The sequence below is a fragment of the Sphingomonas sp. So64.6b genome, assembly GCF_014171475.1.
Taxonomy (GTDB): domain Bacteria; phylum Pseudomonadota; class Alphaproteobacteria; order Sphingomonadales; family Sphingomonadaceae; genus Sphingomonas; species Sphingomonas alpina_A.
Genome location: NZ_CP048817.1, coordinates 3,418,045 through 3,648,730 on the forward strand (window position 1 = coordinate 3,418,045; position 230,686 = coordinate 3,648,730).

A 230,686-nucleotide genomic window follows, 5' to 3' on the forward strand; every position below is an offset into this window, starting at 1 on the left:
GCAATGCCCGGCGCGTGCTGATCAACGTGCATGGCGGCGCATTCATGTGGGGCGCGGGCAGCGGTGCGCTGGTCGAAGCGATCCCGGTCGCCGCCACGATGGGGATCAAGGTGGTGACGGTCGATTACCGGCTGACCCCGGAGCACCGCTATCCCGCTGCGTCAGAAGATGTCGTCGCGGTCTACCGCGAATTGCTCAAGACCTATGCACCGCAGAATATCGCCATCTATGGCTGCTCGGCGGGCGGCGTGATTACCGCGCAGTCGGTCGCGTGGATCCGAAAACAGCACTTGCCGCGCCCGGGCGCGATCGGCACGTTCTGCGGCACCGGTGCATCCTATAGCGGCGACAGTGCTTTCCTCGCCGGGCCGATCACCGGCGGTGCGCCGCTGCCGGTAACCAGCCTGCCCGACACGCTGCCCACGGCCTATATGGCCGGTGTCGCGGCGAGCGATCCGGTCGCCTATCCGCTTGGCTCCGATGACGAGATCAAGGCATTCCCGCCGACGCTGATGCTGGCTGGCGGGCGCGACTTCGCGGTCAGCGCGCTGACGCTGGCGCATCGTCGCCTGGCGCGCGCCGGCGTGCCGAGCGAGTTGTTCCTGTTCGATGGCTTGCCCCATGCCTTTTTCATGTGGCCCGACATGCCCGAATCGACCGAGGCGTTTGAGATCATGGCGCGCTTCTTCGATGCGCATCTGGGCAAGGCACCGCGTTGAGCCGGTTGCGCATCCTGATCGCCCTGGGTCTGAGCTACGCGCTGCTCGGCATTCTGATGAACAGCATCGGCACCGTGATCCTGCAATCGATCCACCATTTCGGCGCGACCAAGCCGATGGGATCGACGCTGGAGGCGTGCAAGGATTTGTCCGTCGTCGTCGCATCCTTCCTGTTCGCGGTGCGCATTCCGGCATTCGGCTATCGTCGCGCGCTCGGCGGCGTGATGGCGGCGATCGCCATTGCCTGCATCACCGCTTCATTCGCCGCGAGCTTCATCGCAATGCAATTGCTGTTCGTCGCGACCGGCCTGTGTTTCGGCATCGCCAAGGTCGCGACCTATGGGACGATCGGCCTGCTGGCGCGTGACCCCGCGGATCATGCGAGCACGACCGCGACGATCGAGGGCGTGTTCATGGTCGGCCTGCTTGCCGGCGTCTGGCTGTTCGGATGGTTCATCGGTGCGGATCGAACGGGTGATCAGTGGCTGCACGTCTATTGGCTGCTTGGGGGCATCGCGGCGTGCCTGGCCTTACTCTGGTCGATGACGCCGATCGACGAGACCGGCGCCATCGCGCACGAGGCTGACCTGCCCGGTGGCCTGCGCGCGATGCTGGCGCTTGCCGCGCTCCCCGCGACGGTCGCGTTTCTCGCCGGAATCTTCTGTTATGTCCTGGTCGAACAAAGCGTCGGCACCTGGTTGCCGACCTTCAACAATGAAATACTTCATCTGCCGCCCGCCATGAGCGTGCAGATGTCGAGCATCTTCGTCGGCGCGCTTGCGGTCGGACGGCTCGCCTCGGGCGTGGTGCTGCGACGGATCCACTGGCTGCCGGTGCTGCTCGCCTGCCTCGCCGGTATCGCGATACTCGTCGTCGCGACGCTGCCCGCGACGCGCGGGCTCGCGATGCGGCCCGACATCGGCTGGGCGAATGCACCGGTCGCGGCTTATGTGTTTCCGCTGCTCGGCATATTCATGGCGCCGATCTACCCGACCTTGTGCTCGGTCGTGCTGAGTGCATTGCCGCGGCATCGCCATGCCGCGATGATGGGGCTGATCGTCATCTTCTCGGCACTTGGCGGCACGCTTGGGTCGTTCGTGACCAGCCTGTTGTTCCAGCACGTCTCCGGGCAAATAGCCTTCTACTTCACGCTGGTGCCGCTGGCGCTGATCGCAATGACATTGTTCCGGATCCGCAGCGGGCTGACGCACGGGGTCGCGGCATGATGCCCGCCCCGCCCTCGCGCCTGTTCGGCACATTGTTCGCAGCGGTGCAGGAACGCCGCCTGTTCAGTGATTCGAAAACGTTCGCCGACGCCGTGCCGTGCCGGGCGCCCGAAGCGATCATGGCCGATTGGGAGGCCCAGCCGGCACTCGACGATGCCGCGCTGACGGCGTTCGTCGCGACCAATTTCGATTTGCCGCCAGACGTGCCGTCGCCGCCGGCCGATGCGCGCCAGCTGGTCGATCACATCGCCGCGCTATGGCCGGACCTGACGCGTGAGACGCCGGTCGCACCGGCATATTCGTCCGCGCTGCCGCTGCCCCGGCGCTATGTCGTCCCGGGCGGGCGCTTCCGCGAGCTCTATTACTGGGACAGTTATTTCACGATGCTTGGCCTTGCCCGGTCCGGGCGGCAGGATCTGGTCGAGGATATGGTGGCCAATTTCGGTAGCCTGATCGAAGTTTATGGCCACATTCCCAACGGCACGCGCAGCTATTATCTGTCGCGCTCGCATCCGCCCTTCTTCTACCTGATGGCTGCGCTGTCGCAGGACGGTGCGACAGCGGCGCGCGCGCGGCGGCTGGGCTGGATGCGCGCCGAACATCGTTTCTGGATGGACGGGGCGGAGGCGCTCGCCCCGGGCGGAACGCATCGCCGGGCGGTACGGCTGGCGGACGGCGCGTTGCTCAATCGCTATTGGGACGATGCGGATACACCGCGCGACGAATCCTGGGCGGAGGATGTCAGCCTTGCCCTGGGCGCGCCCGAACGCATCGCGCCCGACCTGTGGCGGGATCTGCGCGCGGCGGCGGAAAGCGGCTGGGATTTCAGCTCGCGCTGGCTCGGCGACGGATACACCCTGGCGACGATCCGCACCACGCGGATCGTCCCGGTCGACCTCAACAGCCTGTTGCACGGCCTGGAGAGCGCCATCGCGGAGGAGGCGGCCGCCCTGGGCAACGACGAGCTGGCACGGGCGTTCGATCGCGCCGCGCAGGCGCGCGCCGCTGCGATCGATCGTCATTTATGGAATGCCGAGCGCGGCCATTATGCCGATCATGATCTCGATCGGGGTGGTGCGACCGATCAGCCGACGGCGGCGATGGTCTTCCCGCTGTTCGCCGGCCTTGCCGATCCGGAGCGCGCCGCCCGGACGATCGACGCGCTTGGACCGTTGCTGGCCCCGTGGGGCCTGGGCACCACCGCGCTTCGCACCGGGCAGCAATGGGATGCCCCCAATGGCTGGGCGCCGCTGCAATGGATCGCGGTCGCCGGCTTGCGCCGATACGGGCGCGCCGATCTGGCCGACGGCATCGCGGAGCGTTGGCTGTCGCTGGTGACGCGTCATTACCGCACGACCGGGCAGTTGCTGGAGAAATACCAGGTTGAGATCGGCGCTGCGGGCGGCGGTGGGGAATATGAGGTCGAGACAGGCTTTGGCTGGACCAATGGTGTCGCACTGGAAATGCTGGCAACCCGGGGCTCCGCGCCAATCCCGGCGCAAGCCGGAGGTGCCGCCGCATGCTGATCTCGATCCTGTTCGCCGCCCAGTCCATGGCGCTGGCATCAACCACGCCGGCATCGATCGCGCCGGTACAGGCAGCGCCCGCCGACACGGCGATGGTGGTCGATCCCTGCCCGCCGCCGGCCGCGCCCAATTCCGGGCGCGCCGCGATGGTGCAGACAATATTGACGCCGAACACGGCCTTCACCCCGCCGCCGGTGCCGCTGCGCGATCAGCCGTTGACTGGTCAGGCCGCGCGGGATTGGCCCGCGCTGTGCCGCTACCGCACGGAAAATGCCGCGCTGACCGGACCGGTGCGCGTCGTCTTCATGGGGGATTCGATCACCGAATTGTGGAAGGCGGCCGACCCCGACTTCTTCACGGGCGGCGTGGTCGATCGCGGCATCAGCGGGCAGACCAGCGCACAGATGGTGCTGCGTTTCCAACAGGATGTCGTCGCGCTGAAGCCGCGTGCGGTGCACATCATGGCCGGCACCAACGATGTCGCGGGCAATACCGGCCCGACCACCGAGCAGGCATACAAGGACAATATCACCGCCATGGCGACGCTCGCCCATGCCAATGGCATCCGCGTGGTGATTGGCGCGATCCCGCCCGCAGCGCATTTCTGGTGGGCGCCGGCGATGAAACCGGCGCCGCAGATCGTCCGGCTCAACCATTGGCTGGCGGACTATGCGCGACGCAACGGATTCGTGTTCGTCGACTATCACCGCGCGCTCACCGCATCCGACGGATCGCTGCCGCCGTCTTTCGCCAATGACGGCGTACACCCCAATCGCGCCGGCTATGCCGTGATGCAGGCGCAGGCCCGAACCGCCTTGAAGCCATATCTCCCGCCCCCATCCAATGGAGTTCGTCGATGATCCGTCCCGCATTCAGGACTATCGCTGCCGCCTTGTTGGCATGCGCCGCACCAGTGCTGGGCGCTGCTGCGGATACACCCGCCGCAGCGCTGAGCGCGAGCCAGACGGCCTTGGTCGCGAAGGCGCGCGCGCTGGGAGCGACCGACGTCGCCGCCACGCCGGGGCCGAATGGCGGCCTCATCCTGGGCGGCAAACTGGAAGGCGATCAGTTCGCGCTAGCCTTTCCGGCGTCGTGGAATCATCAGGGACTATTGTTCGCCCACGGCTATTCCACGCCAGGCACGCCGGTCGCCGTGGCGGAGGATCCGGTCGCCAAAGGGCCGGGCGGCGGCGTATTCGCCGACGCCTATGGCCAGGGCTATGCCGTCGGGCACAGCGCTTATGACAAAGCGGGGCTGGGCGTCGAAACAGGTGTGAAGAATACCGTGCGGCTGCGCGACTTCCTGACGCGGCTCGGCACCAAACGCACTTATGTGATGGGCGATTCGATGGGCGGCGGCATCGTCGTTGCGCTGCTCGATCTCTATCCCAAATCATTTGCCGGCGGCTTCGCGCGCTGCGGCGTGGTGGACAGCTGGCAGACCTTGTTCGGCCAGCTCATCGATATGCGGCTGGCCTATAATTTCCTCACCATTGGGACGCCCTACGCACTGCCCGGCGTCCAGGATGCGCGGCGCAGCGCGCTGCCGACCGACCCGCCCTCGCCAGCCGCCGCGCAAGGTTATCTGTTCGGTCAGATCGGCAAGGTCGCGACACCGATCCTCGCCTTGTGGAATGCGGCGCAGAAGAACCCGAACGGACGCGAGGCGCGCATCGTCTCCCAGGTTGCCGCGATCGGTGGGTTCGATCGCGACGCGGCGTCGATCGCTTTCCCGCTGGTCACCGCATCGCTGGGCGCGGACGACATGGCGGCGACCGCCGGCGGCCAGGTCTATGGCAATATCGGCAAGGTCTATGCCTCCCAGACAATGACCGCGGAAGAGGCCGCCGCGCTTAACGCCGGTGTGCAGCGCATTGCCGCCGATCCCGCCGCGCTTACCTATCTGACGCATTGGCACAAGGCGACCGGCCGCCTGCGCGTGCCCCTGGTGACGCTGCACAATCGCATCGACTCGCTCGTCCCGTTCGCTCAGGAACAGGCGTTGGCGAACACGGTTGCGCAAGCCAAACGAACCAGCAATCTGATCCAGTACGACGTTGCGCCAGTGCGCGCGCCGTTGCCGGTCGGTGGTGTCGATGGTTACACGCATTGCGGGTTCGACAAGGTACAGACACTGGCCGGCTGGAATGCGCTGCGCGGCTGGGTCGAAACCGGAAAACGTCCGGCGGCCGACGCGGTCAAGTGAGGCTGAAGGTCTTTCTGTCGGCGTTGCTGCTTGCCGCAGCGCCGGCCGTTGCGGCGACCGGCGAACCGGCGCCGTTCAAGGCCGCGGGCCTGTCGATCGGCAGCAGCTGGTATCCCGAACAATGGCCCGAAGCGCGCTGGGAAGTCGATCTGGCGCTGATGGAGCGCGCTCAGTTAAACGTCGTACGCATCGGCGAATTCGCCTGGGCGCGGATGGAGCCGGCCGATGGTCAGTTCGATTTCGCCTGGCTCGACCGGGCGATCGCGGCGGCTGCGCGGCACAAGATTCGCGTCGTGCTCGGCACGCCGACCGCCGGGCCGCCGATCTGGCTGACTGAGGCGCATCCCGACGTCCTGCGCGTCAATGAAGACGGCAGCGTCGAGGGACATGGCGAACGACGCCAATTCTCCTTCGCGAGCGCGACCTATCGCGGTTATGCGCGCCGTATCGCCGCAGAGATGGCGCGGCGCTATGGCCGCAATCCCAATGTCGTCGGCTGGCAGATCGACAATGAAATCGGCGTGCCCTCGTTCGATGGCGAAGTCAGGACACTCTGGGCCAGCTGGCTGGCGAAACGCTATGGCAGTATCGATGCGCTCAACCGGCGCTGGACGACCGAGTATTGGAGCCAGCGCTACCAGCGCTTCGATCAGATTCCGCTGAAATCGAAAGGGCCGCAGAACCCGGCGCTGATCCTCGATTATCACCGGTTCGTCAGCAGCGTATGGGCGGATTATGTCGGCGAACAGGCAGTCGCGATCCGCGCTCATGCCGACCCGCGTCAGTTCGTCACCACCAACTCGACCGCCTGGAACAATAATTTCGACCAGTATCTCGTCCACCGCGACCTCGATATCGCGGCGTGGGACGATTATGTGCCTGGCGGCCGTCCCGACTGGGTGGCCAATGCGCTGCATCATGATCTGGTCCGCGGCTATAAACGGCGCAATTTCTGGGTGATGGAAGCGCAGCCGGGGCGCGTCGATTGGGCGCCGGTGAACCGGTCGCTCGATCCGGGCCAGGTACGCGAACTGGCCTGGCAAATGGTCGCGCATGGCGGGGACGCGATCCTCTACTGGCAATGGCGCAGCGCGCTGAACGGGCAAGAGCAGTATCACGGTACGGTGGTCGGGCCGGACGGTATGCCCATGCCGATCTATGACGAGATCGCGAAGACCGCCGCCGAATTCGCCAGCGCGGCACCGTTGCTGGCCGGCACGAGCCCATATGCCAGGATCGCCATGCTCTATTCGCAGGAGAGCCGCTGGGCGGTGGATCAGGAAAAGCATAGCCGCGATTACGACCCGGTCGCCACGATGCAGGACTGGTATCGTCCAGTCGCGGCCAGCGGACGGACAATCGACATATTACCCGGCAACGCGGATCTGGCCGGATACGCGCTGGTTGTCGCACCGCTGCTCAACATAGTGGACAATGCGACCGCCGAACGTCTGACAAGCTATGTGCGGGGCGGCGGGCATCTCGTGCTCGGGCCGCGCAGTGGCATGAAGGACGACGACAACGCGCTATGGACTCAGCGCCAGCCGGGCCCGCTCGCCGCGCTGCTCGGCGCGCGCGTCGAGAATTATTATCCGATCGATGCCGGCGTGATCGTCGCCGGTGCATCGATTACCGGCAGTGCAAAGACCTGGGCCGAGGTGCTCAAGCCGACCGCGAACGATGTCGAGATACTCGCGACCTATTCGGATGGCCCCTGGCTAGCGGGCAAGCCCGCGATCGTCTCGCGCCGCGTTGGCAAAGGCCGGATCACTTATGTCGGGGCGATATTCGATTCTGCCGGACAACGCGCGATCACCGATTTCATGCTTGCATCGGTTCGCGCCGGTGCCCCGCCACTGCCCCCGGCCGACGGCGTCGAGGCCGTGGAACGGAAAGGTCCGGGCGGGCGATACCTGATCGTCATCAATCACGCCGGCGAGCCGGCTCAACTCCAACTTCCGGCCGGCGCTCGCCGGGTGGTCGGCGACCTTGATGCCGGCACCTTACCCGCGCATGGCGTCGCCCTGCTGAGCCTGCCCGTCCATTAACTGAAGGCCGTAGCGCATGGTGTCGGGCTAGCCGAGTTGCGCGCTCATCCGGAAGCGCGCGCGGCTCGCTGCGGCGCGGTGCTTGGTTTCCTCGATCTCGCGTTCCTCGGTCGCATCGAGCATCGCCTCGAGCAGCCGGTTGAAATGCTGGCGCATGGCGACCCGCGCCGCTTGCGGGTCATGCCGGGCGAGCCCGTCGACGATCGCGGCGTGTTCCGACTGCCGGGTTGCACCGTCGTGGTGACATACCGACGCATGGGTCGTGCGCACTTCGGCAATCTCGGTGCGCAACCGCCATAGTGTCTCGATCACATGGATGATCGCCTTGTTGCCTGATGCAGCGGCGATGGTCAGATGGAACAGGCGGTCGATCGAGGTGATCGCATCGTCGTCGAGATTGTCCTGCGCCATCTGGTCGAGCAGGTCGCGCAGGATCGCAAGGTCGCCATCGGAGATGATCGGTGCGGCGAGCGCCGCCGCCTCGGATTCGAACAGCAGACGCGCCTCGGTCAGTTCGAAAGCGCTGACTGCCGGCAAGTGTCCGGAATCCTGCGTAACCGTGTCCGAGACATAGACGCCCGAGCCGGTCTTGATCCGGATCCGGCCGGTCGCCTGCAGCGCGATCTCCGCTTCGCGGATGGTGACGCGGCTGACGCCGAAACGCTCGGAAAGCTCGCGCTCGCCCGGCAGGCGCGATCCTGGCGGAAACGCTCCCTTGTCGATCAGCTCGACAATCTGGTCCGCGACATTCTGAAAGAGACGACGATCTGCCATTGGCCTAACAATTCCTCCGCTTGTCGCCTGGATTGTCATACCACTTGGCCCGGACGACACAAGCCGTCCGGACCCTGGTCGATTAGGGTCTGGACCCTAGAAGCGCACCCGGGCGCCGATGAAGTATTTCGATCCGTAATAATGATATTGCCGGCTGCTGCCATAGACCGGCATGTCGGTGACCTTGGCGTCGTTGAACACGTTGAGCGCCTCGACCCGCAGCGAGAGATTGCGGTTCACATTGTACGACGCGCGCAGATTGACCAGGTTCGACGGGCGCACGAAACGCAGCTGCGTATTGCCGCCGACAAAGTCCTGATAATAGCTCGACCGGTAGGTGTAGACCGCCTCCAGCGACAGGTTCTTCATCTGGTAATAGAGCTGCGCCGACCCGGTGTGCTTCGAAAAGCCCGACAGATTGGCAGCCGGGATGATGCCCGGGGTCACCACGCCGGTGACGGGATCGATCACATTGCCGAGGCGGATGTCATAATTCTTGAAGTTCGAATTGGCGTAATTGTAGCTCAGCTTGGCGCCCAACCCGTCGAACGGTGCGGGCAGCCAGGAAAAGCGGTTGGTAAGCGTGAGTTCGAGGCCATAGACGCGGCTCTTCTCGTCGCTGTTCTGGCGCTGAGTGACCGGCACGGTGACATCCTGACCACCGATGTTGAACGTCTCGTTGATCGACACCGGTATGAACCCGCCGCCGAAGCTCTTGTAATAGAGCGTGCCGGCGACGATCGTATCCTTGTTGGGATACCATTCGAGCGCGAGGTCGCCGTTCCACGACATGATCGGCTTGAGCGAGGGCGAGCCATCGGCGATGATATTGTCGATCGCGTCTGCGATGTCGCTGAAGCCAGTGCCGTCATCCAGCGTGATTGTACGACCGGCGGCGAGATCGCTCGGCGCGGGGCGCGACATGGCGCGATAGGCGGCAACGCGCGCGACCACATCGTTCGACAGTTCGAAATTTGCGTTCACGCTGGGCAAAGCGCGGAAATAGCTATTGGTCAGCGTCTGCGTCGCGAAGTCGCCATTTTCGACCAGCTTGATGCCGTCGCCATCGGGGACGACATCCAGGCCCGCGCGCAGGCCGATCGACCGGACATCGGTCTGCACCACGCGCACGCCGAAATTGCCGCGGACCGGCGTGTTGCCCAATTGGCTGTCATAGGTTCCCATGACGTAACCGGACCAGACCTTCTCGGTCACGTCGGCATTGTCGACCGCACGAGTATCGGCGCCGATTCCGGGATCCTCGGTGCCGAGATAACCGCGGAACTGGCACAATGTGTCGAATGTCGCCCAGGACGTGATCGACTGATTGGGCGCATCGTGGAGATAGCCGGTTTGCGGAAATGGTGTGCGGCAGGCGAGATTGACGTTCCGATCAACCGAGCGATCATTCTGGAGGACTTCCACGAGATCGTTGATGTTGATGTAGCGGCGATGCGAATAGCGGCCGCCGATATCGATCCGCTTCAGAAAGCCATCGAATTCATATCCGGCATCCAGCCGTGCGGCGAAAATCTTGTCCTGCTTGTATTCGTCGTCGCGGCGCAGGCGCGCGTCGTCGCTGAACAGCGACCAGTCATTGGGGTTGAAGCGCGGATCGAAACTGATCTGCGTGGCGAAGCCGCCGCGCGCGTCATAGGTGTAGGGAATGCGCTGATCGTTGACCGGCGTACGCACATTGTTGATGTCGAACGCATCGGTGCGCAGCCGCACGCTGCGCTGGAGCGTGTCGCGCTTGGTCTGCGAATAGGAAACGTCGGTGCTGATCGTCAGCCGGTCAGTCGCCTTCCAGCTCACCGATCCGCCACCGCCGAGATATTCCTCGTCACGCGTCAGGTAATTGCCGATTGCATCGACCGACGAAATACCGTTCGCATAGATCAGGCGATGCTGGTCGTCATACTGGACGTTGCGTAAACTGTAGCGCGTCTCCGCCAGCGTCAGGTCGTGACGATCCTCGGTATAATCGCGCTTCGAATATTGGAAATCGAGGTTGATATCGATTTTGGAATTGGGCTTCCATTGCAGCGATCCGATGAACGCATCGCGCTTGTCCGATTCGGTGATCTGGCGGAACGTGACCGAGCTCGGCGCGAGATAGAAGGGCGATCCCGCCGCTCCCGCCTGCCGGGTAATCTCGTTGCAATTGCCGGTCGGATTGGTCAGCGGGTTGCAGGCATAATAGGTGCTGCCGGCGGCATAGGTCTCTTCCGGATTGTTGACCTGGTTGCGCTGCACGCCAAGCGCGATGCCGACTTCGCCCAGGCCACCCAGGTCGAACTGGTCGACATAGCTCGCGGTGCCGCGCCAGCCCCATGCGCTCTCACCGCGAATCTTGTCCTGATAGGGATTGTAATTGGCCTTCACCTCGACCTGGAGCGAACGCTTCTTGTAATCAAGCGGGCGTAGCGTCTCGAGCTCGATCGTGCCCGCCACGCCGCCTTCGATCAGATCGGCCTGTTGCGACTTGTAGATTTTGATGCCGCTGACCAGTTCGGACGGGAACTGGTTGAAATTGACCGCACGGTCGCCGCTGCCGTTCGAGGCTTCGCGGCCGTTGAATGTCGTCGCGCTGAGGAACGAGCCCAGGCCGCGCAGCGAAATCTCTGTGGCGCCACCCTTTTCCTGATGGCTGGTCGCGCCGGTGATGGTCTGGATCGCTTCGCCGATCGACAAAGCGGGCAAATCGCCGATCTCGGTCGAGTTGAGCGCATCGACGATCGCCATCTCCTGACGCTTCACCGCGATCGAGCTTTCGATCGTCTGGCGGATGCCAGTGACGACGATGTCCGGCTCGGGCTCCTGTGCCGGTTCCGGCTGGACGACAGCGCCGGCGTTGGATTGGGCCGCAGCCGAGGCTTCAGCCGGCAAGGTTGGGTCCTGAGCAACCGGTTGCCCCGATGCGGGTTGTGCGGCGTTCGGGCTGGCGGTCTGGGCCGCTGCCACGGATGCGATGGTCAGGCACCATATAGCGACGCCGCCGCCCAGTGCCCGCGACCGCGAGGCCAAAGCTACTCGCTGCCGAAATCCGCCCATCATGCCTCTCCCAAGGTTTGTTCTTGTCCGCCGATTGATCCGGTCACGACGATCTGTCAAGGCGGATGACTATACCAGTGACTTAGTTCTTTCAACGATTATCGTATGACCAATATGAAAACGAGGGGATACCAGTGCAGCGGACCGGCTCCATCCTGTGCTTCGGCGAACTGCTGTTGCGACTGAACCCGATCGCTGCGACGCCGCTGGCGCAGGCCGATACGCTGGCACTTCATGTCGGGGGCGCGGAGGCCAATGTCGCCGCGGCGCTGGCCGCGCTCGACCATGACGCGGCAATGGCGAGCGTGGCGGCGGCGAACGAGCTGGGCGAGGCCACGTGCCGCGCGTTGCGCGCCGCCGGCGTGGACCTGCGCTTCGTCGGGTCCGCGGCGGGCCGGCAGGGTCTTTATTTCCTGACGCCGGGTGCGTCGTTGCGGCCGGCGCAGATTCTTTATGATCGCGAGGACAGCAGTTTTACCCGCTACGATTGGTCGGCGATCGACTGGTCGACCATGCTGGCGGGACGGGCATGGTTGCACGTATCGGGCATCACGCCCGCACTCGGGCCGGACCTCGCTGTCGCGACCCTGGCCGCAATGCGTACCGCCCGTGCCATGGGCGTATCGGTCTCGTTCGACGCCAATTACCGCCCGCGCCTATGGTCGCGGTGGAGCGCCGAGCCGCGCGACATATTGATCGAGCTGGCGACCGAAGCCGATTTATTCTTCGCGACGCATCGCGACATGGCGCTGCTGCTCGGCCGGTGCTTTCACGGCGACGGGCCGGCGCGGCGCCGCGAGGCCGCCGAAGCCGCATTCGCCGCGCTGCCGCGATTGCGCTGGATGGCCTCGACCGCGCGCGAGGTCGAGGCGGTGGATCGCCATCGCCTCTCGGCCCGGATCGACAGCCGCACCGAAAGCTGGACCACGCAGGAGGTCACGCTGACCGGCGTGGTCGACCGGATCGGCGGCGGCGACGCCTTTGCGGCGGGCGTGCTGCACGGCCTGATGCGCGGCGCCGGCGAAGCAGCGGCGCTACAGGACGGACTGGCGCTGGCGTGCCTGAAGCACAGCGTGATCGGCGACATGGCGCTATTCACGCGCTCCGATCTGGAAGAGTTCGGCACGGGCGGACTCGATGTCCGGCGCTAGAGCGATTTCGTGCTGCGATTGTTGGAATGCCGTATTCGATCAATCTATCTAATTGATAAATATACAATATTTATAGAATTCCTGCGCAGCACGGCGTGCGCGGCACGCTCGAGATATGGGACAAACCTGGTGTCCGATATCTCTTCCTCATGCAGCTCACCCTAAGGCACCAATTGGCTGCGCAGCGGCGGCACGGCCTTGGCCAGTCCATTGGCGACCAGCCGGGAAAAGACCCGCGCGCCGGCGTCGCCGACATGGGTGTAATCGAACTTGCGGGCATATTGCCCGCGCGGCCCGTCGGCAGTCGTCGGCGCATCGGGCACGCGCGCTTCAGTGGCAGGACGTGGCCGCAGGGTCGTACCGGTCTTCGCCGCCGCGACTTCCTCGGGAATCGGATCGGCCATGGCGAGCTTCATCGCCTCGACCGGCCCGATCCGCTGCACCACCCGCGCGCTGTCCGCATTGAGATCGACCAGCGGCGTCGCGGTTGCCGTCGCCACCTTGCGCACCTGATCGGACCAGACATCGAGCGTGTTGAGGATCTTGCCGTCCTTGAAATCGCGCCGCACCAGCGGCGTCAGCAGCACGGGAATGCCGCCGGCGGCCCGAACCTCCGCGACATAGCGCGTCAGGTTGGCCGGGAATTCGCTGTCGATCGCGGTCCAGCGTTCGGGCGCGGAGGATTGGTCATTATGCCCGAACTGGATCAGCACATAAGTGGCGGCATAACCCGCCGCCTTGATCTCGTTCTGCACGATCGCCCAGGATCCCTCCTGCCGATAGCTGCGCGTCGAGCGCCCGCCGCGCCCCATGTTGAGGCAAGCGACATTGGATTTCACATGCTCGGCGCAGAACATCGACGCCCAGCCGCTACCCACCGCCATGGTCGAATCCCCGACCAGGATCAGCTTGTACGCCGTGATCGGGGGTGCATCGGTGCGCGTCTTCGGCACTTCGCCGGCGACGCGCGGATGGGCCGGTTCGTCCTGCGCCAGCGCCGGCGTGGTCACCAGCGCAAGCGCGAGAAGCATGTGTCGCATCATTTTAATTCCTCAGGAGAAGAACAGGCCGCCATTGATGTCGAGATTGACCCCGGTCAGGAACGCCGCATCCTCGGACAGGAGATAGGCGACCGAAGCGGCGACCTCGTCCGGATGCCCCTCGCGCCGCAGCGGCGTGTTGCCGGCGACTGCGGCGCGCCCCTCGGGCTTGGAGAAGATGTCGTGAAAACTGGTGCCGATCAGGCCCGGGCACAGTGCATTGACGCGAATGCCCTGCGGCCCCAGTTCCTTGGCCCAGCCGCGCGTGATCGTCATCATCGCGCCCTTTGCCGCAGCATAAACCGTCGCGCCGGGTCCACCGCCATCGCGGCCGGCGAGCGACGCGAGATTGACGATCGCGCTGCCCTTGCCGAGATGCGGCAGCACCGCCTTGGTCACCAGGAAAGCGGAGCGGAGGTTCAGATTCATGACCTCGTCGAAGAAGTCCGCATCCATATCGGCCAGCGTCTTGCGCGCGATCATGCCGCCCGCGCAGTTGACGAGATAATCGATGCGCGCGCCGAACTTGTCGGTGGTCGCCGCGACCAACGCCGCGACCTGATCGGCATCGGTCACATCGGCGCGCTGCAGCAGGACAGTGCCGCCTGCCGCAATGATCGCGTCGGCGGTCGCTTGAGCGGCGGCCTCGTCGCTGCGATAGTTGATCACGACGCTGGCGCCTTCGCTTGCCAGCCGCAGCGAAATCGATTTGCCGATGTCGCGTCCGCCGCCGGTGACGATCGCGATCTTGTTCTTGAATCTCATATTCCAGCCTCTTCGATGATGGGCGTTGAAGGCGGCGCGACGGGCGCGGTGCGTCCGCCGAGCAGCCAGATGGCGAGGACCCCGAGCGGCACAATCGCCGCCGAGAGTGCGAAGATCGGGCCGTAGCCGTCGACCGTCATGACCGGCACGAGCCAGGTGGTGATCAGCGTGCCCGCGACCGCCGCCGTGCCGCCGATGCCAGCCAGCGAGCCGACTGTGCCGCCGGCGAAATAGTCGCCCGGCAAGGTCTGGATATTGTTGATCGCGATCTGGAAACCGAACAACACCACCGCGATCAGCAGCACGGCATAGAGCGGGGTCGCCGCCATCGCGGTCAGCAACAGCGCGGGCAGCATGATCACGCCACCGACCGTGATGATCGCCTGGCGCGCACGCAACGCCGACCAGCCGCGCCGGATCAGCATCCCCGATGCCCAGCCGCCGAGCAAGCTGCCCAGCATCGCGCCGACGAACGGCACCCAGGCGAACAGCCCGATCTGCTTGACGTCGAAGCCGAACGTCTCGGCGAGATAGATCGGCAGCCAGGAGACGAATAGCCACCACACCGGATCGAGGAAGAAGCGGCTGACCAGGATCGCCCAGGTTTCGCGGTGACGCAGCAATTGCCCCATGCCCGGCGCATAACCGGCGATCGGTTGCAGCGGCCCGGCCCCACCCTCGCCGGCGATATGCGCGCGTTCCGCTTCGCTCAGCCAGGGATGCGCGCCGGGCTCACCGCGATAGAGGAACAGCCACGGCACCAGCCACAGGATGCCGAGCACACCGATCAGCAGGAAAGTCGCACGCCAGCCGATCGCTTCGTACAGCAACGCCACCAGCGGCGCGGAGATGATCGCGCCGATCGCCGCGCCCGAATTGAAGATACCCTGCGCCAGCGCGCGTTCGGCCGGCGGGAACCAGGCGGCATTGGCCTTGACCGCGCCCGGCCAGTTGCCCGCTTCGCTCAGGCCCAGCGTCACGCGCAGGAAACCGAGCAGGCCGAGCGAGCGGACCAGCGAATGCGCGGCGATCGACAGCGACCAGAAGAAGATCGAGGCGACGAACCCCATACGTGTGCCGATCACGTCGAGCACGCGCCCGAACAGCGACTGGCCGACCGCATAGGCGACCATGAACGCGGTCACGAGCAGCGCATAATCGGCCTTGTCCGCGCCGATATCCTTCGACACCGCCGGCCACATCACCGCTAGCGCATTGCGGTCGATATAGTTGATCACCGTCGCCAGCCCGATCAGGCCGATGATGAACCAGCGTAGACCGCCAAGCTTACCGGTGCCTTTGCCAGCCATCACTTCACGCCCGCCGCGTCGATGCGTGCGATATGCCCGGTCCAGCGGATCGCCCGGCCATCGACTTGCGCGGTGTGTTGCTTGCCGGCGGTGACATCATCGGCGACCGCGACGATCACTGTCGCACCCTTTACCGGCTCAATCATGATCAAATCGCCATCCGCGGTGCGGACATGGCGCAGCGCCTTGATCTGGCTGGCGCTGGCGACCGTGGTTTCCGCCGCGGCATCATAAGACCCGTGCGGTTCGAGCAGCGAGACGAACACCGCGTCCTTCGCCCCAGTCACGCGCTGGATCAGCACCGGCTCGCGGCGCAGGTTGAAGCGCGGATCATTGGCGCCGCTCTCACCCAGGATCACCTTACTGCCGGCCGGTGGCAGCATGCGATAGGTGTAGAAACGGCCGCCATTGATCCAGGTCAGCGTCGCCGTATCGGCGGTCGGCGTGCCGGTCGCATCGACCCAGATATGCTGATAGCCATTGGCCGTGCCCAGCACCGGCCGCGTCGCGGCGTTCGACTGGAGCGGGAAACCGACATCGGTGATGTGCCCGGCATAATGCAGCGGCAGATCATAAGTCGCCGGCGCGCCACCGGTGACGCGCAGCAGGTCGAGCACGACCGGGCTGCCCTTCCCCAATGGCAATTGCACCAGCGTGCGGCGGAAGGTGACACCGGGCCAGGCGCCGGCCATTTCGGCGGTGCTTGCCTTGAGCACGTCGCCGCCGGAGAAGAAGAGTTGCTTCGGCGCCAGATCTTCGCCGACCTTCCACTTGCCGCCGAAGTTCGACGTCTCGTTCACTACCAGCGTGTTGTGCGCGACCGTCTGCTTCGCCCAGCTCTCATTTTCCTTGAGGTAGCGGCCGCCGTCCTTGCTCTCGATGTTGAGGAAGCGGGCCGAGCCGTAATCGGTCACGATCGCATTGCCGCCGTCGTAGAGGATCCAGCTCAATTTATCGAAATGGCCATGCCCCATGCCCATCGCGCTGTTCTTCGCGACCAGTACTTCGGCATCGTCCTCGGCGCTCGAGCGTAACACGGCGAGAGCGCCCTGGTCGCCGTTCGGTCCGTCGCGAAACAGTTGCGAGGCATAGGCGAAAGGCTGCGCCTTGCCGGCGGCGAGATCGCGCGCGACGGCGAGTCCGGCCGGCGTGAGGATCGAGCGCCCCTGCCATTTCGCGATCGACAGGAAGCTCGGGTCGCGGGTCGCGGCATAGCCGATCGCCACCGCCTGATAGAGTTCGTCGGTCTTCAGGCTCTTGTCCGGCATCGCGTCGTTGAGCGGGAAAAAATAACCGTCATAGGTCAACTGGATCGTGCTGCGGATCGCCTTGGGCAGCACGCCGCCATGCCGTTCCCAGATCTTCAGGTCGGGCTGATTGGCCTGGATCGCATCGGCGAACACCACGAACGGCTGCAGCGCATAACGCTGATAATAAGGCCCTTCGGTGTAATAGCCGTCGGGCGAGAAAAGCTGATCGACCTGCGCCAGGAAACCGGCCTTGCCGCTCTTGTCGGTGCCCTTCAGCGCACGTGCGACCAGTTCGGGATCGTGCAGCACATAGCCGGTCATGCCCACGCCCGCCGCCGCCCAGGTGGCATGGTTATGGATCAGGTTAAACGTCTTGGCATTCCCGACCGACAGGAACTCGGCCATCTTGCGGAACACATTGGTATCGATCGTCTCGCGATCGGCCGGGCTCAGCGTATCGCGGATCGCGTCGTAACCCTGGATGCCATAGACCAGCCAGACGCTGTCGTTCAGGCTCTGCCAGAACAGCCGTCCCGCCGCCTCGTTCGCCTTGGCGGGGTGCGGCCCCAATGTCGGGTACAGCTTGGCGTAGTCGAGCAGCATGGTCCGCGCGAAATCGGCATAGGCCTTGTCGCCGGTGATGCGGTACAGCAGCCCCGCACCGTACAGCGCCATATAGTTGCGCTTATGCTGTTCATGCGTGAACCCGCCGCCCGGATCCTTCGGCACCGGCACGACGATCCCGGCGCGCATCGCCTTGTCGACCGCCTTTTTGGTCCGCTCGAACTCGGCCGCGAACAACGGATAGCGTTTGGCGTCGGCCGCCATGGTCTTCAGGCCGGCGGCGTCGAACAGCACCGGCGCGGCTTGCGCGCTGGCGATGCCCGGCGTCAGCGTCGCCAGGGCGAAACCCAGCGCCCAGAGGGAAATACGCATTACAGGCCCTTCTCGTTATCGGCGATTACGGCCCGGGGCCGGCCTTTATAGGCCAGTTCGATCACGGTCGGCGGCGGCGTGCGGCCGAGCGTGTTGCCGCGGATCAGGGTATGCGGCGATCCGACGCTGTGTATGATCTGGATGCCGCCACTGCCCTGGAAACGATTGCCGGTGATGGCGGTTTCCTGGACGCCCGACAGCTTGATCGCGCCACTACCGGTGATGGTCGACCCGGACAAGGTGAAGCGCGGGCCGAAGGTGCTTTCATCGCTGCCGCTGCGCAGCACATCGGTGACCGTGCTGACCTTGTCGAACTGTGATCCGACAATCGAGACCTGTTCGGCGCCATACCAGCCTTGCTTGCCGCTCTCCGCCGCCAGCGCCAGCACTGCACCCGAGACACCGGTGAAAGCGCTGTCGCGGATCGAGATATCGCCGGCAAGGGTTGCGGGCGTCGTTGCCAGCACATCGAAACCCGGCGCACTGTCGAGATGCTCGAAGCGGGTGCCGGTGATGGCCAAACGGTAATTACCCAGCATCGGCCGAGCGCTGCTGCGGATCACCGCATTGCCCGATTGTCGGGGCGCCCCGGCGCCGTCGATCACCACACCATCGAGCGCGAGGCTGCCGCCTTCTTCGATCTGGAACAGGGTCGCCGCCGCCATGCGCAGGGTCGCACCGCCCCGTTCTGCCGCACGAAAGGTCAGCGGCGACCGAAGGGCCAGCGGCTCGGTCACCGCATAGCTTCCAGCCGCCAATTCGAACACGCTCCCCGGGGCGGCAGTACCGATCTGCGCGGATAGCGATTGCGCAGGCGTCACCCGAACAACAGGACCCGCGCCGAACGCTATCTCTCGCGACGCGGGCTTGGCATACCAGGCGACGCCGATCTGCTCGCGCGTGATCGGAACCAGGTCGCGCCGCACGCCCAGCGCCGCCAGCTTGGGATCGACTGGATAGAGCAGTCCATTCTTCGCACGCGCCAGTTGCACGGTGCGCCGAGCCAGGCCGGCCACCTCCACGCCCTTGGCGTCCACCACATTGTCGGCGAACTGAACACCGGCAATATCGGCCTCGATGCGAAGCGGGTCCTGCCCGCCCGCCCCGGTAATCAGATTGTCCGCGATCCTCGTTTCGCGCGGCGCCTGCGATCGCTCCGCATCCGCGCCCGCGCCGATCGTCACGCGCGCCACATCGATCAGGCTGTTATGCTCGATCAATGCCTGGCGCACCGGCATATAGCGGTTCACCGGTGAGTTGGGCACGCCGTTCATCACCGCGATCGCGCTGGTGAAGTCGATGCCGGCGAGCCCTTCCATGTAATTGTTGCGGATCGTCTGGCGCTCATTGATCACGCGGATCCCGCCGCTATGCGCCACGCCCTGGCCGAGAAAGACATTGTCCTCGACGATATTGCCGCTGCCATGGCGCAGCACGACCGAGCCTTGCGATTTCAGGAAGAGGTTGCGGCGGACCACATTGCCGCCCGATTTGATCGAGACGATCTCCACCTCGCCATCGCACTGCTCGAACAGATTGTCCTCGACGATCGTGTGGGAATCGCTGGCGGATTCGGTGCTGGTGCCGATGCGGATCGTTTCGCCGCCATTGGAGCCGAGCGGCGGGCGCGGGCCGAAATAGACATGGTCGATGCGGATGCGATTATCGAGCGGCATGCCCTTTTGCCGCACCACGACCATCATCGCCCCGGCATTCTGCTTGCCTTCGAAATGCGAATGATCGACGCGATTGTCGCTGCCATAGATCGCGACCCAATGATCCTCGCGCCGGCGATCGGGGTTGTTGAACCGGTCGATCACGATCCCGGTGATGCGGCTGTGTTCCGCCCAATGTTTCGAATCCGTGCGAAACGCGATCACCTCGTCGCCCGGCGCGTGGCCGTCGCGGAACACCAGGTTCGAGGCGACAAGATAGCGGCCGGCAAGCTTCAGGCTGGATCGTCCGGTGAGGATGACTCGCCCGGAATGCTGCGCGGTCAGCGTGATCGGCTGTCCTGCCTTGCCTTCACCAGAGAATGTCAGGGCGGCGTCCCGCCACTCGCCATCGGCCAGGACGATGGTATCGCCCGCCTGCATGCGCGCCACGGCCTCGCGATATTGCACCTGATCATGGACCAGCGTCTCGCGCGCGGCCAGCGGCGCGGCGCCGGCCAGCACTGTCGCAGCCGCTGTGATCGCAAAGGCGCGCAAACCCGATTCCTCGCCTGACACGGCCTGTTACCAGACCAGCTTATTTTGGACTAGCACTTCTATGCCAATGCTCGATGCAGATGTCTATACCAGATTGCATGACAATGACGTGGCACGACCTTATCCTCGCGCTGATCGGCCGCCGGACCAATTATCTTGCCGAACGGTGCGAGAAGAGGAAGTATGCGGGGGTGGATCATCAGCGCGGGGCGCCGTCATGAGGTTTGAGGTATTGGCGGCGGCATGACGCAACCCCGCTTGAATGGAACATGTTGCCGGGCATGTTGCCTGACATGTTGCCTGACATGTTGAATGTCTTGCCCAGGCTCGGCTGGACGCGTTCGACGGGCAGAGGCGAATTGCCACGCGGTGCGTTAGGTCGGAGATCATGATCTTGCACCGCACCTCCTGTCCGATCCTGTTGCTCGCGCTGGCTTTGGCTGGGGCGATGGCCGGATGCAGCGACAAAACCGGCAATCCGGCACCGCCCAGAATCGAAACGCCAGCCGAATTGCCGACCCAATCGTCCACCCTGGTCGTGCCGGTTTCCACGTCGCTGGCACTGCTGGAGCAACGTCTGAACGCACGCGTGCCAACCCAATTGTGGCAGATCGACAAGCAGGAGCCGCGCTGCGTTCCCGAAAAACGCGTGAAGGTCTTCGGCAGGAAGTTGAAGGTCACGCCGGCACTCGGCTGTCGCATCGTCGGCACGGTCACGCGCGGCAGGATGCATCTGGGCGGCAGTGGCGACACATTGACCATCAGCCTTCCGATCACCGCGGCGATCAGTGCCGAGAATGTCGGCGGGATCATCAAGAAGGAGACCGCGACCGGTGCCGCGATCGTGCGCGCAACCGCGAAGCTGTCAATCGACCGCAACTGGTCCCCGGTCGCAAAGGTCCGCATCGCTTATGATTGGACCGATCCCCCGGGAATCGACTTTCTCGGGCAACGTATCCGGTTCGCAGGAAAGGCGGACGACAAGCTGAAGGGGGTGATCGCCGGGCTCGAGCGCGATCTTCCGCTTGAACTCGCAAAGCTGCGCGCGCGCGAGCAACTCGGCGATGTCTGGCGGCAGGGCTTCACCTCGATTCAGCTCAATCGCGAGCGTCCGCCGGCATGGATGCGGATCACGCCACTCAAGCTTGGTTTCGGCGGTTATCGCATCGGTGGCGGCAGGATCGTGATGCAATTGGCGGCCGAGGCGCTGACCGAGACCTTTGTCGGCGATCGACCGGCCGATCCGAAGCCGACGCCGTTGCCGCCGCCGGCGCGGGAAACCGGCCCAAGGGGATTGCGCTTCTACATCCCCGTGCTGGCCGATTTCGCGCAGCTCGAACCGGTGGTGCATCGCACGCTCGGAAAACTTGCGGCGAAGGGCATCACGCTGACCGGCATCGGCCCGGTGGACGCCGAGTTCGGCAAGGTTACGATCTACGCGACCGAAGGTGGCCGGCTGGCGGTCGGCGTCGAAACCAAGGTCAAGGCGCGGAACGGCCTGATCGGCGCGTCTCACGGCGAGATCTGGCTTTCCGCGGTGCCGTATAACGAGGTCAATTCGCAGGTCGTGCGGGTCCGCGATTTGCGGATCGCGGGCCGGACCGACAGCAAGGCGGTCAATTTGCTTTTTTCGCTGTTCGACGATCCAACCGTGCAGGAGCGAATTCGCGCGGCGCTCACGCACGACTTCGCGAAAGATTATGAGAAAGTGCTGGTCGCGGCCCGCAAGGCGACCTCCGGGCGCCGCGAAGGCGGCTTCGTCCTGTCGGCCGATATCACCAGCGTCGAGAACGGCCCGATCAAGGTGACCGGCCAGGGTCTGTTCCTGCCGGTCCGGGCGTTGGGCACGGCGAACATAGTTTATACGCCGGTGCGTCGATAAGCGCCGGCTCTGCTCGCATGATTGCCGCCCCAATCATGGTAACCAAAGTCTTAGCCAGTTATTCAGCTTTGCCTCGTATCGCGCCTGAATGAGCATATCGGCATGAGCATATCGGTACCAATGGCAATCAGGCGGCAATTCGAATCCGGTCGATCGCACGGCTGGCCGATCGGCCGCACCGCGATCGTCGCAACGCTGATCCTCATCGTCTCCGCCATATTCCTGTTCGTGGACCGCGCGACGATGCCGATCCAATTGTGGGACGAATCGCGCAACATCGTCAACGCGCTTGAGATGCGCGAAAGCGGTTTCGGACTGATCACCACTTTTGGCGGCGCGCCCGATTTGTGGAACACCAAACCGCCGCTGCTGATCTGGCTGATGACGGCAAGCGTTGGCGTCTTCGGTCCGACGGAATGGGCGTTGCGACTACCCAGTATGATCGCGGCACTGGGCACGATCCTGCTGCTCTTCTGGTTCGTGCGACGCACCAGCGGATCGACCAGCATCGCTGTACTCGCCACCATGCTGATGGTGCTGAGCCCCGCCTATTTCGGCGAGCACAGCGCGCGAACGGCGGACTATGACGCGCTGCTGCTGTTCTTCGTCACCGCCTATCTTTGCCTGCTGTTTCTCGCCCTGCATCAGCAACGTCCTTCCAGAGCATTGCTGGCGTTGATCGGCGCGGCGATCTGCTGCGCATTCCTGACCAAGAGCATCGCCGCGCTGATACCGGGCGTCGGCGTCGTCCTGTATCTGTTGATCACCAGACGATGGCGCCGCCTTTGGGCGACACCCGCCTATATCGTCCTGGCGATAGGCATTGTCGCGACAATCGGGATATTCCTGCTGCTGTGCGAACTGCAGGCGCCGGGTTATTTGCGCGCTGCGTGGTTCAACGACGTTAGCGGCCGTTTCGGATCGTCGCTGGTCGTCGAGAAATCGCGCTGGTTTTACATTACCCAGCTGCGCGCCGGGTTTTTCTCCGCGACTCCGCTGCTGTTTTTGTCGCCGATCGCACTGTTTTTCGCACGCGGACGAATGCGGCTCCTCCTGCTCTTTTCGCTCTGCGTCACGATCGGCGTTCTGGCGGCCTTCACCGGTGCCGCGTCCAAGCTCAATCATTATATCCTGCCGGCGATTCCGTTCATGGCGGTCGCCGCGGCGATCACCGCGCATCTCATGCTCAAACGTGCAGGCGCGGTCTGGCGGTCCGGTGCGCGCTTTTCGCGGCTGATCGCCATGGTGCTGGTGGTGGTCGCAGTCTGGCCGATCCTGATGGGCGGCGCCGGGGCGATTGCGCGGCGATATTATGTGCCGATCGTCGGCGAAGGCGCACAGTCCGGACAATATGGCGCGCTCCTCGCTCGGCTGGCCACACGCGCCGACCGGCCGATCCTCGTCATAGACCCGGGCTTCGTTCTGGAAGGCAAAGCGCATTACGCGCCCGTGCTGCTCGCTTATCGCCAGCTATGGGCGGCGCGCGGCGTGGTCATCGATCATTCGATCGACCTGACGATGATCGACCGGGCGCACGGCGTCATCCTTGCCAGTTGTGCTGCCGAGGGCGTGGCATCACTGCGCGCAAGGGGCCGGGACATCGCCGGCATCGACGGCTGTGTTGCGGTGCTGGCCGGTCAGGCGCGCCCTGCCGCATAATTCCGCCTGGCATACTCTTGAGACAATTGCCGATTAGAGGCAGTCGCGAATGAGCGACTGGAGTTGTCATGCGGCGTTTGAGTTTTGTCCTGTTCCTGATGGCCACAACCGCGGCGATGCCGGTGATGGCACAGGATGTGCCGCGCCAGGCCCCGCCCGAAACCGCACAGGATACCGATCCCGATGCGATCGCGTCGGACGAACCGGATATCGTCGTGACCGGATCGCGCAACCTGCCAGGGTCGGTGATCGGCGACATACCGCCTGAAAAGCAGATCGGCGCGGCCGAGATCCGCTCTTACGGCGTCAGCTCGATCTCCGACCTGCTCGACGAACTTGCGCCGCTGACCGGCAGCGGACGAGGCAGCGGCGGTGCGCCGGTGGTGTTGCTCGACGGCAAGCGCATCTCGGGTTTTTCCGAGATTCGCGACATCCCGACCGAGGCGATCCAGCGCGTCGAGATATTGCCCGAAGAAGTTGCGCTGAAATATGGCTATCCCGCCGACCAGAAAGTCGTGAACGTCGTGCTGCGCCGCCGTTTCAAGGCGACGACGGTCGAGGCGCAGGACAAGCTGGCTACGGCGGGCGCGCGCAACACCGCGCAAGGCGATCTCGATCTGCTGACCATCAGGCGCGGCGGACGCTTCAACCTGCACGTCAAATATCAGGACAGCAGCGCGCTGACCGAGGCCGAGCGCGATATCAACCCGCAGCCGAGCCTGTTTTCGACCCAGGGCAATATCGTTGGTGTGCGAAGCATCACCAACCCCAACGGCGAGATCGATCCGCTGTTGAGCGCACAGGCGGGATCGCTGGTGAGCATCGCCGGCGTGCCGGCCTCCGCCGCCAATGGCGCACCCGTACTGGGCGATTTCGCCGCGACCGCCGGTCAACAAACCTTCAGCGATCCCAGCGCATATCGCACTCTATTGCCGTCGAGCCGCAATTTCAGCGCCAATGCGGTCTATGCACGGACGATCCTGGGCAACGTGTCGGCCACGGTGAACGGCACGATCGAGACGACCGAGAGCGTCGGGACCAATGGCCTGCCCGGCGTGTCGCTGGCACTGGCGCCGGACAATCCCTTCTCGCCCTTCGCCAATGCGGTAACGGTTGATCGCTCGCTCGACGGCTTCGCGCCCTTGAAGCAGCGCAATTCGTCGGTCAGCGGGCATCTCGGCACGACGCTCAACGGCACTATCTCGACCTGGCAATGGTCGCTGACCGGCACTTACGACCGCAGCGAGAACAAGACCGTTACCGATGCGGGGCTCGATATCTCGACGTTCCAGGCGCGGCTCAATGCGGGCGATCCGACTGCCAATCCATTCGGTCGACTGGGCCTGGCCGATGTCGGTGCCGGGGTTGCCAACCGTGCCTATGCGACATCGAGCAACCTCGATGTCGATGCACTGTTCACCGGCACATTGTTCGCCCTGCCCGCGGGATCAGTGGCGACGAGCATCAAGATCGGCGGACAGACCAGCGATTTCTCCGGCCGCACCTATCGAGCCAACATCGTCACGCCCGGCGACGTGTCGCGCGACATCGTCAACGGCCAGATCAATATCGACATACCGATCGCCAACAAGTCGAAGGACGTGTTGGGCATTCTCGGCAAGCTGTCGGCCAATTTCAATATTGCCGCGGATCATCTGTCCGACTTCGGCACGCTGACCACGCTCGGTTATGGCGCGAACTGGTCGCCGGTCGAGGGTGTACGGCTGATCGTGTCGCATACCGACCAGGATCGCGCGCCGAGCGCACAGCAACTCGCCAATCCGCTGATCATCACGCCCAATGTGCGTGTATTCGATTATGTTCGCGGCGAAACAGCGACGGTGACGACCATGTCGGGCGGCAATCCCGAACTGCGCGCGGACAATAATCACGTGACCAAGATCGGGCTCACGCTCAATCCTTTCGGCAAGACCGATCTGACTCTCACCGCCACTTATGTGAAGAGCCGGACCGACGATCCCAGCGCTTCGTTCCCCTCGGCCAGCTCGGCGATCGAAGCGGCATTTCCCGACCGCTTCGTGCGTGAAGCGACAGGCACGACAGCGCCCGGCAGGCTGATCAGCGTCGATACGCGCCCGATCAACTTTGCACGCAGTGAACGTTCCGAACTTCGCTGGGGGATCAATTTCTCCAAGAGCCTCAAGTCGAAGGTGCAGAAGGAACTGGAGGCGTTCCGCGAAGGCACTGGCCCCAATCCCTTTGCTGGCCTGAGGCGGCCGGGACAGGATGGCGAGCGCGGTGGCCGGCGCGGCAGTGATGGGGCAAGCGGCGACAGGCCAGACGGCGGAGCGCCCGGTGCTGCCCCGGCCGGGGGTGGCGCGCCCGATGGCGATCGCCCGCGCTTCGGCGGCGGGCGCGGCGGCGCAGGCGGCTTCGGTGGACGAGGCGGCGGTCGTCGAGGCGGCGGGGGTGGCGGGCGTCTGCAGTTCGGCATCTTCCACACCTGGCATCTTACCGACAAGGTCCTGATCGCCGATGGCGGACCAAGCCTCGACCTGCTCAACGGCGATGCGATCGGCGGCAGCGGCGGTCAGTCGCGGCATGAGGTGCAACTGCAGGCCGGTTATACCAATAACGGCGCCGGGTTACGGCTGTCGGGCAATTACCGGAGCGGCACGCGCGTCAATGGCGGCACCCCTGGCGCTCCTGAGCCGCTGGCCTTCTCCGCGCTGACGACGCTGAATGTGCGGCTGTTCGCCGATCTCGGCCAGCGGCTCGACTTGCTCAAGAAGCACCCCTGGCTGCGCGGCACGCGGATCACCCTGGCGTTCGACAATGTGTTCGACAGCCGCCAGCGCGTAACCGACGTCAATGGCGCGACGCCGATCAGTTATCAGCCCGACTATCTCGACCCGTTGGGACGGACCGTGAAGCTGAGTATTCGCAAGTTGTTCTGACGATTCCCCTCCCTTGCAGGGGGGGAAGGAGTTTCCTAAGCTGCAAACACTTCCGCCGGGATCGAATAGAGCACATCCGCCGTCGCCGTCGCTGCCGCCTTCAAACCCATCGCCTCAGGCACGATCTGCGCGACATAGAAGCGCGCCGTTGCCGTCTTCATGGCGAGGAATGCCGGGTCACCATCCGCCGATGCCGCGATCCGGCCCTGCCGTTCCATCAGCCAGCCGCACACCGCGGTCGAGAGCATGGTCAGAAAGGGGTAACTCGCGGCGAGCTTGTCGTCGGCGTCGAGCGTCATCAGGCCGCGGCCGATCTCCTCGCAGGTATCGATCAGCGCGATCAGCCCGGCATCCTCCGCCTCCGCACGCATGTCGGCGATCAGCCGCCCGAACACACCGCCATTGTCGAGCCCGAGCTTGCGCCCGACCAGATCGGCCGCCTGGATACCGTTGGTGCCTTCGTAAATCGGCGTGATGCGCGCTTCGCGGAAATACTGCGCCGCGCCGGTCTCCTCAATATAACCCATGCCGCCATGGACCTGGATGCCGATCGAGGTGACTTCGCAGCCGATATCGGTGCCATGCGCCTTGGCCAGCGGCGTAAGGATTTCGAGCCGGTCCTGCGCGCCCGCTTCGCCGAGCGTCGCGCGGTCGACCTGCGCGGCGGCGAGATAGACAAGCGCGCGCGCCGCCTGAGTCTGTGCCTTCATGCGCAGCAGCATGCGGCGGACATCGGGATGCTCGATGATCGCCACCGATTCGCGGCTGGCGGAGCCGGCGCGTGCCGACTGGATGCGCTCGCGGGCATAGCCGACCGCAGCCTGGGTCGCGCGCTCGGCGATCTGCACACCCTGCAGGCCGACATTCAATCGCGCATTGTTCATCATCGTGAACATCGCGCGAATGCCGCCATATTCGCCGCCGATCAGTTCACCGATGCAATCGTCATTGTCGCCGAAGCTCAACACGCAGGTCGGCGATCCGTGCAGGCCCATCTTGTGCTCGATCGAGACCACGCGGACATCGTTGAAGTCACCCGGAGTGCCGTCCGCGTTGAGCCGGTATTTCGGCACCAGGAACAGCGAGATACCCTTGGTCCCGGCCGGCGCATCCGGCGTGCGCGCGAGGACGAGATGGACGATGTTCGGCGCCATGTCGTGATCGCCGAACGAAATGAAGATCTTGGTGCCCTTGATCGACCATTTGCCGTCGCCAAGCGGCTTTGCGCTGGTACGCAACGCGCCGACATCGGATCCGGCCTGTGGCTCGGTCAGGTTCATCGTGCCAGTCCATTCGCCTGTCGCGAGATGCGGCAAATAGAGCGCTTGTTGTTCCGGGCTGCCGTGATGGGCCAATGCCTCGATCGCACCGACGGTCAGAGTCGGGGCGAGCGCGAAGCTCATATTGGCGCTGCCCAGCGTATCGAGTACCGCGGTCTGGATCGCGAAGGGCAGGCCCTGGCCGCCAAATTCTTCCGCGACGCCGATCGTGCCCCAGCCCCCCTCGACATAATCGTGATAGGCCTTCACGAATCCCTCGGGCATCACCACGCCCTCGGGCGTCCATTTCGCGCCGACCGTATCGCCCGCGCGGTTGAGCGGTGCCCATTCGCCTTCGGCCAGCTGGCCAACGCCGTCGAGCACCGCATCGACCACGTCGGACGACGCAGCGGCGAAGCGTTCGCTCTGCGCGAGCTCGTCGATCCCGACGACATGATCGAGCACGAAACGCTGGTCGGCGGTGGGTGGCGTGAACACGGGCAAGTCCTCTTATCGCGCAGGCGTTGCGCGGCTATAGCGCGCCCGATGGCTGTTCCAACCCCCATGACGACGCGCGTCCTGCCCTATGGCGAGGATACGATCGTACAGGCCGCCGCGCTGATCGCGGCGGGCGGGATCGTCGCCGTCCCGACCGAGACGGTGTACGGCCTCGCCGCCGATGCGACCCAGGCCTTGGCGGTTACCGCAATCTATGCCGCCAAGGGCCGGCCGAGCTTCAATCCGCTGATCGTTCATGTCCTCGATCTGGCGGCGGCACGGGCGTTGGCGGCGTTCGACGATCTCTCGCTTGGGCTGGCCGAAGCGTTCTGGCCGGGACCGCTGACATTGGTCCTGCCGTTGGCCAGGGGCGCGGCGGTCGCGTCTCTGGTCACGGCGGGCCTGACGACGATCGCGATTCGCGTGCCGGAACACCGGGCGATGCGGGCATTGCTCGCGGCGACGGGCAAGCCGCTCGCCGCACCCTCGGCCAATGCGAGTGGGGGCATCAGCCCGACACGCGCGGTACATGTCGTGGCGAGTCTCGGCGGGCGGATTCCGCTGGTGATCGACGACGGCGCGACCGAGGCCGGGCTGGAGTCGACGATCGTCTCGACCGATGGTGGGCTGAAGATTCTTCGCCCGGGGCCGATTACCGATGAAGCTCTCCAACATTTCTTCCCCGGCGCAGGCCGGGGCCCAGTTACGCCGTCCAGCGCCACTGGGCCCCGGCCTGCGCAGGAGAAGCGTCTGGTTACGGCTCCCGGTCAACTTGAAAGCCATTATGCTCCCGCCAAGCCTTTGCGCCTCAACGCGACCTTGGCTGAGGACGGCGAATGGCTGATCGGCTTCGGCCCGATCGCCGGTGACGAAACCCTGTCATCGGCGGGCGACCTCACCGAGGCGGCTGCCCGCCTGTTCGACCTGCTCCACCACGCCGATGCGAATGACCGCCCGCGCATCGCCATTGCGCCAGTCCCGCATCACGGTCTCGGGCTGGCGATCAACGATCGTCTACGTCGCGCCGCGCACCGCGACTGACATCTTTACGGCGGCGCAACGATAGGTCATCTTCCTCCAACTAAGATCGACAGGGAGGAAGACATGACCAATACGCAACGCGGTCTCGCGGAGTTTCTCGGTACATTCTGGCTCGTCTTTGGCGGCTGCGGCAGCGCGGTGTTCGCCGCGGCCTTTCCCGAGGTCGGCATCGGCCTGGCGGGCGTCTCCCTCGCTTTCGGCCTGACCGTGCTGACTATGGCCTATTCGATCGGCCATATCTCGGGCTGTCATCTCAACCCGGCTGTGACCATCGGCCTATGGGCCGGCGGGCGCTTTTCGGCCAAGGACATCCCGCTTTACGTCATCGCACAGGTGCTCGGCGCGATCGTCGCGGCGGGCCTGTTGTACCTCATCGCCACCGGTAATCCCGATTATTCGCTCGCTGCCAACGGCCTTGCCGCCAATGGCGTCGCTGAACACTCGCCGGGTCATTATTCGCTGCAGGCCGGGCTGATCGCCGAAGTCGTGCTGACCTTCTTCTTCCTGCTGGTGATCATGGGATCGACCGACACGCGCGCGCCGGCCGGCTTCGCACCGATTGCGATCGGCCTTGCGCTGACGCTGATCCATCTGATCAGCATTCCGATCACCAACACCTCGGTCAATCCGGCGCGCAGCACCGGACCGGCGCTGATCGTCGGCGGCTGGGCGTTGACGCAACTGGTCTGGTTCTGGGTCGCGCCGATCGTCGGCGGCATACTTGGCGGGCTGGTCTACAAGGCGCTCGGCGCCGATGCGAAAGCCAAGCCGCCGATCGAGGGCGAAGCGCTTTGAGGGCGTAAAAAGCCCCTCCCTTTCAGGGAAGGGGCTTAAGCGGGGCTACGCCGCTTCGGTCGCCTTCGACCTCGCGGCGAAGCTCTTCCTCAGTTTCTTCAGCTTTGGCGGGATAACCGCCTGGCAGTAGGGATTGCGCTGCCCTTCGCCCTGCCAATATTCCTGGTGATAATCCTCGGCTGGATACCATACCGTCAGCGGTTCGATCGTGGTCACGATCGGGCCGCTCACCTCGGTCGCGGCGCGCGCCATCGCGGTCCGCGCCTCGATCTCCTGTTCGGGCGAATGCGGAAAGATCGCCGAGCGGTATTGCGTCCCGACATCATTGCCCTGGCGGTTGAGCTGCGTCGGATCATGCGTTGCGAAGAACATGTCGAGCAAGTCGCCATAGCTCAGCTGATCGGTATCGAAGGTCACGCGAATCGCCTCGGCATGGCCGGTGTCGCCGCCGCATACCTGGCGATAGGTCGGGTTGGGCACCGAGCCGCCGATATAACCGCTCTCGACCTTTTCGACCCCGATCACGTCGTTGAACACCGCTTCGGTGCACCAGAAACATCCGCCCGCCAGCGTGGCGACTTCGCTTGCCATGATAAGCTCCTCAATATCTCTTCTTAAGATAGGAACGCGGTGGCGTGAGGCAATCCGCGCTGTTAGGCGGACACGCGAACTGATCGAGGTCAAGACGATGCGCGACATGACGGTGCTGGTGACGGGCGGAGCGGGCTATATCGGCAGCCATGCGGTGCTCGCTCTGCTCGATGCCGGCTATCGGGTCGTGGTGGTCGACAATCTCGTCACCGGCTTCGCCTGGGCGGTCGATTCGCGCGCGACGCTTATCGAAGCGAACATCGAGGACGATGGCCGTGTTCGCGCCGCGATCCGCGGTCATCATGTAAAGGCGATCATGCATTTCGCCGGATCGGTGGTGGTGCCCGAATCGGTCAGCGATCCGCTCAAATATTACCGCAACAACACCGTTGCCAGCCGCGCCCTGCTCGAAAGTGCGGTGGCCGAGGGCGTGCCGCATTTCATCTTCTCCTCGACCGCCGCGACTTATGGCACGCCGGCGACGGAGACGGTTTCCGAGGACAGTCCGACCGTGCCGATCAACCCGTACGGCATGTCGAAATTGATGACCGAGGCGATGCTGCGCGACGTCGCGGCGGCGCACCCGATCAATTATGCCGCGCTGCGTTATTTCAACGTCGCCGGCGCCGACCCGCAGGGGCGCACCGGGCAATCGACCGCCGGCGCGACGCATTTGATCAAGGTCGCGGTCGAAGCGGCGACCGGCAAGCGCGATTCGGTGGCGATCTTCGGCAGTGATTTCGACACGCCCGACGGCACCGGGGTGCGCGACTATATCCATGTCAGCGATCTTGCCGCGGCGCATGTCGCGGCGCTCGACCTGCTGATCGCCGACCCGTCGAAAAGCCACATTCTCAATGCCGGTTATGGCCGGGGCTTTTCGGTCACCCAGGTGCTCGACGCGGTCGACCGCGTCACCAACCGCACGATCGAGCGGCGGTTCGAGGGACGCCGCGCGGGCGACCCGGCGGCGCTGATCGCCGACAACAAGGCGATCCTGGAGACGCTCGACTGGACACCGCAGCGTGACGACCTCGACACGATCGTCGGCGATGCCGTGGCGTGGGAACGCAAGCTGGCCGAACGCCAGTGAACGAGGCCGATACCGGGGCGCCACCACCGCAATCGACCCGCCTTTCCGTCCTGATTCCGTTTGCCATCGTCACCTTGATCTGGGGCTCGACCTGGCTGGTCATCAAGGATCAGCTGGGCGTCGTACCGCCTAGCTGGTCGGTCGCTTATCGCTTTCTGGTCGGGGGCGTCGCGATGCTGATCTATGCGACGATCCGGCGCGAACGGATTGCGCTCGACGCACGCGGCTGGGCGTTCGCGGCGGGGCTCGCGCTGTTCCAGTTCTGCCTCAATTTCAACTTCGTCTATCGCGCGGAAAGCTACATCACCTCGGGGCTGGTCGCGGTCATCTTCGCGCTTTTGCTTGTGCCCAATGCGGTGCTCGGACGGATCTTCCTTGGCCAGCGGCTCGGCCGGCAATTGCTCGCCGGATCGGCGGTGGCGATGGCCGGGGTGGCATTGCTCTTCGTCCATGAGGCACGGACCGGCGCGGGCGGGCTGCATATGGCAATGGCCGGCATCGGCTTCACGCTGGCCGGCGTGATGTCGGCTTCGACCGCCAATATCATGCAGGGCACCGGCACTGCCAAACGCTATCCGATGGCCGTGATGCTCGGTATCGGCATGCTGATCGGCGCGGCGTTCGATGCGGCGCTCGCCTGGAGCCTGACCGGGCCGCCGGTGATCGAGCTGCGCCCGGCCTATCTGCTTGGCGTGCTCTATCTCGGCGTGATCGCCTCGGCCGTCGCTTTCACGCTCTATTTCGGCGTGCTCCGCATCATCGGCCCGGCCAAGGCGGCTTATTCGGGCGTGATCGTGCCGGTCATCGCAATGCTGCTATCGACGATCTTCGAGGGGTATCGCTGGTCGCTGCTCGCCGGGGCGGGCGCGGTGCTGGCGATGATCGGACTGGTCATCGCGCTCAAGGCGCGCAGGCCGAACCGGTAATCGGGATACGCCGGGCGCCAGCCCAGCACGCGCTTTGCCTTGCCGTTCGCGACGCGCCGGTTCTCGGCATAGAAAGCGCGCGCCATCGGCGACAAGGTCGCGAGATCGATGAACGCCGGCGCGGGGTGGCCGAGCAGACGGCTGGCGAACTCGATCACCTCATTCTGCCCACACGGCGCATCGTCGGCCAGGTTATATGCGCCCGGCGGCGCATCGAGCGCGGCGATCACGCCGCCGACGATATCATCGACATGAACCCGGCTGAACACCTGGTCCGGCAAGTCGACCCGGTGCGCACGCCCTTCCGCCACGCGGTCGAGCGCCGACCGGCCCGGGCCATAGATTCCGGGCAGGCGAAAGACCCGCGCACCTGATTTCAGCCACGCGCCATCGGCGGCCGCGCGCGCTGCGCGCCGTCCAGTGATCGGCGCGCTTTCATCGACCCAGCCGCCGCCGGCATCGCCATAGACGCCGGTTGACGAGAGATAACCGAGCCATGCGGACGCCGCCGCCAGCGCCTCGCCATAAAGCGCCAGCACCGGATCGACCTCGCCCTCCGGCGGCACCGACGACAGGATATGGCTCGCCGCGGCGATTTCCGGCAGCAGCCGGTCACGGTCGGCAAAAGCGATCGTGCCGTCACGCCCGTCCCGGCTGGTGCCGGTCACGCGCCATCCTTCGCCACGCAGCCGCGCCGCCAGCCGGCCCGAGCTATAACCGAGCCCGAAGACGAACAGCGACGGCATCTATTGGTCGAACTTCACGTCCGGCTTGATCATCGTCGCGCCGGGCACATGGTCCTTCTTCCACTGCATCGACATACGCACCCGCGTTGCGCCCGACGGATGGTCGAAGAACAGCGCCTCCTCGGCCGGACCCGGTTCGATCTTGCGATATTCCGACAGGCGCATCGCGACCTTGGCGAAACCATCCGGCTCGCGCGCGGCGTCTAGGCCGAACGCGTCGGCCTCGCTTTCCTGGACGCGGACCAACGTGTTCTGCACCGGCGTCAGGATCAGCCCGGCGACCGAGGCGAGCAGCATGAAGATCGCCGCCGCCGCCGGATCCGCGACGTCGCGCACGCCCCAACGCGGATAACGCGCAACCAGCGCCGGCGCGATCCGCGCGATCAGGAAAAAGACCACCAGGAAGATCACGGCAAAGGCCAGGATCGCCTTCTGCACGTGATTGAGCACATAATGCCCCATCTCATGGCCCATCACCGCGACGACTTCGTCGGGTCCGGTGCGGTTGAGCAGATTGTCGTTGAGCGTGATGCGGATCGTCGGCCCCAGGCCGGAGACATTGGCCGAGATGCGCTTGCTCTGCTTCGATGCGTCGGAAACATAGATATGGTCGGCCGGGATATGATTGGCGGCGGCGACCGCGACGATGCGATCGCGCAAGGGTCCCGCCGGCATCTCGGTATATTTGTTGAACAGCGGCATGATGAACAGCGGCGCGACCAGGGCGGCAATCAGCACGAAGCCCGTCATCGCCGCCGCGCCGAGCAGCCACCAGCGTCGCGGGAAGCGCCGGATCACGGCGAACATCACCGCGAACAGGATCATGTTGACGACGATGCCGACGCCCACGCCGATCGCCTGCTCGCCGAGCCAGGCGCCGAAGCCCTGGTTCATCAGGCCATATTGTCTCTCGCGGAAAAAGCCGGTGTAGATCGTCCAGGGCAGAATGATCAGCGCGCCGGCGATGGTGAAGGGCACGGCGAATATCGCCGGCTGCAGCCAGCGCCGTTTGATCAGCCGTTCGGTGATATCGCGGAACCGGGCCGCCATGCCGGTCGCGAGCATGATCAGATAGGTGACGACCGAGGCGAGCGTGCCCCATAGCGTAAGCCAGTAGCCGCCCTCGAAATAAGCGTCGGACTTGGCTCGCGCCGGGCCCTGCAGCAAGTCGAGATAGGCGCGGGTCGCCCGTTCGACATCAAACGCCGGACTGGCCGCATGGGCCATGGTCGGCAGCAAGACGGCCGCCAGTCCCGCGGCGCCCCAGATCATCGATTTGCGCATATCCGCTCCCCCAATTTCATCCAGAACCGTCATTCTATTTCGCGCCATATCCCCGGTAGAGCAGACCGAAGAAATCGCCCTTGTTCCAGCGCGGGCGGTCATTGCCATCGGCGATCTCGCGCGCGATCGCATAGTTCGCGTCGACGAAACGGATACCCTGCGCCCAGTCGATCGGCAGCGACACTTCGTCCGATGGCTGATGGTAATTCTCCGCGAAGAACTTCGCCCAGGCCGCCTTGCCGGCACCCGCCTGACCCGGCCACAGGAACACCGACGGGATGCCTTGCTGCACGAAGCGGTAATGATCCGATCGCACGAAGATCGCCTGAGCCGGGTCGGGATCGGGCGACATGGTCACGCCGACTCCGGCCACCGCCTTGCTGACGATCGGACCAAGCGTCGAGCGATCGGCGCCGAACACGACCATATCCTCGAAGCGATAAGTCAGCAGCGGCATGTCGAGATTGACGTCGGCGACGATGCTCTCCTTCGGCACGGTCGGGTGCTTGGCGAAATAATCGGATCCGACCAGTCCCTTTTCCTCGGCGGTGACGGCAAGGAACATGACGGTGCGACGCGGTGGCTTGCCGCTCACCTTGAAGCGTTTCGCTTCCTCGATCAGCGACGCGATGCCGACCGCATTGTCCTCCGCGCCATTGTTGATCGTGTCGCCGGTCGCGTCGGGCTTGCCCACGCCGATATGATCGAGATGAGCGGAGAGAATGACGATCTCCTTGCCGATCTTCGGGTCGCTGCCCGGGATCACACCGGCGACATTGGCGCTGGTTGCGGGTTCGAAACTGGTCTTCAACGCGACGGTCAGCGTGCCGGGCAGTTCCAGTGCCTTGAACCTGGTCTCGCTATTGGCCGATTGTTTGAGGATATCCTCCCATTTGGCCTTGGCGCCAACGAACAATTTGGCGGCGCCGATGCTGCTGAGCGTGCCCAGGCCGGGTGCGCCGGCGGTGCCGCCGGTTCCGTCGGGATTGGCCCAGGTCGTGCGCTCATCGTCCCAGTCGCGCACCTGAGTGGCGAAAGTCCGCCCGCGGATCGCGCCGGGCCGGTCGAGCGCAATCGTGCCGACCGCGCCATGCTCGGCCGCGATCACCGCCTTGGTGGCGGGACTTGAGAAATGCGCGCGTTCCTCGCTTTGCAGGCTGTTCGGCGCGCCGGCGAAATAGGCGACGATCTTGCCGCGCACATCGACCCCGGCATAATCGTCGCGCTTCACATGCGGCGCGACGATGCCGTAACCGACGAACACCACGGCCGCGTCGATCGCGGTCTCGCGTTTGCCGGGATTGGCACCGGGCGCATAATCCTCCCCGAACACCAGCGCCAAGGGCGGCTGGCCGGGACGGGTCAGCACGAAATTGCCCTTGTCGGCCGCCTTGTAGGTGGTCAGCGGCACCTTCTGGATATAACCGCCCTGCTCGCCCGCAGGACGCAAGCCGGCGGCGTAGAATTGCGCCGCGACATATTGCGCCGCGATGTCGAATTCCGGGCTCCCCGCCTCGCGCCCGCGCATCGCATCGGAGGCGAGGAACATGACATGCGCCTTCATCGCCGCCTGATCGTCAGGCAGGACTGCATTGACGATCGCGTTGATCGCTGCCGGGGCCGGTTTGGTGACGGGAGCGGGCGTCGGAGTGGCGGGGGGTGTGGTCTGCGCGATTGCTGCGCTCGCCAGGCCGGCAAAAGCTGCCGCGCCGATAACTCGAAACATCCCGGACCCTTTTCGAATAGATGTGTGTCAGCGGGGTAGCACGGCTGCGCCGCCGCGCAAGCGTCGCAATTTGCGTCCGATTCCGCAGCTGTGCGAGATTTCGGTGGCTTAGCCCTTGTCCGCTCCTGTAGATTGGTCGCGATGTTAGATGTTCAGACCGCCACCGCCCATCCCGCTATCACCCGTCGTGAGGATTATCGCCCGCCCGACTGGCAGGTCCCGGAGATCGCGCTCGACCTCGATCTGGATCCCAGCGCAACCCGGGTGCATGCGACGCTCAAACTGGTGCGGACCAGCGCGCATGACCGGCCTTTGGTGCTCGACGGCGCGGGCCAGACGCCCTTGTCGGTCAAGGTCGACGGCGTTGCGATCAACAATTGGCGGATCGAGGACGATGCGCTGATCATCGAGCTGTCGGGCTCCGAACATGTCGTAGAAACCGAAGTCGAGATCGCGCCTGACCGCAACACGCAGTTGATGGGGCTCTACGCCTCGGGCGGCAATCTGTGCACACAGTGCGAAGCGGAAGGGTTCCGCCGCATCACATTCTTCCCTGACCGCCCCGATGTGCTGACGCGCTACAAGGTGCGTATGGCGGCCGACAAGGCGCGCTTCCCGGTGCTGCTCGCCAATGGCGATCCGGTCGGCGCGGGCGATCTCGGTGACGGACGGCATTGGGCCGAATGGCACGATCCGTACCCGAAACCCTGTTATCTGTTCGCGATGGTCGCGGGCGATCTGGTCGCCAATCGCGCGACCTTTGTCACCCGTTCGGGACGCGAAGTCGCACTCGGCATCTGGGTACGCCCCGCCGACCTGCCCAAGACCGCGCACGCCATCGAAGCACTCAAGACCTCGATGAAATGGGACGAGGATGTCTATGGCCGCGAGTATGACCTGGACGTGTTCAACATCGTCGCGGTCGATGATTTCAACTTCGGCGCGATGGAGAACAAAGGCCTCAACATCTTCAATTCGCGCTACATCCTGGCCGATGCGGAGACCGCGACCGATTATGATTTCGACGCGATCGCCGCGGTCGTCGCGCATGAATATTTCCACAATTGGTCGGGCAACCGCGTCACCTGCCGCGACTGGTTTCAGCTGTCGCTGAAGGAAGGCTTCACGGTCTTTCGCGACCAGAGCTTTTCGGCCGATCAGGGTTCGGCGGCGGTCAAGCGGATCGAGGATGTGCGTGGGCTTCGCGCGGCGCAATTCCCGGAGGATTCGGGGCCGCTGGCGCATCCGATCCGTCCCGACGCCTATCTCGAAATCTCGAATTTCTACACCGCTACGATCTACAACAAGGGCGCCGAGGTCATCCGCATGATGGCGACGATGCTTGGCCCGAAGAAATTCCGCGCCGCGACCGACCTGTATTTCGATCGCTTCGACGGAACCGCGGCGACTTGCGAAGATTTCGTCGCCTGCATGGAGGAAGCTGGCGGGATCGATCTTGCCCAGTTCCGCTTATGGTATTCGCAAGCGGGCACGCCACGTGTCTCCGCGTCATTGAGCCACGAACCCGGCAGCGGCCGAGCGGTCCTCAAGCTCGCGCAGCGTATGCCGCCAACGCCCGGCCAGTCCGACAAGGCGCCGATGGTCCTGCCGCTCAAGCTCAAGCTGTTCGGTGCCGAGACCGCGCGGCCGATCGGACCGGAACAGCTGATCCTGTTGTCCGACGCGGAGGAACAGATCAGTTTCGAGACCGTCACGGAGCGTCCCATATTGTCGATCAATCGAGCCTTTTCCGCGCCGGTGATCGTCGAGACCGATCGCTCGGCGGCCGATCTCGCTTTCCTCTCGGCGCATGATGACGACCCGTTCGCGCGTTACGAAGCGATGCAGCAGCTGATGCTCGACACGTTGGTCGAGGGGACGGCGCATGGTCGCGCGGATCACGCCGCGGTGATCGCCGCGGTCGCCAACACGTTGCAGGATGCGCAGCTCGATTCGGCCTTCATCGCCGAAGCGGTGTTGTTGCCCTCGGACAGTTTTATCGGCGACCAGATGGCGCAGGTCGATCCCGAAGCGATCTTCCGCGCGCGTGAGGCATTGCGCCGCGATCTCGCGCGCGCACTCGAGCCGCAATGGCGTGCCGCTTATGAAGGCGCGCGCGCGGCGAAGTTCGAATATTCGCCCGGCGCGAAAGGGCAAAGGCGGCTCAAGACCGTCGCGCTCGGTTATATCGCGGCGAGCGGCGCCGGTGACGCGGCAGCACTTGCTTTCCGCCAGTTCGAAACGGCGGACAATATGACCGACCGGCAAGGCGCGCTGACCAGCCTGGTCAGCGGCAACGCGCCGGAGCGGGTCGCGGCGCTCGATATCTTCTACAACCGCTACAGCGACAATGCGCTGGTGCTCGACAAATGGTTCTCGACCCAGGCGCTCTCCGCGCGCGACGACACGCCGGCGATGGTCGCCGACCTGGCGCGCCATCGCGATTTCACGCTGGCCAACCCCAACCGGGCGCGCGCTTTGGTCGGAGCGTTCAGCGTCAACCAGCGCGCGTTCAACCAGGCCTCGGGGGAAGGGTATCGCTTCGTCGCCGATCAATTGATCGCGCTCGACAAGCTCAACCCGCAGACCGCGGCGAAACTGATCCCGCCGCTCGGCCGCTGGCGCCGGTTCGACGAAGACCGCGCGGCGATGATGCGTGCCGAACTGGAGCGGATCGTCGCGACACCGGGCCTGTCGAAGGACATGTTCGAACAGGCATCGCGAAGTCTGGCGGGGTAATTGGTTTGCCGGCAGGCGCTGTTTTGCGTCAGACCCGATCGTGCAGGTCGATCGCATTGGCGATCGCCGCGCCGCTCGCGGTGTTGTCGTAGATCGTCCAGCTTTCCACGCCGGCGTCCCGCGCTGTCCCAGCATGGCTTTGGATCGCCGCGTCATCATAGCTTGACCAATAGACCCGCGGCGAACCGTGCAGCCGAGTATAGCGCAGGCCGGGCCAGCCGCCGGGCAGCGCGGCATGCGGCACCCTGGCCGGGTCGGCGGCGACGCGCGCTATCTTGTGGCGAACGAGAGAAACGTCGGCACTGGCCTCGAACCAACTCGCATGACGCGGTTCGCAAACCGCCCGACCACCAACAATCTTGTGAAGCTGCTTGAAGAAGACATCGGTCACTGCCGCATCGAAGATCAGGCTTGGCGGGAGCTGAATAAGAACGGGTCCACGCTTTTCGCCAAGACCGGCAATCTCATCGGCAAATGCCGCCAGCAAATCCTCGGGCCCCGTCAGGCGTCGTTCGTGCGTGATCGCCCTGGGCAGCTTGACCGCGAAACGGAAATCGGCCGGCACACTCGCCGCCCAACGCTCATAGGTGGCGCGGCGATGAGGGCGATAGAAGCTGGAGTTGATTTCCACCGCGTTCAGCTGCGCGGCGTAGCGCTCGAGATGACTGCCGCTGCCGGGGAATCGCGCCGCCACGGCTTTCGGGATCGACCAGCCGGCCGTCCCGATGCGGATCGTGTCAGAAGAGCCGCCCGCCATTCGGTACTGACACGGTCGGGCCGACCAGTACGACCTTGCCGTCGGCATCGGGAAAACCGAGCGTCAGCACTTCCGACATCATCGGGCCGATCTGGCGTGGCGGGAAATTGACCACCGCCGCGACTTGCCGGCCGGGAAGGTCGTCGAGCGTATAATGTTCGGTGATCTGCGCTGACGATCGCTTGATCCCGATCGCCGGGCCGAAATCGATCGTCAGCCGATATGCCGGCTTGCGCGCTTCGGGAAAGGGCAGCGCCTCGACGATCGTGCCGATACGGATATCGACGGCAAGGAAGTCGTCGAAGCCGATCGTCGGCGCTGCGGCGGCAGCGGGATCGTGGGTCGCGTGCATCAGAGATCGAAATCCACATCGTCATAATGTTTCGGCGGCGTGATCCCCTCCATCCGTTCCGACAGCAACGGGCGGAAACTCGGGCGGCTCTTCAGTCCGCGATACCATTTCGCGGTCTGCTCGTGATTCTTCCAGTCGATCCCGCCGAGATAATCGGTCACCGATATCTGTGCCGCCGCCGCCAGATCGGCGAGGCTCATGGTCGATCCCGCCATCCAATTGTGATGATCGAGCTGGTAATCGGTATAATCGAGATGGCGCACCGCCGCCTTCATCGCCTCGCGCAGTACCTTCGAATCAGGTGACTCCTTGGTCACCAGCCGCTTGACCATGCGCTCGTGGAGCAAGGGTGCGGTGATGTCGGCGAAGAACTGCGTGTCGAACCATGCGACCAGCCGGCGGATTTCGGCGCGATTGACCGCGGTACCGTTGATCATCGCCGACTTCTCGACCGTCTCCTCGAGATATTCGCAGATCGCCATCGAATCCATCAGCAGGATCTTGCGCGACGGGTCGGTCATTACCGGCACTTGGCCGGCCGGGTTCATATCGAGGAATTCGTCGCGGCGCTCCCATGGCGATTCGCGCACAAGGTCGTAACCGACGCCCTTTTCGCCGAGCAGAAGCCGGACCTTGCGGGAAAAGGGACACAGGGGGAATTGATAAAGCTGCCACATGATCTCGTGTTAGATCGGCCGGGCGGCGGGGGGAAGGCATGATGGACGCTGATTTGCGAACCCTTCACCCCAACCGTCATGCCGGACTTGTTCCGGCATCCACTGCGCGGCAAACTCGGCTGCATGAGGGAGCGCGAACCCTGCGTCTATATTCTGGCGAGCGCCTTTAACGGGCGGCTTTACACCGGCGCGACGTCGAACCTGGTCGGGCGTGTGATGCAGCATCGCGATGGCACATTCGACGGCTTTACCAAGAAATACGGCATCAGGCGGCTTGTCTGGTACGAAGTCGGTGAGACGATGGACTCGGTTATCGCGACCGAGAAACGGATCAAGAAGTGGCGCCGCGAATGGCGGATGAACCTGATCGAGCGGGACAATCCGCATTGGGACGATCTGGCCGTGGCGCTCGGATTGGGGCCATTGCGCTAGACAACCACTTCGTCACCCCGGCCTTGCGCCGGGTGCCACGGTTCCGCAATATCAACGCTTGCGGATAACGCGGCGCGGTGGACCCCGGCACAAGGCCGGGGTGACGGTTGAGTGTTGTGGCCGCACCTACTCCACCGCGACCATCTCCACGTTGGCGTCGAGCGGATCGCATCCTGAGGGTTACCTCAGGCCGGACTCGTTTCGGCATCCAGCGTGGGCGGATGGTCGGCAGGGTCAGCTCGATTCAGATTGCTTTCAGGCGTCCTCATAGCTGCTTCCGGGTGTGCCGCGTCACGGGCGTCGGCCCGGCCGACCGACCATTTGAATCAAGCTGGAGCAGGTGATGATTTCCGCCCCCGTCATTTCCCGATATTCCCGTAGGGCGTCTGCGAAATTCCCGTTGCGCTGCTTCGGTTTTCCCGCAGTTTTTCCCGTGGATTCCCGCAGAACGCCCGAAAAAGCATTTTCCCGCAAAACTTCCCGCAGCTGCGGGAAATTGGCACCGGATACGCTTCGGTTTCGGACGGCACCACCCGCCGATTCAATCTTGCCCGTCCAACCGCCAGCACCGCCCCAACCCGGCCAAGCGCGGGGCGGGTTGGACTTGGGCTACTCCGCCGCGACCATCTCCACGCTGTCGTCGAGCGGATGGCTCAGCCGGGTGAGCATTTCCTTCGGCACGACTTGCCAGAAACGGTCGACCACCCGGCCCCAATCGTCGATCAGGCTGCCCGACCATTTCGAATCCGTCGCCGCATGATGTGCGCGGACCAGATTGAGCAGCACCGATTCCCAATGCATCGACGACAGCCGCTGCCAGGTGATGCTTTCGGGGTTGGCGCGGCGTGCGAAACTGCCGTCCTCGTCATAGATAAAGGCCATGCCGCCGGTCATGCCGGCACCGAAATTGGTGCCGACCGCGCCGAGTACGACTGCCACACCGCCGGTCATATATTCGCAGCCATTGGCGCCGCAGCCTTCGACCACCACGGTTGCGCCCGAATTGCGCACCGCGAAGCGCTCACCGGCCTGGCCCGCCGCGAGCAGGCTGCCCGAGGTCGCGCCGTACAGCACGGTATTGCCGATGATCGTGTTCTGCTGGCTGACCAGAGGCGAGCTGACCACTGGTCGCACGACGATCTTGCCGCCCGACAGGCCCTTGCCGACATAGTCGTTGGCGTCGCCGAATACCTCCAGGGTCACGCCCTTGCACAGGAACGCGCCGAGCGACTGGCCGGCCGATCCGCGCAGCCGCACATGGACATGCCCGTCGGCCAGCGTCGACATGCCGAACTTGGCGGTGATCTCGCTCGACAGGCGCGTGCCGACCGCGCGGTGCGTGTTGCGCACCGAATAGGTCAGCTGCATCTTCTCGCCGCGCGAGAAGACCGCTGCTGCATCCTTGATCATCTGTGCATCGAGACTATCGGGCACTTCGTTACGGAAGCTGGTCAGCGAGAAGCGACGCTGATCGTCGGGCGCATCGACCTTGGCCAGGATCGGGTTGAGGTCGAGATCGTCGAGATGCTCGGCACCACGGCTGGCCTGGCGCAGCAATTCGGTCCGCCCGATCACTTCGTCGAGGCTGCGGAAGCCGAGCCGGGCGAGGATATCGCGCACCTCCTCGGCAATGAAGGTCATCAAATTGATGACCTTTTCCGGCGTGCCGGTAAATTTCGCGCGCAGCCGTTCGTCCTGCACGCACACCCCGACGGGGCACGTGTTGGAATGACATTGCCTGACCATGATGCAGCCCATCGCCACCAGGCTGAGTGTGCCGATGCCGAATTCCTCAGCGCCAAGGATCGCGGCGATGACGATATCGCGCCCGGTCTTCAGCCCGCCATCGGTGCGCAGCTTGATCCGCCCACGCAGACCGTTGAGCGTCAGCGTCTGGTTGACTTCGCTCAGGCCCATTTCCCACGGCGTGCCGGCATATTTGATGCTGGTCTGTGGGGAGGCGCCGGTGCCGCCGACGTGGCCGGACACCAGGATGACATCGGCATGCGCCTTGGCCACGCCGGCCGCCACGGTGCCGATGCCAGCCGAGCTGACCAGCTTCACGCAGACGCGCGCACGCGGATTGATCTGCTTCAGATCGTAGATCAGCTGCGCCAGATCCTCGATCGAATAGATGTCATGGTGCGGCGGTGGCGAGATCAATGTCACGCCCGGCGTCGCATGGCGCAACTTGGCGATGAACTCGGTGACCTTGAAGCCGGGCAGCTGACCGCCCTCGCCGGGCTTGGCCCCTTGCGCGACCTTGATCTCGATCTCCTCGCACGCGCCGAGATATTCGGCCGTCACGCCGAACCGGCCCGAGGCGATCTGCTTGACGCCGGAATTGGCGTTGTCGCCATTGGCGTATGGCGTGTAGCGCGCCTTGTCCTCGCCACCCTCGCCCGACACCGCCTTGGCGCCGATCCGGTTCATCGCGATCGCCAGCGTTTCGTGCGCTTCCGGCCCCAATGCGCCGAGGCTCATGCCCGGTGTGACGAAGCGCTTGCGGATTTCGGTGATCGCCTCGACCTGGTCGACCGGCACGCCCTCATCGGGGAAATTGAACTGCAGCAGGTCGCGCAGATAGATTGGCGGCAGCGATTCGACCCCGCGCGAGAATTGCAGATAGGTCGAATAGCTGTCGTTCGCGACCGAGCTTTGCAGCAAGTGCATCAGCTGCGCCGAATAGGCATGCGCTTCGCCCGTGTGGCGCTGGCGATAGAAGCCGCCGATCGGGAGCGTCGCGATAGCGGGATCGAACGCCGCCTCATGCCGCTCCGCCGCGTTGACGAACAACGAGGCATAGCCTTCGCCGGAAATCTTCGCCGGCATGCCCGGGAACAGGTCGTTGACCAGCGCGCGGCTGAGGCCGACCGCTTCGAAATTATACCCGCCGCGATAGCTGGAGATCACCGCGATCCCCATCTTCGACATGATCTTGAGCAGGCCTTCGTCGATCGCCTTGCGGTGGCGCTGGAGACAATCGTCCAGCGTCAGATCGCCGAACAGGCCGCGCTCGTGCCGATCGACGATCGACGCCTCGGTCAGATAGGCATGTACGGTGGTCGCCCCGACGCCGATCAACACCGCATAATAATGCGTGTCGAGGCATTCGGCGGTCTGGATGTTGACGCTGGCATAGGAGCGCAGGCCCTTGCGCACGAGATGCGTGTGCACCGCCGCCGCCGCCAGCACACCGGCGATGCCGACGCGATCCGGGCCGATATTCATGTCCGACAGGAACAGTTCGCTCTTGCCCTCGCGCACCGCCTGTTCGGCTTCGGCGCGGATCCGCGCGATTGCCGCGCGCAAATCCTCGGGCTTGCCACCGGATTCGAAGGTACAGTCGATCTCCGCCACCGCCGACCCGAAATAGGCCTTGAGCCGGGCCCAGTCGGCACCGGTCAGCACTGGCGATTCGAGCACCAGCACGCCATCGCGGCGGTCCTCGGTGTCGAGGATATTGGCGAGATTGCCGAAGCGCGTCTTGAGCGACATGACATGGCGCTCGCGCAGACTGTCGATCGGCGGATTGGTCACCTGGCTGAAATTCTGCCGGAAGAACTGGCTGATCAACCGCGGCTTGTCCGAGATCACCGCGAGCGGCGTATCGTCGCCCATCGAGCCGATCGCTTCCTTCGCGCCCTCGACCATCGGCGACAGGATCAGCTCCATATCCTCAAGCGTCTGGCCTGCGGCGACCTGACGGCGAGTCAGTTCGGCGCGGCCGAAACGCGCCGTCGCGTCGGCGGGCGGGGCGGGCAGGTCGTCGATCGCGGTGAAATTGCCGATCATCGCGCCGTAATCGGCCTCGGCGGCAAGGCGGTCCTTGACCTCGCGGTCCTTGAGCAATTCGCCCTTGTCGAGATCGATCGCGATCATCTGGCCCGGCCCAAGCCGGCCCTTTTCGACGATTGTCGATTCAGGCACCACGACCATGCCGCTTTCCGAGCCGACGATCAGCAACCCGTCGGAGGTGCGGGTATAGCGCAGCGGGCGCAACGCATTGCGGTCCATGCCGGCGACCGCCCAGCGGCCATCGGTCATGGCAAGCGCGGCGGGGCCGTCCCACGGTTCCATCACGCTGCCGAGATATTTGTACATGTCGAGATGCGCCTTGGGCATCTCGTCCTTGCCCAGCCATGCTTCGGGCACGAGCATCAGCTTCGCTGTCGGCGCGTCGCGGCCCGAGCGGCAGATCGCCTCGAACACGGCGTCGAGCGCGGCGGTGTCCGACGCACCCGCCGGGATGACCGGTTTGATGTCCTCGGAATTGTCGCCGAACGCGAGGCTCGCCATGCGGATCTCGTGGCTCAGCATCCAGTTCTTGTTGCCGCGGATCGTGTTGATCTCGCCATTGTGCGCGAGGCAGCGGAACGGCTGCGCCAGCCACCATTGCGGGAAGGTGTTGGTCGAATAACGCTGATGGAAGATCGCGACCCGGCTCTCGAAACGCTGGTCCTGCAGGTCGGGATAGAAGACCGACAGCGATTCCGCGAGGAACAGGCCCTTGTAGATGATCGAGCGGCACGACAGCGAACAGATGTAGAAGCCCTGGATCTGCGCCGCGATCACGCGCTTCTCGATCCGCCGGCGTACGAGATAGAGGTTCTTCTCAAACTCCGCCGCGCTTGCTTCATCGGGAAGCGGACCCGCGATCATGATCTGCTCGATCTCGGGCCGCGTGGCCTGAGCCTTTTGCCCGATCACCGAGACGTCGACCGGCACCTGGCGCCAGCCATAGATCGAATAGCCTTCCTCGATGATCACGCTTTCGACGATCGTGCGGCACGCTTCCTGCGCGCCCAGATCGGTGCGCGGCAGGAAGATCATGCCGACCGCGAGGCGGTTCGGCTGCACCTTGTGCCCCGACGCGACCACCGCATCGTCGAAGAATTTGAGCGGCAGGTCGACATGCAGCCCGGCGCCATCGCCGGTCTTGCCATCGGCATCGACCGCGCCGCGATGCCACACCGCCTTCAGCGCATCGATCGCCGACTGCACCACGCGCCGCGAGGCGCTGCCATCGGTCGCCGCGACCAGGCCGACACCACAGGCGTCGCCCTCGAATTCGGGGCGGTACATGCCATCACGGGCGAGGCGGTCGCGTTCGGCCTGATTGGCGATCTGGCTTTTCATCAGTGGCGCCCCTTCTTGTCCAGCGCTTCGATCTCGGCCTTCAGCTTGGCCAGTTCGTCAGGCACCCGTTGCATCGATCGCGTCATCAGGCCGTTCATCCAGGCGCCGACATCGGGGTCGGCCATGATCGTCGGCGCCAGCGTCAGATAGATCTGGCCCGTAGGCGTCGCGAAAAAGGTCGCCATGTCGTTCAATTGCGCGAGCGTGAAACGGCGCGCATAAGCGCGCGCCATGGCATCGAGCATGCCCGGCAGATTAGCGATCAGGTCGTTGGTGCTCGTCGTCATCTGCCGTTCCATGAAACGGTCGAACACCGCCCGAGCGCCAGGCTCCTGGTCGATCGCAGTGGCGAGTTCGGGACTCTGGGTGAACGACCGGGTAATGTTCTGCATCATCGCCGTCATGATCGATCGCATCATCTGGTCGCGCGTCGCCGGCGGCATAAGCTGATCCATCAGCGCGCGCGCCGCGGTTAACCGCGCCGGATCGACCGGCGTGGCCGGAGCCGGTGCGTTTGGCGGCGGCGCGGTCTGTGCCGATGCGGCTATCGGCAGCGCCGACGACAGGCTCGCGCAGAGCAGCATCACGCCGCTATGGGCGGAACGATCGCGGAAGAATTTGCGGGTCATTTCTTCGCCTTTTCGGGTGGCGGCGGCAGGTGCTTGGTCGCTGCCTCCATCTTGGCCATCATCGCCGGCATTTCCTTCATCATCCGCGGCATGAAGGATTGCATCGCCTGCATCATGTCGGGTCCCATCATCAGCATCATCGAATCATGCGCATAGGCCGTGCCGGTCGGGGTCGCGAAAAAGCGGTCGAGGTCGCCCAGTTCGGCGACGGTGAAGCGGCGAGCATAGGATTTGGCCAGCGCATCGCGCACCTCCGGTTCGACCTCCGTCATGATTCGCGACATCTCGCTCGTCATGACGCGCATGGTGATTTGCATGCGCTCCTCGAAATGAGGATCGCCCGCAGCCATCGCCTCGCCCAGCGTCTCGCCCTTGTGCGTCGCGGCGTCCTTTTTCTTGTCGCCATCGGGCATGGTCGCGGCGATGTCGTCCATCTTCATGCCGTACATGCCCGACATCATGTTGCCGGCCACTTGATCCATCGCGCCGCGCATCAGCCGCTCATAGGTCCCAAGCGGCCAGACGCGGTCGATCACTGGTCGCGCGGCGGCAAGGCGCGCGGGGTCGACCGGCGCGAGTGGCGCCGTTGCACGGGTTGCGGGGATCGGGTCCGTTTGGGCGACCAATGGCGCCGGCACGGCCAACGCCAGCAGCAATGCCGATTTCAATATACAGGTCACGCCGCGACCTTCACATTCGTCGCCTTCGCCTTCAGCCATTTATGCATCGCCGCCGACACGTCGCGCCCATCGCGGATCGCCCACACCACCAGGCTCGCACCGCGCACGATGTCGCCGGCCGCGAACACGCCGTCGAGGCTGGTCATCAGCGTCTTGTTGTCGACCAGCACGGTACCCCAGCGCGTCACGCCGAGTTCGGGTGCACCGAACAGATGCGGCAGGTCCTCGGCATCGAAGCCCAGCGCCTTGATCACCAGATCTGCGGGCACGTCGAAGCCGCCCTCCGGATCGATCTCCGGCGCGCGCCGCCCACTCGCATCAGGCGCGCCGAGCCGCATGCGGCTGGCCTTCACGCCGGTGATGCTGTCGCCGGACAAGAATGCTTCCGGGGCGGACAGCCACACGAATTCGACGCCCTCTTCCTCGGCATTGGCCACTTCACGCTGTGAGCCGGGCATGTTGGCGCGGTCGCGGCGATAGAGGCATTTCACCGATGCAGCGCCCTGACGCACCGCGGTGCGCACGCAATCCATTGCCGTGTCGCCGCCGCCGATCACCACGACATGCTTGCCCGCGGCATCCAGGCTGCCATCGTCGAACGCCGGCACCGCATCGCCGAACCCCTTGCGGTTCGACGCGGTGAGGAAATCGAGCGCATCGACCACGCCGGTACTGCCGACACCGGGCGCCTTGATCGCGCGCGGTTGATAGACGCCGGTCGCGATCAGTACGCTGTCGTGACGGTGGCGCAGCTCGGCCATGCTGGCGTCGCGGCCGACTTCGAAATTATCGTGGAAGACGATCCCGCCCTGCTTCAGCCGGTCGACACGCCGCGTGACGACATGCTTTTCCAGCTTGAAGCCGGGAATGCCGTAGGTCAGCAGTCCGCCCGCGCGGTCGTAGCGGTCATAGACATGAACGTCGTAACCGTAGCCGCGCAGATATTCCGCCGCGCTCAGCCCCGCCGGCCCCGCGCCGATGATGCCGACCGATTGTCCGCGCGGGCTTCCGACCACGAGCGGCTCGACCCAGCCTTCTTCCCAGGCGGTGTCGGTGATGAATTTCTCGACCGACCCGATCGTCACCGCCCCGTGGCCGGAGAATTCGATCACGCAATTGCCTTCGCACAACCGGTCCTGCGGACAGATTCGGCCGCAAATCTCGGGCATGGTCGAGGTCGAGTTGCTCAGCTCATAAGCTTCGCGCAGCCGCCCTTCGGCGGTGAGGCGCAGCCAGTCCGGGATATGATTGTGCAACGGACAATGCACCGAACAATAAGGCACGCCGCATTGCGAACAGCGCCCGGCCTGATCCTCGGCAGCGGGCGGGGCATAGCGATCGGCGATCTCGCGAAAATCCTCCGCGCGCAGCTTGGGTGCGCGCTTGCCGGGGAAAGCTTGTGGCGTTCCCACGAACTTCAACATGGATTCGGTCATCGGCCCCTCACGTTCAACAAGGGGCGCCATAACGCCGTCAACACGCTGAGTCACGGCAAAATCGCCATATAGGTAAGCAGTTCTTACCTATATGGTCTTGATTTGCCGTTGGCCGCCTAATCAGAGCATATTATCGCAGATTAAAATGACCGATCCGGACTTATATAGCGAGTAGCCAGATCAAGCCGATGGTTCCGACAATGATTCGATACCAGGCAAACGGCGCGAAACCATGCTTGCCCACAAAGGTCACGAACCAGCGAATTACCGCCAGCGCGACGAGAAACGACACGATGAAACCGATCGCGATCTCGGTCAGATGGGCATTGCCCAGCTCATGACGTCCATCCCACAAGGCCAGCGCGGTTGCCCCCATCATCGTCGGCACGGCGAGGAAGAAACTATATTCCGCCGCCGTCTCGCGATCGACGCCAAGGGTCAGCGCGCCCATGATCGTTGCACCCGACCGGCTCACCCCCGGAATCATCGAGATGCACTGCACGACGCCAATTGCGAGCGCCGTGCGCCAGGTCATCTCCTCCACCGAACGCGTCGTGACGGTCTTGGCCAGCCGCTCGATCACCAGGATCAGTATACCGCCGACGATCAGCGCGATCGACACGACGACCGGCGCGATCACCGGCGCCTCAAGCACGGCCTTGATCGCCTTGATCGCAATGACACCGACAAGTGCCGAGGGCAGAAAGCCGAGCAGCACGTTGCGCGTGAAGCGGATCGCGGCCGGATCGCGCGCCAGCAGGCCCCGCGCCACGCCCATGAAGCGCCCCCAGAACAACACGATCACCGCGAGAATCGCACCGAGTTGAATGACGATGTCGAAGGTCGCGTCGGCCTGCGGCAGACCAAGCAGCGCGCCGGCCAGGACGAGGTGCCCGGTCGACGACACGGGAAGGAATTCCGTCACGCCCTCGACGATGCCGAGCAGGATGATGATCAACAGGTCAGTCACGCGTACACCCCCAATGCGGCCCTGCCGCTATCCGGCCCGGGCAGCCATCACGGAGCCCCTTAGCCGTTCGTTTCGAGCGAAGTCGAGAAACCCTTGCGGCAGACCGGCGCGGCAGCGGGTCGAGCGCGATGGCGCGGAAACTCAGCCGGCTTCGGAAGCCGAAATCCCGCGCACGCCGAACCGCCCCTGCCGGCGAAACCGTACCAGCCACGCCGGCGCGACCGCAGCGAGCGGCGTCGGTGCGATACCGAATGCCGCCAGGCCGCTCGCGCCGTCCGCAACGACATTGTCCCGCTGCAGCATCATCCATTGATCACGGGTGATCGGCATGCCGGGCAGGAATCCCAGGGTCGCGATCGCCGCACCGGCAATATCCGGCAACTCGATGATCGCCGGATCGCGCCCGATCGCCCCGGCGATCCAGCGGATCAGCTCACCCATCGTCATCACATCGGGTCCGCCAAGTTCGAAGGTCTTGCCGCCAAATCGGGCCGTATCGTCAAGCGCGCAGACCACGGCTCGGGCCGCATCGACGACATGGACGGGCTGGAACTTCACACCGGCACGAAGCACCGGCACGACCGGCGCGCTCGCGATCATTCCCGCGAAGCGATTGACGAAGCGGTCCTCGCGCCCAAACATCAGCGACGGGCGCAGGATCGTCGCGGCCGGAAATGCGTCGCGCACCGCGGTTTCGCCTTCGCCCTTGGTCCGACCATAAGCGGCGGGCGATTCAGGATCCGCGCCGATCGCCGAGACATGCACCAGCGCGCCGACCCCGGCCGCTGTCGCGGCCTTCGCCACATTGCGCGCTCCGTCAGCCTGGATGCCCTGGAAATCACCCGCGAGCACACCGACCAGGTTGACCACAGCGTCCGACCCTTGAACGACGCGCGCCACGCTCTCGGCATTGGTCACATCGACCGCGGCAAATTGTGTCTGACCAAGGCCGCCGAGCGGCCGCAGAAACAATGCCTGACGCGGATCGCGCTGCGCGATCCGCACCCGCGCGCCACCGGCGAGCAATTCCTGCGCGACATAGCGCCCGAGAAAGCCACCGCCGCCGATCAGCGTCACCAGTTTGCCGTTCATGCCTGAAAATCCTGCTCGAAAACGCGTTATGTCCGGTATTCTCCCTGCCGCATCAGGAGCCGTGTTGACAAGCCCGCCACCGCTCCCCTAGAGCCCCCCGCCTACCCCGTGCCCAGATGGCGGAATTGGTAGACGCACCAGCTTCAGGTGCTGGCGATCGCAAGGTCGTGGAGGTTCGAGTCCTCTTCTGGGCACCAGATTTCGTCCCCGGCAACGTCCGGGGACGTCCAGCAAGCGGCTGGTTTCAAAGCATAATTTCATCGACGATCGCTGGCAACCGTCCGGGTTGATCCAGCTGATTCCAGCAAAAGAGACACAAAAAGAGTCTCATTTTGTGTCTGCTGGGTGGACCCGGAGAAAACCGGGAACACGATGATGCTGACACAACTCCAGATTACCTCCGCCACGCCTAGGGCGAAGCCGTACAATCTCCCTGACGGACAAGGGCTGGTCCTCGTCGTCCAGACGAGCGGCTCGAAGCTCTGGCGCTTCCGCTATCGATATGCCGGCCGACCAAAGACGCTTCACATCGGCCCTTGGCCGGCCAAGTCGCTTGCCGACGCTCGCGAGAAATGCCGTGAGGCGCGAAAGGCCATCGCGGCCGGGCTCGATCCGGTTCTCGAGAAAAAGCGCGCAAGGATCACAGCGCGGTTCGCCGTGGCCACGACCTTCAAGGACGTGGCGCTGGAATGGGTCGCTAAGTGCGAGCGCGAAGGCCGTGCCGAGATCACGGTGGACAAAATCCGCTGGCTGCTGGGCATGGCGTATCCGCTGATCGGTTCCCATCCGATCGGCTCCATCACGCCCACCGAGGCACTATCCGTCCTGCGCAAGGTCGAGGCACGCGGTCGCTACGAAAGTGCCCGCCGCATGCGTAGCGTGCTCAGCCGCGTGTTTCGCTATGGCATCGCGACCGCCCGCTGCGATCGCGATATAGCCGCCGATCTGCGCGGTGCGCTGACGACTCCCAAGACCGTCCATCACGCGGCCATCACCGATCCCGATGAGGTCGGCATCCTGCTGAAGACAATGGACGGCTATACCGGCCAGGCGGTCACACGCATGGCTATGCGGCTTTCTCCTCACCTCTTCGTCCGGCCGGGCGAACTGCGCCAGGCCGAGTGGGGCGAGATCGATGTCGAGAAGGCGACCTGGTCGATTCCCGCCGAGCGAATGAAGATGCGGCGCGCGCACCGGGTGCCGCTGTCCCGGCAAGTGCTGGCGATGATCGAAGAACTGCGCAAGATCACCGGGCATCGCCAGCACCTGTTCCCGTGCATGGGGAGTCCGAGGCGGCCCATGTCCGAGAATGGCGTCAACCAGGCCCTGCGTCGGCTTGGATACGAGACCGGCGAGATGACGGCCCATGGTTTTCGAGCGATGGCGGCAACCTTGCTCAATGAGATGGGCCAGTGGAACCCAGATGCGATCGAGCGGCAGCTCGCGCATCAAGAAGCGTCATCCGTCCGTCGCGCCTACGCGCGTGGCGAATATTGGGATGAACGCGTCGCCATGATGCAGCACTGGTCGGATTATCTGGATGGGCTGCGTGACGCTGCAGAAGCGCCAAGGCCTCCGAAAATTTCCTCCGGCACGCCCAAGGCGCGAAAATCCACCAAGGCCGGTCGCCCCCGTGGCCGGCCAGCGCGCTAAGTCACCAATATCCTGCCGGGCACAAGTTCCGTTGATGCCCGGCAGGGTATGACCTGCCAATTCCAATGCGTCAGCTTTGTGCCAATCGATCGACGGCGGTCAGGGACTTCAGGCTTCCATATTGTATGAGCGTGGCGCGCCCCACCTTCACGGCCTCGAGATCGCCCGATTGAATGAGCTCGTAGATGCGGGACCGGCTGAGCCCGGTTATCCGAACCGCGGTCGAGATGCGTACCGTAAGCGGCTCGATCTTCTGCTCCCATGCGCGTTCGATCATTTCTGCCACCGCGAAACCGCTGCTGCCCAATAAGGCGCAGGCGAGGTGTCCAGGAGAGCCCTCGCAGAGCTGACCATCATCCGAGCTGTGCGAAACATCGACCGTGTCATTGGACCTCCAGCCCTAATGCGATTTTGATCGCTGAGGGCCAAACGAACGTGACAAGGATGCGATAGAACCACCAGACCGCGTCTGGGGACGTTCAGGTACCTTTTGGGGAATAGCGACCAGGAAAACCATCAGGCGGACTCTGATTCCCGGTCGCGAAAGGGGTGATCGCTACCAACGCTTTGCAATAGTGAGACCAACATCTTCAACGAATCCTTACTTGCGCAATGGCCGATCTGCCTTCCAGTCAGGCAAGGCCGTCAGCCAGATGGTCGTCGGACACCTGCTTGCCGCTCATTTCGAGGCGTTCGAGACGGTCGCCCCCATCTCCACCGCGTAGCTCCCTGTCCGACGTCGTGCCGGGGATCGCCAACGTCGCGGTATCGGCGGCGGCGACACTCGCCGATCTACTCCGGCGGGATATCACGCCAGGCAGCATCTTTATCGGCTCCGATTCTCAATCCCGCCTCTGGGCCGAGTCCGTGGCGGGGCGTCTGGGGCTCGACGTCTTCACCTCGGGCCACTCTGCCTTGGGCACGAGTGGGCAATGACGTGGATGCCCTTGCCGCCGGTCAGCATCGGGAAGGTCTCCAGACTAGTCGACTTCAGGATATCTCGGAAATGGAAGGCGGCCCTGCGCACCGCCTCGAAGTCGAGAACGTCGTCCGGATCGAGGTCGAAGACGAGCCGATCGGCCTTCTCGACATCCTCGATCCGGGCACCCCAGCCATGGAACTCGATCGAGCCCATCTGGACACATGTCAGCAGACCATCGGCTATGTCGATATAGAGATCGAGGAAGGCGCTCACACCTGCCGCGCGGTTATCGAAACACCGAAGGGCAGCCGATCCAGATACACCTACGAGCCCGAGATCGAGGCGCTCGTGTTGTCCGGGCTGCTGCCTGCTGGGATGAGCTTTCCGCTCGACTTCGGGTTCGTGCCATCGACCCTCGCGGAGGATGGCGACCCACTGGACATCCTCGTGGTCGGCGACGACCCGAGTGCACCCGGATGCGTCGTGCTCGTGACGCTGCTTGGCGTGATCGAGGCAGAACAGACCGAAGGCGGCAATACGGTAAGAAACGATCGCCTGAGCGCGCGCACGTCGCTGTCAGGCGGCGGACAGCGTGGACGATCTCGGAGATTTGTTCGTCAATCACCTCGGCCGCTTCTTCGTCACCGACAACGAACTGAAGAAGAAAGGCTTCAAGGTGCTCGGCGTGGGCGGGCCGGAACGAGCACTGAACCTGCTCCAGGCTGCGATCGAATAAGCGTCTCGAACAGGGGACGGACGCGAAAAATCATCGCGAGAGACGTAGTCCGCGCTTAGCGGAGCTGGCTATCCTTGCTGCCGCGTCGGTTGATCATTGCGAAAGCGGGCCGCTTGTCGCGCTCCCCCTGGCAAGCCACGCATGTGCGCGCACCCGGAAGAGCGTTGCGACGCGCCGCGGGTATGTCCTCGCCGCAATCCTCGCATTCGTCGAGCCCGTCGCCGCTCGGCAGGCGCGCGCGCGCGCTCAGCACCGCATCGGTGATGCTGTCGGCGATCTGATCCTGAACGGCACCATCGGGCGCCCAGCCATTGGCCATCTGCGTTCTGCCGCAATATCGAAGGTTTAACACGCGATCTAGGAATTGTGTCCTGTAATTCCAGGGCCTTGCGCGATTGAAGCGAAGGCTGTGCTTACAAAGCCAGCATCGGCTGCCGAGCGCCCGGGCCGATTTCCTCCACCAGAAATGTCCGCGCGGGTGGCGTCACGAGCAAATCCGCCTCCGGCACGGTCCGATCCAGCCACTGCATCACCTGGCGGCGGTGAATGATAGCGCCGTGCCGCTCTTGGTGAAGCGCGACCTCGCGATTGGCCGCGACAGTGACGATCCGGTAACTGAGCGGCCATTCGCCCATGGCCGGCTCCCAGACGCCGGCAAGGTAGAAGAAATTGCCGCCATCGAGCGTCACCCGGTAGCGCTTGTCGCCGATGCCCATGTGAAATTCGGACGCCGGGATCAGGCAACGATGGCTCGGGAACGTCTGTCCCTCGGACCGAACGAACCGGAAAGACGTCCCGCTGCCGAACCGGGGATCGGATCCCCACGTCGCCTCGACCATTTCCACTTCATCGACAATATCCGGATTACGCCGGATGATGGCGCGCCGGCTTCCCAACGGCGCGTCCGAATCAAAGGGTCTGGGCGTCGAGTCCATGCTTGGAACATACTGGGAACGACGCCGAGGCGCAAGTTAGGGAGCGGGAAATACGATGTGCAATGATTACCGCCTGGAGGTCGATGTCGCGTCGATCGTCGAGGATTTCGCCGACCTCAAGATCAAGATCGATTTCCCGGAGGGCGTGCCCAACGTCGCGCCGCGCGCCGACATCAAGATCACCGACACCGCCCCGATTGTCCGGACCGGCATCAATCGCGTGTCCGGCGAGCTCGTTCAGCGCCGATGGAGCTGGCCGGCACCCAACAAGAAGCCGGTCTATAATTTCCGGTCGGACGGGCGTGAGTTCACCAGCGGCCGGTGCCTGATCCTCGCCGACGGCTTCTATGAGTTCACGACGCCTGACGATCCGAAAAAGAAGCGGAAGGACAAATGGCTCTTCACGCGAAAGGGCGCGCCATGGTTCTGCATCGCAGGAATCTGGCGAAGCAATCCCGATATCGGCGAGGCCTTCACGATGCTCACGATGGAACCTGGTCCTGACATCGCGCCGTATCACGATCGCCAGATCGCCATCCTCGATCGCGCCGACTGGGCCGATTGGCTGGATCCCAACGTTTCCGCAAAGAGCATCCTCAAGCAGCTTCCCGCGGGCAGCCTTAGTGTCGAGCAGGTGGGCTAGCCGGCGGCGCATCACGCCGAGGCGCTCAGCTCAGAAATCATCGACCGTAGAACCCGAGGGCCTCCCCAATCGTTGGGGGCGTGCATACGGAGGTAACGATGGCAAAGCTCAGCACTGAAGACCGTGACGATTTGGACAAAGGGTCGTTTGCCTTCCCCAAGGAGCGCAAGGAGCCGCTTGAGAACGCGAGCCATGTTCGGAACGCGATCGCGCGCTTCAATCAGGTGAAGGACGTAAGCGACGACGAACGGGACGCTGCGTGGAAAAGGATCAAGACCGCGGCGAAGAAGCACGGGGTCGAGGTCAACGAGAAATCCTGGCGTGAGATTGGCAAGGACTAGGAGCCGGTCGGCTAGCGGAAATCTCTTGGCTTGATCTTGATCCCCTCTGTCGGCTGACCGGCGATGATGCCCGAGCCGAGCCGCAAATCAGGAATGAAGATGTCGCGCGGCGGCTTGCCCAAGGGCGATCCTGTTGGGTCGCGCGGATCGGGCCGCACCGGACTTTTGACCACGTCGGCCCGACTGACCCGATAAATGTCGGCTACATCGCCGCGATTGCCGACACTCGCCAGCAGCGACGACAGGTCGTCGAGCCGCTGAGCGATGACGTGAATGACTTCGCCCTCTCGCTGGACCTGACCGCGCACGCCCATCATTGACGCGCCAAGCACCGTTCGCCGGTTCTTCTCGAACACATTGGTCCACACGACGAGGTTGGCGACGTTGGTCTCATCCTCGAGCGTAATGAACATGACGCCCTTGGCCGAGCCGGGCTTCTGGCGGACCAGCACTATGCCGGCGAGGTCGATCCATCGCCCGTCCTTCACGGTCTGGAGCTCTTCGCAGGTGATCATCTTGCGCGCTTTCAGCTCGTCTCGAAGAAAGGCCAGCGGATGCGCGCGGAGCGACAGGCCGGACGCGCGATAATCCTCGACCACCTCGGCGCCGTCGCCCATTGGCGCGAGGACTACAGTGGGCTCGATCGCCTCATCGCGCAGTTTGCCCTCGCGTTCGTCGGCCGCCGCAAATAACGGCAGCGCCGCATTGCCAAGCCCCTTCACAGTCCACAGACCTTCGCGCCTGCTGCTACCGAGCGAACCGAACCCGCCGGCTTCACCGATCCGGTCGAGCGCGCCCCGACCGACCCCGGCGCGACGCTGGATTTGCTCGACACTTTCGAACGGCGTGTCGGCCCGGGCGGTGACGATCGCGGCGGCATCGTCGTTCGACAGGTCGCGGATCATGCGCATGCCAAGCCGGACAGCCTTGTAGCGCCCGTTGCTGGCCTCGAGCGTGCAATCCCACCGGCTGGAATTGACATCGATCTGCCTGACCTCGACGCCGTGCTGACGGGCATCGCGCACGATCTGGGCTGGCGCGTAGAAGCCCATCGGCTGCGCGTTGAGCAACGCGGCGCAGAACACATCGGGATGATGGCATTTCATCCAGCTGCTCGCATAGGCGATCAGCGCGAAGCTTGCCGCATGGCTTTCCGGGAAGCCGTAGGAGCCAAACCCCTCGATCTGCTTGAAGGTTTTCTCGGCGAACTCTTGCTCGTAACCCCGGCTCACCATGCCATCGATCAGTTTGTCGCGAAAATGGCTGACGCCGCCGGTGAGCTTGAACGTCGCCATCGCGCGGCGCAGCAGATCGGCTTGGCTGGCAGTGAAGCCGGCGCATTCGATCGCGACGCGCATCGCCTGCTCCTGGAACAGCGGCACGCCGAGCGTCTTCTCCAGCACTCGGCGCAGTTCCTCGGTCGGATAGGTGACTTTCTCCTCACCGTTCCTGCGGCGGCGATAGGGATGGACCATGTCGCCCTGGATCGGACCGGGCCGGACGATCGCCACCTGGATGACGAGATCGTAGAACGTCCGCGGCGCCATCAGCGGGATCGACGCCATCTGCGCCCTGCTCTCGATCTGGAAGACACCCAGGGTGTCCGCCTGGCGGATCATCGCATAGGTGGCAGGATCCTCGGGCGGAATGGTGGCGAGGTCGTGCTTGATGCCCTTGTGATCTTCCAGAAACTCGAACGCCCGGCGCATGCACGACAACATGCCCAGGGCCAGGACATCGACTTTCATGAAACCGAGCAGGTCGATATCGTCCTTGTCCCATTCGATGACCTGCCGGTCGTCCATCGCCGCCGGCTCGATCGGCACCAGTTCGTCGAGCCGGTCGCGGGTCAGCACGAACCCGCCGGGATGCTGCGAGAGATGGCGCGGCGTGTTGATCAGCTGCCGGGCCAGCTCGATCGTCATGGTCAGACGCCTGTCACCAAGGTCCATGTTGAGCTCCTGGGCGTGCTTTTCCTCGACGCCTTCGCGGCTCCAGCCCCACACCGCGCCCGACAGGCCGGCGGTCATGTCCTCGGATAGCCCGAGCGCCTTGCCGACCTCGCGGACTGCGCCGCGCGCTCGGTAGCGGGTAACGACCGCGGTCAGCGCCGAGCGCGTGCGGCCGTAGGTCTCGTAAATCCACTGAATCACTTCCTCTCGGCGCTCATGCTCGAAATCGACGTCGATGTCGGGCGGCTCGCGGCGCTCCGCCGAGACAAACCGCTCGAAGAGCAGTTCCGAGCGGACGGGGTCGATCGAGGTGATGCCAAGTACGTAGCAGACCGCCGAGTTGGCGGCCGAGCCGCGTCCCTGGCAGAGAATCTCGCGCCGCCGCGCTTCGGCGACGATCGAATGGACCGTCAGGAAATAGGGCGCGTAATCGAGATCGGCGATGAGCTTCAGCTCATGCTCGAGCTGCGAACGGACCTTGCCCTCGATTCCGTCGGGATAGCGGTCAGGCGCCTTCTCCCAGGTCAGCCGCTCCAGCTCCTGTTGCGGCGTGCGGCCCGCATCGCCGATCTCGTCGGGATACTGGTATTTGAGCTCGTCGAGGCTGAAGGTGCAGCGCGCCGCCAGCTCGACGCTCCGGGCGACCGGGCTCGTATCCTTGAGATAGCGCCGGAACAGCCGCTCCATCTCCGCGCCGGTTTTCAGGTGCCGGTCGGCAAATTGTTCACGGCGATCGCCGAGTTCGTCGATCGTGCATTTCTCACGAATGCAGGTGACAACGTCCTGCAGCATCCGGCGCTCGGGCGAATGATAGAGGACATCATTGGTGGCGACTGTCGGCACCCGCATCGCTGCGGCCATGGCCGAGAGATCGCGCAGGCGGATGGCATCCTTTGGCCGTCGCCGGACGGACAGCGCCATATAGATCCGGTCCCCGAAAATGCGTTTGGTCCGGGCCAGCGCCACCTGCGCGACCGCGTCGGCCCGGTCCGGGACCAGCATCGCGATCAGGCCTTCCTGCCACTGCGCTACGTCGGGCCAGTCGAGGTGACAGGCGCCCTTGCCGGCGCGCTCCTTGCCAACGCTGAGCAACCGACACATCCGCCCATAGGCGGCGCGGTCGGTCGGATAGATGAGCAGCGCGGTGCCATCGAGCAGGTCGAGTCGACAGCCGATGATGGCGCGGACCCCGGTGGTCTTCTCGGCATCCCATGCGCGCACGATGCCGGCCACCGAGTTCCGATCCACGACGCCGAGGGCCGATATCCCGAGCAACGCCGCGGCAGCGAACAGTTCTTCCGCCGATGACGCGCCGCGCAGGAAACTGAAATGGGTCGTGACCTGCAGCTCGACATAGGCGGGTTCGCCGTCACTCACGCGAAAGCGCCGTGGATAAACCAGCGCATATCGCCGCTGGACTGGCTGACCCCATCGCCAACGCGGAACAGCCAGTAGCGGCCGCCTGTTTCCGTCTCGACCTGATAATAATCGCGGACGGTCAGCGGCCTGTCGGCTTCCTGGCCGGATTCGCGCCACCACTCGCCATGCAGGCGCTCAGGCCCGTCACCTTGCGTCACGCGATAGCGTTTGCGGCGCCAGACAAAGAGACGCGGGGCATCATCGGGAAGGAGCGCGATCACGGTGATCGGCTCGGGCTGGGCCAGCATCCGCGACGGTCGCGGCAGATCGTCATCCCAGGCCGCGCCACTGGCTTGACCGAGTGCCGGCGACAGCGCGACGGACCGCTCGGGCATAGCGCTGGCTTGTGGACCGGTGCGATGCAGGCTTCGCTGGCCGAACCGGTTGGCGAGCGCATCGACCAATGCGGCGAGATCGGGGCCACGTCGCCCCAGGCTTTCGAGCCCTTCGCCCTGCCGCGCCGCCATCGCTTCGACCAGCGGAGTGACCAGGGTCATCGCCTCAATGCCAAGGCCCGGCTCGATCGTCTCGATCTTAGCGCACAGCAGCTTGGCGAGGTGCTTTTGATCGCGCGATGGCGCGGCCGTCCCGACCCGGACAGCCTGGGTATGATTATCGACCCGGTGGAAATAGCAGTCGAGGCGGCGCGCGCCTTTGCCCATGCGGCCAAGCTGACCGACCACGTCGCCGACGAGATCATCGATCACCTGCGTGAATGCCTCCGGCGTCGCGATCGGCTCCATGAACCCCCGCCTCGCGCGCGGCAGATGTTCGGGAAAGATCGGCTCGATAGGCTCGGGCAGATTGCCCAAGGCCTGATCGAGCCGGCGATGAAGGTTACGCCCAAACCGCTTGGCGAGCGGAGCACGCGGCGCACCGATCAGCTGCTCGATCCGCTCGAAGCCGAGCTTGCGCAGGCCTTCGACGTCACTGGCCGGCAATCGCAGCGCCGAGATTGGTAGCAGCGCGATGGCCTTACGATGATCGCCCGGCTCGATCGTCACCGGACGTCCGGCCGGCACATGGCGCGCGACCGCATGCGCACAGCCCGCAGTGTCAGCCACGGCGATCTGTACCGACAGGCCGAACGAGGCGACCCGGCGATGGAGATCCTTCAGCAGCGCCCTTTCGATGCTGAACAGCGGGCCGCAACCGGTGATATCGAGCCAGATGCCGTCCGGTGCGTCGGGCGACACGAACGGCGAGTATCGCTGCCCGGCCCACAGCGCAATCTTGCGCAGCCCATCCAAATCTGCGTCTGGCTCTGCATCGACGACGTCCAGTTCCGGTGCGAACGACCGAGCCCTGGTGACCGTCATGCCCGGCTGGATACCAAGCGCACGCGCGCCGGCATCGACCGCGGCAATGATGCGTCGGCCATGATCGTGGATCGCTGTCACCAGCGGCCGGTCGGGGGAGATGTCGCCGTCAGGCGGCGACTTGGCGGCCTTCCTGCGCAGCCGGTCTGTCGACCAGTGCGGCAGGAAGAGCGATACGACCCGTCGCATCACTGGCCTCCACGATCCATGAGTGCGGGTTGCCACCACGCACGCGCTCCAAATCCACTCGCCAGCGCGGACGCCCGAGGCTCGGTATGCCTAGATCTTTGCTGGGCGATGCCGATATCCGCCAGCGGGTGATCGCCGCCGTTCCTTCGTTCGTCTGGTCTCTCTTTGAAGCGCGGCGGAACACGAAAGCGGCAACGCCCGATCCTTCGGCCGCGAGCTGGAGCCGTTTCGACGCCGTTGTCGAATATTTGGTGACCTCGCCGACGACTCCAGCGAGGCCGGGGTGGCGGAGGCATTCCTCCATCGCCAGCAGCACATTGGTATCGCTGCCGGCCTCGACATGGATCACACGGTCAGGGTGGAGCCCAGCAAGATGGAGTGCCGGCGCAAACAGGTCGCGCCAGCGAAGGCACCACAAGACCGGGCCGTCCATCCGGGCGAGGATGCCGGCCAGGAAAATCGTCGCGCTGGCATCGTCCGCCAGATCCGGGCTGCCCGTTATTTCGTGAAGCGCTCCGGTCGCGATGCCGCCACCGGGCAGTCGTAAATCAAAATCGTCAATGCCGAACGGTATTACCGCGTGGCGCACACATCGTCCCTCTATCTGCGCGACACGCGCGCGCAATGAATCGAGGATGGCCGGGCTTCGCATAATTTGAACAGACTCGGGAATCGATACAGTGTTCCTAGTTTGTTCTTTTAATTCACCCTTGAGTCAAGTTTGACGCTCATGCTCGGAATGCGGCAAAGCGCATAGACGCGGTCAACGTCACCTCGACTGACCAAGCTTTCGTAATCAGCCAGGACGTGGCGACGTCGCGATTGCGGGTCCCATTGCGTGGTGTAGCTGCGCTGGGACAGTCATCACGATCTCCGACTTTGGCCGGGTTGATCAGGCTGCGTTTAGCGGAAACTGGCTATCCTTGCTGCCGCGCCGGTTGATCATCCGAAAGCAGGCCCCCGGCGCGCTTCGCATGACAATCCACGTGCGTTCGGCCGAGAGTCCTGCGGCGCGTGGCGGGGCTCCTCGCCCCAATCCTCGCATTCATCGTGGCCTTCGGTCGGCAAGCGAGCGCGAGCTCTCAGCACCGCATCGGCGATGCTGCCATCGATCTGATCCTGAACGGGACCCATCGGGCGCCAAGCCATTGAGGAAATCCAGGGGATACTTTACCGAATCCATTCGGAGAGGATCACCTGGGGGTGATGACGTCGGGAGAATCAGATGTTCGGCTTCGGCAAAAAGCGGCAGACCAAGACGGCAAAGATATACGAGCTGACCTTTTTCCCGGATGGCGCGGTGATTGAAAATCAGTGGTTCGACGCCGATGCCGGCACGTTGCGCCGTCCCGGTCAGGGAAAGGTCGTGCAGGAGCTCCGGATCGGTGAATCTGCCTGCCGACTGGACGCGACCCTACGCAATGGTGATGCCATCTTCTCGATGTGGAGCGATGACCGGATCGTCACCTCGTCCTTGTTCCTGTCGTCCAGCGACGCGGCCTTGAACGACCAGCTCACCGGGCTCTACCTGGACAGTATCCGGCAAACCGACCTCGTGCGGCAGCTGACCCAGGGGATGGATGCGCCTTTCCAGGAAGTCTCCCGAGCAGCCGAACGTCCGTTGCTGGTCACGCTGCTGATGCCGGCTCCCTCAGCGGAATTGACCGACACCCTGATCGAGTATCAGCGGCAGTGGGTGTCAGCACTGATCGCATAGCCCGACGGCGGCTATGTCGACGCGACGGTGAATTTCACTCGCCTTACCATCGGCGACGGCGCCCGCGAAACCGCCGTCCGGAACGGTTCGTGCGGAATTCAGCCGGCGAATTGGTCAGCGCCGATCTCAGGCCGGTGAATTTCGACAGCGCCAAGCGCAGTACCCCGCGGTTGGGTTTCGACTTCACCGTGCCGTTGATGTCCGCGTCCGGACCACGTTCTCCGGCCGCGGTGCAGTCGACAGACGCTGCGCGACCGAAATAATGATAACGGGGTGGCTGCGCTCGAAGGTGAATCTCAACCCGTCCGCACGCTTTCCGGCCTGACGACGGCAACCGCCTTTGGTTCTCTGTGACCGATGCGATCAAACTCGTCGACAAGACGACCATCCGTGACGGACTGGATCTCGACTATCTGCATGGAACGGCAGTTCGGCGGAGTCCGCATGGATTGTCGCGATCAAGCCGGGATGCCGACCGCTACGGGAGCTCATTTCTCTGTAAGCTCGTCTCAAGCTTCGCGCGCGTGACCACCCGGTTGAATAGAACCGCTCCTCCCGCAGCGGTCGCGCAGATTTGGAAGCTGCGCTTAGCAAGGTCGATCGCGAGAATGTGAACGTCAGTCAATTGCTCTTCCTTCTCCAGCGCACTGCCGCGCCGGTCAGGCATCATACGATGCCGGGCGAAGGGGGCATCCACCCCATCAGTTCAGTCTTCCGTGCACTCCAAGCGCGACGTGAGGATCGGTACGGGCCAAGGGCAGGGGTGATCGTTAAAGATCGCCCAGCAGAGCCGTAGCGTGGCAAAAGGCTGTCACGCAGTTTGGCTCAGACACTGCCTGCTTTTCACTTGGTGCGCGATCCTTCGGCTGACGCCCTAAGGGCCGTCTAAAATAATTTCACCCAGGACCCCGTAGTTCGCCCAGTGCCGCGTCAACCCATCGACGCCGGAGCAACTGGCGATTGATGGGGAAGACGATGACGATCTCAAGACAGGCACTTTGCGCGACGCTGCTCGCTGCGACCGCATTCCATGCAGGTATGGCGATCCTGCCGGCCAGCGCGCAGGTATCACCAGCAGCGTTCGATCTGCCGACGCAAGACCTTGCGACGACCCTCCGTGCGCTTGCTCGCCAAGGTGGCCGGGAGATCCTGTTCGCGGAAGAGGACGTGAGCGGCAGGCGATCACCGGCGGTGCGCGGCAATTTCACCGTCGAGCAGGCAGTGCGCCTCGCGATCGGCGGCAGCGGCCTGATCGTCGAGGAGCAAGCCGGGGCGCTGGTTGTGCGGATGCCTCCCCAAGCGGGCCAGGATGGCGGGGCCGACACTGAGATCACGGTGACCGGCACACGTATCCGCGGTGCGAGCGCGCCCTCACCGGTCATCATGATGACGCGCCGGGAATTGGAGGAGCAGGGTGTCCCGGACCTCACCAGCGTTTCGCGGATCATCCCGCAGAATTACACCGGAGGGCAAAACCCCGGGGTCGCGGGCGGCGGTGACCAGGGTGGATACAACAACATCAATAACTCGACGACGCTCAATCTCAGGGGGTTGGGTTCGGACGCGACGTTGACGCTCATCAATGGTCACCGTCTTCCTTATGATGCCGTCAATCAAGGCATCGACATTTCGACCATCCCGCTGGCCGCGCTTGATCGCATCGAGGTGATCACCGACGGGGCATCTGCGCTGTACGGCTCGGACGCCGTCGGCGGCGTCGCCAACATCATCCTGCGCCGCGACTATGACGGCCTCCAGGCCAGCGCACGAGTCGGCGCCTCCACCGAAGGCGGCAATGTCCAACAGCAATATTCCGGGGTGGGTGGCGCGCGCTGGGCAGGTGGCGGCTTCATGGCCGCACTCGACTATAGCAAGGCAACGCCGATCTTCGCCGATGACCGGCCGTATTCGCGCGGCCTCGATCCCTCGCAGATGATCGGGACGGGGAGTCGACAAGTGAGCGGTGTCCTGACCGCCCATCAGGATATCGGGAGCTGGGCCTCGTTCGAACTGGATGCACAGCTGGCCGACCGCCGCTCGCGCAAGGCGAATGCGTTTTCGGTGACTGCGCCGGCCACCTTCTACGGGCAGGTCAGCTTGCCGGTCGTGCGCTCCTATGCCGTCACGCCGTCGCTTCATCTCCGGCCAGGTGCCGGCTGGGAAGCGACCCTCGAGATGACGGACGGAGCGAGCTCAACCGTGAGCAATGCGCGGCGGTACACCAACGGGGTGCTGCGGGTGGGGCGATCGGCGTATGATAATCACCTCACCAACTTCGAGGCGAGCGCTGAGGGGCCGATCACCCACCTGCCCGGTGGCGACGTACGCCTTGCCTTCGGCGGCGGCTACCGGCGCTTCGCGCTCGATTTCAATGTCAGGTCGATCAGCGGCGGCGTCACGCGAGTGACGCGCGACGCCGTGGAACGCCGGGGGAGCCTTTTCGGCTATGGCGAGCTGTCCGTGCCGCTGGTCGGCACCGCCAATAATATGCCTCTGATCGACGCGCTCCGCCTTAGCGCCGCGGTCCGCTACGAGCGCTATACCGGCATCGACGCAGTCGCGACGCCCAAGCTGGGCCTGGTCTATGCCCCGCACCCCGACGTGACCCTCAAGTACAGCTGGGGGCGTTCGTTCAAGATCCCGACGCTGGACCAGGTCAATCGGGTCCGCGAGGCCGTCTTGCTCAGTGCGGACCTGTTCTCGCCGCAACCGACCCCGCCGCTCCCTGCTGGATCGACCGTGCTGCTTGTCGGCGGCGGCAATCCCGACCTGCGCGCCGAGCGCGCGACCAGTTCGACCTTATCTATCGAGTTCAAACCCCATTTCCTCGCCGGGCTCCGCATCGAGGCGAGTTATTTCGACATCGATTATCGTGGGCGGATCGCATCGCCGATCAACGACGCGCTTTCCGCACTGGCCGACCCCGCTGCCGCGGGCTTCATCCTGCGCTCGCCCAGCGCCAGGCAGTTACAGGACCTGATAGCGGAGGCGCCACTCGGCCTTTCGAATCAGAGCGGGCAAGATTATGACCCAGCGCAGGTCGCGGCGGTGATTGACTCGAGTCTGCGCAACACCGCGCGCGAACATGCCCGCGGGGTCGACCTGGCCATCGATTATAGCGCCGAGCTGGGGCGTGACAGCCGGCTCCATCTTGGGGCGTCGGCCAGCTATCTCGATGCTGACCGGCAGCCCGTTGCCAACCAGGCCTATCAAGATCGTGCAGGGCTGATCTTCACACCGCCGCATTTCCGCGCGCGCGGCTCGGCGAGTTGGGAGACACCAGTCGTCCAACTTTCGACATCGCTCAACTACGCCGATGGCACACTCGACAACCGATATCCCATAACCGCGCGTCTCGGTGCCTTCACAACTCTGGATCTGAGCGGCGCGTTCCGGCCCGCCGTGCGGCATGGCCCCCTTAGCGGCCTCGAATTCCGGTTGAACGTGCAAAATCTGCTAAACGAGGAGCCGGACCCGATCCGCAATTCGGATCCCTCCTCCATTCCCTTCGACTCAATCAATCAGTCGCCCATCGGCCGGTTCGTCAGCTTCTCGGTGACCAAGCAATGGTGAGCCCGCGTATCGCCCTGGCGGCCGTCGTGCTTGCCGCGCCTACTGCGGCGTGGGCAGGTTCGGACTGCGCTGACCTCGTTCCGCCGGCCGCCACCGTGCCGCATTCCATGCGCGCCCTGATGCCGGAGGACCTTGTCCGGTTGCGGGACGTCGGGCCGGTGGACCCGTTACAGCAATATGATGGCCTGTTCTCGGTATCGCCAGACGGTCGCCACGCGGCCTTCCAACTCCGCCGCGGCGATCCGGCGACCAACGGCTATTGCCTGGCGATGCTGGTGGTCGATCTGCGCACCAAGGGGCGCGCGGTGGTGGTCGATCGCGGCGGCGACTTCATCCGGTTGGCCCTCGATTTTCGCGGCAAGGCCGGGTTCCCGACCGGGTTCGCCGATCCGATCACGCCGCGCTGGTCGCCCGATGGCAAATGGATCATCTTCCGCCGGCGCGACAAGGGCGCCGTGCAGCTCTGGCGCGCCGAGACGGACGGCAGCGGCAGCAAGGCGATTACAGAAAGCATCGATGACATCGACGACTTCCGGATCAGCGCGGATGGGCGCAGCGTCGTCTATGCGACGAGGCCCGGCCTGCGCGAAGCCATCGCCGCAATCGCCAAGGAAGGTCGTTCAGGATTCCGGTACGACGACCGCTTCTCTCCTGCTTCGAGCAACCGGCCATTCCCGCCGGGACCGATCGAAAGGACAGCCTGGATCCTCGATCTCGCCAGCACGGCGACGCGCGAGGCGACGCTGGACGAGGCCGCTTTGCTCGACAAGACCTCAATGCAGGAAGGGAACTGGACCGAGGCAAAATCGCCTGCGGGAAACCGCGCTTGGGTACAGGCTCCGTCCAAGACGTTCGACGCGTCGCGCGGCCGGCTCGCCGTCAGTGCCGGCGAACGCATCCTTTCGTGCCGCGCGCCGGAGTGCGCCGATGCGAGCTTCCCATATTGGATGGGCGACAAGGTTCGTTTTCTGCGACGCGAGGGGTGGGAGAATAGCGCCACCGCCCTCTATGAGTGGAAGCCGGGCAGCGCCCGCGCGCGCCGACTCTACGTCACCGAGGATTTGTTCCTCAGCTGTGTACCGACCGAGGAGACGCTCACCTGCCTGCGCGAGGGCTCGCTCCAGCCGCGCCGGCTCGAGCGGCTCGATCCTGTGAGCGGGCGCCGCGATATATTGTTCGACCCGAACCCGGAGTTCGCAAATCTCCGGCGCGGCCGCGTTGAGCGCTTGCGATCGCGCAACAGCTTTGGGCTTGAGTCCTTCGCCGACCTCGTGCTGCCGGTCGCCTATGAGCCCGGTACCCGCTATCCGCTGGTCGTGGTGCAATATGCCTCGCGCGGTTTCCTGCGCGGCGGAACCGGTGACGAGTATCCGATCCAGGCATTCGCCAACCGCGGCTTCGCGGTGCTGAGCATCGACAAGCCTGACGCGGTCGGCCTGCGTGCCACAACCGACTTCCGCGAAGCGGACAGGATCAACCTCAAGGGCTTTGCCGACCGCCGCAGTGTGCTCGAGGCGGTCGAGGCGCCCGTGCGCATCGCGATCGAGCGCGGAATCGCGGATCCGGCACGCATCGGCATCACTGGCCTGAGCGACGGTTCCTCCACGGCGGGCTTTGCGCTGCTGCACAGCAAGCTGTTCTCGGCCTATGCGATGAGCAGTTGCTGCTGGGAAACCAACCTGCCCGTTCGGGTCGGGCCGGGCGCGGCACGGCTGTTCTACGATATGGGCTATCCAAAGCTCACCGATGACAGCGAGACCGCTCGAGCCTTCTGGCGCGAGATCGCTATTTCTCCGAACGCGGCGGAAATTCGCGCGCCGATCCTGGCTCAGGCCTCGGACGACGAATATTGGAGTGCGCTGCAGACCTTCACAGCGCTTCGCGAGCTGGGCCGCCCGATCGAACTCTTTGTCTTTCCGAACGAGCACCACGTCAAATGGCAGCCGGCGCACCGGCTGGCGGTCTACACACGCTCGATCGACTGGTTCGACTATTGGCTGAACGGCGTAAAGACCCCCGGCCGCGCCGAGGAGATCGCGCGATGGGAAGCGTTGCGACAGGAGCTTTCGACGACGTCTCACGCTCGGAGCACCAACGTATCCAGGCCCTGAGACATTGGCAGGCCATCGATCGGCCCGCGAGCAAGGCCACAGGCTCGCCTATTTCACGCTTGTACGCCGGAATGCAGCATCCACGCTGAATTCGCCGTCGCGGGGCCGCTCACCCGGCCTCCCGCGTTCGCGCTCACCGTCCCGCGCTCCATCGCAGCGATAGCTTCCGTGGGCCTTTCCAGCGCCCTCATTTAGGCTTCAGTCATCTCCGCCCGGACCTGTGGCGGGCTCGGCGCCGCGCGACCGCGATGTCCAGGCGGTGAGCCAGGCCTCGACATTGACCAGCTCGAGCAGGCGCACATTCTCTTCGCCGGTGGTCAGGCGGCCCGGTCGAAAAGCCTCCTCGATCGCAGCCGGATCGAGGATCCGGTGTGCGACAAGCTGCCCGTCCAGCAGGCGCTCGCGCAGTTCGTGACGCTTGCGTCGGACGATCTCGCCGCAAAATGGGTCGGGCGTCCCCTTCACCTTGCGCTCGACAATCGCCTGCGGGAGACTGCCAGCGAAGGCTGCCCGCGCGGCCGCCCGATCGCGGCCACCCTCTCGCCATTGCCAGCTCGGGATCGACAGGCACGTCTCGATGACCGGCTGGGACAGCAGAGGATTGATCAGAGGCGCAATCCGGCTGCGGTCGGACTCGAGATTGAGATGGGCGCGCACTAGCCCTGCGATATGCGCTGCCTTTCCGGGAAGCGCCCATCGCGGCGCCTCCAGCCATGGATGTGACAGCGCCATGCCGCGCATCGAGGCAATGAGCTCGGGGTGCAAAAAGCCCAGGCTTGGTCTCCACCGATAGCAAGCAGGCTGCCGTGCGATCCGCACCGCAGCCCGCGTCACGCGGAGCGGGCCGGCGCCGGTCTGGCGACAGATGTCGCGAAGCGTGGCGAAGGCACCGGCACCTGGCCCTTCATACAACGCGCGATCTGCGAGCGCGGCCGCGGATTGGGAATAGCCGAAGACATTGTCGCCGCCATTGCCGCTGAAAAAGGCATCGGCATGGAAGTGCGCGGCGAGCGCGCGGTGCGCGGCCTCGTAGGGCTGAGCTTCCGCACGACCCGCAGGGCGCGGCAGGTGCGCGCCGAGGGGACGAGCCAGATCGACCGCGTCCAGTGCGTAGCGGCTTTCTGTGAGCGGCAAATCGAGCGCATCGCACAGGATCTTCGCGAATCCGCGCTCATCGCCCGCAGGGTCGTCCGTATACATGGTCAGGCAGGAGGCGTTCCTGCCTGCATGCGCCAGGCAGGCGGCGACGATCGAGGAGTCGAGGCCGCCGGAAACGCTGACCAGGGGGCGCTCATAGAGCGACGACCAGGCCGCAACGCATTGCTGGATCACACGGCGCAACCGCTCGGTGGCCGCCGCGGTCTCCTCGCCCGCCCGGGGCTCGACAAAGTCCCAGGGCGACCAACCCGTTATCGTCCGCTCGGATTGACGTTCCAGCGTAATCGACTCGCCCGGGCGCAGCGTGGCAACACCGTCAAGCGCTGTCTCCGCCGTCGGGAGACCGCAGGAATAGAGAATCCGGCCGAGCGCATCCCATGCTATTCCGTCAATTCGACCGCCCGCTGCTGACAGGAGATCCACGTCAGATGCGAACAGTGCTGTGTCGCCGTCCTGTGCGCGATAGCAGGGAAGCGCCGCCGACGGGTCGCGCAGAATCTCGACCGCATCGCCCCGAACCCGCACGCTGAGGTAGCCGCCCCAATATGCCTTCAGCAGCGTCCCGGCCCAGCCCTGCGCCATCGCGTTGCGCTCGGCGCTGCTCAACATGGTGATCGCGCGGGGAGCCCCGTGCCGGTAGAAGAGGGTGCCGATTACCACGCCGTCCGCGTCGATCTCGATGCAACCGCAGGCTTCGTTCACCAATACCGCGACAGGCGGCATGCATCGCGCGACCCGCAACCCCGTCGCATGCGCGATGCGCTGTGCGTTGGTCGCGAGATCCCCGCCCAAGGAGGCGAGGAGGAGGTAGCGCGGTCTCACCGGACCACCAGGATCGGCGTGTAGAGCCGCACCTGTTCGAGGTCCCCGACGATCACCGCGTCGCCGGACTGGACCCAGCTGTGCGCTGCGAAGGGGTTGAGGCGCACGCCAAAGATCAGCGCGGCGGCCTGCCCATGACGGTGGCATAGCTGCCGAGCCGCAATCGCCCGGGGGAGGCATCGATCGGCCGCGCGCAAGAGCATTGCGCTGGTGCCGAAGGCGCAGGCGATCCGCCGCTGGCGCATTTCTCCCTGCGATTGGAGGGAAGCGCCCATCTGCTGCATCGTAAGGTGGGAGACAATGCTCGCCAGCGACAGGCGCTTGAGCCGCAATTGGGCGCGAAGCTGGCCGAGCATTGCCGCCAGCACGTCGGAGAAAGATGCGCCGGACACACCATCGGTCGCGTAGTCCCGCATCGCGGGCGGGTAATGGGCAGGGCCCGCGCACCGGCTGCCGCCAGGTTCGATCACACCGCATCCGACCAGCAGTTCCTGCTCGGCAAGGCTGATCGGTTCGCCCGCCGCCCAGCGCTGGAAGACGCTATCAAGTGCCTCGGATAGGCAGAAATAGCGATCGCGCGGGAGATCCAGGAACACGGCTTGGTGCGTGCAGATGCACCAAGAGAGTCCGGAACGCAGGACGAGCGACATGGATGGGGTGCCCATGGAAAGGGCGCGTGCCGCAAGGCACGCGCCAGGTTCCGTCAGTCGTCGCTGAGGCCGATCTTGTGCTGTTGGGCGAAATCCGAGTCGGCGAGACCGACCGGTAGGCCCTTGGTATCGGCGCTCACACTGCCGAGTTCGATGGTGTCTTCATTTTCGCGTTTCATGGCATTCCTCCATTGAGAGAAACGTCATGGCCATGACCAGACCAATGTACCGGGCCTGGCAGTTATAAGAACCTTATAATTCACTTATAATCCGATTGTTTTTGCAACAAGCGCCTCGCGTCCTTAAGCCGGGCGGGAAAAGCATGCTTGGACATGCGCCACCACCTTTAGCCGAAAGGCCTGGACATAGTGGTGGCCACCCGGCCGCATTATTTGCCACGCCACATTAAATGCGGGAATCGACGAAATCTGTTCTTTGCGGATTAGATCGGGCTAGGACTGTATGTCAAAATTTGATCTTTCGCGCGGTGACGTGGAAGTGGGTGACAAAGGTCGCCGGGCGACGCTCAGGACCCTGCCCCAATGGCTTCACCCAGCGAGCCTGACGGTATCGCGACGATTGCATTGCCCGATAGCGGCTGGCCCTGCCAAGGAAGAGATCAGCGCGTGGACCCGTCAGCTTTTGGGTTGCCGTGTCCGTCACGGTCTTGGTGCGGTCTAGCGCAGCCGATCGTAGCAGGCCGTCTCGAAGACGACGCGATCCTCCTTGTCGAACAGAAACGTCTCGACGCAGTTCCGTCCGGAGTCGTCCTCATAATGCAGCGTCAATGCCAGATGCCCCGAATAGACCGCGCGTTTCTCCAGCCTGAGCCGTGGCATGCGCCGCATCGCCTCCCCCCAGTAATCCCGCAGGGATTCGATGCCGCACACCATACCATCGACTGCATATACCTTGGCGAAGGGCGAACGCATCTCCACTGCCGGTGCGTACAGCGCGAGCGGGGCCTCCAAATCCCGCCGGTTCCAGGCGTCAATCCATTTATCCGCCCAGCGGTCCGCAAGGATCATGTGACCAGTCCAATCTCTCGGCCCGACAATGGCCCGCCGCGATTACGTCCACGACTTGCCGAACGCAAACACCCGTAATGGGCGTTGCTTTTTCAATGCTGACGCCCCGAGCATTTTTGGCGCAGGTACCTTGTGCTTTTAGTCGACGATCTTGACGAGCGCGTTAACCGGCTCGACATCGACTGGACCTGATTCAGCCACGACTCCGAAAAGATCCTCGGCGCCATAAGCATAGCCCTACGAAGCACCGACCTGGCAATGATGTGGAGCTTAAACCAGACCCGATCGGCGCCGGATCGATCAGCGAAGCCGTTCGGCGTCAAATACCTTCTGGACGATTTGCCGATCACCGTTGAGGAATAAGCACGACTGCAGGTCCGTCACCTCACGCAGAGGGATCCGAAGGCTGATCGCGGCGCTACCTACGTGCGCTAACGATGTCTGATGCCCGGTTCTGTGTGCACGCGCGCTCTGTCGGGGTGCCTGATACCTAAATTCGGCTGACAAACGTTCGTCTGCGCCGGCAAGCTGCGACGAACGATTTGCGACGCATCCGCGTGAAAGGCTTTAGCGGTGGCAACGCAATTCGGCGGCTCTTATTCCCGCAAATGCGCAACGCTCGTCGATGTCAGGTGTATCGCCGGACACTCCAACCGCAGCGATCGGCAACCCATCGTCGCCGACGATGATGACACCTCCTGGAGACGCTACCAAGCCATGGACCGACAAGGATGCAAGCGACGTCACGAATACGGGGCGATCAACAGCCATCACCGCGAGTTCGCGCGAAGACATTCCCATGGCAAGCGCCCCTGCCGCCTTAGCAATGGCAATTTTGGGCCGAAGGATTGAAGCGCCATCCTGACGGGCGACAGCGACAAGATTTCCGCCATGGTCAAGTACGGCGACGCAAAGCGGCCTCGCACCGGTGTCTCGCGCTTCAGCGAAGGCGCCGGCCAGGATTGCGTCGGCCTGAGCAAGCGCCAGGCGGCTCACTGAGCCCTGCTCCGCGTAACAGGGCGTCGGCCGCGGCTCGGCGCGGGCCTGGCCTTGCCGTTACGAAACGTGACAGCGAGCTTCGCCGCAACTTCGTCGATCGCGTCACGGCCCGCTGGAATCGCTCCGCCCATGTTTACAAACGCATGGATCGTGCGGCGGTAGCGATGCAAATCCACCGACACGCCGGCATCGCGCATCAGCGATGCATATTCCTCGCCATCATCCCTCATGATGTCGAATTCGGGTACGATGACCAACGCAGACGGTAAGCCGTCGAAGCGGGTCGCAAGGATAGGTTGTACGCGGGGGTCGGACAGTTCTTTGGCGTCTTCGACATATTGCGCGTAAATCCAGGCCAGCTCCGCCTTGCCGAAGAAATAGCCTTGGGCGTAGAGATCCATCGAGCGGCTGTGTCCGCGCGTTCCGACGGCTGGATAAATAAGGACCTGAAGTTGCAATGGCGGGCCATGGCGGTCCCGCGCCATCTGGCTGACGACCGCCGCGATGTTGCCGCCGGCAGAATCGCCACCAACGGCGATGCGACTGCTGTCCAAGCCGACACTGGCGCCTTCGGCATGGACCCACTGAAGCGCGGCATAGCTGTCATCGATACCTTGCGGGAACCGATGCTCTGGCGCGAGCCTATAATCCACCGACACGATCGCTGCCCCCGATTTTGCACTGATGAGCTGCAACATGGAATCATAGGTATCGGTGGAATTCGTCATGGCGCCACCACCATGAAAATAGACCATCACCGGAAGTTGTTTTGTCACCGCACCGAGCGGGCGAAAGATGCTGATCGGGATCTGGCCGTTGGGTCCAGCGATCGTCCTGTTCTCGCGTGACGCGACATGGGGATTGGGCAAGCTGAACTGGCCAAAGAACGCGTCATAGCCTTGCCGGAGTTGGACCGGTGGAAGGGTCCAGGGCGCAGGCCCCTCATTCGCGGCGATGCGGTCAAGGACCAGGCGCGATCCCGCATCGAGATCGGCTTCGGTATAAGGAACCAATATCGCGCGCACCGGGGCTTCGTTGATCGGATTCAAACCGGTCGTCGTCTGGCTGTAGACGGCCGGGGTCGCGATGCACGCGATCAGCAGTGTTACAAGTTTCAGCGGTTTCATCATGGGGAATCTCCGTCGCCATCAAAGGCGAGATCACCCTGTTCCTACCGACGAGGATGTGCGCCGTCCGAAAGTGTGGTGCCTCGGCCATCCTTTCGAGCGGCGTTTCTGCCGCCATGGGCTTCGATCTAAGGCAGTCGTTGATGGGGAGAATATTGTGATCAGTGCGATCGAGCTGACGAGGGCGCTGCTCGCGTTCGACACTTGCAACCCGCCCGGCCTCGAAGCCGAATCTGGCCGGTATCTCGCGCACTTGCTCGAAATGAACGGTTTCGTCGTCGAAACACAGGACTTCGCGCCGCATCGCCTGAACATAATCGCCCGCCTCGATGGCAGTGACGCCGACGCGGCACCGCTGGTCCTGACCGGGCATTTGGACACGGTTCCCCTTGGCGCCGCGCCTTGGTCGCGGGACCCGTTTAACGGAGAGCTGAGTGACGGCCGGCTCTACGGACGCGGTGTTTCCGACATGAAGGCCGGAGTAGCGGCGATGGCTTGCGCCGCGATCCGCTTCGCGCGGGGACCGCGATTGCGGCGCGGCCTGGTCCTTGTGTTCACCAGTGGCGAGGAAACTGGCTGTATCGGCGCCCTCGCGTTCGCCAACGCGGCACGGCCATTGGTGCACCGGGCAAGCGCAATGCTCGTCGGTGAGCCGACCGCAAATCGCATCTCGACCGCCCATAAAGGCTGTGTCGCGGTGAAAGCACATACGACCGGGATCACGGCGCATTCGTCCATGCCTGAAAAAGGGGAAAACGCCATCTACGCTGCTGCACAGGCAGTCGCGAGGATCGCCGGGCACGTTCCCGCAGGCCGCGTCGATCCCTTGCTTGGCTGCGCAACCATCAACGTTGGAATGATTACGGGCGGCCTCAATTATAATTCCGTACCCGACGCTGCGGAATTCACCGTCGATGTGCGCACGGTGCCAGGAATGGACCACGACATGGTGCATGCCTCGCTGGCAGATCTGCTCGGAAACGCCGTACGGCTTGAACGCTTTGTCGATATGCCGCCGGTGGGAACAGCCGCCGATCATCGCTTCGTTGGTGTGCTTCGCGATATCGTTGCGGATGTTTTTGGATCCGACGCAAATCTGGAGCCGCTGCCGATCCCCTTCTTTTCAGATGCTTCCGTGTTCCAGCCGCTTTGGCGTTGCCCGACGATCATCATCGGGCCCGGTGAGCCCTCGCAGGCTCATCAGACCGATGAATGGTGCGAGGCAGAAGCAATCCCGATGGCGGTCGAGATCTATGCTCGGACGATCGCGGCGTGGTGCGACCATACCGATTGAACCAGCCCGCCTAGAAGATCCCGTTCGTGTGAGCCATGTCGGCCGGCACGTCCTGTATGACGTCCCAGTGCTCGACCATAAGCCCCTCTTCGAAACGGAAGATTTCCACGATCGCTTTGCCGCGCGGGTCGTCAGGACCGTAGGTATAGTGGCAATGCGCCCAGACATAGTCACCCTCCGCGATCAGACGCTTCACCTCGACCGCATAGCTTTGGAATTGCTGATCGAACTTTTCCACCAGGCTCATCAGGCCGTCAAAGCCATCAGGTACCACGGCGCTATGCTGGATATATTTGACCGGATTGATGTAGGTCGCCATCGCCGCCCGCTTTTCCGCCACTAATCGACCGGGCGTGAACGCTGCGTTCAACAAGGCAGTCACCTTCATTTTGTTCTCTTCGAGGTTCATGCGCCGGTCTCCACTGGCCGTGCGGCAACAAATTCGGCCGCGCTGCATGAGCGGATAACGCTCATCCGCCAGGTCTTTGCCATACAAAGGTGTGGTGAAATCTTGCGCCCGCGCCGGCAGTAGCGCTGGCTCGTCTATCGGGAAATGGCCATGATCAAGATCACCGTCTTATACCCCAGGGCCGCCGGCACCTGGTTCGATTTCGACTATTATCTCGAAAAGCATATGCCGCTGTCGATTGCGCGGCTCGGTTCGGCAATGGAGCGAATTACCGTCGAACGGGTCACCAGCCCCGGCGAGCCGTATCCCGAGCCAGGCTTTCACGCGGTCTGTTCATTCGTCTGCGCGTCGCGCGACAAGTTCGAAGCTGCATTCCTCCCGCACATGGCCGAATTGCAGGGCGACGCGCCACATTACACCAACAGCCAGCAGATCGTCCTGTTGAACGAAATCGAAATCGATTTCGCAGGACTGGAGGCGCAGGCGTGATGCGCGATTGTCATCAGTTCTATATCGGCGGCGCCTGGATCGATCCGGCGGACGGCGCGGATATTCTCTTCCCCGTCATCGACCCCGCGACCGAGCGGCCGATCGGAACTATCGCGTTAGGCGGTGAACTGGACGTCGATCGCGCAGTCCTTTCCGCAAGGACGGCACTGCCTGCATGGTCGGCAACCACTGTGCCGGAACGGCTTCAGACGCTCCACAAGCTGGTTGCCGAATTCAAGCGGCGCTACGACGATATCGCCGAAGCGATCACCCTCGAAATGGGCGCTCCGCCTCCGCTGGCTAAAGGCGCACAGACCGGCATCGGGCTGTCGCATCTTGGCGCCGCGATCGAAGCACTCGAGCATTACGCGTTCGACACGACGCGCGGCACGACCCGGATCGTGCGCGAGGCGATCGGTGTTTGCGGGTTCATCACGCCCTGGAACTGGCCGATCAACCAGATCGTCTGTAAAGTCGCGCCGGCGCTTGCCTGCGGGTGCACCATGGTGCTGAAGCCATCCGAGCTTGCGCCCTTTTCGGCAGTGATCTGGGCAGAAATCTGCGATGCGGCGGGCCTCCCACCCGGCGTGTTCAACCTGGTCAATGGCGACGGTCCGACGGTCGGCGCTGCGATCGCGCGCCACCCGGGCATCGACATGGTGTCTTTTACCGGGTCGACACGCGCCGGTATCGAAGTCGCGCGCGACGCCGCCGCAAGCGTCAAACGGGTCCATCAGGAACTCGGCGGAAAGTCGGCACACATTATCCTCGACGACGATCGCCTCGAAGAGGGCGTGCGCTGGGGTGTTCGCGGTGTGGCGCTCAACGCCGGACAGAATTGCAACGCGCCCACCCGCATGTTGGTGCCGCGAAACCGGCTCGATGAAGTGTTCCGGGTGGCGCGTGACGAGATCGCGAAGCTCAGCGTCGGCGGGCCCTCCGCGGATGTCGGCCCAGTCGTGAGCGACGCGCATTGGCAACGGATCCAGAGCCTCTTGAAAGCCGGTATCGAGGAAGGCGCGACGATTCTCGCCGGCGGTGTCGGTCGCCCCGCTGGCCTGGAAACAGGATACTTCGTTCGCCCCACGGTGTTTGGCGACGTCGAGAATAATATGTGCATTGCGCAGGAGGAAATTTTTGGCCCCGTCCTCGTCATCATCTCCTACGACAGCGTCGATGAAGCGGTCGCGATGGCGAATGACACGCCCTATGGACTCGCCGCTTATCTCCACGGCCGCAATACGGATGTGCTTCGATCGCTCGCGGCCCGCCTCCGCGCTGGCCAGATCAATCTAAACGGGTCCGATCCGGACTTTATGGCGCCGTTCGGCGGGTACAAGCAGTCCGGCAATGGGCGGGAATGGGGCCATCACGCCTTTGCCGAATTTCTCGAGACCAAGGCAATCCTCGGCTATCGTGCCGCTGGTTGAGAACACGGCAATCCTCCATACTTTCAGATGGCTGCGCGGCGCCTGCCTCGTTCCAGGGTCAGATCGAGAACCGGCATCAGTCAGACCGGAATCGTCAAATAATCTTGGGGAGGAATAATGACTTATCGCCATCGATTCTGGCTTCTCGGCGCCACTTCACTCATGATGACGCCTTACAGCGCGCGGGCGCAGGTCGCCCCTGTTGCAACACAGGACCCGGCCTCCGCCGACGTCGGCGACCAGCTCGAGGATATTGTCGTGACCGCGCAAAAGCGCCGGCAGAGCGTGAACGACGTCCCTATATCGATCACGGCCCTTGATGGCGGCCACCTCGCTGAGCAAGGCGTTCGTCGTTCTGAAGATCTCGCCCGTGTCGTCCCAGGCCTGTCCTTCACGGAAACACAATTCGACGCGCCGATCTTCACGCTTCGTGGCGTCGGCTATAATGAAAACAGCCTCGCAGCGAGCCCCACGGTCAGCGTCTATGTCGATGAAGTCCCTCTGCCCTTTCCCGTGATGACACGCGGTGGCACGCTCGACCTCGAGCGGGTCGAGGTCCTCAAAGGCCCGCAGGGAACCTTGTTCGGACAGAATTCCACCGGCGGAGCGATAAACTATGTCGCAGCCAAGCCGACCGCACAGTTTTTAGCGGGCGGCGAAGCGACCTTCGGTCGCTTCTCAACTTTCGATGCCAGCGCCTTTGTGAGCGGACCTCTGTCCGACACGGTGCGCGCGCGCGCATCGGTGAGCACGACGCAGGGCGGCGATTGGCAGCGGAGCACCACGCGCAACGACCGGCTCGGATCGCAAGATCTGCTCACTGGTCGCCTGCTGCTCGACTGGGCGCCATCAAGCGATGTGCGCTTTGAACTCAACATCAATGGCTGGCGCGACAAATCAGACAGCGCCGCGGCACAACTGGTCGGCCTTTTTTCGGCCAATGGCAGTCCGCTTCCAGCGTCGTTCACGAGTGCGCCGATCGTGCTCGATCCCCGGGCTGCGGACTGGACCCCCGGACTGCCGCTCGCGCGCGACAATGATTTCGTCCAGGCCTCGCTTCGCGCGGACTGGTCGCTGGGGAAGAACATCACGGTCACGTCAATCACGGCCTATGATCGCTTTCGGCGAAACAGCTTGCAGGATGCCGATGGCCTGCAGGCGACCGACCTTCATCTAAGGCTCGGCGGCCGCGTGCAGTCGTTCACTCAGGAGCTTCGGCTTGCCGGGACAGGAAGCCGGTTCAACTGGGTGGTTGGGGGTAACTACCAGAGGGACCGGGTTCACGACCTGCAACAGGTCTTCTTGGAAGATTCGCCGGCGTCGTTCATCGGGCCATTGCAGTTTCGCAGCATCATCAACGATGCCCAGAATGCCATCACAACCTGGGCCGGCTTCGCCAATGCCGAATATGAGATCGCCGACCGGCTGACGGTCCAGGCCGGCGCGCGCTATACGCGCTCGTCGATCGACTATCGCGCGTGCACGAAGGATACCGGCGCCGATGACATCGCCGCCATCATTCGGTTCGTACAGGGACTGGTTGGCGCTCCCATGACTGCCGCCGCTGGCCAGTGCGTCACATTGCAGCCCGATTTCTCGGCCGGAGATTTTGTCGACTCGCTGGATGAGGACAATCTGTCCTGGCGCGCCGGCGTCAATTTCAAGCCGAGCGCCGGCGCACTGGTCTATGCGAATGTCTCGCGAGGATACAAGGCGGGCAGCTTCCCAACGCTTTCCGCACAGTCTTCGACTCAGCTGGCGCCAGTGACTCAAGAAGCGTTGATGGCCTATGAGCTTGGCTTCAAGCTGCCGCTTGCCGGTAACAGGGTGCGCCTGAACGGTGCGGCGTTCTTCTATGATTATCGGGACAAGCAGCTTTCCGGCCGTATCCAGACCTTGTTCGGCCAGTTGCAGAACCTCGTCAATATCCCGCGCTCAATGGTCAAAGGGGCGGAATTGCAGCTCTCCTGGCTTCCGGTGCGCGGCCTCAATGTCAGCGCAGCCGGCACCTATCTTCAGACCCGAATCCGCCGCAACCCTGACGGCACCTCATTTCAGAATTTCGATCAGTTTGGTAGCGTGGTCTCGCTGAGCGGTAACGCTTTCCCATATTCACCCAAGTGGCAGCTCAGCGGCGATGCACAATATGACTGGCATGTATCGGGCCAGATCGACGCGTTCGTCGGCGCAGCGGCAAACTATCGGAGCGCCACCAAGGCCGCACTTGAAGACGATGCGCGGCTCGCCATCGACGCCTATACGCTGGTCGATGTACGCGCAGGCATCAAGGACGCCGACGACCGCTGGCGGTTGTCGATTTACGGACGCAACATATTTAATGCCTATTACTGGAACAACGTACTCCATATCCAGGATACAATCGTCCGCTATACAGGGCGCCCTGCGGAATATGGCGTCTCGGTCGGCTTCAAATTCTGATCCCCATGACGCGGCATGAAGGTCTCAGGCTACTCGCGGTCGCGGGTAGCCTGAGGGAGGCCTCGTCGAATCTCGTTCTGCTCGAAGCGGCAAGTTCGATGGCGCCGGCGGGTGTTCATATTGAACTGTTTCGCGGGATCGGAGACCTGCCGCATTTCAACGCCGATCTGGACGCGGATGGCCTCCTTCCCACCGCGGCACTAGCCTGGCGCGATCTTGTCGCGGGATGCGCAGGCATGATAATCTCCTGTCCAGAATATGCCGGCGGCATTCCTGGCACATTCAAGAACGCACTCGACTGGCTGGTCGGCGACGCACGATTCCAGGGCAAACCAATCCTCATCCTGAATGCGTCGCCACGCTCGGTCTCGGCACAGCAAGCGTTGCGGCTCGTCCTGCGGACAATGTCGGCCGACATCGTCGAAGAGGCATCGCTAACGCTCCCGCTTCTGGGCACCCGCTCAACTGCCGGCGACATCAGGGCAAGCGGAGAATCTGCCGCACGAATGGCAACGTCGCTGCAGATCTTTGCGGATCATGTGCTTGCCGCGGACCATACTTTATAGGGGCGCGGCTTCGTCCAGGCAAAGCAATGTCGACGCTTCATAGCGGGGAGCGTATCAGTGGCGGACGAGCATCAAGTAGCAGCAGGACTGGCCGATCATTCGTTACTCGACGCGCAGACTGTCGATATCCTGATGCGGCTCGAGCGCGATCCGTTTCTCGATCCGACAATGGCCCCTTCGGACATGCGTGCCGCCTTTGACGCCTTCTATGCCAGCCTTCCGATAGCGGCGCCGCCGATCGGCGCGGCGGACGATGTCACGATTGACGGCCCTGCCGGCCCGATCGCGCTTCGTATCTACCGGCCGCGCACTGCCGTCGGCGAGAAACCGCCCGTTATCCTGTTCATTCATGGCGGCGGTGCCATGATGGGGGGCCTTGCTTCCTATGATGGAGTTTGCCGGCGGCTGACGGCAAAATCAGGCGCGATGCTGATTTCGGCAACATATCGCCTTGCGCCCGAGCACAAATTTCCGGCCGCGACTGACGACATCTGGGCCGTCTTCAATTGGGTCTGCGCGAACGCCGCAGCGCTTGGGGGCGATGTCGAGCGGCTGGTCGTCATGGGTGAATCGGGCGGTGGCGGACTTGCCGCAGGGTGCGCGCAACGCGCGCGCGATGAAGGCCAAACGAGCATCGCGCTCCAAGTACTGATCAATCCTGCGCTGGGCATGCTCGGTAGCTCGAAATCGATGGCTCGCTATGCGCGCGGATTTTTCTTCGAGCCAGAAGCCCTTGAGTGGATTTACAGCCAATATCTCGAGAATTCGACCGACATTACAAACCCTCTCGTCTCGCCGATCCTCGCACCCGATCTTGCCGGCCTGCCACCGACCTTCATCATAACAGCGGGTCACGACATTCTGCGCGATGATATCGAAGCCTATGCCGCACGACTGGCTGACGCGGGCGTTCGCGTCGAGATCTCGTGCTACGAAACGACGATCCATGGCTTCACGGTCATGGCGGGCGCGATTGACGCCGGCCTGGACGCGCTTGACGAATGCGCCGAAAAAATCCGCGCGCGTTTCGACCTTGCGACACCGCCCGAATAGCACACGAACGGGCAGACGGGCGAGGCATCGCGCTCATTCAGCGCAGTGAAGCATTAACGCCGCAAGAATTGGCATGATCGTGTCGCGCGCTCCTCGATCCACTCGCACAGCAATACGGCCATCTTGCTCTTCCACGCTCCAACATTCGTCGGGCACGCCCAAGGGATCGAGAAGACTGTGCAGAACTGTGGCGGCCGCAACCGCCCGCATCGCCGGCTTATAGGGTTTGCCCGCACCAGTCAGCGGGAGGCGATGCATCACCTCGATATGCCTGGGAACCGCGGGCCCTTCGACCCGCGCGCGAATTGCGTCTGCTATTTCTGCCAGGGTCGCTATGCCGCCCGGCTTCAACTGAACAAACAGATAGGGTACTTCGCCGGCATACTGGTCCGGCGCCGCGACTGCAGCCGCGCCTTCGACCGCCGGGTGCGTCAGAGCCGCTTCCTCGATCAGCGCAGCGTCGATATTATGGCCGCTACGGATGATGATGTCCTTGGCTCTGCCAGTCAGAGACAGGTTTCCCGCGTCGTCCATTACGCCGAGGTCACCGGTGACCAGCCAGCCATCGGCGTTGAACAAGTCGCCGTTCAAGGTTGCATCAAGATAACCCGGCCCGATGGTCGCGCCCCGCGCTAGAATGTGGCCGCGAACGCCAGGGGGAACGGTAGAGTCTGCGTTTCGCGGATCGTCGACCACGCGCAGTTCGACGCCAGCCGCCGCAGGCCCGACCGAACCAGCTTCATATATCTTTCCAGCGACGCGGCTGGCGAGCATCCCTGCGCTTTCGGTCATTCCGTATACAATGGTGACGGCTAGGGCCCAGCGCTCTGCAAACAGCGTTTCGACCGGGAGCGGCAGCGCCGCACCGCCCACGATGATGCTGCGAAGCGCCGCCGGACGGCGTTGCGGCAGTTGAGCCGCGACCGCCGCGACGATCGTCGGCACGCCAGCGATGATCGTCACGGCGTGTCGCTCGATCATCGGCCAAAAAGCGTCCCGAAAGCCTGCAGCGCGCGCGCCTTGGTGCGTCGGCAGGAGCTGGCAGGCACCGCTCAGAATCGTGGACAGTCCGACGCAAATCGACCCGGCCACATGGAATAGCGGCAATGGGTTCAACACGGTATCGCCTGCATGGATTCCTGCGCGTTGGGCAAATCCCAGGGCGGCCGCGACTTGGTTACGCTCTCGGTGCAGCGCAAGCTTCGGCGCACCGGTCGTTCCACCGGTGTGGAATGCCGCAATCACACGATCATGATCCACTGGTGCGGGGCTGAACTTCGCGAGCGCGGTATCGCTGGCCAGCCGTCTCAGCGCGTCGTGGGTAAGCACGTGCCGAAGCTGCTGTCCGTGATGATGCAGAGCGGCGTCTCGCGCCGCATCATCTTCGACAATCATGATCGTCGCCTGACCCTTCTCCAAAAGATGGGAGACATGATGGTGCGGCAGCAACCCATTGATGGGCATCGCGATCCCGGCAATCTCTGCGGCCCATAAAGCGATCTGTGCGTCGGGCGTATTCGGCAAGATCAGCGCGATCGCCGACTGATCGCCGAGCATGAGCGAACGAAAAAGAACCACGATACGCAGCGTGCGCGATACGAATTCAGCGAAGCCAAGTTCGACGACTCCGGCGTCGGCGCTGAGCTCCGTGATCATGCGAAAGGCGGGCCGGTCGCCATGCTCCTCGCCAAGTGCACGAAACCGCTCGGCGAGCCCTGTGTCGGATCGCTTCTTAACGTGCGGCATGATTGACGATCCGCTGCACCGCGTCCCGGTATTCATGCTGTAGTCGTTCGACGAGTTGCCTGGTCGGGACTATCGACTCGATCGGCGCGATTCCCTGCCCGCAGCCCCAGATATCGCGCCAGGCCTTGGTGGCGCCGGATCCGAAATTCATCGCGCTTGGATCGCTTTCGGGAAGTCTGTCGGGATCGTATCCCGCGGCGATCACCGAGGCTCGGAGATAATTGCCGTGAACGCCGGTAAACAGGTTGGAATAGACGATATCCGCCGCGCCGCCTGCCGCCACTGCCTGTTTATAAGCATCACTGGCCCGCGCCTCATCGGTCGCGATGAACGCCGACCCGATATAGGCGAAGTCCGCGCCCATCGCCTGCGCCGCCAGGATCGAGCCGCCTGAGGCGATTGCGCCGGACAGCGCGACCGGCCCGTCGAACCAGCGCCGGATCTCCTGCATGAATGCAAATGGCGACAGGCGCCCGGCATGCCCGCCGGCGCCCGTGGCCACCGGGATGAGACCGGTTGCGCCCTTTTCGATCGCCTTGCGGGCGAAGCGGTCGTCGATCACGTCGTGTAGCGTGATACCGCCATAGCCGGCGACCTCGCGATTGAGATCTTCACGCGCGCCTAACGACGTGATGACGATCGGAACCCTGTATTTCGAACACAGCGCGATGTCCTGATCGAGTCGGTCGTTCGACCGATGCACGATCTGATTGACGGCAAAGGGCGCGGCCGGCGTATCGGGATGTCGGCGGTCCCATACCGCGAGCGCCTCCACGATTTCGGCCAGCCACTCGTCCAACTCGCTGGCCGGACGCGCGTTGAGCGCGGGGAAAGATCCGATCACACCGGAGGTGCACTGCGCAATGACCAGCGCCGGGTTCGAGATGATAAACAATGGCGAAGCGATTACCGGCAACCGCAAGGGCCGGGAAAGGGGACCATCCGGAATCACAGCTTGTTGCATTTCGGGCGAGATCGATTGCCGTGTAAACGATGGTCTGGCACGATGTGCTTCTCCCTTCCCTGCGAGCGAACTACAAGCCCGGTACCTGACGCTGATCGGCGAGCCGCCGCTTGAAAGTATGGTTGGCGACATCGTGACACCCATACTTTCGTGGGGCCTTGCCCGAGCGGATCATGCTATGGCCGCGCTTGAATTGAGGGATGATGGGCAAGGTCTTGAGCTTCGGACAGAGAGTCGCCCTCCGCACAGCGGCAGCGCCTGTGGCGCCCAGCGGCTGGCCGCGCACCCGACTCTCCTCGCTTCTCGATGATGAGCGCGCGCCACACACGATCCTGCTCCACGCGCCAGCCGGGTTCGGAAAAACGACGCTGCTCGACCACATCGTCAGTCACCACAAAGTCTTGGGACGACGGGCGGTTAGCGTGACACTGGGAGAGGCCGATCGCAGTGAAGCGGCTTTCGACGAAAAACTGTCGCTTGTTGTCGAGGATGCGCGGTCCGAGCCCTTGCTGCTCGTGTTCGACGGCCTCGAACATATCCAAGGCCATCCGGCTGAAAAGCGCCTGCTGCGCCTTGTCGAATCACTTCCCGAGAACCTCCGGCTGGCCATCGCGTCGCGCGAATATCCGAGCCGCGGTGTCGCTCGACTTCGCCTGAGCGCAAAGCTCAGATTGGTCGGCGCGGAAGAATTGCGCTTCACCGTTGATGAAACTCGCGCGTGGCTTGCTGCCACTGATGTGCATCTATCGAGCGAAGAGCTTGCCGAACTCTGCAAACTGTCTGACGGGTGGCCAGCGGCAATGGGAATGGCAGCATTGGCGCTGGCCGCGCCGGGGACGAGAAGGGCCTTGTCGCTGACGACCGACATCGCGGCTTGGCCATTGTTGAGGCAATATGTCGATGACGAGCTGTTCGGGCTGCTGTCGGACAATCTGAAATGTTTCGCTCTTGAGACAGCGGCGCTGAGTCGCTTTACGCCTGAACTCGCTGCCCTGGCGACCGGCCGGGAAGATGTGGAGTCCTTGATCACCGGTCTTGAGCATTCGGGCCTTATCGTCCGCGAGGTCGAGGATCATCTGGCCCAGGGCTGGGTTCGGTTTCAGCCACTCGTGGCGCGTTGCCTGGAACGACGGCTCGAGACGGATGCGCCCGAACGGCGGCTGGCGATTCACCGTGAAGCCATGGCCTGGCATAGCGCCGGTGGACGGTTCAGCGATGCGATCCGTCATGCCTTCGCCGCAGGCGAAACCTTGGCGGCGGCAAACCTGCTCGAGGCCGCCGGCCGGGAGCGTCGTCGACAGGGCCATGCGAGCGGCAGCCCGGAATGGTCAAGGCATCTCTCAAGCGAAGGTTTTGCGGCACATCCGCGTCTGCATGTCGATGCGGCATGCTCTCTCGCGGCGAGGTTCGACCTCGAGGCAGCGCGAGCCCATCTCGCCACCGCACGGCAGCGCTTCAACGATCTTGAGCCTGTCGTCCGTGACGATCTGCTGGCCGTCGATGCGATGATAGCGCTTTATGCCGATCGGCCCGAGATCTGTCTTGAGGCAGCCGAGCGTGGCCTTCGTGAATGCGAAAACGGCGATCCCTACACCTTGGGGACACTGCGTTCGATCGCTGCGGTCGGCTGGATCGCCCGATCATCGCTCGACAAGGGTCGCCAATTCGCTCTGGAAGCGCTTGCGGACAACGATCGCGCTGGAAGTGCCTTTGGAATGGCCGTCGCGCACGCGATCATCGGCCAGACGGAAATGATCGCTGGTAATGCGGTTCGCGCGTTCGAGGCTTGGCGAGCCGGCGAAGCCCGGATTGTCGGCGCGCGCGGCGATCCTGCGGTGGAGAAGATCGCTTTCGCCTACATGCCTTCGCTGCTTTACGAGTGGAACCGGTTGGACGACGCGGATACTTATCTTGCCCGCTGTGCCGAAGGGCCGATGGAAATCCTTCTTCCGGACATGATTATGTCGCTGGCGCTGACCGAAGCTCGCCTCGCGCGGGCACGCGGCCGCTCGGAACAAGCTGATCGGGCGCTGATCCGCGCTGAAACAACCGCAGCCGCAAAGCACTGGCCGAGACTGTTGCATGCGGTCCGCGCCGAACGGTTACGCAGCGTCGTCCTTTCCGGACACGAGCGGGATGCGCGGCGCCTCCACGCGGAGTTCATTGCAGACGGTGGGTTCCGTGAACTTCCGGGAATCATGTCGCCGGCATTAGAGACCGAATCCTATCTGATTGCAGAGCTACGGTTCGAAACGCATTTCGCAGGAACACCGGCAACGATTTCGCGGCTACGGGCCGCGTGCGCGAAGGCGCTGTCGACCAATCGCAATATACGGGCGGCCAAGTTGCTTGCCCTGGAGGCGATCTGTCGTGACAGCCTTGGAGATCGATCGGCAGCAATCCGGACGATGCGGCGTGCGCTCGAAATCGGTTCTCCAGGGCGCTTGATCCGAACAATTCTAGATGAGGGACCTCGTGCACTCGCCCTGGTGAAAGCAACAGTCGAGACCCTTGATGCAATGTACGGCGCGATATCGACCGACTATCTCGGCGCAATTATTGGCACCGACCCTGCTTCACTTCCGCAGGTCCCTTCCGAAGTCGTGCAAGTCGACCGACTCTCGAGCCGGGAGAAGGAAATCCTGAGGCTCGTATTCGATGGATATAGCAACGCGCTCGTCGCGCGGAAGGCAGCGCTTTCCGAGAACACGGTGAAGTGGCACCTGCAGCACATTTATTCCAAACTGGGTGTCTCGAACCGCACAGGTGCCGTCGCCGTTGCTCGCAGCCTTGGATTGTTCGGATAAGATTGGATGCGGGCATTGGCGCCCCCATCCGTCGGCCTTCAGGCCGCGCAGGTTCGCCGTTCTTCAAGCTAAGGCCTGCTTGGACGTCTGCATGAGAATACCGGCTGTGGTAAGGACTCGCTCATCAGAGCCGGTAGATGTCGGTTGCGGCGAAGGCGACGCCGGACATGGCCGTGTGCCAGATTGCCATTCCCGCCTTCGATGCGAGGAATCAAGGGATCGCGTCTATCCGGTCGCAAACCCACTATCCGCGGGCGCACTCCGTGGCCGAGGAGATCGGGCAAATCGCCAATCTGAAGATGATCGACCATAGCATCCGCGAAGCCGGCATCAGGGTATTCTGCGCCCCGCATCGCCGCTGGGAGCCGGGTGACTATGAAGACTGGTGCCATCCCAATCCTCCCAGCTCGCCGTCATGCACCGCCATTACTTCGCACGTGGCGAATGGGGCGGTGCATGGCATCCCGACTTTGTTCCGAAGCCCGGCGATATCATCGCCAAAGAACACTGGGGGCAGAGCGGTTTCGCCAATGGCGACGAACGACATCAAGCCGCAAGCGCCGATGTTCCGGCGGCTTCGTAGTCACCACGTGTCCAGATAGCGGGCCGCTGCGAGGAGTGGCGGGTCTTCTCAGAGCTGTCAATCGGCGCGGCAACGGGGACCGGGATCGGCATGTAAAAGGAGACCACTCACGTGCCGTCGTTCTGGGGGATGTCGGCGTAGGGCGTAGCCCGGAGCCGACATCCCCCAGAACGACATCCTCTTTGGCAGCGGCAGCGACGGCGCTCAGCTTCGGTTCTTGAACCGCCAGCTCTCGTTGCCTGTCTCGACGATGTCGCAGTGATGGGTAAGTCGATCGAGCAGCGCGGTCGTCATTTTCGCATCGCCGAACACGGTCGGCCATTCGCCGAACGCCAGGTTGGTGGTGACGATGACCGAGGTGTGTTCGTAAAGTCGGCTGATGAGGTGGAACAGCAGCTGCCCGCCAGCGCGTGCGAACGGCAGATAGCCAAGTTCGTCGAGGATCAGGAGGTCCAGCCGCGACAGATGCTCGGCAAGCTTGCCGGTGCGGCCCTGAAGGACCTCCATCTCGAGCCGGTTCACCAGATCGGTGGTATTGTGGAAGCGAACGCGGGCACCGGTGCGGATGCAACTGCGCGCGATGGCGATACTCAGATGCGTCTTGCCCGAGCCCGTACCGCCCACCAGCACGACATTGCGCTGGTTGGCGAGGAACGCCCCGGTGGCGAGATCGCGAACCAGCGCTTCGTTGATCGGCGTGCCGGCGAACTCGAACTCGGCGACCTCCTTTGCAAGCGGCAGCTTGGCGATCGTCATCTGATACTTGATCGAGCGGGCATGCTTGTCGGCGATCTCCGCCCGCAACAGATCGCCGACGACATGCTGAACGGGATACTGGCGCTTGATCGCATCGGCGATCACCTCGTCATAGGCCTGGCGCATACCGGCGAGCTTGAGGTCGCCCATCAACTCCAGGATCTGGTGGCGCTCCATCATCACGCCGCCTCACGAAGCGGGGTCAGCAGGCGATCGTAGCGGCCTGCATCGGCGATCGGCTCGATCTCAAGCCGCAGATGGTCGGGTGTTGCAATGGTGGGCTCCACCGGCGCCGATCGGGACCGGGCCAGGATGTTGAGCACCACATCGGCGCTGGCCACCCCGTTCGCGAGTGCTTCGGCAGCGGCGTTCTCCACGGCGTCAAGACCATCGACGGTAATGGCGGTGAGGATCTTGACCATCTGGCGGTCGCCATCGCTGCTCTCCTTCAAACGGGTGCGCAGACGCTCCAGTCCTGACGGCAATGCGAGTTGCTTGAACGGCGCGCCGTTCCTCAGCGCACCCGGCTTCTTTGCCAGCACCGGTACGTAATGCCACGGATCGTAGATCGTCTGATCGCGACCGTAGCGCCGCGCATGCTCTGCAACGATATCATCACCCTGCCGGATAACGATCCGGTCGGCATAGGCGTGGACCTCCGCCGGGCGGCCCAGTGCGCGGGCCGCGACCGAGTACTTGTTGTAATCGAACCGCACGAGCAGTGTTTTGGAGACGGTCGCGGTCACCGCATGGAAGCCATTGAACGCCGTCGTCGGCAGCCGCATCAGCGCCGCCTTCTCGTCGTCGAACACATCGGCGACGGTCCGCTCGCGCAACTCGGGATGACGATGGGCGCTGGCATGTTCGATGCAGCGATCGAGCAGCCAGGTGTTCAGCTCCTCGTAGCTCGCAAAGCGCAGCCGCGGGGTGAAGAAGCGCTCGCGCACGAGGCCAACCTGGTTCTCGACCTGTCCCTTCTCCCAGCCAGCTGCCGGCGTGCAGGCGGTCGGCTCGACCAGATAATGGCTGCACATCTGCAGGAACCGCCGGTTGAACCGGCGTTCCTTGCCGAGGAACACCACGTCCACCGCCGTCGACATATTATCGTAGATGCCGCGCGTGCAGACACCGCCAAAGAAGGCGAACGCTCGTGCATGCGCATCGAACACCATCTCCTGCGTCTCGCGCGGATAGGCCGCCACGAAGAACATCCGGCTGTGGGAAAGCCTGACGTGCGCGACCTTCACCGTCGTCGTCACGCCCGCCATCACGATCACTTCGTGGCTCCAGTCGAACTGGTACGCTTCGCCAGGATCGAAGCTCAGTGGCACGAACGCGGTCGCCGTCCGCCCCGCTTCCTCGCGTTGCCAGCGACGGGCATGGCGGCGAACAGCATCGTAGCCGCCCTCAAATCCAAGCCCGCGCAGCACCTCATATAACCTGATCAGCGTCAGACGTTCGCGGCGTGGCTTGCGTTCGTTCTCGGCCAACATCTGCTCCAGCGCGGCCGCGTGGCCACCCAGCTTCGGCTTGGGCTCCGCAACCCGCGTGTACGTGAACACGGGCTCCTCCGCCTCGATCGCCTTGCGCACCGTCTTGCGCGACACATGCAGTCGACGCGCGATCTCCCGCACCGACAACTTCTGCACGAAATGCGCGCGCCTGATCCGTCCTATCGTCTCCACCGTCGTCATCCTCCACCTCGTCGCCAGCCAACACAGCAGGCGAACATAGATGACCCGGAAGGTGGTCCCCGTTTAGGTGCCGATTACCGGGTCAGGTGGTCCCCAATCTCACGCCGAAACACAGGGTAGGTGACATTCACGCCGTGATTTCGAGCTCTCCTTGTCTATTTTATCGCAGGCACTCACAGAACTAACCGCCATGTGACAAACCCTCTGACAGGATCAAAATCTCTCAGGGGATTTGTAACAAGGTCGTGCCAGCTTTGGCCGAAAGCATTGAATTATTCTATTGAAATATATCATGTGTATGATTGGGGAAGATATTTCGATGTTCGCATTGCGAAACATTGAAAATTATGCCATAGATATACCATGGGGCTATCACGATCGGAAAAATTGAGGTCGCTGCTCGACGCTTGGGAGCCACAAAGCGTTGCGACCAGCACCTATCTCAAGACTCTCGGAATAACGTCGCAGGATCTTCAGAACTACACCTCGTCGCGCTGGCTGACCTCGCTCGGCCGCGGCGCCTTCAAACGTCCGGCGGAGACGGTGACCTGGCAAGGTGCGGTGCACAGCCTCCAAACCCAACTGCGGTTACCCGTCCATGTGGGAGCGCTGACCGCGCTCGAGATGTCGGGAAACAGCCACTATGTGCGGTTCGCCGCCACCAAAGCTTATCTGTTCTCACCGCTCAACGTCGCGTTACCGCTCTGGTTCAGAACCCATTGGGGCGATGACGTGCGGCATGTCCAGACCAAACTCCTGCCTCCCGAACTCGGGCTGACAGAGCAGCAGGCGCCCGAGGGCTTTGCGTTGAGGACATCTGGTGTCGAACGCGCCGCCCTGGAACTGCTACATCTCGCACCCAAAGAATTCGACCTCGTCGAAGCCGGAATGATCATCGAGAGTATGACCTCGATACGGCCCAAACTCATGCAGAGCCTGCTCGAGCAATGCACCTCCATCAAGGTACGCAGGCTGTTCCTCTACCTTGCGGAGCGCGCCAACCTGCCGGTGATGCGCCATCTCGACCTTGACGGGATCGATCTGGGGGCGGGCGATCGTAGCCTTGTGCCGAACGGGCGCTATGTCGCGAAATATCAGCTTCTGCTTCCCAAGGAGCTGGTCGATCATGGCTGAGCCTTATCGCGACCAGGTTCGGCTGCTGCTCGACATTCTGCCGCTGGTGATGGCGGAGCCGGTCTTCGCGCTCAAGGGCGGCACCGCCATCAACCTGTTCGAATGGGACCTGCCGCGCCTGTCGGTCGATATCGATCTTACCTATCTGCCCAACCATGATCGCAAGGAGTCGCTCGCCGCGATCGGCGAAGCCTTGGCGGGCATAGGTGCCGAGATCGAGCGTCGATTGCCGCCGACCCGTGTCACCCAAGCGAGACAGGGCGGCGAGGGCATGGAGGTAAAGCTCAATTGCCAGCGCGTCCGCACCCAGGTGAAGATCGAGGTCAATCCCTCGCTGCGCGGCCATCTGATGCCGGTTCGCGATCTGACCTGTTCCGACCAAGTTCAGGAGCAATTCGAAGCCTTTTTGGAGGCACGCTGCGTGTCACACGGCGAGTTGTTCGGCGGAAAGATCTGCGCGGCACTTGACCGGCAGCATCCTCGCGACCTGTTCGACGTCAAGCGCCTGCTCGACCGGGAAGGCCTGACGGACGAAGTTCGCCTGGGCGCGATCGCCGGCTTCGTCAGCCACGGCCGCCCGATCGCCGAACTCGTCGATCCCGCGCGCAAGGATCAGCGCGAAACCTTTCGGTCCCAATTCGAAGGCATGCCATTCGAGCCTTTCACCTATGACGATCACCAGGCAACGCTCGAGCGACTGGTCAGCGCGCTTAGCGGATCGTTCACCGATGACGATCGCGCCTTTCTCCTGTCCTTCGAGGCCGGCGATCCGGACTGGAGCCGCTTTCCGATCGCAGCGCTGGCCGAGTTGCCCGCGCCGCAGTTCAAACTGATGAACATCCGCAAATTTCGTGAAGCCAGCCCGGAGCGCCACAAGGCGGTTCTCGGCACGCTGGAGAAGTCGCTGACATAGGGCCTGCCTACCCGCTTATCTGTCCGAAATTTGTAGATGTATTTCGGACAAAGCTCCAACCAGCCTGATGCCCGGAAGGACTCGAACCGCCCCGTCCATTCACGTCCACCCTTTTCCATGAATCCAGATCGTGCTATTGATGGCTTCGGCGACTTCTCAAGTCTATGATTTGATTGAGAAATCAACCGCTTAGGCGGCGCCCCAGAAAGCTCTTCTGGCACTGATGTCCAGTGGCTCCGGCGCAAGCCCGGCCTCAATCAGTATTATATGCTTCCTCGCTCAGTTGCTTGCAGCCTTGCCGTCCCCGACGCGCGTGGAGTCCCTACATCGACTCTCGGTGGCACCAGACAGGCACTGATGCCGGGAGCCTGATTAGCGGAATTTAGCGGCCGAGCCCGCGCAGACTGATTCTGGTGCGGGCGGAGGCCCGCATGACCCCGACCAAACTCCTCATCGGACAAATCATTGTCGTGTTCGCCATCATTCTGGCGGGCGTGTGGTTCGCGACGCAATGGGCAGCGGCGGAACTGGCCTATCAGCCCGAGCTTGGCCGGCCCTGGTTCATCGCATTTGGCCGTCCGATCTACCTGCCCTGGGCTCTGTTCGGCTGGTGGTTCTCGTTCGAAGCCTATGCCCCGGTGCTGTTCGAAAAGGCTGGCGGGATCGCCGCAGCAAGCGGTCTCGTCGGATGCGGAGCCGCGATCTTCGGATCGCTCTGGCGTGCGCGCCAGCGTAACAATCTCACCACCTACGGCTCTGCCCGCTGGGCGAATGCCAAGGACATCCGGGCCGCCGGGCTGCTCACGGACGCCGGTGTGTTCCTCGGTCGGACAGGACCCCGTTATCTCCGCCATGACGGTCCCGAACACATCATGGCGTTTGCGCCGACGCGGAGCGGCAAGGGTGTTGGCCTGGTCGTACCAACCCTGCTCGGCTGGTCGGGCTCGGCCGTCATCCACGACATCAAGGGCGAGAACTGGCAACTGACCGCCGGCTGGCGGCAGCGCTTTTCGCACTGCCTGCTGTTCAATCCGACCGATGCGCGCTCGGCGCGATATAATCCGCTGCTCGAAGTTCGCCGCGGCACCGACGAGGTGCGCGACGTCCAGAATATCGCCGATATCCTCGTCGATCCTGAAGGGGCGCTCGAGCGTCGCAGTCATTGGGAGAAGACCAGCCATTCGTTGCTGGTCGGCGCGATCCTCCACATCCTCTATGCCGAGGAAGAGAAGACGCTGGCACGCGTCGCCACCTTCCTGTCCGATCCGCAGCGCCCGTTCACGGCGACGCTGCGGCGGATGATGACCACCAATCATCTCGGTACGGCCGACGCGCCGATCGTCCACCCCGTAGTCGCTTCGGCGGCCCGTGAAGTGCTCAACAAATCCGAGAACGAACGCTCCGGCGTGCTGTCGACGGCAATGTCGTTCCTTGGCCTCTACCGCGATCCGACCGTCGCGACGGTCACTTCACGGTGCGATTGGCGCATCGCCGACCTCGTCGAGGGCAAATCACCGGTCTCGCTCTATCTCGTCGTCCCGCCGTCCGACATCAGCCGCACCAAGCCGCTGATCCGCCTCGTGCTCAACCAGATTGGCCGACGGCTGACTGAACACCTTCATGCGGAGGACGGAGCCAACGCGGCGAACCGCCACAAGCTGCTCATGATGCTCGACGAGTTTCCAGCGCTCGGCCGCCTCGACTTCTTCGAGACCAGCCTAGCCTTCCTCGCCGGCTACGGCGTGCGCGCCTTCCTGATCGCGCAGAGCCTCAACCAGATCGAGAAGGCGTATGGCGAGCACAACGCCATTCTCGACAATTGCCATGTCCGCATTGCCTTCGCGACCAATGATGAGCGGACGGCGAAGCGGATTTCCGACGCGCTCGGTACGGCGACCGAGCAGCGCGCAATGCGGAACTATGCCGGGCACAGGCTCGCACCGTGGCTGGCCCATGTCATGGTCAGCCGACAGGAGACCGCACGCGCATTGCTGACGCCCGGCGAGGTTATGCAGCTTCCCGCGACCGACGAGCTCGTGCTGGTCGCCGGCACACCGCCGATCCGGGCGACCAAGCTGCGCTATTTCGAAGACAGCACGTTCAAAGCCCGCGTATTGCCGCCGCCTGCCCTCGTCGACGGCGACTATCCCGATCGGCCAGTGTCGCGCCCAGACGATTGGGCAGGGATCGTGCGCGGTATCGACGCGCGCCTTGGCGCCGCCACCGACAATGACAGTGACGATGTCGGCGGTGGTCTCGAACAGGCCCGCCATCCCGGACAGGAAATTGACCGGACGATCTCACCCGACCCGATCACCGCTGATCCGCTCGGTCTCGCCGAAGACGACGGCGATCTCGCCGCCGACCAGCGCGCCATGGACCAAGCCCGCGCGCTCGGCACGGCACGCACCGTCTATGCGATCGACGCGGCTGATCATCGGCCCGGCGATCTGCAGCTGGATCTCTGACGATGGTCGAGAAAATCCGCCACCAGCTCTTCCTGCCCAAACCGGTCAGCGACCGTCTGGAAGCGCTCGCCGCAAAGCCCGGTACATCGAAGTCCGCCATACTGACAGATGCTGTGACCGCCTGGCTCAACCGGCGCGGCGCATCCGAACTCGAGGACCGTTTCGGCATCCGGCTTGATCGCCTGACCGCAGCGATCGGCAGGCTGGAGCGCGACGGCCATATCCAGATCGAAACCCTGGCCCTGTTCGTCCGCTACGAACTGGCGATCCAGGCGCCGCTCGCCGAAAACGACCAAGCGGGCCGGGCCATCGCGGCCAAGCGGTTCGATGCCTTCATAGCGCAGGTCGGACGGCAGATTGCCGCCGGACGTCGAACGATCGGCTCACCGGAGTCCGGCGAATGACGGGCGGCATTTCCGCTGATCGTCGGCGCGCCATGCTGCGCACGGCCATGGGACCGGCGATTGCCGAGGCCCTGGCCGACCCTCGCGTCATCGAGATCATGGTCAATCCGGACGGAGCCTTGCGGCTCGACCGTCTTGGCGAGGGCCGGACCGATACCGGAGTCAGCATGGACGCCGCTCAGGTCGAGCGGATCATCAGGCTTGTAGCCTCTCATGCGCGCGCCGAAGTGCATGGCGACGCGCCGATCGTGTCGGCCGAGCTGCCGCCGCATGTCGAAGGGCGTGCGGGCGAACGCTTCGAAGGCGTGCTGCCGCCCGTATCGATCGCGCCCTGCTTCTCGATCAGAAAGCCGGCGGAGCGCCTCTACAGCCTCGACGATTACGTGAACGACGGCCTGATGACGCAGGTCGCGGCCGACCGGCTGAAAACCTGCGTCACCCAGCGCTACAACATCCTCGTCGCCGGCGGCACAAGCTCGGGCAAGACGACGCTCGCTAACGCACTGCTCGCCGAGATGGCGTGGGTCGACGAACGGGTCATTCTTATCGAGGACACGCGGGAGCTGCAGAGCCCCGCCGCCGACACGGTCGCACTGCGCACGCGGCCCGGCATCGTCACGATGGCCGATCTCGTCCGCTCGACGCTGCGCCTCCGCCCCGATCGCATCATCGTCGGCGAGGTACGCGGCCCCGAAGCGCTCGACATGCTCAAGGCCTGGAACACCGGACATCCGGGCGGCATCGCCACCGTCCACGCCAACAGCGCCATGTCGGCGCTCTATCGTATCGAAGGCCTGGTGCAGGAGGCGGTGGTCACCGTGCCGCGCCGACTGATCGCAGAAGCGATCGACATCATCGTCTTCATCTCCGGCCGGGGCCTTCAGCGCCGGATCACCAGCATTGCGCGCGTCACCGGGCTCGACCCCGACACCGGCAGCTACGCGCTCGCCGACCTTCTCAACCCCGCCAACCCCAAAGGAGAATGACCATGCAGCTTGCCAGGATTCCGTCTCGCAGATCGACCTTCCTCATCGGTGCCGTCATCGGCTTGACACTCGCTATTGCCCCTGCCGCGCAGGCAGCCGGATCGGGCATGCCCTGGGAGCAACCGCTCCAACAGGTCCTGGAATCGGTCCAAGGTCCGGTCGCCAAGATCGTCGCCGTGATCGTCATCATCACGACCGGGCTCACGCTGGCGTTCGGCGAGAGCAGCGGCGGTTTCCGCCGGCTCATCCAGATCGTGTTCGGCCTGTCGATCGCGTTCGCCGCGTCGAGCTTCTTCCTCAGCTTCTTCAGCTTCGGCGGCGGGGCGCTGATCGCGTGAGTGCGGTCATGAACAGCACCGGCCAGCACCTCGAAGGCTTCGAGGCCCCCATCCACGGGAGCCTCGGGTCGCCGATCCTGCTCGGCGGGGCGCCGCGAGGGATCGCGATCGTCAACGGCACGATCGCCGCCGCCGTCGGTCTGGGCTTGCAGCAATGGATCGCCGGTCTCGTGCTCTGGGCGGTCGGGCACAGCATCGCCGTGTTCGCCGCCCGGCGTGACCCGGATTTCGCGCCCGTCCTGATCCGCCACCTCCGTCAGAAGGGCTATCTCGCGTGCTGAACCTCGCCGAATATCGCCACCGGTCCGACCGGCTCGCGGACCATCTCCCCTGGGCGGCCCTGATCGCGCCCGGCGTCATCCTTAACAAGGATGGCAGCTTCCTGCGCGTCCTGCGCTTTCGCGGACCCGATCTCGAGTCCGCCACCGAAGGCGAGTTGATGTCGGCCTGCGCAAGGGCGAATAATGTGCTGAAGCGGTTCGGCACCGGCTGGGCACTCTTCTTCGACGCCGAGCGGCGTGAGGCATCGGCCTATCCGGGCAGCAGCTTTCCCGATGCCGCGTGCTGGCTCGTCGATCAGGAACGCCGGGCGGCGTTCCTTGCGGAAGGCGAGCATTACGAAAGCCGCTACCACCTGACGCTGACCTGGCTGCCGACGACCGACAGCGCCGAAGCCGCCGGGCGATCGCTCGTCGAGCGCCCCGACGCGGAGAAGGGCCGCGACTGGCACACCGCTTTGACCAGCTTCATCGCCGAAAGCGATCGCGCGCTCGATCTGTTCGCGAGCTTCATGCCCGAGGTCCGCGCGCTCGACGATGCGGAGACGCTCACCTTCCTGCACGGCACCATTTCGGCCCGTCCGCATCCCGTGGCGGTGCCCGAGACGCCCATCTATCTCGATGCGCTGCTCGCCGACACGCCGCTGACGGGTGGCTTGGAGCCGCGGCTTGGAGAAACCCATCTCCGCACGCTGACCGTCCTCGGCTTCCCGAGCATGAGCCGGCCCGGCATTCTCGACGCCCTCAATCATCAGGATTTTGGCTATCGTTGTGTCACGCGCTTCATCGCGCTCGACAAGAGCGACGCCACCAAGGCACTCGCGAAACTGCGCCGCCAGTGGTTCAACAAGCGCAAGTCGATCACCGCGCTGCTCCGCGAGATCATGTACAATCAACCCTCGCAGCTGCTTGACACCGACGCCGACAACAAGGTGGTCGACGCCGACATGGCGCTGCAGGTGCTTGGCGGCGACCATGTCGCGTTCGGCTATCTGACTACGACGATCACGGTGACCGACACCGATCGTGCCCGCGTCGAGGACAAGGTCCGGCAGGTCGAGCGGATCGTCAACGGGCTCGGGTTCACGACTATCCGCGAAGGCGTCAACGCGGTCGAAGCATGGCTCTCGTCGCTCCCTGGCCAAGCCTACGCCAATGTCCGGCAACCGCTGGTTCACACGCTGAACCTCGCGCATCTGATGCCGCTGTCGTCGGTGTGGGCCGGGCCGGTGCGCAACGCCCATCTCGACGGACCCCCGCTGTTTTACGCAAGCACGGCCGGATCGACGCCGTTCCGGCTCTCGACCCATGTTGGCGATGTCGGCCACATGCTGGTGGTCGGTCCGACCGGCGCAGGCAAGTCGGTGCTGCTCGCGCTGATCGCCCTTCAGTTCCGGCGTTACGCTGGCTCCCAGGTCTACATCTTCGATAAGGGTTTCTCGGCACGCGCTGCCGTGCTGGCGATGGGTGGCGCGCATCATGCGCTGGGGCTCGGCGCCGACGCCGGCGAGACACTGGCGTTCCAACCATTGCGTCGGATCGATGATGCCACCGAGCGGAGTTGGGCGGCGGAGTGGATCGCGGCGCTGCTTGCGCATGAGAAGGTCAACGTCACCCCCGAGGTGAAAGATGCCGTCTGGTCCGCGCTCAGCAGCCTCGCGTCCGCGCCGCCCGAAGAACGGACGCTGACGGGTCTCACCCTGCTGCTCCAGTCGAACGCGCTCCGCACCGCGCTCGGCGCTTATACGCTCGATGGCCCCTATGGCCGATTGCTCGACGCGGCCGAACAGCATCTCGCATTCGCCGACGTCCAATGCTTCGAAACCGAGGCATTGATGGGCCAGACCGGCGTCGTCGCGCCGGTGCTGACTTATCTGTTTCACCGGCTTGAAGAGCGGTTCGACGGCCGGCCAACCCTGCTGGTGTTGGACGAGGCCTGGATCTTCCTCGACCATCCGCTGTTCGCGGCGCGTATCCGCGAATGGCTGAAGGTGTTGCGCAAGAAGAATGTCGCGGTGCTGTTCGCAACCCAGAGCCTCGCTGACATCGCATCGAGCAGCATCGCGCCCGCCATCATCGAGAGCTGCCCGCAGCGGATATTGCTGCCGAACGATCGTGCGATCGAGCCGCAGAGCCGCGAGGCGTATGAGCGGTTCGGGCTGAACGACCGGCAGATCGAGCTGGTCAGCCGCGCCACGCCCAAACGGCAATATTATCTGCAATCGGCGCGCGGCAACCGGTTGTTCGAGCTGGGTCTCGGTCCGATCGCGCTCACTTTCTGTGGCGTCTCCGACCCCGCCACCCAGACGATAATCGACGCGATGATCGCCGAGGGCGGCCAGGCGGATTTCGCCGCGCGCTTCCTCGTCGGTGCCGGCCTCGATTGGGCTGCCGACCTTCTCTCCAATTTCCCCGCCCCCCAAGCACAGGAGTAATGTGATGCGTTTCCTCACCCGCAAATATCTGATCGCGAGCGCGCTCGGTCTCGGCACCGCCGGATCGCTCGCCATCGGCCTGACCATGACCAGCACGCCCGCCCAGGCACAGTTCACGGTGTTCGATCCGAGCAACTACAGCCAGAACCTGCTGACCGCCGCGCGGACGCTCCAGCAGATCAACAATCAGATCCAGTCGCTTCAGAACGAAGCGAACATGCTGGTCAACCAGGGCAAGAACCTCACCCGCATCGACTTTCCCGAGCTGCAGGCGCTGACCCAGACGCTTCAGCAGGTCGACCGGTTGATGGGCCAGGCGCAAGGCATCCAGTTCCGCGTTTCCGGCATCGACCAGCAGTTCCGCCAGATGTTCCCGCAGAGTTTCTCATCCGCGTTGCGGACCAATGATCAGGTCATCGCCGCACGAACCCGTCTCGACACGACCATGTCGGCCTACCAGCACACGATGACGGTGCAGGCGCAGATCGCCGAGAACGTCGCGGCCGATACCCAGACACTGTCGGCGCTCGTTGCCAAGAGCCAGGGCGCGGAAGGCTCGCTGCAAGCACAGCAGGCCACCAATCAGCTGCTCGCGCTGACTGCCAAGCAGCAGTTCCAGATCCAGAACATGATGGCGGCACAGTATCGCGCCGAGACGATCGAGCAGGCCCGCCGGGCTCAGTCCGAGATCGACGCGCGGGCCGCTACACGCAAGTTCCTCGGTTCCGGCACGGCCTACACCCCCCAGTAGCGCCGCCGGACGGGGCGATGGTGGTGCCGCCTCCCGCCATCGTCCGCCGCGGGGCGGGGCTTCGCTCCCCCGGTCCCGCTCCGCGGCATCTCTTCTCTTTCAGGAATTTGCGCCCGTGAACGATCTCAATGTCATCGACCGCTTCTTGGCAACGTTCACCACTTACATCGACAGCGGGTTCGGACTGCTTGGCGGCGATGTCCGGGTCCTGACCGTGACGCTGATCGGCATCGATATCACGCTCGCCGGCCTGTTCTGGGCGCTGGGCGGCGACGACAATGTCATCGGCCGCTTCATAAAGAAGATTCTCTACATCGGCGCGTTCGCGTTCATCCTGAACAGCTTCTCGACGCTCGGCGACATCATCTTCCGGTCATTCGCTCAGGCTGGGCTGACGGCCGGAGGAGGAACGCTGACGGCCGCCGATCTGCTGAAGCCGGGCAAGCTCGCCAGTACCGGCTTCTCAGCCGCGTGGCCGCTGCTCGAGCAGGTCTCGCAGTTGATGGGGTTCACCACTTTCTTCGACAACTTCCTGACGATCGCCGTCCTGCTGTTCGCCTGGGGAATCGTGATCATCACCTTCTTCATCCTCGCGGTGCAGATGTTCGTGACGATCATCGAGTTCAAGCTGACCTCGCTGGCCGGCTTCATCCTTGTGCCGTTCGCGCTGTGGAATCGGACCAGCTTCCTGGCCGAACGCGTGCTCGGCAATGTGGTGTCGTCGGGCATCAAGGTGATGGTGCTCGCCGTGATCGTCGGCATCGGATCCAACTTCTTCACCGAGTTCACGACGGCGTTGCAGGGCCAGGAACCGGACATCGGACAGGCGATGAGCCTGACGCTCGCCAGCCTGACGATCTTCGGCCTTGGGATCTTCGGTCCCAGCATCGCGTCCGGCCTGGTCAGCGGAGCACCACAGCTTGGCGCCGGCGCTGCGCTCGGCACCGCCGTTGGCGCGGCCGGAATTACCATGATCGCCGGCGGCGCAGCGGTTGGCGGCGCGCGTGCGCTGGGTGGCGCGGCGCTCGGCGCTGTGCGCGCCGGCACGTCGATGGGATCGGCGGCGTCGACTGCCTACACGCTAGGCAAGGAGACCGCGGCTTCGCCGACCGTGTCCGCCGGCATTGGCGGTGTCGCACGTTCCGCCGGCAATGCGGCGCGTGAGCGCGCCTCCAGTGCGCTCGGCCTAGGCGAGGCAGCTTCGCAGGGTCGAGCGGCGGCATGGAACGCGCTCAATCGCACCAGCGGCAGCAACGCGGACCAGTCACCCAACAATGACGGCGTGCCGGCCTGGGCACGCGCCATGCGCGGCCAGCAGACCGCCCGCCACCACCGCCAGATCGCGCTGCATACCATCCAGCAGGGCGACCGCGGCGGCGCCTCCGCCACCCCCGATATCAAGGAAAGGGACTAGTCGATGATCTTCAAACGCGCCCTCCAGCGCTACGGACGAACCCCTGAACCGGAGACGCCCTACCAGCGTGCCGGCCAGCTCTGGGACGAGCGGATCGGGTCCGCACGGGTACAGGCACGCAACTGGCGGCTGATGGCGTTCGGATGCCTCGCACTGACCGGCGGCCTGTCTTCCGGTCTCGTTTGGCAATCCATGCAGAGCCGCGTCACGCCCTACGTCGTCGAGGTGGATCGCCTGGGCGAGGCGCGCGCCGTCACCGAGGCGGAGGCCGGCTATCATCCGACCGATCCGCAGATCGCATGGCACCTTTCCAAGTTCATCGCGCATGTCCGGGGCCGATCTCTAGATCCCGTGCTCGTGCGACAGAACTGGCTCGAGGCCTACGACTTCACGACCAAGCGCGGCAGCCAGTTTCTCGGGGACTATGCGCGCGGTGCCGATCCCTTCGCCAGCATCGGTGAGCGAACCGTATCGGTGCAGGTCACCAGCGTCGTGCGGGCGTCCGACCGCTCGTTCCAGGTCAAATGGACCGAGACCGCCTATGAACGCGGTAGCGAGGCGGGAACATCCCGCTGGACCGCCATCCTGACCGTCGTGCTCAAACCGCCCAGCGACGCCGACACGCTCCGGAAAAACCCGCTCGGCGTCTATGTCGATGCGGTCGACTGGAGCCGAGAGCTCGATCCCCTGGCGCCGGATCCATCCGCGACACCGGCACCTGCGCCAGCCGCCCCGCCGGGTCTGCCGCTCGGCTCGCCCCTCGATCCCAACCTCGCTGCCCCCGCGCAGCCCGCTCAGGAGACACGCCCATGAAGATCATCCTCACCGCTTCGGCGCTTGCCTTATGTGCAGCGCCGGCTTTCGCGCAGAATATTACTGCGCCGGCGCCTGCGGCACCTGTGGCCGCGACCGTCAGTCTACCGGCTCCGAAGCCACCGGTCCGTCATGCACGGAAGCGAAAGCCGATCAGTCCCGCCATCGCGCGCGTCGCTGTTGCCAATCGCGCGGCCACGCAGGAACCGCTGGCCCAAGCGTTCGTGAACGCCGTGCAGGTCTATCCCTTTAGCGATGGCACGATTTATCAGGTCTACACCGCGCCCGGCGCCGTGACCGACATTGCCCTGCAGCCAAGTGAAGGCCTGATATCGGTAGCCGCTGGTGACACGGTGCGTTGGGTCATCGGCGACACGACCAGTGGCGCCGGTACCGACAAGCGCACGCACATCCTGGTGAAGCCGTCTGCGTCGGGGCTCGCGACCAATCTCGTGATCACGACCGACCGCCGCAGCTATCACCTTCAGCTCACCGCCACGTCGCGCATCGCGATGGCGGCGCTGTCCTGGACCTATCCCGCCGACCAGTTGATCGCCCTTCGACGCGTAGCCGAGCAAACCGCAGCGGCAGCGCCGGTCGCCGAGGGGCTCTCGGTCGACAGCCTCCATTTCAACTACGTCGTCAGCGGCGATCAGCCTGCGTGGCGACCGCTGCGCGCGTTCGATGACGGACGGCAGACATTCATCGAGTTTCCAGCAACCATCGCGGTCGGAGACGCTCCGCCACTGTTCATTGTCGGCCCGACCGGTGAGGCTGAGCTCGTCAACTACCGTGTCCGCGGCCGCTTCTATGTCGTCGATCGTATCTTCGACGCGGCCGAACTCCGGCTCGGGACAGGCAAGCAGCAGATCGTCCGCATCGATCGTGTCGCCGAGGGCGGCAAGTCGCGGAAGGGGAAGCGCTCGTGACCGAGACTATGATCACTGCCGCCCCGAAGGTCGACCCAGAGACGCTGGCCATCCGCGCCAGGCCGGCACGAGCCATCCGCTTCCGACGCGGCGTCATCATCGCCATCGCCGCGCTTGGGTCGATCAGCCTGATGGCGGTGGCATGGTTCGCCTTGAAACCGCGGGTGTTCAGCGCCGTCGCCGATCGCCAGGAATTGTCGGAGCCCAGCAATCGTCCGTCGGCAGACGCGTTGAACGGTCTGCCTTCGACCTATGGCAGCGTTCCGAAGCTCGGTCCGCCACTTCCCGGCGACCTTGGCCGACCGATCCTCGAAAGCCAGCGCAGAATGGCGACAGAAACCGGACCAGGCGGCGATCCGTCCTCCCAGCTGGTGGCGCTGGAACAGGAACGTCGGATCGCCGAACTCAAGGCTGCGCGCGAATCTGGTGTGCTGGTCCAGAGCCGCACGCCGGCATCTGCTCCCGCCGTTCCAGAGGAAACGGGCACACCGACGCCGGCCCCGTCTCCTTCCGCCAGCCCAGCGCTCGACCCTGCCCGTGATCCGAACGCACAAAGTCGCAAGGCACAGTTTGTCGGCACGCTCGATAAAGCCGGCGACATCAATCCGCACGCGCTGACCGCCGCGCCATCACCATATTTGCTATCGGCGGGCAGTGTGATTTCGGCGAGTCTGATTACCGGGCTTCGTTCGGATCTGCCCGGCCTCGTGTCCGCACAGGTGACGAGCCAGGTGTTCGACAGTCCCACCGGGCGCATTCTCCTAATCCCGCAGGGGTCGCGGCTGCTCGGCAGTTACGACAGCGTCGTGGCGTTCGGTCAGAAACGCGCCCTAATCGTCTGGCAGCGGATCATGCTGCCCGACGGTAGCTCGCTCCGGATCGACAATGTCCCGGCCACCGATGCGTCGGGTTATGCGGGCCTTCAGGATAAGGTCGATTTTCACACATGGGCGCTGCTCAAGGGCGTCGCACTCTCAACGCTGCTCGGTGTCGGTTCGCAGCTGACGGTGACGGGCGAGAGTGACCTCGTCCAAGCCATCCGGGAATCGACCCAGCAAAACGTGTCGCGCGCCGGCGATCAGCTGACCTCGCGCAATCTCAACATTCAACCGACGATCACGATCCGGCCGGGGGCGACCGTACGCCTCGTTGTTTACAAAGATTTGATCCTTGCGCCGTGGCGCGAATAGGAGGCCATCATGCCCGAACTGAAACTGGCAAAGCTGCCGGACAGGACGCCGATCAAACTGGCGATCACCGTGACGCCCGATCTACACGAGATGCTGCAGCAATATGCCTCTCTCTATGCTGCGGCCTATGGCCGCGAAGAATCTATCGCCGAACTCGTGCCAGCGATGTTGGCAGCATTCCTCGAGAGCGACCGAAATTTCGTTCGCAGCCGCTCGACTGGAAGATGAGCGTGCAGACGGAGCTCCCGGATCGGTTCGTCAAGCTTGATGAGGTTAAGCGCCGCGTCGGGCTTGGCAAGACGATGATCTACCGTCTGATCCAGGAAGGAAAATTTCCAGCGCCGTACAAGCTTTCGCCCTTCGCCTCGCGTTGGAGTGACCGGGAAATCGTCGCTTGGATCGATGACGTGAAGGACGGTTTTGAGGGCAAGAAAAGGCAGGCTTGAATTACAGTTACGTGGGCAGTCCGAAAATCGGCGGCCTTCCCAATTTCGGCTTCCGATTTGGGCGAAAGATTGCTGTGAGCAACTCGTCAAATGGTGACGGATGACGTATTCGTTCGATGAAATCGATCCTTTTCCAGTCTGAAAGGAAAGGAGGTAGTTCGTCCACCGGTCTGACCATAAGAGGCACGATCGTCATTGTACCAAGTTCGATCTGTCGATTGAGGGCGGACCTAATCTCCTGTCTCACCCAATTGGACTTCATTGAAGCCGGTGAGACGAGAAGGAGGAAGAAATCGCTCATCTTAATGCCAGCTTCTAGCTTATCGATGACGGAGTCGCCGCCGTAGATGTCCCACTCGTCAAACCAGACTTCTACGCCGTGATGCCGAAGAAAACGACCAATCTCCCGGGCCATCGGTTTGTCGGAGCGATTATGACTAAGAAAAACGCAATGCTCCGGTGGACCTTCTTGCAATGGCGTAAGGTGAATAGGGTCGTCTTCTTGCGATGCGACGACCCGCCTTTGAGGTGAGGGCGGGAGAGCCTCTTCAAGGTCGGCGAACGGGTCACCCAGTGGTTCTAAATCTTCGTTGAGCCAACTTTCCGCCTGATGTTCACGCCCACAGTTTTCACACTGAATCAGATGCCAAGGCTCAGCATATGAGAACCTTTGATCGTGGCTACAGTGCGGGCAATAAACCATCGCAGATCCTCGAAAGATGTTGGTGATCGATGCGAACCGATCTTTGCTGCCGTTGGCGCAGACCCTCAACTCCGAGCCGTAAGCAGAAGAGGAAAATCCATCACGCAAGGCACTCGCCGATACAAAATCCGACAAATCGCCATGACCAGTACCGAGCAAAGGTGTATCGATTTTCCGGATATCCAAACGAAGCTGCGTCAGGCGCCCGAGATGCGCAGCGACTTCCTTGATGGCAGCGCTCGAACTGCCGCCGTGACCAACTGAGACCGCATAAGCAAAGTGAGCCGAGATTTCCGACGACCCCGGAAACGGCAATACCTCTGTGACATCCCCCAACCTAAGGCGCGTCGCTACCGTCTGCGGTGAGGGAAGGCCAAACAACTCGATCCAACGCGTCGTCGACGGTGTCGTCTTTGCGCTGACGGAACAGGGTAAGACGGTTAGCTCTGCGCCACCATCGAAGATGTTTCCAAAATATGCCGTGACCAAACCCCGCATGCGTCAATTGTGCAGTGTCTGGGGCGCGAGCGCCAGATCATTCTGTCGCCCCGCGTGGTGTAGGTGAGGTTGCCTTTGTATCGTGGGTTCGATAGAGTGGGCGTCCGTCGAACTGAGCCTGCAAAGGTATGTTTTCGGGCGGAAAAGTCGGCATGGTACTTTTCATGGTACGCGGCGATAAAGGTCGGATCAGGATCGCGATAAATCAATCGCTTAACACCTGAGTTCGAATCCCTCCCGCTCCGCCACCTTTGCGCAAGGCTATCGTTATGAAACGATAGCCTTGCGCAAAGGTGTGCATTTGCGCGCGTTGCTGACACGATTCGGAAGCTAGAGAAGGCTGATCGGAGGCAAGTCTCTGATTTATCTAGCTCTTTCTCCGCTCGCCGTTCGAGTGGTACGGAACTGAATTGACGATCATCTTTGGCTCGGGGCTGTTTGGGGTGAATGTCCACATGGCCGATAGACGCCCTGTCCGCTTTCGAGTGATGAGTGCGGGAAAGCCGCCATTCGTTCAACTAGCTGCAGTATCCAGCAAGACCCAATCGCGGACGTTCAGGGAAGTATCGCTGGTTCCCGAAAACGGCCGTTCGTTCATGTTCGATCTTGGCTGTTAGCCGAGACGCTTCGACATGCCACGGGCCATGTCGATGAGCGCTTTGAAGGACGCACCTACACGGGCAGCGACGCGATCCAGGCATGGAAGGCGGATTCCTCGTCAAGATACAGCTATACCGTCGAGCCGACCGCGATCCGCACCGAAGGTGATCGCACCGTTGTCACGGGGCATCTCGTCGGCAACTTTCCGGGCAGTCCGATTGACCTCCGCTATGCCTTCACCATCGACGGCGACCGGCTCGCCGGGCTGGAGATCGTCGCATGACTCCGTTCATCACACTCGAAGGCAAGCGCGCGCTGATTACCTCGGGAACGAGGGGCACTGGTGCCGCTACGGTGGCGTTGTTCCGGCAGCTCGGTGCGCGTATTCTGACGACTGCCCGCACCAAGCGTGAGGGGCTGGCGGCGGAGGAGTTCGTCGCCGCCGATCTCACCTGCGCCGAGGGCTGCACGGTCGTGGCCGACGCTGTGCAGGATCGGATGGACGGATCGACATCGTCGTTCACATGCTGGGCGAATCGTCGGCGCCCGCGGGGGGCTTCGCCGCACTCGGCGACGGCGATTGGCAGCGCGAGCTTGATCTCAATCTGATGCCCGCGGTTCGCTCGATCGCGTGCTGGTTCCGGAGATGGCGTCGCGCGCCGAAGGCGTCGTAATCCATGTGACGCCGATCCAGCGCATGCTGCCCCTGCCGCACGCCACCACCGCGTACGCCGCTGCGAAGGCGGCATTGTCGACCTACAGCAAGCCTGTCCAAAGAGGTTTCACCACGGGGCGTGCGCGTCGTGCGCGTATCGCCCGGCTGGATCGAGACCGAAGCGTCGATCGATCTCGCCAGGCGGCCGGCCCTGGAGCATGGCGGCGACATCGAAACGGGAAAGCGGATGATCATGGAATCGCTCGGCGGCATCCCGATCGGCCGGCCGTCGACGCCGGACGAAGTCGCAAGCCTGATCGCCTTCCTCGCCTCAGATCGGGCTGGGACAATTACGGGCACGGAGTATGTGATCGATGGCGGCACAGTGCCGACCGCCTGACGCGCTTTGGCACTAATCTCGAAGAGCGTGTGGCGGCCAGTGGGGATCCGATCACCGGGCCAGCGGCAGTTTAGGCCCAGATTCGGACGCTCGTAGCGGCTTATGCGCCTCCCAATAGCGACATTGGTTCAGATGCAGCTCGGCGGCAGGAACTAGGCCGGTTGCGGAGGGACGGCTTTTGGTCGAACGATCCGTCAAGCTGACGTCAGCACCCCTTTCGAGAATGCAGACATACCGGACGGACGGGGTCCGGAGAGATATGCCATCAAACCCTTGCAAAGACCCTCAACGGTCTGAGCCGTGTCAGCGTTCACGGAAAGAGCAGCAGCTTGCCCGTAGTCGCGCGGCTCTCCATCGCTTGGTGGGCCTTAGCGGCCTCGGACAATGCAAAGCCGGTCGCGGGTCGCACCTGCAGCTTGCCCTCGCGGACCCACTCGAACAGACGAGTCGTGCGGGCCGCCAGCAGCTCGGGCGTGTGGATGTGATCGGAGAAGACCGCGTAGCCGAGCTTGATGCTGCGCGGGAGGCTCATGATATCGATCCGGCCCGGGCCACCCAGCACGGGACCGAACCAGCAGAACGTACCCGAACGGCGCAGCGATGCGAGCGAGCCTTCGAAGGTCGCAGGCCCCGACCCGTCATAAACGACATGCACGCCCTCGCCCGACGTGAGACGGAGGACTTCCGGCGCGAAGGCGCCTTCGGCGTCGATGATGACGTGATCGGCCCCAGCAGCCCTCGCCGCGTCCACCTTGGCGGCACTTGAGACTCGGCCGATCACCGTGCCGCCGCGCAGCTTGATGATCTGAGTGAGCAATTGCCCCAATCCGCCCGCGGCGGCGTGTACCAGCGCGACGTCCCCCGGTTGGACCGGATAAAAATCGGTCGCAAAGTGACTCGCGGTGAGACCCTGCATCATCAGCGAAGCGGCGGTGCGATCGTCGATATCATCAGGAACCGGCACCAGCGACGCAGTCGGAATCGTAATCCGTTCGGCATAGCTCCCCGGCGCATAAACCCAGGCGACGCGCTGTCTGATCGCAAGGCCGGTTACCCCATCCCCCAGCGCAACGACGCGCCCTGCACCTTCGACGCCCAACGCCCGGGGAAGCGGCATTTCATGCCACGCCATTCCCTGGCGCACGCCAATGTCCATGAAGTTGACGCCGCTTGCCGCGATTTCGACAAGCACCTCGCCGGACCCTGCGACAGGTTCGGGGAGATCCATCAGTTCCAGCACCTCGGTTCCGCCGATCGCTGTCATCACTACCGCTTTCATATTCAAACTCCTTGTTGAATGATCGTTCCAAAATTAGGTAAAAAATCAGCGCAGGGCGCGCAGCGCGAGATCGACAAGAGCGGCGACCTGCTCACGACCGGCGCCGGCCCGCGCAGCGAGCCGGATGCTGGAAATCGTCGCGATGACAAAGGTCGAAAGACTATCGAGATCGAGATCGACCGCGACATCGCCCTGCACCTGAGCACGGGCCAGTGTATCCTTCACCGCCTTGTTAAGCGTCCCGCTCGAAGCCTCACGAAGCTTTACCAGTTCGGGCTTGGTGCAGCCGAATTCGACGGTGGCGCTCAGGCCCAGGCACGACCGGCTTGCCTCCGCTACCACCCGGTCGAGCATCGCGCGGATGCCGTCGATCGCTCGTTCGCGGCTCGCCAACATCTCAGCATGCGTGCGCACTTCGTTCTGCGAATAGTGCTGCACCGCCGCTCGATAGATGCCCCATTTGTCGCCGAACGTATCGTACAGGCTCTGCCGGCCAATCCCCATGCCGTCGACAAGCCCCTGTGCCGAGGTGCCCTCATAGCCATGCTCGCGGAACACCTCCACGGCGGCCTCCACGGCGGTCTCGACGTCGAATTGCTTGGGTCGTGCCATGCCCCTGAGATAATATACTGGAACGATCATTCAAGATGTGATTGAAGGCTTTCGATCGATTTCTTTGCGGCAGCTTTCCGATGATCACCCCAACCTGGTACCGTCACCTCGACTCGAATAGTCGCCGCGCGTTCCGCAGCACCTATGCCGGCTTCAGCGTAGATGCGATGAACGTCCAGCTCTATTCGTTTGTCCTGCCGGTACTGCTGACGCTCTGGCACTTCTCCCCTTCGGCAGGCGGGTTGCTTGCGACCGTGACGCTCGTCGCGTCGGCCGCCGGCGGCTGGCTCGCGGGTCTGCTGTCAGATCGTCTTGGCCGGGTGCGCGTTCTGCAGGTTACGATCCTTTGGATGGCCGTTTCCACCACGCTGTGCGGATTGGCGCAGAATTACGAGCAGCTCCTCGTCGCACGGACGCTTCAGGGTTTCGGTTTTGGCGCAGAATGGGCGGTGGGCGCGGTGCTCATGGGCGAGATCGCCACCGCCGCGACGCGCGGCCGTCTGGTCGGGACGGCACAGAGTGCCTGGGCGATCGGCTGGGGCCTCGCTGCTGCGATGTCTTTTGTCGCCATCGCCGTGCTGCCACCCCCGCTCGGATGGCGCGCGGCTTTCTTCGTGAGCCTGCCGGCGGTCGCCGCGATCTTCTTGGCCCGCACGCGGCTCCGGGAATCCGCGACGTTTCTGGCGAGCCCATGCGCCGATGCCTGGCACCGGATTTTCTCGCCCGGTATGTGCGGGAACACCGCCCGGGGCTGCCTGCTCGCGATCGGTACGCATGGCGGCTATTGGGCGCTCGCGACCTGGTGGCCGACGATGCTACGGCTCGAGCGCGGCCTGAGCGCGGCCGAGACCGCAACGCACATGGCCGTCCTCGTGTCAGGGTCGCTCGCCGGGTATATCTTCGGCGCCTCGCTCGCCGACCGGATCGGGCGCCGCGCCACCCTCGCCCTGTTCGCGCTTGGCGGTATCGCCACTGTGCTCGTCGCCACCGGACTGTCGGTTTCGGCTCCCGTACTGCTGGCGCTCGGCGTACCGCTCGGTGTGTTCGCCATGGGGCTCTACAGCGCCATCGGGCCGGTTTTGAACGAACTCTATCCGACGCGGCTGCGTGGATCGGGCCTGGGCTTTTGCTACAATGTCGGCCGCGGCGTGGCGGGCTTCACGCCCTTCGCAGTCGGCGGCAGTATTTCCGCCTTCGGCATCGCCCATTCGATCGGCATCTACGTGTCCGTCGCCTATGTGCTGGTGCTGATCGCCGCGGCGTTGCTGCACGAGACGAAAGGCATGGATTTCATGGCTGCCCCGACCGCAGCTTGACTGCCTCGCCTGTTAGCCGTTGTCAGGCCGCAGGCGGCCCGCGCGTTCCTCACAACAGATCACAGCGATTAACAGGCCTTCCGTTGCGCGCGAGGCTATCTCCAATGCCGACCCCATTTCGCCTGGAAGGACTGTCTCATGCCGAAGCTCTTGCCCGAACCCTATGCGTCCGATCGCCGCGGCTTCCTCCACGGCGCTGCCGCGATTGCCGCCGCAGTGGTGGGCGGCGCCGGTCCGGTGCAGGCAACCATGACGCCACGCTCCGCGGGCTCGACTTCGACGCCCTTCGGGCCGGTAAAGCAAATCGATGCGGGCGTTCTCAGCATCGGCTATGTCGAGATGGGTCCGGCGGCCGGCCCAGCGGTCCTGCTGTTCCATGGCTGGCCCTATGACATCAACGCCTTCGCCGAAGTCGCGCCGTCGCTCGCCGAGCGCGGCTTTCGCGTGATCGTGCCGCATCTGCGCGGCTATGGCACCACCGTCTTCCGCTCCGACGACACGGCGCGAAACGCGCAGCAGGCCGCCCTGGCGGCGGACGGGCTCGCGCTGATGGACGCGCTCGGCATCGCAAAGGCAATCGTCGCGGGTTTCGACTGGGGCGCCCGCACAGCGGACATCATGGCGGTGCTCTGGCCCGAGCGCTGCATCGCGCTCGTCTCGGTCAGCGGCTATCTGATCGGCAGCCAGGCAGGCAACATCAAGCCGCTGCCGCCACAGGCCGAGCTGCAATGGTGGTACCAGTTCTATTTCGCAACCGAGCGCGGCAAAGCCGGCTACGCCGCGAACACCAAGGCGTTCAACAAGCTGATCTGGGAACTGGCTTCGCCCAAATGGAATTTCGATGCTGCGATCTATGACCGGTCGGCTGCCTCGTTCGTCAATCCCGATCATGTCGCGATCGTGATCCATAATTATCGCTGGCGGCTGGGCCTCGCCCAGGGCGAAGCGCACTACGACGCGATCGAGGCGAAGCTCGCGGCCGCACCGCCGGTGACGATCCCGTCGATCACCATGGAAGGCGACGCGAATGGCGCCCCCCATCCCGATCCCTCGCAATATCGCGCCAAGTTCACCGGATCCTATGAGCATCGGTTGATCAGCGGCGGCATCGGTCACAATCTGCCGCAAGAAGCGCCGGCTGCCTTTGCCAAGGCTGTGCTCGACGTGGCGAAGCTCGCGCGCTGAACGCCATGGCCGGGCGCGTCCTTGCGGCGCACCCGGCGATCGTTCGAGGAGAATAGCATGAAGCGCCTTTCCATCTGCTGTTTCGCGCTCGCGATCGTGTCGTTCGGGGTATCGGCTGTCGTCGCCGCCCAACGCCCCGAGGATCAGCGTTCGCCGGTATATGGCGTGAAATTGCCCAAGGATTACCGCGACTGGACGCTGATCAGCGTCGCGCACGAAGCGGGCAGGAACAACGACATCCGCGCCATCTTGGGCAACGACATCGCGGTGAAAGCGTTTCGCGCGGGAAAGCGCCCCTTTCCCGACGGCTCGGTCATCGTGAGGCTTGCCTGGCAGTATCAATCATCGTCGCGCAATGACACGGTGTTCCCCGCGCCGCAGTCCTTCATCGCCGGGCCGCCAACCAACGTCCAGGTCAGCGTGAAGGACTCGAAGCGCTACGCCGCAAGCGGCGGCTGGGGCTATGGGCAGTTCGAGAATGGCATGGCGAACCAGGATAGGATGCTCACACAGTCCTGCTTCGGCTGCCATGTGAAGCTGGATGCGCTCGAGAAGAACGCGGATCTCGTTTTCACGGCCTATTCCCAATAGCGGGCGACGAACGCACTGACGCCTGCGGCAGCTGATCTGCCGCAGGCGTGTTCGTATCGTTGCAGCGAAAAAGAACGCCCACGACCGGCAAAGGGGGGAGCGAAGCCGGCCGTGGGCACGAGGCGCCGGGGTAAGGGGGCTTGGACCGCCGGCGCTCGTATCATCGGGCGGCGGCGGCAGCCTTTTCGATCAGGCCGGCCACCGCGACCGCGTTCGACACCATCACCACGTGCGAAGCGCCCTTGACCACGAGCGTCCCGCGCGACTGGGCCCGATCCGCCATGAACTTGAGCGCGACAGGCGGGATGTTGCGATCCTTGTCGCCATAGACGAACCAGGATGGGATATGCTTCCAGGCCGGCGCGGTCGAAGCCTCGCCCAGCGCCGCCTCGGCGACCGGGCGCTGGCCCGCGGCCATCAGCCGTGCCTCCGCGAAGGGCAGGTCCGCCGCGAACTGATCATGGAAGCGCGCCTGGAGGATGTAGAGATCGTTGCCGCCGCTCGTGAGCCTGACCGGCGGGGCCAGCGTCGGCGCGAGCGTGCTGCCGGGGAACTTGCCGGTAAGCCCCAGCGCCGTCTCGCCCGCGTCAGGCGCAAAGGCCGCGACATAGACCAGTGCCCTGACGTTCGACGCGCCTTCGGCTGCCTCGCTGATCACCGAGCCGCCATAGCTATGGCCGACCAGGACGACCGGGCCCTTTATGCTCTTTACGAGGTCGCTGACGACATCGGCATCGGCGCGCACGCCGCGCAGCGGATTGGGCGCCGCGACGACGGGGTAGCCGTCGCGCTCAAGAACCGCGATCACGCCGTTCCAGCTCGACGAGTCCGCGAATGCGCCATGGACAAGCACGACCGTCGGCTTGGCGGTCTGGGCCACTGCCGGTGCGGCTAGCGCAGAGGCGGCGAGCAGCAGCCCGCCGACAAGCAGTCTATTCATAGTCGGTCTCCTGGTGAGATAATGGTCAGACAAGCGCGACGACCGCGTCGATATTGCCCTTGATCGCCTTCGAGTAGGGGCAGGTGCGATGCGCGGCCTCGATCAGCTGGCGGGCCATTTCCGCATCCATGCCGGGAACGCTCACGTTCAGCCGGGCGGCGAGAGAATAGCCGTCCTCGCCGTGCCGCAGATCGACCGTGGCATCGATCGCGAGGTCGGCCGGCAGAATGATGTCTTTGGCCCTGGCCGCGATCGCCATGGCACCTTCGAAACAGGCGGACCAGCCGGCGGCGAACAACTGCTCGGGGTTGGTGCCGGGGCCGGGGCCGCCCGGGGTGGCGAGCTTGACGTCGAGGCGTCCGTCCGAAGCGCGGGCAACGCCGTCGCGCCCTCCGGTCACACGCACGTGCGCACTGTAAAGGGTCTTGGTGTCGGTCATCGGTCTGCTCCTTGGGTTTTGGGGGATATCAGCGCAGCGTGCGGAAAGCGGCGCGCACTTCCTCGCTGAAAGCAGCGGGCTGTTCCCAGGCGGCGAAATGACCGCCTTTGCCCGCCTCGTTGAAGTAGAAGAGATGCTTGTAGCAACGTTCCGCCCAGGTCCGGGGCGCGCGGAAGATCTCGCCGGGGAACACGCTCACCGCGACCGGCATGTCGATGATGCCGCGCGCGTTGAAATTGTTGGAATGATCCTCCCAATAGATCCGCGCGGCGGACGCGCCTGTCCCGGTCAGCCAGTAGAGCGAGATATCGTCGAGGATCGCATCGCGGCCAAGGACCCGTTCGGGCTCGCCGCCGCTGTCGGTCCATTGCGCGATTTTCTCGTACATCCAGGCCGCCATGCCGACCGGGGAGTCGACAAGCGAATAGCCAATGGTCTGCGGCCGCGTGTTCATCATCGCGGCATAGGCGGCATTGTCGCGGTAAAAGGCTTCCAGCTGATCGAACGCACGGCGTTCCTTTGCTGAAAGGCTCGCCGGGGCGGGGTCGCCGGCGGCGAGGACCCTGGCGACGTCCGCAGGGACGACCGCGGGCATGTTGAGGTGGATGCCGAGCAGGCCGGGCACGTGCTGAAGCGCCATGCGTTGGGATATGACCGAGCCGCAGTCTCCGCCCTGACTGACATAGCGGTCATAGCCAAGGCGGTGCATGAGCAGACCCCAGGCACGGCCGATATGATCCGAGCCCCAGCCGGGCACGGTCGGCTTGGCGGAGAATCCGAAACCCGGAATCGATGGAATCACCAGATGGAACGCATCCTCCGCCTTCCCGCCATGGGCCGTCGGATCGGTGAGCGGATCGATGACCTTGAGGAACTCAAGGACCGAGCCCGGCCAGCCATGGGTCAGGATCATCGGCATGGCGTTGTCATGCCGCGAGCGGACATGGATGAAATGAATGTCGAGGCTGTCGATCTCGGTCATGAACATCGGCAGCGCGTTGAGTCTGGCCTCGATCCCGCGCCAGTCATAACCGCGCGCCCAATAACGCATCAGCGTCTCAAGCGTTTGCCGGCGTACCCCCTGGCTGTCATCGGGCACTGGCTGCGCGTCCGCCCAGCGCGTGCCGGCGATCCGGCGCTGCATCGCCTGAATTTCTGCTGTGGGCACCGCGACCTTGAACGGGCGGATCGCATGGCTGCTGCTCGTCTCGGCCAACAGGCGGGATGGAATGGCACTCGCGGCGGCGGCGATCGCGGTGCCGGCCACGAACTGGCGGCGCGACGCCCTGATATCGGCGAACATTGGCTTCTCCTGATCTGGTCGCGGCCAGATCTAGAGGGAGCGGCCGCCCGGCGCCCGTTAAGTGGCGTGATGCGCTGTTAGCGCTCGCGTGCGGTCTTCTCTCAGGAACTAACACCCGTCTGGCGCGGACTAACAGGCAGCGGCACGCTTGCGCACTACATCTGCCGGGAACCGCACGCATAAGGGCTCCCCATGATCCAGAAACGCTCCATCGGCTTTGCGGCCGCTGCCATCATCGCCGGGGCCGCAACCACCGCAATCTGCTTTGGCGACGCGCTCGGCCTCGCACGCTCCGCGGCCACCGACAGCGAAGCGACGGCCGCCGCGCCCGTGGGCACTACCTCGCACCCGATCGAGGTGCTGCAGGGCAAGCCCTGGCTCGTGCCCGTTGCGGATGGCCCAAAGGCGCTGCGCGGCAAGGTCGTTGTGGTCAATTTCTGGACCTATTCCTGCATCAACTCGCTGCGCGTCCTTCCCTATCTGCGCGCCTGGAACGCACGCTACGGGCCCAAGGGTCTGCAGGTGATCGGCGTCCACGCGCCGGAGTTCGCTTTCGAGAAGGATCCGGCGAGGGTCCGCCGCGCCACGAACCAGCTTGATGTCCGCTATCCGAACCTTCCGGACAATGACTATGCCGTGTGGCGCGCTTTCGCCAACCAGGGATGGCCCGGCTTCTACTTCATCGATGCGACCGGCAAAGTTCGCGGCTATCAGCTGGGCGAGGGCAAATATGACGAAGCCGAGCAGCTGATCCGCAAGCTGCTGACGGAGACGGGTGCCGACGTTTCCAGCATTCCCCTCATCCCGGTCGAGGCCGGGGGCATCGAGGCACAGGCCGATTGGACCGACCTTCGTTCGCCCGAAGCCTATATCGGATATGACAAGGCCGCCGACTTTACCTCTCCAGGCGGTTTCGGGAAGGATGCGGTGCGAACCTATGCCAGCGCCACCACACTCTCGCTCAACCAATGGGATCTGGCAGGTCGCTGGAGCGTCGGCGGCGAGCATGCGACGCTGAACGGCGGCCCCGGCACGATCCGCTTCCGCTTCCATGCCCGGGACGTCCATCTTGTCCTTGGCGGGGCGCCCGATGGCCGGCCGGTCCGATTCCGCGTGACGATCGATGGTCGGGCGCCCGGGAGCAGTCACGGCACTGACGTCGACGCTGCCGGTTCGGGCGAGGTGAAGGAGGACCGGCTATACCAGCTCGTCCGCCAGCCCGGTGCGATCGCTGACCGCACCGTCACGGTCGAGTTCTCACGCCCGGGCGTGCGGGCCTATGTCTTCACTTTCGGCTGATGGGATCATCATCATGACTAGAACCTGGCTGGTGACCGGCAGCTCGCGCGGCTTCGGACGTGCGCTGTGCGAGGCGATTCTCGATGCGGGCGACAACCTGTTGGCGACGGCACGCGACCAGGCACAACTCGCCAGGCTCGGTGACGGTCGTCCGGGCAGGCTCGCCACCGCGCGGCTCGATGTTACCTCCGAGGACGATGCCGCAGCCGCGGTGGCCGCCGCGATCGCCGAGTTCGGCACGCTGGACGTACTGGTCAACAACGCGGGTTATGGCGACGTTGGTTCGGTCGAGGACACGTCGATCAATTCGTTCCGCCGCCAGATCGCGACCAACCTGTTCGGCACGATCATCATGACCAAGGCGGTGATCCCGCACATGCGGCAGCGGCGCAGCGGTCACATCGTCCAGTTCTCCTCGGTTGGCGGTCGCGTCGGCGCTCCAGGGCGCGCGCCCTATTCGGCGGCGAAATGGGGCGTCGAGGGTTTCTCGGAAGTGCTCGCGCAGGAGATGCGACTGGTCGGCGTTCGGGTGACGATCGTCGAACCCGGCGGCTTCCGCACCGATTTCGCCGGCGCCTCGACGACGCTCGACGCTGGCCGCGCCGAATATGACGCGGTCGTCGGCAATGCGCGCGGGTGCAGGCGGCCTATCACGGCAGGCAGCCTGGCGATCCGCACCGCGGCGCAAAAGCAATCCTCGAAATCGTTGCGGCCGAAGCATCACCGCTTCGTCTCCCCCTCGGAAGTGACGCGGTCGCGACAATCGAGCGCAGCGACAAGGCCCGGCTCGACGAGCTGAACCGCTGGCGCGCGCTCAGCATTTCGACCGATTTTCCGCAAGGATAGGAGATTGCGGGATTGAGGCGCAGCGCCGCTCGCGGCATGGTCTAGCCGAACGGAGAGGGATTCAGCGGATCGTGGCAGATTTGGATCAGCAGGCTGGCGTTCCCATATGCTTCGGGCCCTTCCGCCTGTCGCCGGGCGAGCGCCTGTTGACCAGAGACGGCGAACCGGTCGAGATCGGCGGCCGTTCCTTCGATCTGCTTCTGGTGCTGACCGAGCAGCCCGGCCGGGTCTACTCCAAGCGCGATCTTCTCAAACGCGTCTGGTCCGATGTCGTCGTCGAGGATGGCAGTCTCCGCTTCCACATGGCCAGTCTGCGCAAGCTGCTCGGCGACGGCATCGACGGTGCGCGCTATATCGCGACTCAGGTCGGCGTCGGCTATGCCTTTGTCGCGCCGGTCGAGCGGCAGGGCAATGCGCCCCTGCGCCGCCCGGCGGAAGAGAACGCAAAGGCACCCGCGAGCAGCACCAATCTGCCCGCGCGCCTCACCCATCTGATCGGGCGGGAACGCGACATCGCCTTTCTAGTGGAGCGCGTCGTCGATACGCCGCTCTTTTCGATCATCGGCGCGGCAGGCGTCGGCAAGACCTCGCTCGCGGTCGAGGTCGGCCGCCGGCTCACCGCCCCGTTCGAGGGCCAAGTCGCCTTTGTCGATTTCGGCATGCTCGAAAACGAGGCGGTCGTGCCCTCGATGATCGCAGGCGCAATGGGGATCGCGGTCCAGAGCGGGGATCCGCTCGCGGTGATCCTCGGCCATTTGCGCGAACGGCCTTATCTGCTCATCCTCGACAATTGCGAACATGTGATCGAGCCGGTCGCCAACATCGTCGAACGGATCGTCGAGGATGCGCCCCTGGCGCGCGTGCTCGCCACCTCGCGCGAACCGCTGCGCGTGCGCGCCGAGCATGTGCTGCGCCTTGATGCGCTGGGATATCCCGAGGAGCTGTCCGGACTAACGCTCGACCAGCTCCTTTCCTATCCCGCGGTTCAGCTGCTGTGCGAGCGCGCTACCGCCGCCGACAGCGCGCTCGTCATCGACGAGGAGGCAGCACGTCTGATTGCCGGGATGTGCCAGCGCCTCGGAGGGATGGCGCTGCCGATTGAGCTGGCCGCGACGCGCGTCGCAACGCACGGTGTGGCCGCCGCCGCGCGCCAGTTGGGCGAGCGGCTCAGCCTCGCCTGGCCGGGGCGGCGGACCGCTCAGCCGCGGCAGCAGACATTGCGGGCAATGCTCGACTGGAGCTACGATCTTCTCGCCGATGGCGAACGCACCGTGTTCGAACGCGTCTCGATCTTTGTCGGCCCATTCTCGATCGACGCCGCGGTGGAGGTCGTGGCGGATGTCGGCATCGGGTCGGACGAGGTCGCCATTGCCCTGGACGAGCTCGTCTCCAAATCGCTGATCGCCCCTGACCGTATGCGCCGCACGGTCAGCTACCGGCTCCTCGATATGACTCGCGCCTATGCCCGGGAGAGGCTGCTCGCACGTGGGCCGGCCGAACAGAATGCGGTCGCGCGCCGCCACGCCGCCTTCTTCCTCACCGAACTCGAATTGGCGGAGCAGGACGATGGCTGGCTGCAGGAAACGAGACCCTTGCGCCAGCAGCTCGGCAATATCCGCAGCGCGCTTGATTGGAGCTTTGCGCATAGCGGCGAACGCGGAATCGCGGTGCGGCTAGCCGCGGCCAGCGCGCCGGTGTTCCTCACTCTTTCGCACATGATCGAGTGCCGCTCCTGGTGCGCCCGCGCGCTCGCCGACATCGACGAAGCCGAGCGCGGTACGGCGCTCGAGCTCGAGCTTCAGGCCGCGCTCGGCATCACGCTGATGTTCACCAGGGGCAATAGCGAGGCAGCGGGACATGCGCTTGACCGCGCACTGGAGATCGCGACGAGCCTTGACGACAAGTGGAACCAGCTACGCCTGCTCGGCCGCCTCCACATCTTCCACGAGCGGATCGGCGAATATGACGCCGCGCTGCGTCATGCAGAGCGGGCCGTGGAAATCTCCGAGATCCTGGGCGTGCCCGAGGCGATCGGCATCGCTTATTCGCTGTCCGGCATCTCGCACCATCTCCGCGGCGACCAAAAGCGGGCGCGGCGCGAGCTCGAACTCTCGTTGCAAGAGAGCCCGCCTTCGGCACGCAGCCGGACGATCCATTATGGCTTCGACCACCGAAACCGCTCCGGCATCGCGCTTGCGCGCACCTTGTGGCTCACCGGTCATGCCGAACAGGCCGGCCATCTCGCCCGGCAGACCGTTCGCGAGGCCGCGGGGCTCGACCATTCAGTCACCCATTGCATCGCCCTGATCTGGTCGCTGTCAGTCTTTTTGTGGATGGAGGATATCGCGACGGCTGAAAAGGACCTCGCAACCTTTGCCGAATGCGCGGAGCTTAACGCGCTGGGCCCTTACGTCGCGGCCGCGGAAGGCTTTCGCGGCGAACTGGCGATCCAGCGCGGTCACGCCGGTGACGCGCTGGTCGCCTTGGAGGAAAGCCTCGCCCGGCTGCGCGCCGCACGCTACGAACTGCTGACGACACCCTTCTCGATCGCGCTTGCGCGCGGCCTCATTCTGAGCGCGCGGCCGGATGAAGCGCAGGAACTCATCGCCGCCACGCTCGCCCGCTGTAACACGAATGGCGAGCGGTTCGCGGTGCCCGAACTACTCCGGCTCAAGGCGCAGCTACTGCAATCGTCCGCCAAAGATGCGAGTGAGCACCTTGCCGTCCTTGACGAAGCGCTCATGCTCAGCCGGGAACAGGGCGCTCGCGCCTGGGAAATGAGAATTGCCGTCGATCTCGCCGAAGCTCTCAACGCCGCGGAAAGAAGGCAAGAAGCGGTCGCTCTGCTGGAGACGGTATGTTCGGGAAGTTCGTCGGACGACGCTGCAGGACGGCGGACCCGTCTGCTATTGGAGTCGCTACTTTCTCAAGGACGCGCGGCAGGAACAGTGTAGCTCGGCTGTCAGCCAACACTTGGGCAAGCCATTCACTCAACAAATTGGGCCTTGTCGGCTGAGCGCAATGTCGGAATCTGGGCCGCTAGCCTGCTGTCCGCTTTGGGCTGCCCGGGCATAGAAGGCGGACCTTCGCTTGAAGGCCGGGATCTGGCCGGGCGAAGAAGCTCAAGTTCAAGGCGAGTTCGAGGCGGAGCGGCGCAACGGGCCAAGATCATTCCGCCGATTGGCTCGCGCTCAGGCGGCACCGTTCCGGGCAAGCCACAGGCAGAATGAATCGGTCCAAAGCGATGCCGGCGTGCCCTCGCGGCCGACACCGAAGCCGTGTCCGCCTTCCTGTAGAAGATGCAATTCGCAGGGCCGCTTTGCTGCGCGGCACGCCGCCATCATCATAAGACTGTTATCCGCAAGCACCTTTTCATCATCCAGCGCGTGCGCAAGGAAGATTGGCGGCGTCGTCGCATCGACATGGTTTTCCGCCGAATGTCCTGCGATCAATTCCGCAGCGGGCGCAGCGCCAAGCAGCATGCGCCGCGAAAGTGCGTGCGTCGCGGACGCGTGCATGGTTATCACTGGATAGATCAACCCTATCGCCGCGAGGCGCGCATCATGCGCATCGATGGCGTCGACTGGATCATGCAACCGCCGCGCTGCCGCCGTGGCCAGGCTTGCGGCAAGATTGCCCCCTGCCGAGAAACCCAGCGCTGCGACCCGCGCAGCATCCACGCCAAATTCCGTTGCACGCGCGCGGATCAAGCGCATTGCGCGTTGTGCATCCATCAACGGCACCGCCCAACGCGGGTGCCATCCCTCGTTGGGCAGGCGATAGGTCAACACAAAGACGGTGTAGCCGTACCGGTTCAGTCGCTGGGCAATATCCATGCCCTCGTTCCGGATCGAGAGGAAAGCATAGCCCCCGCCCGGCATAACCAGCACCGCGGCGCCGTTCGCGCGCTGCGGTCGGAAGATCCGGAGTTCAGGCGTCTGTACCCAACGGAGAAAATCGGCCGGCCAATTGGCGAGCATCTCAGGCGCGAAATCCGTCGTCAGGTCGGCGGGCTTTGCGAAGTTGCCGCCCGGCGGAACACCCTGCCATAATGGAACTGCGGGCAAGTTCTTCCACACTGCGAGCGGACTGTCGCGATCGGCCAGAGCATCGATCGCCGGTGCCAGAGCCTTTACTTCGGCCATTCCGGGCAAGATCTTATGCTGGTTGCGGCGCCCCGCATAAGCAGCGACGGGCACGCCCGCGACCCGCGACCGGAATGCCAGGATGCTCCCCGACAATCCGAATTTTTCGATGTCAGCGGGGTCGAGCCCGTAGGATGCGGATGTGACGAACAAAGTGCGCCCGTCATTGCCGCCAAAGGCGCAGCTTGTGGGACGCTGACATGGCGTATCGAGCAAGCCGATCGGCTCGCCAGCGGGAGACAGGCATTGGATCCCGGCGCCATCCCACATGGCACACCAGATATTTCCCGCGATATCGACCGCAAGGCCGTCGGGCTTGCCCGGGATCCCGACAAAGTCCTGAATGACCTGCGGGTTCGCGATCGTGCCCGCGGTCAGATCATAGTCGTAGCGATAGAGGAGACGGGGAACCGTATCGACAATGTAGAATGATGTGCCGTCGGGGCTCCAGCCCAAGCCATTACAGACATCGAATCCACTCGCCATTTCGATCGTGCGACCGTCTGGGTCGAGTCGATACAGACACCCCTTGCCGAACGATCCGTCGCTGGAGCGCGATCCGACCCAGAAGCGTCCCATCGGATCGCATTTGCCGTCGTTGAAATGCGTGCCGGTCATGTCCGGGGCAGCCCAAGGACGGAGTTCGGATCGCGAGTCCTGCAACCACAGTTCGTCTTCCAGCGCCAGCAGCACCGCACCATCCGGCCCGGGGGCGCCCGACCCGATCTTCGCCGGAACGACCGTTTCGGTCGAAATGCCGGAGGTCAGATCAAGGATATTGACCGATGGCCGGACGATGTCGACCCAAAGCAGCGAATTCGTGTCGGCGATCCAATACGGACACTCGGCCAGCCCTGCGTGAACGGGCCAGGTTGCGATTAATGGCATATCCGACAGCAACGGTGGTGAGGCCATCAATGGTGCGCGATCTTCGATCATATTGTTGCTATAAACGATACATAGGCGTAGCAAAAGGGCGAGTTTAGATTAGCAGCGCAACGGCGCGCGGTTCGGGAGAGGGCGGAAATGGTAGCCGAAAGGGCGAAGATTGCCCGGTTCCGGTGGCTAATCGTGACGATGCTCGCGCTTGCCGCGTTGCTCAACTATCTCGATCGCCAAACGCTGGGGCTGATGGCGGGTGTCGTCCAGGGCGAGCTCAGGATCGACGACAAAGGCTATGCTTCCGTCGTCAATGCCTTTCTCGTCGCCTATATGCTGGGCGGCCTGGTGTCTGCCTTTATTGTCGACCGCATCGGCGCGCGTTGGGGCATGGTCGTCTTCGTCGGCTGGTGGTCGCTCGCCAGCGCGTGCACCGGCCTGGCAAGCAACATCTGGCAACTGGGTGCAAGCCGGTTCGCACTTGGGCTTGGCGAGGCGGGCAATTGGGTCGCCTCGCCCAAGCTGGTGCGCGAATGGTTTCCCCAGCGCGAGCGGGCGCTCGCGATCGGTATCTATTCCTCTGCCGCGCATTTCGGAGCCGCGATAGCGCCGGTCGTGATGGCCGCACTCTTCCTCGCATTCGGCTGGCGGCTCACGTTTGTCATCAGCGGAGCGTTTGGCCTGATCTGGTTGGCTGCCTGGCTCTTGCTTTATCGTCCGGAGCAACCGTTGCCCGTTTACGATGAAGACGCCGTAGCGGGCCCCGATATCGTCGCGGAACGTGCCGAGCCAGTCGACGATTCCGGCTGGAAGGGCTGGATCGCAGTGATGCGCACGCGCGGCGTATGGTTTTATGCGGTCGGCAGTTCGCTGACCAATCCGGTGTGGTTCTTCTACCTGTTCTGGTTCCCCAAATATCTGACCGAGGAGCGCGGACTGACCATCGGCGAAATGGGGCGGACGACATGGATCGTCTATGCGGCCGCCGGTTTCGGCGCGGTCGGCGGGGGCATATTGTCCGGATGGTTCGTCGGCCGCGGCGTGCGACCGGCGCGCGCGCGGGTGGCCGTGATGGGCCTGGTCGCGCTGGTCGCCCCGGTCGGCGCGATCAACGCGCTCGAGCCCAGCATCGCGATCAGCCTGGCACTCGGCGCGATCGTCGCGTTTTGCCATACCGCGTGGGTCACCAACCAGACCGCGTTGCCGGTCGATCTCTACCCGAGCCGCCATCTCGGCAAGGTCATGGGCATTGGTGGTATCGTCACCGGCATCGTTACGATCGGATCGACTTATGCGGTCGGGCAGCTTGTCGTTGTGCTCACCTATCGGCCAATGTTCCTGGCAATCGCCGTCGCCTATCCGCTCGGTGTGATCGCCGCCTATCTTGCGACGACCGGCCGTTCGATGGCTGACCGGGAGGGCAACGCATGAGCGCTCGGATGTTCATCGCGGTCGAATGGGGCACGACACGAATCCGGGCGCGTCTGCTTACGGCGGATGGCGATATTCTGGACGTTTTGGTAGAGGATGTGCGGCTGATCGATCTGGACCGGTCGGCCAGGATTGCACGCCTGCAAGCGATGCGGGCGCGTTGGCCGGACGCCTGTGCCACGATGTGGCTGGCCGGGATGATTGGTTCACCGATGGGACTCGAGGCGGTCGAGCAACTGCCTTGCCCGGCCACGCCGGCGATGATCGCGGCGCATGCACGCCAAACACAAATCGACACCTTGTCGGTCGCGATCCTGCCGGGCTTGTCGTGCATTTCCCGCTTCGGCGATCCTGATGTCCTGCGCGGCGAGGAGGTCGCAGCCGCCGGGCTCATCGGAACCGGTCGCGCCGATGGCGCGCTGTTGCTGTCGGTACCGGGGATGCACGGCAAATGGATCGAGCTGGGTCAGACCATGGTCGAGCGGTTTCACACATCAATGACGGTCGAACTCTATCGCGTGCTCGCCGAGCGAAGCATCCTCGCACCGTTGATGGTGACGCCCGCGCGGGACGGGGACGCCTTCAGAACCGGCTTGTCGCGCGCGGCCGATGGCGGCGGTCTGGGCAGGCTGTTGTTCTCCGCGCGGACCGCGGTGCAGGCAAAACGTTTCAGCGAACAGGATGCAGCATCCTATCTATGGGGCATCCTCATTGGCTCGGACGTGCGCGAAAATCTGCCCGCCGCCGGAACGAGCGATCAAACGTGCTTCGTCACCGGTGCCGAGGATGTCGCGCCGCTATTCAGTACAGCGATCAATCATCTGGCAATGAAGGCCGAGCTTATCGACGATAAACGACTTTCAGCGACCGGCTTCGCCGCGATACGACGGGTCTCGGCCGAGCAGGAGCGATTGCGATGACCAGATTGGAAGGACATACCGTCGTCGTGACGGGAGCCGCAGGCGGGATCGGCAGCGCCATCGCTCGGCGGTTCACGCAAGAAGGCTGCCACGTGGCGGCGCTCGACCTGATCGAGCCGGCCCATGGTGACCTGAAGCTGACCTGTGATCTGGGGGACGACATCTCCGTGCGATCGGCTACCGACGTGATCGCTTCGGCTGGCCTGCTGCCCACCATCGTCGTCCATGCCGCTGCGCTTGGCGGTCGCGGATCGACGCTTGAAACCGAAAGCCTCTCCTTTTCCCGGATGATGGACGTGAATGTCGGCGGCGCCTTCCGTCTCGCCAGGAGCTTTGCCCCGGGTATGCAAGCGCGGCGACGCGGGGCATTTCTGTTCATCTCGTCGATCAATTCGACTTTCGCCACGCCGGGTCTGGCGGCCTATGCCGCGTCAAAGGCGGCGCTCGACAGTGTGACAAAGACGCTCGCGCTCGAGCTTGCCGGAGACAATGTGCGGGTCAATGCGATCCGCCCCGCGTCGATCGATACGCCGTTGCTGCGCCAAGGATTTGAGGCGCACCCGGATCCAGAGGTGGCGCGGACCGCCAATATCGCACGGCATCCGCTTGGCCGGCTCGGCACGCCTGAGGACGTTGCTGCACTAGCATTATTTCTCTGCTCGGATGAAGCGTCCTGGATCACTGGTGTCGATTATCTGATCGACGGCGGCGCCAGCATCACCCGGCGCTGAATCCGGTAGCGCACAAGTCGGCGTCTCCACAGATTTCGGGTCGAGCCGTGTAATGGCACAACGATCGATGCGCGTTTTTGCAATTGATTTTCGTCAACGCCCTGTTGACATTGTAGCTAAATGTGCAACACTTTGCCCGAAAGAAAATAAGAATCGCAGGGGAGAGTGATATGCGAAGGACGAATCTTTGGCTCGGTGGCGCTTGCCTCGGAGCGATTTTGGCCGCGACATCGGCGACCGCGCAGACCCAGCCGCAACCATCGCCCCCGGCCGAGACTCCGCCTGCTGCGGGGGAGACGGCCGACAGCGAAATCGTCGTCACAGGTTATCGTCAGAGCCTGGCCGAAGCGCTCGACGTGAAGCGCGAAACCAATCAGTTTCAGGATTCGATCATAGCCACCGATGTGGCAAAGCTTCCCGATAACAATATCGCTGAATCGCTCCAGCGTGTGTCCGGCGTGCAGATTCGTCGCGCGCTCGGCGAGGGCACCAGCGTTTCGATCCGCGGCCTTCGGCAGAACCGGACGGAGATCAACGGACGCACGCTCGTCAACCCGAACGGCCGCGGTGTCGGCATCGCCGCGGTCGCCGATTCGGATTACGGCCCGTTGTCGCTTTTTCCGTCGGAAATGATCGGCCGACTCGACGTCATCAAGTTGCAAGGCGCGGAGCGCACCGATGGCTCACTCAGCGGCACTGTCGATATCATCACCCGCAAACCATTCGACAAACCCGGTCAACTAATCTCGATTTCAGGTTCAACCGTCTATTCGGACCAGGACAAGCGCTGGGGCTATGACGGATCGGCGCTCTATTCGAATACCTTCGCCAACGACACGTTCGGCATTCTCTTGAACGCGACCTATTCGAACAAGCCGGTCAATGAGGATTCATTCAACTCGTTCACCGGCTACACGCCGCTGACATCGGCGTTCAACACTGCCGCCAATCCGAGGGCGAACGATCCAAATGGTGACGGCATTCCGGGTACCTATATCGCGGACTTCCGCTTCCAGCGCCTGCGCGAGAAACGCGAAAAGATCGGCGGCAACGCGGCGTTCCAGTGGCGGCCAAGTGACAGCTTCGAACTCTATGGCGACGCCGCCTATTCGCACCTGAACACCAACCGCACGCGCGACTGGTTCTCAGTACCATTGAGCAGCAATGCCAGCGACTACACGTCCTATACATTGTCGTCGAACGAGATTCTCACGTCGGGCACGATCAATCAGGTCGCCCAGGGCAACGCCGAGGCGTTGAAGGTAAAGAGCGATACAATCAGCAGTGGGATCGGTTTCAAGTGGAAAACCGATAACGGGCGATTTTCGGTCAATCCCGAATTCAACTATTCGCGCGCCACGATGGACGTAACCCAGGAGTTCGTCCGGGTGCAGAGCATCAACAAATATCTGTTCGGATTTGATATCAACGACGGCGGCATTCCGACCGTTACGGCGCCCCCCGCGCTTGACGTTACCTCCCCCGCCCAGTTCCGCTACGCCAACGTGTTCGACAATTTCAATCGCAACACGGGGCAGGAAACCGCTGGCAAGATCGACTTTGCGTTCAAGCCGGAAGGGGCGTTCCTGTCGCAGATCGATGCAGGCATACGCTATTCGGCGCTGACGACCAGTCGCGATACGATCCAACGGCAGATCGGGTTCGGCGGCACGACGCCCGCCAACACGCTGCTCGTCTCCAACGGTCCGGCAATCTATAATATTCGTGACTATTCCGACTTGCTCGGCGGCGGCGCACCAGCAATCGCAATGAATTATGTTGCGGCCATAGCGACGGCGCTGCCGATCGGCACGGCGTGTGAGTTCCTTGCTCCCAACAGCGGCCTGTGCCCGGCACGGTCTGTCGATCCGCTACAGTCTTTCCGCATCTCCGAAAAGACGATGGCGGCCTATCTCAAGGTGAATTTCGCGACCAGTCTTGGTTCGATGCCGCTGTCGGGCAATGTCGGCGTGCGCTATAGCGATACCGATCGCGATGCGCTGGGCGCGATCCGCCGAACCAGTGGGGCTGTCGATCCGCTGGAGGTCAAATCCCACTTCGTCGACTGGCTGCCCAGTGCCGTCGTGAAACTGGAACTGACCGACAAACTGCTGTTCCGCGCCGGCTATGCAAAGGTGCTTGGCCTACCCGACTCGGTCGATCTGTCGCCCGATCTCATTCTCAACCGTCTGTCGCCGTACAACGGGACGTCAGGCAACCCGCGCCTCGATCCGCTCCGCGCCAATCAATATGACATCGCGCTGGAATGGTATTTCGCACGCGGTTCGGCGCTGACCATCGGCGGTTTCTACAAGGACGTGAAGACCTTCATCTTCAGCCGCGCCGCCTATGAAATACCGCCGGGCGAAGTTGCGCCTCCGGGCCAGCCCGAAGGCTTCCTGGTGACGCGGCCTTTCAACGGCACGGGTGGCAAAGTGAAGGGCGTCGAAGTGCTGTTCCAGACCCCATTCTATTTCCTGCCGTCGCCGCTCGACGGCTTCGGTGTGGTCGCCAACTTATCCTACATCGACAGCACGACCTCGCTGCTCGACCGCAACGGATCGGCGTTGCCGCTCCAGGGCTTGTCCAAAGTGAATTACAATCTCGTCGCTTATTATGAAAAGTACGGCTTCGGCATTCGCGCCGCGTACAATTATCGCGACAAATTCTTCGACAGCGTCGGACCAGGCAGCACCGCTATCTATTACGCACCGTATCGGACGCTCGACGCGTCGGTGCGTTATGAATTCGGACCGTTCACGATCTTCGCCGATGCCTCGAACCTGACCAATGAGGTGCAGAAGCGCTATGTGGAATCACCCGAAGCAACGTCGTTCTACGGGTTGCAGGGGCGTCGTTTCTCGCTCGGGTTCAACGCCAAATTCTGAGGGCTCACATCGCCCTCGCTGTGCTCCTCCCTGGGGGACCGGAAGGAACCTCCGGTCCCTCATCTTGTCTGGTCTAACCGGCGCGGAAATCCGCTCGGCGTTCGCAATTCGTCCTGGAGATTGAAATGACTGCAAGTATTGGCGGCGTGTTTCCCGTGCTGCCCACGGTCTTCACCGCGACTGGCGATATCGACGAGAATGGATTGGCCAACGTCATCGACTACGCGATCGATCGCGGTGTCGACGGGGTGGTATTTCCGGGCCTCGCCAGCGAATATGATATGCTCACGCTGGATGAGCGCGACGCGATGATCCACTTCGTGGGAAACCGCGTGGCAGGCCGCGCGCACTTCGTCGTTGGTGCCAGCGGCGGCGACCTGCACGAAAGCACACGCCTGGCGACCGCCGGGGCTGCTGCCGGCGCCGTCGCAGCCATGGTGATGACGCCGAAGTCGGTCGGCGCCGACGCTATGTTACTGAGCGCATTCTACGCTGCGCTCGGTGCGCGTGCGGATCTGCCGCTGATGCTCCAGAACGCGCCCACGCCGATGGGCCTGGGACTATCCGGCGCGCAACTTCGCGAAATCGTGCAAGCAACCGATGCGATCCGCTGGGTCAAGGAAGAGAATATGCCTTGCGGCCAGCGCATCAGCGAGCTGCTGGAGCACCGCCCGTCCAGCCTCCTCGGCGTGTTCGGCGGTGCCGGCGGGCGCTACATCACCGATGAACTGGCCCGTGGCGCGATCGGCACGATGCCCGCGGTTGAGACCCCCGAAATCCACGTCGCGTTGATGACCGCGCACCTTGCCGGCGATAGCGAAAAGGTACGTGATCTCTACGAAGCCGTTCTGCCGATCCTGATGATGCAGGCGGTGTTCCGCTGGCGCCTGACCAAGGAAGTGCTGCGTCGCCGCGGGCTGATCGCGAACGCCTATACGCGCTCTCCGGGGCCCGAATTCGACTCCGGGGATCATGAGGAATTGACGCGGATTCTGGATCGTCTCGAAAATTACTCCGAAGGCGGAGCCGTTCGCTAAACCGCGACGCGATAATCAAGCGCCGGATCGGCGAGGTCGAGCTGCACCCCACGCACATCGCCACTTTCGCCGATCTTGCGCGCCGCCTCATGCAGCGCATCGAGCATTTCGGGCATTGCCGCCGTTGGTATCCACCCGGACAGACCGATCGCCGCATAGACCGGCTTGCCGATCGTGATCGCCACCGTGTGCTGCTCGCGCTCATCCTTGACGCGGAGCCGGACATAGCCCTGGGCGCGAACCTCGTTGAGTGCGGTCAGGAGCGTCGGAAGATCCGCATAGCCCGGGATATCGTGGCTGGCGTAGGTTTCCTCAACCTCAAGATCGTCAAGCGCCGCCAACAGCGCCATGCCGATGCCGCCGCGCGTCGCTGGATACAGGCCGATCCGTCCCAGCGCGTCGGTCTCGGGCATGTTGGGCGGCGCGTGGAACAAGTAACTGACATTGTCGCGCCACAACACACCCATCGCGACCGTATGACCGAACCGGCGCAAGCCTTCGAGCGCTGGCAGCGCCCGGCGCAGCAAACCCGACGCGAACAGGCTCTGCGCCGCGAGGACCGTCATGCCCGAGCCTGGGCCGTATTTGCGGTCACTGGTCTGCCGCGCGATCCCCAGATAGGTGAGCGTCTTGAGTAGTCGATTGACCCGGGTAGTTTCCAGATCGACACGGCGCGCCAGTTCCCGGCATCCGACTGGCTCGGTCGAGGTCGCGAGCGCCTGAAGCACTGTGATACCGTCGATCAGACTCTGGTTGGGCTGCGCGCCCGCTTTCGCTCTGCCGGCTCCCACGCGCATGTTCAGTTCCATCGTTGCTTGTTCAGCGTCACTTGCGAACCCGCTTCAACCCCGCAGCTATCCCGCCTGCAAAGTTTCGTCCAGACGAGCAATTGCCTCTCTCGAAACTCTTGCCACCAGAGCATCGATTAGTGTTGCTAATAAAGCTTCAAATGACCTAAACGAGTTCAATAGCGCGAACGACGCCTTTTACGAACGGGAGCAGGATGTATGACGCTGGATGATCGGATCGCGTCGATCGACGTTTTCTCCGTCACGATTCCACAGGACGACGCCTATCTCGGCGGCCTTGGTCCGGGGGAATCGATCAACAGCGCCGGCTATTTCGTCCGCCGCGGCAATCGCACGATCTACCCAGCGGCGATGCGTTCCGCGGTCGTGCGGGTGACGCTCGATTCAGGCGCTGACGGCTGGGGCGAAACTTACGGCCTGGTCGCGCCCGATGCGATCCACGCGCTCATTTCCGATATCATCGCGCCGATCATTGCCGGTCGTTCGCCCTTTGACGTGCAAGCGATCTGGGAAGACCTGTACGATCTTATGCGCGTGCGGGGCTATACCGGCGGCTTCTGGCTCGATGCGCTGGCTGCAGTGGACATCGCGCTGTGGGATCTAATGGGGAAATTGACCGGATTGCCGCTCCATCAGCTGCTCGGCGGCAAGCATCGCGACCGCATCCCGGCCTATGTCTCCGGCCTGCCTCGCCCGACGATTGCCGAGAAGGTCGATCTCGCGCGGAGCTTCGTCGACAAGGGTTATGACGCAGTGAAGATCGCCGCCTCGGTCAGCTATGAAGGCGTCGAACGCGAAATCGCCGCGCTCCGCGAGGGTCTTGGCGCCAATGTCGCGATCATGCTCGACTGCCACTGGATGTATACGCCGGCGGAAGCCATCGCGCTGCTCCAGCGGCTGGCGCCCTATAATATCTATTTCATGGAAGCGCCGTGCAAGACCGAGGACGTCGCCGGCCTTGCCGACATTGCCGCCCATGCGACGGTGCCGATCGCCGCGGGAGAGGAATGGCGCACCGTCTATGACGCGCGCTCGCGGCTTGAAGCGCGCGCGGTCTCGATCGTGCAGACCGAGATGGGGCATAGCGGCATCACGCAATTCATGCGCATCGCGCACTTGGCGCAGGCACATCACGCCAAGATCATCCCGCACGCGACGATCGGCGCCGGTATTTTCGCGGCTGCCAGCCTGCAGGCATCGGCGACCGTGCTGAACCTCCCCTATCATGAGTTCCAGCACAGCATATTCCCCCATTCGGCGAAGTTGATGAACGGCCGGCTGGAATGCGCGGAGGGCTATTTCGCGCTGCCGGAGGGCCCCGGGCTGGGCGTCGCTCCCAACGAAAAGTTTTGGGATAACGCCAGGAAACTCGGCTGACCTGGGCCTCGTGGCAAGCATCCGCGGTGTAGCGGAGGCTGCGCTAAGACACCCGCGGCAAACACAGGTTGGATTTCCATAGAGGTCACCAGCGCCAGACCAGAATCGCGCATCTTCTGAGGCAATATGGGCCGGCCGAACGAGTTCATTCGTCGTCGAACGCCTGGGTTTGCCGCGCGATGCGCAGAAGATAGCCGTCGAGTGCGCCCAATTCCTCGTCATCGAGGTCGGCCGTGATCGTATCGAAAAAGGTGATGCGCTCGCGGCGGAAGCGGTCGTGAAGCGCCAAACCTTCCGGCGACACATTCACCTGTTGGCGCTTGCCATGGTTGGGATCCGCTTCCCGGGTAACCAGCCCCGCTTTCTCCAGGCTGAGCAGTGCCCGGCTCACCTCGGCGCGATCGACCGCTGCTGCGGCGGCGATGCGGCTCGCGTTCGCGTCGCCGAGAACGACCGCATGTGCGAGCACGCGCCATTCAGCGAGCGTCAAGCCGGCACCATCGCGCACCTGACGCGCGGTTGCGCGATCGATCATCTTGGCGAGGAGGAGGAGCCGGTAGGGGAGGTGGCCGCGATCGAACAATCCCCAGGTTTCCGTGATGTCCGTTCGCTTCGTCATGCTTCGCCAGATCCCTTCCTTGCCAAGCTCATATGTGTTGAGTAATCAACATATACTAGAGAGCAGCCGAGGGAATTTTTCGTCGATGGATGGCATGCACCGCTTCCACCCCCAGTTCGAACATGCGTTTAGCATTTCGATAGCATTGACCAAGCCTTATTGGATCAAACCCTCGGCACGGGGGGACACGCGTGCTGCGATCTATGCCGCGAGCGGCACGGTCGAGGGGCCGCGGCTGAGCGGGCGCGTGGTGCCGATGTCAGGCGGTGACTTTCCGCTGCTACGGCCCGACGGTGTGATAGATTTCGACGCGCGCTATTTGATCGAGGCCGATGACGGCGCGATCATTTATCTCCAGAATCGCGGTTATCGCTGGGCGCGCTCGCCGGACATCGCCGAACGGATGGCGCGCAACGAACCGGTCGCGCACGAAGATTATTATATGCGTGTTTCCCCCAGCTTCGATGCGCCGGCCGGGCCGCACGACTGGCTCGCAAGGCATGTCTTTGTCGGGGTCGCCGAGAAGACCCCCAATGCCAACTGCATCCATTATTTCGTCGTGCTCTGATGGTCGAGCGATCCGCTGCCTTCGAGACGATCATGCGCCCCGGCGTGGATCCGGCAAGCGCCCCCAACAAGCCGCCGCTCCCGCCTCTGGAGCATGTCGTGTGGCGGGAGCGCGGCCTGGTGATCGAACGCAATGCGGGAATATGCCTGCGCGACGGCACCGAAATCTATGCTGATCTATATCGGCCCGAGGGGGAGGCCGATCTTCCGACATTGTTGGCATGGGGCCCTTACGGCAAGCACGCACTGTCAAACCAGGTGTTCTGGCCGCTTTCCGGCGTCGATCCCGATTGGTTGTCGCCGCTGACCCCGTTCGAGGGGCCTGATCCGTTATTCTGGGGCCGCTTGGGTTATGCCGTGGCGGTGGTCGATCCGCGCGGGGCGTGGCTGTCGGGCGGCGATTTTCATCACAATGGCCGCCAGGAAGCCGAAGATTGCTACGACACGATCTGCTGGCTTGCCGATCGCCCGGGATCGAACGGCAAGATCGGGATGACCGGCGTGTCCTATCTTGCCGCGATCCAGTATCTCGTCGCATCGCTGCGTCCGCCGGCCTTGGTTGCGCTCAACCCCTGGGAAGGCTTTTCCGACTGGTATCGGGAGTTTGCCTATCATGGCGGGATACCAGAGACCGGCTTCCTTCCTCGTGCCTCCGACAATATCCGTTTTTCGCTCAACCGCACCGAGGATAGCTGGGCGAACATCCAGGCGCATCCGATGATCGATCCATTCTGGCGGTCCAAGGAGATCGACCTCGAGGCGATCGATCAGCCGGCCTATGTTGTTGCGAGCTGGTCGGACCAGGGGCTGCACTTGCGCGGTACGATTGAAGCTTATCGCCGGATGGGCAGCGCGCAGAAATGGCTTGAAGTCCACGGGCAGAAGAAATGGGCGCACTATTATCGCCCCGAGAGTCGTGCGCGGCAGCACGCCTTTTTCGATCATTATCTCAAAGGCCGCACGACCCAGGCCCAGGCATGGCCCAGGGTGCGGATCGAGGTACGTGAGGCGGCCGGAGTCGCGGTGGAACGCGCCGAGGCCGAGTGGCCACTCGCCCGCACCATCTATACCCGGTTATGGCTGGATGCCGCGACGGGCCTGATGACGATCGACGAGCCTGCCCGCGAGGCCGAATTCCGCTACGACGCCGTGACAGGCCATGCTGCGTTCGACCTGGAGTTCGACCAGGACACCGAGATCACGGGGCATACCAAGCTACGGCTCTGGGCAGCCGTCGAGGGTGCGGACGACATGGATCTGTTCGTCGCCGCGCAGAAGCTCGACCGCGCCAAAATGCCGGTCGGATTCACCTTCTACGCCTTCTACGACAATGGTCCGGCCGCGCTTGGCTGGCTGCGCGCAAGTCATCGTGCGCTCGATTCCGAACGGTCCTCGCCATCGCAGCCGGTGCATCTTCACGAAGTGGAGGAACCCCTGACGTGTCAATCGGCGCGGCAACGGGGACCGGGATCGGCATGTAAAAGGAGACCACTCACGTGCCGTCGTTCTGGGGGATGTCGGCGTAGGGCGTAGCCCGGAGCCGACATCCCCCAGAACGACATCCTCTTTGGCAGCGGCAGCGACGGCGCTCAGCTTCGGTTCTTGAACCGCCAGCTCTCGTTGCCTGTCTCGACGATGTCGCAGTGATGGGTAAGTCGATCGAGCAGCGCGGTCGTCATTTTCGCATCGCCGAACACGGTCGGCCATTCGCCGAACGCCAGGTTGGTGGTGACGATGACCGAGGTGTGTTCGTAAAGTCGGCTGATGAGGTGGAACAGCAGCTGCCCGCCAGCGCGTGCGAACGGCAGATAGCCAAGTTCGTCGAGGATCAGGAGGTCCAGCCGCGACAGATGCTCGGCAAGCTTGCCGGTGCGGCCCTGAAGGACCTCCATCTCGAGCCGGTTCACCAGATCGGTGGTATTGTGGAAGCGAACGCGGGCACCGGTGCGGATGCAACTGCGCGCGATGGCGATACTCAGATGCGTCTTGCCCGAGCCCGTACCGCCCACCAGCACGACATTGCGCTGGTTGGCGAGGAACGCCCCGGTGGCGAGATCGCGAACCAGCGCTTCGTTGATCGGCGTGCCGGCGAACTCGAACTCGGCGACCTCCTTTGCAAGCGGCAGCTTGGCGATCGTCATCTGATACTTGATCGAGCGGGCATGCTTGTCGGCGATCTCCGCCCGCAACAGATCGCCGACGACATGCTGAACGGGATACTGGCGCTTGATCGCATCGGCGATCACCTCGTCATAGGCCTGGCGCATACCGGCGAGCTTGAGGTCGCCCATCAACTCCAGGATCTGGTGGCGCTCCATCATCACGCCGCCTCACGAAGCGGGGTCAGCAGGCGATCGTAGCGGCCTGCATCGGCGATCGGCTCGATCTCAAGCCGCAGATGGTCGGGTGTTGCAATGGTGGGCTCCACCGGCGCCGATCGGGACCGGGCCAGGATGTTGAGCACCACATCGGCGCTGGCCACCCCGTTCGCGAGTGCTTCGGCAGCGGCGTTCTCCACGGCGTCAAGACCATCGACGGTAATGGCGGTGAGGATCTTGACCATCTGGCGGTCGCCATCGCTGCTCTCCTTCAAACGGGTGCGCAGACGCTCCAGTCCTGACGGCAATGCGAGTTGCTTGAACGGCGCGCCGTTCCTCAGCGCACCCGGCTTCTTTGCCAGCACCGGTACGTAATGCCACGGATCGTAGATCGTCTGATCGCGACCGTAGCGCCGCGCATGCTCTGCAACGATATCATCACCCTGCCGGATAACGATCCGGTCGGCATAGGCGTGGACCTCCGCCGGGCGGCCCAGTGCGCGGGCCGCGACCGAGTACTTGTTGTAATCGAACCGCACGAGCAGTGTTTTGGAGACGGTCGCGGTCACCGCATGGAAGCCATTGAACGCCGTCGTCGGCAGCCGCATCAGCGCCGCCTTCTCGTCGTCGAACACATCGGCGACGGTCCGCTCGCGCAACTCGGGATGACGATGGGCGCTGGCATGTTCGATGCAGCGATCGAGCAGCCAGGTGTTCAGCTCCTCGTAGCTCGCAAAGCGCAGCCGCGGGGTGAAGAAGCGCTCGCGCACGAGGCCAACCTGGTTCTCGACCTGTCCCTTCTCCCAGCCAGCTGCCGGCGTGCAGGCGGTCGGCTCGACCAGATAATGGCTGCACATCTGCAGGAACCGCCGGTTGAACCGGCGTTCCTTGCCGAGGAACACCACGTCCACCGCCGTCGACATATTATCGTAGATGCCGCGCGTGCAGACACCGCCAAAGAAGGCGAACGCTCGTGCATGCGCATCGAACACCATCTCCTGCGTCTCGCGCGGATAGGCCGCCACGAAGAACATCCGGCTGTGGGAAAGCCTGACGTGCGCGACCTTCACCGTCGTCGTCACGCCCGCCATCACGATCACTTCGTGGCTCCAGTCGAACTGGTACGCTTCGCCAGGATCGAAGCTCAGTGGCACGAACGCGGTCGCCGTCCGCCCCGCTTCCTCGCGTTGCCAGCGACGGGCATGGCGGCGAACAGCATCGTAGCCGCCCTCAAATCCAAGCCCGCGCAGCACCTCATATAACCTGATCAGCGTCAGACGTTCGCGGCGTGGCTTGCGTTCGTTCTCGGCCAACATCTGCTCCAGCGCGGCCGCGTGGCCACCCAGCTTCGGCTTGGGCTCCGCAACCCGCGTGTACGTGAACACGGGCTCCTCCGCCTCGATCGCCTTGCGCACCGTCTTGCGCGACACATGCAGTCGACGCGCGATCTCCCGCACCGACAACTTCTGCACGAAATGCGCGCGCCTGATCCGTCCTATCGTCTCCACCGTCGTCATCCTCCACCTCGTCGCCAGCCAACACAGCAGGCGAACATAGATGACCCGGAAGGTGGTCCCCGTTTAGGTGCCGATTACCGGGTCAGGTGGTCCCCAATCTCACGCCGAAACACAGCATGTTTAGCAGTTTCACCTTTCTGCCGGTGTTTTGCCTCGTTGAACTGCATCAGAACGCCATCCATGCGCTTGGCGAATGGAATATCAGCTCGCATTATCGCATCCGACGATATCGGCCGCCTCACTGCGCTGCGAGCCGCGTCCCGGCCCGTCCTAGACGATCAGGTGGTGTTCGTCGCTTAGGCACGCTTACCTACCACGAAATCGCCGATACAGTGGAACGCGTCACGGGCCGGACGATGGAACGGACATTGAGGACGGTGCCACAGTTGATAGTCGACGTCGCTGCCCATCCCGCTGACATTGCGCAAATACCGCATGGCATTCGCGCGGACAGATGGGGTCGCGTGGCTCAAGGAACGGACCGTCAACGCGACACATGGTCTTGCTGTCGTCGATGTCGCGACCTGGCTACGAGGGACGCGCAACTTGGTGCGCGGGCCGACATTCGGGTGACGACGCTGGCTAGTCACCGGCGATCACGATAAGCCGATTATGAATTCGAGTCCGATGCGTGGCTGCCATTTTGACTGCCCAGTGTTGTGGACGGCGATTAAGTCTGTCATGAAAGGCTGATATCCCTTAGAATAAGTCATTATGCATAATATCGGCTTTTTTGTTTATCCTGGGCATCAGATCCTCGACCTTGCGGGGCCGTTCGGCGCTTTCGAATCCGTCACGAAGGTTGCCGGTCGATCGCTTTATACACTCCACGTCCTGTCCAGCGATGGTGGTCTGGTGCCAGGCAGTGGCGGCCTGTCAATCGCAACCGCATCGATAGGCGCCGCATCATTTGATACGCTGGTCGTTGTCGGCGGCGAAATCGCCCCCATGTTCGAACCCCGAGAGGTGCATGCGGTGACAAAGCTCGCCGCCATGACGCCGCGCGTCGCCAGCGTGTGTTCCGGCGCGTTCCTGCTCGCCGAAGCAGGGTTGCTTGCCGGACGGCGTGCGACCACTCATTGGCGGGTGGCGCATCGACTGCAACAGCAATATCCAAACATAAAAGTCGAGGCCGACCGGATTTTTGTAGAAGACGGTCCGGTATGGACTTCGGCGGGAATTTCCGCCGGCATCGATCTGGCGTTGGCGCTTATCCAGGCGGACCATGGGATAGAGATGGCGCGCCTGGTCGCACGCGAGCTCGTCGTCTATCATCGGCGGTCGGGCGGCCAATCGCAATTTTCCGATCTTTCCCAGATGGATCCGGAATCAGATCGGATTCGCATCGCGTTGACGTTCGCGCGCGATCATTTGCACGAACCCTTGCCGATCGAGCGCTTGGCCGATGCCGCTCATCTCAGCGTTCGACAATTCGGACGGGCGTTTCATCGGGAAACGGGCAAGACACCAGCCAAAGCCATTGAACGTATCCGCGTGGAAGCTGCCCGCATGCGCTTGCAAGATGGTGCTGAGCCGGTTGAACAGATCGCGCTGGCGGTGGGGTTCACCGACCCAGAGCGGATGCGGCGCGCCTTCGTAAAGCTGTATGGACTCCCGCCGCAGGCAATCAGGCGCGCCAATCGGCGGGATGGGCTGGCGCAAGACCCGACAAAGTAGCGAGAATTCCCCGATCCGATCTCATCCATAATTGGGCTTAAGGTAATTAAGTTCGATCTTGAGCGTCGAACGGCAATGCCCTTCTGTCAATGAGGGTTGGGTGCGGCTGGCCAGAGCCTAGAAAACGAGAGCTCGGATTGGTTAGCGAGGCACCTTACTGACATCACCCAAAAGGCGCATGCCCCGAAAATTCCGAGGCCGTGCGCGCTAATGGCGCAAAACAAAGACTTCCCACCTTTTAGGATGACTTTCCCGAAAAAGATTCCTATCCAGCTTGCTGTGGAAGCGCTTCGCGCCTTGGTCCGTGAGCATCGGTGGTCGGCAATATTGCTCGTCGGCTGCGTGCTGTTCGTGAAAGGCGTCGTGCCATCCGGCTTCATGCCGCTCGCCACGAGCCAGGGCATGGTGATCCAAATCTGTACCGGCATGGCGCCCCAGGGTGCAGCTACGACCATTCCCGGCACGCCGACCCCGCATGACGGGCATAAGGCTAAGATCGAAAGCCCCTGCGCCTTTGCCGGTCTGGGGATGCCATGGCTCTTCGGCGCAGAGCCATTGCTGCTGGCCATCGAGATCTCGCTCGTCATAGTCATGGGTTTCCGCAAGGTCCGGCCGCTCGCGCTTTTCCCGACGCATCATCTACGGCCACCGGTGCGCGGACCACCCGCGCGAGCTTGCCTTCCGCCAATGGCGTGAACGGCGGCGCGCAGGGCTCCGCATGTCCAAGCGGGGCGGCATTCCCATGAGTGTCCGCTTGCTTTTGGATGACCGAGGCATGCACCGCTTCATTGGGAGCGGGTGCATTTGGCGCGATGATTCCATCGGCCTTTCGTGGCCAAGTGGCACAGTCTCGTCATTCTCCGCTTCGGCTGAGCCGCTCCACATCGCCTGTGGGTTCTTCCGCATGCGGCGCTCCTGCTTGCCGGGCGCGGCCGATTGCTCATGCCTGACGGCATTGGGTCGAACAGATCACAAGAGAGAAGTTTCGTGACCATTCCCGCTCATTCGCTCGCCTTGCTGGCGGCGACCATCGCTGGGCCGAACCCGCCCTATGAAAAGCTGCCGTCATCCACCGATGCCGACGACAAAACGGCGATCGTTATCACCGGCCACAGGCTGGCGGCCGATCGCGCCGTCGGCGCGACAAAGGTCAACGCGCCGATCCTGGAGGCGCCACAGGCGATTTCTGTGGTCGAGGACGCCTTTATCAACATGCTCAAGCTTCGGACCGTGGCGGAGGCGCTGAACTACACGTCGGGCGTGCGCAGCCAGGCATCCGGCAGCGACACTCGCATCGAATATTATCAGCTCCGCGGCTTCGCCAGTTCGAATTTCTTCAAGGACGGTCTGGCGCTCTACAATTCGGGCGCGTTCCTGTCGTGGACGACGCCGGCTGAGGGGATAGAACGTCTCGAAATCCTGAAAGGACCGGCGTCTGTTCTCTATGGCAGTGGCAGCGCGGGTGGGCTTGTCAATATCGCGTCCAAGGCACCCCTCCGCACGCGGCTAGCGCGGATCGAGGCGGGCGTGGATGAATATGGCAGCGCCTATGCCTCGGCCGATTTCGGCGGGCCGATCAGGGACACTTTGGCGTTCCGTGCCATCGGCCTCGTCCGGCGGGGTGACACCCAGGTCGAAATGGCGGAGGATAATCGCAGTTACGGCGCCTTGGCTCTAGCATGGACGCCGCTTCCCGACACCAAGCTGACGCTGCGTGGCAGCTATACGGGCGATCGCTCCAATCGACCAACCGGGTTCGTGCCCTATGCCGGATTCGTCACGCCGTTACCCGATGGCCGTAAGATCCCTATCGATTTGTTCGTCAGCGACCCGTCGGTCGATCCTTACGATCGCAACCAGTATGAAGTCGGCTATACGCTGGAAAGCCAGTTATCCAAGGCGATCCGGCTTGTCTCGAACGGCCGTTATGGCCGGATCGATCTTACTTACGCCGGACTGTACGGAGCTTTTACCGGTAATCCTGTGCCGGCCAGTGGCCGCTATTATCTTAACCGGGCCTATTCACGGCAGGACGCATGGCTCGACAACATCGCCTTCGATAATCACGTGGAGGCCAGCTTCGCTACCGGGCCGCTGACACATGATCTGCTCGTCGGCATCGACGACAGCTTTTCGACGACCGCCAGCGTGGTTGCGGCTGGCGCTGCCCCAAGACTGGACATCTTCGATCCGCAATACGGCGTGACGATCCCCGCGCCGGACGCCACGATGACGATGCGGCAAAAGCTCGACCAGACCGGACTCTATGTCCAAGACCGTATCAAGCTAGGCAGGTTGGTGGCCTTGCTGTCTGCGCGACACGACTGGATCGGCATTACTGCGATCAGCGCCACCGGCGCGATCACGCACGGTCAGCCTAGTAAAGCGACATATCGCGCGGGCATTAGCTACGTCACGCCGTTCGGGCTGGCGTCCTATCTCAGCTACGCGACATCGTTCACGCCCGTGATCGGTGTCGAAGCGGCGACCGGCAATTTTTACCGCCCCGAAACGGGCGCGAGTTGGGAAGCGGGCATTAAGTTCCAGCCGCAATCTCTTCGGATGATCGCCACCGCATCGCTGTTCACGATCGAACGAGACGGCGTGCTAGTTTCCAACCCGGTGGCGGGTTTCCCCGCCAACCAGAGCCAGCTTGGTCGTGTCCGCTCACGTGGCGGCGAGGTAGAGGTTCAGGTTCGACCGGTTCCTACGTTGAGTCTCACAGCGTCGCTGACCGCGTTCAATACCGAGAACAGGGCGGGTGCGCCGTCGTCGGTCGGCAAGACACCAACTGCTACGCCGGAACTGACTGCTTCTGGCTACGTGGATTTTACTTTCCCGAAAGATGGGCTGGTCCCCGGCCTCGGCTTTGGGGCCGGGGTCAGGCATGTCGGGGAAAGTTATGCCGACGTGGCCAACACGCTGATTGTGCCGTCGGCGACCGTTTACGACGCGGCGCTCCATTACACCTTCGCCCGCTTCAAGGCGGCGGTGAACATCTCGAACCTGTTCGACGAGGCTTATGTCGCCGCCTGCCCATCGGCGGGTGTCTGTTACGCCGCGAACCTTCGCCGAGCTACGTTCAGCCTAGCCTATTCCTTTGGAGAAATACGATGACCGACACGTTCAATCGGCGGGCCCTGCTCGCGCTCGCCACCGCCGTTGGAACTGGAGCCGCCATGCCCTCTCTTGCTCAGCATCTCGACCGGGCCGGCGACAAACATATGGACGACATGATGGCGATCCCGCCGGACTCGCCCGTCGTCGCAATGCTCATCCACCCCAAGATGATCGCGCTGGATTTGATCGGCCCGATGACGGTGCTCAACATTCTGCGCTGCCGCATCGACCTGGTTTGGAAGGACAAGACGCCGATTTCGACGGAACTCGGCATTCCGTTTACCGCGACGCGCACGTTCGAAGACTGTCCGCGCGATCTGGACGTGCTGCTGGTGCCCGGCGGGATATTGGGAACAATCGATTGCATGAATGATCCGCAGGTCATGGCTTTTCTCGCGGATCGCGGGTCGCGCGCGAAATGGGTGACGAGCGTGTGCACCGGCGGTTTGGCGGTCGCGGCGGCGGGACTGCTCAAGGGATATGATGCGACTGCGCACTGGACGATCGCCGACCTGCTGCCGCTGATGGGTGCCCGTCACGTGGATAGACGCGTCGTCGCGGATCGTAATCGCATGACGTGCGGCGGCGTTACCGCCGGTATTGATCTGGCTCTTACCCTGGCGGCTGAACTGCGGGGTGAGGAAGCTGCACGCAACGTTCAGTTGATCATGGAATACTCTCCGATGCCGCCATTTCGCAACGGTACACCTGCCGAAGCTGGACCTGACCGGGTCACCGCGATGCGTGCCAGGCGGACGTGGATGGATGCCCAGGCGATGAGCGCCGCAACGGCGGCGGGAAAGCGGCTGGGCATCCCCGTCTGAATGTAGGACCGACCGGACCTGACACTCGTTCTGAGCTTTTGCCCGATTGAGGGATTGCTATCGGTGGAGGCAACTCCGAGGTTACGAGCCTTCACCTCAAGGCATGCTCGCCCGTCACGCGTGCAACTTGAGAATATCGATAAACCCGCGCGGCCCGGCGGGCGCATGACGATGGCCAGGATAATAAAGGCAGAGGCCTGGCATTGGAGGGCACCAATCTCCCGAACAGTCGCTAAAGCGCATATGTCGAGCAAGCACGCGCCGGTTACGTCAATCGTGATTTCTTGCGTCTGTCTCCCGAATTCCCACCGATAGGGCCTGCCGCATAACCGCGTCCGGCTTAGCCTTTCCCCCGCCACGCAACATCTGACTTGTCGCGCGAGAAGGGGGCGTTGCATTTGCTGGTCGAATCGCAGCGTTTCCTGCTGTCTCGCAACAAGTCTCCGGTCCAGGTTTTTGAATTGATGTCGCGGGTTGACGATATGCCGGCCAGTGCGAAGGCGAGATGAGCGGCGTCGTTTCGAAGCTGCCACACGGATTCGCGCACATCGCGGGGAAAGGCGTCGCGTTTAGCTTCGACCAGAAACTGGATCGTCCGACCGGCCGCTACATGGGCTTGGAGCTGGGCACGTGCGACCGTTACGACGCGCGTGACGGCCTCGGGGTTGTCGAAAAGGGTGCGCTGGATCACGACCTCGATTACGCGTATCTGACTATCAATGGCGCGGTCGTTCTGCCGCGAGCGTCCCTCGGCACGCTCGCTAGGTTGGTGCACAAGCGCAGGGACTCGGCCCCTCGCCGACCAGGCACCGGATCGAGGCTCACGTGGCATTGCGCGCGACCATAGGCGCAACCGTGTTCTTGCCCGCGTCGCTATGCAGCCGGACGAGTTCCTGCCGATCACGGTTATTGGGCTTGTAACCCCGGACAACGAGCCGCTTCCGACGCTGCCGAGCGCCGGAAAGCCTCGGTCCCGGCGACATGGACTTTGTCCCAGCCAGGATGGTGGGTGGTGGCGACGCGATCCTTCACCACTTCCTGGCTCTCGGTCGCCGTGATCAGTCGATGCACCTGATCGTCCGGCGTAGACTGTTCAGGATGGTGGCTGGGCATGCACATACCACCGGGTCTTTGTCACCGTGGTCGTGATCATCAGGACGCGTACCCGGCTTGGCTTCTTGAGGTGTCCAGCCAGGCGTGGATAAGGCTGGCGGGGCGACAAATACCGCGGTCAGAGTGCCGCTATATAGCCCGCACATTTACGGGCTAGCTGGTGAGGTCTTCCATTTGATCCACGAGATCATGCTGACCCGAGATGTCCAAAGCTGTGTGCCTCGTCGGCAGCCTTGCGCATCTGTCGATACGTGGGATCCAGCCTTTCGCGGACCGCCGACAGGATTGCCGGATCGGCGGTGGTCGGTGAACCAGCTCTGAAAGGCGGTTGTGGATCGTATTCGTTGGAGAGCTGCATAGTCTCCGCGACTTCGCGACCACGGAGATTTGATGCGAGCACCAGCCCAAAATCGACACCAGAGGTCACCCCTCCGCCTGTCATACGGTTTCGATCTTGAACGACCCGCTCCTCCACCGGCTTAGCGCCGAAAACCGGCAGAATGTCACGGAACATCCAATGAGATGTCGCCTCGTAACCCTGCAGCAGACCGGCGGACCCTAGGATCAGCGACCCGGTGCACACACTGGTAACGAAACGGGCGCGGCTTCCACGGTCCGCAAGAAACGAGAGCACCTCCTCATCCCCCATCATAGCTACTGTACCCCATGTTCCACCCGGTACGAACAACACGTCAAGATCGCGGGGGCATTGAGCGATCGACGTGGTCGGTACGATGCTGAAGCGTCCTTCTGTCGTTATGGCGTCGTTGGTCTTCCAGACAAGGTGAACGCGAGTATTGGCAAGCCCGCTCAAAATGCAGTGAGGACCAACGAGGTCTAACGGTTCGAACCCCGGATAAGCGAGCATTCCAATCTGAAGCGGCTGCCCCGCGCGAGCATTTTCTCGTCCGGATTCGCTCTTAGGTTTTGGGCTGCCCGATGAAGGCTTCCGGCGCGCGTCTGCTCTGACAGATATAGCTGCGACCGTTGCGCCTACTGCTAGCGTCAATGCCCGACGTGAGATACCATCATGCGCCATTTCATCATTCCAGTGCCGGTCATTTACGAGATGGCGCTCGGCCTATAACCGAACGCTGCGCACGGTATGGATTGTGGTAAGCATTGACGAAAGGACGGTGATCCCTCATTTCGCGACAATGGCAAAGTCGATCGGCGTCTTGGTATCCTGACTTCCAGATTCTCGATGCGACGGGCCCGATCGCCGTTTCTAGATCGCGAACGAACTTGCCCCGGGGTCTTACAAATTGGTGCTTTTATCGATCAACGCGCGACCCATAATGAGTTCATTAGGGCTCGTTGTTGATACCGTCGCGATCGACGGTGGGCACTTCCCAAGGACAAGGCGCCGATCTCGACGGAGTTTGGCATTCCGTTCACCGCGGCGCGCACGTCGAAGAATGTCCGCGGATCTGGACGTGTTGCTAATGAACCGCGCCGGGTCTACCGGAGGCACTGGGTTGTGAGTCACGCTGCCATATCGATGTTGTCCGCGGCAGCATAATATTGATCTTCGGCTTCAGCAGGCGGGATGTTGCCGATGGGCTCCAGCAGCCGGCGATGGTTGAACCAGTCGACCCATTCGAGGGTCGCGTATTCCACCGCTTCGAAGGGTCGCCAGGGTCCACGACGGTGGATGACCTCGGCCTTGTAAAGGCCGTTGATCGTCTCGGCTAAAGCGTTGTCGTAGCTGTCGCCGACGCTGCCGACCGACGGTTCGATCCCGGCTTCGGCGAGGCGCTCGGTGTATTTGATGGACACGTATTGCGAGCCACGATCGCAATGATGGATGAGGCCGCCCCGATGGGTCGGCCGGCGATCGTGAAGCGCCTGTTCCAGGCATCGAGGACGAAGCTCGCGTGCGCCGTCCTGCTGGCGCGCCAGCCGACGATACGCTTGGCGTAGGTGTCGATCACGAAGGCGACGTAGACGAACCCGCCCAGGTTGCGACGTAAGTGAAGTCCGACACCCACAACATGTTCGGTGCTGGCGCGTAGAACCTGCGGTTGACATGATCGAGCGGGCACGGTGCGGCCTCGTCGCTAATGGTCGTGCGCACCGGCTTGCCCCGGATCACCCCTGCCAAGCCCATCGCGCGCATCAGCCGCGCGACGGTACAGCGTGCGATGGAATGACCTTCCCACATCATCTGCCGCCAGACCTTGCGCACGCCGTAGACCGCGAAGTTCTCGGCGAACACGCGCGCGATCTCGGGCTTGAGCGCCACGTCCCGCCGCGCCCGCGCCGACAGGCGTGTCGAATCCTGTCGCTGCGCGACGCGCTCGTGGTAAGTGGATGGGGCGATCGGCAGGACGCGGCAGATCGGCTCGACCCCGTATGAGGCGCGGTTATCATCGATAAACGCGATCATCGCTTGAACGGGCGGTCGAGCTCCGCCTGCGCAAAATATGCCGACGCCTTGCGCAGAATCTCATTAGCCTGCCGCAGCTCGCGAACCTCGCGCTCCAGCGCCTTCACCTTGTCGGCAACCTCTGTCGGGACACCGGCGCGCTCGCCGCTGTTGACCTCAGCCTTCTTCACCCAATCATGCAATGTCTGCGGAACGCAGCCGATCTTCTCCGCGATCGACACCACCGCCGCCCACCGCGATGGGTAATGCCGCTCGTGATCGGTCACCATCCGGACCGCGCGCTCGCGCACCTCCGGCGCAAACTTGTTCGTTGTCTTGCCCATACAGGCTCCCCCTTCTCAGGAGTTGAAGCCTCCGCAAACCCGGCGCGGTTCAGATGCCGTCGGCGGAACGCGAGCTACGCGATTACATCGAGTGCCGCTTCAATGCAGTCGGACATTTCTGGCATTCCGATATCGTTGCGATCGACGCTCGCTGATCCCGGTCCGCCCTAGTTCGGGGTCGCCCATTGATGGGAAGCGCTGGATCCGAAAAGCGCGAGAAGCACTGGCATCGATCCGAGAAGGCAAATTCCCGGCCAGTCTCCGATGATCCAGGCGCCGCCGACGAGCAGCGACATAACTGCACCTCCCAAAAACATCGCCACTTGATAAACCGCGTTCAGCCGCGTTCGGACTTGCGCATCCAGACCGTACAGTATCGTTCGATTCGAAAGGTCCGCGATGGTCACGCCAAGATCCAATAGCACGAGACCGACGGCCATTGCCGGGAGAGTGCCTTGGAAGAGCCAGACTATGAGCCAGGCCCCCGTCATCGCAGAAAGGCCGACCCTTCTCGCCAAGATTGGGCTCTGCCGGTCGATCAAACGGCCAAATATCGGCGCCGCTAGCGCCGGAATTGCACCAAGAATGGCAACCAGCCCGACGGCACGGGGCGTCCAGTGGAATGCCGGGCCTTGCAAATAGAGGCTAATCCCGAGCCAGAACACGTTGAACGAGCCGAACGAGAGCGCTTGGCAGAAGGCAGCGAGGCGCAGTTCTGGACTATTCCGGAAGAGTTTAGGCAATGATGCGATCACCTCGAAATAATGAACCTTGTCGCGCTTGATCGAAGCAGGCTCGGGCCGGATGAGCTCTATGGTGAGAAAGAGTACGGGCAGGAGCGCGATCGCGGCGACGCCGTAGACTGCCCGCCAGCCAAAACGCGTGCCGACCTCTCCTGAAATAGCGCGAGCCAGTAGGATGCCGATTATGACGCCGCGCGTAAGGACACCGGTAGCAAGGCCGACCTTCTTAGGCGAAACATGGATGCTCACATATGGCGGCAGTATATACGGCGTGATGCCGAATAACCCGATCAGCAATGACGCGAGGGCGACGACCGGCGCCGATCCGCTCACGCAGAACAGAACCAGTGCCGCGCCCTGAGCCGGGATCACGAAAAGCAGCAGACGGCGAGGGGGAATCACATCGCCCAGAGGCAGGAGAAACGTCAGGCCGATGGCAAGGCCAAGCTGACTTAAAGCCGGAAGCGCGCCTGTCAGCCATCCCGTCAGTCCAAGTGATTCGCCTATCTGAACGATCAGTGGCTGAACATAATAGACATTCGCAACGGTCAGGCCGGCTACCACCGCCAGAAGCCCAATCGCGCGATTGTCGAGCGTATCGACGTACATCTTGGGATCGCTGGGAGTTCGTTGCAACGCCGAATTGTTATTTGTCATACGATGGGTCTCACATGATCGGCCCTGCGGCTATTGACCGGTCACGAAGGAACTTTGCTCGATTGCTCAGCGATCGTCGGTTTTTAACGGACCGTTGCGGGTCCAGATGTCCCGGTGAAGCTTCCACACGCCGTCCTTCTTCACAAAAATTAGGATCTGTTTGCCACGAGATTTAAGTCGCCCGCCGGCATCGCGAACTTCCGTGTCGGTTACCTCGGTCATGACCTGATCATTGCCGTAAAATTCATAGTTACTGAAACGCAAGGTCGTTGGTGGCGCACCGGCACTAATGCTTTTGAAATAGGCAACGATTGCCGCCGGGCCGGTCACGGCCTCGCTTCCTTCCGGCAGCAGTTTTGCGTCTGGCGTATAGAGGACGGCAAGCGCGTCCATGTCGCCGCGTTTATGGGCTTCCACCCAGCGGTCATTCTCTGCCCGGATCGCCGCCTCCCGAGTTCGCTGTGTGCCCGTCGCGAACGCGGGCCCGGAAAATGCAACAACAGCGGCCATGCAGGCCGGAATGATCAAGAAATTGAGACGTGACATTTGTGGTTACCCAACTTGGTCCGAGATGAGCTGAAGCGCGCAGCGGTCGCTGACGATATCGGCGGACGAACTGACTATCTTGTAAGCCCGGCTATTTTAGCGAGGCTTGCATACTGTTGCTTGAATGCGGCGATCACCTCGGGCGGAGCCGTTTCCGGCCGACCGGAATGGAATGGCGGATCGGGCTCATATTCCATCAGTAACTGAATGACCTGGGCCTGAACCGGACCGCGCAGCATTGCGGCCACCGTCAGGGCAAAGTCGATACCCGCGGTCACGCCGCCGCCGCTGATGTATCGGCCGTCCCTTACAACGCGCGCAGGATCGGGGATCGCCCCATATTGTGGAAGAAGATTACGCTGCGCCCAGTGACAGGCGCTCCGGCGCCCTTTCAGCAGACCGGCTGCGCCAAGTATGAGCGAACCGTTGCAGATCGACGTGACGTATTTCGCATCATCGGCAAGGCGCCGCAGGTGGCTCTGGATGTCCGGCGTTAACATCGTCGAACGATCGGTGCCGCCCGGCACACAGATGAGATCACAGCCTGTAACTGCGGACAACTTGTCGGTGTTTGTCAGGGATACATTGGTGTCTGAAACGATCGTGCCGCCCTCCGGGCTGGCAACAAGCACCTTAACATTGGGCAGACGGGCGAACACTTCATTCGCGCCGGCGAAGTCCTGCAACGTAAACTTCTGATAGAGCACGAAAAGTATTTGAAACGGCTCTCCGGCACTGCCGATTCCGGTCGCGCCCGCGGTTTCCGGCGTCAGCCCGCCCAACAGCGCTATGGCGGCGGCCGCGCTACCGAACATGAGCGTCTGCCGTCGAGAAAATCCGCTACGTGGCGGGGCGTCGAGATTGATTTCGGTGTCGTCGGCCATCGATTGTCGTCCTTATCAAGGCGCTTCCGCAGCGCTCAAACGCGCGCCGCGACGTTCCTATCGACGTAGGCACGTGGCCGTAAGGACTTATTTCCCTTATTTAGAGACATCGTTCGTTTTGAACGCCTATCGGCATGTTACCATCAGTGCGTGACCGAAATTGAGGGATCTTTGTCATTTTCCTATCCAGACGGATTGAGTAGGCTTGGTCCATCGCTGGCGCCTTGCCGCTTGAATGGAGGGCCACGCGATGACCGACGAAGGAGAGTGGCGTATCGCCTTCCAACGCCTGACGCGTACTTGCTTCGAGCCCCTAGTCGACGGCGTACGACCGCAGGGATACGATCTCTTCGTCCGCATGCGTGGCTTCAGGGGGCCTCCATCGACTGGATGCCTAACCCGCAACATAGCGAGGAACGATGAAATTGACCGAACCGCTTGACCGCCGCCGCATGATCGGCGTTGCCGGCGCCGCGATGCCCTTCGCCGTTGTCAGTACCGAAAGCCATGGGCGGCAACCCGAGCGCTTCACCGGGAAGCAAATCCTCAACATACCAAAGGACAACGCGATGCTGGCGTCCAGCATCGCTTCTTATGAGAAATTCGGTTATTCGCCCGCAGTTCGCGCTGGCGGATTGCTATTCATCGCGGGGCAGATTGGGCGCAGGCCAGATGGGGGAATCGGAAGCGTTGCCGAACAGGCTGAATTGGCATTGAAGCGTACCGCCGAGATACTGCACCTTGCTGGATTGACCATGGCTGATTTGGTCGAGGTCGTTAGTTACCACGTTGACATAGAAACTAACCTTAAGGAATTCATGGCAGTTAAGGCCCGTTACACTGTCAAGCCGTTTCCAGCCTGGTCGATCATCGGGGTTCAGGCTTTGGCCTCGCCGGGCCTTAAGATCGAGATCCGCAGCATCGCCGTCTTCCCGGATTGACGCAAAGGCACTGCGATGCCTGCCGCTTCGTCTAGGAAGGTTGGTCGTTCGATGGCCGTTCAAATTGAAAGTGACCAGGTGCTTAACCTCGACGGTATGACGGCGGTCTGGCTGTTGCCAGTGGTCGCAGCCGAAGTGGCAGGGGTTAGGGCTGATAGACGGCACCAGTTTGTAGTGCTGGCGACCAGCTATGTGCTGTGGGCGTATTCGGCGCTGGTCGCGTTTGGCATCCTGGCGATTCTGCTCCTGCGTATAGCGCTCCACAAGTTGCCGCACGAGAGCATGGCGGCGTCGAGTTGGCTTGCGCTCGGCCCGATCGGCACTGGTGCGCTCGGAATGCTGGTGCTGGGTGCGGACGCACCCGCGATGCTCGCTGCAAACGGCTCTGGCGGAATCGGCACCGTCGCTCAAGGGATCGGCGCGGTCACCGGGTTGATGCTATGGGGTTTCGGCCCATGGTCGCTAGCGCTCTCGACGCTCATCACGTTCCGTTATTGGCGTGCGCAAGTGCCGTTCAATCTGGGCTGGCAAACCGGCGAACTGCTCGCGCTTAAAGCTGTGTGCTGATCATGGCCGGCCCCACTACAAGTGATACGTCGGTACCGAAACGAATGTGCTCGCGATCAGCTATTTTCGGACGAGGAACCGCATCGCATTACTCCTGTGGTTGGGGGCCGGGCAAAAACGGGCAGAAGGTCTGCGGCCGGATCGAGGCCGGCACCTACGAGGAAGAACGCCCGCAGATTGCGGCCCCGCATCCGATCGGGCCGCTTGCCGCTGCGATCCCGCCTGCCTTCTCGGACACTGGGGCATAGGCTTCAAACGAGACCCACCAGCCGAACAGGGCCGAGGGCAGGCAGATCTGGCGTCCGAATGGAATGAACAGCATGGCCGGGGTCATGCGGGCGTCCGCGCGGCAGAATCAGTGCGCGCGAACTTGCCTGCGGTGTCCTTGTTCTGCCGTGCTAGTGTCAGGTCCTGTATGGCGTCGTCGCCCGCCGATTGGTGAACCCCGTGCAGGTCCGATCGCATCCGGCACGCGAAAAGTGCGTCGCTATTCCGGCGCCCCAGCAAATTTTACACATCAGCTCACGTTGGAGAACTGACGGCGCGCAGCGTCCGCGATCGGATGGAGTACGGACGCTGCAAGCGGCCCCACCAGACTATAGCCAAGCCCGTCGCGCGACCAGCTGACGCTGGAGATCGAACCGCTGGTGCCCTCCCGCATCGGCGCGTCCCGATCTAACGCCATTTTTCGGGTGAGCATGACCAGACGCACACCTTGACCATTGTCGAACATGTACAGCGCGGCTGGCCCATGCGGCGTGGGCACCACACGTCCACCGATGAGCTCAAAACCAGCCGCCGAGAGGTTTGGAACAGCCACCGGCCGTTCGAGGCGGCTCGAAGCCCATTTGACGAGCTGGGCTTGATCCGAAGCCTTGATCTCCACCGGGCGCCCAAGATCGGGCGCATAGACGGCATAACTATCAGCCGCCTCATCTGCCAGAGCAGCTATACCGCTTTGGGGCCGTTCCATGGGGCCATGCAGGGCCCAACCGCCGGCACCCCCAATGGAGAGCAAGGCCGCCGCCGCAGCTGCCCGCCAAGCTATGCCGGACCGCCATCGGCGGGCGGTGGATCGTTCGTGCAACAATCGCGTCAGGTTCAGTTCGGGCGGCACCGGCTCGTCGGCGATCGACTGAAGCGCCTGCCGCAACAAAATTCGCTGCTCAGCATACGCCCCGATCCGCTGCCCCACATCGGGATGCTTTGCGAGATAGGCGACGACCTCGGCCGTACGTTGCCCCTCGATCGCGCCATCGACATAGGCTTGCAGTTCGTCTTCAGTTATCGGACGCCCTGTCAATTCACGCTCCTCAGATGACTGGCGCTGGCTGGGCGCCTTTCGTCGGCGAGATCGATGCGCAGGCGTTCTCGCGCCCGCGACAAGCGCGACATCACCGTGCCGATCGGCACGCCAAGTGCCTTGGCGGTTTCCGCGTAGGAAAGATCCTCCACCGATATGAGTAGCACGACCGCCCGCTGGTCTTCGGGAAGCCTGGCCGTGGCCGACATGATGTCGCCCTCGTGCAACCCGTTCTCTTGAGTCGCCGGCCTACCAAGAATAACGTCATCGGCCGACTCCAAGGGAACATGAGCACCGCGTCGCTTGCTTTGCTTCAGCCGGTTCATTGCGAGGTTGTGCAGGATTGTGAACATCCAAGTCCGGGCGTTGCCGTCGGCGCGCCGCTGGTGCCAGCGGCTGATCGCCCGTTCGAGGCAATCCTGCACGAGATCGTCGGCCGCCGCCGTGTCCTGCAGGAGCGCATGTGCATAGCGCCGCAGGCCGGGTATCAATGGCTCCACCAGCAGCATCATATCGCGCATCGTACCACTCAGTTCAGCTGGATCTGCACCGGGGAGCCATGAACGGAAATTTCACCGTCAGATACGATTACGAGGAAACGACGCTCTGCCTTTTTTACGCTAGCGTCAACGAGTTGCCGGATTGGACCGACAGCATTGACAACAGCCGATCCGGCCGGGTTGGTCGTAAAGCGCGCGAGCGGTTCGAGCGCCCCTGATCCATCGGGCATCTTCGCCAGCGCCAACACATAGGGCTTTTTGGATGACAGCCCAGTTACCGATGCCTGCAGGATCTGCGTCAGGCCTTGGTCGAATAGCGTCACATTCGTCGGGGCCGAGTCTGCCGCAGCGCCAGGAGACCCGAGGGTGAGGTGTGTCGTGTTTGCCGCAATGCCAAGGGGCTGCAAACCAGCGCGGCCGTCCCCCGCGACAACCGCATTTGATACATAGGCAATCGCCTGCGGCCCCTGACCGATGGGAACTTCGGCAACCACTTTATTGGTGCGGGTGTCGATTGCCGCCAACGCATCGGCGTTCTCAAGCCCGACATAAATCTTGCTCCCATCGCCAGAGGGCCAGATGCCGTGCGGCAATTGGCCGACCGGAATCGTCGCTACCTGCGAGAAATCGTCGGTGCGAAATACCTTCACTTGGTTGAGGCCTCCAATCGTCACGTAGGCGAACTGGCCCTTTGAAGTGCGTGCAAAATTGACGTGATTGGTGATCGGACCGGTGTTGATCACCTTCACGATATTGAACGGCGGCGCAGCCGACATCACGACGGTATTGCCAACGTCTTTGAGGGTAAACCAGACTTGTTTGCCATCGGGTGTTGCGGCGATGTTGGGGCAGAACGGGCTTGGCTGCGTCACGCGTCCGGCAATAGTGCGCTTCGCCACGTCGTACACGACCAGCTCTGGATTGAAAGAGGAGCAGATATACGCGTATTTCCCGTCGGGCGAGAAGGTCGTCATGCCAGGACCACCCGGCGTCTTGAGCCGCAACTTCTCTTTGAAACTGGTCGGATCCAGCACCGAAATATAGTCCTCACCGCGAATGGTGACCCACACCTCTTTGCCATCGGGCGTGAAAAACGCCTCGTGCGGAGACCGGCCGAGATAGGTGGTATGCTTCACGCTATTGGTCCCGGCGTCGATGAACGTCACGGAGTTCGAAGCGATCGAAATGACCGCCAACGTCTTGCCGTCCGGCGAAAATCCAAGCCCGTGGACAAGTACCTGCCCCTTGTACAGGGCGCTCAAATTGGCTGGCATTGGATCGCCCAGCTTGATTACCCCGATCAGCTTGTTATCGACCGGGTCGGTAACTGAGAGCGTGTTGGAGTATTGCTCGGCGGCGTAAATACGATCGCGATGGGTGATAGGCTGATCGGGCGCTCCCCATGGCGCCTGCTGCGCGAAAGCGGAAAGTGGCGATGCGCTCACGAGTAGCGCTGCGAATGTGGCGACACGGTTCATCTTGGATAGTCCTCAGCGATTAGTGTGATGGTGATGCCCGACCCGCGCACCGCAGTCGGGTTGCGTCGGCGCGGGCAGTGACGTCGGCAGTGGTTCGCCCAGCGCAAGGTTCATGGCCGCGATTTCCTGCTGTTGCTCGATGATAATTTCTTGCGCGATGCGCTTAAGCTGCGGATTCCGGCCATGACGCAGTTCGGCGATCGCCATGTCGATCGCGCCCTGATGATGGGGGATCATCATCGCGGCGAAGTCTCGATCGACGTCGCCGGTGGGTTTGCCTTCCATGCCGACCATCATCCTCGTCATGGCCGCGTCATTTTCACGATAGAAATCCGTCTCCAAGCACTGAGGGATTCCCACAGGATCCGATGGGCTAGTGGCCCCGGTCAGACAGGCAAACAGCACAGGCAACAGCACACGCCGCTTGGTGGACGTCCCTCGCCGCTGCGTCGGGAGCAGATGTTTTTGGTCGGTCATATGGGTTAGACAATCGTGGCACCCGATTATTCCCTGCTTGAGCTTGCCCACCAGTTTTTTCCGGCAGGCCGTCGATGCGAACTTCGAGTCCTGCACTCCATGGGCGGCTCGACGACGTTCAGCATAGAGCGCGTCGCAAGGAGAAGGTGCGATGCGCGCCCTTTGCTAGCTGCAGACCCACGATTGCGGAGGCTGTCTGAGCCCCGAAATACTCGCAAAAGCAATCGACATAGCCATACTCAGCGGTATTAGCTGCGACGCGCCTGCATCCGCCGGCCGCAGCAAGTGACGGGTACACTGCTCGAAAGAAATCCGCCTCGGGTTTCCCTGAGACGGTTGGCATGATGGTGGGTTGCGGGGACACGCACAAGCCGGTTCCGAACCTATCGACGCCGAGAGCTTGCACTGCCTCCCCCCGGCGAGGATCATCGCCAGGCCGATGACAACGGGACGCGTCACCCTGTCCAGGGAGGAACCGTTACGGTCGCTGCTAACAACGCGGGAGTTCCCACGCTGGCCAGCGCTCGATCGCTCACCGAGCGGTTGCACACGATGGCCCGGCGAAGGGTTCGAAGTTTGTCTGCTGCTCTGGATTGACGAAGGTCGCACCGGCCTAACCGCGTCTGTCGCAGATGGTGTCGCTTGCGCTATTGCCGCGGTGCCCCGCCGCGATCGTCTATGCTTGCTCCAACGATCAGACGAAGGCCAGATCACCGAGCTCAAACTCGTGATGCTATCGCGGTCAATGCTCTTGAGTGGGGAGACTGGCATGGTCCCACCGACAAAGCGCATCGGTCGCCGACTGGGCCCGGGTCCCTTTTTTCTGGCAGCATTTGTCTCAGGTTGACCGGTTTCACGCCGCAGTCGATGACGTTCGCTTGTAGACGCGTGCTGCGCGCCAGTAGCTCACGCACCCGATTGCCATGAGCGGTGCGAGGCTCAGCAGTGAGTAGCGAACCGCGTCCGGGCCGAAGCTAGCCGTGACCTGGTCGTTTAGGAAACCGATCAAGAGGGGACCGCCCCCGACCCCGATCACTGTCGTGAACAGAGTCACCGTCGCAGCAGCGAGTGCGCGAACATCGGGAGCCACAATGCCTTGCACAGCTGCAAAGCCGATGCCGATCGGCATGCCGACAAGCACCTGATAGACTGCGACCCCGATAAGCGCGACGATCAGCGAACTGCTTTGCGTGAAGACAATCAACGCCGGAATTGCCAGCGCGGCGACGAGCGCGCTGAGGGCGAACTGCCCATACACGCCGCCGCGGAGAAAGCGTGTTGCAAGCAGTCCCCCGAGAAGGGCGCCGCTGACACCCGCGACCCCCTTGGCGATCGCGACCGTGAGCCCAAGTTGTTTGAGGTCTAGATGGTGGATGCGGCCAAGCAAGGCCGGCGTCCAGACAAGCGTTGCACCATTTGCAATCGCGAGCATGGATGCCGCGGCGATGGCCCAACGATAGGTCCCGTTGGTCGCCAACTCAGCAATGGCCGGTCGAAACGAGCGGTGTGCTGCCTTGACTAAATCATACCGGCCACGCTCAGGCTCTCTCAAGGTGAGCAGGCCAAGAAGCGCGAGCGCCAGCCCCGGCAGTCCGACCGCCATCAGGGCAGTTCGCCAGCCATAATGGAAGCCGAGCCAGCCGCCGATGAGCGCACTCAGCGAGGTGCCGAGATAGACCGAAGTCGCATAGGCACCGAATGCCACTGACCGCCGCTCCGGCGGGAAATAGTCGGTGATGAGTGATTGGGAGGCAGGCGTGGCACCAGCCTCGCTGGCGCCCACTGCCATGCGGCCCATAAGCAGCTGCAAAAAGTTACCTGCCAGTCCGCAAGCTGCAGTCATCAGGCTCCAGACCGCGATGCTCGAAAGCAACACCATCTTGCGCGAGCGCCGGTCGGCAAGCCTTGCCAGCGGAATCGCGGTGACGCCATAAAGCAGCGAGAAGCCGAACCCGTTGAGCAGTCCCATTGCCGTGTCCGAAACGCCGAGATCGCGCTTCATCGGGTCCAGGAGGATCGCGATGATGGTTCGATCCATCCAATTGAACACATTAATCATGCTCAGAATCACGAGAACGTAGACGGCATACCCGCTGCGCATACTCCGATGATCCGCCATCCGAACGTCCCCGATCTTTGTCACGTATTATGAGCCATGGTCATGCACGATGGATATACCGAACTGCAAGCGGCTTCGGTTGAATGAGCCCGAATCGCGCAACGTGGTCTCGAAGTGCGGGGTGACATCCGGTCGCACCGTCCCAAAGGAGCGACCCTCGTCGTTACGGCGGGCTACGACAATGCATCTGTCTTATATTCCGATATTATGTATCGCATTGCAATACCGCTCAGCTGGATTAGAATAACGGCGACGACTGCGGATTCGAATTTTGGAAATGGAAGATTGGATGGCTGACCTGAAGGTGAATGAGATCCGGATACCCGATTTGATCGTAGATGGGCGGCGTCTCGAGACCGCGACCACCTTCGACGTGGTCAATCCCGCGACGGGGCGCGTTTTTGCCCAGGCACCGCTTGCCAGCCGCGACGATCTCGACACTGCCGTCGCAGCAGCGCGTCGCGCCTTTCCGGAGTGGGCCAGGACACCGATCGACGAGCGAGCGGCCGCAGTGCTGGAGATCGCGCAGGCCATCGAAGCGGAGAGGGAGCCGTTGGCCCGCCTTTTGTCGGCGGAGCAAGGTAAACCCATACACGGCGGCGCGGCCGGTGAAATCATGGGAGCCCTCGTCTGGGCCAGGGCGACAGCGAAACTGCGACCAGTTGTCGAGACGGTGCGCGACGACGATACCGCGCTGGTCCAGGTTCACAGGAAACCACTAGGGGTCGTGGGATCGATCACACCTTGGAATCACCCGGTCATGATCGCCGTCTGGCACATCATGCCGGCATTGATCGCGGGGAACACCATTGTCGTGAAACCATCATCCTATACGCCGCTCAGCACGTTGAGGCTGGTCGAGATCGCCAATGCGCATTTGCCGCCAGGCGTCCTTAATTCGGTCGCGGGTGAAGGCGGGCTCGGTCGCGCGATTGCCGAGCATCCCGGGATCGACAAGATCGTCTTTACGGGATCGACGCCGACCGGCCGCAGCATCATGGCCAGTGGCTCGGCCAACCTCAAACGACTGACGCTGGAGCTTGGGGGCAACGACGCGGCGATCGTTCTGCCCGACGCCGACATCGATGCGATCGCGCCGAAAATATTCGCCAAGTCGTTTGGGAACAGCGGCCAAACCTGTGCGGCGCTCAAGCGCCTCTATGTCCATGAGTCGCTGCATGACCAGTTGGCGGGACGCCTGAGCGCGTTGGCCCGTGAGGCTAGGCTGGGGCCAGGTGATGACCCCGCGAGCCAGTTCGGACCAGTACAGAACCGCGCCCAGTTCGACTTCGTGTGTGAGCTTGCCGACGACGCGCGCGCCAATGGTGGTCGGTTCTTGGTTGGCGGACAGCCTCTGGCCGGAGACGGCTATTTCTTTCCATTGTCGATCGTGGTCGATGTCTCAGATGGAACCCGCGTCGTCGATGAGGAGCAATTCGGCCCCATCTTGCCGATCATCCGCTATAGCGATCCCGAGGACGCGCTGGCACGCGCCAACGCCAATGAGAATGGACTGGGCGGGTCTATTTGGTCGAGCGATATCGACGCCGCGACCGCCATGGCGCAGCGGCTCGAGTGCGGAACGGCCTGGGTCAATGATCATGCGACCATTAGCCCGGACGCCCCTTTCGGAGGCGCTAAGCAGTCCGGTATCGGCGCGGAGTTCGGCCTTCATGGCCTTGACGAATACATGCAGCTCCAGACTCTCAGGATCGGTCGCGGCTGACCAAGGCGCTCCTTCCGTGTCGCGCAGCCGGCAGCGTCAGCTTGGCAAGCCGGGCCAGTGTGCCCCAGCGGGCGGGCGCGGTGGCTCCGCGAACAACTCTAGGAGCGGCGTATGATGCAGCCGCCTTCCGTTCCCAAGCGAGTGCTGCTCCTCGCTTTTGAGGGGATTAACCTGCTGGACCTAGCGGGGCCGCTACAGGCCTTTGAGGCGAGCGAGCCACATCGCATGGCGCCCGAGCGTTACGAGACGGTCGTCGCGTCGCTCGCCGGTGGGGATATCCAGACGTCGACGCGCCTGCCGATCGGCACCAGGAAACTCAGCGATCTAGAGAGTGGATCCTTCGATACGATCATGGTCGGTGGAGGTGGTGCGAACGGACGGCCGATTGTCGTGCCCCTGCTCGTCGACTGGCTCCGAAACAATGTCGGCACAACCGATCGCATCTGCTCGATTTGCGCGGGTGCGTTTGTTCTCGCAGCCGCCGGGTTACTCGACGGCCGGCGCGCGACCACGCACTGGCATTGGACGGCGCTACTGCAGCGCGAAAACCCGTCGGTCGACGTCCAGGCAGACTCGATTTATACCCATGACGGTAAAATCTGGACGTCGGCGGGAGTGACCGCCGGGATCGATCTGACCTTGGCGCTGATCGAACAGGATCATGGCCACCAGGTCGCGATCCAGGCGGCGCGGCGGCTGGTCGTCTTTATGAAGCGACCGGGCGGCCAAGCGCAATTCTCGGCTCCCCTCATGCTGCAAAGCAGGAGCAACAAGCGATTTTCGGATCTTCATGCATGGATGAGACAGAACCTGGCTGATGATCTGAGAATCGATCGGCTGGCCGAGGTTGCGAGCATGTCCGAGCGCAATTTCAACCGGCTATATGTGGCGTCGGTCGGCGAAACACCGGCTCGGTCGGTCGAGGCGATGCGCTTCGAGGCAGCCTGTGGATTCCTCGAATTGTCGTCGCTCCCGCTGAAGACGATCGCTTCTGCCGCAGGCCTTGGCAACGAACAGAATCTTCGCCGCCTGTTCGCGCGGCGGGCGGGCGTCACCCCGGCAGAGTATCGCCTGCGATTCGGCAAAGCCGGGCCTTCTTGATTGATCGGCCGAGCGCGTTGATGACCAGCGCCAGACGCCTTGGCCGGAATTGACGGCGGAACGTCATGGTCGATGAGCGGTGCCGATCATAGATTCGGCGGCATCAGAAAACGGCCGGTCTTGCGGTGTTTCTGTCTGCGGACTCTGGTTTTACCTAAAGAAAGGGACATTTTGTGGTGAGTGACGCGCAACCCGAAGATCACAATGACCGACGCCGCTTTCTCCAAGCCATGACCGCAGCTGGCCTCGGCGGGCTTATGATGACACAAGGTGCAGGAGCGTTGGCGCAGCATACAGAGCCCCAACCGAAGCCGATCCCACCGGGAACGCTAGGTGCCGCCGGCGCGGGTCCAGGTCGGCTGAAGATCGCCATGCTCGTCCACCCGATGATGGTGATGCAGGATCTAATCGGCCCACTCACCGTCTTCAATCTGATGCGCTGCGAGATTCACCTCGTCTGGAAGAACCGCGAACCGGTCATGACCGAGGTCGGTCTGCTGGTCGCGCCAACGACGACGTTTGCGGAATGCCCCGACCGTCTCGATGTCCTGTTCGCGCCGGGCGGCCTCGATGGATCGGTCGCGATCATGGATGATCCCGAAGTACTAAACTTCTTCAAGGAGCAGGGTAAGACGGCGCGCTACATCACTAGCGACTGCACCGGGTCGCTTATCCTCGGGGCCGCCGGCCTGCTGCGCGGCTACAAGGCAACGAGCCACTGGTCGGTGCGAGACGAGCCTCTCGCGTTGATGGGGGCGATACCAACGCACCAGCGCGTCGTTGTCGACCGGAACCGCATAACGGGCGGCGGCGTCACCGCAGGCATCGACTTTGGTCTGACACTTGCCGCCCTCTTGCGCGGAAAGGAATCGGCCCAGACCATTCAACTCGTCATCGAATACGCACCCGCGCCGCCATTCAACGCGGGCACGCCGGAAACGGCGCCAAAATCCATCTACGATGCCCTGGTAAGCCGACGTGCTGACCCGGTCGAACGGGCCCGACAAAAGGCTGCGCGCGCGGCCGCATCTTGGACCAGCGCCGGTCGGACGACGGGCGGCGCTCGGGCGCACTGAATGACCAGCGCCAGTCAGCTGAAGGAAACCTGCGGCCCTTGATCGACCTTTGTACCAGCGCAGGAGAGCACGAAGGAACGCCGTGCTCGTCCGGCTTGAGGACGCGTGGGAAGCTCGATTGAAACGTTACGTGACGCGAGCAACCGTAAGTGCGCAACGAGGCTTGGGCCTGGAAAAGCGCACCTATCTTCGCCCTCAAATCATCGGTGGCAACGGTCAACTTCCATTCTAGCGACAGCCTGATGGCATGCGGTCCGCGTGACTGCGGCGGAGCGCCTGTTAAGGGCGTCACTCGCAACTGTTCACGTCCCGGGTTGATTTTTTCCAGCGTGCGCCATAGCGCTGTGTAATGTACTGCGTTATCGCGTATCGTATAATGTGACAGTTTGGAGATGTTGATGTTTGGGGACCTTGCTGAACCGCCCGTCGATCCGATCCTCGGTCTTGCGCAAATGCTTGCGCGGGATACGAACATCGACAAGGTCGATCTCGGGATTGGCATCTACCACGACGAATGGGGCCGGGCCCCCGTTCTCAAATGCGTGAAGGACGCCGAGCGTTGGCTGCTCGAAACCCAGTCGAGCAAGCGCTACCTGTCGTCCGCGGGCAATGCTGACTTCAACTTGCGGACACGCGAATTGCTGTTCGGCACAGGCAGCGATGCCTTTGATCGCAGTCGCGCACTGCAGACGCCGGGTGGCACCGGGGCGCTCCGGGTGGCCTCCGATCTGTTGAAGCGGTTGCGACCGGAAGGCCGGGTGTTCATCCCTGGACCGACTTGGCCCAACCACCCTGGCGTGCTCAAAGCGAGCGGTCATGAACTTGTAGTCTATCCCTATTATGATCAGGCGACCGCCACCCTCACTTTTGGTGCCATGATGGACGCGCTGGCGGACCTAAAGGCCGACGATACCCTCTTGTTGCACGGCTGCTGTCATAATCCGTCTGGCGCTGACCTCAACCTAGATCAATGGCGTACGATCGCAAGCTTGGTTGCCGCAAAGGGGTCGGCGGTACTGGTTGATCTTGCCTATCTGGGTCTTGGGGACGGCCTTGACGAGGATTCCGCCGGCCTTCGCCTGCTCGCAAGTGCCCTTCCCGAGCTGATCGTTGCGAGTTCCTATTCGAAGAACTTCGCACTCTACCGCGAACGTGTGGGCGCACTGACAGTGGTGGGCGCGACCGAGAAGGCGGCGGCCCTCGCACATTCCCATTCAATCCCGGTGGTACGTACGCTTTATTCGATGCCGCCTGATCACGGAGCCGCCATCGTCGCCCGTATACTCGAAGACGGCGAGTTGCGGCGCGGCTGGGAAGCCGAGCTCGCGGTTATGCGCGAGCGTATCAACGCCATGCGTGCCCAGTTAGCGGCCAGATTGGCTGCTCAGAGCGGCCGCGATTATAGCTTCATCGCGCGCCAGCGCGGGATGTTCACGATGCTCGGTATCTCTCCCCCAATGGTCGAGATTCTACGCAGCGATCATCACATCCACTTGACCAGTTCAGGCCGGATCAACGTCGCCGGTTTGAACACCCAGAATGTCGAGCGCGTCGCGGACGCGATCGCTGCGGTAAACTTGCTGTAACGGTGTCGAGGGGGAATTCGGTCCCGGCGCCATGGCAGCGGCGCTTTTCGCATGCTGTCAGGCGCGCGGGGACCGGAGTCAAAGGCCAACGTAAACTTTGTAGCTGGCCGCTCCCGTAGAGGGCTCCGGTGGCTTCCCCGTGTCGACATCGAGGCGAGCCGGCCGGTCGCTGCAATCGGGTGAACTTAGCTGGCAGCGACAACAGCGCCTGGATTGCAGTGGTTCTGTGGATCCAGCGCGTGTTTGATCGTGGCGAACAACGCGTTCTCGACCGGATCGACCGCGCCCGCCACGGCGTCGCGCATTTTTCGCCCTACCCCGTGCTCGGCGCAGATCGATCCGCCCAGCGCCAGGGCCGTTTCGTGGATGGCCGCCGTTAGCGCATCGAGCGGCAGCTCCGAGCCGTCTTCCGGGTGGTGGATCGAGTAATGCACATTGCCATCACCGACATGGCCGAAAGCGAGTGACCTGCACCCTGGCGCCACCGACATTGCTCGCTGTGAGGCCTGCTCGATGAAAGAAGCAACGGCGCCGAGCGGGACGGCGACGTCGACATTGACCCCAAGCCCGGCTCGACGCTTGCCGTCGACCAAGCCCTCGCGCAGACGCCACATGGCGAGGCGCTGCGCTTCGCTCTCCGCGATCGCGGCGTCCAGAATGACTGCGCCCTCCAGCATCCCTGCGAGCGCCTGCTCGAAATCGTTGCGCAGTCCCGCGCCAATGCCCGATGTCGCCACTTCGACCAGCACGTACCATGGATGCTCGTCGGCCAGGGGGAGCCGCGTTCCAGCGATCGCGTTGAGCGCGAGTTCTACACCCCAGTGCTGCATCAGCTCGCACGCAACCACTAGATCTCCCATCTCGTGGCGCAACCTGTTGAGCAGCGTGAGCGCGGCGCCAGGTGAACTCACGCCGACTATAGCCGTCTCGATGCGACGCCAAGTCGGGACGAGGCGGACGGCCGCCGCCGTAACGATACCTAAGGTTCCCTCCGCGCCGATAAAAAGCTGCTTCAGGTCGTAACCCATATTGTTCTTCAAGACGGTGCGCAGACCATGCCAGATGCGTCCGTCAGGCAGGACCACCTCAAGGCCCAGTATCTGCGCCCTCATCACGCCGTGGCGTAGTGCACGGGTCCCACCGGCATTGGTCGAAACGAGCCCCCCGATCGACGCGCTACCTTCTGATCCCAACCCCAGCGGAATTTGGAGATCGCTTCCCGCGACCGCTGCCTGCACCTCTGCCAGCAAGCACCCCGCCTCCGCGATGACCGCGGGCGTATCCGGTTCGATCGCGCGAATCGCGCGTAGTCGGCTGAGCGATAGAAGGATCGTTGGTTCATTCGGGTCACCCGCGCTGCCTCCTGTCAGGCCAGTGTTCCCGCCTTGTGGTACGACACCCAAGCCGCTGGCGGATGCCGCTCGGACGATCGCTGCGACTTCCACTGTGTTGCGCGGCCGCGCCACGGCAACGGAGCGACCCGGCCAGCGCCCCGTCATATCCTGCATGAACGGCGCCATCAGGCACTCCTCGGTGATAATGAGGCCATCCGCGAGCGCTCCCAACTCGTGGATCAATGCTTCGGTAGATCCGCTCTTTAAAGACATGATCAGGGCCTCCCTCTGGGCTTTACGATTATCGAGATTCTCGTCATAATACGACACACTGTATCGCGCTACGTTACACTCATGCTACACTAAAAGGAGTTGAGCCATAATGTCGCTGACCATCGGGATGATTCTTTTTCCCGGCCTTACCAATCTCGATCTCGCAGGCCCGTTCGAAGTGCTGGCGAAACTACCCGAAACGCGCGTCGATCTGTTATGGAAGACCATTGAGCCAGTCGTCAGCGACGCTGGCCAGAGACTGATTCCCTCCCGCGCGCTCGCCGATGCGCCGCAATATGATATTCTTTTCGTGCCTGGCGGGCCCGGTCAGGTCGCGTTGATGGATGATTCCGAGGTGATCGATTTCGTGCGGCGGCAAGGCGAGGGCGCCCGTTGGGTCACGTCGGTATGCACTGGCGCGCTTGTGCTGGGCGCCGCTGGATTGCTGGCAGGCTATCGTGCTGCAACTCACTGGACCGCGATGGATCAGCTGGCGCTGTTCGGTGCTATTCCTACTCAAAAAAGAGTGGTCCAGGACCGCAACCGGCTGACCGGCGGCGGGGTTACTGCGGGGATCGATTTTGGGTTGACGCTTGCTGCGCTGTTGTTTGGAGAGGATTTGGCAAGGCGCATCACGCTCGGCCTGGAATACGCTCCCGAGCCGCCTTTCGAGTGTGGGACGCCAGAACGCGCATCACCTGCCTTGATCGAGGAACTCAGGAGCCGCGGAGCCCGCCGGGGAGCCGACCGGCTTGCCGCCTCGCAACGCGCTGCTGCACGACTAAACGCGCTGACCTGACCGGATCAAAGGGCTTCCCTGCAGCGCATCCGCGCTCTGTTACAGATTGACGTTGAACGCCCTTTCCGCACGCGCCTTAGCGATTGGTCGGATCAGCAGCATCGCCATAAGCGACGACAACGCTAGCGTCGCCGGATAGCACCAAGCGATGGCGGCGGTGATGGCGCCTGGCCCATGAAAGAACGTTTCGGCGACCAATGCGAAGAAGGTCGGCCCGATTGCGAAACCTAAAAAATTCTGGATGAGATTGTACAAGGCGACGGATTTGCCGGTCAGTCGCCCGGGCGTGATTTCCGTGAGCAAGGCGAAGGCAGCGATCGGCATTGAGCCGATCAGCAGATTGGCCAAGGCAAAGCATAACCACATTCCCGCCTGAGTAGGCACGTAAAACATCGCGACGGCCGGGATGGCGTGGAACAGCTGGACCAGTGCCGAGACCTTCAGCAGCGCGGCACGATCTCCGCGTACGGCCCGGCCATCAAGGTAGAAGCCCAGACCAATCGACCCCGTCGATGCGCAGATCAGAGCGATCATACCGGCGGTTGGTCCGATGTCGGCAGGCGACAGCCCACGCGTCCTTCCGATCGCCGCCGCCATCCATGCGTTCCAGCCCGTATTCCCGAGCGACCACATCGTCGACATCCCGACGACCAGTGCGTAGAGATACCAGTGGGCTCGCCAATGCGCGAGCGTTGCTGCAAAACCAGAATTATGAGCCTGGGGTGCCTCGCGGCGGGTCGGCTCATGTACCGTGACGGCCAAAAGAGCGACCAACAGGCCGATCACGCCGGGGACGATCAACGCGAATTGCCAAGGTTTGAGCGCGCCAATCAGGGGAACACCGGCCACGTATCCGTCGCGGGCAAACCCGTAAAGCGCACCACCGACGACCAGCGCGAGCGCAGATCCAATCAGCGGGCCGGTCGTATAAATGCTCAAGGGACGCGCCCGGCGCTCAGGCGGGAAAGCATCGCGAATCATGGACATCGCGGCGGGCTGGAGTGCCGCCTCGCCGATTCCCAACCCCATTCTTCCGACGAACAAGGTCGCATAAGAGCCTGCGAGGCCGCACACCATCGACATCGCCGACCAGACCGCAACGGCTCCCCCGAGCAATCCTCTCCGGTTTGTCCGGTCAGCAGCGTAGCCGAATGGAATGCAGGATACGCTATACAATGTCGCAAATGCCAGCCCGACCAGCAAGCTGATTTGCACGTCGTCTATCCCGAGATCGGCGCGGATCGGATCGATCAGGATTCGGATGACGTTGCGGTCAATGAAAGACAACACGAAGAGCAGTGTCAGATAGACGACCATCCACCACGATCGAAGCGAGGTGGTGCTGGCGTCGTCGGCCGAGAGTGCCTGAACGCCCTGGATATCCGTCGCCATCTCCGAGTCTCCCCCCGTCATGTCTCGCCGTCTAATCGCGATATAGACAATTTAAGTTAGATCGTATAGCGCAACATGGTATCGCATGACGCAACAAGCCTCACAGTGCATCTGTTCTCTGGCGGCTGAACGAAAAATGGGAAAAGAACCGATGGTGAGCATGGATAAGGCAATAGCTGTCGACACGCGAAGGACGGGCGGCGACCTCGTAGTGGCCGGCCTGAAGCGCTGGGGCATCGATACGATGTTCGGCGTCCCGGGCGTCCAGCTCGATCAGCTGTTCGACGCGCTATCCCGTGGCGGAGAGGGGATTCGTTTGATTCATACGCGTCACGAACAGGGTGCCGCCTATATGGCGTTGGGGTATGCGATGGTCACAGGCCGGCCCGGCGTCTGCGCCGTGGTTCCCGGCCCTGGCGTCCTTAACGCGGGCGCGGCAATCGCAACAGCCTATGCCTGCAATGCACGAATGCTTTGCCTGACCAGCACCATAAACAGCGCGATGCTCGATCGGAGATTCGGCGCTCTCCATGAAATCAACGATCAGTCGGGTGTCTTGCGAAACCTCACCAAATGGGCCGCCCGGGCGAGCCATGCCGACGAAGTGCCCGGGTTGATCGATGAGGCTTTCCGCCAATTGTTGAGCGGGCGTCCGCAGCCGGTCGCGCTCGAGATCCCGCCCGACATCCTGGCACAGCTGACGGTCGGCGATTATCCGGAGGACCGGCCGCAAATTTCCAATCCGCCAATTGATGCGACGTTGATCGCACAGGCGGCAGCTATAGCGGCGGCAGCCGAGCGGCCAATGATTATCGTTGGTGGCGGTGCTCAGGGCGCCGGCGCCGCAGTTCGGCGCCTCGCGGAGCAGCTTCAGGCCCCGATCGTCAGCCGCAACATGGGGCGCGGCGTGGTCGATGACGACGATGATTATGCGCTCCCCGCTGCGGCGGCAATCGACAAATGGCCTGAGGTCGATGTGGTGATCGGCATCGGCACGCGCCTGCAGATTCTTCGCGAATGGGGCACCGATGCGCGGTTGAAAGTAATCCGGATCGACATGGATCAGGCGGAGATGAACCGCATCGCCCTGCCCGCAGTCGGCATCCGCGCCGATGCGACCGAAGGTACTGACGCCCTGGCGGATGCGATTGCCCGCGAGCGAAACAACCGGCCCTCGCGCACCGAGGAAATCGCCGTGTTGCGTACCGCGTTTCGCTTGGGTGTCGCCCGCGACATGGCGCCGCAGATGGCCTATGTCGACGCTATCCGCGCCGCGATGGGCGAGGACGATGTGCTGGTCGATGAGATGACACAGATCGCGTATGTCGCGCGCTATGGATTTCCGGTCCACTCGCCCCGGGCGTTCGTCACCTCGAGCTATCAAGGAACATTGGGATATGGCTTCGCCACAGCTCTCGGTGCGCAAGTTGGAGCGGGCTCGCGCCGCGTTATCTCGATCAACGGAGATGGTGGCTTCATGTACACGATGCCGGAGTTGGCAACGGCGGTACTGCACAATATCCCGCTCATCGCTGTGGTATTCAGCGATGGCTATTTCGGCAATGTGCGGCGGATCCAGCAGGGCAGCTATGGTGGAAGAATGATCGCGTCGGTGCTCCACAATCCGGATTTTGTGAAGCTGGCCGAGAACTTCGGTGCAGTCGGCATTCGCGCGGAGGGGCCCGAGGCGCTCCGTCAGGCCATCGAGAAAGCGCGCGGGATCAATGGCCCAGTGTTGATCGAGGTGCCCCAAGATACCGATTCTATGCCGTCGCCCTGGAAGCACATCCACGGGCGCAAGGTTCGGTGAACGACATCTCTGCCCGGCGTCCGAGCGCGTCGACCCTTGCCATTCTGCGGACATTGGTCGGCTTTCCAACGGTCAGTCGCAATTCCAATCTCGCGCTCATCGAGTGGGTGCGCGATTATCTCGCGCAGTACGGAATCGACTGCCATTTGTCGCACGGGACCAACAAGGATAAGGCCAATCTGTTCGCGACGATCGGAGAAGGAGCGGGTGGTATAGTCCTATCCGGCCATACTGACGTCGTGCCAGTCGACGGCCAGAACTGGAGCAGCGATCCCTTCGAGCTGATCGAGCGCGAAGGGAAACTCTTCGCGCGCGGCACTTGTGACATGAAAGGGTTCATCGCGGCGGTACTAGCCAAGGTTCCCATGCTGGTTGCGGAATGCCGGGATGAGCCGGTCCACCTCGCCTTCTCGTTCGACGAGGAAGTTGGGTGCCTCGGCGTCCGCCACCTCCTTGCAGATCTGGTCAAACGCGACGTTCGGCCGCGCGGCTGCATCGTTGGCGAGCCGACCAATATGGTCGCTGTCGTCGGTCACAAGACCGGCTCGGCCTATGGCTGTACGGTCACCGGACGCGAAGCGCACAGCGCGCTCGCTCCTTACGGCGTAAACGCGGTCGAATATGCCGCGCAGCTCATCGTACGCATCCGGGCCATTGCCAATCGGCTGAAGGCCGAGGAGCGCCGACACGACGGCTACGAGGTTCCGTATTCTACGCTACAGACTGGCGTTATTGCCGGCGGACATGCAAGCAACATCGTACCCGCGATCTGCACGATGCGCTTCGACATGCGCACCTTGCCCTGGACTGATCCGGACGTCCTGTTCAACGAACTTCAAGAGTTTGTGCGCGACGAACTCCTGCCCGAGATGCGGGCGACGGCGCCCGAGGCCGATATCACGCTGGCGCTGAACGGACGGGTGCCAGGATTTGCGATAGCGGAGGATGCGCCGCTGGTCAGCTATGTTCGGCGCCTTGCCGGCAGCAATCAGCCGCCGGGGTTCGTCACCTTCGGATCGGAAGCCGGTCTTTTTCAGGAACAAGGCATACCTGCGGTGATCTGCGGGCCCGGGTCCATAAGCCAAGCGCACAAGCCTGACGAATATGTTTCGCTCGAGCAACTAGCGCTGTGCGAGGATTTCCTCGACCGCTTGGCTACGATCTCATTCTGATGATCAAGCCGCGGTCAAAGGTTGGTCAGCGCCTTGTCCTTGGCAGCAAGGCATCATCGATTCCGGCTGCTCCAGACTGCCTCCACTGAAGTCGGTTGCCTGGCCGGACACTCACTGGCAATCACGCTATTGAATGAAGAAGCCGGACCGCAAACTGCCCGCCTATAGCGACTCCCTCGCCGGTACGCTGCTTGCCGCGCGCGAGGCGGTCATGTCGCCGATCCGGCCGATGCTGCGCGATGCGGCGGTCACCGAACATCAATGGCGTGTACTGCGCGTGCTCGACGATCACGGATATATCGAGCCGACCGCGCTGGCGGGGACAGCGCTGCTTTATGCGCCAAGCGTCGCTCGCATTCTCAAGGATCTGGTCGAACGCGGCCTGGTGCTGCGCGCGCCCCACCCCGGCGATGGCCGCCGCTCGGTGTTGTCGCTGTCAAACGCCGGCAAGAGCTTGATGCGGCGCACCTCCGCTAAGACCGTAGCGAAGCTCGACGACTATACCGAACAATTCGGCCAAGAGCGAATCACCGCGCTGATCACCGAGCTCAAAGCGTTGACTGAGGCGATCGGATCAGCCGCGAGCTCAGGCAAAATCCCGTCAGAGACCTAGGCAGACATATTTGAGCTCAAGATAGTCATCGAGCCCGTGCCGTGAACCTTCGCGGCCAACACCAGAGGCCTTGACGCCACCGAATGGGCCGAGTTCGGTTGAAATCAGCCCCGTATTGACACCGACAATTCCAGTTTCCAACCCCTCCATGATTCGCCAGAGCCGACTTAGGTCCCGGCCGTAAACATAAGCAGCCAAACCGAACGGACTGTCATTGGCCAGTGCGAGAACTTCGTCGTCGGTCTCGAAACGGACGACAGCCGCCAAAGGACCAAACGTCTCTTCGTTCGCGACAAGCATGCTGCTCGTGACATCGCCGATTACGGTCGGCGTATAGAAGCGGCCATGACGCCGCGCGCCGCCACACAACAGGCGCGCGCCCTTGTCGAGCGCGTCGGCAACATGGCGGTCGACTTTTGCAATCGCCGCTTCATTGATCAGCGGGCCGATTGTACAGGTTTCGTCGGTACCGGGACCCACCCGCAGCGCCGACACCGCCGAGACAAGCCGGTTGAGGAAAGGTTCGTAGACGCCGGACTGGACGTAGAAGCGATTGGCGCAAACGCAGGTCTGGCCCGCGTTACGAAACTTTGACAGGATCGCGCCAGCCACAGCCGCATCCAGATCGGCATCGTCGAATACGATGAATGGCGCATTCCCACCCAGTTCCAGGCTAAGCTTCTTGATGGTCGGCGCGCACTGGGCGAACAGCTTCGCGCCCGTTGCAGTAGAACCGGTGAAGCTGAGCTTTCGGATGCGCGGATGCGCGGTGAGGACGCCGCCGATCGCAACAGGATCGCCAGTGACGATGTTCAGCACGCCGGCCGGCACGCCTGCTTCCTGCGCAAGTGCGCCGATCGCCAGCGCCGTGAACGGGGTCTGTTCGGCGGGCTTGAGAATGAGCGCGCAGCCGGCTGCCAGCGCCGGCGCCAGTTTCCGCGTTACCATCGCCGCCGGAAAATTCCAGGGCGTGATCGCGGCGACCACGCCAACCGGCTGCTTCAGCACGAGGATGCGCTTGTCGGCAGCAGGCCCTGGCACGATTTCGCCGTAGGCGCGCTTCGCTTCCTCGCCGAACCATTCGAGGAACGCCGCCGCATAGGCGATTTCGCCGCGCGCTTCAGCCAGCGGCTTGCCCTGCTCCGCCGTCAACAGCTGCGCCAGCTCCTCCTGGCGAGCCATCACCAAGTCGAACAGCCTGCGAAGCACGTTCGCACGGTCCTTCGCTGCCAGCGCCGCCCAGGCTGGCATTGCCGCCGCCGCTGCATCGATTGCGGCGGCGGTTTCGTCTGCTCCAAACGAAGGGACGCGACCGATGATCATCCCGGTCGCAGGATCGTCCACCTCAAGCCACTCGTTACCCGTCACCCATTGACCGCCGATCAGACACGCCTCGCGGCGCAATGCCATCATGCGACGCCGAGCCGAGGCACGTTGTGGGTACCATATGCGAGCGCGATGTTCTTCGTTTCCATATAGAAGTCAAAGCTCCAGTCGCCCCCGTCGCGACCGATGCCGCTTGCCTTGGTGCCGCCGAACGGCGTTGGGAGGTGACGGACATTGTCGCTGTTCACCCACACCATGCCGGCGTTGAGCGCGTTGGCGACGCGCAATGCCCGTCCGCCGTCGCCGCTCCATAAATACGCGGCCAGACCATAAGCAACATCGTTCGCCTTCGCGACCGCGTCCGCCTCGCCGTCGAACGGAATCACGGTTAGAACAGGGCCGAAAATCTCCTCCTGCGCAATCCGCATATGTTGGCGACCTTGCGTGAACAGAGTCGGCTGGAAAAAATAGCCGCTTTCGCCATGCCGCTCGCCGCCTACGGCGATCGTCGCCCCATCGTCGCGCGCTACAGCCATGTAGCTCTGGACCTTCTCCAAATGACGCGGATGGATCAGCGGGCCGACTTCTGTCGCAGGGTCGAACGGATCGCCAACCTTGAGTTGCTTCACGCGCTCCTCGAGCCTTGCCACGAATTGGTCATGGATCGATTGCTCGACAAGCAGCCGCGACGAGGAGGTGCAGCGCTGTCCGTTGAGCGAGTAAATCATAAAGACCGCCGCATCGAGCGCACGCTCAAGGTCGGCGTCGGCGAAGACGACCACCGGATTCTTCCCACCCAGTTCAAAATGGACGCGCTTCAGCGTATCCGCCCCCTGCCGCATGATGGCTGAACCGGTCTTCGACTCGCCGACAAAGGCAATAGCCTTGATGTCCGGATGCTCGGTAAGCCGCCGGCCGGTGGTCTCCCCCAGACCGTTCACCGCGTTGAAAACGCCCGCCGGGAGCCCGGCCTCGTGCGCGATCTCGACGAGCAGTCGCGCCGAATAAGGCGACCATTCGGCGGGCTTGTGCACGACGGTGCAGCCGGCCGCGAGCGCAGGCGCGATCTTCCAGGTCGAGAGCATGAAAGGCGTGTTCCACGGCGTAATCACGGCGACCGGCCCGATCGGATGCCGGGTCGTGACGTTAAGATGGTCGGAGCTGGGAAGCGACTGACCATCGCGCGCGGCCGGCGCGCGATCGGCGAAGAAACGGAAATTCTCGGCGCCGCGTACCGCTGCCTTCGACATAAAGCGCCATGCCTGGCCAGCATCGAGACATTCCACGCCCGCGATCTCGTCGGCGCGCGCTTCAATCATATTGGCGACCCGGTGAAGCAGCGCCTTGCGCTTTTCACCCGACAGCGCAGCCCAACTCGGAAACGCGTCCCGCGCCGCCGCCACTGCTGCGTCAACCTCGTCGGGGCTCGCGTCAAAGGCCTGCCCGATAACGCCGCCGGTCGCCGGTTCGAGCACGTCGAACGGCTGCCCGCCCGCGGCTACGGATTCCCCGGCGATGAAGTGGCCGAGCGGATTCGGCATACGGGCGACGGTCGCAAGAGCGGCTTCGCGGGATGACGGCATCATAGTCTCCATGGTTGATGTGAACGCAATAACGGTCGCGCTGTATGTTGACAACTTATCATTGCTAAGTATATTTCAGAGCATGATTTCGGGCACGGTCTATGGCGTCGTCTTGAACGACCAGAGCGAACGCGCGGCCTTGTCGGGGGCCTTTCTGGAGGCGCCTTATAGGGCGCCGCCCGAAGCACCTGTCCTCTACATCAAGCCGCGCAACACAATTTCCGCGAGCGATTCGATCGTGGCGGTGCCGGCCGATATTGCCGAGGTTACGGTCGCCGCGACCTTGGCGCTGGCGATCGGCGACAGGGGACAGCCAGTGGCTGCGCGACTCGCCATCGACGTGAGCGAACCCCACGACTGCTATTTCCGTCCGGCGATCCGCGAACGATGTCGCGACGGCTTCCTGCCGCTCGGGCCGGAGGGAGCGCTTCCAAATCCGACCGAACAAATCGTGACGCTGATCGATGGTCATGAGGTGCATCGTTGGTCACTCGACCGACTGGTGAGTCCCATGCCGGAGCTCTTGCACGATATCGGCTGTTTCATGTCGCTCCTGCCTGGCGACATCCTTCTGATTGGGCTCGCGGGCGATGCGCCGAAAGCCCGCCCGGGGCAGACCGTTACCGTCCAATGCGGCGATAGACTGCCGCTCGTCGCCCATATCGGCGTGGAGAAAGAGGCATGAAGCGCGCTCGGTTGAGCCATGCCGGCAAGGCACGCTGGGGAACGTTGGTGGATAATGATCACGCCGTCATGCTCGATGGTGGCCCGATGATCGCGGTCGCCGATGCGCGGTGGCTGCCGCCGGCGGAACCGGGTGCGACGATCTTCGCGCTGGGCCTCAACTATGTCGATCACTCGGCGGAACTTGGCTTTGCCGCCCCCAAGAGGCCGTTGATTTTCCTCAAAGGCGCCAATGCGCTTGTGGGTCATGGCGCCGCGACGCCTCGCCCTGCGGATGCTAACCAGATGCACCCCGAATGCGAGCTCGTGGCGGTCATCGGCCGCCAAGCCCGCAGAGTTTCGATCACGGATTCCCTAGACTATGTCGCTGGCTACACGGTCGCCAATGACTATGCGATTCGCGAATATCTTGAGAATTACTACCGGCCAAATCTGCGCGTAAAGAATCGCGACCGTACGACCCCGCTTGGGCCGTGGATCGTCGATGCGGCAGACATTGCAGACCCACAACGGTTGGCGCTCTCGACGACGGTCAACGGCGACATCGTGCAGCAGGGCTCGACGGCGGATATGGTCTTCTCGGTTGCGCAGCTGATCGAGCATCTGTCGAGTTTTATGACTTTAATGCCCGGCGACCTCGTCCTCACCGGAACGCCGCATGGCCTCCGCTTCGTAGCGCCGGGCGATGTCGTCACCTGCGAGATCGAGGGCGTAGCAAGGCTCGTCAATCATGTAGAGGCAATATGAGTCTCTATACGCTCAGCAAGCTCCTGTTCGAACTCAATCGCGACGAGGCGCTCAAGGCAGCGTTCGTCACCGAGCCGACTGTGGTCGTCGATCGCTACCGGCTGACCGACGACGAGCGCCAAGCCGTGCTCGAACCGGACATCGGGCTCCTCTACGTTCTTGGGGTAAACGGCCAGATTCTGATGCATTATGCCGCGCAGCGCGGCATCGAATGGTCAGATTATCTTCAACGGATGCGTGATGGCGTGAAGATGCATGGCCCGGTCCGAGCCGGAATTTATGCGATGACCACCAGGGTCGATGAAAAGGTGGCAGGCGCATGAGCCTCGTATTTGCCGGTGTCTGCAGTCACGGCCCAGGAATAACAGGTCGCGCGGATCGCGCACCGCCGGTCCAGCGGGATGCACTCTACGCGGCTTATGACCGGCTGCGCGAGCGACTCTGGGACGCCCGACCTGACGCGCTGATCGTCATCGCGGCAGAGCATTTCGCCAACTTCTTCATGAACAACATGCCCCCTTATGCGATCGGCATGGGCGAAACCTATGACGGGCCGATCGAGGATCCCGACTGGCTCCGTATACCCCACCGCGAAGTGCGCGGCGATCCAGAGCTGTCGAAACGCCTGATCGCCGAGATGATGCACACGGTCGACGTTGCCTATTGCGAAGAGTGGCGATTTGACCACGGCATCATGGTGCCGCTGCACTTCCTCGATCCTGGCAACCGCCTCACCATCATTCCGGCGAACATCAACTGCCAAGGGCCGCCCCTCACGCCGCTATCGCGCGCCTGGGCGTTTGGCGAGGCGATCCGACGCGCGGCTGATGGGGTGCCCGAACGGATCGCGCTGGTCGGCACCGGTGGGATCTCGCATTGGCCGGCAACGCCTGACAGCGGCCGGATCAATGAGGCGTGGGATCTCGAGTTTTTGGCGCGATGGGCGGCGAACGATCGTGACACGTTGATCGGCTATTCCGACGAAGAGATTTATCGCGACGCGGGTCAGGGTGGGTTCGAGATCCGCACTTTCGTGGCAACCGCAGCCGCGGCCGGCGGGAGAGGGACGGTCCATCACTACGACCCGATCCCAATCTTCTCTGTCGGTTGCACGACGGCCACGATGGAGATCGCGTGATGGCACACGTTACCGTGGAATGGTCTGCCAATCTGGCGAGTGACTTCGATCTCGGTGCACTGCTTCGGTTGATCGCCGAAACGATGCGCGAGCGCGCCGACGGTACCTTTCCCGTTGGCGGCATACGTGTGCGCGGCCTGCGCACCGACAGCTATGTCATCGCCGACGGCGCGAACCCAAACGACGGCTTTATCGACCTTCGCGTACTAATGGGCGCTGGCCGCAGCGCTGAGTTCCGCCGGAGCTTCTTTGACTCTCTGTTCGCGGAGGTCCGCGACCATTTGGGGGACCTTTTCGACCGCCGTCCCGTCGCTTTGTCGATGTATGTCGAGGAAGCAGAGGGCTGGAAGCACAACAGCATTCACCGCCGTCTGGCGACAACGAAAGCAATCTGATGGCTTTGGCGCACGACACGGTGGAAGCGCTGGCTGAGCGCCTGGACGAGGCGGAACGCGAGCGGCGTCAGTTGCCGCAATTCTCCCGCGACAATCCTGACATGACGATAGAGGACGCTTATGCGGTGCAGCGTGCCTGGACGGCAAGGAAGCTAGCGGGCGGCCGCAAGGCGATCGGTCACAAGATCGGTCTAACGAGCCGTGCCATGCAACGGTCTTCGAACATTACCGAACCTGATTACGGCCTGTTGCTCGACGACATGCTGTTCTCTGATCAGCGCGACATACCGATTGATCGCTTCATCGTGCCCAGAGTCGAAGTCGAGCTCGCTTTCCGGCTTAAAAAGAGTCTCGAGGGCCCAGGACTTACGATCTTCGATGTGCTCGATGCGACCGACTATATCGTACCTGCGATCGAAATCATTGATGCCCGGATCGAACAAGTCGATCAGGCCAGCGGCGTCACGCGTAAGGTGTTCGACACGATCAGCGACAATGCCGCAAATGCCGGTCTCGTGCTTGGCGGCCGCCCGATCCGCCCGCATGATGTCGACTTGCGCTGGGTGTCAGCGCTTCTGCATCGCAACGGCGTGATCGAGGAATCGGGGGTCGCCGCCGCCGTGCTTGGCCATCCGGCGCACGGACCGGCCTGGCTCGCGAACAAGCTCGCGGCGCATGATGAACGATTAGAAGCGGGCGAGATCATCCTTGGCGGGAGCTTCACGGCACCCGTGCCCGCAGCCCGTGGCGATACCTTTCATGTCGACTATGGTCCGCTCGGTTCGATCGCGGTGCGGTTCGCATGAGCCTCTTTGGCAAGCTGTGCGCTGAGGGGCGTCCACTGCTCGGGTTGTGGCAGGCGCTGGCGAACCCGTACACCGCCGAGATCTGCGCCGGTGCGGGATTTGATTGGTTATTGTTCGACGGCGAGCACGCTCCCCAAACAGCGCAGACCCTTGTTGCGCAGCTCCAGGCCTGTGCGCCATACTCACTCCATCCCATCGCCCGCGTTCCAGTCGGCGAGCCGGCCTTCATGAAACAGTATCTCGACATCGGGTTCGAGACGTTGTTGGTCCCGATGGTCGACACAGCCGCGCAGGCCGAAGCGTTGGTCGCAGCTACGCGCTTTCCACCGCAGGGTATCCGGGGGGTCGCCAGTGCGACCAGCCGCGCGTCGGGTTTCGGGTCGAACACGAGCTATCTCGCTGAAGCGCGCAATCGGACGGCGCTGATCTGTCAGATCGAGACCCGCGCCGGCCTCAGCTCAATTACCCAGATCGCGGCGGTCGAGGGCGTCGAGGCGCTCTTCATCGGACCGGCCGATTTGGCCGCGTCGCTTGGCCATCTAGGCCAACCACGCCATCCCGATGTACAGAGGGCGATCGCGCAAGCTCTCGCCGCGATCCAAGGGGCCAACAAGCCGGCTGGAATATTCGCGCTCGATGCGGATGACGCCCGCGCCCGCATCGCGCAGGGTTTTACGTTTGTCTCTGTTGGGACCGATATCGGGGTGCTGGCGAATGGCGCGAAAAACCTGCGCATCGCGTGCCTCGCCGGTTAGGCAGAAACTAGACGATTGCGCAGCACGCCGATGCCTTCCACTTCCAGCTCGACGACATCGCCGTCGTCGAGAAAGGTGAGGCTCTCATAGCCGCAGCCATCGCCCACCGTTCCGAACGCGATCAAGTCGCCCGGATGGAGCGTTTCGTCGGTTGAGATATAGGCGATCGTCTTCGCCGCTGAATGCTGCATGTTGCCGCTGGTAGTGCGCACTTTCTCGACACCGTTCACCCGCACAATCATCGTCAGCGCTTCCGGGTCGGCAATCTCATCGGCGGATACGATGTACGGCCCGATCGCATTTCCGGTGTCGAAGTCCTTGCCCTTGGCCGGGCCGAAGCGAAATGAGGTCTCGCGCGATTGCAGGTCACGCGCGCTGAAATCGTTAAAAATAGTATATCCAAACACCGCGTCGAGCGCGTCGGCTTCGCTCAAATTCTTCGCTGGGCCACCGATGATCGCGGCGAGTTCTAGCTCATAGTCCATCAGCTTGGCGGCGCTTGGCCGCACGATGTCGGCGTCAGGGCCGACCACTGTCATCGGGTTCCCCTTGTAGTACAGCGGCTGCTCATACCAGACCGGCGGGATGTCGAAAGCGCCTGCGGCCCGAAACCTAGCCAAAGTCGCCTCGGGATCAGGCGTCGCGCGGGCGCGTAACTGCTGCGCGGCGGCGATCGCTTGCGAGACGTGCTTCTCGTAATTACCGCAGTCACGAATCTGGGTCGGCCGCATAAGCGGGGCCAGCAACGACGCTTCCCTGCTGTCAACCAACATGCCCGCAGGCGGCTCTGCGAGCCAGCTGGCGATACGCGCGAGGCCGGCGCGACCCGCAGCGATGACGGCGAGCATGTCATCGAGTGGCACCCCGCCCCCGGCACGCGCCGCAGCGGCGATGTTGAGGATGTGCCCATCGCCGGCAATGGCACCTGGCGTTGGCAGGCCGTTCGCGACGGTGAAAGTGACGAATTTCATGCGTTATCCTCTCTGGCACCACGAATCCGATCGATCAGAGCTCCCGGATCGCCCGGCAGCGCATCGCCGCGCCACGCGACATGCAGGTCCGGGCGCGAGAGCAGCAGAGCATGGCGATAGACTGCGGTGCGTTCATCAGGCGAGATGTCGAGTATTTTGAGCGGCACGCCGCACGCCGCCGCGGCGGCAGCCAGCGGCACCACGTCGATCGATCGATCGAAGCGTAGCAAGGTGTACCATGGCCCGAAATCGTCATAGGCCGAACGACCGTTCGCACGCCAGAAATGCGGCGTCCGGCAGCCCGGCACCGAAGACGGCGTGAACTCGCTGATCGTAAAGCCAGGCGCGGATTCGCCGTCATAGGCGATCAGCGGCGAACGATCGTAGAAATAGCCATAGTTCAACCCGCCACAGCAATATTGCTGGACGTTGAGGTCATAGACCGATCGTCCGAGTGTGTCGCGTGCGGCTTGCCCTGCTGGGCCAGCCGCCTCGACCGCAGCCGGCACTGCGCGGCGATGGGCAATCGCGCCCAGCGCGTGGTTCATCGCGAAATGCGAGACCTGCTCCGTGATCGGCAGGCGTTCCGCCTCGTAGGCGTCGAGGAGATGGTCCCCACCCCAACCGACAAGCCTGGCGGCGAGGAGCCATCCGAGGTTTATCGCATCGGCAATGCCGGCGTTCATACCATAGCCAGCATAGGGCACCCAGAGATGGGCGCTGTCGCCGCAGATGAAGATGCGTCGATCACGGAATTTATCGGCCACCAGCCGGCGACCGATCCAGTCCTCCTTGCTCAACACTTCATACTCGAAATCGTCGCCGACGCCGAGAATGGTGCGGATAGACGCGTCCCGATCGACCGCGTCGAAATCTTCCTCATGCTCGTAAAGATAGGTGTGAATCAGCCAAGTCTCACGTCCGTCAATCGCAACCGTGTTGCCGGACCGTCTCGGGTTGAGCGAAAGATTCATCCATCCCGGCCGTCCCTGGATCATATCGAGAAGCTGCGGAGCGCGAATATAAGTCGACTGCACACGCTGTACGACAGGATCGCCATGCAGCTTTGCGCCGATCAGTGTCCGGACAAGCGAGCGTCCGCCGTCGCAGCCAACCAGATAGGTGCATGAAACCTTGCGCGAGAGCCGGGTTCGAAGGTCGCAGATAGTGGCGACGACGCAAGTTTCGCTTTGCTCGGCCTCAACGAGCTCGCATTCGTTGATAATGGTGATCAGGGGTTGCTCGGCTGCGTGCGCGAAGATCAGCGGTTCCAGAAATATCTGATTGATCCTGTGCGGTGGTTCGGGCGTCGGCCACCAGGTGTCAGGGCCATCGAAGTCAGTCCAGCGTTCACCGCTGGCTGGAATTGGGATGCGCGTGATCTCGAGACCAGCAGTGACCGATGTGCGATATACGCAATCATTGGGATAGTCGGCCGGCAGGCCGGCCGCGCGGATCTTGGACGCAAGGCCCAACCGTCGAAACGCTTCCATAGTGCGCGAGGCAACGTGATTGCATTTCACACTCGGTGGTTCGCCAGCCTCGCGCCGTTCTACGACAATGCACGCGACGCCGCGACGAGCCAAATCGAGCGCAAGGGTGAGACCGACTGGGCCGGCACCGGAAATGAGGACTGTCGTTTCGATCATGAGAAAGGCCGCCGTCGAAGATGATTCAAGACAAAAGAGAGGCGTACGTCGGCGAGGGTCGCTACTTCCAGCTCACGAAGGCGCAGGAACTCCCGGTCCCGCCCTCCGTGCGATAGAGCGTTTGGTACCCGACGACGTCCATCGTCAGCCCGGCCCGAACCATCGCAGCCGCGGTGGCGATCCAGCTCTTGCACTCAGAGGTGCCCGCCATCAGTTCCTCCTGCGGAATGGCCGACAGGGTCTCCGCATCGCCGCGCTTCATCGCATCGAGGAACATCTCGTCCCATTCGCGATCGACGACGAAGTGCGTAAGTCCACCGGTGGTGAGTATCGCCACCCGCGCGTCACTCTCCCAAGCCCCGATCGCGTCCGCGACCGCTCCGCCAAAATCAAAGCAGCGCCGCGCGGTCGGGGTATTGTCGAAATACCAGCAGTTCACATCGACCGGCACGGTCGGCTTTACTTCATCGCGCATCACATTTTTGAACAGAAAGCCATAGGCGTGCGGCAAGCCGTAAAGCAGCGACTTGTCGTTACGCACCGTCGGCTTCTCGTGACACAATGCGATGTCGAAGCCGGCCTCTCGGACAAGATAGTGCGCCAGATGCAGACCCAAGGCCCTCTGACCAGGATAGGCGACTGCTTCATCCGGCAGATGGCCATGATCCGCGATCTCAATACCGATTGGCAATCGTGCATTCTGCTCCTCGGTTCGAGGTACGTTGGTAAGTTGGTCGGTCGCAATGATGGCGAACGCTGGCACGATTTCCGAAAAGATTTCGTGCTGATCATTTCCCAGGATGACCACGACGTCCGGATTGGCTTCGACGAAGATGTCGTGAAGCTTGTCGATCGCGGCGAAGCTTGCGTCGAGTGCGGCCTGACGCGTTGGCTGGTCGAGCTTCTCGACCAGCCGCTCGCCGGCCCGCTCCGCCTCAAGCTCCGCGTATTTCAGCTTGCGGCCCTTGAACCATAACGGGATGCCGTCGGCCCGATCGCGATCGGCCCTAAGGTCCCAGTCCTTGGCGAGTGTATGAAGCTGCGGCGTATGTGCGCAACCGATTCCAAGTACGATTTGTGCCACTGCGTGCCTCGCCGACCGCTTTCGCGACCTACAACAGGTTGATGGTATTGGTCAGCTTGCCGAGACCGTCGATCACGACGTCAGTCGTCTTGCCGCCATATTGGCCCAGATAGGTGCCAATATTGCCCTTGGGATGCTTCTCGGTGCCTTTGGACGCGGTGCCGGTGTGGATGCAATCGCCGGGTTCCATCGTAAACCATTTGGTCGCCTCCGACAGCACGCGTTCGACCGGGAAGAAATAGTTCGCTGTACTATCATCGGCGTAGCATTCGCCGTCGATATAGCCTTGAACATGCAGCGTGTTTGGGTTGGGAACCTCGTCCTTGGTGGTAAGCCACGGACCCATCGCAGCGAACGTGTCCGCGGCCTTCGACTTCGAATGATAGATGAACAGGAGATACGTGTCCTCGCCCTCGAACTTCGGACGCCACGCAGTGTGATGTGGCTTGATGATATCAGCCGTCTGTTTCAACGCGATCGAATCTTGACCAAACTTCACGCCGCTCGCCGTCACGTCGTTGGTCAGGGTCCAGCCGAAAATATAGTCGAGGACATCTTCGGGGGCGATATTCTTTGCGCGTCTGCCGAACACAGCGACGGGCTCGGGCTCAGGGATCGACTGACCATGATCCGGCAGGATGTCGATCGTCTTAAGGTGACCGGTCAAGGCCGATCGCCCCTTTATGAAGAACATCGGTGCCGTCATCGGCTTAACCGCTTTCGAGTTCAGATTGTTGTTGTTGACGGCACAACCCAGGATCTTCGACGGGCGCGGATTAGGCGCCATCCAGTCGGCGTTCGCAAGGTCGATGATGGCGACGCGACCCGCTCGCGCCTCGTCGATTGCGCGCGCTGCGGCATCGAGACCCGCATTGCCCGCCTCAATGAGATCCTCCATCCAGCGGTAGTCAAGCGCGACGGCGGAATTGTCGTCCACCCGCGCTATCACCGTCGGGCGACCCGCGTGCTGAATTGTACCAAGCTTCATGATATCCTGCTCCTGCTTGCTTGGCGGTTCGCGGCCTAGACCGGCTCCGCTGCGTCTTCCGGGATCATCCCCATCGCGATCTGATATTCGAGCTTCACCTGATCGGGCTGGCCGACCTGATGCTGATAATCGGGGCGGTTAAGGCGATACTGCAGCGTGTCGCCCAACCGCCGGCTTTCCTCTAGCGTCATCGAGCGCGTGAACATTTCCTTATGCTTGATCGGCAGTTCTACGCAGCGATTGCTCTCGGGATCTCTGATCAGCCCCTTGGGGTCGCGACCTTCCGCGACCGCCTTCATGTTGTCTTCAAAGCTGCGCCGAAGCATTGTGATGCCTTTGTCGCTGCGGCCCAGATGCTCTTCGGTTCGGTTGGCGATGATCCCCTGCCCGACCCAGGCCACGATGTCCTGGTTCATCACGTGGCTGGTAATCCAATTGCCGTGCTGGTCTTTAACTGGACCCTTCCAGTAGGGGACGCGTGCCTGACTGTAAGGCTCACGGTCCGACGGGACGCGGTGGAACATCCAAGTGATTGACAGCGTATTTTCGTCGTCGACGGGGACGCGCCACTCGATATGGTCGCCGAGGAAGAAGGCATTGGGCCACAACGCCGTCGCTCCGACCGTCCAGTGCGGATTGTCCTTGTCGGTGTCCTCGCGCACCCGCCGATAGATATGACCGAACTCGAATTCATCGAATTCGAGTTCTAGATGGGTCGGCCCGTAAGACCCGTGTCCCTTGAGGACCGACGACCAGTTGCGGTGCATCCACTCAAAATGAACCGGGTCGAGGCTGTTCTCCTGACACTGGAACCAGTTGCACGGCACATCGGCGAAGACGACTTGCTGGAACCCGTTATCCCAGGTGAACGGCTCCCAATTGGGCACGAGCGGTGCAGGCTGCGGCCCCATATAGGCCCATAACATACCGGCCTTGGCCTCTACGGGGTACGCCCTGATCGTGATCTTGTCCCGAAATCGGGCGGCCGGGTTAGCAATGTCCTCGAAAGGTTGGCTCAGGCACTTGCCGGAGGGCGCGAAACACCATCCATGATAGCTGCAGCGAAGACCATCATCCTCGATGATCCCGAACAGCAGGTCGGCGCGACGATGCGGGCACTGCCGGTCGACCAAGCCGTAGCTGCCGTCCTTCGTTTTAAATGCGACCAAGTTCTCGCCAAGTAGACGAACCGGCATGACGCCTCCCTCGTCGACCTGCGCGATTGCCGCGAACGGATGCCAATAGCGTCGCAGAAGTTCGCCCATGGGCGTGCCTGGCCCTACCCGCGTCAACCGTTCATTCTGCAGCGCACTCGCCATCTCGTTTCTCGCGTTCCCTCACTTGCATCTAAATAGATCATGTTGGATCGCATAGCGCAACACTGTCTCACAGTAGTTGCGGCAGGCGCAACACCCGCTATAAGTCGGGCATGAACGATCGTGATCCCCGCAGACAGGCACCGTCGACCGCCGCGCCGACCATAGAAGTCGTCGCAACCACCTCGGCGATCATCGATTTTCTGGCGGAAAGCGCCGCGCCGGTCGGCGTGCAGCAGGTCGCGACCGTCCTGGGACTGACCAAGTCGCGCGCATCGCGCCATCTTGCCAATCTCGAGCGGCTTGGCATCGTGACACGGAGCAATCGAGGTCGCCGATTTCAGCTCGGTTGGCGCGTTATTCGCTGGGGCCATCTTGCCTCCGCCTTGCCAGACTTGCCGGAGGCATTGGGGGAACCGCTTGCGGCCTTGAGGGACAAACTCGGGCTGACGGTATTGATCTGCACGGCGGCTGGCGGCGACGCAGTGGTGCGGCGGTGTTTCGCGGCACGATCGGCGATCCGGATCGAAGTCGAGACGGGTTTGATGCTGAGCTTACCGCATTCGCCCAGTGCGCGTGTCGCGTTTGCGTTTCAGTCGCGCGAGCGCCGGCGCGAGTTGCTCGCGCATCTGAAGTCGCGCGAAGCGAGTTTCCGGGTCGAAGATGCGGACAACTTTACCGAGCAGGTTGCCGCCATCCAGCGGGACTATTACAGCTGGACGCTCGACAAGTTCGATCTCGGTCACGGCGCGGCGGCCGCCCCGGTGTTCGATTTCGAAGAAGCGCTGGCCTGCGTCGTCACGATCATGCTGACAAGTGACGCGCTGACGGACCGCGCGCCTCCCCGACACGTCATTGAAGCTCTTTTGGATTGCTGCGAGCAGTGCTCGCGCTTGCTGCGCTCGCGCATCCGCTTTCCAGTGCCGCAATAGTCGCAGCCGCGCACAAATTCGCGGCCCAACCGCTCATATCATTCGCTGAGCCGCAGCCTGTCAGGCACGAGCGCATTGGCACAGACGCCCGCTGCGGCGAGTTGCTCCGGAAGGGCGTCGCCATTGACCAGCGCTGCGACCAGTTGGGCTACGGCGGGCGCCGTCTGGATCCCAAAGCCGCCTTGGCCCGCCAACCAAAAAAAGGCCGGCTGTGCAGGATCGCGTCCGCACACCAGATTACGATCCGGTGCAAAGCTACGTAGCCCAGCCCAGCGCGAATGCAGTCGTCGTGGCACCATCGTCGTCGCCTGTTCGAGGCGATTGATGAGTTCGGCCAGATGCAGCTCCTCCGGCTGGACATCCCCCGCCACCGCTGGTTGCTCGTCGGAGAGAGATGCCAGCACCCGGCCCGAATCGGGTTTAAAATAGTAGGTATGATCGGCCGCCATCACCATCGGCCAATCGCCCGAATCAACCTCGGCGGCGGGATCGAATGTGGCAACAGTGCGAGCGAGCGGGGAGATTCCGACGGGCGCCACGCCTGCCAACTCTGCCACGTTGTCCGCCCATGCACCCGCCGCGTTCACGATCATGAGAGCGGAAAAGTGGCGGTCGCCGCAGGCAATCTGCCAGACGCCGCCCGATCGATCGAGCGAGGCTACCCTCGCCCCGCAGAGAAGCTGTGTGCCGCGCCGTCGAGCTCCGCGAAGGAATCCGGCATGGAGCGCGGCGACGTCTATGTCGGCAGCGGCCGGCTCATACAGTGCAGCCGCGAGGCACTCGGGACGCAAAACGGGTACCAGGGACAACGCACTTGCCGCGTTGAGGTGGCGCACTGAAACGCCAACCGCGTCCGCTCGCGCGGCAAGGTCGTCCAACCGATGGCCGTCGTCGGGGCCTGCGGCAAATAATAAGCCGCGCGGCGTCAGCAGCGGGTTTTCGGCGAACCCGTTTGGCGGCGCAGCAAGAAAAGACTGGCTGGCTGCAGTCAGAGCGCGAACCTGATCGGAACCATACGTCCGACTGAGGATAGCGACCGACCTCCCGGTCGAGTGATAGCCGGGCTGATCTTCCGCCTCGAGGAGCAGGACGCGGTGGCGTCCTGCGAGTGCCCACGCTGCCGCAGCGCCTGCGATGCCGGCCCCGATGACGGCAATGTCGAATACAGAATCTTCCATAAGGCGTATTGTATAACGTGACGACGGCTCGCTATACAATACCCAAGGTTTTTTTGATCGCAGGAATAGGGAACCCAGAGATGCCGCAGATTTCAGCGTTGGTGGAAGCCAGGGGACACCGCCTGCCACAGGTCAAGCAGGGAGCGACAAGCTTCCTTCTGTACCGCATGGTCGGGTCCGTGCTGCATATCTCGGGGCAAATTGCGCAGTGGGAAGGTAGTCGGCCCCATCTCGGCCGTCTCGGCGCAGAGATCGCGACGCCCGATGGCATCAAAGCGGCCGAGCTCTGCGCGCTGAACATCCTCGCATGGCTCTCCCAGGCAACCAAGGATGACGCTGACCGTGTAGACTGCTGCCTAAGGCTTGGAGGATTTGTCGCCAGCACGCCGGAGTTCACCGAGCAGAGCCAAGTGATCAGTGGCGCGTCAAATCTTATCGTCGACGTGTTCGGTGAGCGTGGCCGGCACACACGAACGGCCGTTGGCGTGGCATCCCTCCCCTTCGGCGTCGCGGTGGAGATCGACGCACAATTCGTGCTGCGCTGAGTGCGCGTCTTTACTGCGTCGCTGGGCACCGAGACCAATAGCTTTTCGCCGCTGCCAACCGGCATCCAAGCTTTCCGCGACATGTTTTTGTGGCACGCAGGCGAACATCCCGACGATGGCCCGCAGATCACCACTGCGCCATTGTGGGTGGCGCGGCAACGCGCTCGATCCCATGGTTGGCAGGTCAGCGAAGGGCTTTGTGCTTACGCGACGCCGGCCGGGCCGGTGACGCGGCCTGTTTATGAGGCGCTGCGCGACGAATTGCTCGACGATCTGAAGCGGGCGCTTCCAGTCGACGCGGTTCTGCTCGGCCTTCATGGCGCGATGATCGCGGAAGGGTACGAGGATGCCGAGGCTGATCTCCTCAAGCGCTTGCGCGCCATCACCGGGCCAACGGTGGTTGTCGGCGCGGCAATCGACCTCCATGCCAATCTGAGCGAGGCGATGGTTGCGCTGACCGACGTCATCATCGCTTATAAGGAGTATCCACACGTCGACTTCGTCGCGCGCGCAGAGGAGCTTGCCGATATCGTAGCGGCAACCGTCGCGGGCCGGATACGTCCGGTCCAAGCGCTCGCCGACTGCGCGATGATTACGCCGTTGTTCACGACTCAGCCAGAGGTCGCGGCATTCGTCGAGCGCCTACGCGCAGTGGAGCGCTCTCCTGCAGTCCTGTCCGTATCGTTCAATCACGGCTTTCCCTTTTCGGATAGCCCCGACATGGGCGCGAGGATGCTAGTCGTTACCGATGGCGATGCCGCGCTGGCGCAGCGCCTCGCTGATGCGCTGGCGCTTGAGGCCTTTGCGTTGCGCGGAAGCGCCAGCCGACAACGCTCGACGATCGCCGAGGCGCTGGCGGCCTTGCCGCCTGGCGGCTACAAGCCGGTGATCTGGGCCGATATCGCCGACAATAGCGGCGCCGGCGCGCCCAACGATTCAACATTCATTCTCCGCGCACTGCTCGATGCGAAGGTTGCCGATGTTGCGCTCGGTCCGATCTGGGATCCTGTTGCTGCCGCAATCGCATTTGACGCCGGGCTTGGTGCGCGACTGAACCTCAGGGTCGGCGGCAAGATCGGCCCGGTGTCGGGCGATCCGCTCGACTTGACCGTCGAGGTCGTCGCGCTTCATCGGTCGATGACTCAGCATTATGGCCAGTCGGTCGTCCCCCTGGGGGACTGCGCGGCTATCCGCGCGAACGGCATCGACATCGTGCTGTCGTCGACGCGCATCCAAGCCTATCATCCCGAACTCTTCACGCAGTTGAACGTTGATCTCGCGAGCAAGCGGTTGATCGTCGTAAAGTCCGGGCAACATTTCCACGCCGCCTTCGCACCGCTAGCAAGTACCATCGTCTATGTCAGCGCGCCCGGTACTTTGGTGCCGGTCCAGAGCTTACCATTCATGCGTGCCGCACGGCCGAAATGGCCGTTCGATCCACCCGAGGTTTGCCGTCCCGTAGGCTGAAGGCTGCTTCTTTCTGAATGATGCTTTCGCGTAGCGCAACGAGCGCCAAATTCATCATACAGTGCGGACCGAATAGCTCGTCGAAATGGTGAAGTGATTATACCCGGCGGCCCATGCAGCGTCGATGGGCGCGATGGGCTGTTACAAATCCCCGTGGTGCGTTTCTGATTGATATCTGGGCCGCCCAACTCAACGCCGCCAAATCCGGTCGCAATCGGCGGACGCTCGGCGGAAGACGTAGCATCGGCCCGAACGATCCGGCTGTTTTCTTGTCGAGCTAGCCTGGCGTTGACGGACGGGAGGCGAATGCGCTTTGAGGTTAAACAGACCGCTGATCGCGACGACGCCGCTGATTCCTTCCTCGAGGCTGAAGCTGACCGACAAGTGAACCGGTTGAAATGGCAGGTCACAAACAGACCTCGATCGACCCGCCGAGCGATGTCGTCGATGACTTAATCGAGCGAACCGCCAGCCGCGCATCGGCGATGACCTGGGCGAAGGTCACAAGGGCGACAGCTAATGTGTGACGATCGCGACGTTGAATCCCTTGGAGGGCGATCGCTCCCCGACGTAGCGATAATGCTCCTTCGTCGATGTTTGCCAATAACCACGGCTTCAGAAGATCAGTGTTGGGGCGGTCGCCAACGACGTCGCGGTTCTGAAATCGTGCAGCCGATGGCAGGGACCATCGCGATAATGGGCATCGGGCGTTGCGTTGACCTTTTGTGGCAGAGCCTCGGCCAGGGCCATGCGCTCGTCGCAAACCGCAAGAATTCGATCCGACTCGACGCCCCGATCATTCTCCTAACCAGCGTTAACCGCTCGCGCGCTCATCGCGGCATAATCGAGACCCATCATGCAATCCTTTTTTCTCTACAACGCGCCGCTCGATGAGCGGGAAGGCGCGATCGCGAGGCGCTAGGTCGGTGTCCTGAGCACTACTGAAAAGTGGCACCGTCGCGCCGAGCACGCCATCCCGGCGGATGAGGTGATGGTAGCTTGCTGCCTGACCCGTCAGAAGGGCCAGAATCGAATAAGCGAGGAGCGGCGTGTCAGCATTAAATTGGGCCAGAGCCGGTCATCCTTGGCCAGAAGACTACGGAACGCGAAGAGTCCAAACACCGCTTACTTGGACCCAAATAGAAGGGCATGAACCGGCCGGCTCAGTGGAACGGCGAACAAAAGCACGTAGAAAAAGCGGTGGACGGATTTCAGCAACGTGTGGTGCCGTTATCCAGGCCTCGTGGCAGCGGCCGACGCTTGTCGTCAGCGTCCACGCGCGCGGCTTAAGCGATCAGGGTTGGCGCGCCAAGGCTCTAGAAATAAGTGCGAATGCCGAGCACTAGGCTGGTTTTGCTCGCATCTCGACCCGCGGCACGAACAAGTGCCACACTGCTGCCGACCGATGCTTCATGCGAAATGCCAATATATGGCGCGAATTCGCGCCGGAGCTCGTAGCGCAGCCGCAGGCCCAGTTCAACGTCACTCAACCCAGGACCCATCTCAGCAAACCGGACCATTTGAGCGGAGAGCTCCGCCTCGACGCGCGGCTGCAGGACAAGGCGTTGGGTCAGGCGCATGTCGTGGGAAAGTTTCACCCGGCTGAGCAACTCGCCGCGATTCGACAGGAAGAGGTGCGCTTCAACGTCGATCCAATAAGGAGCCACGCCCTGGACGCCCAGGACGGCGTAAGCTCGACCCGGTCGCGGGCGCAGATCGTAGCGAATACCCGTCTGCACGCTGAAATAGGGATCAACCGCGCGCGACCATAGTGCCTGAACTTCCGCATGATCTGTGACGCTCTTTGTCGACCCGGCCCCCTCGCTTTTAACAAAGAGCCGATCGCGATCCCCGCCATACCAGAACTGCCCGTCCCAGCCGTAAGCGCCAGCCTCCTTGTTCACGGAGATCTCGGCAATGTCGATCAACAACATCGAGTAGGTTGCTCCCCCATGTTCGCGGCGCAGACCATCCCGAGCCAGCGCCATCACGTCAGCGGGGTAATAGGCGTCGGCGGCGGCAGCGGCCGGCGCGGTGGGCCCCGGCGCTTCCGGGCCGGCTGGGCTTGCCGTCGGAGAAGCCGAAGGTGCGGGGATTGTTTGGGCTTGAAGCGCCGACGCGCCGCCCAGGAACGCGGCTGCGGCGAAAAAACACTTCATGCTCCCTGCTCCAGCGGGCGCACGGAGACGACGCGGAACATGCCAGCGTGCATGTGGAATTGCATATGGCAGTGAAACGCCCAATCTCCTGGCGCATCCATCGTCGCGTCGAACACGACCTTGCCACCTGGTTGTACATTGACCGTATGTTTGCGCGGTGCGTGGCCGCCTTTGCCTGTCACAAGCTCGAAAAAATGACCATGCAGGTGAATCGGGTGCGACATCATCGTGTCGTTGATCAGCGTCACCCGAACACGCTCGTCCTTCTTGAACGCGAGTGGTGGCGCTCGGTCACTGAACTTTACTCCGTCGAACGCCCAGACATAACTTTCCATGTTACCGGTCAAGTGGACTGTTATTTTGCGTTCCGGCGGTCGCGGATCGGGATTCGGGGTCAGAGCGACGAGATCTCCATAGTTGAGGACGCGGTGACCTACGTCGGCCAGCCCGACGCCGGGCTCCCTAGTCCGGTTGGTCGCCATCGGCGCCAAGGTCGCGACACCAGGATTGAGTATTACGCCGGGGGCGTTGACTGGATTGCGCATCGACATGTCCATTGCTGCACCGTCCGACGTGCCCATGTCCATGCCCATGTCAATCATGCCGAGGATAGGCCGTTTGCGTAGCGTTGGGACAACCGGCGTCATGCCGATGCGGGGCGAAAGCATTCCCCAGACCATGCCCGATCGATCGACCGCCTCGGCTACAACCGCATAGGCGCGATCCCCTGCGGGCTCCACGATCACGTCATAGGTTTCCGCAACGGCGATCTGTAACTCGTCGACCTTGACCGGTCGGACATTCTGTCCGTCGCTTTGGACCACGGTCATGGCGAGGCCGGCCAGACGAAAGTTGAAATTAGTCATCGAGGAGGCATTGATTACGCGCAACCGCACCCGCTCGGCGGCGGTGAACAGGCCGGTCCAACCCTGCGCGGAAACCTGGCCGTTCAACAGATAGCTGTAGGTTGCACCGGTGACGTCGGAGATATCGGTGGGCTCCATCCGCATGCGGCCCCAGTCGAGCCGGTCCCTCAATTTCTGATCTCGGGCCGCGATCAACCCCGTTATGGTCTGGCGCTGATAGTTGAAATATTCCGTGTCTTGCTTGAGCTTTCGCATCAGCGCATGGCCATGCAGCGAACTCCAGTCCGAGAGCACGATGACATGTTCGCGATCGCTGGCGACCGGGTCGTTGCCGGCGGGGTCGATGACGATCGCTCCATACGTTCCCTCCTGCTCCTGCATCCCGGAATGGCTGTGGTACCAATAAGTGCCCGCCTGCTTCGGGGTGAAATCATAGGTGAAGGTCTCGCCCGGGCGGATGCCGGGGAAACTGACGCCTGGCACGCCGTCGAACTGGAATGGCACGAGCAGACCATGCCAATGGATGGAAGTATCCTCCTGTAGCCCGTTCGAGACGACTAGGCGCACCGGCCTGCCCTCACGCAGGCGAATAAGCGGCCCGGGAAGAGACCCATTGATCAGCACGCCATGACCTCGACGGCCGCCGATCGTCAGCGGTCGATGTGCGATCGACAACCGGATTTCATCGCCTGAAAGGACGTCCGATGACGAGGGAGTGGCAGACCAGCCGGAGGATGGCCTGAACGCAACGACGGCACCAATTCCGAGCGCAGACCTGAGGAGCGTACGGCGAGCAAGAATTAGCGGGCGAGGTACCGACGCTGTATCGAAATTGGCCATATCCCACTCCCCTTCCGCCCATCAATCAACGCTTGATGTATCGCAATATGAGACGTAGTATCTCTTCGTGCAACAGAAAACCGCTCGTGAATTCGTCCGCCCAATGTTCAGGTGCTGCGGATCACGCTCTTGAAGGGACATGCCAGTGCGATTGAACGCTCTTATCCTTGCCATCGCCGTCAGTGCGCCAGCCGCCGCACAACAGGTTACGTCCACTGTGGGTCCTGGGATGTCAGTGCGGTCAACGCCGCAACCATGGATCAAGACGTCGTCACCGCGCGATGGCGCGATGCTGCAGTCGCCGCCTTCTCAGTTCGAGGTCACATTCAACCAGCCAATGGCGCTCAAGCGCATAGCCTTGACCGACGATACGGATAGCGAAGTCGCCGTGACCGCCACGCCGGCGCAGCCGGATGCGAGCTCCGCCACCGTCCTGTTACCTCAGCTCGATCCCGGGACCTACAAGCTGCATTGGGTCGGCTCGGATGCAAACGGCAACGAGCTGGCAGGTGACCTGTCGTTCATGGTGCATCATTCCCGATGATTCACTTGGTGGCCGCGCACCTAGGATCGGACGCACTAAGCCTGTTCTGTCAACATAGTTCGACGGTCGAGGCCTCGGTTAACCCTCAAGATCACGAGCCTGCGCGCACGCTGGTCTCACTGACAAAGGAAAGAATATGTCGGTTGTTGATTCTCCGGTGATGGTTGAAGTCAATCGTCGCCTGCTAGGAAAAATGCTTGCCGGTGGCATGCTCGGCGGAAGTTTGTTGGGCCCCTCGGCTCTCGCTCTGGCCCAGGAACCGAAACCAACTCATGTCCATCCCAAACCGCCGGCCAATGCGCCGACCATATCAATCCTTGTCTACTCAGGCATGGTGTTACTCGACCTTGCCGGCCCGCTGTCAGTTTTCACGATCATGGGGTCGTTGATTCAGCTGATTGGGAAGAATTTACAGCCAGTCACCACCGATTGTGGGATATCGGTATCGCCGACCCATGATCTGACGACGGCGCGCAAGGCCGCTGATGTTTTCCTGATCCCGGGCGGAACGATAGGGACCATCGAGTGCATGAATGATCCGGCCATCCTCGATTTCGTACGGGCGCAGGGCGATGCTGCTAAATATGTCACGAGCGTTTGCACCGGGAGCTTGGTTCTCGCAGCTGCCGGCCTATTGCGCGGCTATCGCGCGACGTCGCTTTGGGCTGTGGCCGACCTACTCCCGCTGATGGGCGCTCAACATGTAGATGAGCGGGTCGTCGTCGACAGGAACCGTATCACGGCGGGGGGCGTGACGGCCGGCATCGATTTTGGCTTGATGCTCGCGGCCAAGCTGACGGACGAACGAACTGCCAAGCGGGTCCAGCTTACATTAGAATATGCCCCCCAGCCCCCCTTCCATGCTGGCACACCGCAAGATGCCGGCCCGGAACTCCTTGCTTACACCCGCGGGCGACGCAAAGGGATGGACGCTGCAGCAGCAAATGCCGCGAGGGTTGCTGGAAAACGCCTGAGGGTCTGACATCGCCACCCTGACGGGACACATACTGAGTGCTGTTGCGCGATGATGCCGGCGCGTCAATGATACGCCGTTTATGAAACTTCATGCGTCTCCTAGGTATTTAGGCGGTCAGAGGACCTCAAGCATAGGGCGTGGGAGCAAAGGCAATTCAGCGGTACGCGACTTGGCTACGGCCGACCGCGTCCCGTGTTCGCTTTTCTGAGGGCGAGGGAGTCCTTCGCCTTGCTCAACCACGGGACCTAGTCCAGGCTATCCAAAACACTCGATGTTGCGTATTGCGAGACAAAGGTCCCACCAAATGGATTGTTACGAAAGATGATGATGGAGGAAAGCGACAAGCAGAAGGCGGATCGTCCTGCCGCGGGGGTCAAGAGCGTCGAGGTAACGGTGCAAATCCTGGAAGCGCTGACCGAGTCCACTGGCGTCGTTCGGGTCACCGATCTAGCCCGCCGCCTCGATATGACAAAGGCGCGCGTTTCGCGCCACCTTCAGACGTTGACCGCGCTCGGCTTGGTCGATCGCGCGGCCGAAGGTGAGGGTTATGTCTTCGGCCGCAAGCTCTTGAAGTTCGGGCGCGCCGCCGTGTACCGCAGCAATATCGTTCAGATCGCGCAACCGTATCTTGCCGAGCTACGCAACCAGTCCGGCCACACTGCTTTCCTGACGGTGCCGACCAAGGATGGAGCGATGGTGGTCGCAGCCGCGCATAATCAATTCGAGCCTGGCGTTATGATCCATCCAGGCACCGTCCTGACCTTGCCGAGTTCGCCCGCCGCCCGCCTGATTCACTTCTTCGAGGGGCAAACGCCCAAGCCAGCCCATGTCCAGGACCGGCTGCGCCGCTTCGGTGTCGACTTTGAGGCTAACACGCGAGGCAACGGCCTGGGTGGCATTGCCGCGCCGATCTTCGAACCGGAAGGGCCCATCTCATCCGCAATTGGCATCATCCTCTCATCTTCACTGCTTCTACCTGAGCCCCGGGCCGATCTGGTTGCGCAAGTGAAGGAAGCAGCGAACCGCATCCAGAACATTTACGCTGAAGGCGCGGTCTCGCCGCTCATGCCCGTCTAACGGTTCGCGCGCCAAAAGCCGGGCTTGGGCACTCCGACGGAACGTGGTCCACAAGCTTGGATAATAAGATCCGACCGGGCCTCGTGGCCCGGCCGGAACAGGCTGGCCGTTAGAAATTGAAGCGAACGTTAGCGGCGACCTCGCGCGGACGGCCCACGTCCCATTGGCTCAAACCGATGATGTGTTCCTTGATCCCAAAGTCGACACCGCCGATGTAGTAGAGTTTGTTCGTCAGGTTGGTTGCGAGAACGGCGATGCTCCATTTTTTGTTCGGTGCTCGATACTCCAAGCGGGCGTTTAGCAGGCCGTAAGCCGGCACCACCAAGCTATTCGTGTCCGAGGAAGCCGTACTCTGGCTCGATCGATAGCTATAGGAGATATTGCCGAGGACGGAGCCGCTGCCCACCGGCGCGTCATAAGTGGCTCCGATGTTGTAGTTCCACTTAGGCGAGCGCAGCACGAGGCTGTTCGTGTTGACGCCGGTCGCGGAGCCGACATTATCATATTTGGCGTCGAGATATCCGAGGTTGCCGTTGAGCGTCAGGCCGTCGAACGGCTTGATGATAGTCTCGAGCTCGACACCCCCGCGATGCGCCTTGCCGACGTTCTGGATATAGACCAGGTTTACGGTGTCATCGCGCGCGGTGAGCTGCTGGTTCGAGTATTTCATGTAAAAACCGGTCAGGTTGAACCGGACATGATGGTCGAACAGGTCGGCGCGTAACCCGCCTTCATAATTCCAGACGACTTCGGGCTCGTAGGTTTGGCACGAATAGTTGAAGGCGTCAGGACATCGGGCGACTAGGCCCGGACTGGTTCGCGAGATGGGCGAGGTCAGGATATTGATACCACCGCTGCGGAAGCCCTTTGTAACCGATGCATAGGTCATGAAGGTCGGCGACCATTGATACTGGATCGCCAACCGCGGCGAGAAATTGTCCCAGCTGCCCTTGCCGGAGCCGAAATAGCCGGTAACGGGCTTTGCGCCTGCGTCCGTGCGGGTGGAGTTCGCCGATTTGTTGTCGCGGCTGTAGCGGATGCCGGCGGTCAGCGACAGCTTCTCGGTCGCCTTCAACGTGAACTGCCCGAAGGCCGCATAGCTGTTCACCGTCTGCCCCTGCGTCGTCAGGCGCGGCGCGGGATACTCGACGTCGGTAGCTGCATAATTGTAGGCGTTGTCATACGGTGACTCGGTAAGATAGTAGAGCCCCGTCGCGAAATCGAGACGGTCGTCCCATAGCTTTCCCGTGAGCTGCAGTTCTTCCGAGAATTGGTTTGTCGTCCGATAAAGTCCCGTATCAAACAGCTTCGGCAAGCCACCATCCCAGCTGCTGATATTGGTGATATTCGCCGCCGAGTAGGCGGTGATCGATTTCAAATTAAAGTGATCGCCCACCTCAAGATTGATGACACCAGAGACGGAAAAATTGGCGTCCCGATAGTGCTGGTCGTCGCCGCCGTATCGATTGTACGGGCTCGTGCTCTGATACCGACTGTCGAACGGCTGACCCGTCTTTGCCAGATAGGCCCTCGGATAACTGGAATTCGGATCGATATAGAACACCGTATAGGCACGGCCATTATTCTCCGACACCATGTAATCAGCGGTCAGATCCACGGTTAGCCGATCAGAGAGCAGCGCCCGGAACTGCAAGCGCCCCATTCGAATGTCTTGGTTGCCGTCCTTCCTGTCACCCATGATATGAGAGACGTAGCCATCTTCTTTGATTATGCCGAACGTTGCCTTGACGAAGAACGTGTCGCTCAAGGGGACGTTGATGCTTGCCTTGATGCCGAGCCGGTTGAAGTTTCCGGCTGTCACATCGACATAGCCACCGAGCCGGCTCGACGGCTGGCGGCTTATATAGCGGATCGCTCCGCCGATGGTGTTCTTCCCGAACAAGGTGCCTTGGGGACCACGCAAAATTTCGATGCGGTCAACATCGAGCAGCGAGAGGAAGCTGCTGTCGCTGCGGCTAACAAAAACGTCGTCAACATAAACACCGACACCTTGGTCAAAGGTGATGCCGGATCGATCCTGGCCGATTCCGCGGACAAAGAAGCCACCACTTTGGGTGCCGCCGGTGGACTGGCTGCCGGCGAGAACGTTGGGGGCCAGCGCACCAATATCGAGAAGCGATTCGACATTTTTCGTCCGCAGATCTTCCGACGACACGGCAGTGATCGCGAGCGGGGTCTGCTGTATGTTAGTCTTTCGCTTTTCAGCGGTTACCACGATATCGGGAAGTCCTCCCGAAGCATCGCTCGCCTGCGATGGATCCATTGCCTGGGCCTCGCACCCTGAACTGGCCGCCATCGATATCGCGACGGCGATCGCGGTCACCGACACGCGGTGCATGCCCGTTATCTTGTTGCGCGTGATGTTCATTAACGTTTCCTTTTACGTTCGGAACCCTGTCTTCCCTTGGACATATTCTGGAGATGTCTCTCTCCATTCACTTGTTGACTCACTGAATTTGCAATGCTGCGCCGCGGTCTTCGGGGCTCTGCCTGCATTAAGCGGACGTCCACTCGCCATGAGAAGGCTGCGAAGCAGTTCGACACGAGCCGAAGTGGCAGCTTCGGCGACGGCTTGCGACGACACCGAGCGGAGCGACTTGTGGAGCAAAGGACGAAAGTCGTATTCGGGTTGGCTGACCCCTCAATTGTCATGCTATGCGTGACGATAGATCGTGTAGCGTAACATGCAACAATTTTTTAGCATGTTAGATTCGTAGCCCTTGGGCCGTCCGAAACAGCGTGAAATTGCTGGCTTCTGCGTCGCTAGGCCGCTTGTTAGGTCTATTGCCGGGCAGTGTGACAAAACGGACGCCTCACCAAGGCTGCGAAGGGCGCGGTCTACACGACGGGCCGCGCCCGTCTCGCAGCAAAGTCGATCAAATGGATCAGTAAGCCAAGCGAACGCCGGTGCGAAAATAGCGCCCGATACGATCATATTGTCCGGCGATGGCGGTCACCGGAAACGGCGCACTCGCGTCGATTACGTTATTGGCAACAATGTAGAATTGCATCTTTCGCCGGCCTTGGTTCAGGACGTCGAATTGCAGCGACAAATCAAGGTAGGCGCGCGCGCCAACGCGATTGCTGGCGATCGAGATTGGCGATGCCGGATCGTAATATTTGTCGCCCGGGCCGACCAGCGTGGGATCGATCTTGCCCCCGCCGATATAGCGGCCCTGGATGTTGAACGTCACAGGCCCTTGACTGATGGTTGCAGACCCGGTCGCCGTCCAGTGCGGCACGTCGGTCGCGCTGGTCTGCTGTCCGTTGGTGAAGCCCCCAACGGCGCCGGCCCGGTTTATCTTGCCCCCGAGCGTCTGGATCACACCCGCAGCATTAAAGGTCGGCGCGACCCCCGTACCATCATCGACCACCAGGTCGGGCACATAGGTGGCGATACCGCGCAAACTCACCTGCGCGTTTTTGATCGGGAAGCGATAGGATGCCTCGAAGTCTAATCCGCGCTCATGGATCGATGCGATGTTGAGCAATTGTACCGCGACGCTGTTGACGACCGTCGTGCTGCCGGTTCCTGAGCGATTCACAAAAGTGCAAAAGAAGGGCGTCGCGCCGCCATTGGTCTCCGCAAAGCAATTGTCGAGAATGGTCTGAGGAGCGTAGCTGGAGATCGCTCCCTTAAGATTGATGTCGTAATAGTCAATCGACAGCGAAAACCGGGGGATGAAGCGCGGCGTCAGGACCGCACCTGCGGTCCAAGTATCGGCGCGTTCAGGCTGCAATGACGGACTCGGTTGGTTGAACTGGCTGATCTGACCGGTCACGCCACTGAACGGGTTGCGCAATTGGGCGATGGTGCTTGTCGTCGCGAAAAGCTCCGAATTGTTCGGCGCGCGAATATCACGCGAACGCGTGGCGCGAAATCGAATGTCTCGGACAGGCGCGTAGATCAATCCGGCCTTCCAGGTCGTAACGCCACCACTCGTGCTATAGTCCGTATATCGGACGGCGCCGTTTAGCTCGAGTGTCTTGGCGAAAGGAGCGTCCCGAAGGATCGGCGCCACGATCTCACCAAAGCCTTCCTTGACGGCGTAATTGCCAATGTAGGACTTGGGATTGGAATAGTTGAAGCCGCTTGCTTGCGAGATGGCATCCGCCACCGCATTAGCCTTTTCCTGGCGGTACTCGCCACCGACCGCCACCGACACCGGGCCGCCAGGAAGACGGAACAGGTCGCCCTGCAAGGTAAGGGAGCCAACCTGCTGCTCGGTGAGGACCTGATAATTTATTGTACCGGTGACGTAGTTGATCGCGGACGGCGTCGGCGATCCAGCGCCGAACAGGTTAATTGGCACGCAGCCGCTCGCCGCGGCGTTGAAGCGATGGAGAATCTCGCCATTAGCGGCGACAGTGCCGTTGGGCTGCGCCGCAGCGCATACGACCTGGCCACCGACGGTAACCGCATCGACCGCATAACGGAAATTCTGTTCGATTCGTAGGCGCGAGACCTGCGCGGTTAGCGTGTTGCGGCCATATTCGTAATACCCTTTCAAATTCCAGCCACCCCCAAGGCCGGCACTGAAGCCACCAACGAAACGGTAGGTCTCGTTCTTGTTGTTGGTCGCCACGGTACCAAAATCATTGTCGGCGCGACCGAGCGTGAAGGAACTGATGTTATTGGCAACCATGATCTGGCGAATTGAGGCTGGCAGATAGGCATTGTTCTGCAAGATCGTTGTCGCGCTGGCGCCGATTGTCGCTGTATCGCGCACCGGGGGTGATGCGCTGTTCGCTCCGCTTTTTCCGTAACTACCCTCAAGGAACATCGATATCGTGTCGGTGATATTGTAGTCGATATGACCGAATGCGACCTGGCGCGTGACGGGTGTGACAATCGGGAAGCCGTCTTGCGGGAACAGGCCGCCGTTCCCGCCGGTCAGGCCACTCGCGAGCGTGCTCGCCGTGCCGTAAGTAGCGAAATTGCCGTAATTGAAGGTTGATGGCGCTCCACCCGCCCCAAACTGGATGCCGCGCAGCACATCGGCGCCGTTGGCTACGTTGAGGTCCGCGTTGGCGCCGGTGATCAGGCCCCCATAAGCCATGTTGATGAACGATACGCCGCTGAGATAAGCGCGCGACGGTAAGCCGGCGGCCCGGGTGCCGGTATAGGAGACCAGTCCTGGCTGCAGCGCGAAGGCATCGCGTGCGCGGGTGGCGAGGATACCGTCCGACGTCACATAGTCGCCGCCGAGCATGATATGACCGCGGTCGCCCGCGAAGCCAGTGCCAAACGCAAGCGACAACCGCTGTTCGCGATCGTCTCCGCGGCTTGAAATTCCGATTGAACCATCGGCCTTGAAGCCTTCGAGCTTCTTATCGAGAATAATGTTGACGACGCCCGAGACCGCGTCCGAGCCATAGGCGGCGGAAGCACCGCCGGTGACGACATCGACGCGATTGATCAGAATCTGCGGCACAAGATTGAGATCGACCTGGCCGGTGGCCGCTGAGGGAACGAAGCGCCGGCCGTCGACCAGAGTCAGTGTGCGGATGACGCCGAGGCCTCGGAGGTCGGGCGAAAATTGGCCGGTACCAAGGGTCGTGCTGGTCGAGGTCTGGGGACCCTGACTGTTACGGAAGGACGGGATTTCGCCGAGGAACTCGCCAATGCTCGTCGACCCTCGAGCGTTGATCGCATCGATGGTGAGAATCTTGGTAGGGGTCGGCGCCTCCATTCCGGCACGCGAAATGCGGCTGCCGGTCACGATGATGTCGGGGCCTGGCTCTTCCGCTAGAGTCGATCCAGTGGGAGCTTCTTGTGCCCAACTGGCTGCCGGCAGCGCGATCCACGCGGCAGAGGCCAACCATCCACAAAGCCTAATACGCTGGCGCGTCCCCAGCGCCGTTTCACCGTCTTGCGAAATCCTGTCGCGCGCCATCGTCACCCTCTCCCTTGATCCTCGGCCGCTTTCGGCTCTGGGGCGATCCTATTTCTGCTAAACTGATAAGTCAATACGCGTGACATCGTCTCGCCCCTCGCGACATCGCCGAAGCTGGCCCCTGCGCAATCGTCCCGGCATTAGTCGAAAAAAGCAGCGCCAATCCGTCGACGATGCCGCTAATCGTCGCGGTAATCGGTCCCGATCGCAGAGGGCGCAGCGCGCGCATCATGGCTTGGATCGATGACAGCGATCGCCGGCCAAAGAGGCGATCTGGGGGATCTACCGCGCGCCAGCTGCGTCGCGACATTTGTCTCAGCGGACGCGTGTGTCGGGATAGTATTGGACAAAAACGGTGTCGGTCGCCGCATGCGTCTGGTGGAAGTTGTAATAAGCAGCTGCGGGAGCGATGAGCTCCCCGGGCTGGCCCTTCTTGACAATGAAAATATACTTAGTCCGGCCCAAGGTTTGCCTGATCTTTGATATTCTTCGGGCCGCACTCTAGCTCCAAATGGCGGAAAAAGGGGGTCACGTCACTTGCCCACCTCCTCGTTGACGACGCCGTAAGATTGATACCGATGGACTGGCCCTGAAGTTCGCAGTTGAGTTTCGCCCCAGGGCGTCGCCATCGTTGTCGAACAGGAGTGACACCGGTCCCAGCGCGCGTTCCACGATTTCCGCCGTCATCCGCGCCATAACGTGAAATAGTCTGTTCGAGCGTTAGGGCTCAGCTTCCTCTGCGTGAAATGTAAAGCCGGGACAAGCAATGCCTTCGCGGAATGACCGGAAAGCCGGTATTCTTCCGTGACCGGTAGCAGGCCATGCAGCGCGCACGCCACCATCGTGTATTGTGAGAAAACGCGCACGGCGCTGTGTATACTTCGCGTCTTTTTTCTCACAGCCCGTTGCGCTGCAAGGGTCCCGCAGCGCGTGAATTCGTCAACGGAGTTTGCGCGGCGACGCAAACGCCGCGATTTGCGACTCTTCCTATACATCGGCGATGAATTCACAGTTTCGCAACGGAAGGCGACGACTTACCCACTGGTCAGTGGCAGTCATGCATAGTAGGAATGGCTACATGACTGACCGACGCTTACTGTACGTTGTCTCCACCGCACGTTACGGCTCCTTTACCGCCGCTGCGGATCGGGTGGGAGTGACTCAGTCGGCGATCACCAAAAGTGTGGCGGATTTGGAGCGGGAGCTCGGCTATTCACTCTTCAATCGAACCGCCCGTGGAGTTTTCCTGACGGAAGAAGGGCGCGCGTTTGTGGAGCGCGCGACGCGCATCCTTGATGACATGGAGGATTTGTTTCGCGGAGCGCTTACCGGATCGGATCCCTATACTGGCATGCTCCGGATCGGCGTGTGCCCGGCGTCCCTCGAGTGGGTGCTGGAGGAACCATTATCCACATTGGTGGCGCGACACCCAGGCATACGGCTGAATATCGTTGGCGGCAGTTTCGACAGAGTTGTACAAATGTTACGCGCCGGCGCAATCGACGTCGCCCTAGGGTACGAAGTGGCATTTGGAGATCAACCAGACTTTCGGCGTGAACTGCTACCACCTCTTCGAACCACTCTTTTTGTCAGGCTAGAACACCCCATTCTCAAGTGCAGCGAGGTTACGACAGCAGATATTGCAAAGTATGACCTTATCTCGCCTTCAGGTACTTCACCCAATGATTTTTACTGGCGTAAGATATACGAAGATGCGGGTGTCGATGCACATGATAGAATACACCTTATCGATTATTTTCCCATCGTAGCAAGGCTAGTGCGCAATACCGATGCTGTCAGCGTGGTCTCGCTCCACTACACGCATACCCACATCTTCAAAAGCCGGTTTGCTTGCGTGCCTTTTTTTGATTCGCTTCCGGCGTCATCGCTTTGTTGTGCAACACGTCTCCGGTTGAGCCCGCGCCCAGCGGTTCGCGCGTTCATCAAGGCTTGCCGCGAGCGGCTACAGTTCGAGGAGGCTCAACATTCGTAAGATCGAATATTTTTATCGGCCTACGCCGACATATCGATAGCTTTTTTGCCACGGGCTCCCCAAATTTGAATAATAGTGCGGCGAAGGAGCGTCACCCGCCGCATTCAGGAACCGCGGCGCGCCGTTGTCACGCGGGTACTGCGACAGGCTAGACTAGCTCGCGAGCGACGGACACGGGTTACTACCACGCCGCGGTCAATGCAGAGGGACGCTGCGGGGCGCTTCCATCCCGATTCTCGAGCGCGGGGACCTTATCCTTGATAGCTCCTGCCAATTGCGAACAGCCGCGGCACGGGATGGGAAGTAGGAATACACCGAGGACCGCGGCGAAGTTGGATCAGGTGGCGAGAGCGACTTTAGCGTGTGTTTCGGCGTGAGATTGGGGACCACCTGACCCGGTAATCGGCACCTAAACGGGGACCACCTTCCGGGTCATCTATGTTCGCCTGCTGTGTTGGCTGGCGACGAGGTGGAGGATGACGACGGTGGAGACGATAGGACGGATCAGGCGCGCGCATTTCGTGCAGAAGTTGTCGGTGCGGGAGATCGCGCGTCGACTGCATGTGTCGCGCAAGACGGTGCGCAAGGCGATCGAGGCGGAGGAGCCCGTGTTCACGTACACGCGGGTTGCGGAGCCCAAGCCGAAGCTGGGTGGCCACGCGGCCGCGCTGGAGCAGATGTTGGCCGAGAACGAACGCAAGCCACGCCGCGAACGTCTGACGCTGATCAGGTTATATGAGGTGCTGCGCGGGCTTGGATTTGAGGGCGGCTACGATGCTGTTCGCCGCCATGCCCGTCGCTGGCAACGCGAGGAAGCGGGGCGGACGGCGACCGCGTTCGTGCCACTGAGCTTCGATCCTGGCGAAGCGTACCAGTTCGACTGGAGCCACGAAGTGATCGTGATGGCGGGCGTGACGACGACGGTGAAGGTCGCGCACGTCAGGCTTTCCCACAGCCGGATGTTCTTCGTGGCGGCCTATCCGCGCGAGACGCAGGAGATGGTGTTCGATGCGCATGCACGAGCGTTCGCCTTCTTTGGCGGTGTCTGCACGCGCGGCATCTACGATAATATGTCGACGGCGGTGGACGTGGTGTTCCTCGGCAAGGAACGCCGGTTCAACCGGCGGTTCCTGCAGATGTGCAGCCATTATCTGGTCGAGCCGACCGCCTGCACGCCGGCAGCTGGCTGGGAGAAGGGACAGGTCGAGAACCAGGTTGGCCTCGTGCGCGAGCGCTTCTTCACCCCGCGGCTGCGCTTTGCGAGCTACGAGGAGCTGAACACCTGGCTGCTCGATCGCTGCATCGAACATGCCAGCGCCCATCGTCATCCCGAGTTGCGCGAGCGGACCGTCGCCGATGTGTTCGACGACGAGAAGGCGGCGCTGATGCGGCTGCCGACGACGGCGTTCAATGGCTTCCATGCGGTGACCGCGACCGTCTCCAAAACACTGCTCGTGCGGTTCGATTACAACAAGTACTCGGTCGCGGCCCGCGCACTGGGCCGCCCGGCGGAGGTCCACGCCTATGCCGACCGGATCGTTATCCGGCAGGGTGATGATATCGTTGCAGAGCATGCGCGGCGCTACGGTCGCGATCAGACGATCTACGATCCGTGGCATTACGTACCGGTGCTGGCAAAGAAGCCGGGTGCGCTGAGGAACGGCGCGCCGTTCAAGCAACTCGCATTGCCGTCAGGACTGGAGCGTCTGCGCACCCGTTTGAAGGAGAGCAGCGATGGCGACCGCCAGATGGTCAAGATCCTCACCGCCATTACCGTCGATGGTCTTGACGCCGTGGAGAACGCCGCTGCCGAAGCACTCGCGAACGGGGTGGCCAGCGCCGATGTGGTGCTCAACATCCTGGCCCGGTCCCGATCGGCGCCGGTGGAGCCCACCATTGCAACACCCGACCATCTGCGGCTTGAGATCGAGCCGATCGCCGATGCAGGCCGCTACGATCGCCTGCTGACCCCGCTTCGTGAGGCGGCGTGATGATGGAGCGCCACCAGATCCTGGAGTTGATGGGCGACCTCAAGCTCGCCGGTATGCGCCAGGCCTATGACGAGGTGATCGCCGATGCGATCAAGCGCCAGTATCCCGTTCAGCATGTCGTCGGCGATCTGTTGCGGGCGGAGATCGCCGACAAGCATGCCCGCTCGATCAAGTATCAGATGACGATCGCCAAGCTGCCGCTTGCAAAGGAGGTCGCCGAGTTCGAGTTCGCCGGCACGCCGATCAACGAAGCGCTGGTTCGCGATCTCGCCACCGGGGCGTTCCTCGCCAACCAGCGCAATGTCGTGCTGGTGGGCGGTACGGGCTCGGGCAAGACGCATCTGAGTATCGCCATCGCGCGCAGTTGCATCCGCACCGGTGCCCGCGTTCGCTTCCACAATACCACCGATCTGGTGAACCGGCTCGAGATGGAGGTCCTTCAGGGCCGCACCGGCAAGCTTGCCGAGCATCTGTCGCGGCTGGACCTCCTGATCCTCGACGAACTTGGCTATCTGCCGTTCGCACGCGCTGGCGGGCAGCTGCTGTTCCACCTCATCAGCCGACTTTACGAACACACCTCGGTCATCGTCACCACCAACCTGGCGTTCGGCGAATGGCCGACCGTGTTCGGCGATGCGAAAATGACGACCGCGCTGCTCGATCGACTTACCCATCACTGCGACATCGTCGAGACAGGCAACGAGAGCTGGCGGTTCAAGAACCGAAGCTGAGCGCCGTCGCTGCCGCTGCCAAAGAGGATGTCGTTCTGGGGGATGTCGGCTCCGGGCTACGCCCTACGCCGACATCCCCCAGAACGACGGCACGTGAGTGGTCTCCTTTTACATGCCGATCCCGGTCCCCGTTGCCGCGCCGATTGACACTTTAGCGACCCGTAAGTTCCATGGAAGCAACTCGTCGGGGCGGCGCCGGTGCCGAAATGCGACCGCTGGCCCTGCGCCAATCACGCCGTGAGTTGAGTCTCAGCGTGCAGATTATGAGGGATCGGGCGTCCGTTCCTCGCGCAATTGCGATCGGCGCGCCTTGCCAGCGTCGTCGCGCAGGCTCTCGTCGGTAAACTCGAAGGTTCGCGGGATCTTATATCGCACCAACCTTTTTGACAGAAAGGTGCGCAAGGCATCCGCGTCGTTGCGCTGGCGAACGGCCTCCGCCATCTGCACTATGGCATGCACGCGCTGGCCCAGGTCAGCGTCGGGCAGGCCGATCACGATTGAGGACTCGATATCGGGATGCTGTTCGAGGGCGGCTTCGATCTCGGCTGGAAAGATATTGGCGCCGCCCGATACGATCATGTCCGTTCGCCGGTCCGCTATATAGAGGTATCCTTCGTCATCTACATGGCCGAGGTCGCCATAGGTCTCCCAATCATTCACCGCCTTAGCTTGCGCCCCAATATATTCGTAAGTCGAATTCCTGCCCATGTCTGGCAGGAAATAGATCTCGCCGACCTCACCCGGCGCGCATTCCTTGCCCTGCTCGTCCAGCACGCGCATTTGCGATCCCGGCTGTATCTTGCCAACGGAACCTTTGTGCGTGAGCCACTCGCTCCCGGTGATAACCGTCACGCCCGTAAGCTCGGTCCCGCCATACATTTCAAATATTCGATCCGGTCCAAGCCAGTCAATCCAAGCTTGCTTCAACCACTGAGGGCATACGGAAGCCATGTGCCACACCATCCGGAGGCTCGACAGATTAAAGGTATTCCGTTGATCGTCAGGCAACCGCCAAATCCGATGCATCATCGTCGGCACGAAATTCACCCAGTTGACCTGATAGCGCTCGATTAAATCAAGCGCGCGCAACGGGTCGAACCGCCCCATTTCGACAACATGGCCTCCAGAGAAGAGGCAGTGGCACGAGATCGCGAACGGGGCGTTGTGATACATCGGGCCCGGGTTCAGCATCGTGTCGCCAAGCATCTGACCCATGGGGGCTTGGCTCGGATCATACATTCCAGGTTTGTTGTCCACGATCAGCTTCGGCTGTCCGGTCGATCCGCCACTCGTCTGAATCTTCCAACGCGGAGAGACCTTCGTCGGAAGCGGGCTGATGGATAGGTCTTGGCGCGGGTTGGAACCGATCGACAAGAAATCCCAGCCCCCAACGCGCGCATTCTCCTCTCCGATGATCAGCTTCGGCTTGGCGAGTTCGACGATCGCCTGCAACTCCAGCGGGGGCAGTTTCGAAGACACATTGTTCGGGGTGGCGCCCAGCTTCCAAACTGCGAAGACTGTTTCATAGAATTCGAGACAGTTCGATATTGCGAGTGTCACGACATCACCCCCGGCAACGCCCACATCGGCAAGTTGGCGCGCCTTGCGGTTGGCGCGCGCGTCAAGCTCGGCGTAGTCGACCGTTACGCCATTGTATGTCACCGCCGGACGGCCCGGAGCTTTGTTGGCATGATAAGCGAGCAGATCGCCGATTGGCATCGGCGAGGAGCCCGCGCTCATCATATTCAAACTGTCGTTCTCCAATGCCACGCTCCTCTCCGGTTGTGCAAATATTCTCCGAGGCGGCTGACAGTCGCCTTTTGCTTTGTCATTGAGGACTATACAGAGGGAAGGGTCGTTGAGGCTGGATAAATCTGCGCCGGCCATGCCCGCCGCGCATGACCGAGTGTCAGCGTTTGATCGCGGAAGGCGCTGGCTTCTTCGGTCATTCCGCCAAGGCATTGTTTGGCCCGGCTTTGCATTTCGCGGAGAGGAAGCCGTGTCCTAACCGTCAAATAGACTATTTCACACTATACCGCTGGTGGCGCGGAACGTCAGCTGCACGGTGAAGCGACGCTATGCCACTGGGCGATTTCGGCGGCTTTGTAATTACACAAGAGCTTAGGAGAGGCTACATGACGGACGTGCAAGGTCGCACCGCATTCATCACGGGCGGTGGCAACGGCATCGGATTGGGCATCGCCCGAAGTCTAGCCCGTGCCGGCGCCAAGCTGGCCCTGGCCGACGTGGATGCCGCCGCCCTCGCCCGCGCCAAGGCAGAGCTGCAGGACATTACGTCGATCGAAACATTCCAGCTCGATGTCCGTGATCGCGATGCCTATGCGACGACGGCGGAAGTCGTGGAACGCACACTGGGGCCGGTCTCGCTTCTGTTCAACAACGCGGGAGTCGCTGGCGCTGCCCCTGCAGCGAAACTCACATACGATCTTTGGGACTGGTCAATCGGCATCAATCTCTACGGCGTCATCAACGGCGTACAGACATTTTTGTCTAGGATGGTCAAACATGGCAAGGGTGGCCATATCGTGAATACGGCCTCGGGCGCAGGCCTTGCGGGGACAATTTCCGGGGTTCTCTACTGTACGGCCAAGTTCGGCGTAGTGGGAATGTCGGAGGCCCTTAATGCCGAGCTATCGTCCGCTGGCATTGGCGTCAGCGTGCTGTGCCCTGGCCCCGTCGCGACCGACATCGTCCAACGGTCGGCGGAAGCTGCCCCCAAAGCCGAGTTCTTGATATCTGAAGAACAGGAACGGCAGGGTGCAGAGCGGAGGTTCCAAATGAGTCAGTGGCTTCAGCAAGGTACCAGCATCGACGACGTCGGCGAAATGGTTCTCAACGCGGTGCAAAAAAACAGCCTATACATCCATACAGATCGTATAATGGAAGAGTCGATCAAGGCCCGGACCAGGGCACTTCTCGATGCCATGCCGAGCTAGCGAAGCATGAGGGCCTGGTAGCCGGCCAACTCGATTATCACACCGGCCTCCCAGCAAAGCGACGTTGGCTTTTAATCTATCGAGTGTCGCAACGTCATGCGACGTCAAAGCCGATATCCCGCTGCCAATTTCTCAAGTCAGGACAGTTCCATGGCCGATACAGCGACCGCGTCTTCCGAGTTCGTCCGCGCCGCGATGGCGTTGCAGCCGGAGACCATCGCGCTCAGGCGCGCGATCCATCAAGAGCCTGAAATCGGGCTAAATACGTCGAAGACGCTGGCGAAGGTGAAGGCCGCATTGAAGGGTTTTCCATTGACCCTGAGGGAGGCGCGGTCCTGCGCCGGCATGATCGCTGTCCTGGAGGGCGCGAAACCAGGAAGAACCGTGCTGCTGCGCGGCGATATGGATGCATTACCGATGCCGGAAGAGGCGCCGGTCGACTTCCGCTCCAAAGTACAAGGTGCGATGCATGCGTGCGGGCACGATGCACATACCGCAATGCTGGTGAGCGCGGCTAAACTGCTGTGCGCTCGGCGCGATCAGATCGCAGGGCGTGTGTTGTTCATGTTCCAGCCGGGTGAGGAAGGCTATCATGGTGCGCGCTTCATGCTGGATGAGGGTCTGCTGGACGATCCCAAGCCCGATGCGGCGTTCGCGATCCACATTACGCCCAATATGCCCATGGGTTCGTTTAGCACGCGGGCTGGGCCGCTGCTGGCGTCTGCCCACGAATTCGAGATAGTGGTCCGGGGCAAGGGCGGGCACGCCTCGATGCCGCATCAGGCGATCGATCCGACGCCGGTAGCGTGTGAGATCGCATTGGCGCTGCACGCCTTCACCACGCGGCGCGTCAATGTGTTCGATCCCGCCGTAGTCACTGTGTCGTCGATCATTGGAGGAACGACCGGCAACGTGATCCCGGAAACCGTGCGGATGCTCGGAACGCTACGCACCTTTTCGGAAGCGACCAGTGAGATCGTGCATGACGGTGTTCGACGCGTCGCGGAGAACGTGGCGCGTGCCCATGATTGCGTCGGCGAGGTGGAGATTAGGCCGGGCTTTCCTGTAACCGTCAACGATCCGCGCGCGGCCGCGCTGATTGAAGCGACGGTGCGTGCTGAATTTGGCCAGGCGGCCTATTTCCCGATGCCGAGCCCCGCTATGGGTTCGGAAGATTTCTCCTACGTGCTTCAGCGCACTCCAGGGGCAATGTATTTCTTGGGCGTGTGTCCGGAGGGGCAGGATTTCATGGTGGCTTGCCCGTGCCATTCCACCAAAATGGAATTGAATGAAGCGGCCATGGCCCACGGGGTTGCTTTGCATTGCGCCGTAGCTGAGCGGTTCCTTAAAGAGGGCTTCGCCAGCTGAATCCACCCAACGCGAAAGCCTTGAGGATAGACCCTTCGACGGATTCCCGGTCGAGATAATCTTAACCTGCGTGCGCCGATCGAAAGAGGCGGCGCCTTCGCTCGCCACTCCCATACCCAGACGGGCTTGCGGCTCCCATAGGCGGGACGGGCTTAGCCGCGCTCCGCAAGAAAATGATCGTGCCGCGGCCGTCCTTGGCACCAATTGGCAACTCAAGGTGCGTACGCACTAGGCCAGATCTTATATCGATTGGCGAGTGTTCTCGCCATGCCGCGCACGCGTTACCTATACTCCGCATGAGGACGCGTAGGCCGTCTCAGATCGTCAAACGAGGGCAACCATTCTACCATGCCTCCGCATCATGGCAGTGATCAAGAATGAATTGGTCGTTCGCAAGAAAGTTGCCACTTTTCGGACAACGAGCACGGTGGCCTCGCTCGGGTCGGTTATTGACCCAAACATGCTGCCTCATAATCACAAAGATGGGGGGATATGATGAAGTACGCTAGGGTTACCAGCGTCGGTTTGTTGGCCGCGGCACTTTCTATGTCCGGACATGCCGCGGCTCAAAATACGACCACGGCCAAAGAGGCAGATGAGACCCAGGAAATCGTCGTCACCGCGCTGAAACAAGGCCCGCAATCCCTGACCGACACCCCGGCCGCCGTGTCAGTTATCACTGGGGCAACCATGGAAGACGCCGGCGCGCGCAGCCTTGTCGACGTTGTCCAGTCGACGCCCGGTGTTTCGATTTCGAACACCACCGTAGCTGGCAGTACCTCAATCGCGATCCGCGGCGTCAACTCCACCTTTGGCTCTGCTACCGTTGGTTTCTACCTTGATGATCTGCCATTCTCGCTCATCAATGTAAACTTTCTGCCTGATCCCTCACCCTACGACCTTGATCGTGTCGAGATTCTACGCGGACCTCAAGGTTCGCTGTACGGCGCGGGCGCTTCGGGCGGGGTTGTTCTCGTGCGGACAATGGATCCTTCGCTGGACAGTTTCGAGGCGAAAACGGAAGGTCGCATTTCCGGCACGACAGGCGCAGGTGAGAATTATATGGTCAGCGGCGCCGTCAACATACCCATCGCAAGTGACCGCGCGGCATTGCGCATCGCCGGCAGCTATAACGACGATTCCGGTTGGATCGACGCCCCCAGTCGGAGACTATCGGATTATAATTTCGAACGGCGGCTTAACTTGCGGGGCAAGTTTCGCTTCGTTCCGTTCGATCGGATGACCGTTCAACTCCAAGCGGCGATCAGCCGTATTGACGCCGGCGGCTCCAACAGCGCCGACGACGACGACAACTGGTACGGCGTGCCCGATGCCCGCACGAGCACGAACTACGATCAGTACGGCGGCGTCGTAAATTATGATTTCGGCAACGCAATTCTGACCAGCACCACAAGCTTTCTCAATTGGTCAACGACCTTTGACGGAGGTTTCGTCGTGCCGATCCCTTCGACGCTCGATGCCGACATCTTCTCGCAGGAACTGCGCCTGTCCTCCTCCGGCAAGCGCGATTTCTCGTGGGTGATCGGTGCTTTCTACAAGGACGCTCGCGCCAGCGCTTTCAACGACCTGTCAGCGGCCGGCTCTCCTATAAACCTGGACGAGACAACTCGTTCAAAGCAGGGCACGGTTTACGGCCAGGGCACACTATCGACATTCGATCACACGCTGGATCTCACCGTTGGAGCAAGCTACTTCCATGATCGAACGAGCAATCAAAGCGTCTCGGTTCCAGTGAGCAACCGCGCCAGTACCGACCGATTCAGTCCCAAGGCGAGCATCGGCTATCACCCCGTGCCGAATGCCACGCTCTACGCGAGCTATACTCGTGGCTTCCGCCCCGCGACCGTCGATTATGCATTCTCCACCTTCTTTGCGCGTCTGGTGGCGCCCAGCATTACGGGCCTTGTCGGCACGGAGGATCTGACCGCGTACGAACTCGGTGCCAAGGCCGACATTCTTGACGGGAAAATTCATCTCGAAGTCGCGCTCTTCCGCAACGACATTAAGGATATTCAGCAATCGGCTGCTGTGATCGTTCCCGGTGCGAGCGTCTCCGCGAACACCGTTCTGAATGCAGGCGACGCACGGACCTCGGGATTTGAATGGGTGATCGCGACAAGACCTACGCGCGCGCTCTCAGTCAATTTTTCCGGCTCCTACACCAAGACCGAGATAAGGAACGATTTTTTTGCGCCGGGCGCCGATCCGGCGACCGCGACGCCGCTCTTCTCCAAGGGATCGCCACTCAACCTGGTGCCAAAGTGGCAGGTCGCCTTCACAGTAGCGCATAAGCATAACCTAGGCTCTCTTGAGGGCAAAGTGAGCGCGGGCCTACAACTCGCATCAAAGCGCTCGCTCACTGTGCTGTCGGCACCATCGATATATGGCGACGACAATCTGCGCCTAGATGCTCGCTACGAGATTGGCCGCGGCACTTGGAAGGTCTTCGTCTTCGGCGAAAACTTGACCAATGATCATGGCGCTATCGCACCGTCCGCGTATACTCCCTTCTTCAACTTACTGGGATTTCCTCAAAAGGGGATAACCGCTTCGCGCTTCCGGCCGCGTACAATCGGCATCGGCGCCCGTCTAAATTTCTGATTTGCGCTGGTGAGGCCGGGGTTTCGACTCCTTGGCCTTCGGCGCTGGATTGGGTGACTGGTATCCTGGACTTGTCGTGAGCGCACATCGCGCGATTCACGGCGTGGACTGGGCATCTCCTGATTATCGCTTTCGATATTCGGCAAGGAGCGTGACGATGCGAGTATTTGTAAACGGAATACGTCTCTACTTCGACGTGGAGGGCGCGGAGCTTGTGCCGGACGGGCCAATCATGCGAGAGCGCCCGACCGTTGTGCTGATCCACGGCGGCCCCGGCGCAGATCACACGACATTCAAGCCCTTCATGTCGGATTTCGCCCAGCATGGGCAGTTAATCTATTTCGATCATCGCGGCATGGGGCGCAGCGACGAGGGCACGCCGGACGAGTGGATGCTTTCGCAATGGGCCGACGATCTGGCCGGATTGCTCGACGTGCTCGAGATCCACATGCCATATTTGGTAGGCGCTTCGTTCGGCGGTTTCGTAGCGCAAGCCTTTGCCACGCGTTACCCCGAGCGCTTGTCCAAGCTGGCGCTGGTATCTACTGCCCCACGGAGCGATCCGAAGCTCTCCGCGCAGGTGTTTGCCCGGCTTGGCGGCCCAAAGGCAGGCGAAATCGCCGAACGCTTCCTTTCTGGCGATGTCGATGCTGCAGCCGAATATATGCATCGATGTGCGCCGCACTATAATGTTGGCGACATGGATATGAACATGGTGTCGCGTGCGATCCAGCGTCCTGGAACGCTAAATCATTTCTTTGGCCCTGGCGGTGAGTGGCACTCAATCGATTTTCGGCAAGGCCTGGCGCGTATCCAGTGCCCGACGCTGGTGTTGCACGGGGAGCTTGATCCCATCTTCCCGCTTCCATTGGCGCAGGAAATGTTCGCTGCGATCCCCGACAAGTTCTCGCGGCTGGAAGTCGTTGAGGATGCCGGCCACGGCTGGGTCGACAAGCCCGAGGAGTGGCGCTCGGCACTTAAGACATTTTTATTCGAATGTTAACGCGGGTCGGATGGGATGCGCGCGTACGGCATAGAGCCAGCGGTCAGGCCGCTTGTGCCCCGTGCAAGCTTAAGTTGAGCGCGTTCCATTAGTGCGACGGTGCTTGGCCACGACAAACGGAAGCCCGGTGAGCCGCCAGCCCATCACCTGGAGGCATTCGCGCTCAGCGCACGTCGAAGTGCATCGTAACTGTCGCTGTATGCGCGCTGGGTAGATCTGGCGTCCGCCACGAAGTGAAAGCCGTGATAGGCGCCTGGATATACGTGCAGTTCGGTTGGAACGCCGGCGCGGATTAGCCGCTGCGCATAGTTGATATCCTCGTCAACGAACAGATCGAGTGCGCCGGTATTGATGAATGTCGGGGGGAGTCCGCGCAGGTTCGTCACGCGCGCAGCCGCCGCATAGGGGGAGACATCAGGCCCACCGGGTTCGGACCCAAGCAGGCATCTCCACCCGAAGCTGTTGCTCTGAGGGGTCCAGACAAACTCGCCAGCATAAGGATGAGGTTCCTCGGCTACGCAGGTGCGATCGTCGATCATCGGGTAGATGAGGTGCTGGAAAGCGAGTTCGTACTCGCCCCGGTCGCGCGTGAGCAGCGCCAAGGCCGCCGCCAAACCACCGCCAGCGCTTTCCCCCATGAGCCCGATCCGCGATCGGTCGACGCCGAGCGCCACTGCCTCGCCAACGAGCCAGGCGAGTGCCGCGTAGCAGTCTTCCACCGCGCCGGGGAAGCGCGTCTCCGGGGCCAGGCGATAGTCGACGGAGACGATGGCGCAGTCGAGTTCCATTGCCAGCTTGCGATAAGCGGGAATGAGAACATGGGCGTTCCCCGTGACGTAGCCGCCCCCGTGCATGTGCAATATCGCGCCGCGAATGACACCAGCCTTTCGCGGGACGTACAGCACGATCCCTGTCTCCGGATCTCCGATCCTGCCCGGGACCGTCCGACGCACGGCCTCGACTTCCTCGATAGCCTGAGGACATTCTTGAAGCTGAAGCGTCGCGCCGAAATTCTCCCGCAGCAGGGGAAGGATGTCCTCATTCAGGGTCAGTGGCGGCATCTGATCGATGAAACCGAGAAGGTCCTGCTCCACAAGGTGACGGGAGTCGATCTGCGCGTTATTTGCCATTCAATGTCACTCCTTGAGCATAACGGCCCGATCGGAATATGTATCAGGTGCTGACAAGTCGGGGGCTGCCGCCTGCCGATGCACTTCAACTCACGCAACCGGCATCGCATCGAGTAGAGCCTTGCCGCGCTCCTCGATCCTACTGATCGACGAACGGTCGGTATGAACGTAAAAGAGATTGTCGCGGATTGCGGTAAGGGTCATCTCGCCCACCGCGTCTGGCGGAACGCCTTTCGCGAGGTAGTTTTTCATCTCATCGTTCTTGGCGAACACCTCGCTCCGCTGTTCCGCAGACATCGGCTTTGTCACCTTTGGCTGAACGGCGCGTGTCCGGTTGATGATGTCCGTTGCCACTGGGCCGGGACACAATAGGGTCACGCCGATTCCGTGATGTTCAAGTTCGGCGCCGAGCGCCTCGCTCATCCCGACTACGGCGAACTTGGCGGTGCAATAAAGTGCGTTCCCGGCACTTGTGTATAGCCCTGCGCCGGAAGCCGTATTGACAATGTGACCGCCGGCGCCGCGCTCGATCATCCGGGGAAGGAAGGTCTGGACCCCGTTAATCACACCGTCCAGATTGATTCCCATACTCCAGCCCCACACCTCGTAGGTGAGTCTGTCGGCAGGGGCGCCGCCCGCCACCCCGGCATTGTTCACCAGGAGCGATACCGGCCCGAGCTTCGCCTCCACTTCGGCTGCTACGCTCGCGTAGGCGGAGCGGTTGCGGACGTCCAGAACGGCTGTGAAGACTTGGGTCATGTTACCCAGCTCGGCCTTCGTCCTTTCGAGAGCGTCTGCGTCTAGGTCAACAAGGGCAATGTTCGCCCCGGCTCCCGCCAATGACTTCGCGATGCTGCGGCCGATTCCATTGGCGCCTCCAGTGATGAAGGCCGTACGGTTGACAATATCAGTCATGTGTTTTCCAACCGAGGAGCTTTTCGACGCTGGTGTGCGCTTGCAGGCGGCCCTAGCCCGCAGTCGCCAGCTTACGCGTGGCGACCAGCTTGTCGACATTTGCGCGGACGAGCGGCGGCAGACTGTCGAGGTCGATCGGGAAACCGTTGACGATCAGCGCCTGCATGTGGCCGATCTGGTGAAGGTGGAAGGCGTGGTCCATGGACGCCTTTCGTCCCATTTGATCCTGCGCGAAGTTCACCGACTGTTTGACCAGCTTCATGGTGAAAGGATTATTGGCGGCGATGGTTTTGGCCAGTTCGAGCGTTCGCTCGGTCAAATGCTCCCGCGAAACCACATGGTTGACCATGCCTCGCCGCTCCGCTTCATGCGCGGTCATCCAACCGCCAGTCATCAGCCATTCTTTCGCTTGGCGGACGCTCATCTCATAAGGATGCTGGAAGAATTCCACGCCGGGGATACCCATCTCGGCCGCCGTGGCGTCGCGGAACCGTGCATCGTCCGAGCAGACAATGAGGTCACACATCCATGTGAGCATCATTCCGCCCGAAATCACGGACCCCTGAACTTCGGCGATCGTCGGCTTTGGCGCGTTGCGCCAACGCTCGGTGATCTCCAGATAGATTTCCTTCTCGCGGGCGTACGAACCGCTCCAACCTTTCCCTTCATAACCTCCGCCCCACAGGCCGGCCACCTTGTCCGATAGAGGGTTCTGCGGGCCCTCGCCGCTGAGGTCGTGCCCGGCATTGAAGTGATCGCCCGCGGCGGCAAAGATGATCACATTGATCTCGTCGTCGTGGCAGGCGCGCTTGAACGCGTCGTCGAGCTCATAGGTCATGGTTATGCCCTGCGCATTGCGTCGGTTGGGCCGGTTCATAACAATCCGTGCGACCTTGGAAGCGGGCTCCTCATAGGTTAGCTGCTCGTATTCGCGACCCTCAGAGGCCATGCCTGTATCTCCTGTTTCACACTCGGGCGGCGGTTATCGAAGACGCTTGTTTCGAGTGAGTCCAAATCTTTCCCTCGCTTTGCCGCAGCGTCCAATTCCAACTCGGTGCAAGGTATGAACCGATGGAATGCGCCCAGCCTTCGGCCTGTCAAGCGCGGCGAGCCTTTCCGAACTCGGCGGCCATTCGGCCGAAGGAGCCAGCTTGCATACACGCTATCTGGGCGTGCTCCTCCAACCGGATGACCGCCGCTAGATCTCCAACCATTGCTGCTTGCGCGAGTATCTCCCTGGTCTTTCGCAGCCGCAAAGGCGATGTAGCGAGCAGGTCCTCGACCAAGGTGCGCGCGGCGCACTCGAGTTGATCGTCATCGACTACTTCCGGCACGAGGCCGATGGCGACTGCCCGGTCAGCCTGAACGAAGCGGCCTGTCATCATCAGCTCGGCCGCAACGGATGTGCCGAGCATTCGCGGGAGGAAGTAGCTCGTGCCCAGCTCGCAGCCTGAAAGGCCGAGACTTACGAAGGTCACGTTCATCTTGGCGCTGGATCCGGCGATGCGGAGATCTGCGGCGAGCGCCAAATTGAAGCCTCCTCCGCATACGGCGCCGTGGATCGCCGCCACTATGGCCTAGGGACATGAGCGCATCTTGAGGATGATGTCGCTCCGCGACGGTCCCGGGCCTGCGTCGGTCGATCCTGCCGGAATGATCGCGCCGGGTTCGTTCAGCCAGGTAAGATTAAGCCCCGCACAAATCCTTTCCCCGCGCCGCGCATGACAACGACGCGGCGGGAGTAGTCGGCCTGGAGTCCGTTGAAATAAGGCCACAACTCGCGCACCATCGTCGCGTCAATAGCATTGAGGCGCTCCGGCCGGTTAAGGGTCAACCAATCAACCTCCCCTTCCCGGGTAATGCTGATCGCGGTGCAATCGTTCATCGTCCACCTTCTGTCATTTCGGCGAGCATGGGATACGTCGAGACTGTCGAAGGCCGATGAATAGCTTGCCCCTAAAGCGGATCATCCGTCGTCGAGAATCCACCATTACCTAGGCTCAGGACCTATTAAATTGGTTGCGTGAGGGGTGATTGGTTGATTCAATGGCGGCGCAAGGAGGCGCGGTCATGACTGATTTGATTTGGCTATCGGAGGCGCAGATGCGGCGGATAGAGCCGCCTTTCCCGCTGTCGCACGGCGTGCCGCGTGTCGATGATCGGCGGATCATCAGTGGGATTATCTTCGTGATCAGGAAGGGTCTGCGGTGGCGCGATGCACCCGCCGACTATGGTCCGCCCAAGACGATCTACAACCGCTTCGTCCGCTGGAGCCGGTTGGGTGTGTTCAACAAGATCTTCGCAGGCCTCGCAGCAAAGGGCGGCAGGCCGGATCGGTTGATGATCGATGCGACCCACCTGAAGGCGCACCGCACGGCGGCCAGCCTCCTCAAAAGGGGGATGTTCCCCGACGTATCGGACGCACCAAAGGCGGCCTGAACTCGAAGCTCCATGCTGTGTGCGATGGCCAGGGTCGGCCGCTGATCATGCTGCTGAGCGAGGGGCAGATGAGCGACTATAAGGGTGCCGCTCTCATGCTCGATACCTTGCCCAAAGCCAAGGTCCTGCTCGGCGACAGAGGCTATGACGCCGACTGGTTCCGGGCTGCCCTGGCCGAGCGCAAGATCACCGCCTGCATCCCGTCAAAGGTAAACCGAAAGGTCCCGATCCTCCACGACACCGCGCTCTACCGCCAGCGCCATAAAATCGAGATCATGTTCGGCAGGCTCAAGGACTGGCGCCGCATCCACACCCGCTACGATCGCTGCGCCCATACCTTCATGTCCGTCATCTGCATCGCCGCAACCGTCATCTTCTGGCTCAATCAATGAGCCTGGTTTTCGGCGATGCGGGTCTGGAGTTGACGGATGATCATTCCGATCTGGCCCGATGCGAGGAGGCCTGGTCCGAGAGGGCCCGATCGATTCTCCCCGACCGGTGGAAAGGAACGCAGTGCAGAGCGCACGTCTGACGTCATGTGTTGCAATTGCCACCTGATTTCGTTCTCGGCGGCTTCCGCTTGATCTGATGCGGCGAGACTGGCGGCTTTTACGGCATATCCTGCTGCTCCCAGCGCATGTGCACCCATATGGCAGATCGCTGAGGCTTGGCCGGCGGCTTTGGCTGCTGCTGCAGCCGCGGGCGAAATCCCATGGGTTGCATTGCCTCCGCCAAAGCGTCGACGTATTTCCTCAGCAGTGTTCGCCTGTCCTCGAGCAAAAGCTCGCGTCCGGGCAATGGCGGCACGAGGGCGATCATCGTGGGGGTTTTCAGCCTCAAACAACCACAGGACTCGGTCTGCACAATCGGCAGCCCATCCAGCAACCGAACGCCTGTCGGATTCGCTTAACGTCTGCACAGACTTCGCCAATTCTACAATTCCATCGCGCTTCGATTGAAAGTTTTGTGAGCTTGGCATGTTGCAGGATCTCGCCGCCAAATCCAAACGAGCCGATTCTGGCTCGATCAATGAGTCCTGAGCCTAAAACATGCATATCGGCAGTCGATGCCGCCAATGCGAACGTCATCCTAATCATGACCCAGAAAAATGGGGCGGCGCAGCCTCCATGCAGAAAACAGCAAATGACGCAGTGGGGGCGCCCCCCGGCCTATTGCGATTTGCGTGCCATAAATTCCGCAGGTCGCGGAGCGACGGCAACAGCCATTCTTTCGAGGAACATCGCGAGTATGGAGCAGTTCTGTTGGACGGTGCAAGCAGCCACCAAATCGCACCCCCTGTGCGGGCCGTCGAACGGAGCTCAAGCAGGCCTCAGGGTGGTCGCCACGATGTTCCCGCTGAAGACATTCAGAAAATCAATCCTCGTCGGCATAAGGGAACGGAAGACATCCAGCGGTGCACGATCTTAGAAGGACGCCGATGGTTTTCGAAATCCCCGCAGCGAGAGGGCAGCGCAAGTCCTGACAACGGCCCTCGCCTTAGGGCATTTCTATTCTGCCGGAAAAATCTGTTCGAAGATTAAGCTGCGGACTCAGCCGCGGACGGTCACAGACTCAGGCCACCGCTCACCGATATGACTTGGCCGCTGATGTAGTCGCTTTCCGGCGCGCAGAAGAGATAGATGGCGTTCGCGGCCTCCTCCGGCTTGCCGGCGCGTCCGAGCGGGATCATATGGGCAAGAGAATGCAGCGTGGTACCTGGCACCCCAGCTTGGATTTCCTTGCCTTCGATGACGATGCGGGATTCAGCATCTTCCATCGCCCTGGTTAGCCGCGTCTCGATAAAACCGAAGCTCACGCAATTGACGCACGTTTTGTAGCGGCCCCATTCCTTCGAGAGCGTCTTTGTCATGCCTATCATCGCGGCCTTTGCCGACGAATAGTTCACTTGGCCAGCATTGCCGTGGGTGCCGGCCATAGACGAGACGTTGACGACCTTGCGGATCACTTCGCGACCTTCAGCAGCCTCCTGCTTGGCGAAGGTACGGATCGCATCGGCCGCCGCTCGCAAGATGCGGAATGGCGCTACGGTGTGAACGTCCAGCATCTTCTGGAATTGCACATCGGTCTGCTTTTGGATGACCCCATCGAGCGTATAGCCGGCATTGTTGACGATGATGTCCAAGCCATTGAATTCGTTGAGCGCAGCCTGCACGAAGCGCTCCCCGAAATCGGCATCCGTTACGTTGCCGACGCACGTCGCGGCCTTGCCGCCAGCCTCGCGAATGTCTCGAACCACCTCAGCGGCGGGGCCTTCGTCAAGGTCGTTGATGACAACACTTGCGCCCTCCGAGGCAAGCTTCAGGGCAAGCGCGCGACCGATCCCGCGACCAGAACCGGAAATCAGAGCAACTTTTCCCGCAAGTTTGGACATGTAGCCTCCACTGAATGAAAGATGAATGTTTAATACTCAGATCAAATGACGGCAGATGCGTGCTCGCTTGGGACCGACGGCGTGAATGTGGATATCCGGAGTTCGGCAATCCAGCCTTCTTGACATCGGCGCCCCCCTTAAGTCAGGCACTCGCCCGCTTGTGTTCAATAACCTCCCTACTAGAACATCGTTTTATCTGTAGTATGGGCGCGGCTTCTCTTCTCTATCGTCCAATGCGTCCTCGCTTTCTCCTGAGAAGGGCAGTCGAAGAATGAGCCGCAGGAATGTGCCAGCTTCTCTCATGTGACAGCGCAAGGTACGCTGTTCCTTTGCGAAAGAGGCCAGGGGCGCCGGTCGCCCATGCAGGCATTATAACGTGGCAGCGCAGCTCACCACAAAGTCTCTGCGCCTTCCGGTTGTACTTAACGCTCCCAAGGCCGCTCGAGCCGATGTGCTGATGGTGAGTTTCGCGAGGCCACGTTGCCGTATCGCGATGCATGCCGCCGCTGATTAATTCGCATCCGAAAAATGAGGTCGACCGCCGGACCGGAGATCGTCGCCCAATGTTTGGTCCAAAGCCTCGACCACCTAGTTCGACACCTTTCAACGTTGCCGGCGCGCCTCAGGAGCGCACCCCGGTATCGCAAAGGTAACTTCTCGATTTTCCAATACGCCGCTGATCATTCTGGGCAGGAATACCTAAGCACCATAAGTAATTCGACATCTGAACCGCCTTTATAGACCTTATCTACTACCAGAAACCGAGAAGAGTGAGTGGTTCGACAGCCTGCGCGCTCGGCGCTTCAAAAATCCGGCTACGCAATTAGGGCTACGGGGAGAAGGAGGTGGCTAACGAGCGGCCAAGCTATGTCAGTGCGATCCGCGCCGCGGTTGAAACCATACCCGATGCGCCCGCCTCGATCTTCGAAGGGCGCTCGCGCAGTTGGGCGGACGTGCTTGGTCGCGCCGCGCGGATCGCCGGTGGGCTTGGGGCGCTGGGCATTAAGGCGGGTGACCGTGTCAGTGTGCTTTCACACAATAGCGACGATTACTTGACGCTCTATCTCGCGGTGCCGTGGGCAGGGGCAGTGCTGGTGCCCCTTAACTGCCGTTGGAGTGAAGCCGAGAACCGCATGGCAATCGCGGATTGCGAGCCCAGTCTGATTTTCGTCAGCGACGACATGGCGGTTGCGAATGAGGGGTTGTTCAGCCCGGACGAGCATCCATGGTTAGTCTCTCTCGGGCAGGAGCGGCCGGGCTGGCGAACGCTGGACGAATTGCTTGCCAGTGAGCCCGTCGACGACGCCGGCCGTGGCGGAGACGATTTGCTGGCAATCTTTTACACGGGCGGGACGACTGGGCGCTCCAAAGGCGCGATGCTGAGTCATGCCGGCTTTATCGCGAATTGTCGGGCCATGCGCGAGTCGGACGTATTTCCCGAGGGGTGTCGCGCGCTGATCGTACCGCCGCTGTTCCACCTCGCTGCCGTTGCCATGATGACCATGGCGATGCTCGCGGGTGGTGTAGCGGTGATCGCCAAGAGTTTCGACCCGATTGGCGCGCTCGACCTGATCGCCGCTGAGGGCGTGACCGATGCGCTGCTGGTTCCGACGATGATCCAGATGATTCTCGACGCGCCGGGTTTCGACTCCGCCAAGCTCAGCCGTGTGAACACGATCCTGTATGGCGCTTCTCCAATGCAGGAAGCCACGCTCGATCGCATTATTGAAGCAGCACCGCAGGTCGATTTCGTTCAGCTCTACGGGATGACCGAAGTTTCCTGCACCGCGGCATTGCTGCCCCCCGAGTATCATAGGGGTGCGCATCGCGAGGCGGGGCACCACCGGGGCGCAGGCAAGCCGATCCGGAACACCGAGATCATCGTTGCGGACGAAGCGGGCAATAAACTGCCGATCGGCGACGTCGGCGAAGTTCTGGTACGGGGCCCTGGTGTGATGCTCGGTTATTGGAACCAGCCGGAGCTAACCGCAGAGACGCTTCGGGACGGCTGGATGCACACCGGAGACGGCGGCCGGCTCGATGAGCACGGCATTCTCTATGTCGTTGATCGGCTGAAGGACATGATCGTCTCAGGCGGCGAAAACATCTATTCAGCCGAAGTCGAAAGCGTGCTGGCTCTCCACCCGGGAGTCGTGCAAGCTGCGGTGATCGGCGTTCCGGACGATCGCTGGGGCGAGCGAGTCCACGCCGTCATCCTGCCACGCCCCGGCAGCGACGTCAGCGAAGCGGCTCTGTTCGCGCATTGCCGCGAGCGTATCGCTGGTTACAAATGCCCGCGATCGATCGAGTTCCGGAGCGAATCCTTGCCGCTTTCGCCCGCCGGCAAAGTGCTTAAGACCGAGTTGCGCAAGTCATATTGGAAAGGGCGTGCGCGCAATGTCGCCTGAGCGCTCTCCATGGATCGACGATGAACTCGCCATGCTCGACGAGCAGGCGACTCGCTTCATCGAGGCGGAGCTCGTGCCCCAACGCGAACGCTGGGACCGCGACGGCCAAGTCGACCGCGCCGCCTGGAGCAAGGCAGCCGAGGCTGGCATCCTCTGCGCCAGCATTCCCGCGGAATATGGCGGCGGAGGGGGCACGCTCGCGCACGAAGCAGTGATCCACCAAGCGCTGTCGCGCGCGGGATTAGGAGGCAGCTTCGGCACCGGCAATACGATCCATTCGGCGATCGTCGCGCATTATATCCTCGCTTACGGCACGGAGGAGCAGAAGCAACGCTGGCTGCCCGGGATGGCGAGCGGCGAGCGCATCGGCGCGATCGCGATGACCGAGCCGGGTGTGGGATCGGACCTGCAGAACGTCAGCACCCGCGCCACTGCGGCGCGGGGCGGCTGGCTGCTGAGCGGCGCAAAAACCTTTATTTCCAACGGCCAGACCGCGGACTTGATCGTCGTCGCCGCGCGCACCGGTGCCAAAGCCGGGGGAAAGGATGTCTCGCTCTTAGTGTTCGAGGCCGAACATGCCGAAGGATTCCGCCGCGGCCGTAATCTCGAGAAGATCGGAATGCACGGACAGGACACGTCGGAATTGTTCTTCGACGATGTGTTCGTGGCCGCCGACAATCTGCTCGGCGGCGAAGGCGGCGGGTTCGCGCAGCTGATGCATCAGCTCGCATGGGAGCGGACGATCATCGCGCTGGACGCGGTGGTCAACATGGAGCGGGCAGTCGCGCTGACCACCAATTATGTCCGCGAGCGCAAGGCGTTCGGCAAGGCGCTGTTCGAGTTACAGAACACCCAGTTCGTCCTCGCCGATTGCGCGACTCAGGCGAGCGTCGGGCGCGCCTTCGTCGACAGCCTGATGGTGAAATTGCTCGCCGGCCAGCTCGACGCCGTAACCGCCGCCAAGGCCAAATTGTGGTGCACCGAGGCGCAGTGCAAGGTGATCGACGCCTGCCAGCAACTGTTCGGCGGCTATGGCTATATGGCCGAATACCCCATCGCGCGGATGTTCGCCGATGCCCGCGTCAGCCGCGTCTATGGCGGCGCCAGCGAGATCATGAAGCTGATCATCGCCCGCGCGCTGTGACGCGCGGGCATAAGGAGTAATCCAATGAACAAGGTACGCGTCGCCGGCGTCGGCATGATCCCCTTCACCAAGCCGGGCCAAAGCGAGGACTGGGACGTGATGGCCGAAAAGGCGATCCGGCTTTCCCTCGCCGATGCCGGGGTGAGCTATGACCAGATCCAGCAGGCCTATGCCGGCTATGTCTATGGCGATTCCACCGCGGGTCAGTCGGCGCTGTACCGCGTTGGGGTGACTGGCATCCCGATTGTCAACGTCAACAACAACTGTTCGACCGGATCGACCGCGCTCTATCTGGCGCGGCAGATGGTCGAGGCGGGTGTGGTGGAGTGCGTGCTCGCGGTCGGCTTCGAGCAGATGCTGCCGGGCGCACTCGGCATGATGTTCAACGACCGCAAGCGCACGCTCGACATGGCGCTAAAGCGGCAGGATCAGTTACAGGCGAAGAATGATCATTCGCCTTTTGCCGCGCAGCAATTCGGCGGTGCGGGTCTTAACCATCAGGCACGCTACGGCACTAGCGACGAGGCGTTCGGGCTGGTCAGCGTCAAGGCCCGCCGCCACGCCGCGAACAACCCGATGGCGCTGTTCCGCGACCCAATCACCCTGGAGGAGGTGATGGCATCGAAGCATCTCTACGGCCCGATCACGCGTTTCCAGGCGTGTCCACCGACCTGCGGTGCAGCGGCGGCAGTGCTAGTCTCGCCCGCTTTTGCGGCAAAACACAATCTCGACGCCTCGGTCGAGATCGTCGCGCAGGCGCTCACCACCGACATGCCCGGCACATTCGAAGATCGCGGCATGATGAGCGTCGTCGGCTACGACATGGCCAAGGAAGCCGCTCGGCAGGTTTACGAGACGGCGGGCGTCGGCCCGGACGATATTCAGGCCGTCGAACTGCACGATTGCTTCACACCGAACGAACTGATCTCGTACGAAGCGCTTGGGCTCACCGCCGAAGGCACGGCCGAGCAATATATCCGCGACGGCCAGAACAGCTATGGCGGCAAGCATGTCATCAATCCCTCGGGCGGGCTGCTGTCCAAGGGTCACCCGCTCGGCGCGACCGGCCTCGCCCAATGCTTTGAGTTGACCCACCAGTTGCGCGGCACGGCGAACAAGCGGCAGGTCGAGAATATGCAGTTCGCCCTTCAGCACAATGTCGGGCTGGGTGGGGCATGTGTGGTGACGCTTTACGGTAAGGCGGCCTGATGCTCGATCGCAATGCCCATGTCGGCGTGGTCTCCGAACCGCGCACGATCCAAGTAGAAAAGGGCTTTCTCACATTCTTTGCCAAGGCGACTGGCGAGACCGATCCGGTCTATTTCGACGAGGATGTCGCCCGAGGGGCGGGCCAACCTGCGATACCTGCACCGCCGACTTATCTCTTTTCGTTGGCGATGTCCGCCCCGGCCAAACGCGGCGGCCTGTTCGACAAGCAGAATGGGCTCGGCGTCGACATGGCCCGAATCCTCCACGGCGAGCAGAGTTTCGCTTACTACAAGCCAATCCACGCGGGCGACGTACTGACGCTGACTACCACCACCAGCGACATCTACGCCAAGAAGGGAGGGGCGCTCGAATTCATCGTTCAGGATACAAAGGCTGTGGATGCCAGCGGGAAACTGTGCGCTGAGATGCGGAGCGTGACGGTGGTGCGCAATGACTGACGGCGACACCCTTCCCGAGCTGGTGCGCGGACCGATTACGCGCGGCACGCTGGCCTTGTTCGCGGGCGCCAGCCACGACCACGTCCTCCTGCACATCGACAGCGATTTCGCGAAGGCGGCCGGAATGAACGACGTGTTCGCCCATGGCATGCTCTCGATGGCGTACCTCGCTCAAGCGCTTCGCGATTGGGCGCCGGGCGCGCGTATCCGTCATTGGAACGTGCGGTTTACCGCAATTACGCCGCTGCACTCCACGGTCCATTGCTTCGGCGAAGTGGTCGAAACTTTCCAGGAGGATAGCGGACGCAGCGCTCGTCTAAAGGTCGGCGCGCGGACCGACCAAGGCATTCGGACGCTCGATGGCGAAGCAATCATCGCAATTGATTGAGGAGAATTCATAATAAAATTTGTCATCGTCAAAATAGTCGCGGTTCATGCGACGGCGGCCGGCGCGCCGATAGCTTCTGAAAGCGGGCATGGGCCTTGGACCGTTGGCGCGCCGGCTATCGGTCATGGAAGCTTCCGCGCAAGCGGTGCTGGACTCGTATTGCCGGCTTAAAGGCGCAACCGGTACGGTCCTGATTGGCACGGCGCTTGACGAGTCGAACTGACCGGTGGCCTCGTCGCGAGAGTCGCGGTCGACGGTATGGCGCCAGCCATCAACGTCGAGCGCTGCTGAGAGGCGTGATGCATTCCCCAATCCGCTACGCCGTCGCGGACGGCATTGCGACGATCACGCTCGCACGCCCGCAGGCGTGCAATGCACGTTCATGGATACGTTCCACGAGATAGGCTCGGCAATCGCCGGCGATACGGAAATCCGCGCGATCCTTATTGAAGGTGAAGGTCGAATTCTGCGTCGGCTGCGACTTGCGCGACTTCAGCGGCGAGGATGCTGACAGCCCCTGGCCGGACGGCTGCACGAAACGCGCAAGCTGCTTGCGGCGACGCCAGTGCCGACTGTGGTCGCGGTGCAAGGCGCGGCAGCGGGCGCTGGGCTCAGCCTCGTCGCCTTCGTTGACATGGCGGTTGCGGCGCGCTCGGCAAGCTTCGTAATGGCCTATGCGAGGATCGGGCTTACCGCCGATGGCGGAGCGACATGGCTGCTGCCGCGCGTGATCGGGTTCAGGCGCACACAGGAAATGGCGCTTATCGGCCGCCGCCTGAACCCCCGAGGAGGCCGAGCGCTACAGGCTAGTGACGCGGGTCGTCGAGGATGCCGCGCTGGCGGACGATGCGCGTGCGACCGCCGTCAAGATCGCAGCCGGGCCGACCACGGCCTTAGGCGCAATCAAGCACTTGTTGGCTGCACAGGGCGGCGTCTCCTTTGCTAACCAACTCGACGCCGAGTTGAACGAGATCACGATCGCACGCGCGAGCGCCGACGCGCACGAGGGGATAGCAGTGTTCCTCAAGCGTCGTGCGCCGAACTTTACTGGGGCGTAGCACTGCTTTGCGGCGAATTCGGATGGCTGCGAACTTAGAAACACGGACGGCAGCTAGCTAATCGATGCAATCATTCTATCCAAGCTGCTCAAAGAGTCGTTCGGAGCCTCCTATCGCGTCAGAGCCGCCATCATATTATGCACGATGTGGTTGCTCGGCCCCGCCGACGGCATGTGGCGGATAATTTCCAACTTGCCGTTGGCGACCGCCTCCATCGCCAGCGCCTGAAACGCGCTATCGTTCGTGCCAATCAGGAACCGCGCGAGCGGGAGCAGCGCCGCATAATCTGCTCGGATCTTTGTATAGGCCTCGTCGTCGGGGCATTCCACAAGGTCCAGGCTGCAGGACTTGCCTTCGACGCGTCGCGTCCACGCGAGCATACCGTCGGAGGCGAGATGCGCCGGGACGTCGTGACAGACCTCGCACGTCACTCCTTGCGCCACCATCCCGAGTCGGCACGCGGCAATCGAGACCTTCTGGTAGATATCGAACCATTCGGGACTTGCGAATTCGACGAAGAAATCGGCGGGGCTGAGGATAGTATCCATGTCTCGTTCCTTTTGCAGCGGGTCTAATGCTCGCCATTAAAGGTCACACGCCTCTCGGAATGTCCTTGAATGCGACGTCGCGGTCGATGCGAATGTCGAGCGGGAGTCCCAGCACCCGCTCGGCGATGATGTTCTTAAGAATCTCGTCGGTGCCACCTGCGATGCGCAGTGCTGTGCCCCAGAACCAATTGTGCTGGAACGCCGATATGAGATGTCGCTCGTGTTCGTCTCCGACGATGCCATATTGGTCAAGCCGGTTCATCGCCTCTTCGCCGATCTCCTGCATCTGACGCGCGGAGACGATCTTGCCGATCGCCGATTCGGGGCCGGGGGTGTCGCCTCGACTGAGCGCCGTCATCGCCCGGTAGCGGGTAAGGCGGAGTCCTTCAGCCGAAACATACCAGTCGGCCAGCCGCTCGCGGAAGCCGCCGTCCTCCGCTGCCGAGCTACCGCCGACCCCTGGGATTCCCTGCGCCAGCGCGAGCAATTCGCTCCAGTTCGGTCCCATGCCGCCGCCGACCGCCAGCCGCTCATTCATCAGCGTTACCAAAGCGACGTTCCAGCCCTTGCCCACCTCGCCCAGCCGTTGGCTGTCGCGTACGCGCACGTCGGTGAAATAGACCTCGTTGAAGTCGCTCTCCCCGGAAGCCTGATGGATAGGGCGGATGTCGACGCCGGGCGATTTCATGTCGACCCAGAACATTGTTAAACCGCTGTGCTTGGGCACGTCGGGATCGGTCCGCACCAATACGATGCCAAAGTCCGAATAATGTGCGCCCGATGTCCACACCTTCTGGCCGTCAAGGATCCAATCGCCCGATCCGTCGCCGGCGCGCATTGCCCTGGTGCGGCTGGCGGCGGCGTCCGATCCAGCTGAGGGTTCCGAGAATAGCTGGCACCAGATCTCCTCGCCGCGCACCGCAGCAGGTACGAAGCGTTGCTTAGTCGCGTTGTCGGCGAACGCCATCACCGTCGGCACGCACATACCCAGCCCGATTGCGAAGAAGCCATAGCCGCGACCGTGCTTCGCCTCCTCCTCGTTGAAGATCACCTGTTCCATCGGCGTGCCCCCGCCGCCGCCCCATTCCTTCGGCCAAGTGATGCAGGCATAACCGACCTCGGCTTTTTTTGCCTGCCACACCTTGCCCTCGCCCAAGAGCGAGGTGTCGTCCACGCGGGGTGCTTTCCGCTCCTTATCGCGCCCGGCGTTCACGTCCAGCCAAGCGCGCGCGTTAGTGCGGAATTCGGCTTCGGCGGGGCTGTCGTTGAAGTCCATCGGATGACCCTCTATTAGGCGGCGTTGCAGCGTTCGATGCGGCGTACCAGCCGCTCGCGCCAGACCGGCAGGCCACCCAGCGCCAGCGACAACTGACGCGCGCGGCGCAAATGGAGGTGACAGTCAATTTCCCAAGTGAAGCCCATTCCACCATGCGTCTGAAGATTCTCCTTGGCTGCGAAATCATAGGCCGCGCTGCCGGCGATCCGCGCGGCGGCGGCCGCCTCCGGCAGCTCGGCGGCGTCGGTTGCGAGCGCCCAGGCACCGTAATAGGCGCTCGACCGAGCGAGCTCGGCCTTGACGTATATGTCGGCAAGCTTGTGCTTGATAGCCTGGTAGCTGCCGATTACGCGGCCGAATGCATAGCGCTCCAGCGCATAGTTCTTAGCCATTTCGAGGCAGCGATCGGCGCCCCCGACCTGCTCAAATGCGAACAGCACCGCCGCGCGATCCAGGATTGCCGAGAGCAAGGCCGCCCCCTCTCCTTCGGTACCGAGCGGCTCGCAGATCGTATCGCAGAAGGTCAGCTGCGCCACGTTGCGGGTCGGATCGAGCGTCTTCAACGTCCTCTGCGTCACACCGTCGGCGGCCAGATCGACAAGAAACAGGCCCGGCCCGGTATCGGCGCCGGCGAGAACGATGGCGTGGGTCGCGATTGCACCATCGGTTACCGGCACCTTGATGCCGCTCAGCCGGCCATCCTTGACCGTCGCGGTTGTCGTGTCAGCGTCGACCAGGCCAGGACCATCTGAGGTTGCCAGGCAGCCAATTACCTCGCCCGCTGCGATACCGGGCAGCAGCGAACTTTTCTGCTTGTCGTTCCCCGCCTTCATAATGCCTTCCGCAAAAACATAGACGGTGGAGGCGAACGGGATCGGAGCCACAACCCGGCCGAGCTCCTCGGCGATGGCGCACAGCTCGACGTGACCCATGCCCGAGCCGCCATGCTCCGAAGGAATCGCGGCGCCAATCCAGCCCAACTCTACCACTTCCCGCCACAGCACCGGGTCGAACAGTTGTGAGTCGTCGTCGAGGATCGCTCGGGTCGTGGCGGAGGTACAGCGCGCGGAAAGAAACTTGCGTACTTCCTGTTTCAGAAACTTCTGATCGTCGGAATAATCGAAATTCACATTCGGCTCCTGATCCGTTCCAATCCACTCTCCGCCCGGCTGCGGTCAGTGTGCTCAATCTTTCCGGGGACGGCGCTGCGCACAAATGCCTTCTCTCCGCAGCACATGCCTCTCAGGCATATCCTTCGACGCGCGCATCGACGCGACAGACGAGATTTCGAACATCACTCTCGAGGCTGCGGATGGAATCTGCCGAATGGATAGCAGCCCCTAGTGACCTATTCCGAGCGACCTGCTGCCACGGGGTTTGAAACGACTCCCAGCATTGGGGATTTGCGCTCCCCGGGCTCGTTGGTTCGGCCGATTTGTGCAGATCAGCGTTTCGCTAAGAAATGGCGGCATGGGACGCAAGCAGGTGTATCCGTCGACGCAGCACCGAGGAAAAACTCTGATGATCGCGAAACCGATACGTCGCCGGGGGATTTTTTGTTCGGCTCGGCAACAACCGTCTGGTATTGCCGGTTCGACATCAGCGTAACGGAAACAGAGCGTTACCTGCGCCAGCCTAAGACTGCGAGAAAGACCCGGCTTCCTTTAGCTCAAATCGGAGGGCCGGACGTGCCTCCTCTTAACAAGGAATGCACCTCTTCATGTCACCGTCCCTTGGCAAATAGGTTGGCGCGGGACAATTCGATAGCCAGGAAATGCTGCCGCCAGCTGTGACACAAGGAGACTTCGTTGATTTTCCCGGATAAATGGGCAGCCAGCTGGATAGAAGCCTGGAATCGCCGAGACTTGGACGATCTGATTGGCCTCTACGGTGACGGCATTCACCTCCGCTCGCCATTTGCGAAAGTCTATGCGGAGGACGGCGTGATAAAGGGCAAGGAAGCACTTCGCAGTTACTGGGGAGAAGTAATGCGCAGGATACCGGAATTGAAGCTTGAGTTGGTCGCCGTTTATACTGGCCATTTGGCGTTGTCATTTCACTACCGTGACAACAATGGACGAAACTGCCTGGAGACCATCCTTTTCGACGAGCGCGACAAAGCGATTTTCGAAACCGCATGTCTCGACCGCCTTCGCTAGCTAGTCGCCATATGACGGTCCTTCGCGGATCGAGAGGTTCCAAGCGGAGCGTTGCCCGACGCGGCGCAACGCTTTCACGTTTCATCTGTCCCTGTGGCAAGTCGATCATCGCGACCGCACTGCCTGCAGAGGCGCTGCTTTGCTGTCGCGTGCTCGGCGCGGGCGAGAAGCAGATTCAAAAAATCACTGTGAGCGATTTCACGCTCCTTCCCGCGAGCTCGATGCCTTGAGGGTACGGGCCGAATTGGCTGGTGCCGCCCATCGAACCGACGATGCCGGTCGGCGCTCACTACTGTCCGGTTAATCGTCGAACAAATTCAATTGGTTATTATTGTGGCGGTGAGGGAATGTTGTTGCTGTCAAGCCAAGTAGCTGATCGATGGGCATTTTCTCGAACGCAGTGACGCTTACCAGTTGTAGGATTGTGTAGAGGCTGGTGTCGAGGGTGAGGCGTTTCTTGACGATGGCGATGAGCACGTAGACGCACACAGCGATCCAGATTTGGGTTTTCACCGCGTTCTCGCTGGTGCCGAAGAAGCTCTTGATG

188 protein-coding genes, 1 tRNA gene, 4 pseudogenes and 1 other annotated feature (2 of these 194 running past the window's edge) are annotated in these 230,686 nt (G+C 62.5%); of the genes and pseudogenes, 105 read left to right on the forward strand and 88 right to left on the reverse strand.

The window, feature by feature from the left end; translation table 11 throughout:
- The 6 genes in view from G4G27_RS16380 to G4G27_RS16405 are tightly spaced (each overlapping or abutting the next) and all read left to right on the forward strand, a layout consistent with a single transcriptional unit that may run on beyond the window.
- Nucleotides 1-719, forward strand: partial view of an alpha/beta hydrolase fold domain-containing protein gene (locus G4G27_RS16380; protein WP_183109640.1) — the 3' portion only. 328 nt of this gene lie to the left of the window's left edge; 719 of the gene's 1,047 nt are visible here — the last part of the coding sequence; its start codon lies beyond the left edge, outside the window; its stop codon occupies nucleotides 717-719.
- Complete coding sequence (locus tag G4G27_RS16385) at nucleotides 716-1,945, forward strand: MFS transporter (RefSeq protein WP_183109641.1); 1,230 nt, start codon at nucleotides 716-718, stop codon at nucleotides 1,943-1,945. The genes G4G27_RS16380 and G4G27_RS16385 overlap by 4 nt, the downstream gene beginning before the upstream one ends.
- A complete protein-coding gene (gene treA / locus G4G27_RS16390; protein WP_183109642.1) occupies nucleotides 1,942-3,471 on the forward strand; it encodes an alpha,alpha-trehalase TreA in 1,530 nt (509 codons plus the stop codon). The genes G4G27_RS16385 and treA overlap by 4 nt, the downstream gene beginning before the upstream one ends.
- Complete coding sequence (locus G4G27_RS16395; protein WP_244624370.1) at nucleotides 3,465-4,331, forward strand: GDSL-type esterase/lipase family protein; 867 nt, start codon at nucleotides 3,465-3,467, stop codon at nucleotides 4,329-4,331. The genes treA and G4G27_RS16395 overlap by 7 nt, the downstream gene beginning before the upstream one ends.
- The gene (locus G4G27_RS16400; protein ID WP_183109643.1) at nucleotides 4,328-5,677 is read left to right on the forward strand and encodes a hypothetical protein; all 1,350 of its coding nucleotides are present in this window, start codon (nucleotides 4,328-4,330) and stop codon (nucleotides 5,675-5,677) included. Before G4G27_RS16395 ends, G4G27_RS16400 begins: the two co-directional genes overlap by 4 nt.
- Nucleotides 5,674-7,725: a beta-galactosidase gene (locus G4G27_RS16405; protein ID WP_183109644.1), complete on the forward strand. Its 2,052-nt coding sequence runs from the start codon at nucleotides 5,674-5,676 to the stop codon at nucleotides 7,723-7,725. Before G4G27_RS16400 ends, G4G27_RS16405 begins: the two co-directional genes overlap by 4 nt.
- Before the next feature lie 27 nt (nucleotides 7,726-7,752).
- Here G4G27_RS16405 and G4G27_RS16410 read toward each other — a convergent pair whose 3' ends face one another.
- Together G4G27_RS16410 and G4G27_RS16415 are read right to left on the reverse strand one after the other, a co-directional pair.
- Nucleotides 7,753-8,499, reverse strand: coding sequence for a FadR/GntR family transcriptional regulator (locus G4G27_RS16410; protein WP_183109645.1), 747 nt, complete (start codon nucleotides 8,497-8,499; stop codon nucleotides 7,753-7,755).
- Between the two features lie 96 nt (nucleotides 8,500-8,595).
- Complete coding sequence (locus G4G27_RS16415) at nucleotides 8,596-11,388, reverse strand: TonB-dependent receptor (protein ID WP_244624371.1); 2,793 nt, start codon at nucleotides 11,386-11,388, stop codon at nucleotides 8,596-8,598.
- A 299-nt stretch (nucleotides 11,389-11,687) separates the two neighbouring features.
- Between G4G27_RS16415 and G4G27_RS16420 the strand changes: the two genes are divergently transcribed.
- Complete coding sequence (locus tag G4G27_RS16420) at nucleotides 11,688-12,704, forward strand: sugar kinase (protein WP_183109647.1); 1,017 nt, start codon at nucleotides 11,688-11,690, stop codon at nucleotides 12,702-12,704.
- A gap of 161 nt (nucleotides 12,705-12,865) precedes the next feature.
- Here G4G27_RS16420 and G4G27_RS16425 read toward each other — a convergent pair whose 3' ends face one another.
- The 5 genes from G4G27_RS16425 to G4G27_RS16445 are packed head-to-tail and all read right to left on the reverse strand — an operon-like array spanning nucleotide 12,866 to nucleotide 20,215.
- Nucleotides 12,866-13,744: a rhamnogalacturonan acetylesterase gene (locus tag G4G27_RS16425; protein WP_183109648.1), complete on the reverse strand. Its 879-nt coding sequence runs from the start codon at nucleotides 13,742-13,744 to the stop codon at nucleotides 12,866-12,868.
- 12 nt (nucleotides 13,745-13,756) lie between these two features.
- Nucleotides 13,757-14,509, reverse strand: a complete 753-nt coding sequence (locus G4G27_RS16430; protein ID WP_183109649.1) for a glucose 1-dehydrogenase — start codon at nucleotides 14,507-14,509, stop codon at nucleotides 13,757-13,759.
- Nucleotides 14,506-15,819, reverse strand: a complete 1,314-nt coding sequence (locus tag G4G27_RS16435; protein WP_183109650.1) for an MFS transporter — start codon at nucleotides 15,817-15,819, stop codon at nucleotides 14,506-14,508. Before G4G27_RS16435 ends, G4G27_RS16430 begins: the two co-directional genes overlap by 4 nt.
- Nucleotides 15,819-18,005 (reverse strand): alginate lyase family protein, encoded by a 2,187-nt coding sequence (locus tag G4G27_RS16440; protein WP_183109651.1) that lies wholly within the window; start codon nucleotides 18,003-18,005, stop codon nucleotides 15,819-15,821. Before G4G27_RS16440 ends, G4G27_RS16435 begins: the two co-directional genes overlap by 1 nt.
- Complete coding sequence (locus G4G27_RS16445; protein WP_183109652.1) at nucleotides 18,005-20,215, reverse strand: polysaccharide lyase 6 family protein; 2,211 nt, start codon at nucleotides 20,213-20,215, stop codon at nucleotides 18,005-18,007. Before G4G27_RS16445 ends, G4G27_RS16440 begins: the two co-directional genes overlap by 1 nt.
- 388 nt (nucleotides 20,216-20,603) lie before the next feature.
- On the opposite strand from G4G27_RS16445, the gene G4G27_RS16450 reads away from it, so the two are divergent.
- The 3 genes from G4G27_RS16450 to G4G27_RS16460 all read left to right on the forward strand — a co-directional run bounded on the left by G4G27_RS16450 (nucleotide 20,604) and on the right by G4G27_RS16460 (nucleotide 26,674).
- Nucleotides 20,604-22,097, forward strand: a complete 1,494-nt coding sequence (locus G4G27_RS16450) for a DUF4403 family protein (RefSeq protein ID WP_183109653.1) — start codon at nucleotides 20,604-20,606, stop codon at nucleotides 22,095-22,097.
- A gap of 102 nt (nucleotides 22,098-22,199) precedes the next feature.
- Nucleotides 22,200-23,756 (forward strand): glycosyltransferase family 39 protein, encoded by a 1,557-nt coding sequence (locus G4G27_RS16455; RefSeq protein ID WP_183109654.1) that lies wholly within the window; start codon nucleotides 22,200-22,202, stop codon nucleotides 23,754-23,756.
- Nucleotides 23,757-23,824: 68 nt separating this feature from the next.
- Nucleotides 23,825-26,674, forward strand: coding sequence for a TonB-dependent receptor (locus G4G27_RS16460; RefSeq protein ID WP_183109655.1), 2,850 nt, complete (start codon nucleotides 23,825-23,827; stop codon nucleotides 26,672-26,674).
- Between the two features lie 35 nt (nucleotides 26,675-26,709).
- Here the strand turns inward: G4G27_RS16460 and G4G27_RS16465 are convergent, their stop codons facing one another.
- Nucleotides 26,710-28,431: an acyl-CoA dehydrogenase gene (locus G4G27_RS16465; protein ID WP_183109656.1), complete on the reverse strand. Its 1,722-nt coding sequence runs from the start codon at nucleotides 28,429-28,431 to the stop codon at nucleotides 26,710-26,712.
- A gap of 48 nt (nucleotides 28,432-28,479) precedes the next feature.
- On the opposite strand from G4G27_RS16465, the gene G4G27_RS16470 reads away from it, so the two are divergent.
- Both G4G27_RS16470 and aqpZ read left to right on the forward strand, forming a co-directional pair.
- On the forward strand, nucleotides 28,480-29,472 hold the full coding sequence (locus G4G27_RS16470; protein WP_183109657.1) for an L-threonylcarbamoyladenylate synthase: 993 nt from the start codon (nucleotides 28,480-28,482) through the stop codon (nucleotides 29,470-29,472).
- Nucleotides 29,473-29,535: 63 nt separating this feature from the next.
- A complete protein-coding gene (gene aqpZ, locus G4G27_RS16475; RefSeq protein ID WP_183109658.1) occupies nucleotides 29,536-30,267 on the forward strand; it encodes an aquaporin Z in 732 nt (243 codons plus the stop codon).
- A gap of 45 nt (nucleotides 30,268-30,312) precedes the next feature.
- On the opposite strand, the gene msrA is transcribed toward aqpZ, so the two are convergent.
- Complete coding sequence (gene msrA / locus G4G27_RS16480; RefSeq protein WP_183109659.1) at nucleotides 30,313-30,858, reverse strand: peptide-methionine (S)-S-oxide reductase MsrA; 546 nt, start codon at nucleotides 30,856-30,858, stop codon at nucleotides 30,313-30,315.
- 97 nt (nucleotides 30,859-30,955) lie between these two features.
- Here msrA and galE point away from each other — a divergent pair, with 97 nt between their 5' ends.
- On the forward strand, nucleotides 30,956-31,951 hold the full coding sequence (gene galE / locus G4G27_RS16485) for a UDP-glucose 4-epimerase GalE (RefSeq protein WP_183109660.1): 996 nt from the start codon (nucleotides 30,956-30,958) through the stop codon (nucleotides 31,949-31,951).
- Nucleotides 31,948-32,877 (forward strand): DMT family transporter, encoded by a 930-nt coding sequence (locus G4G27_RS16490; RefSeq protein WP_183109661.1) that lies wholly within the window; start codon nucleotides 31,948-31,950, stop codon nucleotides 32,875-32,877. Before galE ends, G4G27_RS16490 begins: the two co-directional genes overlap by 4 nt.
- Here the strand turns inward: G4G27_RS16490 and G4G27_RS16495 are convergent.
- The 3 genes and pseudogenes from G4G27_RS16495 to G4G27_RS16505 all read right to left on the reverse strand — a co-directional run.
- Nucleotides 32,790-33,623: pseudogene (locus G4G27_RS16495) on the reverse strand (SDR family NAD(P)-dependent oxidoreductase); the annotation flags it as partial. The gene G4G27_RS16490 and the pseudogene G4G27_RS16495 overlap by 88 nt on opposite strands.
- Nucleotides 33,624-34,907: a M48 family metallopeptidase gene (locus G4G27_RS16500; protein WP_183109662.1), complete on the reverse strand. Its 1,284-nt coding sequence runs from the start codon at nucleotides 34,905-34,907 to the stop codon at nucleotides 33,624-33,626.
- Nucleotides 34,908-34,941: 34 nt separating this feature from the next.
- The gene (locus G4G27_RS16505; RefSeq protein WP_183109663.1) at nucleotides 34,942-36,633 is read right to left on the reverse strand and encodes a M28 family metallopeptidase; all 1,692 of its coding nucleotides are present in this window, start codon (nucleotides 36,631-36,633) and stop codon (nucleotides 34,942-34,944) included.
- 141 nt (nucleotides 36,634-36,774) lie between these two features.
- Here G4G27_RS16505 and pepN point away from each other — a divergent pair, with 141 nt between their 5' ends.
- A complete protein-coding gene (pepN, locus tag G4G27_RS16510) occupies nucleotides 36,775-39,372 on the forward strand; it encodes an aminopeptidase N (RefSeq protein ID WP_183109664.1) in 2,598 nt (865 codons plus the stop codon).
- Nucleotides 39,373-39,400: 28 nt separating this feature from the next.
- Here pepN and G4G27_RS16515 read toward each other — a convergent pair whose 3' ends face one another.
- Genes G4G27_RS16515 through G4G27_RS16525 form a run of 3 tightly spaced genes read right to left on the reverse strand, consistent with a single transcriptional unit; the run spans nucleotide 39,401 to nucleotide 41,158 of the window.
- Entirely contained in the window at nucleotides 39,401-40,129 is a 729-nt protein-coding gene (locus G4G27_RS16515; protein WP_183109665.1) for a DUF72 domain-containing protein, read from the reverse strand.
- Entirely contained in the window at nucleotides 40,110-40,481 is a 372-nt protein-coding gene (locus G4G27_RS16520; protein WP_183109666.1) for a tRNA-binding protein, read from the reverse strand. The genes G4G27_RS16515 and G4G27_RS16520 overlap by 20 nt, the downstream gene beginning before the upstream one ends.
- A complete protein-coding gene (locus G4G27_RS16525) occupies nucleotides 40,481-41,158 on the reverse strand; it encodes a glutathione S-transferase family protein (protein WP_183109667.1) in 678 nt (225 codons plus the stop codon). Before G4G27_RS16525 ends, G4G27_RS16520 begins: the two co-directional genes overlap by 1 nt.
- Nucleotides 41,159-41,281: 123 nt before the next feature.
- Between G4G27_RS16525 and G4G27_RS16530 the strand changes: the two genes are divergently transcribed.
- Nucleotides 41,282-41,590 carry a GIY-YIG nuclease family protein gene (locus G4G27_RS16530; protein WP_183109668.1) on the forward strand — a complete coding sequence of 103 codons (309 nt, stop codon included), beginning with the start codon at nucleotides 41,282-41,284 and terminating at the stop codon, nucleotides 41,588-41,590.
- A 609-nt stretch (nucleotides 41,591-42,199) separates the two neighbouring features.
- On the opposite strand, the gene gltB is transcribed toward G4G27_RS16530, so the two are convergent.
- The 6 genes from gltB to G4G27_RS16560 all read right to left on the reverse strand — a co-directional run bounded on the left by gltB (nucleotide 42,200) and on the right by G4G27_RS16560 (nucleotide 51,536).
- Nucleotides 42,200-46,729 carry a glutamate synthase large subunit gene (gene gltB, locus G4G27_RS16535; RefSeq protein ID WP_183109669.1) on the reverse strand — a complete coding sequence of 1,510 codons (4,530 nt, stop codon included), beginning with the start codon at nucleotides 46,727-46,729 and terminating at the stop codon, nucleotides 42,200-42,202.
- A complete protein-coding gene (locus G4G27_RS16540; protein ID WP_183109670.1) occupies nucleotides 46,729-47,358 on the reverse strand; it encodes a DUF2059 domain-containing protein in 630 nt (209 codons plus the stop codon). Before G4G27_RS16540 ends, gltB begins: the two co-directional genes overlap by 1 nt.
- A complete protein-coding gene (locus G4G27_RS16545) occupies nucleotides 47,355-48,077 on the reverse strand; it encodes a DUF2059 domain-containing protein (protein WP_183109671.1) in 723 nt (240 codons plus the stop codon). Before G4G27_RS16545 ends, G4G27_RS16540 begins: the two co-directional genes overlap by 4 nt.
- Nucleotides 48,035-49,474 (reverse strand): NAD(P)-dependent oxidoreductase, encoded by a 1,440-nt coding sequence (locus tag G4G27_RS16550; RefSeq protein ID WP_244624372.1) that lies wholly within the window; start codon nucleotides 49,472-49,474, stop codon nucleotides 48,035-48,037. Before G4G27_RS16550 ends, G4G27_RS16545 begins: the two co-directional genes overlap by 43 nt.
- Before the next feature lie 160 nt (nucleotides 49,475-49,634).
- Nucleotides 49,635-50,444: an undecaprenyl-diphosphate phosphatase gene (locus tag G4G27_RS16555; protein WP_183109672.1), complete on the reverse strand. Its 810-nt coding sequence runs from the start codon at nucleotides 50,442-50,444 to the stop codon at nucleotides 49,635-49,637.
- A 141-nt stretch (nucleotides 50,445-50,585) separates the two neighbouring features.
- Complete coding sequence (locus G4G27_RS16560) at nucleotides 50,586-51,536, reverse strand: complex I NDUFA9 subunit family protein (protein ID WP_183109673.1); 951 nt, start codon at nucleotides 51,534-51,536, stop codon at nucleotides 50,586-50,588.
- A 110-nt stretch (nucleotides 51,537-51,646) separates the two neighbouring features.
- Here G4G27_RS16560 and G4G27_RS16565 point away from each other — a divergent pair.
- Together G4G27_RS16565 and G4G27_RS16570 are read left to right on the forward strand one after the other, a co-directional pair.
- A tRNA-Leu gene (locus G4G27_RS16565) sits at nucleotides 51,647-51,733 on the forward strand.
- A gap of 178 nt (nucleotides 51,734-51,911) precedes the next feature.
- Entirely contained in the window at nucleotides 51,912-53,189 is a 1,278-nt protein-coding gene (locus tag G4G27_RS16570; RefSeq protein ID WP_183113857.1) for an integrase arm-type DNA-binding domain-containing protein, read from the forward strand.
- A 70-nt stretch (nucleotides 53,190-53,259) separates the two neighbouring features.
- On the opposite strand, the gene G4G27_RS16575 is transcribed toward G4G27_RS16570, so the two are convergent.
- Entirely contained in the window at nucleotides 53,260-53,466 is a 207-nt protein-coding gene (locus tag G4G27_RS16575) for a helix-turn-helix domain-containing protein (RefSeq protein ID WP_183113858.1), read from the reverse strand.
- Nucleotides 53,467-54,082: 616 nt separating this feature from the next.
- Nucleotides 54,083-54,366: pseudogene (locus G4G27_RS16580) on the reverse strand (DNA ligase D); the annotation flags it as partial.
- A 337-nt stretch (nucleotides 54,367-54,703) separates the two neighbouring features.
- Here G4G27_RS16580 and G4G27_RS24190 point away from each other — a divergent pair.
- Complete coding sequence (locus tag G4G27_RS24190) at nucleotides 54,704-54,847, forward strand: hypothetical protein (protein ID WP_244624373.1); 144 nt, start codon at nucleotides 54,704-54,706, stop codon at nucleotides 54,845-54,847.
- 55 nt (nucleotides 54,848-54,902) lie between these two features.
- Here the strand turns inward: G4G27_RS24190 and G4G27_RS16590 are convergent, their stop codons facing one another.
- The gene (locus tag G4G27_RS16590) at nucleotides 54,903-55,166 is read right to left on the reverse strand and encodes a DksA/TraR family C4-type zinc finger protein (protein ID WP_183109675.1); all 264 of its coding nucleotides are present in this window, start codon (nucleotides 55,164-55,166) and stop codon (nucleotides 54,903-54,905) included.
- A gap of 94 nt (nucleotides 55,167-55,260) precedes the next feature.
- Nucleotides 55,261-55,782, reverse strand: coding sequence for an SOS response-associated peptidase family protein (locus G4G27_RS16595; RefSeq protein ID WP_244624374.1), 522 nt, complete (start codon nucleotides 55,780-55,782; stop codon nucleotides 55,261-55,263).
- A 55-nt stretch (nucleotides 55,783-55,837) separates the two neighbouring features.
- Here G4G27_RS16595 and G4G27_RS16600 point away from each other — a divergent pair, with 55 nt between their 5' ends.
- Together G4G27_RS16600 and G4G27_RS16605 are read left to right on the forward strand one after the other, a co-directional pair.
- Complete coding sequence (locus tag G4G27_RS16600; RefSeq protein WP_183109676.1) at nucleotides 55,838-56,425, forward strand: SOS response-associated peptidase; 588 nt, start codon at nucleotides 55,838-55,840, stop codon at nucleotides 56,423-56,425.
- Between the two features lie 98 nt (nucleotides 56,426-56,523).
- Nucleotides 56,524-56,766, forward strand: a complete 243-nt coding sequence (locus tag G4G27_RS16605; protein WP_183109677.1) for a DUF6582 domain-containing protein — start codon at nucleotides 56,524-56,526, stop codon at nucleotides 56,764-56,766.
- Between the two features lie 11 nt (nucleotides 56,767-56,777).
- Here G4G27_RS16605 and G4G27_RS16610 read toward each other — a convergent pair whose 3' ends face one another.
- From G4G27_RS16610 to G4G27_RS16620, 3 genes are read right to left on the reverse strand one after another with little or no spacing between them, the layout of a single operon-like run.
- Nucleotides 56,778-60,095: an error-prone DNA polymerase gene (locus tag G4G27_RS16610; protein ID WP_183109678.1), complete on the reverse strand. Its 3,318-nt coding sequence runs from the start codon at nucleotides 60,093-60,095 to the stop codon at nucleotides 56,778-56,780.
- Complete coding sequence (locus G4G27_RS16615) at nucleotides 60,092-61,645, reverse strand: DUF6504 family protein (protein WP_183109679.1); 1,554 nt, start codon at nucleotides 61,643-61,645, stop codon at nucleotides 60,092-60,094. The genes G4G27_RS16610 and G4G27_RS16615 overlap by 4 nt, the downstream gene beginning before the upstream one ends.
- Nucleotides 61,566-62,297: a damage-inducible mutagenesis protein gene (locus G4G27_RS16620; RefSeq protein WP_183109680.1), complete on the reverse strand. Its 732-nt coding sequence runs from the start codon at nucleotides 62,295-62,297 to the stop codon at nucleotides 61,566-61,568. Before G4G27_RS16620 ends, G4G27_RS16615 begins: the two co-directional genes overlap by 80 nt.
- Nucleotides 62,298-62,870: 573 nt before the next feature.
- Here G4G27_RS16620 and G4G27_RS16625 point away from each other — a divergent pair.
- From G4G27_RS16625 to G4G27_RS16635, 3 genes are all read left to right on the forward strand, one after another.
- Nucleotides 62,871-63,362, forward strand: a complete 492-nt coding sequence (locus tag G4G27_RS16625) for a hypothetical protein (protein WP_183109681.1) — start codon at nucleotides 62,871-62,873, stop codon at nucleotides 63,360-63,362.
- Nucleotides 63,363-64,337: 975 nt separating this feature from the next.
- Nucleotides 64,338-66,935 (forward strand): TonB-dependent receptor, encoded by a 2,598-nt coding sequence (locus G4G27_RS16630; protein WP_183109682.1) that lies wholly within the window; start codon nucleotides 64,338-64,340, stop codon nucleotides 66,933-66,935.
- Between the two features lie 119 nt (nucleotides 66,936-67,054).
- On the forward strand, nucleotides 67,055-69,046 hold the full coding sequence (locus tag G4G27_RS16635; RefSeq protein ID WP_244624375.1) for an Atxe2 family lasso peptide isopeptidase: 1,992 nt from the start codon (nucleotides 67,055-67,057) through the stop codon (nucleotides 69,044-69,046).
- 198 nt (nucleotides 69,047-69,244) lie between these two features.
- On the opposite strand, the gene G4G27_RS16640 is transcribed toward G4G27_RS16635, so the two are convergent.
- From G4G27_RS16640 to G4G27_RS16665, 6 genes are all read right to left on the reverse strand, one after another.
- Nucleotides 69,245-70,927 (reverse strand): asparagine synthase-related protein, encoded by a 1,683-nt coding sequence (locus G4G27_RS16640; protein ID WP_183109684.1) that lies wholly within the window; start codon nucleotides 70,925-70,927, stop codon nucleotides 69,245-69,247.
- A 95-nt stretch (nucleotides 70,928-71,022) separates the two neighbouring features.
- Entirely contained in the window at nucleotides 71,023-71,676 is a 654-nt protein-coding gene (locus G4G27_RS16645; protein ID WP_183109685.1) for a lasso peptide biosynthesis B2 protein, read from the reverse strand.
- A gap of 53 nt (nucleotides 71,677-71,729) precedes the next feature.
- Entirely contained in the window at nucleotides 71,730-71,855 is a 126-nt protein-coding gene (locus G4G27_RS16650) for a benenodin family lasso peptide (protein WP_183109686.1), read from the reverse strand.
- Between the two features lie 498 nt (nucleotides 71,856-72,353).
- Nucleotides 72,354-72,704, reverse strand: coding sequence for a nuclear transport factor 2 family protein (locus tag G4G27_RS16655; protein ID WP_183109687.1), 351 nt, complete (start codon nucleotides 72,702-72,704; stop codon nucleotides 72,354-72,356).
- Nucleotides 72,705-73,271: 567 nt separating this feature from the next.
- Nucleotides 73,272-73,700: a heme-binding protein gene (locus G4G27_RS16660; protein ID WP_183109688.1), complete on the reverse strand. Its 429-nt coding sequence runs from the start codon at nucleotides 73,698-73,700 to the stop codon at nucleotides 73,272-73,274.
- On the reverse strand, nucleotides 73,697-74,833 hold the full coding sequence (locus tag G4G27_RS16665; protein WP_183109689.1) for an alpha/beta hydrolase: 1,137 nt from the start codon (nucleotides 74,831-74,833) through the stop codon (nucleotides 73,697-73,699). The genes G4G27_RS16660 and G4G27_RS16665 overlap by 4 nt, the downstream gene beginning before the upstream one ends.
- Between G4G27_RS16665 and G4G27_RS16670 the strand changes: the two genes are divergently transcribed.
- Nucleotides 74,790-76,124, forward strand: coding sequence for a M20 family metallopeptidase (locus tag G4G27_RS16670; RefSeq protein ID WP_183109690.1), 1,335 nt, complete (start codon nucleotides 74,790-74,792; stop codon nucleotides 76,122-76,124). The two genes, G4G27_RS16665 and G4G27_RS16670, sit on opposite strands and share 44 nt — an antisense overlap.
- 10 nt (nucleotides 76,125-76,134) lie before the next feature.
- Here G4G27_RS16670 and G4G27_RS16675 read toward each other — a convergent pair whose 3' ends face one another.
- The gene (locus tag G4G27_RS16675) at nucleotides 76,135-76,533 is read right to left on the reverse strand and encodes an ester cyclase (RefSeq protein ID WP_183109691.1); all 399 of its coding nucleotides are present in this window, start codon (nucleotides 76,531-76,533) and stop codon (nucleotides 76,135-76,137) included.
- Nucleotides 76,534-76,683: 150 nt separating this feature from the next.
- Here G4G27_RS16675 and G4G27_RS16680 point away from each other — a divergent pair, with 150 nt between their 5' ends.
- From G4G27_RS16680 to G4G27_RS16700, 5 genes are all read left to right on the forward strand, one after another.
- Entirely contained in the window at nucleotides 76,684-77,022 is a 339-nt protein-coding gene (locus tag G4G27_RS16680) for an EthD family reductase (protein WP_183109692.1), read from the forward strand.
- On the forward strand, nucleotides 77,022-78,452 hold the full coding sequence (locus tag G4G27_RS16685; RefSeq protein WP_183113860.1) for an aldehyde dehydrogenase family protein: 1,431 nt from the start codon (nucleotides 77,022-77,024) through the stop codon (nucleotides 78,450-78,452). The genes G4G27_RS16680 and G4G27_RS16685 overlap by 1 nt, the downstream gene beginning before the upstream one ends.
- Before the next feature lie 117 nt (nucleotides 78,453-78,569).
- Nucleotides 78,570-80,891, forward strand: coding sequence for a TonB-dependent receptor (locus tag G4G27_RS16690; RefSeq protein ID WP_183109693.1), 2,322 nt, complete (start codon nucleotides 78,570-78,572; stop codon nucleotides 80,889-80,891).
- A gap of 5 nt (nucleotides 80,892-80,896) precedes the next feature.
- A complete protein-coding gene (locus G4G27_RS16695) occupies nucleotides 80,897-81,457 on the forward strand; it encodes an NADPH-dependent FMN reductase (RefSeq protein ID WP_183109694.1) in 561 nt (186 codons plus the stop codon).
- Between the two features lie 57 nt (nucleotides 81,458-81,514).
- Nucleotides 81,515-82,510, forward strand: coding sequence for an alpha/beta hydrolase (locus G4G27_RS16700; RefSeq protein ID WP_183109695.1), 996 nt, complete (start codon nucleotides 81,515-81,517; stop codon nucleotides 82,508-82,510).
- Between the two features lie 33 nt (nucleotides 82,511-82,543).
- Here the strand turns inward: G4G27_RS16700 and G4G27_RS16705 are convergent, their stop codons facing one another.
- Both G4G27_RS16705 and G4G27_RS16710 read right to left on the reverse strand, forming a co-directional pair.
- Nucleotides 82,544-84,166 (reverse strand): AMP-binding protein, encoded by a 1,623-nt coding sequence (locus tag G4G27_RS16705; RefSeq protein ID WP_183109696.1) that lies wholly within the window; start codon nucleotides 84,164-84,166, stop codon nucleotides 82,544-82,546.
- A gap of 76 nt (nucleotides 84,167-84,242) precedes the next feature.
- Nucleotides 84,243-85,220 (reverse strand): nitronate monooxygenase family protein, encoded by a 978-nt coding sequence (locus G4G27_RS16710; protein WP_183109697.1) that lies wholly within the window; start codon nucleotides 85,218-85,220, stop codon nucleotides 84,243-84,245.
- Between the two features lie 200 nt (nucleotides 85,221-85,420).
- On the opposite strand from G4G27_RS16710, the gene G4G27_RS16715 reads away from it, so the two are divergent.
- Together G4G27_RS16715 and G4G27_RS24025 are read left to right on the forward strand one after the other, a co-directional pair.
- Entirely contained in the window at nucleotides 85,421-88,027 is a 2,607-nt protein-coding gene (locus tag G4G27_RS16715) for a LuxR C-terminal-related transcriptional regulator (protein ID WP_183109698.1), read from the forward strand.
- A 137-nt stretch (nucleotides 88,028-88,164) separates the two neighbouring features.
- Complete coding sequence (locus G4G27_RS24025; protein ID WP_202049596.1) at nucleotides 88,165-88,629, forward strand: hypothetical protein; 465 nt, start codon at nucleotides 88,165-88,167, stop codon at nucleotides 88,627-88,629.
- 185 nt (nucleotides 88,630-88,814) lie between these two features.
- Here G4G27_RS24025 and istB (G4G27_RS16725) read toward each other — a convergent pair whose 3' ends face one another.
- Nucleotides 88,815-89,546, reverse strand: coding sequence for an IS21-like element helper ATPase IstB (gene istB / locus G4G27_RS16725; RefSeq protein ID WP_275944100.1), 732 nt, complete (start codon nucleotides 89,544-89,546; stop codon nucleotides 88,815-88,817).
- Nucleotides 89,546-91,060, reverse strand: coding sequence for an IS21 family transposase (istA, locus tag G4G27_RS16730; RefSeq protein ID WP_183109255.1), 1,515 nt, complete (start codon nucleotides 91,058-91,060; stop codon nucleotides 89,546-89,548). The genes istB (G4G27_RS16725) and istA (G4G27_RS16730) overlap by 1 nt, the downstream gene beginning before the upstream one ends.
- 387 nt (nucleotides 91,061-91,447) lie before the next feature.
- Here istA (G4G27_RS16730) and G4G27_RS16735 point away from each other — a divergent pair, with 387 nt between their 5' ends.
- From G4G27_RS16735 to G4G27_RS16805, 15 genes are all read left to right on the forward strand, one after another.
- Nucleotides 91,448-92,194 (forward strand): type IV toxin-antitoxin system AbiEi family antitoxin, encoded by a 747-nt coding sequence (locus tag G4G27_RS16735; protein WP_244624376.1) that lies wholly within the window; start codon nucleotides 91,448-91,450, stop codon nucleotides 92,192-92,194.
- Nucleotides 92,187-93,107 (forward strand): nucleotidyl transferase AbiEii/AbiGii toxin family protein, encoded by a 921-nt coding sequence (locus G4G27_RS16740; RefSeq protein WP_244624377.1) that lies wholly within the window; start codon nucleotides 92,187-92,189, stop codon nucleotides 93,105-93,107. The genes G4G27_RS16735 and G4G27_RS16740 overlap by 8 nt, the downstream gene beginning before the upstream one ends.
- A gap of 431 nt (nucleotides 93,108-93,538) precedes the next feature.
- On the forward strand, nucleotides 93,539-95,575 hold the full coding sequence (locus tag G4G27_RS16745; protein ID WP_183109700.1) for a conjugal transfer protein TraG: 2,037 nt from the start codon (nucleotides 93,539-93,541) through the stop codon (nucleotides 95,573-95,575).
- Nucleotides 95,576-95,577: 2 nt separating this feature from the next.
- Complete coding sequence (locus G4G27_RS16750) at nucleotides 95,578-95,979, forward strand: CopG family transcriptional regulator (protein WP_183109701.1); 402 nt, start codon at nucleotides 95,578-95,580, stop codon at nucleotides 95,977-95,979.
- Nucleotides 95,976-96,965, forward strand: coding sequence for a P-type conjugative transfer ATPase TrbB (gene trbB, locus G4G27_RS16755; RefSeq protein WP_183109702.1), 990 nt, complete (start codon nucleotides 95,976-95,978; stop codon nucleotides 96,963-96,965). The genes G4G27_RS16750 and trbB overlap by 4 nt, the downstream gene beginning before the upstream one ends.
- Before the next feature lie 2 nt (nucleotides 96,966-96,967).
- Nucleotides 96,968-97,303 carry a TrbC/VirB2 family protein gene (locus tag G4G27_RS16760; protein ID WP_183109703.1) on the forward strand — a complete coding sequence of 112 codons (336 nt, stop codon included), beginning with the start codon at nucleotides 96,968-96,970 and terminating at the stop codon, nucleotides 97,301-97,303.
- A gap of 8 nt (nucleotides 97,304-97,311) precedes the next feature.
- Nucleotides 97,312-97,584, forward strand: a complete 273-nt coding sequence (locus G4G27_RS16765) for a VirB3 family type IV secretion system protein (protein ID WP_183109704.1) — start codon at nucleotides 97,312-97,314, stop codon at nucleotides 97,582-97,584.
- The gene (gene trbE / locus G4G27_RS16770) at nucleotides 97,578-100,016 is read left to right on the forward strand and encodes a conjugal transfer protein TrbE (RefSeq protein WP_183109705.1); all 2,439 of its coding nucleotides are present in this window, start codon (nucleotides 97,578-97,580) and stop codon (nucleotides 100,014-100,016) included. Before G4G27_RS16765 ends, trbE begins: the two co-directional genes overlap by 7 nt.
- A gap of 4 nt (nucleotides 100,017-100,020) precedes the next feature.
- On the forward strand, nucleotides 100,021-100,767 hold the full coding sequence (gene trbJ, locus G4G27_RS16775; RefSeq protein ID WP_183109706.1) for a P-type conjugative transfer protein TrbJ: 747 nt from the start codon (nucleotides 100,021-100,023) through the stop codon (nucleotides 100,765-100,767).
- A 115-nt stretch (nucleotides 100,768-100,882) separates the two neighbouring features.
- Entirely contained in the window at nucleotides 100,883-102,181 is a 1,299-nt protein-coding gene (trbL, locus tag G4G27_RS16780; protein WP_183109707.1) for a P-type conjugative transfer protein TrbL, read from the forward strand.
- A 3-nt stretch (nucleotides 102,182-102,184) separates the two neighbouring features.
- Nucleotides 102,185-102,994: a conjugal transfer protein TrbF gene (gene trbF / locus G4G27_RS16785; protein ID WP_183109708.1), complete on the forward strand. Its 810-nt coding sequence runs from the start codon at nucleotides 102,185-102,187 to the stop codon at nucleotides 102,992-102,994.
- Nucleotides 102,991-103,923 (forward strand): P-type conjugative transfer protein TrbG, encoded by a 933-nt coding sequence (gene trbG / locus G4G27_RS16790; RefSeq protein WP_183109709.1) that lies wholly within the window; start codon nucleotides 102,991-102,993, stop codon nucleotides 103,921-103,923. Before trbF ends, trbG begins: the two co-directional genes overlap by 4 nt.
- Nucleotides 103,920-105,113, forward strand: coding sequence for a TrbI/VirB10 family protein (locus G4G27_RS16795; protein WP_244624378.1), 1,194 nt, complete (start codon nucleotides 103,920-103,922; stop codon nucleotides 105,111-105,113). The genes trbG and G4G27_RS16795 overlap by 4 nt, the downstream gene beginning before the upstream one ends.
- A gap of 9 nt (nucleotides 105,114-105,122) precedes the next feature.
- Nucleotides 105,123-105,341, forward strand: coding sequence for a DUF2274 domain-containing protein (locus G4G27_RS16800; RefSeq protein ID WP_183109710.1), 219 nt, complete (start codon nucleotides 105,123-105,125; stop codon nucleotides 105,339-105,341).
- Nucleotides 105,338-105,559, forward strand: a complete 222-nt coding sequence (locus G4G27_RS16805) for an AlpA family phage regulatory protein (protein ID WP_183109711.1) — start codon at nucleotides 105,338-105,340, stop codon at nucleotides 105,557-105,559. Before G4G27_RS16800 ends, G4G27_RS16805 begins: the two co-directional genes overlap by 4 nt.
- Before the next feature lie 7 nt (nucleotides 105,560-105,566).
- On the opposite strand, the gene G4G27_RS16810 is transcribed toward G4G27_RS16805, so the two are convergent.
- Nucleotides 105,567-106,598: a toll/interleukin-1 receptor domain-containing protein gene (locus tag G4G27_RS16810; protein WP_183109712.1), complete on the reverse strand. Its 1,032-nt coding sequence runs from the start codon at nucleotides 106,596-106,598 to the stop codon at nucleotides 105,567-105,569.
- 1,041 nt (nucleotides 106,599-107,639) lie between these two features.
- Here G4G27_RS16810 and G4G27_RS24195 point away from each other — a divergent pair.
- Complete coding sequence (locus G4G27_RS24195; protein ID WP_244624379.1) at nucleotides 107,640-107,969, forward strand: hypothetical protein; 330 nt, start codon at nucleotides 107,640-107,642, stop codon at nucleotides 107,967-107,969.
- 194 nt (nucleotides 107,970-108,163) lie between these two features.
- On the forward strand, nucleotides 108,164-108,415 hold the full coding sequence (locus G4G27_RS24200; protein ID WP_244624380.1) for an SDR family oxidoreductase: 252 nt from the start codon (nucleotides 108,164-108,166) through the stop codon (nucleotides 108,413-108,415).
- A gap of 310 nt (nucleotides 108,416-108,725) precedes the next feature.
- Here the strand turns inward: G4G27_RS24200 and G4G27_RS16820 are convergent, their stop codons facing one another.
- Both G4G27_RS16820 and G4G27_RS16825 read right to left on the reverse strand, forming a co-directional pair.
- The gene (locus G4G27_RS16820; protein ID WP_183109713.1) at nucleotides 108,726-109,694 is read right to left on the reverse strand and encodes a quinone oxidoreductase; all 969 of its coding nucleotides are present in this window, start codon (nucleotides 109,692-109,694) and stop codon (nucleotides 108,726-108,728) included.
- Nucleotides 109,695-109,739: 45 nt separating this feature from the next.
- The gene (locus tag G4G27_RS16825) at nucleotides 109,740-110,336 is read right to left on the reverse strand and encodes a TetR/AcrR family transcriptional regulator (RefSeq protein ID WP_244624381.1); all 597 of its coding nucleotides are present in this window, start codon (nucleotides 110,334-110,336) and stop codon (nucleotides 109,740-109,742) included.
- A 50-nt stretch (nucleotides 110,337-110,386) separates the two neighbouring features.
- On the opposite strand from G4G27_RS16825, the gene G4G27_RS16830 reads away from it, so the two are divergent.
- The 3 genes from G4G27_RS16830 (at nucleotide 110,387) to G4G27_RS16840 (ending at nucleotide 113,398) form a co-directional block, all read left to right on the forward strand.
- Nucleotides 110,387-111,622: an MFS transporter gene (locus G4G27_RS16830; RefSeq protein ID WP_183109714.1), complete on the forward strand. Its 1,236-nt coding sequence runs from the start codon at nucleotides 110,387-110,389 to the stop codon at nucleotides 111,620-111,622.
- Nucleotides 111,623-111,760: 138 nt separating this feature from the next.
- Nucleotides 111,761-112,807 carry an alpha/beta hydrolase gene (locus tag G4G27_RS16835; RefSeq protein ID WP_183109715.1) on the forward strand — a complete coding sequence of 349 codons (1,047 nt, stop codon included), beginning with the start codon at nucleotides 111,761-111,763 and terminating at the stop codon, nucleotides 112,805-112,807.
- Between the two features lie 57 nt (nucleotides 112,808-112,864).
- On the forward strand, nucleotides 112,865-113,398 hold the full coding sequence (locus G4G27_RS16840; protein ID WP_183109716.1) for a cytochrome P460 family protein: 534 nt from the start codon (nucleotides 112,865-112,867) through the stop codon (nucleotides 113,396-113,398).
- A gap of 160 nt (nucleotides 113,399-113,558) precedes the next feature.
- Here G4G27_RS16840 and G4G27_RS16845 read toward each other — a convergent pair whose 3' ends face one another.
- Genes G4G27_RS16845 through G4G27_RS16855 form a run of 3 tightly spaced genes read right to left on the reverse strand, consistent with a single transcriptional unit; the run spans nucleotide 113,559 to nucleotide 116,080 of the window.
- Nucleotides 113,559-114,338, reverse strand: coding sequence for an alpha/beta hydrolase (locus G4G27_RS16845; protein ID WP_183109717.1), 780 nt, complete (start codon nucleotides 114,336-114,338; stop codon nucleotides 113,559-113,561).
- Nucleotides 114,339-114,363: 25 nt separating this feature from the next.
- Nucleotides 114,364-114,777 (reverse strand): Ohr family peroxiredoxin, encoded by a 414-nt coding sequence (locus tag G4G27_RS16850; protein ID WP_183109718.1) that lies wholly within the window; start codon nucleotides 114,775-114,777, stop codon nucleotides 114,364-114,366.
- A 28-nt stretch (nucleotides 114,778-114,805) separates the two neighbouring features.
- Nucleotides 114,806-116,080 carry an epoxide hydrolase gene (locus tag G4G27_RS16855; RefSeq protein WP_183109719.1) on the reverse strand — a complete coding sequence of 425 codons (1,275 nt, stop codon included), beginning with the start codon at nucleotides 116,078-116,080 and terminating at the stop codon, nucleotides 114,806-114,808.
- A 192-nt stretch (nucleotides 116,081-116,272) separates the two neighbouring features.
- Here G4G27_RS16855 and G4G27_RS16860 point away from each other — a divergent pair, with 192 nt between their 5' ends.
- The 3 genes from G4G27_RS16860 (at nucleotide 116,273) to G4G27_RS16870 (ending at nucleotide 121,179) form a co-directional block, all read left to right on the forward strand.
- Nucleotides 116,273-117,379: a redoxin family protein gene (locus G4G27_RS16860; protein WP_183109720.1), complete on the forward strand. Its 1,107-nt coding sequence runs from the start codon at nucleotides 116,273-116,275 to the stop codon at nucleotides 117,377-117,379.
- A 13-nt stretch (nucleotides 117,380-117,392) separates the two neighbouring features.
- Nucleotides 117,393-118,178 (forward strand): SDR family oxidoreductase, encoded by a 786-nt coding sequence (locus G4G27_RS16865; RefSeq protein ID WP_202049597.1) that lies wholly within the window; start codon nucleotides 117,393-117,395, stop codon nucleotides 118,176-118,178.
- A 193-nt stretch (nucleotides 118,179-118,371) separates the two neighbouring features.
- Nucleotides 118,372-121,179 carry a winged helix-turn-helix domain-containing protein gene (locus tag G4G27_RS16870; protein ID WP_244624382.1) on the forward strand — a complete coding sequence of 936 codons (2,808 nt, stop codon included), beginning with the start codon at nucleotides 118,372-118,374 and terminating at the stop codon, nucleotides 121,177-121,179.
- A 237-nt stretch (nucleotides 121,180-121,416) separates the two neighbouring features.
- Here the strand turns inward: G4G27_RS16870 and G4G27_RS16875 are convergent, their stop codons facing one another.
- Nucleotides 121,417-123,258, reverse strand: coding sequence for an SMP-30/gluconolactonase/LRE family protein (locus G4G27_RS16875; protein WP_183109721.1), 1,842 nt, complete (start codon nucleotides 123,256-123,258; stop codon nucleotides 121,417-121,419).
- Nucleotides 123,259-123,396: 138 nt separating this feature from the next.
- Between G4G27_RS16875 and G4G27_RS16880 the strand changes: the two genes are divergently transcribed.
- The 5 genes from G4G27_RS16880 to G4G27_RS16900 all read left to right on the forward strand — a co-directional run bounded on the left by G4G27_RS16880 (nucleotide 123,397) and on the right by G4G27_RS16900 (nucleotide 130,256).
- Nucleotides 123,397-124,680 carry an MFS transporter gene (locus G4G27_RS16880; RefSeq protein WP_183109722.1) on the forward strand — a complete coding sequence of 428 codons (1,284 nt, stop codon included), beginning with the start codon at nucleotides 123,397-123,399 and terminating at the stop codon, nucleotides 124,678-124,680.
- The gene (locus G4G27_RS16885) at nucleotides 124,677-125,600 is read left to right on the forward strand and encodes a 2-dehydro-3-deoxygalactonokinase (RefSeq protein ID WP_183109723.1); all 924 of its coding nucleotides are present in this window, start codon (nucleotides 124,677-124,679) and stop codon (nucleotides 125,598-125,600) included. Before G4G27_RS16880 ends, G4G27_RS16885 begins: the two co-directional genes overlap by 4 nt.
- Complete coding sequence (locus G4G27_RS16890; RefSeq protein WP_183109724.1) at nucleotides 125,597-126,331, forward strand: SDR family oxidoreductase; 735 nt, start codon at nucleotides 125,597-125,599, stop codon at nucleotides 126,329-126,331. Before G4G27_RS16885 ends, G4G27_RS16890 begins: the two co-directional genes overlap by 4 nt.
- Nucleotides 126,332-126,501: 170 nt before the next feature.
- Complete coding sequence (locus G4G27_RS16895; protein WP_183109725.1) at nucleotides 126,502-129,219, forward strand: TonB-dependent receptor; 2,718 nt, start codon at nucleotides 126,502-126,504, stop codon at nucleotides 129,217-129,219.
- Between the two features lie 125 nt (nucleotides 129,220-129,344).
- Nucleotides 129,345-130,256: a dihydrodipicolinate synthase family protein gene (locus tag G4G27_RS16900; RefSeq protein ID WP_183109726.1), complete on the forward strand. Its 912-nt coding sequence runs from the start codon at nucleotides 129,345-129,347 to the stop codon at nucleotides 130,254-130,256.
- Here G4G27_RS16900 and G4G27_RS16905 read toward each other — a convergent pair.
- Entirely contained in the window at nucleotides 130,253-131,053 is an 801-nt protein-coding gene (locus G4G27_RS16905) for a helix-turn-helix domain-containing protein (protein WP_183109727.1), read from the reverse strand. The two genes, G4G27_RS16900 and G4G27_RS16905, sit on opposite strands and share 4 nt — an antisense overlap.
- A 210-nt stretch (nucleotides 131,054-131,263) precedes the next feature.
- Here G4G27_RS16905 and G4G27_RS16910 point away from each other — a divergent pair, with 210 nt between their 5' ends.
- Complete coding sequence (locus G4G27_RS16910; RefSeq protein ID WP_183109728.1) at nucleotides 131,264-132,442, forward strand: mandelate racemase/muconate lactonizing enzyme family protein; 1,179 nt, start codon at nucleotides 131,264-131,266, stop codon at nucleotides 132,440-132,442.
- Nucleotides 132,443-132,587: 145 nt separating this feature from the next.
- On the opposite strand, the gene G4G27_RS16915 is transcribed toward G4G27_RS16910, so the two are convergent.
- On the reverse strand, nucleotides 132,588-133,061 hold the full coding sequence (locus G4G27_RS16915) for a MarR family transcriptional regulator (RefSeq protein ID WP_183109729.1): 474 nt from the start codon (nucleotides 133,059-133,061) through the stop codon (nucleotides 132,588-132,590).
- Nucleotides 133,062-133,146: 85 nt separating this feature from the next.
- Between G4G27_RS16915 and G4G27_RS16920 the strand changes: the two genes are divergently transcribed.
- Both G4G27_RS16920 and G4G27_RS16925 read left to right on the forward strand, forming a co-directional pair.
- Nucleotides 133,147-133,629 carry a DUF3237 family protein gene (locus G4G27_RS16920; protein WP_183109730.1) on the forward strand — a complete coding sequence of 161 codons (483 nt, stop codon included), beginning with the start codon at nucleotides 133,147-133,149 and terminating at the stop codon, nucleotides 133,627-133,629.
- Nucleotides 133,630-133,661: 32 nt separating this feature from the next.
- On the forward strand, nucleotides 133,662-135,161 hold the full coding sequence (locus G4G27_RS16925; protein WP_183109731.1) for a CocE/NonD family hydrolase: 1,500 nt from the start codon (nucleotides 133,662-133,664) through the stop codon (nucleotides 135,159-135,161).
- 56 nt (nucleotides 135,162-135,217) lie between these two features.
- On the opposite strand, the gene istB (G4G27_RS16930) is transcribed toward G4G27_RS16925, so the two are convergent.
- Together istB (G4G27_RS16930) and istA (G4G27_RS16935) are read right to left on the reverse strand one after the other, a co-directional pair.
- Entirely contained in the window at nucleotides 135,218-135,949 is a 732-nt protein-coding gene (gene istB / locus G4G27_RS16930) for an IS21-like element helper ATPase IstB (protein WP_275944100.1), read from the reverse strand.
- Nucleotides 135,949-137,463, reverse strand: a complete 1,515-nt coding sequence (istA, locus tag G4G27_RS16935; RefSeq protein ID WP_183109255.1) for an IS21 family transposase — start codon at nucleotides 137,461-137,463, stop codon at nucleotides 135,949-135,951. Before istA (G4G27_RS16935) ends, istB (G4G27_RS16930) begins: the two co-directional genes overlap by 1 nt.
- A 714-nt stretch (nucleotides 137,464-138,177) precedes the next feature.
- Between istA (G4G27_RS16935) and G4G27_RS16940 the strand changes: the two genes are divergently transcribed.
- From G4G27_RS16940 to G4G27_RS16955, 4 genes are all read left to right on the forward strand, one after another.
- Nucleotides 138,178-139,140: a GlxA family transcriptional regulator gene (locus tag G4G27_RS16940; RefSeq protein ID WP_183109732.1), complete on the forward strand. Its 963-nt coding sequence runs from the start codon at nucleotides 138,178-138,180 to the stop codon at nucleotides 139,138-139,140.
- 297 nt (nucleotides 139,141-139,437) lie between these two features.
- Nucleotides 139,438-139,836: a hypothetical protein gene (locus tag G4G27_RS16945; protein WP_244624383.1), complete on the forward strand. Its 399-nt coding sequence runs from the start codon at nucleotides 139,438-139,440 to the stop codon at nucleotides 139,834-139,836.
- A gap of 291 nt (nucleotides 139,837-140,127) precedes the next feature.
- Nucleotides 140,128-142,257 carry a TonB-dependent siderophore receptor gene (locus G4G27_RS16950; RefSeq protein WP_183109733.1) on the forward strand — a complete coding sequence of 710 codons (2,130 nt, stop codon included), beginning with the start codon at nucleotides 140,128-140,130 and terminating at the stop codon, nucleotides 142,255-142,257.
- Complete coding sequence (locus G4G27_RS16955) at nucleotides 142,254-143,084, forward strand: DJ-1/PfpI family protein (protein ID WP_183109734.1); 831 nt, start codon at nucleotides 142,254-142,256, stop codon at nucleotides 143,082-143,084. The genes G4G27_RS16950 and G4G27_RS16955 overlap by 4 nt, the downstream gene beginning before the upstream one ends.
- A gap of 340 nt (nucleotides 143,085-143,424) precedes the next feature.
- Here the strand turns inward: G4G27_RS16955 and G4G27_RS16960 are convergent, their stop codons facing one another.
- The 6 genes and pseudogenes from G4G27_RS16960 to G4G27_RS16990 all read right to left on the reverse strand — a co-directional run bounded on the left by G4G27_RS16960 (nucleotide 143,425) and on the right by G4G27_RS16990 (nucleotide 149,739).
- Nucleotides 143,425-143,775 carry a hypothetical protein gene (locus G4G27_RS16960; RefSeq protein WP_183109735.1) on the reverse strand — a complete coding sequence of 117 codons (351 nt, stop codon included), beginning with the start codon at nucleotides 143,773-143,775 and terminating at the stop codon, nucleotides 143,425-143,427.
- Between the two features lie 609 nt (nucleotides 143,776-144,384).
- Nucleotides 144,385-145,065, reverse strand: a complete 681-nt coding sequence (locus G4G27_RS16970; protein ID WP_183109737.1) for a DJ-1/PfpI family protein — start codon at nucleotides 145,063-145,065, stop codon at nucleotides 144,385-144,387.
- A gap of 617 nt (nucleotides 145,066-145,682) precedes the next feature.
- A pseudogene (locus G4G27_RS16975) lies at nucleotides 145,683-146,909 on the reverse strand (IS3 family transposase).
- Nucleotides 146,512-146,628, reverse strand: a sequence feature (AL1L pseudoknot). Its footprint overlaps the pseudogene before it by 117 nt.
- Nucleotides 146,910-147,076: 167 nt before the next feature.
- Complete coding sequence (locus tag G4G27_RS16980; protein WP_183109738.1) at nucleotides 147,077-148,261, reverse strand: MFS transporter; 1,185 nt, start codon at nucleotides 148,259-148,261, stop codon at nucleotides 147,077-147,079.
- A 114-nt stretch (nucleotides 148,262-148,375) separates the two neighbouring features.
- On the reverse strand, nucleotides 148,376-148,855 hold the full coding sequence (locus G4G27_RS16985; protein WP_183109739.1) for a nuclear transport factor 2 family protein: 480 nt from the start codon (nucleotides 148,853-148,855) through the stop codon (nucleotides 148,376-148,378).
- A 74-nt stretch (nucleotides 148,856-148,929) separates the two neighbouring features.
- On the reverse strand, nucleotides 148,930-149,739 hold the full coding sequence (locus G4G27_RS16990; protein WP_202049598.1) for a DJ-1/PfpI family protein: 810 nt from the start codon (nucleotides 149,737-149,739) through the stop codon (nucleotides 148,930-148,932).
- Nucleotides 149,740-150,158: 419 nt separating this feature from the next.
- Between G4G27_RS16990 and G4G27_RS16995 the strand changes: the two genes are divergently transcribed.
- Nucleotides 150,159-150,680, forward strand: a complete 522-nt coding sequence (locus tag G4G27_RS16995; protein WP_202049599.1) for a RidA family protein — start codon at nucleotides 150,159-150,161, stop codon at nucleotides 150,678-150,680.
- Nucleotides 150,681-150,731: 51 nt separating this feature from the next.
- Complete coding sequence (locus G4G27_RS17000; protein WP_244624384.1) at nucleotides 150,732-151,247, forward strand: hypothetical protein; 516 nt, start codon at nucleotides 150,732-150,734, stop codon at nucleotides 151,245-151,247.
- Nucleotides 151,248-151,764: 517 nt separating this feature from the next.
- On the opposite strand, the gene G4G27_RS17005 is transcribed toward G4G27_RS17000, so the two are convergent.
- From G4G27_RS17005 to G4G27_RS17025, 5 genes are all read right to left on the reverse strand, one after another.
- Nucleotides 151,765-152,550 (reverse strand): anti-sigma factor, encoded by a 786-nt coding sequence (locus tag G4G27_RS17005; RefSeq protein ID WP_183109740.1) that lies wholly within the window; start codon nucleotides 152,548-152,550, stop codon nucleotides 151,765-151,767.
- On the reverse strand, nucleotides 152,547-153,071 hold the full coding sequence (locus G4G27_RS17010; protein WP_183109741.1) for a sigma-70 family RNA polymerase sigma factor: 525 nt from the start codon (nucleotides 153,069-153,071) through the stop codon (nucleotides 152,547-152,549). The genes G4G27_RS17005 and G4G27_RS17010 overlap by 4 nt, the downstream gene beginning before the upstream one ends.
- Nucleotides 153,072-153,079: 8 nt before the next feature.
- Nucleotides 153,080-154,528, reverse strand: a complete 1,449-nt coding sequence (locus G4G27_RS17015; protein ID WP_183109742.1) for a YncE family protein — start codon at nucleotides 154,526-154,528, stop codon at nucleotides 153,080-153,082.
- Nucleotides 154,529-154,540: 12 nt separating this feature from the next.
- On the reverse strand, nucleotides 154,541-155,005 hold the full coding sequence (locus tag G4G27_RS24205; RefSeq protein ID WP_183109743.1) for a DUF305 domain-containing protein: 465 nt from the start codon (nucleotides 155,003-155,005) through the stop codon (nucleotides 154,541-154,543).
- 853 nt (nucleotides 155,006-155,858) lie between these two features.
- Nucleotides 155,859-157,124, reverse strand: a complete 1,266-nt coding sequence (locus tag G4G27_RS17025; RefSeq protein ID WP_183109744.1) for an MFS transporter — start codon at nucleotides 157,122-157,124, stop codon at nucleotides 155,859-155,861.
- Between the two features lie 289 nt (nucleotides 157,125-157,413).
- On the opposite strand from G4G27_RS17025, the gene G4G27_RS17030 reads away from it, so the two are divergent.
- The 4 genes from G4G27_RS17030 to G4G27_RS17045 all read left to right on the forward strand — a co-directional run bounded on the left by G4G27_RS17030 (nucleotide 157,414) and on the right by G4G27_RS17045 (nucleotide 162,613).
- Nucleotides 157,414-158,850 (forward strand): aldehyde dehydrogenase family protein, encoded by a 1,437-nt coding sequence (locus tag G4G27_RS17030; RefSeq protein WP_244624385.1) that lies wholly within the window; start codon nucleotides 157,414-157,416, stop codon nucleotides 158,848-158,850.
- Nucleotides 158,851-158,961: 111 nt separating this feature from the next.
- Nucleotides 158,962-159,951, forward strand: coding sequence for a DJ-1/PfpI family protein (locus G4G27_RS17035; RefSeq protein ID WP_202049601.1), 990 nt, complete (start codon nucleotides 158,962-158,964; stop codon nucleotides 159,949-159,951).
- 371 nt (nucleotides 159,952-160,322) lie between these two features.
- Entirely contained in the window at nucleotides 160,323-161,027 is a 705-nt protein-coding gene (locus G4G27_RS17040; RefSeq protein ID WP_202049602.1) for a DJ-1/PfpI family protein, read from the forward strand.
- Nucleotides 161,028-161,425: 398 nt separating this feature from the next.
- A complete protein-coding gene (locus G4G27_RS17045; protein ID WP_183109745.1) occupies nucleotides 161,426-162,613 on the forward strand; it encodes an amino acid aminotransferase in 1,188 nt (395 codons plus the stop codon).
- A 185-nt stretch (nucleotides 162,614-162,798) separates the two neighbouring features.
- On the opposite strand, the gene G4G27_RS17050 is transcribed toward G4G27_RS17045, so the two are convergent.
- On the reverse strand, nucleotides 162,799-164,277 hold the full coding sequence (locus G4G27_RS17050) for an FAD-binding oxidoreductase (protein ID WP_183109746.1): 1,479 nt from the start codon (nucleotides 164,275-164,277) through the stop codon (nucleotides 162,799-162,801).
- A 52-nt stretch (nucleotides 164,278-164,329) separates the two neighbouring features.
- On the opposite strand from G4G27_RS17050, the gene G4G27_RS17055 reads away from it, so the two are divergent.
- On the forward strand, nucleotides 164,330-165,019 hold the full coding sequence (locus G4G27_RS17055; protein WP_183109747.1) for a DJ-1/PfpI family protein: 690 nt from the start codon (nucleotides 164,330-164,332) through the stop codon (nucleotides 165,017-165,019).
- A gap of 39 nt (nucleotides 165,020-165,058) precedes the next feature.
- Here G4G27_RS17055 and G4G27_RS17060 read toward each other — a convergent pair whose 3' ends face one another.
- The gene (locus G4G27_RS17060) at nucleotides 165,059-166,411 is read right to left on the reverse strand and encodes an MFS transporter (protein WP_183109748.1); all 1,353 of its coding nucleotides are present in this window, start codon (nucleotides 166,409-166,411) and stop codon (nucleotides 165,059-165,061) included.
- A gap of 160 nt (nucleotides 166,412-166,571) precedes the next feature.
- Here G4G27_RS17060 and G4G27_RS17065 point away from each other — a divergent pair, with 160 nt between their 5' ends.
- From G4G27_RS17065 to G4G27_RS17075, 3 genes are all read left to right on the forward strand, one after another.
- On the forward strand, nucleotides 166,572-168,221 hold the full coding sequence (locus G4G27_RS17065) for a thiamine pyrophosphate-dependent enzyme (protein ID WP_183109749.1): 1,650 nt from the start codon (nucleotides 166,572-166,574) through the stop codon (nucleotides 168,219-168,221).
- Entirely contained in the window at nucleotides 168,218-169,393 is a 1,176-nt protein-coding gene (gene argE, locus G4G27_RS17070; RefSeq protein ID WP_183109750.1) for an acetylornithine deacetylase, read from the forward strand. Before G4G27_RS17065 ends, argE begins: the two co-directional genes overlap by 4 nt.
- Before the next feature lie 133 nt (nucleotides 169,394-169,526).
- Complete coding sequence (locus G4G27_RS17075) at nucleotides 169,527-170,006, forward strand: MarR family transcriptional regulator (RefSeq protein ID WP_183109751.1); 480 nt, start codon at nucleotides 169,527-169,529, stop codon at nucleotides 170,004-170,006.
- Here the strand turns inward: G4G27_RS17075 and G4G27_RS17080 are convergent.
- Entirely contained in the window at nucleotides 169,995-171,416 is a 1,422-nt protein-coding gene (locus G4G27_RS17080) for an NAD-dependent succinate-semialdehyde dehydrogenase (RefSeq protein WP_244624386.1), read from the reverse strand. The two genes, G4G27_RS17075 and G4G27_RS17080, sit on opposite strands and share 12 nt — an antisense overlap.
- Nucleotides 171,416-172,927: a 5-carboxymethyl-2-hydroxymuconate semialdehyde dehydrogenase gene (gene hpaE / locus G4G27_RS17085; RefSeq protein ID WP_345940650.1), complete on the reverse strand. Its 1,512-nt coding sequence runs from the start codon at nucleotides 172,925-172,927 to the stop codon at nucleotides 171,416-171,418. Before hpaE ends, G4G27_RS17080 begins: the two co-directional genes overlap by 1 nt.
- Between hpaE and G4G27_RS17090 the strand changes: the two genes are divergently transcribed.
- The 7 genes from G4G27_RS17090 to G4G27_RS17120 are packed head-to-tail and all read left to right on the forward strand — an operon-like array spanning nucleotide 172,926 to nucleotide 177,440.
- Nucleotides 172,926-173,600, forward strand: a complete 675-nt coding sequence (locus tag G4G27_RS17090) for a fumarylacetoacetate hydrolase family protein (protein ID WP_244624387.1) — start codon at nucleotides 172,926-172,928, stop codon at nucleotides 173,598-173,600. The genes hpaE and G4G27_RS17090 overlap by 2 nt on opposite strands.
- Before the next feature lie 11 nt (nucleotides 173,601-173,611).
- Nucleotides 173,612-174,346 carry a fumarylacetoacetate hydrolase family protein gene (locus G4G27_RS17095; RefSeq protein ID WP_244624388.1) on the forward strand — a complete coding sequence of 245 codons (735 nt, stop codon included), beginning with the start codon at nucleotides 173,612-173,614 and terminating at the stop codon, nucleotides 174,344-174,346.
- The gene (locus G4G27_RS17100; protein WP_183109755.1) at nucleotides 174,343-174,669 is read left to right on the forward strand and encodes an aromatic ring-opening dioxygenase subunit LigA; all 327 of its coding nucleotides are present in this window, start codon (nucleotides 174,343-174,345) and stop codon (nucleotides 174,667-174,669) included. The genes G4G27_RS17095 and G4G27_RS17100 overlap by 4 nt, the downstream gene beginning before the upstream one ends.
- Complete coding sequence (locus G4G27_RS17105) at nucleotides 174,666-175,484, forward strand: extradiol ring-cleavage dioxygenase (RefSeq protein ID WP_183109756.1); 819 nt, start codon at nucleotides 174,666-174,668, stop codon at nucleotides 175,482-175,484. Before G4G27_RS17100 ends, G4G27_RS17105 begins: the two co-directional genes overlap by 4 nt.
- Nucleotides 175,484-175,879: a 5-carboxymethyl-2-hydroxymuconate isomerase gene (locus G4G27_RS17110; protein ID WP_183109757.1), complete on the forward strand. Its 396-nt coding sequence runs from the start codon at nucleotides 175,484-175,486 to the stop codon at nucleotides 175,877-175,879. Before G4G27_RS17105 ends, G4G27_RS17110 begins: the two co-directional genes overlap by 1 nt.
- On the forward strand, nucleotides 175,879-176,685 hold the full coding sequence (gene hpaH, locus G4G27_RS17115) for a 2-oxo-hept-4-ene-1,7-dioate hydratase (RefSeq protein ID WP_183109758.1): 807 nt from the start codon (nucleotides 175,879-175,881) through the stop codon (nucleotides 176,683-176,685). The genes G4G27_RS17110 and hpaH overlap by 1 nt, the downstream gene beginning before the upstream one ends.
- Nucleotides 176,682-177,440: an HpcH/HpaI aldolase/citrate lyase family protein gene (locus G4G27_RS17120; RefSeq protein ID WP_183109759.1), complete on the forward strand. Its 759-nt coding sequence runs from the start codon at nucleotides 176,682-176,684 to the stop codon at nucleotides 177,438-177,440. Before hpaH ends, G4G27_RS17120 begins: the two co-directional genes overlap by 4 nt.
- Here G4G27_RS17120 and G4G27_RS17125 read toward each other — a convergent pair.
- From G4G27_RS17125 to G4G27_RS17145, 5 genes are all read right to left on the reverse strand, one after another.
- Complete coding sequence (locus tag G4G27_RS17125; RefSeq protein ID WP_183109760.1) at nucleotides 177,437-178,411, reverse strand: fumarylacetoacetate hydrolase family protein; 975 nt, start codon at nucleotides 178,409-178,411, stop codon at nucleotides 177,437-177,439. The two genes, G4G27_RS17120 and G4G27_RS17125, sit on opposite strands and share 4 nt — an antisense overlap.
- Nucleotides 178,408-180,060: an FAD-dependent oxidoreductase gene (locus G4G27_RS17130; RefSeq protein WP_183109761.1), complete on the reverse strand. Its 1,653-nt coding sequence runs from the start codon at nucleotides 180,058-180,060 to the stop codon at nucleotides 178,408-178,410. The genes G4G27_RS17125 and G4G27_RS17130 overlap by 4 nt, the downstream gene beginning before the upstream one ends.
- A gap of 61 nt (nucleotides 180,061-180,121) precedes the next feature.
- Nucleotides 180,122-181,144, reverse strand: a complete 1,023-nt coding sequence (locus G4G27_RS17135; RefSeq protein ID WP_183109762.1) for a protocatechuate 3,4-dioxygenase — start codon at nucleotides 181,142-181,144, stop codon at nucleotides 180,122-180,124.
- A 28-nt stretch (nucleotides 181,145-181,172) separates the two neighbouring features.
- Nucleotides 181,173-182,132 (reverse strand): fumarylacetoacetate hydrolase family protein, encoded by a 960-nt coding sequence (locus G4G27_RS17140; protein WP_183109763.1) that lies wholly within the window; start codon nucleotides 182,130-182,132, stop codon nucleotides 181,173-181,175.
- 35 nt (nucleotides 182,133-182,167) lie between these two features.
- The gene (locus G4G27_RS17145; protein WP_183109764.1) at nucleotides 182,168-183,451 is read right to left on the reverse strand and encodes an aromatic ring-hydroxylating dioxygenase subunit alpha; all 1,284 of its coding nucleotides are present in this window, start codon (nucleotides 183,449-183,451) and stop codon (nucleotides 182,168-182,170) included.
- Between the two features lie 110 nt (nucleotides 183,452-183,561).
- Here G4G27_RS17145 and G4G27_RS17150 point away from each other — a divergent pair, with 110 nt between their 5' ends.
- Nucleotides 183,562-184,380, forward strand: coding sequence for a helix-turn-helix domain-containing protein (locus G4G27_RS17150; protein ID WP_183109765.1), 819 nt, complete (start codon nucleotides 183,562-183,564; stop codon nucleotides 184,378-184,380).
- A 38-nt stretch (nucleotides 184,381-184,418) separates the two neighbouring features.
- Here the strand turns inward: G4G27_RS17150 and G4G27_RS17155 are convergent, their stop codons facing one another.
- Nucleotides 184,419-185,558, reverse strand: a complete 1,140-nt coding sequence (locus tag G4G27_RS17155) for an FAD-dependent oxidoreductase (protein WP_183109766.1) — start codon at nucleotides 185,556-185,558, stop codon at nucleotides 184,419-184,421.
- An 80-nt stretch (nucleotides 185,559-185,638) separates the two neighbouring features.
- Here G4G27_RS17155 and G4G27_RS17160 point away from each other — a divergent pair, with 80 nt between their 5' ends.
- The gene (locus tag G4G27_RS17160; protein WP_183109767.1) at nucleotides 185,639-186,103 is read left to right on the forward strand and encodes a RidA family protein; all 465 of its coding nucleotides are present in this window, start codon (nucleotides 185,639-185,641) and stop codon (nucleotides 186,101-186,103) included.
- Nucleotides 186,104-187,570: a M81 family metallopeptidase gene (locus G4G27_RS17165; RefSeq protein ID WP_183109768.1), complete on the forward strand. Its 1,467-nt coding sequence runs from the start codon at nucleotides 186,104-186,106 to the stop codon at nucleotides 187,568-187,570.
- Nucleotides 187,571-188,886: 1,316 nt separating this feature from the next.
- Here G4G27_RS17165 and G4G27_RS17170 read toward each other — a convergent pair.
- Complete coding sequence (locus G4G27_RS17170; protein WP_183109769.1) at nucleotides 188,887-189,729, reverse strand: copper resistance protein B; 843 nt, start codon at nucleotides 189,727-189,729, stop codon at nucleotides 188,887-188,889.
- Nucleotides 189,726-191,435 (reverse strand): copper resistance system multicopper oxidase, encoded by a 1,710-nt coding sequence (locus tag G4G27_RS17175; protein ID WP_183109770.1) that lies wholly within the window; start codon nucleotides 191,433-191,435, stop codon nucleotides 189,726-189,728. Before G4G27_RS17175 ends, G4G27_RS17170 begins: the two co-directional genes overlap by 4 nt.
- Nucleotides 191,436-191,664: 229 nt before the next feature.
- Between G4G27_RS17175 and G4G27_RS17180 the strand changes: the two genes are divergently transcribed.
- The 3 genes from G4G27_RS17180 to G4G27_RS17190 all read left to right on the forward strand — a co-directional run bounded on the left by G4G27_RS17180 (nucleotide 191,665) and on the right by G4G27_RS17190 (nucleotide 194,032).
- Nucleotides 191,665-191,979: a copper resistance CopC family protein gene (locus G4G27_RS17180; RefSeq protein ID WP_267134671.1), complete on the forward strand. Its 315-nt coding sequence runs from the start codon at nucleotides 191,665-191,667 to the stop codon at nucleotides 191,977-191,979.
- A 136-nt stretch (nucleotides 191,980-192,115) separates the two neighbouring features.
- A complete protein-coding gene (locus tag G4G27_RS17185) occupies nucleotides 192,116-192,961 on the forward strand; it encodes a DJ-1/PfpI family protein (RefSeq protein WP_202049603.1) in 846 nt (281 codons plus the stop codon).
- Nucleotides 192,962-193,282: 321 nt separating this feature from the next.
- Nucleotides 193,283-194,032, forward strand: coding sequence for a helix-turn-helix domain-containing protein (locus G4G27_RS17190; RefSeq protein ID WP_183109772.1), 750 nt, complete (start codon nucleotides 193,283-193,285; stop codon nucleotides 194,030-194,032).
- Between the two features lie 109 nt (nucleotides 194,033-194,141).
- On the opposite strand, the gene G4G27_RS17195 is transcribed toward G4G27_RS17190, so the two are convergent.
- Nucleotides 194,142-196,421: a TonB-dependent receptor gene (locus G4G27_RS17195; RefSeq protein ID WP_183109773.1), complete on the reverse strand. Its 2,280-nt coding sequence runs from the start codon at nucleotides 196,419-196,421 to the stop codon at nucleotides 194,142-194,144.
- A 517-nt stretch (nucleotides 196,422-196,938) separates the two neighbouring features.
- Nucleotides 196,939-199,776 carry a TonB-dependent receptor gene (locus tag G4G27_RS17200; RefSeq protein ID WP_183109774.1) on the reverse strand — a complete coding sequence of 946 codons (2,838 nt, stop codon included), beginning with the start codon at nucleotides 199,774-199,776 and terminating at the stop codon, nucleotides 196,939-196,941.
- 1,252 nt (nucleotides 199,777-201,028) lie between these two features.
- Between G4G27_RS17200 and G4G27_RS17205 the strand changes: the two genes are divergently transcribed.
- The 3 genes from G4G27_RS17205 (at nucleotide 201,029) to istB (G4G27_RS17215) (ending at nucleotide 204,665) form a co-directional block, all read left to right on the forward strand.
- Nucleotides 201,029-201,943: a LysR family transcriptional regulator gene (locus tag G4G27_RS17205; protein ID WP_183109775.1), complete on the forward strand. Its 915-nt coding sequence runs from the start codon at nucleotides 201,029-201,031 to the stop codon at nucleotides 201,941-201,943.
- Between the two features lie 476 nt (nucleotides 201,944-202,419).
- Nucleotides 202,420-203,934 (forward strand): IS21 family transposase, encoded by a 1,515-nt coding sequence (gene istA, locus G4G27_RS17210; protein ID WP_183109255.1) that lies wholly within the window; start codon nucleotides 202,420-202,422, stop codon nucleotides 203,932-203,934.
- Nucleotides 203,934-204,665, forward strand: coding sequence for an IS21-like element helper ATPase IstB (gene istB, locus G4G27_RS17215; protein ID WP_275944100.1), 732 nt, complete (start codon nucleotides 203,934-203,936; stop codon nucleotides 204,663-204,665). The genes istA (G4G27_RS17210) and istB (G4G27_RS17215) overlap by 1 nt, the downstream gene beginning before the upstream one ends.
- Before the next feature lie 261 nt (nucleotides 204,666-204,926).
- Here istB (G4G27_RS17215) and G4G27_RS17220 read toward each other — a convergent pair whose 3' ends face one another.
- A complete protein-coding gene (locus G4G27_RS17220; protein WP_244624389.1) occupies nucleotides 204,927-206,435 on the reverse strand; it encodes an AMP-binding protein in 1,509 nt (502 codons plus the stop codon).
- A 365-nt stretch (nucleotides 206,436-206,800) separates the two neighbouring features.
- Between G4G27_RS17220 and G4G27_RS17225 the strand changes: the two genes are divergently transcribed.
- The 4 genes from G4G27_RS17225 to G4G27_RS17240 all read left to right on the forward strand — a co-directional run bounded on the left by G4G27_RS17225 (nucleotide 206,801) and on the right by G4G27_RS17240 (nucleotide 212,615).
- Nucleotides 206,801-207,622: an SDR family NAD(P)-dependent oxidoreductase gene (locus G4G27_RS17225; RefSeq protein ID WP_183109776.1), complete on the forward strand. Its 822-nt coding sequence runs from the start codon at nucleotides 206,801-206,803 to the stop codon at nucleotides 207,620-207,622.
- Nucleotides 207,623-207,772: 150 nt separating this feature from the next.
- Nucleotides 207,773-208,990: a M20 family metallopeptidase gene (locus tag G4G27_RS17230; RefSeq protein WP_183109777.1), complete on the forward strand. Its 1,218-nt coding sequence runs from the start codon at nucleotides 207,773-207,775 to the stop codon at nucleotides 208,988-208,990.
- A 492-nt stretch (nucleotides 208,991-209,482) separates the two neighbouring features.
- On the forward strand, nucleotides 209,483-211,612 hold the full coding sequence (locus G4G27_RS17235) for a TonB-dependent receptor (protein WP_183109778.1): 2,130 nt from the start codon (nucleotides 209,483-209,485) through the stop codon (nucleotides 211,610-211,612).
- Nucleotides 211,613-211,769: 157 nt separating this feature from the next.
- The gene (locus G4G27_RS17240; RefSeq protein WP_183109779.1) at nucleotides 211,770-212,615 is read left to right on the forward strand and encodes an alpha/beta hydrolase; all 846 of its coding nucleotides are present in this window, start codon (nucleotides 211,770-211,772) and stop codon (nucleotides 212,613-212,615) included.
- Between the two features lie 143 nt (nucleotides 212,616-212,758).
- Here the strand turns inward: G4G27_RS17240 and G4G27_RS17245 are convergent, their stop codons facing one another.
- The 5 genes from G4G27_RS17245 to G4G27_RS24345 all read right to left on the reverse strand — a co-directional run bounded on the left by G4G27_RS17245 (nucleotide 212,759) and on the right by G4G27_RS24345 (nucleotide 216,545).
- Nucleotides 212,759-213,745: an alpha/beta hydrolase gene (locus G4G27_RS17245; RefSeq protein WP_202049604.1), complete on the reverse strand. Its 987-nt coding sequence runs from the start codon at nucleotides 213,743-213,745 to the stop codon at nucleotides 212,759-212,761.
- A 90-nt stretch (nucleotides 213,746-213,835) separates the two neighbouring features.
- Complete coding sequence (locus tag G4G27_RS17250) at nucleotides 213,836-214,660, reverse strand: SDR family oxidoreductase (RefSeq protein ID WP_183109780.1); 825 nt, start codon at nucleotides 214,658-214,660, stop codon at nucleotides 213,836-213,838.
- Between the two features lie 52 nt (nucleotides 214,661-214,712).
- Nucleotides 214,713-215,609: an enoyl-CoA hydratase gene (locus G4G27_RS17255; RefSeq protein WP_183109781.1), complete on the reverse strand. Its 897-nt coding sequence runs from the start codon at nucleotides 215,607-215,609 to the stop codon at nucleotides 214,713-214,715.
- 148 nt (nucleotides 215,610-215,757) lie between these two features.
- On the reverse strand, nucleotides 215,758-216,189 hold the full coding sequence (locus tag G4G27_RS24340; RefSeq protein ID WP_267134672.1) for an enoyl-CoA hydratase-related protein: 432 nt from the start codon (nucleotides 216,187-216,189) through the stop codon (nucleotides 215,758-215,760).
- Between the two features lie 143 nt (nucleotides 216,190-216,332).
- The gene (locus G4G27_RS24345; protein ID WP_267134673.1) at nucleotides 216,333-216,545 is read right to left on the reverse strand and encodes an enoyl-CoA hydratase/isomerase family protein; all 213 of its coding nucleotides are present in this window, start codon (nucleotides 216,543-216,545) and stop codon (nucleotides 216,333-216,335) included.
- Between the two features lie 185 nt (nucleotides 216,546-216,730).
- Between G4G27_RS24345 and G4G27_RS17265 the strand changes: the two genes are divergently transcribed.
- Nucleotides 216,731-217,491, forward strand: a protein-coding gene (locus G4G27_RS17265) for an IS5 family transposase (RefSeq protein ID WP_183109782.1) whose coding sequence is annotated in 2 segments (ribosomal slippage) — nucleotides 216,731-217,064 and nucleotides 217,064-217,491 — 762 coding nt in all. Because the reading frame shifts where the segments join, the coding sequence is not laid out codon by codon here.
- Here G4G27_RS17265 and G4G27_RS17270 read toward each other — a convergent pair.
- Both G4G27_RS17270 and G4G27_RS17275 read right to left on the reverse strand, forming a co-directional pair.
- A complete protein-coding gene (locus G4G27_RS17270; protein ID WP_202049605.1) occupies nucleotides 217,485-218,129 on the reverse strand; it encodes a putative immunity protein in 645 nt (214 codons plus the stop codon). The genes G4G27_RS17265 and G4G27_RS17270 overlap by 7 nt on opposite strands.
- Before the next feature lie 534 nt (nucleotides 218,130-218,663).
- Nucleotides 218,664-219,491, reverse strand: a complete 828-nt coding sequence (locus G4G27_RS17275; RefSeq protein ID WP_183109783.1) for an SDR family oxidoreductase — start codon at nucleotides 219,489-219,491, stop codon at nucleotides 218,664-218,666.
- An 845-nt stretch (nucleotides 219,492-220,336) separates the two neighbouring features.
- Between G4G27_RS17275 and G4G27_RS17280 the strand changes: the two genes are divergently transcribed.
- Genes G4G27_RS17280 through G4G27_RS17300 form a run of 5 tightly spaced genes read left to right on the forward strand, consistent with a single transcriptional unit; the run spans nucleotide 220,337 to nucleotide 225,098 of the window.
- Complete coding sequence (locus G4G27_RS17280) at nucleotides 220,337-221,899, forward strand: AMP-binding protein (protein WP_202049606.1); 1,563 nt, start codon at nucleotides 220,337-220,339, stop codon at nucleotides 221,897-221,899.
- Nucleotides 221,889-223,043, forward strand: coding sequence for an acyl-CoA dehydrogenase family protein (locus tag G4G27_RS17285; RefSeq protein ID WP_183109784.1), 1,155 nt, complete (start codon nucleotides 221,889-221,891; stop codon nucleotides 223,041-223,043). Before G4G27_RS17280 ends, G4G27_RS17285 begins: the two co-directional genes overlap by 11 nt.
- Before the next feature lie 24 nt (nucleotides 223,044-223,067).
- Nucleotides 223,068-224,252 (forward strand): lipid-transfer protein, encoded by a 1,185-nt coding sequence (locus G4G27_RS17290; RefSeq protein WP_183109785.1) that lies wholly within the window; start codon nucleotides 223,068-223,070, stop codon nucleotides 224,250-224,252.
- A complete protein-coding gene (locus G4G27_RS17295; RefSeq protein WP_183109786.1) occupies nucleotides 224,252-224,710 on the forward strand; it encodes a MaoC family dehydratase N-terminal domain-containing protein in 459 nt (152 codons plus the stop codon). The genes G4G27_RS17290 and G4G27_RS17295 overlap by 1 nt, the downstream gene beginning before the upstream one ends.
- Nucleotides 224,703-225,098: a MaoC/PaaZ C-terminal domain-containing protein gene (locus G4G27_RS17300; protein WP_183109787.1), complete on the forward strand. Its 396-nt coding sequence runs from the start codon at nucleotides 224,703-224,705 to the stop codon at nucleotides 225,096-225,098. The genes G4G27_RS17295 and G4G27_RS17300 overlap by 8 nt, the downstream gene beginning before the upstream one ends.
- A gap of 316 nt (nucleotides 225,099-225,414) precedes the next feature.
- On the opposite strand, the gene G4G27_RS17305 is transcribed toward G4G27_RS17300, so the two are convergent.
- A complete protein-coding gene (locus G4G27_RS17305) occupies nucleotides 225,415-225,633 on the reverse strand; it encodes a hypothetical protein (RefSeq protein WP_183109788.1) in 219 nt (72 codons plus the stop codon).
- Between the two features lie 274 nt (nucleotides 225,634-225,907).
- On the opposite strand from G4G27_RS17305, the gene G4G27_RS24210 reads away from it, so the two are divergent.
- Nucleotides 225,908-226,156 (forward strand): hypothetical protein, encoded by a 249-nt coding sequence (locus G4G27_RS24210; RefSeq protein WP_244624390.1) that lies wholly within the window; start codon nucleotides 225,908-225,910, stop codon nucleotides 226,154-226,156.
- A 110-nt stretch (nucleotides 226,157-226,266) separates the two neighbouring features.
- Here G4G27_RS24210 and G4G27_RS17315 read toward each other — a convergent pair whose 3' ends face one another.
- The 3 genes from G4G27_RS17315 to G4G27_RS17325 are packed head-to-tail and all read right to left on the reverse strand — an operon-like array spanning nucleotide 226,267 to nucleotide 229,110.
- Nucleotides 226,267-226,704, reverse strand: coding sequence for a hypothetical protein (locus G4G27_RS17315; RefSeq protein WP_183109790.1), 438 nt, complete (start codon nucleotides 226,702-226,704; stop codon nucleotides 226,267-226,269).
- Between the two features lie 43 nt (nucleotides 226,705-226,747).
- Nucleotides 226,748-227,980 (reverse strand): acyl-CoA dehydrogenase family protein, encoded by a 1,233-nt coding sequence (locus tag G4G27_RS17320; protein WP_183109791.1) that lies wholly within the window; start codon nucleotides 227,978-227,980, stop codon nucleotides 226,748-226,750.
- A 14-nt stretch (nucleotides 227,981-227,994) separates the two neighbouring features.
- On the reverse strand, nucleotides 227,995-229,110 hold the full coding sequence (locus tag G4G27_RS17325) for an acyl-CoA dehydrogenase family protein (RefSeq protein ID WP_183109792.1): 1,116 nt from the start codon (nucleotides 229,108-229,110) through the stop codon (nucleotides 227,995-227,997).
- A 678-nt stretch (nucleotides 229,111-229,788) separates the two neighbouring features.
- Between G4G27_RS17325 and G4G27_RS17330 the strand changes: the two genes are divergently transcribed.
- Complete coding sequence (locus G4G27_RS17330; RefSeq protein ID WP_183109793.1) at nucleotides 229,789-230,139, forward strand: nuclear transport factor 2 family protein; 351 nt, start codon at nucleotides 229,789-229,791, stop codon at nucleotides 230,137-230,139.
- A gap of 300 nt (nucleotides 230,140-230,439) precedes the next feature.
- On the opposite strand, the pseudogene G4G27_RS17335 reads toward G4G27_RS17330, so the two are convergent.
- Nucleotides 230,440-230,686: pseudogene (locus G4G27_RS17335) on the reverse strand (IS4 family transposase); it runs 923 nt beyond the window's last position.

Coding starts and splice junctions, on each gene's coding strand:
- G4G27_RS17045 (WP_183109745.1), top strand. CDS start 161,426: ATGTTTGGGGACCTTGCTGAACCGCCCGTCGATCCGATCCTCGGTCTT.
- G4G27_RS16955 (WP_183109734.1), top strand. CDS start 142,254: ATGACCGACACGTTCAATCGGCGGGCCCTGCTCGCGCTCGCCACCGCC.
- G4G27_RS16995 (WP_202049599.1), top strand. CDS start 150,159: ATGAAATTGACCGAACCGCTTGACCGCCGCCGCATGATCGGCGTTGCC.
- G4G27_RS24345 (WP_267134673.1), bottom strand. CDS start 216,545: ATGAACGATTGCACCGCGATCAGCATTACCCGGGAAGGGGAGGTTGAT.
- G4G27_RS16760 (WP_183109703.1), top strand. CDS start 96,968: ATGCAGCTTGCCAGGATTCCGTCTCGCAGATCGACCTTCCTCATCGGT.
- G4G27_RS17240 (WP_183109779.1), top strand. CDS start 211,770: ATGCGAGTATTTGTAAACGGAATACGTCTCTACTTCGACGTGGAGGGC.
- G4G27_RS17290 (WP_183109785.1), top strand. CDS start 223,068: ATGAACAAGGTACGCGTCGCCGGCGTCGGCATGATCCCCTTCACCAAG.
- G4G27_RS16855 (WP_183109719.1), bottom strand. CDS start 116,080: ATGTTCGCCGATATCAGGGCGTCGCGCCGCCAGTTCGTGGCCGGCACC.
- G4G27_RS17035 (WP_202049601.1), top strand. CDS start 158,962: ATGATGCAGCCGCCTTCCGTTCCCAAGCGAGTGCTGCTCCTCGCTTTT.
- G4G27_RS16845 (WP_183109717.1), bottom strand. CDS start 114,338: ATGAATAGACTGCTTGTCGGCGGGCTGCTGCTCGCCGCCTCTGCGCTA.
- G4G27_RS16690 (WP_183109693.1), top strand. CDS start 78,570: ATGACTTATCGCCATCGATTCTGGCTTCTCGGCGCCACTTCACTCATG.
- G4G27_RS17175 (WP_183109770.1), bottom strand. CDS start 191,435: ATGGCCAATTTCGATACAGCGTCGGTACCTCGCCCGCTAATTCTTGCT.
- G4G27_RS17130 (WP_183109761.1), bottom strand. CDS start 180,060: ATGATCGAAACGACAGTCCTCATTTCCGGTGCCGGCCCAGTCGGTCTC.
- istB (WP_275944100.1), top strand. CDS start 203,934: ATGATGGAGCGCCACCAGATCCTGGAGTTGATGGGCGACCTCAAGCTC.
- G4G27_RS16910 (WP_183109728.1), top strand. CDS start 131,264: ATGACGCTGGATGATCGGATCGCGTCGATCGACGTTTTCTCCGTCACG.
- G4G27_RS17180 (WP_267134671.1), top strand. CDS start 191,665: ATGTCAGTGCGGTCAACGCCGCAACCATGGATCAAGACGTCGTCACCG.
- G4G27_RS16750 (WP_183109701.1), top strand. CDS start 95,578: ATGGTCGAGAAAATCCGCCACCAGCTCTTCCTGCCCAAACCGGTCAGC.
- G4G27_RS16800 (WP_183109710.1), top strand. CDS start 105,123: ATGCCCGAACTGAAACTGGCAAAGCTGCCGGACAGGACGCCGATCAAA.
- G4G27_RS16860 (WP_183109720.1), top strand. CDS start 116,273: ATGATCCAGAAACGCTCCATCGGCTTTGCGGCCGCTGCCATCATCGCC.
- G4G27_RS16830 (WP_183109714.1), top strand. CDS start 110,387: ATGATCACCCCAACCTGGTACCGTCACCTCGACTCGAATAGTCGCCGC.
- G4G27_RS16505 (WP_183109663.1), bottom strand. CDS start 36,633: ATGTTTCGAGTTATCGGCGCGGCAGCTTTTGCCGGCCTGGCGAGCGCA.
- msrA (WP_183109659.1), bottom strand. CDS start 30,858: ATGGCAAGCGAAGTCGCCACGCTGGCGGGCGGATGTTTCTGGTGCACC.
- G4G27_RS16915 (WP_183109729.1), bottom strand. CDS start 133,061: ATGACGAAGCGAACGGACATCACGGAAACCTGGGGATTGTTCGATCGC.
- G4G27_RS17075 (WP_183109751.1), top strand. CDS start 169,527: ATGAAGAAGCCGGACCGCAAACTGCCCGCCTATAGCGACTCCCTCGCC.
- G4G27_RS16805 (WP_183109711.1), top strand. CDS start 105,338: ATGAGCGTGCAGACGGAGCTCCCGGATCGGTTCGTCAAGCTTGATGAG.
- G4G27_RS16635 (WP_244624375.1), top strand. CDS start 67,055: ATGCCGGAGGACCTTGTCCGGTTGCGGGACGTCGGGCCGGTGGACCCG.
- G4G27_RS17235 (WP_183109778.1), top strand. CDS start 209,483: ATGATGAAGTACGCTAGGGTTACCAGCGTCGGTTTGTTGGCCGCGGCA.
- G4G27_RS16905 (WP_183109727.1), bottom strand. CDS start 131,053: ATGCGCGTGGGAGCCGGCAGAGCGAAAGCGGGCGCGCAGCCCAACCAG.
- G4G27_RS16655 (WP_183109687.1), bottom strand. CDS start 72,704: ATGATCCTTGCGGACCGCTGGGCGGATAAATGGATTGACGCCTGGAAC.
- galE (WP_183109660.1), top strand. CDS start 30,956: ATGCGCGACATGACGGTGCTGGTGACGGGCGGAGCGGGCTATATCGGC.
- G4G27_RS17255 (WP_183109781.1), bottom strand. CDS start 215,609: ATGGCCTCTGAGGGTCGCGAATACGAGCAGCTAACCTATGAGGAGCCC.
- G4G27_RS17065 (WP_183109749.1), top strand. CDS start 166,572: ATGGATAAGGCAATAGCTGTCGACACGCGAAGGACGGGCGGCGACCTC.
- G4G27_RS16705 (WP_183109696.1), bottom strand. CDS start 84,166: ATGATCACGGAGCTCAGCGCCGACGCCGGAGTCGTCGAACTTGGCTTC.
- G4G27_RS16670 (WP_183109690.1), top strand. CDS start 74,790: ATGCACGCGATCAGCAGTGTTACAAGTTTCAGCGGTTTCATCATGGGG.
- G4G27_RS17080 (WP_244624386.1), bottom strand. CDS start 171,416: ATGGCATTGCGCCGCGAGGCGTGTCTGATCGGCGGTCAATGGGTGACG.
- G4G27_RS17190 (WP_183109772.1), top strand. CDS start 193,283: ATGGAGGAAAGCGACAAGCAGAAGGCGGATCGTCCTGCCGCGGGGGTC.
- G4G27_RS17090 (WP_244624387.1), top strand. CDS start 172,926: ATGGTTGATGTGAACGCAATAACGGTCGCGCTGTATGTTGACAACTTA.
- trbB (WP_183109702.1), top strand. CDS start 95,976: ATGACGGGCGGCATTTCCGCTGATCGTCGGCGCGCCATGCTGCGCACG.
- G4G27_RS16940 (WP_183109732.1), top strand. CDS start 138,178: ATGCATAATATCGGCTTTTTTGTTTATCCTGGGCATCAGATCCTCGAC.
- treA (WP_183109642.1), top strand. CDS start 1,942: ATGATGCCCGCCCCGCCCTCGCGCCTGTTCGGCACATTGTTCGCAGCG.
- G4G27_RS17030 (WP_244624385.1), top strand. CDS start 157,414: ATGGCTGACCTGAAGGTGAATGAGATCCGGATACCCGATTTGATCGTA.
- hpaH (WP_183109758.1), top strand. CDS start 175,879: ATGGCTTTGGCGCACGACACGGTGGAAGCGCTGGCTGAGCGCCTGGAC.
- G4G27_RS16530 (WP_183109668.1), top strand. CDS start 41,282: ATGAGGGAGCGCGAACCCTGCGTCTATATTCTGGCGAGCGCCTTTAAC.
- G4G27_RS16600 (WP_183109676.1), top strand. CDS start 55,838: ATGTGCAATGATTACCGCCTGGAGGTCGATGTCGCGTCGATCGTCGAG.
- G4G27_RS24025 (WP_202049596.1), top strand. CDS start 88,165: ATGTCGGTTGCGGCGAAGGCGACGCCGGACATGGCCGTGTGCCAGATT.
- G4G27_RS17225 (WP_183109776.1), top strand. CDS start 206,801: ATGACGGACGTGCAAGGTCGCACCGCATTCATCACGGGCGGTGGCAAC.
- aqpZ (WP_183109658.1), top strand. CDS start 29,536: ATGACCAATACGCAACGCGGTCTCGCGGAGTTTCTCGGTACATTCTGG.
- G4G27_RS16895 (WP_183109725.1), top strand. CDS start 126,502: ATGCGAAGGACGAATCTTTGGCTCGGTGGCGCTTGCCTCGGAGCGATT.
- G4G27_RS17185 (WP_202049603.1), top strand. CDS start 192,116: ATGTCGGTTGTTGATTCTCCGGTGATGGTTGAAGTCAATCGTCGCCTG.
- G4G27_RS17195 (WP_183109773.1), bottom strand. CDS start 196,421: ATGAACATCACGCGCAACAAGATAACGGGCATGCACCGCGTGTCGGTG.
- G4G27_RS16590 (WP_183109675.1), bottom strand. CDS start 55,166: ATGGCCAATGGCTGGGCGCCCGATGGTGCCGTTCAGGATCAGATCGCC.
- G4G27_RS17055 (WP_183109747.1), top strand. CDS start 164,330: ATGTCGCTGACCATCGGGATGATTCTTTTTCCCGGCCTTACCAATCTC.
- G4G27_RS16605 (WP_183109677.1), top strand. CDS start 56,524: ATGGCAAAGCTCAGCACTGAAGACCGTGACGATTTGGACAAAGGGTCG.
- G4G27_RS16500 (WP_183109662.1), bottom strand. CDS start 34,907: ATGCGCAAATCGATGATCTGGGGCGCCGCGGGACTGGCGGCCGTCTTG.
- istB (WP_275944100.1), bottom strand. CDS start 89,546: ATGATGGAGCGCCACCAGATCCTGGAGTTGATGGGCGACCTCAAGCTC.
- G4G27_RS16645 (WP_183109685.1), bottom strand. CDS start 71,676: ATGTCGCTCGTCCTGCGTTCCGGACTCTCTTGGTGCATCTGCACGCAC.
- G4G27_RS16665 (WP_183109689.1), bottom strand. CDS start 74,833: ATGATGAAACCGCTGAAACTTGTAACACTGCTGATCGCGTGCATCGCG.
- trbF (WP_183109708.1), top strand. CDS start 102,185: ATGATCTTCAAACGCGCCCTCCAGCGCTACGGACGAACCCCTGAACCG.
- G4G27_RS16675 (WP_183109691.1), bottom strand. CDS start 76,533: ATGAACCTCGAAGAGAACAAAATGAAGGTGACTGCCTTGTTGAACGCA.
- G4G27_RS16875 (WP_183109721.1), bottom strand. CDS start 123,258: ATGCCATTAATCGCAACCTGGCCCGTTCACGCAGGGCTGGCCGAGTGT.
- G4G27_RS16885 (WP_183109723.1), top strand. CDS start 124,677: ATGAGCGCTCGGATGTTCATCGCGGTCGAATGGGGCACGACACGAATC.
- G4G27_RS16985 (WP_183109739.1), bottom strand. CDS start 148,855: ATGTCACGTCTCAATTTCTTGATCATTCCGGCCTGCATGGCCGCTGTT.
- G4G27_RS17105 (WP_183109756.1), top strand. CDS start 174,666: ATGAGCCTCGTATTTGCCGGTGTCTGCAGTCACGGCCCAGGAATAACA.
- G4G27_RS17125 (WP_183109760.1), bottom strand. CDS start 178,411: ATGAAATTCGTCACTTTCACCGTCGCGAACGGCCTGCCAACGCCAGGT.
- G4G27_RS17275 (WP_183109783.1), bottom strand. CDS start 219,491: ATGTCCAAACTTGCGGGAAAAGTTGCTCTGATTTCCGGTTCTGGTCGC.
- G4G27_RS17120 (WP_183109759.1), top strand. CDS start 176,682: ATGAGCCTCTTTGGCAAGCTGTGCGCTGAGGGGCGTCCACTGCTCGGG.
- istA (WP_183109255.1), bottom strand. CDS start 137,463: ATGACGACGGTGGAGACGATAGGACGGATCAGGCGCGCGCATTTCGTG.
- G4G27_RS16820 (WP_183109713.1), bottom strand. CDS start 109,694: ATGAAAGCGGTAGTGATGACAGCGATCGGCGGAACCGAGGTGCTGGAA.
- G4G27_RS16395 (WP_244624370.1), top strand. CDS start 3,465: ATGCTGATCTCGATCCTGTTCGCCGCCCAGTCCATGGCGCTGGCATCA.
- trbG (WP_183109709.1), top strand. CDS start 102,991: ATGAAGATCATCCTCACCGCTTCGGCGCTTGCCTTATGTGCAGCGCCG.
- trbJ (WP_183109706.1), top strand. CDS start 100,021: ATGCGTTTCCTCACCCGCAAATATCTGATCGCGAGCGCGCTCGGTCTC.
- G4G27_RS16715 (WP_183109698.1), top strand. CDS start 85,421: ATGATGGGCAAGGTCTTGAGCTTCGGACAGAGAGTCGCCCTCCGCACA.
- G4G27_RS16455 (WP_183109654.1), top strand. CDS start 22,200: ATGAGCATATCGGTACCAATGGCAATCAGGCGGCAATTCGAATCCGGT.
- G4G27_RS17315 (WP_183109790.1), bottom strand. CDS start 226,704: ATGGATACTATCCTCAGCCCCGCCGATTTCTTCGTCGAATTCGCAAGT.
- G4G27_RS17160 (WP_183109767.1), top strand. CDS start 185,639: ATGCCGCAGATTTCAGCGTTGGTGGAAGCCAGGGGACACCGCCTGCCA.
- G4G27_RS16835 (WP_183109715.1), top strand. CDS start 111,761: ATGCCGAAGCTCTTGCCCGAACCCTATGCGTCCGATCGCCGCGGCTTC.
- G4G27_RS16450 (WP_183109653.1), top strand. CDS start 20,604: ATGATCTTGCACCGCACCTCCTGTCCGATCCTGTTGCTCGCGCTGGCT.
- G4G27_RS16560 (WP_183109673.1), bottom strand. CDS start 51,536: ATGAACGGCAAACTGGTGACGCTGATCGGCGGCGGTGGCTTTCTCGGG.
- G4G27_RS17110 (WP_183109757.1), top strand. CDS start 175,484: ATGGCACACGTTACCGTGGAATGGTCTGCCAATCTGGCGAGTGACTTC.
- G4G27_RS16640 (WP_183109684.1), bottom strand. CDS start 70,927: ATGCCGCCTGTCGCGGTATTGGTGAACGAAGCCTGCGGTTGCATCGAG.
- G4G27_RS17150 (WP_183109765.1), top strand. CDS start 183,562: ATGAACGATCGTGATCCCCGCAGACAGGCACCGTCGACCGCCGCGCCG.
- G4G27_RS17245 (WP_202049604.1), bottom strand. CDS start 213,745: ATGGCAAATAACGCGCAGATCGACTCCCGTCACCTTGTGGAGCAGGAC.
- G4G27_RS17015 (WP_183109742.1), bottom strand. CDS start 154,528: ATGAACCGTGTCGCCACATTCGCAGCGCTACTCGTGAGCGCATCGCCA.
- G4G27_RS16620 (WP_183109680.1), bottom strand. CDS start 62,297: ATGCGAAGCCCGGCCATCCTCGATTCATTGCGCGCGCGTGTCGCGCAG.
- G4G27_RS16430 (WP_183109649.1), bottom strand. CDS start 14,509: ATGAGATTCAAGAACAAGATCGCGATCGTCACCGGCGGCGGACGCGAC.
- G4G27_RS16745 (WP_183109700.1), top strand. CDS start 93,539: ATGACCCCGACCAAACTCCTCATCGGACAAATCATTGTCGTGTTCGCC.
- G4G27_RS17025 (WP_183109744.1), bottom strand. CDS start 157,124: ATGGCGGATCATCGGAGTATGCGCAGCGGGTATGCCGTCTACGTTCTC.
- G4G27_RS16765 (WP_183109704.1), top strand. CDS start 97,312: ATGAACAGCACCGGCCAGCACCTCGAAGGCTTCGAGGCCCCCATCCAC.
- G4G27_RS24205 (WP_183109743.1), bottom strand. CDS start 155,005: ATGACCGACCAAAAACATCTGCTCCCGACGCAGCGGCGAGGGACGTCC.
- G4G27_RS16625 (WP_183109681.1), top strand. CDS start 62,871: ATGTTCGGCTTCGGCAAAAAGCGGCAGACCAAGACGGCAAAGATATAC.
- G4G27_RS16710 (WP_183109697.1), bottom strand. CDS start 85,220: ATGCAACAAGCTGTGATTCCGGATGGTCCCCTTTCCCGGCCCTTGCGG.
- G4G27_RS16545 (WP_183109671.1), bottom strand. CDS start 48,077: ATGGCTGAAGGCGAAGGCGACGAATGTGAAGGTCGCGGCGTGACCTGT.
- G4G27_RS16740 (WP_244624377.1), top strand. CDS start 92,187: ATGGCTGAGCCTTATCGCGACCAGGTTCGGCTGCTGCTCGACATTCTG.
- G4G27_RS17300 (WP_183109787.1), top strand. CDS start 224,703: ATGACTGACGGCGACACCCTTCCCGAGCTGGTGCGCGGACCGATTACG.
- G4G27_RS16575 (WP_183113858.1), bottom strand. CDS start 53,466: ATGATCGAACGCGCATGGGAGCAGAAGATCGAGCCGCTTACGGTACGC.
- istA (WP_183109255.1), top strand. CDS start 202,420: ATGACGACGGTGGAGACGATAGGACGGATCAGGCGCGCGCATTTCGTG.
- G4G27_RS16435 (WP_183109650.1), bottom strand. CDS start 15,819: ATGGCTGGCAAAGGCACCGGTAAGCTTGGCGGTCTACGCTGGTTCATC.
- G4G27_RS16440 (WP_183109651.1), bottom strand. CDS start 18,005: ATGCGTATTTCCCTCTGGGCGCTGGGTTTCGCCCTGGCGACGCTGACG.
- pepN (WP_183109664.1), top strand. CDS start 36,775: ATGTTAGATGTTCAGACCGCCACCGCCCATCCCGCTATCACCCGTCGT.
- G4G27_RS17145 (WP_183109764.1), bottom strand. CDS start 183,451: ATGGCGAGTGCGCTGCAGAATGAACGGTTGACGCGGGTAGGGCCAGGC.
- G4G27_RS16540 (WP_183109670.1), bottom strand. CDS start 47,358: ATGACCCGCAAATTCTTCCGCGATCGTTCCGCCCATAGCGGCGTGATG.
- G4G27_RS17140 (WP_183109763.1), bottom strand. CDS start 182,132: ATGAAGCTTGGTACAATTCAGCACGCGGGTCGCCCGACGGTGATAGCG.
- G4G27_RS24195 (WP_244624379.1), top strand. CDS start 107,640: ATGACTCCGTTCATCACACTCGAAGGCAAGCGCGCGCTGATTACCTCG.
- G4G27_RS16410 (WP_183109645.1), bottom strand. CDS start 8,499: ATGGCAGATCGTCGTCTCTTTCAGAATGTCGCGGACCAGATTGTCGAG.
- G4G27_RS16525 (WP_183109667.1), bottom strand. CDS start 41,158: ATGTGGCAGCTTTATCAATTCCCCCTGTGTCCCTTTTCCCGCAAGGTC.
- G4G27_RS16890 (WP_183109724.1), top strand. CDS start 125,597: ATGACCAGATTGGAAGGACATACCGTCGTCGTGACGGGAGCCGCAGGC.
- G4G27_RS16630 (WP_183109682.1), top strand. CDS start 64,338: ATGACGATCTCAAGACAGGCACTTTGCGCGACGCTGCTCGCTGCGACC.
- G4G27_RS17230 (WP_183109777.1), top strand. CDS start 207,773: ATGGCCGATACAGCGACCGCGTCTTCCGAGTTCGTCCGCGCCGCGATG.
- G4G27_RS16615 (WP_183109679.1), bottom strand. CDS start 61,645: ATGCGACGGGTCGTATCGCTCTTCCTGCCGCACTGGTCGACAGACCGG.
- G4G27_RS16425 (WP_183109648.1), bottom strand. CDS start 13,744: ATGCGACACATGCTTCTCGCGCTTGCGCTGGTGACCACGCCGGCGCTG.
- G4G27_RS16650 (WP_183109686.1), bottom strand. CDS start 71,855: ATGAAACGCGAAAATGAAGACACCATCGAACTCGGCAGTGTGAGCGCC.
- G4G27_RS17170 (WP_183109769.1), bottom strand. CDS start 189,729: ATGAAGTGTTTTTTCGCCGCAGCCGCGTTCCTGGGCGGCGCGTCGGCG.
- G4G27_RS16920 (WP_183109730.1), top strand. CDS start 133,147: ATGGATGGCATGCACCGCTTCCACCCCCAGTTCGAACATGCGTTTAGC.
- G4G27_RS16595 (WP_244624374.1), bottom strand. CDS start 55,782: ATGGACTCGACGCCCAGACCCTTTGATTCGGACGCGCCGTTGGGAAGC.
- gltB (WP_183109669.1), bottom strand. CDS start 46,729: ATGAAAAGCCAGATCGCCAATCAGGCCGAACGCGACCGCCTCGCCCGT.
- G4G27_RS16990 (WP_202049598.1), bottom strand. CDS start 149,739: ATGGCCGACGACACCGAAATCAATCTCGACGCCCCGCCACGTAGCGGA.
- G4G27_RS16470 (WP_183109657.1), top strand. CDS start 28,480: ATGGCTGTTCCAACCCCCATGACGACGCGCGTCCTGCCCTATGGCGAG.
- G4G27_RS16865 (WP_202049597.1), top strand. CDS start 117,393: ATGACTAGAACCTGGCTGGTGACCGGCAGCTCGCGCGGCTTCGGACGT.
- G4G27_RS16685 (WP_183113860.1), top strand. CDS start 77,022: ATGCGCGATTGTCATCAGTTCTATATCGGCGGCGCCTGGATCGATCCG.
- G4G27_RS17295 (WP_183109786.1), top strand. CDS start 224,252: ATGCTCGATCGCAATGCCCATGTCGGCGTGGTCTCCGAACCGCGCACG.
- G4G27_RS16695 (WP_183109694.1), top strand. CDS start 80,897: ATGACGCGGCATGAAGGTCTCAGGCTACTCGCGGTCGCGGGTAGCCTG.
- G4G27_RS17000 (WP_244624384.1), top strand. CDS start 150,732: ATGGCCGTTCAAATTGAAAGTGACCAGGTGCTTAACCTCGACGGTATG.
- G4G27_RS17205 (WP_183109775.1), top strand. CDS start 201,029: ATGACTGACCGACGCTTACTGTACGTTGTCTCCACCGCACGTTACGGC.
- G4G27_RS17285 (WP_183109784.1), top strand. CDS start 221,889: ATGTCGCCTGAGCGCTCTCCATGGATCGACGATGAACTCGCCATGCTC.
- G4G27_RS16850 (WP_183109718.1), bottom strand. CDS start 114,777: ATGACCGACACCAAGACCCTTTACAGTGCGCACGTGCGTGTGACCGGA.
- G4G27_RS16520 (WP_183109666.1), bottom strand. CDS start 40,481: ATGCACGCGACCCACGATCCCGCTGCCGCCGCAGCGCCGACGATCGGC.
- G4G27_RS16900 (WP_183109726.1), top strand. CDS start 129,345: ATGACTGCAAGTATTGGCGGCGTGTTTCCCGTGCTGCCCACGGTCTTC.
- G4G27_RS17155 (WP_183109766.1), bottom strand. CDS start 185,558: ATGGAAGATTCTGTATTCGACATTGCCGTCATCGGGGCCGGCATCGCA.
- G4G27_RS16970 (WP_183109737.1), bottom strand. CDS start 145,065: ATGCTCGCTTATCCGGGGTTCGAACCGTTAGACCTCGTTGGTCCTCAC.
- G4G27_RS17010 (WP_183109741.1), bottom strand. CDS start 153,071: ATGCGCGATATGATGCTGCTGGTGGAGCCATTGATACCCGGCCTGCGG.
- hpaE (WP_345940650.1), bottom strand. CDS start 172,927: ATGGAGACTATGATGCCGTCATCCCGCGAAGCCGCTCTTGCGACCGTC.
- G4G27_RS16880 (WP_183109722.1), top strand. CDS start 123,397: ATGGTAGCCGAAAGGGCGAAGATTGCCCGGTTCCGGTGGCTAATCGTG.
- G4G27_RS16400 (WP_183109643.1), top strand. CDS start 4,328: ATGATCCGTCCCGCATTCAGGACTATCGCTGCCGCCTTGTTGGCATGC.
- istA (WP_183109255.1), bottom strand. CDS start 91,060: ATGACGACGGTGGAGACGATAGGACGGATCAGGCGCGCGCATTTCGTG.
- G4G27_RS17060 (WP_183109748.1), bottom strand. CDS start 166,411: ATGGCGACGGATATCCAGGGCGTTCAGGCACTCTCGGCCGACGACGCC.
- G4G27_RS17250 (WP_183109780.1), bottom strand. CDS start 214,660: ATGACTGATATTGTCAACCGTACGGCCTTCATCACTGGAGGCGCCAAT.
- G4G27_RS16980 (WP_183109738.1), bottom strand. CDS start 148,261: ATGTACGTCGATACGCTCGACAATCGCGCGATTGGGCTTCTGGCGGTG.
- G4G27_RS17100 (WP_183109755.1), top strand. CDS start 174,343: ATGAGTCTCTATACGCTCAGCAAGCTCCTGTTCGAACTCAATCGCGAC.
- G4G27_RS16515 (WP_183109665.1), bottom strand. CDS start 40,129: ATGGCGGGCGGCTCTTCTGACACGATCCGCATCGGGACGGCCGGCTGG.
- G4G27_RS16840 (WP_183109716.1), top strand. CDS start 112,865: ATGAAGCGCCTTTCCATCTGCTGTTTCGCGCTCGCGATCGTGTCGTTC.
- istB (WP_275944100.1), bottom strand. CDS start 135,949: ATGATGGAGCGCCACCAGATCCTGGAGTTGATGGGCGACCTCAAGCTC.
- G4G27_RS16460 (WP_183109655.1), top strand. CDS start 23,825: ATGCGGCGTTTGAGTTTTGTCCTGTTCCTGATGGCCACAACCGCGGCG.
- G4G27_RS16570 (WP_183113857.1), top strand. CDS start 51,912: ATGCTGACACAACTCCAGATTACCTCCGCCACGCCTAGGGCGAAGCCG.
- G4G27_RS17320 (WP_183109791.1), bottom strand. CDS start 227,980: ATGGACTTCAACGACAGCCCCGCCGAAGCCGAATTCCGCACTAACGCG.
- G4G27_RS16825 (WP_244624381.1), bottom strand. CDS start 110,336: ATGATCGTTCCAGTATATTATCTCAGGGGCATGGCACGACCCAAGCAA.
- G4G27_RS17040 (WP_202049602.1), top strand. CDS start 160,323: ATGCTCGTCCACCCGATGATGGTGATGCAGGATCTAATCGGCCCACTC.
- G4G27_RS16680 (WP_183109692.1), top strand. CDS start 76,684: ATGATCAAGATCACCGTCTTATACCCCAGGGCCGCCGGCACCTGGTTC.
- G4G27_RS16925 (WP_183109731.1), top strand. CDS start 133,662: ATGCGCCCCGGCGTGGATCCGGCAAGCGCCCCCAACAAGCCGCCGCTC.
- G4G27_RS16550 (WP_244624372.1), bottom strand. CDS start 49,474: ATGACCGAATCCATGTTGAAGTTCGTGGGAACGCCACAAGCTTTCCCC.